The organism is Sulfurospirillum sp. MES (assembly GCF_000789415.1).
Lineage (GTDB): Bacteria > Campylobacterota > Campylobacteria > Campylobacterales > Sulfurospirillaceae > Sulfurospirillum > Sulfurospirillum cavolei.
Genome location: NZ_JSEC01000003.1, coordinates 56333 through 287018, shown reverse-complemented (window position 1 = coordinate 287018; position 230686 = coordinate 56333). Strand labels below are relative to the sequence as shown.

Genomic DNA, 230686 nt, shown 5'->3' with positions numbered 1-230686 from the left:
CACTTCACGCTTGGAGCCTATAGCCGATTCCTCGGACGGAGTGGATGAGTTTGGGCTCTTTAGAGCTCTCGCAAAGTTTGGTGCGAATACGGCTAATCAGCACGTCGAGGCTTCGGCTTTCGTTCTCTTCGTTGAGGCTTGGCGTACTGCCTAAGAGCTCGGCTCTTGAAACCACGCAGTTGTTTTTTTTGATTAGGTACGCAAGCACGTCGTACTCGGCGGGTGTGAGCGTTAAGGGTGCGTTGCGAAAGAAAATCGTGCGGCTCTCTTCTTTGAGATGTAGCTCGGACGTTTCGGACTCGTCGGTACTTTGAAGGCTCTTTTTGTACCGTCTTAAAACGCTCATGATGCGTGCGTAAAGCTCTTTTGGCTCATAGGGTTTGGGCAAATAGTCGTCGGCTCCGAGTTCCAAGCCGATAATTTTATCTTCCAAATCGCTGCGCGCGGAAGAGATGATAATAGGAATATTGCTTTTGGCGCGGACTTCTTTGCAAATCTCAAGTCCGTCGAGTCCGGGAAGCGAGAGGTCTAAAATCAGTAAATCGTATTTGCCGATGCTTAAAGCACTAATCCCTAAATACGGATCGTCGTAATTGGTAACGTTGATATTGTAACGTTTTAAAAACGTACACAAAATATCGGCCAGCTCGACGTCGTCTTCGATCATCAGTAAATTGGGTTGCATCGCCTTATCCTCGAAGAATTGTTTGATTCATCATACCTTTAGAGTTTGAACGATTTGTTAATGCAAAAACCGCCGATAACCTTATTGGCATCTTGAGTATCGATGATAAAAGTGTAAATCTCAAACGTGACGAGCATGCCCTCTTGCGTCGAAAGCTCAAGCGTATGGTGAAAGCGGTTTTCAAAAAAACTCAAACGATCGATATCGTCGATCGTATCGGCTGTTTTAGCGTCGAAAAGTTCGTGCGCGCTTTTGGACTGCCATGTTTTAAATCCGAGGAATTTTTGAAAAGCGCGGTTGAGGTAAAGATACGGACCTTGGCGATGTTTGATAAATGCCAAAACGGGGAGCTGTTCAAAAAAAGCGGCGTAACGTTCGTTCTCAAGCGTTGCGCTTTGAAGTGCCGCTTTTTCATGCGTGATTTCTCTAAGGGTTCCTACCATACGAATCGCTTGGTTACGTTTGTCGCGAATCGCTTTGGCTTTGACGCGAACCCATTGCAACGGCTCGCTTTGGCGAATGCGGTGTTCGATGCTAAAAATATCGCTTCTACCGTCAAGATGCGCTTTAAGACGCTCGTTAACGACGGCCATATCTTTAGTATGCACCAAATTGAGCCATGACGAAAGCGTTGAGGGCGTTTCATTGGGCGCGTAACCCATGATGTGTTTCCACTTAGGCGAAAAAAAGACGCTCTCCGTTTGAATATCCCAATCCCAAAAAGCCTCGTCGTTCCCCTCTAGCGCAAGTTCCAAGCGCTCTTTTTGGTGTAAAAGGCTTTCTTTGTTTTTTTGAAACGAGGAGATATCGACGATAATACCGCTGTACCCGATGGGCGTATTTTCTTGACCGAACAGGGTTGAAAACGAGATCTGAACGCTTTTGCGTACATCATTGTCGAACGTGAGTTCTGTGGTGACGCTTCCTTTTTTAGGAAAGGTTTCGATATGGGCTAACGCCTCTTTTGCATGTGCGCCAAAAGCTTGTGCGAACGCTTTGTTGCAAACGCTCTGAGACTCTTTCTTATAAAAAGAGGGAAGTGCCAATGTATAAAAAACAAGATCGTTTTCATAGGAAACGGAGGGCTTTTTAGTGCGTTTTGCACGTTGAAACGAGGTTATGAAAAAAAAGATTATACTTAAAAGAGCGGCTAAGGCAAGAAAAGTCGTTAAGCTCATCGTTTCTCTTTTGTGATCGCTAGCATGCTTAAAAAGCAAAGTTTTTTATGCCGCTTGAAGTTTCAAAGCGGCATGAAAATCGTGTTTATTTTAACAGTTCTTTTTCCCGTACGATAAACGGAACGCCTTTAATGCCCGCTCCGAAATATTTTGCTTTAAGCTCATCGATATGAGCAACTTCTTTATCGCTAACTTTTTGGTCGTATTTGACCGATTCGTCGTAATATTTTTTCAAGATTTTAATCTTTTCGGCATCGCTTTTGACTTTGGACGTTTCGTTGTAAATCAAGACGGATTTTTCCAATGAACTTCTTTCATGCACCGGCGTGAAGATTAAACGAAGGTTATGCGTCGTTAAGCGTTGCTCGATTTGAGCGAGTTCTTGACGGCAGTAAGGGCACTCCGGATCGGTAAAAACGACGAGAGTGTCTTTTTTAGGATCGTTACCGAGTGCAACGATATTTTTCTTATCCTCTTTTTGGTACAAAGGAGAGAGTTTCTTTTGAAGCTCTGCCATTTCCATCATATCTTTGATGCTTCCGCCTTGTTTGATGCTAATGACATCGGGGAAAATAAGATCTTCTTTGGTGAAAATGCTCAATTTTTGAGAACGTTTTCCGTCGCTTAGGTTAAGCGTCACAAAATCCATTCCGTCGATGCCGTCGACTTTTTGGCGGGAAACCACTTCGATGGTAATGTTGGGGACTTGAATCGTTGATTTGAAATGTTCAACGATTTCGGCATCGGTTGCGGCAAAAAGGGATGAGGTAAAGAGCGCAACGAGCCATAAAAGATGTTTTTTCATTCATTTTCCTTATGATTTGCAGTTTGTAAACTGCATGAAATGTTAGGTATTGTACAATAATTTTTATCATATTTTGTTAACAAAAGGTCAACGAATGGCTGAGAACGCCGATAAAACGCAACTAATTCGTGACATTGAGACGCTGATCGAGTCCGATCCGAATGCGCCGATTGCGTCTTTTGCGATGCTTGAATTTTTGGAGATCGACGATTTGGCGTCGATCAAAGAAAACCTTCTCCGCTCCAAGTCCAACCGTTCGCACGAAAACGAACAATGGTTTAACGAGCTATGCAAAAAGTAAGTTTCGAGGTACAACGATGAAACAAGTTTGGCCCTATCTCAATGAGCTGAAAGAGCGTCGCATTGCGGCAGTTTACATGTTAAACAATCTCGTCGAGTTGGCTTACGAGGTTGAAGGGCGTACGAAAAGCGTTACGTTTTCTTTTGAGACCGAAGGCGGTGCAATGGGCTATATAGAGTCGTTTTACTGCGACACTATCCCTTTGCCGCCGTCTAAGGTTTTGCATCCGCTTAGCGGAACGTTTCACGTCCTTAAAGAGTGCCGCCTGTACGTTAGTGAGAGCGGTTGGGAACATTTTGAAGAGTTGGAACTCGTTACCGATCAAGGAAACTATCTGCTCTTTTTCGACACTGCGGACAAAAAAGAGCATTATGCCGCGATGCAAAAAGGCAAATCGCCGACCTTGCCCTTAGCAACGCCGAAGGAAGTTTTTTTGCCGCAAGAGCTTTTTAACGTGGACGATTTTCGCGAAAATCTTGCGTTTGCCCTAAAAGCGCACGGTGAACAGAAAACACCCCACGGTTTGCCGTATGCGATGCATCTTTTAAGCGTGACGGCAGAGGTCATCAACGCCTTTTCGCGAGAGCCTTTGAGCTATGACGAGCATAACGTAGCGATCGCGTGTGCGCTTTTACACGACGTGAACGAAGATACGCCGACTTGCATTACGAAAGAGAGTCCGATCGCCGGACATAAAGAGGTTATTGCCAAAGGCGTACACGCACTGACGAAAGATAAAAGCTTGCCTTCCAAAGAGGCACAAATGCGCAAGAGCCTCGATCAATTGAAAAAACGTCAAAACTGCGTTGCTTTGGTGAAACTTGCCGATCGCATCGTCAATCTCGGTGAGCCTCCAAAACATTGGGATAGCCTCAAAAAACGTGCCTACCTTGAAGAAGCGCAACTCATTTTGGATGAATTGGGGTATGCGCATACCTACTTAGCTTCGAAACTTCAGGACAAAATTAAGGCATATTCGCTTTACATGTAAGAATGCTACGGAACTAAAAATGCTTAGCGTACGCAAAAACGAAAGGATACGCTATGCGTGTTTGGATCACTTACGTCAAATATGCCCCTGAGATTATCGCTTTGATCGCAACCTGTATCGTGCTTGCGCGCTAAACGTTTTAAAGCATCGCTACGTCAAAGAGAAGAATCTGCGAGGATTGAATCGCTTTGATTTCGTATGTTTTATCCTCGGTAATCTGCACTTCGTCGCGCGCTTCCAGTAAAACGCCTTCGATTTCAACGCTTCCCTCGACGATAAAAAGGAGCCTGCCGTGATTGGGTGCCGATGAAGCAAGAAGAAGGATCTTTCCCTCGTTAAGGTGCGCCGTTTTGATCAATGCGTCTTGGCGAATCGCAATGGAGTGATCTTCGCCGTTGGGCGAAACCAGCGTTAACCAGCGATCAGGACGTATGTCGTTGCGAAAATCGCGTTGCGCGTAAAGGGGTTGAGCTCCTTTTCGATCGGGTTGAATCCAGATTTGAAATAAGGCCGCTTTGCCTTTTTCGGAAGCAAATTCGGAGTGTAAGACACCGCTCCCCGCACTCATATACTGAATTTCGCCCGCATGAATTTCGCCGCGGTTTCCCTCCGAGTCTTGATGAATAAGAACGCCTTGCGTCACGATGGAGACGATCTCCATATCGCGATGCGGATGCATGCTAAAGCCCTTGCCTTTTTCGATAATGTCGTCGTTGATGGTGCGAAGCACGCCAAATCCCATGCGTGCGGAGTCGTAATATTCCGCAAAGGAAAAACTAAAACGGCTGTGAAGCCAACCATGCTCCGCTTTGCCTCGTTGGTTGGCTTTATGAATCGTAAATGCCATGGTTGACTCCTTTACATGTAAATTATTTTGACACGCTTGCAGAGTGTTGCTCTGCAAGCTACGGTAACACGAGGTTCTCTTTTTCGCAGAACCCCAACTTTCAGTGCTTTGATTTATTTTTGTAAAATTCCCTCTAACGCGACGTCGATTTTAACCTCTTCGCCTACGATGACGCCGCCCGTTTCAAGGGCTTTGTTCCATGTGATGCCAAAGTCTGATCGGTTGATTTTACCGCTAAGACCAAGTCCTACGCGTTTGTTGCCGTAAAGATCGGTTGCGGCTCCGCCGTTTTCGTAAGCTAACACAACGGGTTTGGTCACCCCTTTCATCGTGAGTTTGCCGTAGGCTTTGTCGCCTTTGATTTCATCAAGCGTAAAGCTAATCGTCGGATACTTTGCAACATCGAAAAGATCGGCGGAGCGGAGGTGATCGTCTCTGTCTTTGATACCGGTATCGATGGAGGCGGCTTGAATCGTTCCGTTGAGCGATTGAAGCGTTTTGCTGGCTTCATCGTAAACAAAGCTTCCGTTAAAAGTCGCAAAATTGCCTTTGACGGTTGAAATCATCGCGTGTTTGACGCTAAAATCCGTACTAGAATGGCTAGGATCGACGTTGTAATTTCCGGCAAAGAGGGCAGTGCCTGCCAAGAAAGAGCTTGCGAGTAAGGTTTTGATTTTCATAAGGTTCCTTTTTTTACTAATTAGTAATATTAGAGCAAAAAAATAGCTGACTTACACGAAGTCTATTGCGCTTTTTGCAGTTTTCGTAACAGGTCGTACAACGTGACCAACTCTTCATCGCTCAAAACGTCAAAATAACTCTTAAGATTGGCTGCGTGTTCGGTAAACATACCGCCGATGAGTCCGCGTCCGCTTTCGGTAATGCTTACGATACGCACACGGCTATCTTCAAGGGACGGAAGCGTTTGAACAAGACCGTCTCGCGTAAGATTTTTGACAACCACGGTGACGTTTCCCGGAGTGCTCATAATCAACTTGGTGATAGAACCTATCGGTAAATCGCCGCGATGGTAAAGGACTTCCAAAATTTCAAACTGGTTCATACTCAAACCGGATGCGTTGATGTATTTCAACTCTTTGGCACGGATTTTTTGAAATGCGCGCAGGATTTGAATCCATGTTTGCATGCTTTTATCGGTGCGCTCTCCGTAACTTTTGACGCCTGAACGTAGTTTCATTTTTACCTTCCTTTGCCGAAATTATATTACTAATTAGTAATAATGTCAAGACGATTCTAAAAATAAAACAAAAACGTCACTTTTTGGTTGACATGTAACGTCTTCTTCTTTAAATTGTACTATAATTGCGCCGAATTTTACGGATAGGGAAACGTATGGAAGAAAATCAAACGGAACACGAAGCGAAAAACCTTTCAAGCAAAGTGTTCGCGCTCAATCAGTTTTTGGAGATTAACGTTGAAAACTTGTTGCTCAATATTTTAAATATCGCTCGGTATATTTTTATCGTGATGATGATCGTCTATTTGGGGCAATGTTTCATTAGTCTGGGCTATAAAATGGTATCGTTTACGATTTCTCAAGGTGCGCTCGATTTTAATTCGATGAAAATTATTTTGACGGACGGCTTGTTTATTTTGATCGTCTTGGCGATCGTGAAGACGCTTTTTATTCAAGACGGGTTTGACTACGCGGTGACCTTTCTTGAAATTTCGTTCGTCGTATTGGTTCGAAAGCTCATTTTGTTGGAGACCGATCCTTCCGAGACCTATTTGTTGTTCGTGTTGGGCATTACCTCCGCACTCTTTTTTATTTTGATCGTTTATATCAAAGGAATGAAGCATAAGTGGGAGCGGGAAAAGTGCGAAAAGTGTCTTCAAAATAAGGAAAAATAATAGTGCATTTACGTGCGGAACGTTCTTTCGGGTTTGCCGAAATAATAGCCTTGAAAAAGATCGATTTGAAGCGCTAACGCCTCTTCGTACACTTCTTGGGAGCAGACAAATTCCGCGACCGTTTGAATGCCGATTTTTTGGGAAAATAAAACGATCGCCTGTACCAAAGCAAGGGCTTTTGGATCGTGCGCGATATGCTGAATTAACGAGCCGTCGATTTTGATAAAATCGGGAGACAACTCGAAAACGTAAGCGTAATTGGAATAGCCCGATCCAAAATCGTCGATGGCAAAACGAACGCCCAAAGTTCTAAATTTTTGTACGAAAGCTTGAACCGTCGCATAATTTTGAACGCCTTGGGATTCTAAAAACTCGACGACCAGCAACTCGCCCGTAGCGGTTGCTTCGATATGCTCGTAAAGTTCTTTGCAAAACGGGGTATTGATCAGATCCAAATAACTCATATTGAGCGAGATACATGTGCGCGTTTTTGCGGCAATATCGATGCTTTTAAAGAGCATCATACGCGAAATTTCGGAGTATTGATGGGTTTTGATCGCCGTTTCCAAAAAATCGTTCGGAGCGTAAAAACGTGTCGGATCTTCATCGTCTTGCAGGCGCATTAATGCTTCGTATTTGACGATTTTTCCGTTTGCGGCGACGATGGGTTGAAAAAAGGGCATAAAAAGGTCGCATTCAATCCCGCGTGCAATTTTATTTTTCCAATAAACGTTTTTTTCTATCTCTTGTTTGATGGCGTGAATATCGCGGTAAAAGACGACATGCGTGTGCGTCTTTTTCGCTTCATTAAGCGCAATGTCGGCAGTGCCGAGTACGTTCTCTTTCTCGAACGAAACGCCGATGCAAATATCAAGATAAAGAGGCTCTTTGAGCGATCGTACGCGGATCGTATGCTCTTTGACGCGGGTAAGAAGTTCTTCGATCATTTTAGAACATGCATCGCTATCGTAGGAGCTATCGGAGCGTAAAATGACGAATTCGTCTCCGGAAAGTCGGTAAAGATCCAAACGGCGGCGTTTCGTAAACTCTTGCAGCAGCGTGGAAAAAAGTACCAAGACTTCGTTACCGACTTCCACGCCGTAGAGTTCGTTGATGGTGCGAAAAGCGTTAATATCGATCAGCAAAACGGCGGGTGAACGCACAAGCGCGATGTCTCTTAAAAGAGCGGTTCGGTTGTAAAGTTTGGTCAGATGGTCGACGTAAAGTCTATTTTCCAACTCTTTGTAGAGTTGAATGATCTGTAAAACGATTTTATAAATTAAAAAAGAGACAAGGATGAGCGTGAGTGCGATCAGAATGATCTCTCCGGCATAGTAGTAGCGATCTTCGCGCGCTTTTTGTTCTTGAAACGATTCAAGATAGCGATTTTCGGTCTCTAGCGCGGTTTCGACTTCGATCTCGTAACGGCTAAGGAGTGAAGAGACGACTTGGTTTTCGCCTCGAATGTGAAACGCCAAGGTATTGAGGTCGGGATGATTTTGCGCAAAATAGCGATCGCGCGTCTCTAGGAGTTCTAAAATACGGCGTAATTTTTCTCGAATCTCTCCGTGATGAAACAAAAGTGCTTGCGGCGAACCTAAAGAGAGCGAAGGCGTATAGGTTTTGGTAACGCTTTGCGTGCTGTTGTGCGACAAGGGGATACTCAGCGTTCCACCTTGCACTAGGGTCGTGTTTTTTTCAAGAAGACGATCCAAGGTCGCTTCGATTGATGCCGCGATTTCGAGGCGTTGTTTTTCGGTTTTGGTTGCGGCGGAAAGTCCTAAGAAACTGATTTGAAGCCGATGGACGTCTTCGAGTAAGAAGCGGGTAATGTCGATTTTTTGACGCAAATTGTCCGATTTTCGATCGAGCGTGCGTGAGAGCGTATGAAAAAACTCATGCACGCAGATCACGAGAATCCCGCTTGCGATAAAGCACGAAAAAAGCCATACGAGATATTTAAACAGTACTTTGTTGACGATGTACCCCATCGGCTCCTCCTGTGTTTAGATTAAAATTCTTCGCGTGTCCTCTTTTTTAACGTCGTCAAAGTTATCGAGATAGTCAAGGTAAGCGATCAAATATTTACGGCTCATTTCAAAATGTTCTTTAAAGGATTTAATATCGATCCCTTTTTCGTTGCGCATAATGTCTCGCATATGTTTAACCATCGTACTCAAAGCCGTAGCACTAACGAAAAGATTGTGTTCCAAACGGACCACTTTTTTTGCGCGCGTGAGGCTTTTAAGTGCATCGTCGCCCATTTTTCGGTCGATATCGAGTGCATCGTAGATATTGTACGGTGCGTCGGGCGTGAATGCCGATTTTTCCAAAATTGCGTAAAGTTTTTCTTCGATCAAGGCTTCGATATTATCGATATCGATTTGCGCGTTTTTATAGACGCCGCCGACGAAATCCAGCACGCCCTCGTCGCAGAGTTCTTGTAAGACGTTCTCCACGAGTGCCGTGCTCGCCCATTTGAGTTTAAGCGAAATCGAGCTTGCCGAAAGAAGCGCATAGGCGTTTTTAGCGTAGATCGTTTTGATAATCCCCTCAAGTTCCGATCGAATCGAAGCGGGGTAAAGCACTAAGCCTTTTTGATCGACGAAAATGCCTTCCATCGCGTCGGCAATCTCGATAGCTTCGTCATGGTTGAGTCCGAAGCGTTGGTTGGAAGAGATGAGCCCGAAACCGTGTTTGTGCATCTCGACCAAAAGGGAAAAAGCACTTCGGTAATCTTTGACATGTAAGGCGTGAAGCAGTTCTAGTTTCACTTTTTTCTTCATCGGGTCGTTGATAGGATTGAGCACGCGTCCGCCGCCGACCGTTCGCCCGCCGATCGCCAAGATAAAAGGTTCGCCGTAGACCAAAAAAAGCGTTTTGTTAAAGTGCAATTTCGCGTAGCCTTGCGTAAAACTCTCTTCGTTTTCGTAGCTCAAAAGCCGCGCTTCGACTTGCTTGGTTCCGACGAAAAGGTTGAGTTTGGCGTTGTGTTTGAGCGTATGTCCGCCGATGCTCTCGACCCACACGTCGGCAACGTCGAATCCTCGGATAAACCCTTTTTTACAAAAGAGCAAGCCTTTTTCAAACGAGGCTTTTTGCGCGCTTTGAATGTTGATCGCGGTTCGTTGCGAACTAAACGCTTCGGCAACGTCTTGCTCGTGAACTTGAAGGTTCCTGACGGTAAATTCTTTATCGATTTCGGGAGCGTAGAGCTTTTCGCCGACTTTGATCGTTCCGTCTAGAACCGTTCCGGTCACGACGGTTCCGGCTCCCGCGATCGAAAACGAGCGATCGACGTAGTAGCGAAACAGACCGTTACTTTTTTTAGGCTCGCAAGGCAGAGCAAAGAGGGTGTTTTTAAGCGTCTCGATCGAAGAAGGCTCATAAATGCTTACCGGAACGATAGCCTTTAGTTGAAGGTGTTTGAGCGTTTCAAAATAGCTTTCGATCTCTTTGCGTCGAAGCGCAAGCGTTTCGCCGGAAGCTAGGTCTTTTTTGCTCAAAGCGACGACGATGTGTTTAAGCCCTAAGAGATTGAGAATCTCCAAATGCTCTTTAGTTTGGGGCATCATACCTTCATTGGCGTCGATGACGACCAGTCCCGCATCAAATCCGAAAGCTCCGGCGATCATATTTTTTAACAGTTTTTCATGCCCCGGTACGTCGATAAACGCAACGTTGGTTGTGTCGTTGTGCATGGAAGAAAAACTCAGGTTGATGGTAATTCCGCGGCGTTTTTCTTCTTCTAAACTATCGCCCTCAAATCCCGTCAGTGCGGTAATAAGAGCCGTTTTACCGTGGTCGACGTGACCGGCGGTTCCGACGATGATATACTCCATTTAACGTCCTAAAAGTGTGGTAATAATCGTGATAAGGCGTGCTTCGTTACTCGGCAATATCGTACGAAAATCGAGTAAAAACGCGTCGTTTTCGATGCGGCCGATCACGTGCTTTTCGCGAAAAGCACGCTCTAAATGCGTTGCTTTTCCTTTGATACGTAAGGCGACGGTAGGAAAACGTCGGTTGGGAAGCGTACCTCCGCCCATATAGGTTTCGCTTTCCACGACCTCGCAAAGCGTTTTACCGACTTTGTTTCGCACAAAAGCGGCACGTTTTTTAAGCTCTTCGACGCTACGGAAAAGAAGCCAAAGCGTCGGGATCTCTTCGTAGGCTTCTTGCAAATAGGCTTTGATGCTCTCTTCGAGCAAACTCAAGGTGATTTTATCGACGCGAAGCATGCGTAAGAGTTGGTTTTTTTTCAATGCGGCGATCAAATCCGTGCGTCCGGCGATAATGCCCGCTTGCACGCTTCCAAAGAGCTTGTCGCCGCTAAAGCTGATTAAAGAGGGCTGACATGTCAGAATTTGCGAGAGCGAATGTTCGCGGTTGCCTAGGTGATAAGGCAGTTTGGGAACATACCCGCTTCCAAGATCGTAGTAGTCCAAAAGACCGCGGTTGGCGGCAAGATGTCGCAGGCTTTCGTAATCGACGCTTTCGCTAAATCCTTCCATCGAAAAGTTAGACTGATGCACTTTCATCAACATCGCCGTACGGTCGTTGATGGCATCGGCATAGTCAAGGATTTTCGTTTTATTGGTCGCACCCACTTCACATAAAATCGCACCGCTTTGCTTCATGACTTCGGGAATGCGAAAACTTCCTCCGATTTCGACCAATTCGCCGCGGGAAACCACGACTTCTTTATTTTGAGCAAAGGTGTTGAGTACCAAGAAAACGGCGGCGGCGTTGTTATTGACGATGAGAACGTCCTCAACGTTCAAAAGGCGTTTGAGATGATTTCCGACATGCTCGTAACGTTCTCCGCGGCACCCAAGTTCCAAGTCGTATTCTAAATTGGAGTAGTTGCAAATAACTTCGCTCGCGCGATTTAAGAGCGTTTTAGAGATAAGGCTTCTGCCCATATTGGTGTGTAAAATGACGCCGGTTGCATTGATGAGCGGTTTTAACGAAGGCTCTAACGCTTCATCGTAAGCCGCTTTGATGGAGCGGATTAACGTCTCTTCGTCAAAACCGTGAATGCTTTGGTCGATCAGTTTTGTACGTAAATCGTTGATCTTCTGACGAATAATCTGCACCAAAAGATGTTCGTTGAGCCCTTGAAGCTCGGGGTGCGTTAGACATTTGTCGACTTTAGGAAGGGTACGAAGCGGATTCATGCTTCCTCCGGTAAGGGAAGTTTGGTTTCGTCGAAAAGGTATTTTTTATTTTGTATTTTAGTCAAAATACCCTGATCGCCGAGCTGTTTAAAGAGTTTGATGACGGTCGGTTTGCTGACGCCTACTTGCTCCATAATTTCGCTGTAGGAGTAATTGAGCATATTGTCGTTGTCGAGATTTTTGATAATAAAACGGATAATTTCGACTTGCTTGCTGTCGGTGACCGCGGAGATAGTTTTGATGATATTGTACGAACGCTCGATCTCTTTGGCCTGAATTTTCGGCAGTAAAACGTCGTGCAAAGCGTTAAGCAGTTCTTTGATGTTGACAGGCTTGATTAAATAGTTATCGACGTGAAGTTTGATAGCATCAAGGAGGTATTCGGTGTCGCTAAACGCAGTGGTGACAATGGAGGGCATTTCGATCTCCAAATCGTGCTTGAGCGTCCGCAAAAAGTCGAGTCCGTTACTGTAGCGAAGGTGAATATCGGCGATAATAACGTCGATTTTTTCGGTTTTGATGATTTCCAACGCTTCGTCGATCGTTTGCACCGGATAGATTTTTTTCACGAAATCTTCCAAGACCGAAGTCGTATGTTTGAGAAGATCCGCTTCGTCTTCGATATACAAAACGTTAAAAGTGCCTAAAAGCTCGAAATTACGCTTATTCATCCTCTGCCTCGCCTAAATCAATCTGTTTTTTGGGTATTTCGATCGTAAACATGGTGCAATCGAAAAAATCTTTCGTCCCGAGTTTGTGGCGAAGGTTTTTACATGTAATCTTTCCGTGCATATGTTTTTCGACCATTTGTTTTGACATGTAAAGCCCGATTCCCGTGCCTACGCTTTTGTGTTTTGTCGTAAAATAGGGGTCGAACACTTTGGGTATTATATCACTTTTTATTCCGCCGCCGTTGTCGATGACGTTGACGAAAATACTCTCTTCATTTTGCTTGGAAATAATGTGAATGATCTTTTCATGCAGTTCCGTTTTACCCGCTAAAATGTCTTTAGAATTTCCGATAAGGTTTAACAACACGTGAATCAGCTCGTTTTTAAAGCCAAATGCTTCGATGTCGTTGCGAATGAAAAACCGTAGCGTGATCTCTTCTTTTTCCAGTTGGTATTTGGAAAGATCGATCGCTTTTTGGATCACGTCTTGAATGTGAAACGTTTTTTTGCTTTTGTTGGGGTTGAAGAACGTACGAAAATCTTCCAGCGTTTCGGACATGTTCAATGAGAGCAGTTCGGCGTCTTTGACGCGTGAGCTTACAAACGCTTCATCGAGTTTTCCCGCGTAGAATTTACTCTCAAAACTTTGAATAATCATCATCAAAGAGCCTAAAGGTTGTCGCCATTGGTGCGCGATATTTTGAAGCATCTCTCCTAAAGAGGCAAGGCGGGCTTGCTGAAACATAATGTTATCTTTTTTACGGCTGTTCTCGACTTCGCGCTTGATGCGTTGCTCTAGCGAGTTGTTCAAGTCTCTAAGCTCATGCGTCTTTTCGGCGATGTTCTCTTCCAAATAGTTGTGAATGTTCTTAAAATGGTTGATGATGATTAAGAGCACCATCGTGATAAAAAAGAAGATCATACCGATGAGTAAGATGAGCATATAGGTACTGGTTTGAAACAGGCTGTCGTTAATCTGTTTTTCGGAGATCGATTGTTTGAGGTGGCTTGTAATCAAACTGGAAAGATAGATGTTTAAAGAGTTGGTCGAGAGCATAATCGAGTCGATCATCGCCGCGGCTTCTTGGGGTTTTTGCGCTTTGAGTCGATCAATCAAAAGCGTGATTTGCGCGTCCAATTCGTCCATTTTGAGGGAAATTTTTTCGACGATACCTTGCTGAAAAACGTTTTTCTCGGGTTTGTTCGGCGTCACCAAGAAGAGGCTGAGCCAACGACTCGCAAAGTAGGGAACGCCTCCGATATGCATATTGGCGGCTTTTTGATAGCTTTGCCACTGTTTTCGAATAATTTGTTGCGAAAGGTAAATGACCTCGATCGCATCTTGGCTACTGATTTGTTTGTCTTTGATGTCGCTCAGGGTTTCGGAGATATTAACGCGGTAGATGTCTTTGATCTCTTCCAAATCGACCTGCGGAAGTGTGTGCTTTTGAAACAATGTTTCGTAGTCGTACTTGAGCGCAAAAATAGAAACGAACATCAAAAAGCCGATGGTCATCGTGCCGCTGAGAATAATCGTAATGAGTATTTTCGTTTTATTGCTAAACTTGATCGTTTCGAGTTTTTGGTTGATAAACTGAACCAGCGTCATCTTAATACTCGTATTTTTGGATGATTTCAAATTTACCTTGACGGTAGTTGGACAAATAGACGTTGTTGAGCAATTGCGAATGCTTATAGCGCAACGGAATGTTATCCAAACTGTTTTTAGGCAATGTTTTTAAAGCGTGTAAAAATTTGGATCGGCTTAAAGGTCCTTGCACCGCCTTTAACGCTTTGACGAGCGCTTTGGCGGACAAATAGGCTTCAAAAGAGACTAAAGAAGGTTTTTCTTCGGGATAGTAAAAGCTAAGATGGTCCAAATACTCGGCCGCTTCTTTGGAGTAAAAATCGTCGTACGAAGGGACGGTTTGCGAGAAAAGAATGTTCTCTCCGTTACCGTGAAGCTCATACATCAAAGCATCGGCATTCACAAACGAAATCGGGCAAAAAATGATTTTTTCAGGGCAGCACTCTTTCACTTTCTCGATAAAACGCGCCGTCGGTTTGTATGCGCCCACCAAAATGATAGCTTCGGGTTTTGCCGCTTCGATTTCGTGAATTGCATGGCGAATGGAAAGCGTGTTGCGTTTGTACGTTCCCTCGGCAGAGAGCGTCAAGTTGCGTTTAGAGAGTGCATGCGAAAGGGCGATATAACCTTCTTCGCCATAGTCGTCATTTTGGTAAAAAATCGCAAACCGCTTGACGTTTAAAACGCTGGTTAAGTGTTCGACCAATGCATCGACTTCTTCTTCGTAAGAACTACGAAAATTCACGATATTGTCCGCTTCTTCGGTGCGTAAGAAAGAAGCCCCCGTGTAAGGAGCGATAAAAGGCGTCCCGCTCTCTTCGACCAACGGTAAAACACGTTTCACCGTCGGCGTACCGACAAAGCCGAAGAGGGCGAAGACATTGTCTTTATTAAGCAAAGTGAGCGTGTTGCTCCACGTATTTTCGGGTTCGTATTTATCGTCGTAGCTGATGAGCTCGATAGTCTTTCCTTGGATGCCGCCTTTAGCGTTGGTGTAGCTAAAATAGGTATTGGCGCCCACGACGATGTCTTTGCCCAAATGGCTATTGATACCGCTGAGCGGTAACGATGTACCTAAGACGATCGATTCTTTAGGCATGGCAGTGTGGTAGATCGTAAAGATTCCCGTAAGCGCGACAAAACTGACTAAAATAACGGTAGCGATTAGGAAAACTTTATTAACCAAATTGTAGCCTCTGTGCATTGGGATTAATGATTATAGCCATATGAAGTTTAATCTCTCCCTAAGTTCGTAAAACACCCCAGATGCGTTATATAAATTAATATATAAATATAAGTAAACGTGATAATTTTTGTCTTGTTAAGATCGCTTTAAAGGTTTTGTGCTTACAATACGGTCAATAAACATTTACCAATTGGACGTTGAAATGCATCAAGAATTTGCTTATTTTAGTAGAACACCGCTTGAGTTTCCTTTGGGCGATGAAATCGACGTCGTGAACGCTCCAAGCGAAGCGGAGTACATCGTCTCTAACGATCCGTGCGTCAACGCGGTGATCTATGCCCCCGAAATTAACTTCTATCTGGCACGCTCCAAAGACGTTTTGGCTCAAAAAATTCGAAATGTTTCCAAATTATATGCCATTCGAGCTGTCGGATTTGACTACGCACAAGACCAAGATTATGCCCAAGAAGTCGGTACAAAGTTACTTATCGTAACGGAAGATCTTGAAAAAGAAGCATTGAAAGAGACGTTATCGGCTGAAGGTTATAGCGTTGTTACGCTTTTACCCTCGATGATTTTAGACGTGAACGGACATATCGGCGACTTAGCCGTGGTTTTGAAAAAAGACGATGCCATTTTAGAATTAAACTGCGATCAAATACTTTGGTGGAACGCTCCGAATTTTGCGATGAAACAAAGCGGCGTTTACGATCCTTCGTTGCTCGGCGAAGAGACGGCGTTAAAAAAAATGCGCGCCAACACCGGTACGTATCGCTACAAAAACTTTATCAATTACGATAGTTCGATTTGCCAATACCATGAGCGTCGCGAAGAGGTGTGCGGTAAATGTGCCGAAGTGTGTCCGACGGTAGCCATCTTAAAAGAAGACGAAACGAAGCATTTAGTTTTTTCGCATATCGATTGCCACGGTTGCGGCGGCTGTATTAGCGTTTGTCCAAGCGGTGCTTTGGACTATACGCAGATGCCAAGACGCGCATTTTCTTATATGAGCGAATACTACGAAGGAACGATTCCTTTAATTATTCCTCAAAAAATGGATTTGGAGTCTATTACGATTCCTTTGGAAGAAAACGTTTTACCGATGATGATCGAAGGCGAAAAATACCTTCACGAAGCACATATGCTCAATTTGCTTCAAACATGCGGCAATCCGATAGTGTTTTACACCGATTTTATCTCCAAAGGTACGGGCGACGTTATTCGCATTATCAATGAAATTTTTGAACGCAAATACGCTAAAAAAGCAATTTTCGTTTGCCAAAACGCACAAGAATTAAGTCACGCTTTCGAGACGATGCAAGCTTTGCCGGAGTGCCGATACGGCATTAACGAAGAGGGTTTACGCAAACGCGAAATCTTTTCGGCGCGTTTGGCACATTTGGTCGGCGATGAGGATTTGGGTACGGTTCGAACCGGTGAACATGTCCATTACGGCGATATTCGCATTGATGCGGAAAAATGTACGTTGTGTTTAAGCTGTGTGGGTGCTTGTAACGTTAGAGCTTTGACGGCGCATCCGGAAGATAATTCGTTACGTTTCAACGCATCGATTTGTACGAATTGCGGTTATTGCGAAGCGACCTGTCCGGAAAAAGAGTGCTTGAGCGTGATTAAAGATGAACTTCGACTTAGCCCGACATGGTTTTCCCAACGCATCATGGCGCAAGACGAACTTTTTAAATGCGCCGAGTGCGGCAAAGAGTTTGCGACGGCAAAAGCGATCCGTAAAATAGCCGCCATTATGACGCCTCTATTTTTAGGCGATCCGGTGAAACTAAAGACACTTTATTGCTGTCCCGATTGTAAAGCAAAAGTTATTTTTAGAGCTTCCGTCGAAGCAAACGTTAACGAAACGGTAGGATAAATACGATGCAAATAAATGATCAATCGATCCATCAAGCAAGAGCGTTGTATTACACCTTTTTTGTCAAAATATTAAGTTTCAATGCTCAGGCAGACAAATATGCAAAAATAGCAGATTTGTTGAAAATTTTTATCGCTAATCCTCTCGATGAAGACTCTGATGCGGCGTTTCGTTCAATCGATTCGTCTTTACGAGCCAAAGGGGGTTGCGAAGCGCTCAAACAAGAATACGACGAGGTTTTCGTCTCTCCGGAAAGCTCATTTATTCCGATGAGCGCATCGTATTACGACGAAGGGCGCGACGACGGCCCAAAAAGGGTCAAAGCGGCAGGTTTGGTTTTTCGTTCCAAATTTCGCAAAAATGATTCGGTATGCAACGATTCGGAAGATCAAGTGCTTTTTTTATTTCAATTCATGAGCCGCTTGATCGAAGCGGGTGTTGCGGGCGATGAAGAGAGCTTAGCGTTGGCAAAAGAGGTTTTTGCCGAAATCCTCAACGATTTTATCGACGAGTTTACCGCCTTGTTATTGCAACACGAAAAAAGCTTTTTCTATCAAAATACGGCGATTGTTTTAAAAACTTTTATTGCTTTTGAACGCTTGTTCTTACATGTCGAAGCTTCGCATAAAATCGCGAGCGAAGAGAGGGCTAGTGCGGTCATTCAAAAAGACAGAAAACCTTTAACGCAAAGGGTAAGACGTAACTTGGATGAGATCGTCTTGTGATTTTTACGCCCTATGAATATGCCAAAATCGCATATTCATAGGAGTTTCCAAAGCACGCGCGTGCTTGTTTTGGAAACTCTTTTGAAGAGTTGATATAAAAACGTATTCCTAAACAGGAGGTCTGAGAAGATGCACGAGAACAGAAGGGACTTTCTAAAAAAAGCCCTCGGGACGACGGCAGTGGTAGCAACTGCCGGTGCAAGCGGCGTTTTGGCAAGCTCGAAAGAGGCTGCCAAAGGCGCAAACGGTGTCGTTTATGGGAAATCTCCGAAAAAAGAGATTTTGTATAAAGAGACGGATGCATGGAAGCTCTACTATAAGAGATCCTATTAATTACAGGAGATTAGATGAGTAAAACAGAAAACCCCATACTCTCCTCTAGCAAAATCGGAAGACGATCATTCTTAAAAATGGCGGCTCTGGGAAGTGCTAGTTTTGGAGCGGGGAATCTTCTCGCTAAAGAAGATGCTATCAGAGAGGCGAGTGCGGAAGAGGTTAAGAACCCATTCCCTGGTTCAAAAACGGTTAAAACGATCTGCTCGATCTGTTCGGCAGGTTGCGGCATCAAAGCCGAAGTGCAAAACGGTGTCTGGGTCAGACAAGAACCCGCCCACGATCATCCGATCAGCGAAGGAAGCCACTGTTGTAAAGGTACGGATCAAATCGATTTGACCAAGTCTAAACAACGTATCAAATTCCCGATGAAAAAAGAGAACGGTAAATGGCATCGTTTGACATGGGAACAAGCGTTAAACGAAATTTCTTCTAAAATGTTAAAAATTAGAGAAGAGAACGGTCCGGACACATTGATGATGTTGGGTTCGGCCAAATTTAATAACCAACAATCCTACTACTTTAGAAAATTTGCCGCGTTTTGGGGCACAAACAATATCGATCACGTAGCTAGAATCTGACATAGCGCTTCTGTTGCCGGTGCGGCAAATACATGGGGTTACGGTGCTATGACAAATCACTTCGGTGATATTGTTGCCAATTCTAAGTTAGTGATGATGGTTGGAGCCAACTCTGCCGTTGCAAATCCAATCGGATTTAAACATTTCCTCCAAGCCAAAGATAGAGGCGCGAAGTTGATCGTCGTCGATCCTATCTTTACAAGAAGTGCCGCTAAGGCCGATATTTACGTGCGCATTCGACCGGGTACGGATATTGCGTTTGCGTATGGACTTTTACATGTTATCTTTAAAAACGGTTGGGAAGATCAAGATTTTATCGATCATAGAACCTATGCGATGGATCAAATTAGGGCTGAAGCCGCGAAATGGACACCTGAAGAGGCTTCTAACGTTTCAGGTGCTTCCGTTGCACAAATTCTTGAAGTAGCAGAACTTTACGCTAAAACGAAACCGGCTGCTATCGCATGGTCTTTGGGTATTACCCAACACTCCGTGGGCAGTTCCAATACCAGAATTCTCCCTATTTTAGCGCTTGTAACGGGTAATGCGGGAAAATCCGGCGGCGGTTGTCAAATTATCCGCGGTCACGATAACGTTCAAGGTGCAACCGATATGGCGAACCTTGCGGACAGTTTACCGGGGTACTACGGTTTGGATAAAGCCGCATGGCAGTACTATTGTAAAACATGGGGTGTCAGTTTAGAATACATGCAAAATCGTTTCCATCCCGATCTTGACGAAAAAGGTGAGCGAAAATGGATGCACGCCAAAGGTTTCTCGCTTGCGAAGTGGTGGCAAGGTGTTTTACAAGAAGAAAAAACGACCTCTTCCGCTCCGATTCGCGTGCTTTGGGTACAGGGAACGGGAATTACCTCGATGTCTCAGCAGGTGAAAATCAAAGAAGCCATCGATAAGCTTGACATGTTAATCGTAGCCGAACCGTTTGTGAACGAAGCGGCAATTATTACCGATCGAAAAGACGGTATCTATATCTTGCCGGTTGCGACGCAATTTGAGTGCGAAGGAACGCTTTCTGCTACCAATCGTTCCGCGCAATGGCGCTCTCAAGTCGTGAAACCGCTTTACGAAAGCAAAGCCGATCATGAAGTGATGTTCGAGTTTGCAAAAAAATTCGGATTTTACGAGGAGTACGTCAAAGGCATGAAAATGCGTGCCGAAAACGGTAACGTCGTTCAGTATAAAAACGATTTTGTATGGCCGGACGATGCGGTACGTGAAATCGCGCGTACGGTTAAGAGTATCGGACTCTCAGGCTGGACGCCAGAGCGTCTGCGCAAACATCAGGAAAATTGGCATCTCTTCGATCCGTTGACGCTCAAAGGTCGCGGCGAGATGGAAGGCGAGTATTACGGACTTCCGTGGCCGTGCTGGGACGAAAAACACCCGGGTTCGCCGATCCTTTACGATGTTTCCAAACCGGTCAACGAAGGCGGATTGGGCTTTCGAAATCGTTTCGGAATGGAGCACAACGGCATAAGCCAGATTGCCGATGAGACCGTGACGCTTCCGGGGCAAAAAATCCAAGGCGGTTACCCGCAGCTTACCAAAGCCAATATCGAAAAAGTGCTCGGTATTACGCTCTCTGAAGAAGAAAAAGCACAAATGGGACCGAGCTGGGCGATGGACTTTAGCGGTATTATTCAAAAATACGCTCGAGAGTATGGCGTTTGCGTCTACGGAAATGCCAGAGCGCGTACGATTGTTTGGGAATTCCCCGATCCCGTACCGGTTCATAGAGAGCCTATTCACTCTCCAAGATGGGATTTGGTACAAAAATATCCGGCACTTCCGGATCAAGCGAATAACTTTAGGGTTGCAACACGTTACATCTCTGAGCAAACCAAACAAGACTGGTCCAAAGAGTTCCCGACGATTCTAACGTCTATGCGTTTGGTTAACCTCTCAGGGGCTGGTATGTTGGAGCGAACGAGCAAATACCTCTCAAGCATTACGCCGGAGATGTTTGCGAACATTCACCCCGACTTGGCGTCTAAGTACGGTATCGAAGATAAGGGAATGATGTGGATTCACGCGCCTCAGGGTACAAAGATTAAGGTACGGGTTCACTACAACCGTAGCGTAACGCCGGATCGTATTTGTATGCCGTACAACTTTGCGGGTATTATGCAAGGGGTCGATTTGAGCGCAAATTATCCCGAAGGCACACGTCCGTATACGATCGGAGAGAGTTCCAATACGATCACTAACTACGGCTTCGACCCAATCACCCAAATATCAGAGTTCAACGCGGGTCTATGCCGTGTGGAAAAAGCGTAAGGAGACACCATGGAAAATACCAATAGCCGATTAAAATTCTATTGCGATACGGATCGCTGTATCGAATGTTTTGCATGTGTGGTTTCATGCCAAAATGCCCACGAATTACCCGTGGGCATTGCCCGCCGTAAAGTCGTGACGCTGGGTGACGGCGTCGAAGGTAAAGAGACGTCGATCTCGATTGCGTGTATGCATTGTGCCGACGCACCGTGCTCGCAAGTTTGTCCGGTGGATTGTTTTTACATCCGAGCCGACGGTATCGTGCTTCACGATAAAGAAAAATGTATCGGATGCGGATACTGCTTGTACGCATGTCCGTTCGGGGCTCCGCAGTTCCCGCGTGATGGCGTTTTCGGTGCCAAAGGTGCGATGGACAAATGTACGATGTGTGCAGGAGGTCCTTTAGAGACCAACTCCGAACATGAGCGAGAACGTTACGGTCAAAACCGTATCTCGGAAGGTAAAGTACCCGTATGTGCGGCAATGTGTTCGACCAATGCGCTTCTCATCGGAACTTCCGAGAAAGTGTCCGAGCTTTACCGTACCCGTGTGCTCGCTCGCGGTCAAAGCAAAGAGGCGAACAACTCGTATATTTGGAATATGGCGTATAACAAACAAGGTAGAAAGGGGCTAACGCAATGAAGAAACGATGGATAGTACTTTTAAGCACACTGCTAAGTATGTCGTCTCTTTATGCCATTAGCGTGAGTCAATTCGATAGTCCGTTGTACGGAACGGCGATGATCAATGCCATCCCGAATTACCCTGCGTTTGGAGAAGTGTTTACGCTTCTTCAACGCGAATGGTTCTGGAAAGGCTTTTTAATCGCATTGTTTCTCGTTCCCGTTGCGGGAGGCATTCACTATTTACTGATCGGACCCAAAGTGTTTTCGCATCACGGAAAGAAGATTTTTGCGTTTAGCGTGTTGATGCGAATCATGCACAATCTTGCGGCCCTTTCGTTTTTAGTCATCGTGCCTACGGGCTTTGTTATGGCATTCGGAGATTTTTTCGGCGGCGGTATGTTTGTAAGGATTTGTAAGAACTTACACGGTTTGGCAACACCTGTGTTTGCGATCACGGTTCTTCCGATGATTATTGCTTGGATTAGGGATATGTTCCCCAATAGCGACGACGTCAAATGGATGATGATCGTGGGCGGATACCTCTCCAAAGAGAAGAAACCCGTCCCCGCAGGCAAGTTTAACGCCGGACAAAAAGCATGGTTTTGGATCGCGATGCCAGGCGGTATCGTCATGATCTTTACCGGTGCGCTGATGTTCTTTTTAAACAAGGACCTTTCACCTGTCGCTACGATGTTCGGTATGAGTCAAATCGACCTGCTTCGTCTTAGTGCGATCGTTCACAATATCTTAGGTATGGTCGTCGCTACGTTCTTTATGGTTCACGTCTATATGGCGGCGATTGCCATCAAAGGAGCGATTCATTCGATGATTAGCGGGTACAAAGAAGAAGAGGAAGTCGCCATCCTTCACAGCTCTTGGTACAAGAAGCTCAAAGAAGAAGGCAAGGTTTAATTAGCCTTACATGTAGGCTTACATGTCAAAGAACGAAGAGCTTTTTTTCTTCGTTCTTTTGTTTAAATCGTGCCAAATTCTATGGCGGTTTTGGTATAAAAAAGCCCCAATTTTTCTTCACTTAAAAGTGCAAAAAGTTTTTCACACTCTGCTTCGTCTACATTCATAATCACTTCCACGGGCTCATCGGCCAGTTCAAAAAAAGAAGACGAGTGTAGTTTTCCGTCGCGTCCGATACCTTGCGCGGCATTTAAAAGCGTCACGCCTTTAATCTCCAATGCTTCCGCGGTTTTCATCAACCAGCGGCTAATCGGTTCTCCGTTAGGGTGTTTGCGACTTTGTAGGGTTGAAAAAACGAGTTGAAATCCTTTCATAAACTTCCTTTGTGTATTAAAGTATAGCTGGCAATGCCTAGAAGCGTCATAGCGATCGAACCCATGACATGTAAGAAAATTGCAAAAAGGCTTATGCCTAAACGTCCCGATTGAATGAGCGTTACGATCTCGGCACTGAAGGTACTAAACGTCGTGAGTCCCCCTAAAAATCCCGTGATAATAAAAAGCCGCCATTCGGGAGCAAGTGCCGTATTGGACGCAAAAAAAGCGATAAAAAAACCTATGAGATAACCGCCGAGTAAATTAGCTCCAAGCGTTCCGAGGGGAATAGACGGCGTGAGACTATTGAGCTTTGTGCCTAAAAACCAACGTAAAAGCGCACCAAAACCCGCACCCGAGAAAATAGCGACGAGGGTAGATACCATCTCCAAAACCTTGCGTGAAATTTGCTGAGATTATAGCATAACGAAGATACGCTGGCATCTTCGTCACTTATACCATACGACGATACCTTTTTCCGCTTTGGTCGTAATATGCACTTTATCTTGATCACCGCTATTGGACAATAAACGATCGATCACGCTTTCTTGCGGCGTAATTTCGCGCCTTTGGAGTTGCTCGTACGCATACTTTTTCGCTTCTTCTAGCGTATAAATTTCCGTCCACGAGGTCTCAAAGAAGGTATGGTGGTAACGCATCGATTTTTGTTCCAAACGATCCATAAACTGGCGCGTTTTAAAACACCCGTTGGCACTACAGTCGTCTTCGATACCGTGCGCTTGCATGAGTGCATCGACGAAAAGGTTGGTTCGGTAAGAGCCCCAACCGACGTAAATACCCATCGTATCGGAAGATGCCAGCATTTTTTCCATTTTTTCTTCCGAGTTGATCGCGGGCGTCATCGAGGCTAAAACGATGTCGTAGGTATTTTCGTCCGCAAACGCTTCCCAATCGCTTTGATGCGTTTGAATCGCTTCGTGAACGCCGTGTGTGTGTGCGTCTTCGCGTAAAGCTTTTAGCATACCGCTAGAGACGTCCACGGCGGTCACGCGCGCTCCTTTAAGCGCTAAAGGAATGGCGATCGTTCCCGTGCCCGATCCGATGTCCAAAATGCTTTTATTTTCAAAGCAAACCCCTTTTCCCTCACACCAGTCTAAAATAAATTGGACGTCTTTACGCATAGAATCGTCGTAAAAACGCGGATAGCGTTTTGCCATCGCTTCCCAAACAGCATTTTTTTCTTCCATGAAACTCCGTTTTTTTTGATAGGTTTTCACGCCCTTTTCGTAATGCGTATTATAGTCGATTTAAACGATGATCGCGACTGGGTTTTGCAAACGAACGGTTGAGCATCGACGCTTCAAACGTTTGACCGTAAAATTGTTTGTAAAAAAGCGTCGCTTCGTGATGAATATCGAAATGAAAAATCTCGGGATGGAGCATATCGGCGATATACATTAACCCCAAAATCCACCGCGGGCTTCCAAAATCGAAACAGGGATAAGGATGCGTATACACGCGATGTTGCTTGAGTGCTTCGACGTCGATTTGCTCTTCGCGACAGGCGTCGTAAAACGCTTCTAAAGGAGAGTCTAAAAACGAAGAGATAAAAATGACGTCCGGATTGAGTTTAAGTAGCTCTTCGCGCGTAATTTTGCGTCCCGGACGACCGTCTAAAACCAACGTTTTATTGAGGCTCATACCTCCTGCCAATTCGACCAATTGGTTTTCAAGGCGCGTATCTTCGAGTGCGAACAGAGGTTTACCCATCACGTAGTAAACGCGAGGGCGTTGCGTGACTCCTTTGAGCGCATCGACGATCGTATCGATTTTGTTGCGCATGTAAGCGATCAACGCATCGGCATTTTCTTCCTTGCCGACGATACGCGCTAAAAAAAGAATCGTAGCGGCATAATCGTCAAAATTTTGAATATCGACATGGAGTTTTTTCAGTCCGTTATCCGCCAAAAGTTCTTCCCAACAGCGCGTTACGTCATGTTGATTGTCGACGCCGAGTGCGACCAGCGTTCCCTCGACGATCTCTAGTGCGCGCGTCATCGGATAACCGCCTTCAAATCCCTCTTCGTCGAAAACGTTTTGCGAAGGAGCTCCCGTAATCGCAAGCGTGTGAGCGCATTTCGTGCATCGACCGTCTTTAAAATGATGGATGCGTCGTAGCTTGGAGCCCATCGGTCCGTAAAAATCGCGTTCGAAAATGAGCGCGCCGCACGAAGGGCAGTAGGTATGAAGGCACGTGCTCCCGGGAGAATTAAACACGTAAACGTAGTTCAAACGGCTTTTGAGCGTTTGATAAAGCGTTTCCGATTCTTGAATGGAGGGTTCGTCCTCAATCGCGGCATCATCGATCGGAATAAAGCGCATTAATTGCAGCGGTATGTTTTTCGAAAGCGTCGCCAAGTGCTCGGCAATGGCGACGACTTCGCTTTCATTGCCTTTTTTGTGAATGCACGCAACTTCGACGTGAACGCCTTTTTGCACCAGATATTCGATATTGCGCAGTACCGGTTTGTAGCTATTTGCGTGACAGCTACGGTAGATTGCGTTGCTTAGACCCTTGAGTCCGATGTTGATAAAATCAAGGTAAGGGATTAACATGTCAAGCGTTTTCAGCGTAAAATAGCCGTTACTCGAACAGCCCGTCACGAGTCCTGCTTGTTTGGCGAGTTTGCAAACTTCCAAAAACGTGAAAAACGATGCCAACGGGTCGTTCATCAAAAACGCGATGCCCGTGCAGTTAAGGCTTTGCGCTTTTTGAACGATTTGTTTAGGGCTAAGTACATGTAAGGCTTTGGAGTCCGTATCCATCTCTTTGGCGACGACCGTGGAGATGCAACCGTCGCAATCGAAATTACAACCCGTGGTGCTGATTTGTAAAAATTTGGCACGCGGGTGAAAGTGTAAAACCGGCATCGTTTCCGCCGAAATAGGCGCCGTAACCAAATAGGTATTACTAAAGCGTTCGTGAATCGCACCTTCGCGGCATTCGTAACGATGGCATTCTCCGATACTTCCTTCTTCCATATGACAGCGTCTTTCGCAAATAAAGCAGACCATGAAGTAACCTTTTAAGTATGTTTGGGGCAAGTGGAGGGGTATTTGGAAAACAACACCATCCCTTTTTCGGCTTGCGTTTCGATTTTGACCGTTCCGTCGTGCATAAAATCGCGAATAATCGCATCGACTTTGCGCTCATCAGGTGAGAGATTTTTTCGGGCAAGTTGTTCAGCGGCATACGTTTTAGCTTCGTCGTACGTGTAGGTCTCTTCCCATGCGGTCGTAAAAAACTCGTAACTATACGCAAGCTCTTTGGTGTCGAGGTAATGCATAAAATCGGCAACTTTGATGCAGCCTCCCGACATTTTTTCGGGGGCGTCGTGCGCTTGCATCAATGCTTCGAGAAAAGCATTGGTTTTGTAGCGTCCCCAACCGACATAAAGTCCCATCGCATGGGTTGCGCTTAGCATTTTATCGATATGGATTTCTTGGGAAATAGCAGGCGTCATAGACGCAAGAACGATGTCGAAGGTTTGCGTCAGTGGAAAACTTTCCCAGTCGCTTTGATACGATGTGAGATAGTCACAGAGGTTGAGCGCTTCGGCATCGCTTTTGAGAGCATCTAGCATACCGCGCGAAAGGTCGATCGCGGTTACCCAAGCTTTTTCAAGGGCTAAAGGAATCGAAACCGTACCGGTTCCGCATCCGATGTCCAAAAGAGAGCGGCCGTTAAAATCGAGCCCTTGACTTTTTGCCCATGCAAGAACGCGTTGCACGTCTTTTTGCATCGCAGGATCGTCATAATGCGGATAACGCTCCGCCATCGTATCCCAAAACGTGTGATTGAATTCCATACCGTGTCCTTAAGTTTCGCTATATTGTTGAAACTATAACGAAATTTTCCTCTATCTTCAAGCTATTTTTTCATCATTGGACGATTTTTTTAGAGACTAAAATAGGTTTTTAGCTCTTCGTCTCGAAGTTCTACCTGAAAAAAGAGACGATAAAACGCTCTTACTTTTTCCTGAATCGAGTAAGGATAACGCGTCGGATAGAGTTTGCTCGCAATCCAGTGCGCTCCGATAATGCGCATAAAAGAGGGCGGTCTGTCCGTCCAGTTAAAAGGCGTTTTCGGTACTAAATAGACGCGCTTGTTTTGAACGGCTTTGAGCATTTGCCATTTGGTATCGGTAAACACCGTTTTAAAGAAAACGGGACTTTGCACGATGATGACTTCGGGATCGTAGATCAAGACTTGCTCAAAACTGACCTCTTGCATTCCGATGACGCTGTTTTGAACGCATTTATGCACTAAATTGCCGCCGGCTAAAGCTAAAGGTTCGGAGTGAAACGAAACGTCGCATTCGGTTTGAAGCCCCAAATCACCCTCGGCGTAATAGACTTTCGTACGTTCCGCCGGCGGAACGGAGCGGACGAAGTTTTGAAGTTCTTCAAGGTACGTTTGCGCCATATCGGCAAGCGCGTTAGCGCGTTCTTCTTTTTGAAGCACTTTTCCCAGTGTTCGAAAAACTTCCGGATAGCGCGTCGAATCGTCGATGTTAACTTTAAGGGAGGGAATGGAAATGCGCTCTATATCTTTGGCCGTTTTTTCGTTAAGCAAAGGCGTATCCCACGTAATAATCACTTGAGGATGCGCTGCGACGATGGCTTCGAGATTGGGGATATTATTTCCGTGCCAACCGCCTAAAATAGGAAGTTTCATAAAGCGTTCGCTTAAAAATCGATCGCCGTTTTGGTTGTCTTGGTTGGTTTGAGGAAAATTAACGCCGATGAGCGATCGATCGTCGATGACGTACAGCATAAACGTAATCGGAGGCGCAGAACCGTAAACGCGCGTCATATTTTCGGGTAAAACCACGGGTTTACCGCTAATATCGCTAAACGTACGATGGGTATCGGCAATGAGAAGGGTAATGAGACTGACAAAAAACAAAGCGTATCGCATCTGAACTCCTTTTTTAAAAAAGCGGTATGTATGAAAAATTGCTTGAAATCGTCCTTTAAATCGTTCGAATAGGGCTATCTGAGATGGTTTTTGCGGTTTCATCCAGACATTCGATACGATCTCGATATATTTTTAAAAATATAATGGTAACGGAAAAAAAGAGAGAAAGCAAGCTAAGGGATGATTAAAAAAGAATATTTGATCGATGTTACGGCATAAAACGATGTGCTAAAGCATCGATGAGAAGGCGTATCACGTAAAAACGTTAAACGCCGACGATAATTTGAGATGCTTTGAAAAACGCATAGGCTTCATCGCCTACTTTAATGCCTAAAGTGTCGAATGTTGCGTGAGGAATTGTCGCCGTGATCGTGCTTAGACTCGGCAATTCGAGCGTGACTTCCGTACCGGAAGCGTCACTTAAAACTTGCACGACTTTGCCGTGCAAAAGATTTTCACATGTAGAGGTCGGTTTCGTTTTGGATAGGCTAACCGAACTGGCTTTTAAGATCGCAATAATCGAATCGCCGACGCAAAGTCCCAAATCGGCGTAACTGTTATGCGTAATGGAAGCGTAGAGTTTTTCCGCGTCTTTGATCGTAATTTCGAGCAAAACGTTGACCGTGTCTTCTTTGATGTCGGTGACGATACCCGTGAGTTGGTTGCGTGCGCTGAGTTTTAAGGAGAGCCGACTGAGAGCCTTAACGATCGTACTTAAATCTTCGCTATCGGAGAAAAGGTCTAAAAACTGTCGGTGTTTTTGCTCTAAGGTATGAAACGCTTGAATAATTTCTTCTCCTTTTGCCGTCAGAAGCGTTCCGCCGCCGCCTTTACCGCCGCTGGTTTTTTGCACCAAGGGCTCGTCGGAGAGGTTATTCATCGCATCAACCGAATCCCAAGCGGCTTTATAGCTCATTTTCATCGCTTTTGCCGCGGCATGAATCGAGCCGTGATGTTTAATGCGTTCCAACAACTCGATACGTCCTCGACCGAGAAAATTTTTATCGCTTTTTTTGATCCAAAGACGGGCTTCTAGCATCGGTATTTCCTTCTACGGGTGTAAGTCAAAATGATCGGTACAGTATAGCACAAGGGAAGCAAAAAGGGAAATGTGGTTATTTATTGAGCAGGTAAGCAATACTTAGTGTATAAAAAATAGCATTATTAACGTTGTATTTCGATAAATATTACGTTATAATGCAAGGTTGTTTCTTGTTGTCGGCTCTTTTTCGCTCGCTCGTTATGTAATATAAGTACATATCGAAAGAGCGGAAGAGAGGCTTTTTTGAAAGGAAAATTGGGAATGTTAAGTGAAAAGTTTTTATCGTTTGCGTTACTCGGAACCGATCCGGTATTGTGGGTTTTAGTCGCCATGAGCGTCATCGCTTTGGGCGTGATGATCGAGCGGGCGTTGATTTTTTGGCAAATTGAAAAATATTATAAAGAGATGGATGCGTACACGCTCAAACTCAGCCTTGACGCAAGGCTCGGGATTTTGGCGACGTTCGGAAACAATGCCCCGTTTATCGGGCTTTTCGGTACGGTGTTAGGCATTATTCAAGCATTTCACGTCATCGGAAATAACCACGCTTTTGACGTTCAACCTATTATGCAAGGCATTTCCGAAGCCTTGATCGCAACGGCTACGGGGCTTTTTGTGGCGATTCCTTGCGTGGTGGCTTACAACTACTTTATCCGACGTGCGAAAACGATTATGATCAAACACGAGGCGTACTGCCATGGCAAGTAGCCTTGAGGTCGAAAACGAGATTGCCGACATCAATATGACGCCTTTTGTCGACATCGTGCTGGTGATCTTGGTTATTTTTATGGTCACCGCAACGTTTGTAACGCAAGGTAAAATTCCTCTGAATCTCCCGCAGGCAAGCAGCGCCGAAAAACAAAAAGAGGAACAAAAACCGATCGTCATCTCTTTGGATAAAGAAGGCGTTTTTTACTACGAAGACGTCGCGATAGAGCCCGATGCGCTCGAAGCGAAGATTGCCGCATTGGATGCTACTGATCGTACGATTATTCTTCGTTCCGATGCGCAAACGCCCTTTGAGTACGTCGTAAAAATTATCGATACATGTAAAAAATACCGTATTACGTCGTTTGCGATTCAAACCGCGGATCGCCGATAAAATTAGACATCTTGCAAAACTCATTTTGCAAGAAGAAAAAGCACCAAGGTGCGTGGGCTTTGCGCCGAAGAAAATGCAGAGTTAACGTAGTCTTTAGAGCTTTGCTTTAAAGACGTGTCAAAAGTTTTGAAAGAACTCTAATGAAAGGAAATAGCTATGTGTCAGTCCCTCGAAAACGCTTTGATTCAAGACGTTAAACGCTCCAATGCCTCTCAAAAATTACGTTGGAGCGCAAGCAAAGAACATATGCGTTTTCCGCCCATCGTGAAGCCCGAAGAAAATTTTTTAAAAGCCGTAGGCGAAGAGAACCTTCTTCGTATGGTTATTCATCATCATCGGCTACTTCAAAAAAGCGAAATTGCTTACATGTACCCTAGCGATGAAGAGGCTTTTATGGAAGGCGTGCATAAAGCGGCGCATTTTTTTATTCAAGCTTTAGGCGGCGGCAATGTTTACACAAAAGCCTACGGCGCGCCTTCGATGTGTAAAACCCACGCACCTTTTGCCATCGATGCCCATGCGCGCGAAGTGTGGCTGAGGTATTATGCGCAAACGCTTCAAGAGATAGCATTTCCTAAAGCGTATTTGGAGCAGTTTTGGACGTGGATCGAGACGTTTTCGCTGCGTATGATTAACCGCGCCGCTCCCAATACGTATGCAAAACGGCTTTTTTTTCATGACGTACAAAAAGAATACGGATGGTAACGGCGATGTCTTTTTATCGATTTTCGATTGGTTTTTTGATGATTTGTTTCGGCTTGGGCGAACTTCTTTTAGCGCGCAGTATCGTCGATATGAGCGGACAGACGCTCGAAGTTCCCGATACGATAAGCAAACTCTACGCCTCGTCGCCGCCTTCGACGTATATGCTCTACACGATCGATCCTTTGTTGATCGTGGGCTTAAATTTCGATCACGCTAAAGGTAATAATGAATCGTCGAGTATGCTTGATCCGCATTTTACGTCGCTTCCGGTGATCGGAGGTTTACAAGGCGGAGCCAATAGCATCAATCGCGAAACGCTTTTGGCATTGCACCCCGATGCGATCATTTCGTGGAACACCGACGCTTCCAGCGGTCTTGCGGCATATTTATTCCAAAGCAGTCACATTGCGACGATTAACGTCAATTTGGAAAGTATCGACGATCTCGCACGAGCGTATCGTTTTTTAGGTGAATTGCTGGATAAAAAAGAGCGTACGGAACCTTTGGCACTCTATGCCCAAGAGGTGACGCGCCAAACAAGAGCCTTGGTAGAACGTCGCGTTTCGAAACGCCCTGTCGTTTATTATGCCGAAGGTACGGACGGTTTGGCGAGTGAATGCGACAGCTCTTCGCATTACGAAGCGATCAAAGTTGCCGGCGGTATCAATCCCCATTTGTGTCAACCAAGCGGCGGTAAAGGGATGGAAAAAGTGACGCTCGAACAGGTCATTTTGTACAATCCTGACGTCATTATCGCACAGGAAAAGGAGTTTGTTCAAAATGTTCAAAACGACCCGAGATGGCGTTTTGTCGCGGCGGTGCAAAACAAAAGAGTCTATTTGGTTCCGAAAAAACCGTTTAACTGGATCGATAGACCGCCTTCGTTTATGCGCCTTTTAGGGATTCAATGGCTGACGCACGTTTTATACGACGAACCGAATGCCTCGGAATTTGAGATGCGTATGCAGGAATTTTACCGCCTGTTTTTAAGAATCGATCTTAATCAAACGCAACACCAAGCGATTTTGAATTAAAAATGTCGGCATATGAGCCTTACATGTCAAGAACGCACATGCGCATATACCGTAAATCATCACCGATCGAAGGTGTTGCGCTTCTTAACGTCATCTTATCGCCAAAGTCTTTGGCAAAGAAAAAGGAGTAATATGTCAGTTTTTAAGCCGTGTTTCGGTTCGCTCGTCGTAGCGTCTTGTTTGTTTCCTTTATCGCTCGTTGCCGCCGATACGATTTATCAGTTAGATCCGGTGAGCACGACGGAAAATGCCGAAGGTACGCCGCGCGTCGTGCGCGAAGACCTGAAACCAGACAGTATCGTCAATCCCCATAAAGTCGAAAGTAGTTCTCAAGCGGGCGTTGAGATTTTTACGCAAGAAGATATTCGGGATTTGGCGCCTAAAGATATGTTCGATCTTTTGAGCAAAGCAACGGGCGTGGACGTCACGTATCACGGACGTAAAAGTCCATATTTTGTTAATGTGCGAGGCGGCGGTTCGCTGACGTATATTATCGACGGAGCGATTTTACCTTCCACCGCCAATAAGATTCTTCAAAAAATACCGATGAACGCGATCGAAGAGATTCAAATCGTTCGCGGTTCTTCCTCTTTGACGTTAGGACCTTCGATTAACATCGGCTCTTCCAATTCCGGCTCGGGCGTTAACGTCGGTTATATTATTATCAAAACCAAACAACCGAAAAAAACGGAAGCGATTTTGCAAGGTTCCGTGGAAAAAACGGAGAGTTTCCCTACGGCAAACAAAGAGAGCCTTTATTTGGGAACGCGTATCGATAACGAAGAAGGAAGCGCATTTGTCGGCGGATTGGTTTCGGGAATGCATCGCGATAGTACCGATCGCTATTTTGACGGCCAAACGGCCGATGCGCGAATGGCAAATGCCGGATTTTCCTACGGTAAACTCAGCGGTAAAATTATGGCGTACAAAGACGAAGGGCGTTTTGAAATGCAACGCGGCGTTACCGTTACGGGGGCATTAGATAACTCAAAATGGTACTACGATCCGATCACCACGGAAATCGTCAGCGGCGATGCGACCGTTCAATGGAACGAGAACCACGCGACTTTGGCATCGCTTTTCTCCACGCGCTACGAGCACACCGAGTACAGCAACGAATCGTTTGCAACGACGGCAACGGGTGTTGCTAAACCGTATTGGGAAGAGACCGAGGGCGTTAGCTTGCGCCACAATATCCGTTACGGCGATACGACCGTGATGTTAGGCGTGCAATCGACCGACGACGAGGGATTCGGAGCCAATAACAGTGCGAGCTATAACCGCTTTAAAGTCAACGTCTTGGGTTGGTCGGGATCGGCAGAACAAAAGCTTTTTGACGGGGCGTTGATTTTAGACGGCGGTTACAGAGAAGATCAAAAACATATCGATTATTCAAGTACGAGTGCTTCGAAAAACAGCGCTAACAACGATGAAGATATGGCACCGGCTAAAATCTACGCCTTCGGCGCCAAATGGAATATCACGTCGATTTATGCCTTAAGCGCGCGCTATTTCAATGCCGATCAAGGAACGATGGGCGATTTTGACGTTAAAGCGCAAACGGGAACGTTACATGCCGAAAAACAAGAACGTTTCGAAACCAGTTTGGAAGCCAATTACGACAAGATGTTTATGCCGATGGTGACATGGTTTAAAGTAAAAATCGATAATGAAAAAACCGCCAGCAACACGACGTACGTCCAAAACGGTCAAACCTACTATTACTACACGGAATCCGATACGGATCGCGACGGCATCGAGCTTTTATTAAAAGGGTATTTTTCGACGGGTACGAGTTATAAAGCCAGCTATACGCGTCTTTTGAATTACGATTCGATTAGCAGTACCGGCGTTACGACGAATAATATCGGCGGCTCGAATCCAAGAGACCTTTACACGCTTCAAGTGACGCAAGAGTGGGATAAATACCGTGCCAACGTATCGCTTCAAAAAGAGAGCGGATGGCATACGTCCACTTCGGCGATGGGAACGGCGTACGATGTTAATTTAGGCGATTTTACGCGGGTTGACGCCAATATCATGCGGGATTTTAAAACCGCCGGAAATACGACGACGACGTTAATGCTTTATGCTAGAAACATTACCGACGAGAAGTATGCGACGCGTTATACGACGGGGTATTACTACGATCGCGGTCGTGTCGTCGGTCTTGACGTAACGCTTAAATATTAGCGTTTTTGGCACAATGAGACGAAACGCTCAGGCGGGTTTGACGCTTGCTTGGGCTTTACATGTAAGGAAAAAAAGATGGATGTAGAACACTACGATCAACAATCGCGAACGGTTAAAAAACCTTTGTACACGTACTATGCGCAAAAAATTAAAGATCAAACGCGGATGATCGAAGGCAAATGTTTAGACGTCGGCGCGTGCGGCGGTTATTTGGGATTGGAATTGGCAAAAATGACCAACTTACATGTCACGTTTTTCGACCTCAATGCGGAGGCTTTGGAAAAAGCGGCTTTGCATCTGGTCGAGGACGGTTTAGAAGAGCGCGGAGCGACGCTTGTGGGCGACGTTCACGCGATTCCTTTAGAAGACGAGACGATGGATTTGATTATTTCCAGAGGTTCGATGCCCTTTTGGGAGGATCCGGCTTTAGCATTGCAAGAGATTTACCGTATCTTGAAAAAAGGCGGTACGACGTTTGTCGGCGGAGGCAAAGGAACGCCCGAAATTAAAGCGCAAATTATCGAAAATATGCTTGCCGAAGGTCAAGAAGTCGATCTTGAAGCAATGGATAAAATGCACGGGGACGGGATGAAACGCGATTACGATGCGTTGCTGAAAAGTAAAGGCATTGAAAATTTCGTGATTCATCGCGCACAAGACGGTATTTGGATACAGATGTGGAAATAAGTGTCTCCAAAAAGCGTACATTTTCATCGATAGCCGTTTTCGGAACCGTTCTTGTGCATGCGTGTTTGGTGTATGCTTTGGCGGCGATGCCCAAAGTGTTTGAGTCTGCGGAAGAGAAAGCCGACATCGTGCATATTAGCCTGATCGACGACGAAAAACCTTCCGCACCGCCTAAACGCGAAGAGCCTCAACCTCCGATCGAACAGCCAAAAATTCCGAACGAAGTTCCCAAAGAACAACCCAAACCTCAAAAAAAACCCGTCGTTGCCCAAAAACCTATTGCCAAAACCGCTCCTTCTCCCGAGCCTTCTCCTATCGTAGAAGAGACGGTAACGCCGCCTCCGCCTTCTTCGCATCAGGCACTATCCGCTTTAGAGCAACCCTCTCAAGCCTCACGTGCGTCTCAAGCCAATGAAGATGCCTTGTCACGGTATTTGGCAAAGGTTCGAAAAGCGATCCAAGCCAATCTTCAATACCCGATGATGGCAAAAAAGATGGGTATCGAAGGCGAAACGACGGTGCAATTTAGCATTCAAGCCGACGGTACGGTCGATAAGCGAACGCTAAAAGTGTTGCACTCTAGCGGGAAAAAGGTTTTAGACGCTAATGCCCTCAATGCCGTCATTGACGCATCGCCGTTTGAAAAGCCTCCGCAAGAAGAGCTTTTTATTAGCGTTCCCGTCGTTTTTAAATTACGTACGTAAAAGGATTATGAAGTATGAAATGGGGAATTTTTTGTCTGTTTGAACGGTATGAAACCGATGCATGCGAGGCGATTCATGCACAGATGCGTTTAGTGGAGCAAGCCGAAAAAGAAGGCTTGGAAGAGGTCTGGTTCGGGGAGCATCATTTTAATGATTTTAGTATCTGTCCTTCGTCTACGGTTTTGCTTGCCAACGCGTGTGCGAGGACGCAAACGATTCGTTTGGGGTGTGCGGGCTTCTTAGCGCCTTTTTACGACGCGATACGTTTAGCCGAAGATGTTGCGATGCTCGATATATTGAGCCGCGGACGCTTTAATTTAGGACTGGCTAAAGGAGCGTTTGCGCCCGATTCCAAGCATTTCAATACGACGACCGAACAGCTACGCCCTAAACTTTTGGAGTGTGCGCAAGCGGTAGATTCGGTGTTAAATACCCGCGATCATGCCGTTAGTTTTCACGGGGATTTTTTTGATTTTACGGAAGTAGACGTCGAGCCGAAACCCTTGCAAAGCTCCATTCCGACCTATATCGCAACGTTTGCCTCGGAAGAGACGATCGCGTTTGCGGCGCGTAAAGGCTGGGGTTTAATGCTCTCTCAGGGCGTCGATTTGGACGAGTGCGAACGCGTGAGTCGCTATTACGCTTCGATCGCCGGATGTGAGCCCGAGATCGTTTTACTGCGCACGTTTTACGTAGCACAAAGCTATGAAGAAGCCTTTGCCAAAGCACGTCCGGCGATCGATCATTTCGTCAAATCTATGCGTGCGGCATCGTCTTTTAACAAATCTCCGCAATTTGATCAAACGCGCTATCAAGCGTTGATTCAAGAACGCAACGTCTTTTTTGACGGTCAAAAATTCTTTGAAAACGGCATTATCGGCGATGTGCAACGCTGCATCGATACGTGTTTGACGATTCAAAAACGTTTTCCGAAAGTACATGTCGCTTTAAAGCTTTTGGGAACGAATGAAAATGAAAATGCCCGTTTGCTTCACGATTTTACGCAGCTTGTACGTCCGTTCGTCGATAAGGCACATCATGGTTAAAACGTCTCTTTTGTTTGCGATCGCATTCGTGCTTCTTATCGCCTCGTTTTTTGCTTCTATGTGTATGGGACGCTACGAGATCGATTTTTCGACGCTGGCACATTTTGTGAGTTGGAAATGGTTCGATATCGGAGCAATGCCGCGCGATGCGACGTTGCTTTCCAATATTTTATTCGATATTCGCTTACCGCGGATCGTAGCGGTTATTTTGGTCGGAGCCGCGTTGGCGGTTTCGGGAGGTGCGTTTCAAGCCATGTTCGTCAACCCTCTGGTCTCTCCGGGAATTTTAGGCGTATTGGCCGGTTCGTCTTTTGGGGCGGCATTGGGCATTATGATCTCGGATAATTGGATCGGCGTTCAGCTTTTTTCGTTTGCTTTTGGATTTCTTGCGGTCATGTGCGCACTTTTGATCGCGCGCATTTACGGTAAAAATGCTCCGACGACGATTTTATTGGTTTTGGGCGGCGTGATCTCAAGCGCGCTTTTTTCGGCACTGCTCTCTTTGGTCAAGTATATGGCGGATCCGTACAATAAACTCCCTGCCATCGTTTATTGGTTGATGGGTTCGTTTAGTGCCGTCGATATGAAAACGCTTTTAAACGTTAGCGTTCCGCTGGTTTTGAGTATGATCGTTCTTGCGCTGATGGGCAAATACCTCAATATCTTAAGTCTCGGCGACGACGATGCCAAAGCGTTGGGCGTGCGCGTTAGTTTGGTACGCAATACGGCGATTTTACTGGCGACGCTTTTGAGTGCTCTTACGGTCGTCGTTGCGGGAATGATCGGTTGGGTAGGATTGATTATTCCGCATATCGCACGGTTTATGGTCGGTGCGGATAACCGCGTGATGTTGCCGATGTGCCTGCTTTTAGGCGGAATCTTTTTACTGTGGGTCGATACTTTGTGTCGGACGGTTTTAAGCGTTGAAATTCCCGTGGGAATCGTGACCGCATTGGTGGGAATTCCCATCTTCGTCTTCGCCCTTAAAAATGCTAAAAAAGGGTTTGCATGAGTTTTTACGAAGCGCGCAATCTTTATTTTTCGTATCAGCAAAAAAAGGTTTTAGACGGTGTCGATATTGCTATTCCCGAAGGCAGTATCGTCTCGTTGCTCGGAGCAAACGGTGCGGGAAAAAGCACTTTGATGAAGATTTTGCTAGGACTTCTGTCTCCCGACCGAGGAGAGGTGATTTTAGAAGGGAAAAACCTTAGCGAATATTCGATTAAAAAGCGTGCGGAGCATATCGCTTACGTGCCGCAAAGCACGAAAATCGTCTTTGCGTTTAGCGCATTGCAAATCGTTTTGATGGGTCGTATCGCGTTTGAAGCATGGTTTGCAAAAGCGAGTAGCGAACACGATAAGCAGTTGTGTTATGCGGCGATGGAGCGACTCGGTATCGTTCACTTAGCGGAACGCAATTACCAAACCCTTAGCGGCGGCGAAAAGCAGTTGGTATTGATCGCTAGGGCATTAGCGCAGGGTGCGAAGATTTTAGTGATGGACGAGCCGATTTCCGGACTCGATTACGGCAATCAACTCAGACTATTGGAAGCTATTTTGACCCTTTCAAAAGAAGGCTATACCTTTTTAAAATCGACGCACTTCCCTGAGCATGCACTGATGTTGGAAGGACAAACGTATGCTATCAAAGACGGAAAAATTCTAGCAAGCGGTGATACGAAGAGCGTGGTAACGCAAGAGCTGATCAATACGTTGTATCAAACGGATATTACCTTGTTTACAACGCATTTCGGTTACAAAACGTGCGTACCTAATTTTTTAAATCAACGCATATAATCAAAAAAATTTAGCGTATAAATGACGAAATATTTAGCATTATATAAAAAAATATATAATAAGATGGTGTGACAATTTAAAGGAGGATAGATGAGAAAACAACTATGTTTAGGGGTGATGCTCTCTTTGGTAGCATCTTCCGTGCTTTTAGCGGAAACGTTTGAGCTTGGAAAGATTGAAGTGACGTCGGAAAAAGATATCAGTGCCAATCCCAGCGTCGAAGTCGTCACGAGTGAGACGATAAAAGAGACGGATGCGAAAACCGTCGTCGACGCGTTGCAAAGTACGCCGGGCGTGTATGCGGACTATGCGGGGGCTAGGGGCGAGTCAAAAGTACGTGTACGCGGTTTTTCAAGCAATCGCGTGCCGATTTACGTCGACGGTATTCCCATTTACGTTCCGTACGACCACAATATCGATTTGGGTCGCTTTAAAACCTACGACATCGGCGAGATCGACGTTTCTAAAGGATACGTCTCTCCGATGTACGGTGCTAACACGATGGGCGGTGCGATCAATCTGATTACGAAACAACCGACCAAAGAACTTGAGGGCGAAGTGGGTGTGGGTGCGTTTAGCGGAGACGGATACGAAGAGTACGCAACGATGGGTACGAAGCAAGAGCTATACTACGGCTTGATCTCGGTTTCCAACGTCTCTAGAGATTATTATAAAATCTCAAGCGATTACGATCCTGCGGGTCATCAAGACGGTCATAAACGCTCCAACTCCGAATCAGGCGATAAAAAGCTCAATCTTAAAGTCGGCTATACGCCCAATTCAACCGATGAATACTCTTTCAACTACATCGTTCAACGCGGCGACAAAGAACAACCGTGGTATGCCTCGGCGCAAGGCTCCACCGGAGGCGGCGTGTATAATCGTAACTGGGATTGGAAAGATTGGGATAAGACGAGTTATTACATTATTACTAAAACGGCTATCGGCGAACATTTTTTAAAAACACGTTGGTATTACGATGAATTTTACAACAAAATTTTATTTAAAGGCACGCCTCAAACTTCGGCTCAAAATACCGTTACGGAAATCTCCGAGTACGACGATAACACGTTTGGCGGCATTATCGAAGGGGATATTAAAATTGCCGATAACCATCTTTTGAAACTCTCCGTCTCTCAAAAATACGATAACCACAAAGACATTAGCTCAAAATCTTCGGGTGCCGATCTTAAAGACGAAAGTAAAACCTTATCTTTGGGTGCGGAATATTCATGGCAAATGAGCGATAAATTAACATGGACACTCGGCGGTAGCTACGATAAGAACGAGGTCACGAAAGCCGAGTATCGCAATAACGCCGGAACGCGAATTGCCGGAGAGTTCCCGAAATACGATTCGGATGCATTCAATCCTCAAACAATTCTTTCGTATCAAGCGACAAAAGATTTAATGTTCTACGGTAGCGTTTCTCAAAAGAGCAATATGCCGACCTTGAAAGATCGTTATTCGTCACGCTTCGGCGATTATATCTTAAACCCAGATTTGGATGCCGAGCAATCGACGACGTATGAAATCGGTACCGATTGGGCATTTGTCGAAGATCAGCATGCTAAAGTCGCACTTTTTTATACGAAAACAAAAGACTATATTGCAAGCGTTAGCGGTTTAACCAATACGAATCCGGCATTGGGATGTACGGGAACCAATTGCTCTCAAATGCAAAACTTTGACCAAGAAGAGCATAAAGGTGCCGAAGTCAGTTTAAATTCACAATGGAATGAACAACTCCGAAGTACGCTCTCGTATACGTATATCGATGCGACGATTGAAGACAGTAAAACGGCGAACGCCAAATACACGACCGATACGCCCAAACACAGTTACTATGCGAGTTTAACCTATTCGCCGATCCATTCGGTCGATATAACGCCGATCGTTCGACATGAAGGGAAACGCTACTCTAACGTCAGCGGTAGCGAAGAGAGCAGTTCGTATACGGTGGCGGATATTCGCGTGGCGTACCGTCCGATCAAAGATCTTGAATTGGCGGTCGGTATTAAAAATCTCTTTGACGAATATTATTACTACAACAACGGTTATGCGCAAGAGGGACGAAACTATTACGCCAATGCGCGCTATAGCTTCTAAAAAAACCTACATGTAGATTCTAAAGAGAGCCGAAGGGCTCTCTTTAGTTCTGCTTTTTTTGAAACACGATAAAGAAAAAAAGACCGATAAAAACCAATCCTATTCCTAAAAATGCGCTCAAAGGCGGAACGGGTGCTCCTAAAAAAAGAACCTCTCCGATCAGCGCGAAAATGACTTCGGCGGCTTGCGTCGCATCCACCGCGGCGATTTCGGCACTGGTTTTGGCGCGGCTTCTCGCATATAAAAAGAGCGTCGTCGCAACGATGCCCGAAAAAAAAGCGACCGCGGCGGTATTCGCGACTTGCGAAATCGAGGGCGGCGGCGGAGTCGTGCAAACAATCAAAACCAACCAAAAAGGAACGGAGCCTAAAGAGAGCAAGAGCACTTTGTGAAATGCATTGTGCATTAAAGGATCGTCGATGTGCGGAATCCATGAATGGGTTTGATGTCTGGCTTCCCACACGAGCTGATTGCCGATCGGGTAGCAAAATGCCGCCGCCAAAACGGGTAGAAAACCTTTTAAGAGTTCATTCCAATTAAAATGCGTGATCGAAGCGAGGTTGACCAAGGTAACGCCCAAAAGAATCAGAGCGCAAAAAAACCAGATGCGTTTGGCGAAACGCTTTCCAAAAGCGATTAAAACGACTAACGAAGCGATCACGGTCACTTGCCACGTTGTTGCGACGACCCAGCCTTGCACGAAATCGGCACTGTAACATAACAGCGCGTAAAAGCCTCCAAAGCCGATGCTTCCGGAGAGTATCCAAAAACGCCAAAAGCGTTTAAAAAGGGCTAAAACGCCTTTGAGCGTCGGAACTCCTTCCCAAAAGACGATGACGAGTGCCACCATGGCGATCATAAAAAAATAGCGAAGCGATGCCGACCAAATCCAGTGTCCGTGCGCTAAACTCATCATACGGTTGAGCAGAAACGTCGTGCTGAAAAACAGCGCCGAAAGCATTCCTAAAAAAAGTAGAGCCGGCATAGTTCTCCTTTAGCCGTGGCGTCGTGAACGAACGATACAATAAAAAGCGATTCCGCAACCAAGCGCGGCAAGCAAGTAGGGCAGTTTCGCTCCGAAATGTTCACCGATGATTCCGGAAGCTATCGGGGCGATGGCCGCACCGCTCCAGCGAAGAAAGTTATACCCGCCCGAGACGATGTTACGCTCAAAACGGCTTTGCATCACGTAAGTCGTTAAAAGTGAATTAATGATGCCGGATAAGAGACCGCTGATGACGATGAAAATTGCCATACGGGTTAAAGAGTCGCTAGCCATGAGTGCCAGTAAAACAAGGCTGAACGCACCGAGTGTCGGCGGAATAATTTTTTCGACGCGCCAGCGTCTCTCTAAGAGATCACTCAGAACGATCGAACCGAGTGCCAAAGCGACGCCCCAGCCGAAGAACAAGAGTCCGATCTCAATCGGATTCATCGGTACAACCAAAGGCGAATACGCCAAAACGACAAAGAACGCATAGTAGTAAAACAGTGCGCCGATCGAGATTTTTAAGAATTTGACGTCGCAAAAAAGTGCTTTAAGGTCGCTCCAACCGGCAGATCGTGCCGTGTTTTTTTTCGGCGGCTCTTGAACGAAGACGAGCACGAGTAAAAAGGCGATCAGGCTCAAACATCCCGTGATAAGAAAAGGATAACGCCACGAATAGTGCCCGACAAATCCGCCCAGAAGCGGACCTGAAGCAATGCCAAAGCCGATCGCTCCTTCAAACAAGCCGACGGCTTTATGGTAGTCGGGCGATAAGGCGATCAATAAAATCAGTGCCGTTGCAAAAAAGTGGGCGTTACCGTATCCCCAGCCCGCGCGAAAGAGGGCAAGTGCGGTAATATTTCCGGCCGAGGCACATAAAAGCGCAAAAAGGGCAACGACGAAGAGTCCAAACGCCATGATCTTTTTATCGCCGAATTTTCCGGCAAGCATTCCGGCGGGAATCATCACAAACGCCATCATCAGGATATACGTGCTAAACAAAAGTTCGACCTGCCACGCGGTTGCACCGAGCTGTTTGGCAATATCGGGTAAAATCGGATCGACGACGCCCATTCCCATAAAGGCAAGGAAGGTCGAAAAAGCGGTAATTTTTTGTGCGAAAGCATAGGAGGAACGCATGTACATGTAAGGCCTTAGGAGAGTTTTTCTAAAAGATTAAAAAGCGTGTTTTTTTCTTCGAGCGTGAGCCGATCGGACAAACTTTTGCGAAACGCGAGAACGGTCGCTTCGGAGCGTTGGAGTACGTCGTATCCTTCGTGCGTCACTTCGATGAGGTTGGCGCGCTTATCGTGTTCGATCGATTTTTTCACGATCAGCCCTTTTTTCTCGAGCGAATCAAGGGTACGGCTGATCGTTGCGGGACTTTTGTTGAGCATGGCGCAAAGCGTTATTTGGTTGACATGTTCGCATGTCGTTAAGATTTCAAGCAAAATGCGCTGTTCGGGTGCGATCCCTTCCGCGCTTAAAAGCGTCGTGATCGTTTGGTTGATTCGATTGGCGGTACGCGCGATACGAAAAGCGATGCTGTCGTTGACGGGTAGATTCATGAGCCGCTCCAAAATAGTTGCATATGAAATTATTGCATATACAACCTTATGAATCGCTCCTCGTTTTTACCTCAAAAATTCTCTTAAGAATGTGCAGCATCGTCGCGAAAATAAATCCGGTTGCGTCCGCCTGCTTTGGCTTGGTACATCGCCGAATCGGCTTCTTTTAAAATAGCGGTTATGTCCGGATGCGTGTCGCTCGTAAATAAAACACATCCGATACTAGCCCCTATCGTATAGTTACCCTCTAAAAGAGCGTAAGGTTCACACAGATGCGTTAAAATTTTTTGGGCGACGCTTTGTGCAAGATAATGCGCCATACCGTAGTGGTTACCTAATTCGCACAGCACGACGATAAACTCGTCGCCTCCGAGCCGTACGGCAAGATCGCTTTTGCGAACGACGTCTTTGAGTCTTGCGGCGACTTGCACGAGCAACATATCGCCTGCATCGTGCCCGTAGCGATCGTTTAAGGTTTTAAAATGATCCAAATCGATAAATAAAAGCGCATGGTAATGGGGCTTGTTTTTTCCTTCGTTCCATAAATGCTGCATGGTTTCATCAAGGAGCCTACGGTTGGCAAGGTGCGTTAAAGGGTCGTAATACGCCATTTCGTGAATCTGCTCTTGCGCGACTTTATGTTGGGTGATGTCGCTGAGATTGGCGATATAGTGCGTGGTTTTCCCTTCGGTATTTTTAATCGCTGTGATGGTTAAAAATTCGGCGAAGACTTCTTCGTTTTTGCGTTTGTTCCACATCTCGCCTTGCCAAAACCCTTTGGTGAGCAACTCTTGCCACATCGCGGTGTAAAATGCTTTGTCATGCTTACCCGATCGGAAAAAGCGAGGCGTTTCGCCGATGATTTCGCTTTCGCTATAGCCCGTAATGCGTGTAAACGCTTCGTTGGCTTTAAGGATTTTTTCGTTTGCGTCGGTAATCAAAATAGCCTCTTGCGTATCGAAAGCTACGGCACTGAGGTGTAACTCTTCCGCCTTTTTTTGTGCGTCGATGTTGATATACACGCCTGTTAAGAGCTTCGGTTCGCCCTCATCCGTCATCTCGACCGCTTTACCCCTGACTTGAACGTAAACCCATTCGTTACGGGCGTTGAGCATACGACGTTCGATCACGAAAGCATGTTTTGCGATGATTTGTTCTTTAATGGCAAAATACATCGTCGCCGCTTCGTCGGGATGGGTCAATTGATAGATCTTTTCCAAACTGATCTCAAAAGCGTCGGGCTCATACCCCAACAGTTTAAAGCATTGCGGATCCCATGTAACGTGATCGCTGATGATGTCCCACGTCCAAAGTCCCGTTTGCGTCGCTTCCATCGCGATACGAAACTGTTTTTCGTACGTCAATTGTCTCTTTTGACGTTCATTTTCCTTCAAATAGCGAATCACAAGCGTCGCAAAAAGAACGCCCAAACATAAAATGAGTGCGGCACTCAGCCATAAGATTTTACGACGCTCTTTATCGCCGTACGTTAAGACGACCTGCTCGTCGGTTTTGATTTCGACGATAAAACCAAACGTGTGCGCACTGCGAAAGACGTTAAGCGTATGGTGTACGTAGTGTTTGACATGTTCGTAAAAATCTTCGTGATCTTTAGGATGTTGCGGCGTGTAGTGCGACAAAGCTAAAGGCTGTGTTCGATCGCTTGAAAAAAGCAAGGTTCCGTCGATGCGCCAAATCGAAAGCGTCGTACCTTGTTCCGGCGGCAAAATCGAGAGGTAGCGACGGTAAAGATAGTCCGTATTGATCGAAACGGCAACGTAATACGGGCGATTTTCCAAAGTTATTTTTTTGATAACAGGCAAGAAAAAGACGCCGTTGGCATCGATCGCTCGATAATCGCCGTTGGATTTTGAGGCGAAAAAATCCCGTCCTTCTTGCGGAATGCCGATGCGCAAAAGTGCGTCGTCTCCGAAAGGAATCGGCAAAAAGGTGTGAAGGTCGACTGAACGGTCGATATTGTTAGAAAGAGAACTTGCGATGATTTTTCCCGTCTCGTCGCTGATCGAAAACGAACGAATATACGGAACGTTTTCGCATAAGGAATGCAGAAGCGGCGATAACGAGGCGACTTCTTTTTGCGAGACGCTCAGTTGCATGAGACGATCGATCGAAAAATTGAGATGATGGAGCATTTGCGAAAAATGCTCTTCAAACGTATACGCATACAATTCGGCGATGCGGCGATGCGTATCCATCGCTTCTTGGCGAAGGTCTTTGAGTGTCGTCGCCATCAAAAAGATCGTCAGCGCGATGATAAAAAAGCCGATTGACGCGTAACGCAGTACGGTCTTGTTGAGGTAGGTCGGTTTCACGGCGGCGTTACAACCACGATAGGATCAAGCGCGTACCGCTTTGCGATCGTTTGCAAACGACCGTCGCGTTTAATCGTTTGCATAAACGCCTCGGCACGAGAGTATAAAGCTTCTTCGTTTTTATCCAATGCCCACGCGTAGGAAGTTGGATGGAAAGAAGAGGTGGGTGCGATGCGCTTTGCCCACTCTTTTTCGACCAACAGTTGCGTGCTAAAAGGGTAGTCGCTCATCATCACGTCCGCGCGTCCGGACTCGACTTCTTGTTCGCGCGCATGCAACGAATCGACGACATGTAAAGAGGCTTTACGCAAGGCGTTTTGCATCAGTTTCACATGGTACGTTCCTTTGGCGACGGTGACGACGACGCCTTCTTGGTCGATGTCGTCCCACGTTTGGATGCGGTTATTGCTTTTGGATATGATGGCGTATATATCGCTTTGCAGGTGCGGCGACGTGAACCGTAAATATTTTTGACGCTCCGGCGTAATGCCGATCGCAAACATCGCGATGTCGCATCGATGCGATAAGAGGTCTTGGATCAAAGTCGCAAACGAACTTTGTACGAAGCGTACGCTTACGCCGAGCGTTGAAGCAAACTCTTGGGCTAAATCAACGTCGATACCGGAAAGTTTTTGCGTGCGGGGATTGAGGTACGAGATGCCGTAATATTCGGGCCAAATACACACGCGAAGTTGTTGGGTATGCAAGACGGTATCTAAAAGGTCGGCAAAAAGAAAGGAAGGAAAAAGCATTAAGGCGATGTAAATTCGCGGAAACACTCCCATGGCGTGACCTTTTTATGACATCAAAACATACGGTTTTAAAGTATAGCACAAAAATGCGATTGCTATTTTGAATTTACAAAAATCGTGCTACAATGAGGGCAATTATCAGATCAAGGAGTTACGAATATGTTTGTCAGATTAAACGATCGCGTCTACCTCAATGCCGATCGCATTACGCGTATTAAAATCGATGAAGTGCAAGACGGTATCCGCGTGCGCTTTTACGAAGGTCAAAACCAAGTCGCCAAAAGTCAAAAATTTCCGTCCGTCGCCGAAGCGAGCGCATGGATTGAAAAAACGATGAATCAAAAATAAGAAGAGCGCCTCGGCTCTTCCCCCTTTTTTCCAAGGTCTACGGCGTAGACGCAACACTTTTTAAATACGGAGAACAATACCATGAAAATCGATTGCAGCGGTTTGGCGTGTCCCGAACCGGTTTTAAAAACAAAAAAAGCTTTGGAGACGCTTCCGAACGACTCGATTTTAGAGATCGTCGTCGATAACGTTGCTTCGCGAGAAAACGTTTTGCGTTTCGCGCAAAATAGCGGTTATGACGCAAGAGCCGAAGATTTACAAGACGGTAAAAGCCTGGTTACGGTCGTGAAAGGCTTTGCGTGCGCGGTTGTCGCTTCTTCTAAAGAGGAAGCGTTTTTGGACAAAACCCTCTTTTTGAAAAGCGATAAAGTAGGCGAGGGCGAACTCGGTGCTAAACTGATCGTCGGGTTTTTGAAATCCACGTTAGAACTTCCCAAGCTTCCCAAACGCATCGTTTGCGTCAACACGGCGGTGCATTTAACGACCGCCGATGAGACCTCTCCCGTGATCGAGATTTTAAAAGGCTTGGAAGCCAAAGGCGTTGAAATTTACTCGTGCGGCGTTTGCCTTGAATTTTACGGTGTGAGCGACCGGCTCAAAGTCGGTAAAATCGGCAATGCGTACGGCACGATCGAGATGCTTTTCGGCGGAGAAGGCACTATTAGCTTATAGGAACGCTATGAACAACGAAGCAAAATTGACCAAATACGTCAAGGCTGCGGGTTGTGCTGCCAAGCTAGGTCCGGGGGATCTCACAGAAGCGATCGGCAGCCTTTCTTGCACGCATGAAAACGTATTGGTCGGAATGGACACCAGTGACGATGCCAGCGTATATGCGCTTGATAGCATGCGTGCGTTGGTCCAGACGGTCGATATTATTACGCCCGTCGTGGACGATCCGTTTGTTTACGGACAAATCGCCGCCGCTAATTCGCTAAGCGACGTTTTTGCGATGGGCGGAGAAGTCGCGACGGCGATGAATATCGTCGGATTTGACGGTTGTCATCAACCCCGAAGCGTGCTCAAAGAGATCTTAGCGGGCGGGGAGAGTAAAGTACGAGAATGCGGCGGCGTCATTATCGGCGGTCATACCATCGAAGCACCCGAAATGACCTACGGTTTAAGCGTTGCGGGGTTTGTTCATCCTCAAAAGATTTACCGAAACAATACGCCCAGAGTCGGCGACGTGCTCGTTTTGACCAAACCGTTGGGCATGGGTATCTTAACGACGGCGATCAAAGCGGATATGCTTCCAAACGATGCGGTCGAAAAGGTCGCGTCGATTTTGGCAACGTTGAACCACAAGGCGTCGCGCATCATGCAACGCTACGACGTGAGCGCATGCACCGACGTAACGGGATTCGGACTTTTCGGGCATGCGTACGAAATGAGTGCCGATCGCGTGAGTATTCTTTTTGATATCGACGCGATTCCTATCGTCGAGGAAGCTAAAGCATTGGCGGATATGGGGATTATTCCCGCCGGAGCGTATACCAATAAAGCCTATTTGAGTGATAAAATCGCCGTTAACAAAGCGCATCGAAACGAGATCATGCTTTACGACGCGCAAACGTCGGGCGGCTTGTTGATCGCGGTTTCGCAAAACGACGCGCCAAAACTGCTCGAACACCTCCGAAACGAAGGGGTGGAGTATGCGGCAATCATCGCGGAAGTCAAGGCGTTTTACGACAAACCGTTGGCGTACATGTAAGATCGAGGGTGTGTAAAAACGGCGTGCTATAATGCGTTTCGCCTTGATTTTACCAAGCGGGTATGGATTTGCGTTTGACTTTGTTGTATGATAATTGCATCTTAATTTGCACGGGCACAAATGGATTGTATCGGAAGTTTCGTCACGATTAAAGGGCGTGATTGGTATTTTAACGGGTGTTCTACATGTCAAGGTTTTTGCTGTGACGGAGCGCACGGCTTTTCGCTAGCACCTTTGATTTTAGAAGATTTTGAAGCGGTTTATCGCTATTTCCCGATTGTTTTTAGCTTTCTTGAAGATAGCTTGGGCGTTTTTGTTTTACTGAACGACGGAGAAAACACGTGCCGCTATCTTGATCATAAACGTTGTTCGATCTACGATGCCCGCCCGCCCGCATGCCGACTCTATCCCGTGAGCCCTTACTTCGAACATCTTTTGGTGGATACGAAATGCCCTTCGCTAAGCCGTACGCAAGGACGGTTATTGTGCAAGAACGGTGTTTTGGAATCGGCCTTTTACACGAAACGTTTGGAAAATTTTGTCGCTAAAAAAGAAGAAACGCGTCTTTTTTTAGAGAGCATTAACGCTCGAAACGATTTTGAATACGTTGGCAAAATAGCCGATACGCCGCTGTACGTTTACAAACCGACCTCTCAAAACCGATACTTAAGTATGCATTTAGAATCGCTCACATTACTGACGTCGTATCTCAAAACGCCTTATAGCGCATAAGCGTTTGTTTTCAACCCCCTTCGGATAGGATGCTTAAATTTTAATCAGTTTAGTGTTTATTCGTTTTCAAAAAATCGGTTATACTTTCGGCAGAAAACATGTCATTGGGGCGAAAGCCTCACTGCTAATCACTGAAATGACGGCTAGGGTTCCGGCACATCGTGCGTCTGGTCCGAGAGCTGTCGCCTCTTGAGTAGAGGTTCACGGAGGGATAAAAGCCCGGGAGGTTTTCAACCTCTTGGCGTGTTTCCCAAATTCTACTCAGGAGTCTTCCATGACCTCTATCTTTAACTCTGTGCTGAAGCTTTGTGTTGCCTCTATGGTGGCTACTACGATGATGAGCGTCTCTTTAATGGCTCAAACCAAAGAGAAGTTCCAAGTCGCGTGGACGATTTACGTCGGATGGATGCCGTGGGACTATGCACAACAATCCGGTATTATCGATAAATGGGCGAAAAAATACGGCATTCAAATCGAAATGGTTCAAGTCAACGACTATGTCGAATCGATCAACCAATATACCGCCGGAAAATTTGACGGATGCGTGATGACCAATATGGATGCACTCACGATTCCTGCCGCGGGCGGTGTGGACTCCACTGCCGTAATTATCGGCGATTTTTCCAACGGGAACGACGGTATTATTCTTAAAAACAAAAAAAGCCTTGCCGAAATCAAAGGTCAAAACGTCAATCTCGTCGAACTCTCCGTCTCTCACTATCTTTTAGCACGCGGACTTGAGAGCGTCGGGCTTAAAGAAAAAGACATCAAAGTCGTCAATACCTCAGATGCGGACATCGTTGCGGCATTTGCCTCACCCGAGCTTACCTCTTTGGTCACTTGGAATCCGCAACTCAGCGAAATCAAAGGGATGAAAGGCGCTTCTTTGGTATTTGACTCCAGCAAAATTCCCGGCGAAATCATCGACATGTTAGTGCTCAATACCGAGACGATCAAAGACAATCCCAAGCTTGCCAAAGCGTTAACCGGCGCATGGTACGAGGTGATGGGCTTGATGAAAAATAAAGACGCAAAAGCGATTGCGGCAATGGCAAAAGCCTCCGGAACGGACGTTGCGGGTTTCAATAGCCAACTTAAAACGACCAATATGTTCTACGACGCCAAAGATGCTCTAAAATTTACTCTTAGTGCCGAATTGCCTAAAACGATGCAAAAAGTGAGCGAATTCTCCTTTGAGCACGGTATTTTAGGAGACGGTGCCAAAGATGCGACCTTTGTCGGTATGGCGTTTCCTAACGGCAAAACCTACGGCAGTACCGGAAATATGAAACTTCGCTTTACGGACGAATACATGAAATTGGCGGCTGAGGGAAAACTCTAAAATTCGTATACAAAAGAGGATAGGATGAAGCGACTGATCAACCGAAAACCCAATCGCGGGAACGCCTTGCTATTAGGACTGCTCCCGTTTGTCATTCTCGTGATCGTGTACGTGTTTGCTTCCCATGCGAGGTTAGCGGACAATGCCGAGGATAAGCTCTTACCCTCGATCGCGCAGATGGCGCAAACGATGGACAAGTCGGCACTGAGTCCGAGCAAACGAAGCGGCGAGATCATTTTTTGGAACGATACGCTCGCTTCCTTGCAGCGTTTAGGATTGGGGATTGGCATTAGCGCGGCGTTGGGATTGATGCTCGGCGTGCCTTTGGGGTTGATTCCGCTCGTTCGAGCGGGTTTTTCCCCGTTTATCGCCGCCTTTTCGATGGTGCCGCCGATTGCGATCTTGCCGATCCTTTTTATCGTCTTTGGAATGGGAGAGGTCGCTAAAGTCGCATTGATCGTTATCGGCGTAACGCCCATCATCGTGCGCGATTTACAGCATCGCGTCGAGGAATTTCCTAAAGAACAGCTCATTAAAGCGCAAACTTTGGGAGCCAGTTCGTGGACGCTTGCCGTTCGCATTATCGTCCCGCAGATGTTACCGCGCCTTTTAGATGCGGTGCGATTGACCTTGGGAACGGCGTGGATTTTTTTGATCTCCTCCGAAGCGATTGCGGCGACCGAGGGACTTGGGTATCGCATCTTTTTGGTCAGACGTTATTTGGCAATGGATATGATTTTGCCCTATGTTTTATGGATTACGGTGTTGGCGTTTTTAGCGGATTTTATCCTCAAAAAAGTGACATGTAAGGTTTTCCCGTGGTACGCGAAAAAGGATGCCCTATGAGTTTGATTACGATCAAAAATCTATGGAAACGCTACGGGGATAACGTCGTGTTGGAAAACCTCTCTTTGGAGATCAAAGAGGGCGAATTTTGCACGTTGGTAGGACCTTCAGGGTGCGGTAAGAGCACGTTTTTAAAGATGTTGCTCGGCGAAGAGAGCCCGAGTAAAGGGCTTTTTCTCTTTGAGGGTAAACCGTTTCCGAGCGAACCGAGCGTGGAGCGGGGCATCGTGTTTCAGCGTTATTCGCTCTTTTCGCATTTAAGCGTTTTGGAAAACGTGATGCTCGGCATAGAGCTGGGAAAAGCGCCTTTTTTAGGCAAGCTCTTCGGTCGCGCTAAAAAAGAAGCACGCGCCGAAGCCGTCGCGATGCTAGAAGCCGTGGGGCTTGGAAACGTGCTTCATCACTATCCGAGCCAATTATCCGGCGGGATGCAACAACGCCTTTCCATCGCGCAGTCTTTGGTTAAAAAGCCTAAACTGCTTTTATTGGACGAGCCTTTCGGGGCGTTGGATCCGGGCATTCGAGCCGACATGCACGCGCTTATTTTGGATTTGTGGAAGAAAAACAACTTAACCGTCGTGATGGTCACGCACGATCTTCACGAGGGCTTTTATTTGGGAACCAGAGTGTTGGTGTTCGATAAGGTTCGAAACGATCCTCAAGCACCCAACGCGTTTGGCGCAAAAATCACGTACGATATTCCGTTATTGCGTGAGAAAAAGGAAGAAAAAAATGATAGATAAAAACAAGATTGTTTTGGAAGAGCGTATCGTTGGGGGTGCGAAGTGGTCAAAAATCATCAAACGCGGCGATAAAATCCGCATTTATGCCAAAGATGCCAATGCGAGTGCAAGCATCATGTTCTACAACGCCGATAATTTCAGCGAGCGTTACAACTCTGCCGATACGGTCAAGATTCAGTGGAACGCCTTTTTAGGCAAAGGTAAAGTGCTTTTCTCTGAACTCGGGCACGTGCTTTTGTCGATTACGGATGATACCACCCAAGGGCTTTTGGATACGATGGCGGGCATGAGCAATGCACGCATCATCGAAAAAAACTTTGGAATCGGCACGTACGAGAAGATGCGCAACGCTTATTATAAAAGCGACCGCGAAAACTTTTTGATCGAACTGGGCAAATACGGTATGGGCAAGCGCGATATGATCCCGTGCCTCAATCTTTTTCGCAAAGTCGACGTCAAAGAGGGAAGTCGTTTGGAGCTTTCTCCTAAACGCCCCAAAGCGGGGGAGTACATCGAGTTTCGTGCCGATATGAACGTGCTTTTGGTGCTTTCCAATACGCCGCACGTTATGGAAAAAGGAACGTACGCGCCCAGCGAACTTTCCGTTGTGATGTATCACGCAGAGGAGTTGAGCGAAGATGATTTTTGTTTGAATTTTAGCGAAGAAGCCAGACGCGGTTTTGAGAACAACGCGCGTTATTTTGCCTAAGGAGACAACGATGGAAGCAAAAGAGATATTTAATGAACGCGTCAGTTCGGGTGTGCCGTTTTACCGTGTCGTTAAAAAGGGTCAAACGATTCGCATCGTCGATTTGGAGGGGTGTCAAGCGGTCGATACGCTTTTTTACAACGCGAACGATCACGAAGAGCGTTACAGTGCAAGCGATACTATTCGCGAGCAGGGCAGTATTTTTATCACGACGGGAACAAAACTGCTTTCCAACGACGATAACGTGATGCTCGAAGTCATCGCCGATACCTGCGGAAACCACGACACTTTAGGCGGGCATTGCAGTGCCGAGAGCAATACGGTGCGTTTCGGACACGACAAAAAGTACATGCACAGTTGCCGCGACAACTATCTTCTAGCGATCGGAGAGCTTGAGATGCACCCGCGCGATCTGACCAATAACATCAACTTTTTTATGAACGTTCCGGTTGAAGAAGACGGTCATTTGGCGATCGTGGACGGTATCTCTAAAGGCGGCGATTACGTCGAAATGAAGGCTTATATGGACGTTTTGGTGCTTATTTCCAACTGCCCGCAACTCAATAACCCGTGCAACGGTTTCAATCCGACGCCGATTCAGATCATCATCAAAGAAGCCTAAGCGCGTTTGCGCCTTTTAAAGGACGACCTTTAAGAGAAAAATAGTTTTGCGGGACGACCCGCGAATTTTTTGCAAGGATGAGAGATGTTTAAAAAAATTCTGATTGCCAACCGCGGCGAAATCGCCTGCCGCGTCATTAAAACCCTCAAAAAAATGGGCATCGTTTCGGTGGCTGTGTACACTGAAGCCGACAAAGATTCTTTACATGTAAGCTTTGCGGACGAAGCATACTGCATCGGCAAAGGAATGGCGAGTTCAAGCTATCTGGACGGTGAAAAGATCTTAGCGTTAGCCCAAAAAGTAGGCGCGGAAGCGATTCATCCGGGGTACGGGTTTTTAAGCGAAAATGCCGCTTTTGCGAAAGCGTGTGAAACCAAAGGCATTGTCTTCATCGGTCCAAGGGCTGAGCATATCGAAGCTTTTGGTCTCAAACACACCGCAAGGTCTCTCGCAGAGTCTCATAACGTCCCGTTACTTCCGGGCTCATCCCTGCTTAGTAGCGTCGAAGAAGCGTTAAAAAGTGCCCAAGCGATCGGTTATCCGGTGATGCTCAAAAGTACCGCGGGGGGCGGGGGCATCGGTATGCAGCTCTGCTATGACGCAAAAGCACTTCAAGAAGCGTATGCATCGGTCAAACGTCTGAGCGAAAACAACTTCTCCAACGGCGGTCTTTTTTTGGAAAAATACGTCGCCGCCGCGCGTCACATCGAAGTACAGATATTTGGCGACGGCAAAGGCGTGATCGCGACCCTTGGCGAGCGAGACTGCTCGATTCAACGCCGCAACCAAAAAGTCATCGAAGAAACGCCAGCCCCCAATCTTAGCGATGAAACACGACAAGCACTCTATGAAGCCGCGACGCGTTTGGGGCAGTCGGTCAATTACCTGAGTGCCGGAACGGTCGAGTTCGTGTACGATACGACCACAAACGATTTTTATTTTTTAGAAGTGAACACGAGGCTTCAAGTCGAACACGGCGTAACCGAAGAGGTCTGCGGCGTGGATTTGGTCGAGTGGATGATTCGCCAAGCTTACGGTCACAACGATGCGCTTTATGCTTATGTTCACCGTCCTATAGGGCATGCGATTCAAGTACGCGTCTATGCGGAAGACCCGCTCAAAAATTTTCAACCCAGCTCCGGAATGCTCCATAACGTTTCGTTTGCTCCGAATATTCGCGTCGATTCGTTTATTGAAACGGGTGTGAGCATCGCCTCGTTTTACGATCCGATGATTGCTAAGTTGATCGTCAAAGCCCCTTCGCGAGAAGAAGCCCTTACGAAGATGCAAGAAGCGATCGCACAAACGCGCATCGACGGCATTACGACCAATCTTTCGTATTTGGGTGCGATCGTGGGAAGCGACTTTTTTCAACACGCAACGCATACGACCAAATCGTTAGCCGGTTTTGCCTATTCGAGCAACCGCATCGACGTTTTAAGACCCGGAACGCAAACGAGCGTGCAAGATTTTCCCGGACGCGTCGGCTATTGGGATGTGGGCGTACCGCCTTCGGGTCCTTTTGATGCGCTTCATTTTCGCTACGCCAATACGCTTGTGGGCAATGCCAAAGAGGCTTCCGGACTGGAGATCGCGATCACGGGACCGACATTGCGTTTCAATCAAGCAAGCGTTATCGCCCTATGCGGCGCGCGTATCGATGCGAGCATCGACGGGGAAACCGTGGCGATGAATCGCGCGATACATGTCAAAGCCGGAAGCGTGCTCAAACTCAAAAAAGTGCACATGCAAGGCTTTCGTACGTACCTTGCAATTCGAGGCGGTTTGGACGTGCCGTTGTATTTGGGTTCGCGCTCGACCTTTACGCTCGGTCATTTCGGCGGACATGCCGGACGTGAATTGATCGCGGGAGATGTTTTACATGTAAGCTCGATGATCGCCCAAGAGCCGCTTAGCGAACCGCTGAATGTAGCCCACGCAATCACGAATACGTGGGAGATCGGCGTGTTGTACGGGCCGCACGGCGCACCGGAATTTTTCACCGAAGAAGACATCGAGGCGTTTTTCGCCGCGACGTGGGAAGTGCATTATAACTCCAACCGTACGGGGGTCAGGCTTATCGGTCCTAAACCTTCGTGGGCGCGCAAAGACGGCGGAGAAGCGGGACTTCATCCGTCCAATATTCACGATAACGCTTATGCGATCGGTGCGGTAGACTTTACCGGCGATATGCCGGTCATTTTAGGGCCTGACGGTCCGAGCTTAGGCGGGTTCGTCTGCCCCGTAAGCGTCGCGAGTGCCGAGCTGTGGAAAATCGGTCAGCTTCGCGCCGGCGATAAAATCCGCTTCGTACCGATCAGCCATGACAATGCGATCAAAATGCTTCAAGCGCAAGAGGCGGCATTGGAAAAAGGCGTCGCGTTTGATGCGCGGTCTTTCTTACATATAGCACCGCTTGGCTCGACGATTTTGTATCGCGATGAGGGCAAAAACGATTTGCCGAGCATCACGTTTCGACAGTCCGGAGATGCATATTTGCTGATCGAATACGGTTTGATGCAGCTCGATATCGCCCTTCGTTTTCGCGTTCACGTCTTGATGGAAACGCTCAAAAAAGCTTGCATTGCGGGAATAATCGACATAACGCCGGGCATACGGTCGTTGCAGGTACATTTTGATCCGTTAGTGTGCGATCGGGCAAAGCTAATCGAGCAAATTGCGGCAATGGAATGCTCGCTTCCGAGCATCGACGACATCGAAGTTCCGACGCGCATCGTGCATTTGCCGCTTTCGTGGGACGACGTGCAAACGCGCATCGCGATCGAAAAATACATGAAAATCGTTCGTCCCGATGCGCCGTGGTGTCCAAGCAATATCGAATTTATCCGTCGTATCAACGGGCTTAACGCGATAGAGGACGTGAAAAAGATCGTCTTTGATGCCAATTATTTGGTCATGGGACTAGGAGACGTCTATTTGGGAGCACCCGTCGCCACGCCGCTGGATCCGCGCCACCGACTCGTCACCACCAAATACAACCCCGCGCGTACGTGGACGCCGGAAAATGCCGTGGGTATCGGCGGGGCGTACATGTGCGTGTACGGTATGGAAGGTCCCGGAGGTTATCAGTTTGTCGGTCGTACCGTGCAGATGTGGAACAAATACCGCCAAACAAACGACTTTAAAGAGGGCAAACCGTGGTTGCTTCGCTTTTTCGACCAAATCCGATTTTATGAAGTGAGCCATGAAGAATTGATGCAGATGCGCGAAGATTTTCCGCGCGGCAAAATCAACCTCAAAATCGAAGAGAGTACGTTTAGTTTGAAAGCGTATAAAGCCTTTTTAGCGCAAAACGGCGAAAGCATCGACGCTTTTGTGACCATACAACGTCGGGCGTTCGAAGAGGAGCGTTTGATGTGGGAAAAAACGGGACTTGCCAACTTTTCGGCGGAACACGAAGCCGAAGTCGCGCACGAAAACGAGGTCGTGGAACTCGGCGATAACGAAGGCGTGGAAGCACCCGTTCAAGGCAATTTATGGAAAATTAACGCTAAGGTCGGCGATACCGTGAAGGAGGGCGATGTTTTGGCGATCGCCGAGTCGATGAAGATGGAGATCGCGATCGAAGCTTCCGAAAACGGAAAGATCGTCGCGGTTTTGTGCGAAGAGGGCGAGAACATTCATGCGGGTAAATTGCTTTTTATCATCGAGCCGATCAAGGCTTAAAATGAGATCGCACCTTCCCGTAATCGTCCTTTTTTCAGCTTCCATTCTCTGGGGGCTTTCATGGTGGCCGTTGAAACAGATTCATGCGTTGGGCATTGAGGGAATTGCTCTTATTTTCGGTGCGTACGGCGTATTGGCGTTGGTCTATTTGCCTCTAACGCTAAGAGGATTTTCGCGCCGATACGCAACGGGACTCGGTGCGATAGCCCTTTTGGGCGGCGGAGCAAACCTTTGCTTTACCTATGCGCTGATTAACGGCGACGTGGTGCGCGTGATGGTGCTCTTTTACCTTTTGCCCGTGTGGGGCGTGCTGGGCGGTTACTTCTTTTTGCACGAAAAGCTCAGCCTCGCCAGAGTCGGGGGAGCATGGCTTGCCGTTGCGGGGGCTTTTTTGATTTTGGGCGGAGTCGAAACCTTACATGTAAGCTTTTCGACGATCGATCTGATCGCTTTAGCGGCGGGGATTTTTTTCGCGCTCAACAACATTTTGTTTCGCTCGTTGAAAGAGGTACATGTCAACGTCAAAGTCGGAGCGATGTTTTGGGGATGCTTCGTGCTTGCTAGCACGCTAATACTACTGGGCGTCGAGCGTTTTCCGAGTGAGGTCGGTGCTAGGGCATGGGCGGCCTTGCTGGCGTACGCTCTTTTATGGTTACTGCTTGCCAATATCGGCTCGCAATGGGGCGTCACGCAGATGGAGGCGGGACGCTCATCGATCATTATCATCATGGAGCTGGTGACGGCCGTGGTATCTGCCGCTTACATCGGTGAGCGGGCATTGAGTTTTAGCGAATATACCGGCGGTGCGTTGGTCGTTTCGGCGGCTTTAATCGAAGCCCTGTCATCTCAAGAAAAATAGGAACATACGATGGATAGAATGACTCTTAAAAAAGCGTACGAAGAGGGGCTAAGCCCTCGAACGCTGGTCGCGACGATTAAAGAGACGATAGCACGGCACGCTTCCAATCCGATTTGGATTTACGTGTTAAGCGATGAAGAACTCGAACCGTACCTTGCGCGTTTGGAGACGCAAGAGGCGCATAGCCTTCCGTTGTACGGCATCCCGTTTGCGATTAAGGACAATATCGACTTGGCGGGGATTCCCACGACGGCGGCATGTCCCGATTTTCGTTACGTTCCCCAAACGTCGGCATACGTCGTCGAGCGTTTGATCGAAGCGGGAGCGATTCCGATCGGTAAAACCAATCTCGATCAATTTGCGACGGGGCTTGTCGGTACGCGCTCGCCTTACGGGGCGTGTCACAATAGCATCGACGCACATTATATTTCCGGCGGCTCTAGCTCGGGCAGTGCGGTCAGCGTGGCTTTGAATATGGTCGTTTTTTCATTGGGTACCGATACGGCGGGTTCGGGCAGAGTGCCGGCGGCGTTTAACGAGCTGGTCGGTTTTAAGCCTTCCAAAGGCGTGGTGAGCACGAGCGGCGTCGTACCGGCGTGCCGCAGTTTGGATTGCGTCTCGTTGTTTTGCCAAAACGCGCAAGACGCGAGCTTTATTTTTGACGTGATGGCGGATTTTGACGCGGGCGACGTGTATGCGAGAGCGTTACCCTCTCGGGTGCGCGACGTGCCCGAACATTTTTATTTCGGAGTGCCTAAAAAAGCAGATTTGGCGTTTTTCGGCGACGAGGAAGCCAAAGCCTTATTTGACGCAAGCGTGGAGCGTTTGATCGCTCTGGGCGGAACTCCCAAAGAGATTGATTTTGCACCGTTTTTAGAAGCGGCCGACTTGCTTTATTTTGGACCTTGGGTCGCGGAGCGTTACGTGGCGACCAAAACGCTTTTGGAAAGTTCGCCTCAGAGCTTTTTAGACGTGACCAAAGGCATTATCGAACAAGGAAAAAACAAGAGTGCGGAAGCGTATTTTGAAGCGGAGTACCGATTGAAGGCTTATCGAAGAAAAGCCGAGGAGGTTCTTGAAACGGTCGATTTTATCGTGACGCCGACGACGGGGACGATCTACACGATCGAAGAGGTCAATGCCGACCCGATCAAGCTCAATACGAATTTGGGGTACTACACCAACTTTATGAATTTGCTCGATTGCGTCGCGTACGCGTTGCCCGCAGGTCGAAGAAATAACGGTTTGCCGTTTGGCATCACGATCTTTGCGGATCATTTTAACGATAAAGCGCTCCTTGCGATGGGTGCGCGTTACATGAAGGAGAACGTATGAGTCAGTGGATCGAAGTGGGCGTTTGCGGCGCACACATGCAGGGTTTGCCTTTAAACCATCAGTTGGTCGCTTTGCAGGCGACCTATGTTAAAACATGTAAAACGGCCGTAGGATACCGCTTGTTCGATGTTCCCGAAAAAGTACCGCCGCGTCCGGGACTGCTCAAAGATCGCACAAGTCCTTATGCGATCGAGCTGGAAGTATGGCAAATGCCTTTGGAAAACTTCGGAGCGTTCATGGTGCAAATCGCCTCGCCTTTAGGCATCGGAACGCTTGAACTAGACGACGGAAGCAGCGTCAAAGGCTTTATCTGTGAATGCGACGCGGTAAAAAATGCAAAAGAGATCAGTGAATACGGAGGTTGGAAAGCATATATCGCAAAGGCTCAACACGTTTGATCGTAAAACGACGGAAGCGTTCAAGGAAAATCGATTGTGAAGTATGGCGAGAGGGTGTAGGAATCGAACCTACCGGCAAACGGTCAACCGCCCACCCGATCGGCTTTGAAGGCCGTGGTGCACACCAGAGTCACATACCCCCCGCAAGAGGAAAAATATTTTAACCAAGATATGCTTTAGTGAGAATAAAGTTTGCTTTATTTATAATGAAGCAAACGTGAAAAAAGGAGGAAAAGGATATGGTACGTCACATCATGTTCGTGCTTTTTTTTCCTCTTTTTTTATGGGCGGCGCAAGCCAATCAAAGTGAAAATATTTGGGTGAAAGTCGGGCAAATTTACGGTATCGAGCCGCGCTTGCTTTATTCTATCGCTAAGGTAGAAAGCGACTTGGATCGTTACGTGGTTGCTTTTAGTGCTTCCAAGATGACACCGAAACAAGCCCAAGAGTTACAAGCGTTTTTGAAGCAAAAAGGGATTGAAAGCAAGCAGTATTCGCAAGTGATTGCGATTAAAAGCAAAAACAAGTACGAAGCAAGCCACGTCGTGCATTTTCTCTACACGCGCAACTACCCGCGTTTCGATATGGGCATTATGCAGATCAACTCGATTCACAAACCCTTATTAGACAAGGCAAATATCTCTTTGTACGATCTGTTTGATCCGAAAATCAACATTCAAGTCGGAGCGTATATTTTAGCAACCTGTTTTGAGCGCCATAAAAATACCAAAGACGCCATCAATGCCTACAACGGCAAGATCGACGACAATCCGTACTCCGCCAAAGTGTTTAAAGAGTTTAAAAAGCTCTACAGTTCGTACCAATCCGGTAAAACGCAACTTTACTACCGAAATCCCTCCTAAGCGGCTTATATCTCGCCCAGACGATAGCCCATCTCTTTAATCATCTCGATCGCACCTTCGGGGAGTTTTTTACGCAAGCGTTTGATAAGAGCACGCATATTTAAGATGTTGGTCTCTTCGCCTTCCCAAACGTACTCTTCCAACTCGTTAAACGTTACGACGCGATGGCGATCTTTGATAAAAAGGTCCAAAAACATACACTCTTTTTTAGCGAGCTTAATCTCTTCGTTTTGAGGATCGAACAAGCGGTGATTGAGATAATCGTAGGTATATCCGCTCCAAAACGAGAGGGTTTGCGAGGGTTTGTGGCATAACTTTTTGACTTTTTGGACCAACTCGTAGATAAAAAACGGTTTTTTGAGGTAGTCGTCGCAACCGATTTCGTACGAGGTTTGGATTTTTTCGAGATCGTGGTTGGAACTGATGATGATGGCGGGAACGTCTTTATGGTAGATGCGGATCGTCTCCAAAATGGAAATACCGTCGATAGAGGGAACGTTAATATCCAAAATGAAGCAGTGATATCCGCGGTTGAGTGCATCGAGGGCGACCTCTCCGTCCATAAAAAGATCGACGGTGTATCCTTCTTTGACCAAGACGCTTTTGATCACGTTGGCAAGGCGTTCGTTATCTTCCAAGACTAAAATTTTCATACGGCACTCCCTAAAATAATCGTAAAGCACGCACCTTGATTTTGATTTGAGACAAAGATGCGTCCGTTCATTTTATCTTCGATAATTAATTTTGACATGTAAAGCCCTATTCCGTGTCCGTGTTCTTTGGTGGTAAAGTATGCCTGAAAGACGTAAGGAAGCTTCTCCTCCGCAATACCGCCGGCGTTGTCCGCGATCGTGATGACGAGATTTCCCGCTTGATTGTAAATGGCGATGTCGATGATGCCCCGTTTGATTTTTTTGGCTTCTCGTGCCTCTTTGATTTGATCTTTGGCGTTGTTGACGATGTTGAGCAGGGTTTGCATAAATTCGTTTTTATACCCGCGCACCCTAAGATCGGTCGCGTTTTTGAGATGTCCACGCTAACGTCGATATAATTGTACTTGATCGTATGGTTGATGATCTTTAGCATCGTTTCAACCGCTTCATTAACGTCAAAAACGGTCTTTTCGGAAGAGGGCATAATAAACGTTTGAAAATCATTGATCGTGTCGGTCATATAGCGTACCTGTACCATAATGTCCTGAACGTATCGATTGTGTTCTTCGTCGCTTTGAACCTCTTGCGCATAGAAGCGTTCTTGGGCTATGGTGGCGATTTCGACGAGCGGATTTTTCCATTGGTGTGCGATCGAAGAGAAAATTTCGCCGATTTCGGCAAGCTTGGATTGTTGAATGATGAATTGTTGGTGCTTGTTTTTTTGCATTTCGATCGCGCGCAGTTCTTGTTCGGAACGGACACGTCGGTAAATATTATGGGCAAGTCCCAAAATCAAGAAAATTAAAAACGGAGAGATTAAAAAGACCGCATCGATAAATTTACGGTACGTGTCGAAAAAAGTCGGCGTCGCGTTAATCAGTTCGTACGTGTCGATCGCCGGCTTTGGGGAAAGGGAAAACGCTTCGAGTTTTTGGGCATCGAACTGATATGCATACGTTTGAAACGTGTCCACGTCGAGTGCGGGGAGCTTTTTATCTAAAATTTTGATCGCTTTTTCGCCGGTATGTTCGCCCAATTTTTTAATTAAAACGAGTTTACCGCCTAATGCGCCTTTGCCGATAAAAAGCGTATCGGTAATAAAAACGGGCAATGCGCTTTTGTCAAGCATCGAGGCGATTTGGTTGTTGTAGTAAAGATTGCCTTCTTTGTCGTTGTAAAAGCGTACGAAAAAGATCGCTTCTTCGGGGTTGGGTTTTGAAAAGCGCTCTTCAAGCTCCGAAAGCGTCGATCGGCGGATATATTCGATCTCGATCGGAGAACGGTTATTGCGAATCGCCTCTTGAATAAAAGGTTCACTGTCGTCGCCGTTCGCACTCGTATCGTTGATAATATAGAGTTTTTTTAAATGCGGTATCATCGAGCGTATCATAGCAATCGTCTCGGGAATGGCGCGCCGTTCCAAGATGCCGTAAACGCGATCTTCCAACTGCCTAGAACTTACTTCTTCAGGTTCGAATTGCTCCAAGCCCGTAAATAAGATAGGTTCATTCGTGAAGAGTTCATGGTAGTATTTGATCACAAAATCATAGGCAAAATTATCGACGGCAATGATCAAATCGTAACGGTTTTTTTGCAATTGAAGCTTATACAATTCACGCAATTTGGCGTAATACTCTTCGGAATTAATACGCTTCGAATCCATATACCAAATATTGATTTTAATGTCGGGATGTGTGTAAAAAACTCTTTCCATGCCTAAAATGACGTCATCGCTCCATTGAAAGCCGCGATGGTAGGAGTTAATAATTAAGATATTTTTATCGTGAGCCAAAAGAGGAATGACGTTTAAAAGAAGCATAAAACAGAGTAAAATGGCCTTTTTCACGGTCGTCTCCTCTTTAATTTTGGGCAGATATTATAACACCAAACCTTTTGACATGTAAAGAATATCTCACCCCAAAAAATGGGGCGAGAAAAAGGCTTAATATTCCAAGAACAGTTTTTGAAGGGCTTTTTTATCGTTGGTTTTGGTTAGTCCCAACATTAAAAGAACGCGCGCTTTTTGCGGATTTAACGTCGTCGTTGCGATAAAACCGTATTTAGCGTCGTCCACTTCACCCTCTAAGGTCGTACTACCGCTACCCACGCGAGAGCTTCGCGCTACGATAACCCCTTTTTTCACCGCTTCGGCAAGTGCCTCTTGCGTTAAAGGGAAAGGATTGCCGTTACCCATACCGGCATGGATAATGCCTTTCGCACCGGCGGCAACGGCCGCTTTAACCATAACGTCCGTATCGCTTGGATGGGCGTAAACGATGTCGACGCGCGGTAAATCTTCCAATTTGCTAATGTCAAATTCGGAAGCAACGGTGTGTTTACGGGTCGGTTGCATGTAGTATTCGACGTTACCGTAGTAAACGGTACCGATTTTACCGCTGTTAGGCGATGCAAAGGCGTTTACGGAGCTGGTATTTACTTTAGTGACTTCGCGAGCACTGTGAATTTCATCGTTCATCACGACGACGACGCCTTTACCGGTCGTCTCTTTGTTAATCGCCACGTTGACCGCATTGAAAAGGTTCATCGGACCATCGGCGCTCATAGACGTTGAAGAACGCATTGCCGCAACAAAAACGACGGGCTTTTTGCTTTTAACCGTAAGATCGAGAAAGTACGAAGTCTCTTCGACCGTATCGGTTCCGTGCGTAATGACGACGCCGTCAATGTCCGGTTGCGCTAAAAGCTCGTTGACGCGTTTAGCAAGTTTTAACCAGACTTGGTTTGTCATTTCCTGTGAACCGATGCTAGAGATTTGCTCGCCTTTGATCGTAGCCATGTCGTTGATGGCGGGAACGGCGGCTAGCAATTTATCGACCGTCACGGCACCGGCGGAATACGAACTTTTAAGCTCCGACGTTCCGGCTCCGGCGATAGTTCCTCCGGTCGCCAAAATGGCAATGGTCGGTTTGGCGATCAAAGAAGAGGCGCTAATAAGCGCCGACATACACAAGACATGTAAAAACTTCATCGTAACTCCTTTTGAAAAATGTGGTCTACCTTCAAACGTTATAAAATGATCTCACCGATGACGAATGCAAATGCGACGGAAAGCGCGATTGCAACGACACCGGGAATAATAAACGGATGGTTAAAAACAAACTTACCGATGCGGGTTGAGCCCGTATCGTCCATTTCGACTGCGGCAATCAGCGTCGGATAGGTCGGAAGAACGAAAAGCGCACTGACCGCGGCAAACGATGCAACGACGGTCAAAGGGGAAACGCCGAGTAGCAAAGCACTCGGAATCAAGGCTTTTGCGGTTGCCGCTTGCGAATAAAGAAGCGTACTGGCAAAGAAAAGTACTACCGCCAACATCCACGGATAGACGTTGAGCAAATCGCCCGCCATCGCTTTAATTTGTGCGATGTGATTAGCCACGAACGTATCGCCGAGCCATGCGACGCCAAGAACGCAGATACATGCACTCATTCCCGATTTAAACGTTGCGGAATTAAGCACTTGGGCGCATTCGATTTTGGTAAATGCCGCGATCAAGGTTGCCGCCGCAAACATAAAAAGCATAATCGCTTCGTTTCTCGGAACGACTGGATTTTTAATGATACCGACCTTATCGCTAATGAGCGTTGCGTACGTGACGACCGCAATAATCGTCAGCAAAAAGATACCGACGGAAAGTTTTGCACCCGGTTTAACGTCCAGTTGCGTCGTACCGCGCATTTTAACCAAGCCTTTTGCCACTCTTTCTTGGTAAATAGGGTCGTCTTTAAGCTCTTTTCCGAGGAAGTTGGAAACGAATGCCGCAACCATACATGCTAAAAACGAGGAAGGAATGCAGACCGCCAAAAGTTCCAAATAGCCGATACCGTGTTTTTCCAATGCCCCGCTTAAAAAGACGACGGCGGCGGAAATCGGAGAAGCCGTGATGGCGATTTGCGATGAAACGACGGCGATGCTCAAAGGTCGAGAGGGGCGTATGCCTTGTTCTTTGGCAACTTCCGCAATTACCGGAAGCGTGGAAAACGCGGTATGTCCCGTACCGGCAAAAAACGTCATAACGTACGTTACGATCGGTGCTAGAAACGTAATATACTTAGGGTTTTTACGCAAGATTTTTTCGGCAATGCTGACCATATAGTCTAGCCCGCCCGCCACTTGCATCGCGCCGATAGCCGCAATAACGGACATAATAATTAAGATAACGTCGATGGGAATCGACCCGAGCTTGAGTCCGAGTCCAAGCGTTAAGACTAAAACGCCTAAACCTCCGGCATAGCCGATACCGATACTACCGAGTCTTGCTCCGAAAAAAATCGCGGCAAGGACGACAATCACTTCTAACCATAACATGGAAACTCCTTTAAGTAAACTTCTCTCAAGGTTTGATAAACCCTCAAAGCAGCTTAATGCTCGGGGCTTACGCCCCGAAGCAAAAGGCTATTTTTCGAATTTATCTTTTTCGGAGAGACCGAAATTGCGGGGTTTGATCATATTTTCAGGCTTGATGATGTCTTCAAGCTCGTCTTTGGCTAAAAGAGCGCGTTCGAGCACGATGTCGTAAACCGAACGATGGGTTTCCAAAGCTTCCTTGGCGACTTTAGTGGAGTTTTCATAGCCGATAAAAGGGTTCAGCGCAGTCACAAGACCGATGCTGTTAAGCACCAAGGCTTTGCATCGTTCCGGATTGGCGGTAATGCCGTCCACGCACGTATACGCCAGCGTTTCAAACGCATTGCGCATCATGTTGATCGAATTGAAAAGGTTAAACGCGATGACGGGCTCGAAAACGTTAAGCTGAAGTTGACCGCCCTCGCATGCCATCGTAACCGTGATGTCGCTACCGATGACTTGAAAGCAGACTTGGTTGACCACTTCGGGAATGACGGGATTGACTTTGCCGGGCATAATAGAACTGCCCGGTTGCATCGCGGGAAGATTGATTTCGCCAAAGCCCGTGCGAGGGCCTGAACTTAAAAGCCTAAGATCGTTGCAGATTTTAGACATCTTGGTCGCAACGCGTTTGAGTACGCCCGAAATCTGTACGTACGCCCCCGTATCCTGCGTCGCCTCGACCAGATCACCCGCCGTCACAAACGGTCGTCCCGTCACCTCTTGAAGCTTGGCTTCGACGGTCTTGGCATAATCGGGATGCGCATTGATACCCGTACCGATCGCCGTAGCTCCCATATTGATCTCGCGTACGAGTTGTCTCGCTTCGTTAACCCTTTGAATGTCTTCTCCGATCATAACCGCATACGTTCGAAACTCTTGCTCTAAACTCATCGGTACGGCGTCTTGAAGTTGGGTTCTTCCCATTTTAATGACGTCTTTGAATTCACTTGCTTTCTTGGCAAACGAATCTTTGATAATCCGCATCGAATCGCTAAGTTCCCCAAGCTTCTCGTAAAGAGCGACCCTTAACGCCGTAGGGTATGCGTCATTGGTGGATTGAGAAAGATTGACGTCGTTATTGGGATGTAAAAATTGATACGCACCCTTAGGATGCCCCATCGACTCTAAACCGATGTTGGCGATGACTTCGTTGGCATTCATATTGGTCGAAGTACCCGCACCTCCTTGAATCATATCGACGACAAATTGATCGTGAAACTTTCCGGAGATAATTTGCTCGCACGCTTCGACGATAGCGTTTTTCTTTGCCTCCGAGAGTAAATGCAGTTCGTAATTGGCTAAAGCGGCTGCTTTTTTAACCTTGGCGATGGATTCGATAAAGGTCGGAAAACTACCGAGCGTAACGCCCGTAATGTGAAAGTTCTCTGCCGCTCGCGCGGTTTGAACGCCGTAATAACATTCGTCGGATATCTCTTTATCGCCGATTAAGTCGTGTTCGATTCGCGTAAGCACGGTAACTCCTTTGAGACGGTTTGCGCCATTATAGAGAGTCTTGCTTTGCGAAATCTTTACATGTAAAGATTATATCGTAGATGAATCTTGAAAGATAAGTGTTTGTAATACATCAAGTAATATGCATTTAATACATATTTAAGAAAATTTACAGTTAAATGTGACGTTATATTTTTTTATAACCAACGAAATATAACCAAGCGTACCTGTTGTGTGAATTTCATTTTTCGTTCTTGTTTTTAACTTCAAAGATGCTTTTTAGGCTATGCGGATACGATAACTCATCCCAACGAAATGTGATTTTTTATTCTAAATACCTCACAGGTGAACGTTTTATCGCTCTATCGGTGAAGCCTAAAGCAACGCCACTCATTGTATATAAATAAATATAGTTTAATTATTACTTAAAAGGAGTCGGCGTGAACAAAAACGGTTTGAAGGGGTTGAGTGCGATACTGATCCCTCTTTTGTGTGCTACAAGCGTATGGAGTGAAGAAAGTAAAGACAAAACCAATGTCGTGCTTGAGGGTGTCGTTGTTTCGACGGAACGCTTTCAGGAGTTAGAGGGTGGTATTGCAGATGGTTTTTTAACCAAAGAGGTTTCTGTCGGTGCATTGGGCGATAAACGAGCGTTTGATGTTCCCTATCAAATCAATACCATTCCCAAAGAGATCATTAAAAACCAACGTTCCCAAGGCTTGGAAGACGTTATCAAATACATTCCCTCTGCTCAAATAGAGTGGCGAGGTGGTGCGGATGTCGGGCGTCCACAAACCAGAGGGATGCGAGGCGATGTTGTGGCGAACAGTTACTGGGACGGATTACATGTCGTTTCTACGACCGCAACCCCAATGGCAATGTTCGATAGCCTCCAAATTTTAAACGGGCTCTCAGGCTCGCTATACGGTGCAGCCAATCCATCCGGTGTGTACAATTTTGAGTTAAAACGACCGACGAAAGAGTATGAAAATTCTTTACTTTTTACGTATGGAGAAAGCGGACATGCCGAAGCAGAAGCCGATGTAGGCGGTAGACTCAACGATAAAGTAGGCTACAGAGGTGTTTTCGTAGGCGGTGACGGCGAGGGATACGTCGAAGGAAGTAACCTAAGACGACAGCTTATCTCTACGGGGCTTGATTTTTATCTCACCGATCGGCTGACATTGGAGACAAACTTTAGTTACTACAAGTACATCAAAGAGGGCTATACCGGGCAGTTTAATATGCCTTATACCGCACTAGGCGTTGCACGCTATACCCTTCCTGACGCATACGATGCTTCCGATGAAAAATACGCGCAAAAAAATGCGGGAAGGGAACTCACAACCACCACGTACAGTGGAAAACTCAAATACGACATAGCCGATAATTGGTATGCGGAGGGTGGATACTTAACACAACGTGCCGATAGGGCACTTTATGGCTTAACCAATACCTTTAATTCCAACAGTGGAACCTATACCGCCTCAACGGTCAATCCCTCAACAGCCGCCGGGCGATTTGAGCTGGATAGTTACATGGGGTATGTCACAACAAAGCAAGAGATTTTAGGTTTTGAAAATGATATTGCGATGGGCGGAAACGGTTATATTTGGGATATTTACAGTACCAACAGTTCTACCGGTAAACGTTATGTCTCTTCTACCACTGATGTCAAAAACCTGACACTTGGCGATACCATCAAATTAAATGACCAATGGCAGGTGCTTCTCTCTACTAATAAAAGCTGGATCGGAACCGAATCGTACAACACATCAGGCGCAACGACATCGGATGTGTCTAAAAGTGGGTATAGCTATGCCGCAAGCGTGATTTACCAGCCGATAGAAAATTTAAGTTTGTACGTGACGTATGCGGACAGCATCCAACCGGGGGATTCTGGAACAGACTCTTCAGGCGTCACGCGTACGCTTGATCCGTATCGAAGCAAACAGTACGAAGTCGGTGCAAAACTTGCTTTAGAGCGGGTTGATCTCTCAACGGCTCTTTTTCAAATCAAACGACCGACAGCGTATACGGGTTATGACGGAGTGTTTGAAGAGCAAGGTGAACAGACCAATAAAGGTGTCGAATTTATGGCGTCGGGTAAATTGACCCAATCAACGGCGGTATTCGGCGGCGTTACATTTATGGATACCGAAATTAGCGGTGCCAAAATAGCCAATATCAATAATAAGCAAGCGATCGGTATGCCCGAATGGCAAGCCAATCTTTTGGTCGAATACACCGTTCCTAGCTTTGAAGAACTCGTACTCAGCAGTAATTTTCACTACACGGGCGAGCGGGCGATTGATCCGGCTAATACCCAATGGGCAGATGAGTATTTTACGATTGATCTAAGCGCACGCTATGCGACCAAAAAACTTTGGGGCGATCGAACCATCTTTAGGCTTTCCGTCAATAACATCACCGATGAAAAATATTGGGGCGGAATCTTTGCCAGTAACGGCTTAGACGGTAATAACGTTGCCGGTTCAACCAGCCTTTTCTTGGGAGAGCCGCGCAATATTACGGCATCGATTGAAGTACGGTTTTAAGGAATACGATGAACGGACTTGTAAATTGGGAAGCATTGCGTCGTCAACGTTTTGCAATGCTTAGAGACCCTAAAACGCCAAACGTTGATTGGAATGCAATGGCGGAAATGTACGACGGCATGGCTAAGCTTGAAAAAGCTTTTACGCAAAAACAAGTTGATTGTATGCACTTGAGTGCCGAAGATACGGTCGTCGATATCGGTTGCGGACCGGGAAGATTAACCGTGCCGATGGCACAAAAAGCAAAATCGGTGACATGCGTGGACGCTTTTGAAAAAATGTTGGAGCGTTGCGTGCAAAACGTACGCGATGCGGGGCTTCATAACGTTAAGCCTTTGTTGCAAAGTTGGTTAGACGAGGACGCGGTGGCAAAGATCGGTCAACATGACATTGCCGTGGCGTCACGCTCGGTCGGTATGTTTGATATTCTCAAACTCAATCAGTTGGCGACCAAGTATGTTTTTGTAATGAGTTTTGCGAATGCTCCGAGTTTACGGGAAATTCAGTTGGATTTTTTGGAGGGCATTACGGATATTCCTCCAATGAAGAAATTACCGGATGAGCGTATGTTTGACTATAACCTAACGTTCAATACGATTTACGATCTTGGAGCCAACCCCAGCGTCGTTGTGTTGGACGACGGGTTTGAGCGTATTTACGATTCGAAAGAAGAGGCGTATGAACATTTACGTTTTGTGGGGAAAATCTTGCCCGAACACGAGGAACGCTATCGCTATAACGTCGATCGATGTTTGATGCCGCTTGAAGACGGACGATGGCGAATGCTTCGAAAAACGCAGACGTATGTCATGTGGTGGAAGCCTTCGGAATTACATTTACCCTAAAGAAAAAAACATGAAAAACTTTTTGGTGCTATGGATCGCATTTTGGACGATCAACCTACATTCGTATGCCGACGAAGCGGTACGAACCCTTAAAGATAGCGACGGTAAAGAGGTCGTCATCCCTTTACATGTCAAGCGGGTCGTACCGCTGATCGGGGCATTTGCCCAAGTGACGGGTATGCTTGGCAAAGAGCACACGATGGTCGCAACCGTACCGCGGCTTTCAAATATGTTCTATACGGTTTTTCCTTCCGTAGAGCAAAAAAGTAGCGTCGGTAATCCTTCGGTCAATATCGAAGCGATTATTGCCGCTCAAGCGCAAGTCGTGTACGGACCGACCGCTTATTTTTTAAAGGATACCCAGATCGCTCAATTAAAGAGTGCCGGTGTTGCCGTTGTGAATGTGGCAAACTTTTCGACGATCGAAGAGATGAAAGAGAGCATTACCTTGATCGGAGAGATTTTAGGGGAAGATGCTCCGCAAACCGCAAAGCTTTTTAACGACTATTACGACGCCGTTATAGCGCGCGTACAGGCTAAAACGCAAACGCTTTCTCCAAAGCTGAAAGTTTTAACGCTTAATTTTTCGGCGGGAAGCTATACGACGCTCAACGATAGCGATATAGGGTCTATATACGTTAAAATCGCCGGAGGCGTCAATGTCGCCGCAGATTATGCCTTGGATTCGAAAGGGATTGCAAAAACGCTCAACGGCGAACAGGTTCTTGTATGGAACCCCGACGTCATCGTAACGTATAGCCGAATGAGCCAAGAAACGATTCTTAGCAACCCCGCATTTCAAACACTCAATGCCGTTAAAAACCGTCGTGTTTACGTCGTTCCGACGGGCGTTTATTTGTGGGCGGTGCGCAGTGCCGAGGGTGCGTTGGAGCCTTTATGGTTGGCAAAAATGCTTTATCCCGATCTGTTTCAAGACCTCTCTTTAGAAAACGAAGTCCGTCGTTTTTATCGGCTTTTTTACCGTTACGACGTGAGCGATGAAGAGATCAAAACGATTTTGAAAGGCGCGTAACGTTACTTTTTCGCAATCCCTACTTTTTGCGGGCGGATCGTCATATCGGTGATCGCACCTTTTACATGTAAAACATCTAACACGCTTTGAGCGATCGTTTGCGGTAGCAAATAGGTCTGCTCATCGTTACTGGGTTCAAAATGAAGGGAGTCAAAAAAAGAGGTGAGCGTCATGTCGGGGTTGATAGAGGTGACCTTGACACCGCTTTTGCGCACCTCTTCAAACAGACTTAGCCCAAAATTGCGAAGCCCGCTTTTGGTGGCAGTGTAAAGGGCTGAGTATTTGGCGTGGCGCGTGGCTTCGACGGACGTGATGTTGATGATGTGTCCACCCGTTTTTTGCAAAGCGCGCAAACAAAGGCTTGAGAGAATGATGGGAGCGGTGAGATTGACGTCGATCAGATTTTTGATCTTAGCAGGGCTGATCGTCTCGTGCGGGTCAAAGAGTCCGACGCCGGCGCAGTTGATGAGCACATGTACGTCATGCTCTTTGAGCCACGCTTTCACGCCCCTTTCGAGTGTTTCGCCATCACGCAAGTCACACACGATGTCCGCCTCGCGTCTGCCGATGTTAAAAACGGTGTAGCCTTCACATGTAAGCCTCTCTTTGATCGCTTTCCCGATGCCGCTACTACCGCCGCTCATCAAAACCGTTTTCATCGTTCACGTCCTTAGAATGTATGAAAATCCCAGTTATTGCACCCACCCCAATTGTGTTTATAAAAAGGGGATATATCGAAGAAGAGCTTTTTATGCACACCATGAACACTCAGCGTGAACTCTAAAATATGCTGATGTTTCTTTTGAGAAATACTTTTCCACTCATTCTTTCCAAATCGTTCATCAAGATAGTAGTGAATAGCGACGTTTTTATCAAAATCATTACAAGCGGGAATGGCGGTTTCATGCGTTAAACCCAAAGTTTTTATGCCTGCCAAAACTTTTAAAAACCCTTTAGAGTAACTATCAAGCCCTCTCTCTTGCAAAAGCTTCACGCTGGCTTGATAGTCAATCGTCATGGCGTCTTTCCAATGCTCAAATGCCTCTTCATAATTTTTAGAATTATAAGCCAATTCTCCGAGATTAAATAATGCCGACACATCGCCTTTTTTTGCTTTTTCGTGTTGCGTGTTGATCTTTTCTTGAATCAGTGCTAGCAGTTCTTGATAGTTTTCGTTCTCAAGCAAAAGAGGGTTGTCCGCTTCAAGCGGCGTCCACTGAGAAAAATCTTGCTCAAGCGTCGCCTCAAGATTGGCTATCGTTTCGCGATCAAAGCGTATATCGCCCAAAATCGTTTTAATGCTTGCCGGATCATATTCGACTTCGATAAGGTATGTTACCGTCCCATTAGTGTACACTTCCTCATCACCCCAACAATCCGTCTCTTGAATGCTCACGTCAAATTTCGGTTCAACACCCTCTTTGGTTATGGCGTTTTGATTTTTTTCCGCAGGGACGAATAACGACGTATCGACCGTGATGCTTTTGATGATGCCTTTTTGTTCTATCTTCTCACGGCAAAAACTATCCCAAAGTTCGAGATGATAGTCGTTCCATATATCGTAATCCAAAGAGACGACGCCTGTGTAGTACGTTCCTTCTTCTAAGCTCTTTTGAGGATCTTCGATAAAAACCTTCAATATCCCCAAATCCATAAAAGCGTATCTGTCATAACATTTTTTGCAAACACGTCCCACTACATCATAGGTTGCATCTTTGATGTGCGTCAAGCGCATGGTTTCTTCCGTGCTCTCTACAAAGCCGTTTTGTGCGTACGCTTCAAGCGCAAACGAGGTTTGATTGCCTACTTTGTATTCGGGTAAAACACCGTCTTGGATGTAAAGATTAGAGGTCGTAAAAAAAAGTGTCGATGGCATACGCTTCTCCTTGTTCGATGGCACATTCTACGGCAGCTTTGGCTTTGGCTAAAAGCTGTTTGCTTTCATTTCGCAACGCGAAGCTTTTTTGGATATTTGAAGCAATATTTTTCTGAATAACTTCATCGATAAACGGAATTGGTAAATTTAGAATATCTTCATCTTTAATAACTGGATAAGATGTTCCAACATTATATTTTAACAATAAGTCTTTGTAATAAGACAGTCGAAATAAAATAACCAAAGTTTCTTTTAAAATCTTTCCTTTTTCTTTTAGAACAGTGAATGCACCACTACAAATTAAATCTTTATCATTTTCATCAACGATACCTACAGCACCTCTGTATGGTCTAACTTTAGATACTAAAATATCACCTTTTGAAACTTTAATTTTTGCATTATCTGGCAATTCTTCTACTAAAATTTCATTAGGTATAATTTCTCCATTGGAAACATTTATATCACTAATCTCTATATAATAATATGACTTTTTATTTCTAACATAAGATGTTTTATTTTGAGTAAATAGATTTTTGACTAAATCAAATCCACCTCGATAGCTTTGTATTTTTTCTAAAATCGCATCGTATTTAGGTTGATAATACTCCGCATCCAAACGCCCGCTTACACTAAAACTTTCACTCAACGATTTGATCGCGACATTGTTACATGTAAGGCTAAAATCATCAAAACCAAGCTCTTTTAAAAGCATCGCTTCGGCACTTTGATAGAGTTGTTTACTTTGTTCGAGTTTTTGATGTGCGGATAAGACAAAAGTTTCGATACGTGTTTGAAATGTTTCGCGAAATATAGGTATAGAAATATTTTTTATATAGCTTGTTGTTAATGTACTTTGACCTGTTCCACCTGTTTCACCTTTTTCAATAATTTTAGAGCCAAATTTAGTAATTAAAAAAGTATTTATAAATGCTTGTTTAATTTTTGATGAATTAATTCTAATTAAACCAATATCTCGGCTAAAAATAGCTTGTTGAACTTCGGTAACAAAACCTATTTTACCAATAGAACCTTTACCTTTAAGTGTAATTAAAATATCGTTTTGTTGGATTTGAAATCTTTTTAATTTCTTATATTCTTGTAAATCAACAAAATCTGAATCATTATAATCTACTGTCCCAGTTTTAACGTTTCTACCAGTTAAACAATGGATACCATTTTGAGTAAAGATTGGATTAGACCCTTGTGTAACCCATACTGATATTTTTCCAAGCTTTTCAGTCATATGTTGATGTATTTTTAAATCTATATCCAAATATTCTTTTTTAAAAAACTCACTATCGAATCTAAAGCTATCATTATCATCCAAAACTTCACTGAGTTTCATTTCCACTGCTTCCAACCCATCCAATAAGGCGCTGTAACGCTCTTGATCGAATGGGTTTAAGGCTTTGGGTAGAAGCTTAGCTCCTCTTTGGCGGCAAACTGCGCAAATGCTTCTGCGATGTCTGCTAAGTCTGTTTTTTCGATGGTCTTTTTGGTGGTTGGGGCGATGTAATTACCCGAGTTGTCTTTGACGGGTTTTGTATTAGTCGCAAAAAAGATCGGGTAGTCTTCTTTATATGGGCACTTTTTCTTATCCCATTTTTGTAACAGCAAGATGCTTGTTTTTGTTCCCGTGTGTGGTTTAAAAGAGTTTACATGTAAGCCTACTACCCCCAAAATACGACAATGCTTTGCGATGTATTCGCGGATTTCTTTGTCGCTTGAGTTGTTAAGCCTGCCTTGCGGAAGTACGATAGCCATTCTGCCGCCGTTTTTCAAAAAGCGTAGGTTACGTTCTATAAAAAGAAGGTCTCTGCTTTGAGTGTTTTTGGTCTTTTGTTTTTTGTCGCGTGCAAATTCATAGTAACCCAAATACCCACTTGAACTGCCTATATCTCCCGCAAACGGCGGGTTGGTCATGATGATGTCAAAACTGTTTTGGGCATATCGTGAAGCGATGGCGTTGTCAAATTTGGCTTTATTGCTCTCATCCCATGTGCGAAGGTCAAGCGAGTTGGTATGCACGGCATTGGACGAGCCATCTCCTGCAATGACCATCAACGCTTTTGCGATTTTGACCGTTCGCGGGTCAAAGTCGATGGCAAAAAGATTGTTCACAGCGTAGCGGTAACGCTCTTTGTCTTCGATTTTCTCATTGTTTAAGATGTATTGAAACGTGTGAAGCAAAAAGCCTGCACTTCCCGCACTAGGGTCAAGCACTTTTTCGTCATCATCAGGGTTCATCATCTTGACGATAATGTCTATCACAGGACGTGGGGTAAAATACTGCCCTTTCTCACCCTTACTGTCCCCTGAAATCATATGCTCAAACGCCACATCGAGTATCTCAAAGTCTGTTTCAAAAAGCTTGTACTCTTGAAGCTCCGAGACAACGGCGATGAGGGTTTCTTCGCTCAGTTCGATTTCGTCTTTTTCTTTAAAAACGTCTTTCCATTTCTCTTTTGCTTTTGAGAAAAGCTTTTCGATAGTGGACGATAATTTTTTACCCAGCTTTATCTGGAAGTCTAACTCTTCAATAGGCTTTTTGCTTTTTTCATCGTAAAGCTTGGCGAAGATAAGTTTGAAGATTTCATCAAACGCATTGACGCCGTCATTGGCAAGAACGCGTTGTTCTAACATGTAAACGGTTCGGCGTAAATCGACGATGTCTTGCAAGTCCGCTTTTTTGAGATAGGTCGATAACACGGACTCTATGGATTCTGTGTGTCTAGGAACGCGTTTAAAACGCTCAAATTTGTATTTATTCTCAGGATTGCGGTAACGAATGTTTTCCTCTTGCCCGTCCGTCCACACACCTAAAAGTGTCGGCAACGCTGAAATGTAGCTTTCAAGCTGACCGATACCTTTATTCATATCTTCTTTAGGTTTTTTGATTTCAACGATAAGAACAATGTTTTCTTTGTCTTTTTTCTCGGCGTTATCATAGATGACGATGTCGGCACTCTTGCTTGATGAACCCATCGTCACGCTGACTTCAAGTTCCATGTGCTCAAGCGGATAACCGTACTCCGTATGAAGTTTTAAGATGTAAAGTTGGCGAATCAGCTCTTCAGGGTTGCTTTTAGAGGGCGAAAAGATTTGTATTTTTTTCTTTCTCACTAAACAATCGATATAAATTTTTTCGGTTTTTTCATCGTGAATCAGAAGGGATTCGATTTTTTCTAGCATTTTGGAAGAGAAAATTTTAAGTTGATTAGTATCGATTTTGAGAATTTCAAAAAGTGTCATAAAAAGCTCCATTGGATTAGACTTATAATTTGATTTTATCGCTATATGCCTTTAACATCGCTTCTTCAAATGCTTCATTGTTCGCGTATTCGTGTCCGAAAACCTTTTGCCACAAGCTCTCATCTTCCATGCATAGGTAAAAAAAGACTTCGTTGTGCCACGGTTGAAACGCTTGGTAGAGCGTGCTAAACATCTGCTCTTTTAAAGCAAGCGGATAGGAGTATTTCCCGTTTGCATCGTGTAGGGGCATTTGAAGGATTTTACTCTTTTGCGCGCGCAGGCGGATCTTTTTGAGGACGGGTTTGATGAACGTGAGTGTGCCCATCGAAACGAGGGCAACCTCTTTACATGTAAACGTTTTGAGGAGCTCCTGCGCGATGGCGGTGTAGGCGTCTTGCCAGTCCTCAAACAAGACAATGGGGTGGAAATGAAAGCCGACTAATACACCTTTATCCGCCAGCGCTCTTGCACTTTGGATGCGCGCTTTCAAACTTGCCGCGCGTTTTTCTTCGTTGTCGATGATGACTTGAGGATTGAGTGACCATGTGCAGATGATGTTTTTGGGCACGTCATTTTCCAACAAATACGCGATGGTGTCGGACTTGCTTTTGAACTCCAAAATGACGTTGGGGTGCTTGCGAGCAAAGCTAAACAGTGCTTCTAAAACACCTGCGCGGTTGCCCCACATCAAAGAGTCCGACGACTGTCCCGTGCCGATATGGTAGGTTTTTGCGGGGTCGAGTTCCAGCTTTTCAAGCTTTTTGGCAAACGTTTTATCGAACGTAATGGTGTTGTTTTTGTAAAAGCTTTGAATCGAACAGTACGAGCAGTCAAACCCGCAACTCTCCACCGCGTCTAAGGTCATCAGGTTGCAACAGCGCGTTTTAGGCGAAGCGACAGGGCAAGAGCCAAGCCCTAAGCTCTCTTTTTCGATCTCTTCAATCTTGAAGCTCTCTTTTTCAAAGGTTTCTGCTTTTTTGGGGTAGACTTTGAGCGTGTTTTTAAATGTCTCATAACGGTTTTGAAGATGGGCTAACGCCTCTTTTTTGCTCTCTTTATCTTCCCAAAACGCTTCGATCTCTTCATCCCACATCTGTAAATCAATGGCGATAACGATGAGTTGCTGAATCTGCGAAAAGCTGAAACGATAGGCATCGGCTTTGGTTTTTAAAAAATCTTGCGTTCTTACATGTAAGCTTTGAAAGGCGGTGTTTTCGCACGCTTTTTCAAAATGCGCTTTTTGATCTTCTAACATATTTCTCCCACTGTTTGATGCTTTTATTTATCCAATTTCCCACATCGGCTTTGCTTGGAACGCTCGTTTCCAAATGGTCGGAGACGATCTTGAAGACATATGTTTCGACGGTTTTTGGAACGGTTTGCAAAAATGTATCGGCTTCCATATCGACCAGCGTTGTGGTGACATGTAAAGTATCATCGACCGCCTTTGGGCGTGAGGAACAGGTCGCAAAAGGAATGTCCAAACCCTCGTGCGTCGTGCAAAAGAGCGTGCCTTTGGCAACCGTCGTGTCGCTACAACCCGCGATACCGATGTTGATAGCAACGCGCGGTTCATAAAGCGAAAGCGCATACGCAAGAGCCTCTTTGGCGTTTTGGTTTCCCATACCTGAGACGATAAGCGCGACGTTTTCGTTTTCGTAAAGGTTAAACGGTTGTTTTGCTTTACATGTAAGCTTAAAATGCCCGATGATAGGCTTAGCTTCGGCAACGAGCGCGGTGTGAATAAGGGTATGAATCGGCACTAATAGACCTCGTCATGTGCGCCGATGTCGAGTAAAATAATGACTTCATCGACGATGATAAAATCTAAAATAATGTGGTACTGCAAATCTAGCGAAACCGAGTAAAACGCTTTGAGATTGCCTTGAAGTTTGTGCAAACGCAAAGAGGGATGGTGCGGATTGGCACTTAAAAGTATCAGCGTTTTTTCGTATTTGCTCTGCATTTCAGGGTGTTTTTTGAAAAACTTGACCGATTTTTTAAAGTATTCGTCCGTTCGCGTGATGTTATAAGGCATTGCGTAGCTCGCTTAGATGCTCTTCCACGCTTTGTGTTTTAAATCGCCCCTCTTTGATCTCTTGCATCGTCTCGTCGTAAAGACGGTCAAGCTCTAATGTGCGCAAATTTTTGTAACGCTCAATGTCAATCACAACGTATTTGTTTTTGCCCCGCACATTGATGATGACTTCGCTTACGCTCTCAAAGAGTTTATCAAGGAGGCTCACCCCTTTGGTTTTGATGTCATTGGCTGATACGATCATGAGAGTATCCTTAATAGTACGATTTAGCGTATTATAAAGAATGCTTTTGGAAAGTTGGCTTAGGAGTTTGGGTTACATGTAAAAAATATTATAGCCTTGTTCTTAATCCATTCTCAATAATCTCTTCCATTTTTGTGTTATCGGCGTATTGCACGCATAATATAGATGCTTCGATGTAAGCGTTATTTTCGATAGCCTCGGAATAATCAATAAAATCGTAGCCGTTATAGAGGCAAAGCATATCGATAAAAAGACGTAACGTCCGCCCATTGAGTTCGTAAAAAGGGTGCAAGGCGATGAGTTCGCTTTTGTAGTAGGTTAGTTGTTTGACGAAAGCTTTTTTATTGTTACATGTAAGAAGGTAAGCATCGTTTTCAAGTTCGGTAAAAATTCTTTTTGATTCACTTGAGAGGTGCTTAGCAAGGCAAAATTGCGAATCACCTTTGCTCATATTAACCGTGCGGTAAAGTCCTGCAAAGTCATACAATGACTCAAACGTCTTTTTATGCAAACTGATAAAATAAGTTTCGTTTAGGACGGTCTTTTCTGTGATTTGAGAGGCGAAATGTTCATAGGCTTGAAGAAGGAGATTGTTTTCTATTTCGTGGATAAGCTCTGCTTCCTTAATGCCCAATTTATTTTTAGGAACTTCACTTCCTTCAAGATAAATCGGGCTTTCGTCAAGCCGATATTTTGACATGGTATTTTGCCATAAGCACTTTGGCTTTTTCTTGTAGAGGCTTTGGTGCTGGCTGGTAGCCTTCTATTTTTTGAGAGATTGCAACGACTTTTTTGATGGTCTCTTTTGAAATTTCACGCTTTTTCATTTGCTCACACTTGTGTTAAATTGCCTAATTGTAGCACATTTTTACCCCAAATAGAATCCTAATTCACCACCTCAAACCCCGCCAGTGCCGCACCTACAGCACCCATAAGTTGAGGGTGTTTGGGAATGACAATGGTTCGCTCTAACTTGCGCTCTAGCATATGATGCAAAAACGGGTTGAGCGCGCCACCACCGGTAAAAACGATGGTTTCATTCTCTTTGATGACAAATTTGCGAGCCATCGAAGCAAGTCGTGCGGCGATGGATTCATGCACGCCGTAGCAGATGTTGGCAAGGCTCTCTTTTTTGGCGATAAGGGAGATGACTTCCGACTCGGCAAAAACGGCGCACATGCTAGAAATTGTCAGCTCCTTGTCGTGCTCAAAGCCTGCTTTGGCGAAGGTTTCCATATCAAGTCCTAAACGATTGGCGGCAATCTCTAAGAATTTTCCCGTACCTGCCGCACATTTGTCGTTCATGCGAAAGTCGGTGAAACTCCCAAACTCTCCCATTTTGATGACCTTGCTGTCTTGTCCGCCGAGGTCAATGACCGTGGCAACACTGGGCTCAAAAAAGTACGCCCCTTTGGCGTGCGCTTTGATTTCACTGATGACGGGTGCACCGTGCGAATCTTCCAGCATATAACGCCCATAGCCCGTGGCGACGAGCATTTTGACCTCTTTGTCTGCCAAATACTCGCCCACGATTTTGTCTTGATTGAAGATGGTCGGGATGACCGCGCTATCGACGATCTCCCGCTCTTTACCGATACCGATGATTTTTGTATAGGTCGAGCCTATATCTACGCCCCAAAACATTATTTGGACTGAAACGCTTGCGCTTTTTTCTTGAAGTTGATGCTCTCTAAAAAGGCTTCAACACGGGTTTTGATCTGTCCTGCATCTTCGGGTGAATAGTCCGACTCGATAACTAAGCAAGGAATGCCCTCTTTTTGCATCGCTTCAAGTACGAGGTGCGACTCGACGTTGTAGGTGTGACAAAAGGAAAGCGTGTAGTAGATGACGCCATCGGCTTGTCTTTCTTTGTACATTTGCACGATTTTGTCGATGCGTCCGGTGTTGGGCGTAAAACAGGCGCAGTCGATTTTGGAGTAGCGTGTCATCAAGCGTGCGTAGAGTTCGTCGTCGCTTTGCGCGCCTTCGATGTCCACGTTGTCTTTAAAGTAACGATGCCCGATGCAACTCTCTTCGTTGATGACGCAACCGCCCGTCGTTTCGACTGCCGTGTGAAGTTTCCAGTTGGGTGGGGCAAAGGGCGTTCCAAGCACCATCAAACGAGGCGTATCTTTCGGAAAAACGCTTTGCTTATTTTTCACGCGCTCTTCAAGCTCGTCGCAGAGTTCATTGACTTTCTCGGTATAACGCTCGATGTCGTCCATAAAACCTACTTGCGTGATAAAAAGCGCGTCTTTGCCGCTGATGGGCATAACATCGGGATTCATACCGCGTAAACGATCGAGCCTTTGAAGCGCGCTTCGTTTGGCATTGACTTTGCGCACGCCCTCTTTCATCGCATCGAGGCTGAGTTTTTTCTCGGTAACGGCTTCGATGTGCTCTTTAAACTCTTTGATCTCCTCTTGCCACATTTTGAGGTCACGCTCACGCTTCATATGCGGAATGTTCATGACATGTACGGGATGGTGTTTGGCTAAGATCTCCCATGCTTTTTTCTTCGCTTCACAGGTGGTTTCGCCGTAGATAAAATCACTGGATTGCGTATACGCACAGGTGCGTTGAAGTTTGAAACCGTGCGCGGATTTAATCAACGGACAAATGTTGCGAGGAAGCTCGGTTTCGGCGTCCGCTACCGTAGCGTTAGAACCGCCGCATAAGCCATAACAGGCTCCGCCCGCACCCACGACGATCTCTTCGGGAACAAAGATACAAAACGTACCTACCGCCGGTTTTTTCTCGGCACGAAGCGCATTGATCTCAGCAATCCTTTGCCCTTGAATCTCGCTCATAAACCAGTCGAAATACGCCATTCCTTTAGGACGATCGGGTTGTCCTAAAAACTGTGCTTTGTAGGCTTCTAACCCGGCACCCATCATCTTTGCGTGACGCTCAACGTCGACACCGATACTTCCTAATAAATCCTTGTGGAGTTCAACACCCATCGTACTTTCCTTTGTGAAAAATGTAGTGCTGTTTAGGTTTACATGTAAAGCGATGCGCAGTAAAAAAGAGGTGCTACTTCATGTATGTCTAAGCCTTAGACCAACAGCAATTGATGTATTGTAAACTACTAAAGATTAAAATTCGGTAAATTTTACTTTACCGAATTAAGAGCAAATTTCTCCGTTTACAACGTTGCGTATGCGATGTTTGGCAAAGACTAACGCGGCTTATGCTAAAATCGCGTTTTATCTTTACATGTAGGAATTTTTGTGGATATTTTTCAGTCTATTATTATGGGTGTGGTTGAGGGTTTTACCGAGTTTTTACCCGTTTCATCGACGGGACATATGATCGTGACGGCGGATTTTTTAGGTATTCGGCAAGATAGCGTGACCAAAGCGTATGAGATTATTATACAGTTCGCCGCGATTATGGCAGTCGTATTTGCTTATAAGGACAAATTTACGTTCAAAAAAGTGGAATTGTGGAAAAAAATTATTATCGCATTTTTACCGATCGGTATCATCGCTTTTTTATTTGCGAAGCAGATTAAAGCACTTTTTAGCGTCGAAGTCGTGGCGACAATGTTTATTATCGGCGGCGTCGTTTTCTTGATCGCGGAGAAGTATTACAAGCCTAAAGCGCATTTTGTCGACGACGTCGAAAACGTCAGCTATAAACAAGCGTTGTTGATCGGTTGTGCGCAATTAGCGGGATTGATTCCGGGAACGTCGCGTTCGGGTTCGACGATTTTAGGAGCGATGTTTGTGGGTTTAACGCGAAAAGCAAGTGCGGAATTTTCGTTTTTGTTGGCATTCCCCGTTATGAGTGCTGCTACGGGGTACAGCATCGTCAAAAATTTTCATGAATTTAACGGCGAAAATTTGACGGTTTTGGGTGTCGGTTTCATCGTCGCTTTTATAACTGCGTATCTGTCGATCAAATGGTTTCTTAAATTTTTACAACGTTACACGTTTGTTGCGTTCGGCATTTACCGCATTCTTTTCGGTGCAGTGTTGCTTGCGATCTATTAACGCTTTAGCCGATCAATCAAAGAGGTGCGCTAGTACCTCTTTATCCACGACCGTTTTTTGAATAATATGAATCCCCCGCGCGGAGAGTGCACTTCGAAGTCCTTCCCCTAATTTTTCGCTGATAAAAAAGTTGACCTGATGGTTTTGGAAGAGTTCGGGAAGCACCAAGGGCGGTTTGAGGTTTTGCGCGAAAACGGGATTTTCAAGCTCAACCCACGATACGATCGTATGATCGTGAATCGTCGCGATGATGACGTATTTTCCTTTGGGTTGAAGCGGTAAAAGCGTCTTTGGCGAGTCGCAACACAAAGCAACGACATAGCGATCGCGCTTGGTTTCTAAGTCCAAATGGTGTCCGCCCAAAAGCGCTAACGCGACTTTGTAATGCGCCGATTTGATAATACGCGCAAACGTCGGACGCGAAATACCCATTTTTTGTGCCGCATCTTCTTGATAAAGCCCCATCAAATCCATCCAGTACAAGGCTTCGGTCTCTTCGCTTAAAAGCATAATCGACTCATTGTGCGTAACGTTTTTAGGCGTAAAACGCGTACAAAGCGGTTGGTAAAACGTTTGACGAAGGCATTTTTGACGCGGCATGAAGCACTCCTTAAATCGTAAAAGTTATGGTAGCATAAAAGATTTAAAAATACTTGACATATGTTCATTTAAAGTGATACAATTACGAACATATGACCAAAATAAAGGAGATACAATGATCGCAATGCCGATTAAAACCGATAGTGAAAACAGTGCTTTAGCACCGCTTTTCGGTAAAGCAAAATTTTTCGCGTTGATCGATGAAAACGCTAAAATCACGATTCAATCCAATGAAGTCGAAGGCGGTATGAAAGTCGCGCAATGGTTTCAAAAAGCGGGCGTTACGACGCTCATTACGAACCATTTAGGCGAAAAACCGTTTGCGGCACTTCAAAAAGCGGGTATTCGCGTCTACTTCGCCGGAAGCGAACGCATCGAGATTGCCCAAGCCCTTCAAAAGTTTAACGATCATCTTTTGGAAGAGGTGAGCGCAAATAACTACGACACGCTCTTGAGAGAAGAAGACGGCAAAAAATCCCACGGTTGCCATGATTCGCACGAAGGTGCGTTTCGCTCCAAAGTCAAATGTTGCGAGAAAAACCGCAATCCTCTTGCCTCGGCGCATCGTCACGGTCACAAAGAGGGCGAATGCGGCGAACACGGGCATCATCACGAGCACGGTTGCTGCCACCACGAACACGCATAAGTATTCGTAAAAAGCCAAACGCGCTTCTTCGTTGCGTTTGGCATCTTTAGCCGGTTCTTTCGTCAAAAATTTCGTAAAAACGTCATTAAAATGTTATAGTTTCGTTCTATAATATAAGTGACCCAGCAAGGAAGAGTGATGTTTTTTCAGAAAAAAGAACCCGAGGCCTTAGGAATTTTACGTCAAGAAATCGAAACGCTTAAAGCCCAAAACGCTTTACTTAAGGAACTCTCTTTGTTTTCGCAAGAAGAGATGATCGTGGTACTCGACGCTTCCAAATCGATCGTCATGCAAAACGATTTGGCACGCGCTACGATACAAGAGCCGCAAAAACTGGCCGCACTTTTAAACGAATCGATGCAAAATATCAGCATGGACGGATGTCAAGGAACGTTGCGAAGCAAACGCCTTGGTGAAGGATGGGTCGCTTACAGCATCATCAAAACCGACGTACGCAACGCCAAAGACAGTCACATTCTTTCGATGCATCAAGATTCCATCTCCGGTGCGCTGAAAAATTCGCAACAAACGTTTTCCGAAATCTTGAACGACTTAAAAACGATGAAAGAAGAGTCGTCGCAAATCTCAAACGAAGCACGCGACGGACTGAGTTTAGCACATAACGCTTCTTCGGCGATGGATACGTTAAGTATGTTGATGAGCGACGTCGTCGGTAATGCCAAATCGCTTTCGCAACGTAGCGGTGAAATCTCAAGCGTGGTACAATTGATTGAAGATATTGCCGATCAAACCAACCTTTTAGCCCTCAATGCCGCTATCGAAGCCGCGCGTGCGGGGGAACACGGACGGGGATTTGCCGTCGTTGCCGATGAGGTGCGAAATTTGGCGGAACGAACGCAAAAGGCCACTAAAGAGATTGCGATGGTCGTTAAAACGATGCAACAAGAGTCCGCCCAAACCGAACAAAGTACCGCAGAAGTCAATCAAATCGCTCAGACAACGAAAAAACAAACGGACGAGCTCACGACCAAAATCGTCTCTTTCGAGAAAAACGCAACGCGTTCGGTTTTTGAGGTCGATCATTTGAGCGATAAAATCTTTGCTTCTTTGGCAAAAATCGACCACGTCATCTATAAAAATAACGTCTATTCGCTACTTTTCGGCGAAAAAAACGAGTTTAAGGCCGTTACGCACCATGAGTGCCGTTTGGGACATTGGTATGAAAGAGGTATCGGGAAAGAGGAATTTCATGCGATGCCTTCGTATGCTAAACTTGAAAATCCGCATGCCAAAGTGCATGAGATCGCCAACCGTTTAGCCCAAGAGTGCGGCGAAGGAAAGGCAATCTGCTCGAAGGCGCACATCGAAGAGATGGTATCGCAAATCGAAGCGGCAAGCGGCAGTGTTTTTGAAAGCTTAGACAGTATGGTTGAAGAAAAAGCTAAAAAATTAATGTTGGAAGCAAAAGATCGCTTATTCGATCGAACGATAAAGGGTGCATAATGGCGAAAACGATCAAAGTTGCTATCATCGACGATGAGCAGGATATTTTGGATATGATCGAAAAGTATTTAAGACGACTCGGCGGTTTTGAAGTGGAAGTTTTTAGCAACCCGACCCATGCGTTAACGCGCGTGGACGGGAAATACGATATCGTTTTCTTGGATATTATGATGCCTCAAATGGGCGGCTTGGAGGTCTTAAAAGCGTTGCGGGAAAAAGCACCCGATTTGAAGATCGTCATGATGACGGCATACTCGACGTTGGATAAAGTGCTTCAATCGCACCGCGAAGGCGCAACGCACTACATTATGAAACCGTTTTCTTCGATGAAAGTGCTTGAAGAAAAAATCCGTGAGCTTGTCAAATAGTTTCGATGGAAGAGGAACTTTTAGAAAAAATCCGTGATCTTGAGCTCGAGCTTGAGTTACTCAAACAGCAAAACAGACGCATTCTAGAGTGTGCCGTCGAAGAGAAACGTTCGCTTGAAGCGTTGGCGAAAAAGGCACAGCTCTACTTTAACAATGCCGATTTGGGCTACGTCGTTTTAGACGCAAACCAATGCATCGTAGACGTGAACGAAACGTTTACGACGCTTCTGGGCTATACCAAGGAAGAGGTGCTCTCTTTGGAAGTGCGGATACTTTTTTCCAGAGTCAAACAGTATCAAGAGTGGTTTAGCAAAGTCACGGCGTCCGAGTCTTGCGCCGGATTGTGCCATCTTGAATACCGTTTTCGCAAAAAAAGCCGACATTCGTTTTGGGCGGAGCTTTTTGGACGCAGCTTCGTCGACGACGATCAAACGTTTATGATTTGGAGTATTCGCGACATAAGCCAGCGCGTCAAATCGCGCAATATGATCGATAAGTTAAGCCGCAAATATCAAAAACAACTGCGCGATTTGGAGACTTTGCTCGACATCATTCCCGTGCCCGTTTTTATTAAAGACCGTTATTTTCGCTACATCGGATGCTCTCGCTCGTTTTGCGAGTATTTCGGTTTGAGCAAAGAAGCGGTGATCGGCAAAACGGCGTTTGATTTGTATCCGATAGAGATCGCCAAAAGGCTTTTGCTTAAAGATCAAGAGATGCTCGAATGCGTGCATCAAGTCTATAAAATTACGACGGTTTCACCGGCGACGGATAAAGAAGTCACGCTTGAGATCCAAAAAAAGCAGATGATACGAAACGGGCATTTCGACGGCTTTGTCGGCGTTTTTATCGATATGACCGAATCGGAAAGACAAGAACTTTATTTGCAAAACCGCATTAACGAAGAGGTGAAAAAAAATCTTCAGATACAAGCCGCTTTCCAAGAAGAGATGATTCAAAACGCTAAATTTAGCGCGATCGGACAGATGGCGGCGGGTATTACACATGAGATCAATACGCCTTTGACGTACGTGAAAGGCAATTTTGAGATGCTTTTGGAAGATATGGAGGCGTTTATGCCCGATTCCGCGCGCAAGCGTACGATGCTAAAAGACGCCAAAACCATTCAAGAAGGACTCGAGCGCATCGAAAGCATCATCGAAACCATGCGCGAAGCGTCGCAAAAAAGTCGGGAGCAAAAAGAGCCGACCAATCTTTTTGAAAGCGTCGTTTCCGCACTGATTTTGTCGTTCAATCGCACGAAACAAGTGGTTGCCGTGCGTTTAAACGAACGGCTTTTTACTTTGCAGATGCCCAAAAACGCCTATACCTTCACATGTACGGTTCAAAAGCAACGTATCGAGCAAGTGTGGATTATCATCGTGAACAACGCGCTCGACGAGCTGATTAAAATCGACGCGTTTGAAAATCGAAAATTTGAAATTACGCTTCGCGAAGAAAACGGCTTTGCGATCGTGCGTTTTCACGATAATGCGGGCGGCATCGACGCCAAAATTTTGCCGCGTATTTTTGAGCCCTTTGAAAGCAGCAAAGAGAGCTCGGGTATCGGCATCGGTTTAAATATCGCTCGACAGATCGTGCTTCAAAACGACGGCGAAATCGTCGCTTACAATGAAGGCAAAGGCGCGGTATTCGAGGTTCGTTTTGCCCTTACCAAGCGTTCAAAACGGTTTTATTCGGACGATTGAACTTTAAGGTCCAAACACAGAATTTTTTCGCGATCGCCCAAGGTAAATTTTTGTGCAAACGTACGGCATAAGCGTCCCGAAGCGCGCGAGATGTATTTTTGGCTCAAATAATTGCCGCGTTTGGACTCTTTGGTAATGTAGAAATACTCTTTTAATGCGTGGTTTTCGCCCTCTTTGGCAGGACGAAAAAATTCGTTCGTATCGGAGCAGATAAACGTATCGCCCTCTTGAATGCCGGTATAGGCGTTAATGCAGTAAATTGCCTCGATCGCTTCAAATTGCTGTAAAAAAACGCTTAAGTCGCGAAGCCCCGTTCGCGTAAACGATTTGATAATGGCTTGCGTATACGACTTTGCGTTTTCGATCAGGAGTTCTTTATGGAGCATCGATTGTTTGACGTTTTTCGTATGCAACTCTCCGATGGCGGTAATCTTCTCGTTAAGAAGCTTTTCGTCGTAGAGGGCAGCGGAGGGTCTTGCAAACCAAAACCCTTGAAAGAGGTCGATATTGAGCTTTAACGAGCGTAAAATTTCGCCTTCTTCTTCAACGCCTTCGGCCAAAACCAACGCGCCGATGTTAAAGCACATGTTGGCGATGGATTTTAAAATCTCTTTGTGGATGAAGTTGTGATGCACGTTAAAGACTAACGATCGATCCACTTTAACGATATGCGGGCGCACCGAGGAGATACGATCGAAATTAGCATTTCCGGCGCCGAAATCGTCCAGTGCGATTAAGAAGCCGCGTTGTTTATAAAACGTACAAAACTCTTCTAAGCGTTCGGTATTTTGGATTTGGTACTCTTTGATTTCGATGACGACATGTGAGGGCGGAATGCCGATATCGTTGGCAAGCGCACAAAAAGCAAAGTCTTGGAAACGAATCGTCGTGTCCAAAAGATGCGATTCGAAATTGAGAAACAAAAGAAGTTCGAGATTGGCTTTCAAAAGCGGTTTAAACGACTCTAGGGCTTTAATACGAGCGTGTTTATCGAGCTCGAACGAGAGGTTTTCTTTCTTGGCTTGATCGAAAATAAAAATCGGCGAAAGCGGCTCTTGGTTGGCGTCATAGGCGCGCATTAACGCTTCGACGCCGATGACTTTCGCACTTCGAATCGAAATAATCGGCTGAAAATAGATCATAATGCGGTTGTCTTGAATTAAGTGTGAAACCACGAAGCACCCTTTTGTCAAACATTAGACGGGCATTATAACGAGGCAGAGCAAACGCGAATGATTAAAATTTAATCAGTAGGTTTTTCCGACACCGCTAGCAAATGCTTACGCAAGAAGCGACGACCACGCGACGATCAGTTTTTCTAAAGTCCATGCAGCGTTGGCGGGGCTGGTTGAGGGAAGCGTTTGCGCGGGTAGTTTCGTGAGCGGTTCGCAATGTATGCGGTAGAGTTTTGCCGCGGTTTGACCGTTGCAAAAAATACGTTCGATACGCGTGGCGTGAAGCACGCTTCGCAAGTCGTTACCGCAAGCATTTTGAATCGTCGCATCGCTTGAACCGACGATGTCGCAACATCGAATAACGTCCCAAATCGCAATGCCGCTTGTGTGTAAAAGCGCTTTTTTGGTTTCGAGATCGCAAGGCGGTTCTACACCGTACAGCGCGGCGATTACCTTCCAAAAACGGTTTTGCGGATGTGCGTAGTAAAAGGCTTCTTCTCGCGATTTCACCGAAGGAAACGAACCCAAAACGAGCACGCGCGACGTTGCGTCGTAAACGGGTTCGAAGGGATGATAGAGCATGTTCTTCCTTTGTCGATAATCGACATTTTAACGTAACATGTCAAGCTTCGCGTCGTATTCCTTGGTTTGAACCTCAAAGAGCCCTAAAATCGTATGAAATAAATTGTCGTGCGAAAAGGCGTCGTTTTGTTTGGCTTTGAGTTCAAGCGTTTTTTGCGGTCGGTAAAAAATTGCCGGAATGTGTTTTTGCGCATCGGGAGCGATCATGTAGGGAAGTCCGTGCAAGTAAATGCCGTTTTCGCCTAAAGATTCTCCGTGATCGGAAGCGTAAATGAGCGTCGTGTCATACTTGTCTTCGTTGGCTTTTAAAAGCGAAATCGTTTGATCGAGAATAAAGTCGGTATACAAAAGGGTATTGTTATACGTATTGACGATCTGTTCTTGCGTGCATTTTTGCAAATCTTGCGTATCGCATGTCGGCGTAAAGCGTTTAAACGCATCTGGATAGCGTTTAAAATAGGTCGGACCGTGACTGCCTTCTTGGTGCAAAACGATAAAGGTATCTTGATAGCTTTGATCGACGCTTGCTTGAAAATCTTGCAATAAAACATCGTCAAATCCGACGCCGTTAAATTTTTTGACGTCTTGCATACGTTTGGCGACGTCTTTATCGCCTCCGGAGTTGTTGTCTCTCCAAAGGATGCGTACTCCCGTTTTATTTAAAACGTCGACCAAGTTTTCGTAGGCTTCTTTGTCGCTACTCCACTCTTCTCGCGTAAATTTGGAAAATAGACACGGAACGGATACGGCGGTCGCCGTGCCGCAAGAGTAAAAATTGGAAAACGAAACGACGTCGTCTCGTTTGGATAAAAGCGGATTGGTCGGTATTTCATATCCGTTAAGCGAGAAATTTTGTGCACGCGCCGTTTCGCCGACGACCAAAACCACCAATTTCTTTTTGGCGTGTTCGGGTTTGAGGGCATCGGCGGCGATGACGCTTAGATGCGGTTTGGTTTTAAGGTTTTTCGCGATAAATTTTCCAAGAGAAGCAAGCGGATAATAGGGATTAAGGTACATTTTCAATTCGTGATGATTGCGAAAAAAAGAGCTATACGTTTTGCTGGTGCTTACATAAATTCCCGTAATGCTGACCGATAATAAAACAATAACGACGGCTCTTTGAAATAACTCTTTCGTATAACTTTGAAAGCGTATAGGTGCTTTTCGAATGACCCAAAAAGCGAGCGTGAGTGCCGTAAAAACGTAAAAAAGAAGTTTAGGTGTGATCAAATCGAAAACTTCTTCCGTATCGGTTTGCGTCATATTGGCGTACATGTTGCTATCGAAAACGATGCCGTACGTGTCGATAAAATAAGCGCAAAGCGTTCCTACGACGATAAAAAACGCAAGCATGACGCGAAAACCCAAGCGATGTGTCGGAAATAATACCAAATTTAAAAGAAGCATCAAAAGTAAAAATAGAACAAGCGGCGCGGAAAAAAGTATGAGATAATTGTCTTCGCTTGCCGCATACGTAAAAAGTTTTGAAAAAAAAGTTATATTAAAAAAAAGTGTTATACCCAAAGCCAGTAAAGCGATACTACGCTGAGAGTAAGATCGAACAACAAGTTTCAGCATCGAAAAATCCCCTAATCGTTTTATGATAGGAAATTTTAAAAAATGAAAATGAATCGAGAATGAATTTAAAACGAGATGCGAATATGCGTGAAACGATCTTTTTGCGAATCGATACGAATCGTAAGAGCGTGTACGTCGACGATAGCTTTAACCAACGCTAATCCCAAACCGCTTCCCTTCACGTCGTCTTTCGTACGAGAGCTTCGGTAAAAGGGCTCAAGGATATGTTCCAAATCTTCCGCGGCGATCCCTTTGCCCTCATCGCGTATCTCAAAGAAAGCTTGAGAGAGCAACAGCTGAACGCAGGTTTGGGGCGGCGAGTATTTGATAGCGTTATCAATGAGGTTCAAAAACATAATTTTTAAAAGCGTCGCGTTGGCGTTACGGGTAGTAGGCTCGATATGTTCCAGTTCTAAAGATACGTTTTTTTGGTGTGCGAACGCGGTTTTTTCCTGAAGGGCTTCCAAAAGAATTTCATCGACGTAAACCTCTTCAAAATGGCTTTGAATATCGCGCGAAGTGTTGCTCGATAAAAAGAGGATTTTCTCGATGACTTCTTGAAGCGAGACGATCTCTTTGGCGACGTTGCGTAAAATCATACGGTACTCTTCCGAGCTTCGCTCTTTACGCAAGCCGACTTCGACTTCGCCTTTCATGATCGTCAGCGGCGTTTTAAGTTCATGCGAGGCGTTTTGTCCGAACTGCTTAACTTGGTCGTACGCATGGCGAAGTTCTTGCAAAAGCGTGTTGAACGTATCGATGAGGTCATCGATTTCGTAAGCGATGTTTGTTTTGGGAATGATGCTTTTCGTATCTTGCGCACTGAGGCGTTTGGCCGTTTGAGAGACCGCTAAGACGGTTTTGAACGATTTGGAAATGAGTGCATACGTGAAGACCAAAATCATGGTTAAAAGGACGGAAAAACCGACCCATAAGGTGAAAGTGAGTTCTTGAATCTGAGGCGTGTGTTTTTCGTACGGAAGCGCACATACGATTAAAAGCGCATGATCGTTTTGTTGGTCTAAAAGCATCGTTGCGGTGCGGATTTTGCGGTGCGGCGCGTCGCTAAAAGACGAGAGCGCAAACGCGATAGGTTGATGCTTACGTACTACGGTTTCGCGTTGTTGAAACGCGACGTCGATCGTGCTTTCTTTGAGGTCTAATGAACGGGTTGCGTAGTTGATGATCCGAAGGTCGTTATCGACGCGAAAGAGTTGTGCGTAAAGTATCGGAACGTCGAATTCCTCTTTGACTTCGTCCGGTGTTTTGTCGATGGTTTCGGGGTGTTCCGAATAATCGTGCTTAATATCTTTTAAAACCGTCGTCAGCGTGGCGTCGAGCGATTGGAGATACGAGCTTTCAAATGTATGGATGATAGCGTATCCGAAGCCGTAAAAGAGCAAAAAGAGAATCAAAAAAAAGGTGAAAAGAAGCCTTGTTTTAAAATTCGAGATAAATTTAATCATGGATCGAGTACCCTAAATTGCGATACGTCGTAATGAGCTTTTCGTCAAACGGTTTATCGATTTTCGTACGTAAACGGTACATGTAAACCGAAACAATGTTACTGTTAACCGTTTGATCGTTGTTAAAGAGATGTTCTTGAAGCGTTTTTTCTTCGACGATCGTTCCTTTGCGGCGCAAAAGATACTCCAAAATCGCAAACTCCTTGGCGGTCAGAATAATCGATTTTCCGGCGCGTTCGACGGTTTTATTCAAGGGATTGAGTTCCAAATCTCCCGCGCGAAGCGATAAGTCTTTGTGTTCGTGTTTGCGCAGTTGGGCGTAAATGCGCGCTAAAAGCTCCTCAAAGCTAAACGGTTTGGTCAGATAATCGTCCGCGCCGCTGTTTAAAAGCGTCACTTTATCGTTAATGGTACTTTTGGCACTGAGCATAATGATCGGCACGGCGTTTTTTTGAGCGCGAAGCGTTTGGCAGACGCTATCGCCGCCTAAGCCTTTGAGCATAATATCCAAAACGATCAGATCGTAGTTCGTGCTTTGGGCTAAGTAGATCGCGTCTTCGCCGTTATCACAGGTATCGACGCAAAAATACTCCTCTTCCAAACCCTTTTTTAAAAACGAGACGATTTTGGGATCGTCTTCGACGATTAATAATTTCATCGGCGATCTATCTCCTTTTTTTAAAGTAGGCATCGAGGCTGAAGATCGCCAGCGCGATCCAAATCAAAACAAAAGTCGTTAATTTTTCGGGAAGCAAAACTTCGTCGTAGACGAAAATCGCCAACAAAAAAGAGATCGAAGGACCGATGTATTGAAAAAAACCGATATGAATGAGCGAAATACGCGTCGTCGCGGCATTGAACCATAAAAGCGGTACGACCGTCACGACACCGGCTAGAAGCAAAATCCACGACGTACGATCGAGCGGTAGGACAAACGCGTTTTGATCGGTTAGTACCAAATAGGAAAAATACAAAAGTGCGATCGGAAATAAAATGAGCGTTTCGACGTAAAGCCCCGTCATCGCCGGAAGGTTAATTTTTTTGCGAATCAATCCGTAAAACGCAAAACTAAAAGCCAACACCAACGAGACGATCGGTAACGTTCCTAGCGTGACGAGCTGGTAGACGATCGCGGCGATTGCCAAAGCGATAGCGATTTTTTGCCAAAAAGAGGGGTGGTCTTTAAAGACGATGATGCCCAGCGCAAAATTGACCAAAGGATTGATGTAGTAGCCAAGGCTCGACTCGGCGATCATATTGTGCGAAACCGCCCAAATGAAAACCAGCCAATTTAACGAAACTAAGAGTGCGGAGAGCACGAGGTATTTGAGTTTTGAAAGATCGCGTATGAGAAGTTTGAACTGTCCCATCTGCTTGCTAAAAAGAATCATCGCGTAAAGTAAAACGACCGACCCGATAATACGATGCGCCAAGACTTCTCCTGCACCGACATGGCTGAGAAGTTTAAAATAAATCGGTATCAGACCCCAGAAACCAAATGCCAATACCGCATATAAGTAACCGCGTATCTCTTCGGAATGCGTTTGCATAAAAACCAACTTGTAACGTAAAAGATGGACGTATTATAGACGAAATCAACTTATAAGTAAAAGTTAATTCGCTTTATTCATAATATTTTTCACTTAGGAATTGTTATAATGCGAAAAAGGGCGGAGGTGTGACAATGACGCTTAAATCAAAGTTATTTATTTTCATGTCGGCACTTTTTTTCCTCTTCTCCACGTTCGTGTGGATGTACTCCTCGTTTTTGTTCGATAGTATCAACGAAACGTGGGCGAAACATTTTATCGCTAAAGAGCGCTTAAACGACGAGAGTAAAAGCCTTGCTTCGTTTATGTCTCAAGAGGGCGTACACACGTTTTTTAGCGACGCCTCGGGTGTCATACAAAACCTACATGTCAAAGCAAACGACACAAATGCTTCCGTAGAGACTTTGGAGGCGATTTTTACGAAATCCGGCGACAAAGAAGCCGTTTTCAAAGCGATGCAAGCCATGCTTGATCCGACAAAAGACGTACAGACTTTATGGGTCGATTATCACGACGCGAGGCATCTTTTATGTGTCGATCTTGTGCCCGATAGGACATGGTTTCGTTTAACGCTTATCGATGCCAAAGAGTTGGTTCTACTACGCGATTTTACGATTTTTCCGATGCTAAGCGCGCTTTTTTTTGCGGCACTGTTTGCGGTCGGTTTGGAGTTACATGTACTCATCCTCTCTCCGCTTGCGCAACTCAAAGAGGCGATGCATCATGTTCAAAACGGCAATTACGCCACCAAGCTCCATTTGGTCGGAACGGCGGAAATCGCGGATCTTTCGCGTCAATTTAGCGATATGGTCGCTTACGTCAATGCAAACAATCGCTCTTTGGAAGCGAAAATTCACGAGCGTACGCAAGCGATTCGTGAAAACGAAAATAAACTTGCGACGATTTTAGATACGGTGGAAGCCTACATTTATATTAAAGACGAGACGTACCGCTATCGCTATGCCAATCGCAAGACATGCGAGTATTTCGGTCGGTCGTTAGAAGAGATTATCGGGCGGGACGATAGTGCGTTTTTTGAAGAAAAGACGTTTCAAGCGATACGCCGTGCCGATGTGGAAGTCATCGAGATGGGGCACAAAATAACGCTGGAAGAATACAATACGACGACGCAAGGCGATACGGATCGCATTTTCTTATCGACCAAAATTCCTTTGTGTAAAGAAGACGGCTCAATTTATGCCCTATGCGGCATCTCGACCGACATTACCGCGCAAAAACAAAACGAAGCGATGATCAAAAAATTGGCGTTTCACGACATGTTAACAAAACTCCCCAATCGAAGGCTTTTTGACGAGCGTTTAAATTTGGTTCTTTCGCTGAGCAAACGAAGCCTTCGATACAATGCTTTGGCGGTAATCGATTTGGATAATTTCAAAACCTTAAACGATCAAAAAGGGCATCAAGCCGGAGACGTGTTATTGATTCAAGCGGCAAACAGGCTTCAAGCGTGCGTTCGCGAAATCGACACGGTCGCACGTTTCGGAGGCGATGAATTTTTAGTGTTGCTGTCACAATTGGAGGGCAATCGTGAAGCCGCTTGTCGTGAAGCGCAAAAAATCGCATCGCATATTTTAGAGACGTTAGCCAAACCCTACGTGATTGAATATGATAACGAGGGAGTCGCGCAGACCGTGACGCATCATTGTACGGCGAGTATCGGAGTGTATGTTTTCGGTTATGAAAAAGAGGATAAAATGACGATCTTTAGCAGAGCGGACACCGCGATGTACGAAGCAAAACAAACAGGGCGCAATCGCGTCGTCTGTTACAAGGAGACGGTATGATTAAAGTTTACGGTATTTCAACATGCGGAAGCGTGAAAAAAGCGACGGCATTTTTAAAAGCACACGGGAAAACGTACGTGTTTATCGATTTGAAAAGCGTTCCGATTGAGGCGGCAAAACGCAAAGAGTGGCTTTCAAAACAGAGCATGGCAACTCTTTTCAATACGAAAGGAACGAAGTTTAGAACGCTAGGTCTTGACAAGACCATGAGCGACGCGCAAAAAGAGACATGGTTGGAAAAAGAACCTTTATTGTACAAACGTCCCGTTATCGAGTGCGAAGACGCAACGGTAGTTGTCGGTTTTGACGAAGAACTCTATTTGAAAAAATTTGCCTAAGCCCGTTTGGCACCGGAGAGAAAAAGTGCCGCAAGGAGCAAGAAAGCACCCGTAATGCGGTTTTGAATCCGAATCGCACGAACCGATTTGATGACGCCTTTAAGCTTGGATGCCAAAGAACTGTAGCCGGTCATGACGATAATATCCACGCTAATCAGCGTCGCACAAATAATCGCAAATTGGATCAAGAGCGGCTTTTCGGGACTTAAAAACTGCGGAATAAAAGCGACCAAAAAAACGGTTGCTTTTATGTTCGTAAGATTGATCAACGTGGCTTGCATATAGGCTTTTTTAGCGGAAAAGGCTTTGATGCGTTGCGTATCGTTCGGTAAACTCGGTTTTTCGATAAATTTGATGATACCTAAAAAAACGAGGTAGATAACGCCGATCCATTTGATGATCGAGAAAAGAAGTACCGATTGCATGATGATGGAGCCGAGTCCGATGACGACGACGAACGTTTGAAGAAACAAACCCGTTTGAAGTCCGAAAATTGCGGCATACGAACGTTTTAATCCGTACTTAAGACCGTAATTCATTGAAACGACCGCACCCGCGCCCGGAGAGACGCTAATCAGAATGGAAGCCAATAGCATGGTCAACCAAATATCAAAAGACATAACCCATCCTTTAAAACAAATGAGCGCGCATTGTAACATAGCTTCGATCAAGAGAGCCTTTGGCGCGTATTGATAAATAGGCGTTCGTGTGGTACAATCCGCTCATATTTTTAAAGGAGCGTGATGGTGCGAAGGGTTTGGATAGCGTATATCGCGACCATAAGCGTCTTTATCGTTGCGCAAGTCGTCTATCTTTCGCAAACGCGCTCTTTGGATGCGCAGGCTTTGATCAAAAAAGAACACATCAGCGCATGGGTCGGCTTGCCGGATTTGGCGTTGGTCAGCGAAGCGCATTACGTAAGGCATCGAAGTATGAGCGATCTTTTTTCGTATTTTAACGAATCGCCCGAATTGTTAGAGTATTTTCCTTCGACTTTCGTTTATCGCCCTAATGCGCTTGAGCCTTCTTCAAGGATCGAATATGCTCGCTAATATCAATGTTTTATTGCTCGATTACGCTTTAGGGTCCCTAAAGCGGCAAGGCGGGAAAAGCCTTTTTATTTTTCTCGTGCTTTGTCTTTTAATCTTTCTTTTGGCGTCGGTTTTGATGATTGCCGATGCGATTAAAGTCGAACTCAATACGACCTTAAAAACCCTGCCTCAGATTACGCTTCAGCGTTTTGTCGCGGGGAAACAAACCAACGTTTCCGTTGAGCGCGTCGATACGATTTTGGCGTTCAACGGCGTCGAACGAGCGATACCGCGCGTTTGGGGATACTACTATTTCAAACCCGCGGGTGTGAATTTTTCGATCGTCGGCATCGATGCGTATGAAGAACCTTATAAAAAACGCTTAAGCGAGTTGACCCAAACGTTTGATCTCTCAACGCTCGAAAAAGAGGGCGGTATGATCGTCGGCGAGGGCGTTCAAAACGTCTTACGAGAAAATTACTATAGCGATTTTTTCAATTTTATTACGCCTAAAGGCGAGCGGTATCCTCTTAAAATCGCGGGTGTTTTTCACTCCGATATTGCGTTAGAGTCGAACGATTTGATGTTGGTTCCCAAACAAGCGGCGTATACGATTTTTGGCATACCTCCCGAAGAAGCGACCGACATCGTCGTCCATGTCAGCAATCCCGTCGAGATTCCGACGATTGTTCAGAAAATTACCGAACGCTATCCCGATTTGCGCGCGATCACGCAAGACGACCTTCGCATCAGTTATCAAAATATTTTCGACTATAAAAGCGGTTTTTTTCTTTCGCTTTTTATCGTGTGCGTTTTTGCCTTTTTTATCGTAATTTACGATAAAGCCAGTGCTTTAAGTTCTGAAGAAAGGCGTGAAATCGGCATTTTGAAGGCGTTAGGATGGCGTATGAGCGACATCGTACATGCGAAGTTTTACGAAAGCTTCGTGATGGCGTTTAGTGCTTTTATTACGGGATTTTGCGCGGCGCTTTTTTTCGTTTACGTGTTACAAGCACCGCTATTACGTTCCGTTTTTATCGGTTATTCCGAGCTCAAACCCCCGTTTCGTTTACCCTTTAGCGTGGACGTTAAAATGATCATGCTGCTTTTTTTCCTCAGTGTGCCCGTTTATATCGCGGCGACCTTGATTCCCTCGTGGAAAGCCGCATGCTTGGATGCGGATGAGGTGATGCGATGATTTGCTTGCGTAACGTGTGCAAACGCTTTGCTCAAGGCGACGAAGCGATCGAAGCATTAAAGGACGTTTCTTTGGAAATCGCACAAGGCGAATGCGTAGTGCTAAGAGGTGCGAGCGGAAGCGGCAAAAGTACGTTGCTCTCTTTAATCGCGGGTTTGGCACAACCGAGCTCGGGCGAAATACGCGTTTTAGATCGTGAAATTTCCAAGTTACCCGAACACCTTAGCGCGCTTTTTAGACGTGCGCATATCGGGTTTATTTTTCAAAAGTTTCACTTAATTCCCGGACTAAACGTTGAAGAGAACGTGATCGCACCGCTGATCCCCGCCAATCTTCCTTTATCTCTCTTGCAGGAAAAAGCACGTGCCAAGATGGAAACTCTATGCATCGCGTCTAAAGCCAAACGAAACGTGAGACGTCTTTCGGGTGGCGAACAACAACGCGTCGCCATCGCTCGGGCATTGATTAACGATCCTGTTTTGATTTTGGCGGATGAACCGACCGCCAATTTGGACGCGAAACTCTCCGGCGAACTGATCGAGCATCTTTACATGTTAAAACAAAACGGCGTAACGCTGCTGATTGCGACGCACGATCCGCTGTTTTTCGATTTGGCTTTCGTCGATCGCATCATTGAGCTTAAAAACGGACATATGGTATGAGCCTAACGCCGGAAATTATCGCACTTTTACTCCTCGATACCGTTTTTTTACTCTTTGGAGGGATCGCATTCGTGTTAAGTGCGGGTATCGCGTGGCGTTGGAGAAGCAACGAAACGACTGAATTGCAGTATGCTTTACATCGCCGGAGTTATTTGGTTTCGGTCATTATTAACTATATTTTTATGCTCAAAATTCCTTTGTTTGCTTTTTTTATCTATACGTGCGACAAACTCTCCGCGATCATTACGGGAGCGATGTGTGCGAGCGGGGTGGTCAACTCGGTTGATTTCGGGCTTTACTTGACGCTTTTTAAGATCGTCAATCTCTACGTTTTCGGCTTTTGGCTTTTGCTCAACGATGCGGATATGAATGACGAAAAGCTTCCGTTTACGCGGTTGAAATTTATTCTTTTTATGTTCTTTTTCATACCGCTTTGTGTGGAAATCGGTTTAGAAATCGGCTTTTTTACCTCTTTGAACGTCAGTAAAATCGTCAGTTGTTGCGGTACGCTCTTTTCGGCATCGAGTACCTCTTCGATTTCGTTACTCTTTAGCGTCGACGAAAAAATTTGGATGATGATTTTTTACGGATGTTTTGCATTGAGCGTTGCGGCTTATGTAAGTCGATCCTCTTTAGCGTCGGTAGTTTCAAATCTCTTGTTGGCACTTTTCGCGTTGATCGCGCTTATTTTGTTTTTTAGCCCTTACGTATACGAACTGCCCACGCACCACTGCCCGTTTTGTCTTTTGCAAAAAGAGTATTTTTACGTCGGTTATCTTTTGTACGCACTTTTGTTTTCGGGAACGTTTTACGCAGCGGCGGGCGGCGTACTCGATTTGGTGCAAAAACGCTATACGAAACGCTTCTACCGCTTGAGTTTGTTTTTCAATACGTTATACGTGATCGGCATTAGTTTGTATCCCTTAAGCTATTATCTACGCAACGGAGTGTGGTTATGAGACGGTATCTTGCAACGGTACTTTTGGTGGTATTTCCTCTTTTTTCCCTTGGCGGACTGTTTTGGTTTTTGTCCGTTTCGCATCGTCTTCCAAGCGAGATCGTCAATAAAGAAGCCAAAGCATTGGATTTTGAGGACAATACCTTGCAATGCCCCGTGTGTCATATGTACCTTGTCGGAAAGAACGATACGGCACAAATCATTACAGCAGATCGTAAAACGCATTTTTTCGATGATGTCGGATGTGCGATTTTATGGCTTAGGGAGCAAAAATTAGAACCTCGAAACGTCGTATTTTGGGTTTTCAGCGGCGATACGAAGCGCTATATCGATGCCTACGGGGCTTTTTATTCCATCGACGATAAAACGCCGATGCTTTACGGTTTTCGCGCGTACGAGCAGTTTAGCCAAGGGCGTATCGGTTTTGAGTCGATGCGGCTTCGAATGCTTCGCGGCGAGACGATGCAAGATCCCAAAGTCAGACAAAATCTTCTACAAGGACGTTAACATGAAAGTAGCCATTAGCGGAGCGAGCGGTTTTGTGGCAAATGCACTTAAAAAAGCATTTCCCGATTTTGTAGCGATTGAACGCGGTGACGATGAATCAAAAATCGTCCAAAAGCTTCACGGCGTCGATGCGGTTTTTAATCTTGCGGGTGCTCCTATCGCGGCGCGTTTGGACGAAGCGTATAAAAAGGTGCTCTATAGCAGTCGTATCGAGACGACGAAAAAACTGGTCGCCGCCGTCAATCAAAGCGACGTCGGTCGTTTGATTTCGACTTCCGCCGTCGGCATTTACCGCAATAACGTTGCATGCGACGAGACAAACGCTCGGTACGGAGACGATTTTTTGGCGCATCTCGCGCTTGACTGGGAGGCGGAGGCGCAAAAATGTACCAAACCGACCGCGATTTTACGCTTTGGCGTCGTACTGGGAAACGGAGGTGCGTTGGAAAAGATGTTGCCGGCGTTTCGTATGGGACTTGGCGGCATTATCGGCGACGGACGTGCGGTGATGAGTTGGATCGATATCGACGATTTGGTGTCGATTTACGATTTTGTGTTAATGCATCGGCTTGAAGGCATTTACAACGCCACCTCTCCTCAACCGCTCAGTAATTTTCATTTTACGAAAATTTTGGGAGAGGTGTTGCACCGACCGACCTTGATTCCCGTTCCTTCATTTATTATTAAAATGCTTTTCGGCGAGGGTTCGTGCGTGCTCTTGGATAGCAAAGAAGCGTATCCCAAAGCGTTGCTGGCAGAAGGATTTACGTTTGCGTATGCGGACGCGAAGAGCTCGTTAACGAAGATACTCGCTTAGCGTTTTTCCATCAAAAGACGAATGCCAAGCCCTACCATCACGACGCCGGAGACGGCGTCCAAACTTTGACGCACGCTTTTTTTGGTAATAAAGCCGTTGGCGGAGACGATCGTATAGACCAAAATCGCTTGCCAAATCGTTCCGACGATAAAGTGTAACAAGGCTAAAAAAAGCGATTGGGCGAGGGCGGAGTGCTCGTGGTTGATGAATTGCGGTAAAAACGCCATATAAAAAATAACGGCTTTGGGATTAAGAACGTTGGATAAAAACCCTTCCCTTATCGAGATCCAAAACGAAAACGGTTTTTTTTCGACCGCCTTTTGATGCACTTTGGTGCTGTTCCACAAGGATTTGAAAGAGCCGATTCCAAGCCAAATCAAATACAAAGCCCCCGCGATTTTCAAGACCGTAAACGCCGTTGCCGAGTATAAAAGCACCGCCGAGATTCCCACTGCCGAGAGCGTAGCGTGCACAAAGAGTCCCGAACAAATCCCCAAACTGGAAACCAATCCGTCTTTGGCCCCGCCTCGAAGCGTGTTGCGAATAACGATCATCGTATCGGCACCGGGCGTCATCGTGAGAAGCGTGATAGCAATCAAAAACGTCAGAAGATCAATCGGCATACTTTTTCCTTAGCAACTCTTTTCGTTCATAAAGACGGTAAGAGCTTTGACAAAATAAGGAAAATTTTACTCCGATACGACTGAAAAGCTCTTGACATATTATTTGAAAACGGTTATCATTTCAATAAATTTTAACAAAGAGGATGACATGTCGGAATCGTATTCAACGCTTCATGAGATCAGTCGACGTTTTGATTCGGAAGATATCGCTTTGCTTTCGAGTCATCCCTATTTTTACCGCACGATCAATACGTACGAGCTCTTTACGAACTATATTTTTGAGCGCGTTAAACGCCAAAATCCTCATAGCGCGATTAGCTTAGAAAAAGAGAGTATCGTGATTTGTCAAGACGGATGTCCTGAAGCGTTGCATTTGTATCCGACATGGAAGGTGATTGAAAGGCGCGTGGATATCGATGCATGCGACGAAATCAATCAAGCCGTTGCGCGACTCGAATCGCAAGAGTGCAAACATATCTATTTGCTCTTCCCGCGCAACGAAAATTTTCGCAAGCATATTCCGATCAAAGTTCCTAAACTGGACGCTTTAGGGTTGGAATATACTTTAAAACTCGTGCCTTACACGATTTATTAATTCAAAGGAGTTATGGATGAGCATCGGCATTTTTTACGGAAGCACCAACGGCAATACCGCGGAAGCGGCAAGCATGATTCAAAAGCAACTCGGTGCGGACAGTTACGACGTAGGCAAACTCAAGAGCGGCGCAGAATTGGCGCAATACGATTTACTGATTTTCGGAACATCGACATGGTACGACGGTGAATTGCAAGACGACTGGGAAAGCTTTACGGTTCATCTCTCAAAAGCGGATTTAAGCGGTAAAAAAGTAGCCCTGTTCGGTATGGGTGACCAAGAAGGTTACGGAAGCGACTACGTCAGCGCGATGCGCGTCCTGTACGATAAAGCGATCGAACAAGGCGCATGCGTGATCGGTGCATGGGATAACGAAGGCTATTCGTTTGACCACTCTGCTTCGATCGTCGATGGCAAATTCGTAGGACTTGCGTTAGACGAAGATAACCAAAGCGAATTGACTGCCGGTCGTATCGATGCATGGTGCAAACAAATCGAAGCGGAAATGAAGGCGTGCGCATGAAAACGCTTCTATGCGCCAACGCACAATCCGTCGAAACGCGTAGCAAAAAAGAGAAACTTCTTTTTAAAGGGTGCGCGTGCTAACCAAGAGGGTCTCCTCTTGGCTTATTGGCGAATAATCACTTGATAGCCGTAATAAAAGTCGGCGTCGTAACCTCTTGTTTGACATGTAAAAGGTTTTTGACATGTTAAAAATTCCGGCTTCACGATCATTGCGACATACATCTCTCCGTCGTAAAAACGTAACTCGTATTTGGGGATCTTTGGGCGGGGAATGCTAAAGAGATAGCGTAACTTTGAATCCTCAAACGATGCCATAAAATCATCGACCTGCGTGATGGTTTTTTCCTCTTTGCCGTCAAAAGGATGCATAAAAAAACTGTAGTTGGCTATCGTGTCGAAATGGTCTTTTTTTAGGAATGCGATCTCTTTTTCGTCTAAAATTTTATCGCGGTTTTTGTCGTAATCTTGCATCAAAATCGACGACGTCATCTCATCAAATGTCCATAAAATCCAAATTTTTTCCTGCTCGACGGAAATGCGCGTATCGATAAAGACATGCGGATGAGCCGATAAGAGACTGACGGTGCCGATGAAAAGTATAAGGCTTCGTGTAAAACTCCTTTTGCACGAAGCAAAAGCAACCGAGGTGCGTGGTTTTTGAGCCGACAAAAACTCCGTGTTAACGTAGCTTTGCTTTAAGCGCATGCGAGAGAGTTTCGCAAGAACTCTCTTTAAAAAACGTTTCATGAAAACAACAATACCAGCCCGAGCGTAAACATAATCGCCAAAGCGATACTCTCGGAATAAATCAAAAAGCGAGGCGTTTTAGACCGGAAACGTTTTTTAGCATACAAGGTTGAAAATGCCGCCGCGGCGATGATAAGGCTCATGCCCAAACTCATACAAAAAGCACTTAAAAATCCCAAGCTATAAGCGCGGTGGGCAAGCGCGAACGTAAAGATCGCTACGGTTCCGGGGCACGGCACGATACCGGCACTCAAAACGACGCCCCAGTCGCTACTTTGCGATTTAGGCGAGCATGCCGCACAGCTACATGTAAAAGGGTGGGCGGAAAAAGCGACGATTTTCGGACGTGCTCGGTGTACTTTGATTTTCCGATACGCCATGTACGCGACGACGGCAAGAATGATGAGTGCCGAAATTTTGGTCGTGTAGAAGCTCACGTCGGTAAAAAAGGCATTGAAGAAAAGATCGAAAAGAAGGTAAATCGTCAACGTCAGTAAAAATGCCGAAAACGTGTGAACAAGGCCGATCAGTCCCGCCATACTTAATGCCTTGGCATAGCCGTGGTTTGCGGCAAAAAGGTAAGAACTGACCAAGGTCTTTCCATGTCCCGGACCTGCTGCATGAAGCACTCCATAGAGAAACGAAAGGCCTAAAAAGAGCAAATATCCCGCAAAAGAAGCTTTCTCTTTGAGTCCGGACATCGTATCTTGAATCGTGTTTTGCGTCGAGCTTAAAGCATTTTTGAGCCAAAGAAGCCTTGAAGATTCGGAAGAGGGAGCAACTTCAAGGCGCGTGTTTTCCTGTTTCTCGGGCGTTATCGGTGCAAGATTCGGTTCGCTTGGGGCGGGTGCTTGCGTACGTGTTGCGGCATTGCCGCTAATTTTCATAAAAGCGATGTGATTAAAAAGATTGAATTCAAAAGGAAAAACGTTTGCGTCGGCAGGTTGAATACCGTGGATTAAAAAGACGAAAAAGCCTTCGTTATCCTCGATCGTAAACGAAAGCTCGTCTTCGGGCAAAAGAGCTTGCGTCGTATCGGAGCGAAAGCGAAAAACCAAGTCGTCGTTGTTTTGGAAAAAGAGCTCTTTGCGACTGACATGTAAGCTAAGCGGTACGACGTGCGCTTGTTCACCGCCGCGTGCGGTGTATTCGACCGAAGTGAGGTAATGTTTTTTTGCGACGTAATTGTCTAAAATAATTTCGATACGCTTGAGCTCGTCCGGATCGAGCTTTTTATTGCGATTATCGTCGTAACGATCGATTAGGGTTTTGATAAAATCTTGACTAAAATGCCATTCAAACGTCATTGCCTTGAGCGTAGAAGCATCGCCCTCTAGCGTAATGTTAACGGTAGCCGAGGGCGTATAGAGCGCACAAAGCGCACACGCAAACAGGTGATAAGGAAGAAGCATGAGCCACAAAAATCGTTTACACATTAAAAGGCCCTTTGAGGAATAGGATGCGATAAAAACCAAAGCCCAAGCAGGACGACGCACACCGCCCCGAAAAACCGAATCGCCCAAAACCATTTCGGTTGCGTTGCGATTGCCTTGGATGCTTGAACGCTTTGCGCAAGAAGTCCCGCCAAAGAAATGGTAAGCCCCATACCCAAACTCATAAAAAATGCCGCGATCATACCGATACCCATATGCCCGAGCGTAATTGCAAAAAAAGAAAGCGTAATGACGCCCGGACAGGGAACGACGCCCGCAAGCATCACGACGCCGAAGCGACTTGTCTGCGTACCGACGACGGGCTCATTTACGATGCGCCGCTCTTTAAAGACGTTGTAAACGAGCCAACAGCCTAAAAGTACGATGAGACCTCCGGATATTTGAAACAAAGGAGGGTTGACGTCTCGAAAAAGCCTATTGGCACTGATGTTCATAAGGTAAGCGGCGCACAACGTGACGACGAGGGCGGAAAGCGTGTGAACGAGAGCGATCAGAAAGCCGATTTGAAAGACATGGCTTCGTTTGGAAGGATTGGCTAAAAGGTATCCCGCTACCAAGGCTTTTCCGTGTCCTGGACCTAAGGCATGGACGACGCCGTATCCAAACGCCAAAGCGATAATGAACAACGCGGGTTGAACATGTCCGCTATCGATCGCATGAAAATGCTCGGCAATAGCCGTATTGAAATAGTGATTGGCTTGGGCAAAGGTATTTGCGAGGGTTGAAGGCATCATAAAAACTCCAATAAATATCCGTAGTAATACGCGTTATCGACCTCTTTAAGCGTGTAGGGTAAAGAGGTATGAATCTGCTCTTTTTCGAGCGACAAAGCACATAAAAACGATTCGTCCCAAAAGCCGATCGACTTTTTTTGATGAACGTAGGGTTTTAAATCCACGTGAAATTCTACACCAAAAGCGTTGTTTTCGCGCCAAAGAAAAAGTTGCGTCGGTTTGAGGGGGACACTTTTGTTAGCAACTTTAAGGTGCGTGAAAAAGGAAAATTGTTTTAAGTCGTTAAAAACCTCTTTTTTAAAGGCTTCGGTTTCTTTGGGTGAAAAAATGCCGTTACGATCGGTGTCGAAATCTTCGAGTAAGCTTTGCGAGGTCATTTCGTCAAAAAGCCACCGAACTTTGAGTTCCGTTTCGTTCAGGTCTAGCGAAACCGTAATAAACGTATGCGGATGCGCCAAGGCACTACAGGCGTAAAAGAGTAAACACGCGCAAATTTTTAACATGTAAGGCTCAGTTTTGAAAAGATAGCGTTAGTGTACTCCCAAAAAGATTTAGAGCGACTGAGTTGCGCTCTTTAACGCGGTGCGTACATCATAATCCCGACGCCTACAAGCGCGATCAAACCGCCCAAAAGATCGTACATGTCGGGGACGATTCCGTAGTGAAAAGTATAGCGCAAATAATATGATAACAGTTCTCAAAGTTATAAAACTTTAAGTCAAGATTTCGTATTATTTCAATAACAATTATCAAAAAGGAGAAACAATGTCAGCAGTATTGGTCATCGGCGGAGATAAAATAGATTCGATTACGTCCGTGTTGCAAGATTTCTCTTTTCAAAAAATTACGCATTGGGATGCGCGAAATCCTTCGGTCGTCAAAAAAGAGATTCCTCAAGACGTGACGCTGGTCATTATGCTAACCAACTTTTTGAACCACAACGCGATGAATAAGTTCAAAAACGAAGCCAAACGCAAAGCGATTGAATTTATCTGTGCGAAGCGAAGCGAGAGTTCCGTTTTTTGCGAGTTGTGTAAAAAGTACAATCCGGGCGGTTGTATCCTCGAAAAATAGACTAAAAAAGGGAGGACTCCTATGTCTTCTTCACACCTAAGACAAGAGCATGCATTGAACTACGACGACGTTCGCATGATGTTGGATCAAAAAAGTTTTTGGGCAGAATACGAACCCATTATCGATATGAAAGAGGGCGGAATTTTCGGTTACGAAGCATTGGCTCGTTTTAGTCTCAACGGTGTGTGCGTTCCGCCTTCGCCGGTTTTGGAAGTTGCTCACCACGCAAAAGAGCTTTTTTTTCGTTTGGAACGCGAATTAAAAGAGACGCAATTGCAGCATCGCCCGAACGAGGGTATTTTATTTGTGAACATCGATCCGCACAATTTTAGCGACACGGAGAAGATAAACTATTGGCGCGATCTGTTTGAAGAGATCGAAAATATCTGCGTCGAAGTCACCGAAAATACCGACGACATGCAAACGGCACTGCTTTCACATTGCTTGGATGAACTTCAAAAAAGCGGCATCGTGATCGCTCAAGACGACATCGGTAACGATAAAAAACCTTTTTGTTTCGACCTAACGCATCGGGCACATTTTTTGAAATTCGATCGTACGTGGCTTTTGAAAATGCGATTGTGCGAGGATTATAAAGAGATTTTAAAAGGCTTTTTGAGCTTTGCGAAAGCGCAACATAAACGCACGATTTTAGAAGGCGTCGAAAGCGAAGAAGACTTTGCTTTGGCACGTTCTTTAGGCGTCGATTTCGTACAAGGCTACATTTTTAAACACCTCAATCTTCATTCGCCTCGATCCATGCACGGTGATGGGAAAAGGTAGTATTTGCGCTCTTTTTTGAGCTCCAATGGGAATTTTCCGTAACGCTCTTTAAACGCTTTACTAAAATGGCTAAGACTTTGATAGCCTACATGTAAAGCCGCTTCTTGTACCGAAATCTCCTGTTTTTCTAAAAGCTCTTTGGCTTTTTCCAAGCGTTTGGTGTGCACGAAGCCATAAACCGTGGTTCCAAAAAGCTTTTTAAACCCCTGTTTGAGTTTAAATTCGTTGAGCGCGCATTGACGCGCTAAAGCTTTAAGCGAGGGTGGATTGGCAAGGTCTCCTAGAAGGATATTTTTGGCTTTATGCATGGCTTTACAGTCGTCTTGGCAGAATTCCGTGCAGACATGGAAAGAACTGTTATGAAATGTTTGGTAGACCAACTCAAGCAATTTAGACTCCAAGTAGAGTTCTTGCAAAGAACCTTGAAAAGGTGTTTGTGTACTAATGTGATTTAAAAGGGCATATTGGGATTGGAGCATTTTGTGATAATGGTCGATTTGAAAAAACACATCGTTGCACGGCGGCGGATTGTCAAGTAGTTTTTCTTGAGAAAGCGAATGAAATAACGCGGGATCGATAACGACGGTATGGCTTGAGTAGCGTTTACTTTTTTCGTAAATGCCAAGAGATTTTAAGCCTTCATGGATTGTCCCTTGGATAATACTTTTGGATTGCATATTAAAATCAAGGCCGTCGGTTAAAGATTTAAAATGCACGGCGTCTCCCGCATTAAAATAGAGAAAAGATTGTTCTTGCATCTCCCATGAATGCAAATGCAACTCTTCGTTAAATACGCCATCAAACGCAGCGTATGCAATGCCGTGTCCGGTATTGAAGTATTTCAGATGGACGTTTCCAAACTCTTTGAGGATATATGCATCGCCGATAGTACGAGGCGAAGTCGGGGAAAAAAGTGCGGGAACCAATTCTTTAAAATCATGACTTGAAAGTGAAATTGCCATCGTTTACTCCTTAGGGTGAGAGCGAAAAACGGAACGTGCTTGAATCGGTAAAAAACCGTAGCGTTCTTTAAAGATTTTGCTAAAGTGGCTAAAACTTTTGTAACCGACCAGTTTTGCGGCTTCTTGCACGCTCATATCGTTGTGTTGTAGTAGTGTTTTTGCCTGCTCTAAACGATGGGTATGCAGCATACCGTAAATCGTCGTTCCGAACAGCGTCTTAAACCCTTTTTTGAGTTTAAATTCGTTGATGGCGGATTTGTAGGCAAGCTCTTTGATGGAAGGCGGAGTTTGCAGTGAATGCAAAAGCAGTTTTTTCGCTTTTTCAAGGGATTTGACGTCATCGGGCGATAAGCGAATCTCTTGATCACGCGCCTCTGTTTTGAGAGGAGATTGCAGGGTTAATGTGCTATGGATTAACTCCAGTATTTGAGATTCCAAATAAAGAGCTTGAAGCGAATCGTCAAGAGCGTGAGCCGCGTGAGAGATATGATGTAAAAGTGTATTTTGTCGTTCAGTTATCTCATTAGCGCGATGAATCGCGCAATAATCGCTCTCAAACATTGAGAAGGAGGTATGTGTTTCAAACAGGCTCTCTAGGCAAAAATTTTGAAGAAAAACCGGATCGATTAAGAGAAAATGGTTCACATGTAAAGCCTCTTTTGCGTATAAATTATACGAACGATGTCCTTGGCACATATGCCCGCTAAAGCAAAGATTTCGGTGAAGATGAAGGTGTTTATCGTTGGATAAGGCTCGAACAAAAGGAGAAGAGCCTTGATTAAAAGCTAAAAAGAGATAATCATCGTCCACTTTTTCTTCAATGCGAATTTCCTCGTTAAAACGACCGCTTAAAGAGCAGTAGATGAGTCCGTGCCCCGTATTAAAACATCTCCACTGTACACATCCGTGTTGTTTAAAAATGGCTTGATGATGGAAGCTTCGAGTATGACTTAGCATATTTAGACCTATGAGATTGTCGGAAAATTCATTGGCCGAAATCGTGTACGACATAAAATCCCTCCGGCATTAAAATAAATCCCGTAAACGGCATTCACAATATTGAGAATAGATCTCAATTATAGTATGATTTTCCTTTATGTGAATTAAAGCAAATGAGGATTGAGGGGAATTTAAAATGATAACAGGTTCTAAAATAATTGTTGCGGTGTTAGTGATGGCTAGTCATGTATGTGCCCATTCGTTGTGGGTTAACTCGTTTGAGTCGTTTAGCCACCAACCGGGGCATACGACACTGAGCTTAGGATGGGGACACACACTTCCGATTGACGACGGTATAAACTCTCCCAATGGACAAGTGATGATCGAAACGTTTTCGATACGTTCCCCAAACGGTCAGTTAACGGCATTAGCGATACCTTCAAGTGAGCCAAAAGAGCCGACGCAAAAAAGCGTAAATTTTGATCTTTACGATGCGGATATCGGGCTTCAAAAAGTAGCTTTGAAAAAAGAGAGCGAAAAGGGTGTTTATCAAATAGAAGCTAAATCTAAGCCGACGTATTATACGGAATACATCGATACGGCTGGAAAAAAACGTTTGAAATTAACCGCGAAAGATGTGATTAAAGATATTCAAAGCGTGTTGATGTCCATCCAATATGAAGCTTTTGCTAAAACATACTTGACGCTTGGAAAATGGGAATCGCCAAGGGCAACGGGAAAAGGAATTGAAATCATTCCTAAAACAGATCTCTCTAACGTTAAAGTCGGCGATTTGGTTGAATTTGAAGTGCTCTTTTACGGTAAACCTCTCAACGTCGGTATCGCAAGTATGGATTATATCAGTGCGTCAAGCAGTACCTTCGGGCAAAGCGAAGGATTTGCGTTGATGTCATACGTGCAAGAAGGAAAAGCACGCATCAGAGTTCAAAGTGCAGGGCAATGGATCGTTTCATGCTTGCATAAAGATTCTGTGACACAAGAAGGCGATTTGAAAGCGTTGTACGGGAAGGTCGATTATGTAGTCAATGCCGCTTCAATAACTTTTAACGTTAAAAATTAGCCTCAATGTTTGAAGAGGTACATGTACCTCTTCTTCTCGATTTTGAAAAGCTCCCTTAGACACTAAAAAAGCTCCTTTAAGCACTATTTACTTATTGATAATCGTTCTCTATTATCTTATGATTCCTCTTCATAAAATAAAGTGAGTAAAGAGGAGATCTGGATGAAAAAAAGGAGCCTATTGACAGGTGTTTTTCTCTCTGTAATAGCAAGTACGTTTTTGTTAGCCGAGGGAGACGTAATCAAACTTGAAGACGTTACGGTCAGTGCCAATAAAATTGAGGAAAAAGCCAAAGACGTACCTCAAAGTATTACGGTTTTAGACGAAGAGACATTGGAGGAAAAGCGCATTAGCCAAATTGAGGATATGGCAAAAGAAGTTCCCAATATGAGTTTCCAACATTCTGCTAACGGCTCCGAATCGATGTCGTTTCGAGGCCTTAATACATCGACGTTTGCGTTTAACAACCCTGTCGTAATTTACGTCGACGGCGTACCGTATTACGATCGTTACGATTACAATCCTTCGTTATTGAACGTTCAGCAAATTGAAGTCTTACGCGGACCGCAAGGTACTTTGTACGGTAAGGACGCTATCGGTGGGGTTATCAATATTATCACGAAAGAGCCGACGAACGAATGGCACGGAAGTATCGGCACCGAATACGGCAATTATAACTTTTCGCAAAGCACGTTTAACGCAAACGGTGCTTTGATCGACGATAAACTCTTTGCCGGTGTCAACGGTACGTTAAAATTTGACGACGGATGGATTACCAACGATTATCCCGGTATGAACGATGATGCAAACAGGCAAAAAGATCAACGCTTGGCAGGATTTCTTCTTTTTAAACCGACGGACCGTTTTTCGGGAAAATTAACGCTTTCACACGATCATCTCAAAGATTATTTTATGGATGCAATGGCGATTGATTCGACAGTTGCTTTGAATGATTTACGGCGTGAAGATAACGAACATGTCAGCTTTGACGTTCCTCAGTTTCGTGAACGTACCACCGATGCACAAAGTTTACGTTTAAATTACGATTTTGATTTTGCGACGTTAGAATCCATTACTACCCATAAAGACTTCTCGTTAGACGTTCAAGACGATGCGGATTATAAATCGGGTACGAGTATGGACGGACTTAAAAGCCTTATTGTTTCGGATGTCAAAACATGGACGGAAGAGTTGAGACTCTCCAGCAAGGATCAAGCTGTTCGTTGGGTCAGCGGTATTTACCTTGACGATGAAAAACGAAATCAAGGACCTTACGGCAATGCAAGATCTCTTACGAGCGTAGCCAACGTCGAATCGGAAATTAATACGCAAACGGCGGCGGTGTTCGCTCAAGCGGTCATTCCTCTTTACGATAAACTGGACTTAACGTTAGGCGGAAGGTATCAACATGTTAGTCGCGATATCGACTCGGATTATTACAACAGTTTTAGCGGCGGAACGAGCCTGCACCACTATGCGGATAAAAAAACGTGGAATACGTTTTTACCTAAAGCGGCACTCTCCTATAAATTCAACGATGCGCTTATGACCTATGCTTCGGTTTCCAAAGGGTATATTCCCGGCGGATTTAATTTCTATTCCAGCAGCGACGGGAGCGATTCCTCGTTTGACCCCGAAAGCTCTGTCAATTACGAAGCGGGTATCAAATACTTGGGCGATGATTATAGTTTAAACGCTTCCGTATTTAGAATGAATATCGAGGATTTACAAGTATACAAAATGGTCGGCTATATTACCGTCGTCGACAACGCGAAAAAAGCGCACTCTCAAGGCGTCGAGCTTGATGGAAAATATTTGCTAACGGATCATATCGAACTCTCCGCCGCACTGGGTCTGATCGAAGCGGAGTATGACGACTATACCAATGCCAACGTACGCTATGACGGACAACGTATCGAAAGTACGCCGCACTTTACTTCAAACCTTGGGATCGCCTACATTGCGACACGAGGTTGGTACGGTAGAGCCGATCTTCAAGGGCGCGGAACAACCGGCTTTATTCGAAACAGCAGAGTCGAGACAACCGACGGCGGTTTTACGGCTAACGCAAGGCTCGGTTATAAGCTTAAAGATTGGGACATTTACGGTTTTGTGAACAATATTACAGATGAAGAATATATCGTTACATACGGTAGAGGTGTCGGCTTTAACGATCCAAGGCGTTTCGGCGTAGGCGTAAAATATACGTTCTAAGGCATTGCAAAGCGATCAAGGCATCAAAACCCTTGATCGCTTTTTATCCAATTCTTACTAACTTAACTCTTCACATGTCAAAAAGTGTTAAGGTTCCAATAATTTTAAACTTCAAATCTCCATAGCGGTTGTTTTTTTACCTATGGCTATGAACAGCAAAGCAAGAAAAAGCGATAGTTCAGTAAACGCTAAAATTTATTTTGATACTATTTATCAAAATTTAAAAAGCGGACAATGCTAAAGTATTATAAAGAGTTGGTTTTTTTTGTACAAAAATTGGTGGGAGACAAGGATCTTGCTATGGACATTACGCAAGAAACGTATATTAAAACCATTGAAAAATCAAAAGAGTCGCCCATCGCCAATGAAAGAGCTTTTTTGTACAAGGTTGCTCGTAATATTGCGATCGACATCTCCCGTAAAGAAAAAAATCGAACGTTTATCGCTTACGAAGAAGAGGAGCATTGTTGCGACAAGCAAGAACTTCCTTATGAAATAATACTTAAAAACGCTAAACACGAAATGCTCTTAAATGCACTTGATACGTTACCAAAGCATTTAAAGCACGTTTTTGTTTTACATGTCATGGAAGGTTACAGTAAAAAAGAGATTGCCGTTATGATGCATCTCAATCTCAACAGCGTTCAAAAATACATCATCAATGCCACCGCAAAATTGAGCGACTATATCCAAAATACACAATGGAACAAAGCATGAAGCCGACCTTAAATGAAGAAGCAAGTTATTTTTTCGCCTGTATGAAAGACGGTTTTACGTCACGTCAACAAGAGGCTTTTGAATTATGGATTAACCAAAGCGATGCACATCGACAAGCCTTTGATCGTATCAAAAACGTGGAATACCTCTATCGAGCATTGCCGCAAACCATGAAAGAGACAATGATTAAAAACGTGCATGACGAACTCAAGCGTCAAACCGTTTCAAAACAATTTCGCTCTTTTGCGATAGCCGCTTCTATTCTTTTAGTGCTCTGTTTGGGTGTTTACGAACGTTACCTTGCTTTTTACTTACCGCATGCGTATGAAACGGGTAAAATGACTCAAAAGGTTCTTTTACCCGATGAGTCAAGCGTACTTTTAGATGCAAAAACAAAAGCGACGATGTGTTATAGAGGCGATAAACGAGAAGTGGTATTGCAAGAGGGAAAAGCTCTTTTTAGCGTTACAAAAAATCAGGATATGCCCTTTTTCGTTCGTGCCGGAGATCTGAGCGTTAGAGTTGTCGGGACGCGATTTGAGATTAAAAACTACGGTGGATCCGTTGATGTAAGCGTTATAGAAGGTACGGTAAGCGTTCAAAAAGACGATGATGCTTTAGCCGTTTTAACACAGGGCAAGAAACTGGTGTATACGGTTCAAACAGGTCGCGTTAGTCTTCAAAGCGTTATGCCTGAAAATATCGCTTCATGGAAAGAAGGAATGCTGATTTTTCATGATGAAACCTTAACCAATGCACTTAACGAATTTGGACATTATCAAGATCTTACGATTGTTATTCCGAACGAGTTGAAAAATTACACGGTTTCGGGCTCGTTTGAAATCGGATCGGTCGATAAATTTTTGTACGCGTTAACCAAAATTTATCCACTCAAAGTCTCTCACGTAGGCGATGTTCTTTACATTCAAAAAAAATATAAAAAAAACAATTAAACGTTTTGGCGAGTTTTTAAAGAGTTATATCCATTTTTGGTTTCTTTTTACGTCTTACTATTTAGAGAACAATTCTCAATATTGACTATAGAGAAAAGGAGGAAACGGAATGGGCATTCCATATTCAAAAATAGCGTTATGCTTGGCTGTGTGTTCGAGTTTATATGCGCAAAGCTTTAGCGTGGAAAATCAAAGTTTGGAAGAGGCGATTAAAAGTCTTGCCGTACAGGCGCATATGGCGTATATTGCAGACGGGAAACTTCTTAAAGGGAAAATGGCTCCTGCTTTTCAGAATGTTGAGGGGCTTAAAGAAGCGTTGGGAAAAGTGCTCCAAGGAAGCGATCTTGAAGCCGTCATCGAAAACGATACGATTATGATTAGGCAAAAAGTCGAAAATAATGCAACAACGACAAAAAGTAATATTTTGTTGCAACCGATCAGCATCTCAACCGCGGCACAAAGTACGATAGGAACGACGGTCATTAGCAATGAGTATGTTCAAAATGCCCCCGCGGCAAATCATTCCATTACGGATTTACTTAGGGGAAAATCTTACGTTCAGTTTGACCAAACTTCTCTTAGCTCTGCCACGGGCGGAGAGATAACGCCGCCGAAAGTTTCGATTTTCGGTAGTAAACATTATGAAAATAATTTTATGCTTAACGGCGTGAGCAATAACAATGAGATTAATCCCGGAAGTTCCGAGCTAAGCAATAGTGATATGTCGGGTCAACCGAGCGGTGAAGCGCAATCGTTGTTCATTGATACTTCTTTGGTCGATACGGTAACCGTTTATACGGAAAACGTTTCATCCGAATACGGCGATTTTTTAGGCGGCGTAGTCGATGCAAAACTTAAAGATGCACCAAAAGACGCATGGCACGGTTCCATTAGTGCACGCTATACCGAGGATTCATGGGCAAAATTCCATTTGACCGAAGATGAAAGAGCAGATGCGGAGACTACGACAACGGCTGAATTACAGCCTGAATTTACCAAAAAAGAGTATACGATTTCTTTCAACGGTCCTTTGAGCGAACATTTAGGTTTAATGCTAAGTTATGCCAAAAAGGAATCCACGATTCCCTTATGGTCGAGTTATGTGGTTTCGGACGGTAACGGAGGCTATACGCGAGATAAAATCAATCAGTATCGCGAGAGCGAAAATTTTCTCGTGAAACTCAATACGATTGATTATGATGATTTTAAAGCAAGTTTGACGGCCATTTACGCGCCTTATACGCAATCAAAATACATTCCGAATTTTAAAAATTCAGATTATGATATTAAAGGCGGCGGGTACACGTTGATCTACGATATGGAAAATGACTTTAGTTTCGGCAAGTGGAAAAATACGCTGAGTTATCAAATGTATGAAGTTTCGAGGGATTCGAGCAGTAATATTAACTACGGTTGGCGAAATAATTATGCAGGGGCTAATTTTGACTGGCGTTTGAGCACCAGTTCGACAACTTCTTCCGAAGGGGGTTTTGACGATTACGAGCAAAAAAAACAAACCTATGGATGGAAGAGTGTTTTAGAGGTAGAGCCGTTTAAAACGGCGGAGCTTGAACATGCAATCAAAGTAGGGTATGAGACAAAATACGCGTTGGTTGAAGCCGAGCGCGAAGGGTACATCTCGTATGCGAGTACCAATGCGGTGGCTAATACCGGCGTTGTAGGCGATAAGGAAGACGGCATCTTAACGGGAAGCCAATATTTTAGTCGAAAAGTAACGGGAATGGCGCAAGAAAGAGAGGTAGATTACGCTTCGTATGCCGTCTTTTTGGAAGATAGCGTTAAGATAGAGCGTTTCACGATTCGCCCAGGACTTAGGGTTTCGACCGAAACGGTTACCGAAAATATCGACCCCGCGTGGAGACTCTTTGTCAATGCAGATGTTTTAAACAACCATGTTTTAAATATCTACGGCGGAAGCAATCGCTATTACGGTGGGCAAATTCTCTCTTACGCAACGCATATGCCGATAAAAACGTATACTTCCACCAGAACGAGTGCTACCGCGGCATGGGTCGACGGTACAGTGAGTAGCAATGTACCTTACGGCTTGGGGGATTTAAAAACGCCTTATTCGGACGAATACAACGTCGGAACGTCGCTTAACGTCTACGATACGCTCTTTAGTATCGATTACGTTAATCGTGCGTACAGAGATCAAATTCGCTCAAAAACCATCAGCACGGGACCGACTTATCGAGAATACACGAATGCGGGAGAAACCGATTACTGGGGATTGACGTTTGCGATTTCAAAAGATTACGACTTGGGTTCTTGGGGCAAACACGCTTCTAAACTTTCAGCGACTCGCTCTTTTACCAAGACAAACAGTTTTGATCCTCTCAGTGCTTTTACGGATAATGAAGAGACGACTCGATCGACAACGCACGTAACGTACAACGGAAGATTAATGCGAGTAGAAGATGCGCCCGCAACGGATTTTAACCGCCCATGGGTTGTTGCGTATACGCACAGTGCCGATCCGTACGATTGGCTCAATCTTACCGGCGTTTTCCGCTATCAAGCCGCTTCCAAAGGGATGTTATCCGACGGTACCGGACTGATGGATCCATACGGTATCGCAACCAGTGCGTATATTGATATGGATTACGGTGCGACTTACAATATGGATTTGTCCGCAGCAATGACGACGAAATTTAACGGTCAAAAGCTGATCTTCGGCGTGGATATCTTCAACCTATTCAATCGTAAAAACGATGTCTCAACGGGTTATGCAAGCAGTAGCATATCGCATGTTACGTATTCGATGGGACGTCAATTTTACGCGAACGTTAGATACGAATTTTAAGAAAAACAATCCTTACATGTAAAGTCTTCGGCTTTACATGTAAGCTCCCTCCATTTGATTTAAAGGCTTTGGTTATGAATATACGAAAAATAGGGTTTACGTTTGCGTTTGTTTTGTGCTGTACGACCGTCGTTTCGGCGCAAGAACTTGCATGGTACGACGGAAAGTGGGCACACGAAGGAAGCGATCTAGTCCCTGATAAAAGAGTGCATTTTGGAAAACTCCCAAACGGCGTTCGCTATGCGATTATTCCCAACACACTTCCTAAAGGAAGGGTTTCACTTTATTTGAACATGCAAGTGGGCTCTTTGATGGAAGAAGAGAGTGAAAAAGGGTTCGCGCACTATGTCGAGCATATGGCGTTTAACGGCACCAAAAATTTCCCCGCAGGCTCGTTGATTCCGTTTTTTCAAGACAACGGTATGAGTTTCGGCGGCGATACGAACGCCCATACCTCGCTTGCGGAGACCGTTTATAAACTCGACCTTGCCAAAGTCGATGACGCGTCTGTGTCAAAAGCATTTTTGATTTTAAGAGATTTTACCGACGGTATGTTGATGGCTGAAAGCGAGATTCAAGACGAAAGAGGCGTTATTCTCTCGGAAAAAAATGCCAGAGACAGTGAAGAATCTTTGGCAAACGATGAAAGAAGAGCGTATTTATACGGCGGTACGAAGTTTGCGGATAACGTGATCGGTACGCAAGAGAGTATTCAAAGTGTTCATTCGAGCAATTTGACGTATTTTTATCGCAAATGGTACAGACCCGAGCGCACCATGGTCGTTGCCGTGGGCGATATTGAACCTGTTAAACTTGTACCGATGATCGAACAAGCGTTTTCGAGTTTTAAAAATGAAACGCCACAGCCTGTCGTACAAGATTTCGGTGAGGTTCAACAACCGAAATTTAAGCTTTTCATGCAACCGATGGAAAAAGACGGAGTGAGTTTTTCACTTCTGATCTCTCATCCGCGCAAATTTTACAAAGATACGCAAGCCAATTTAAGAGAAACGTTTATTCAGATGATGGCATCGTCTATTTTCAACCAACGTTTGCGTGAAATAGGACTGAAAAATCCACATTTATGGGGTAAGGCGCAATTTTATAATAATGCTAAAAAAGGACTTCTTCCCTCTGCCGGCTTAAGTTTTATCAGCAATAACGAGCATTGGAATGAAGCGCTTAACATGCTGATCAAAGAGAGCAACGGGGCACAAAAATTTGGCTTTAGCGATGAAGAGTTCATCCAAGCAAAAACTCTTATCGGTCGAAATTTGGACAAAGCCGTTTTAGATGAAGCAAACCAAAAAAGCAGTGATCTTGGCAAGAGTTTTGTCACCATTGCCAACAGCGGTGCGGTTTTTACCTCGGCAATAGAAGATAAAAAACGCTATGAGCAGTTTTTGCCGACCATCACGCTTGCAGAGGTCAATGCGGCTTTCCAAGAGGCGTTTGCACCTGAAAACAGAACGCTCGTCGTAAGCGGTAATAGTAACGCAAGTCACGAAGAGATAACGTTAGCGTGGGAGCGTGCGCAACACCAAGCGCTGAGTCTGTATCACGCGACGCAAAAGAAGACGTTTCCGTATTTGACCTTGCCAAGCGAAGTCTCTCAACTGCCTACATTAGAGAAAAAATCTTTAGGACAAAACGCTCCGATGCTTTATGTCGCACACTATAACGATGCGCTTGATATTTACATGATGCCGACTAAATTTGAGCGTAATCAAGTGATGGCTCGGTTTATCTTCGGGTATAACGAACCGTTTGGCGAAAACGTTTTGGCGTTAAGTAAAATTGCCTCGGCGGTTTTGTCCGGAAGCGGTATCGGCTCTTTATCGCCTACAGAAGTTTCACAGCTTTTTGGAGGGCTCGGTATGAGCGTTAAAGAGGGCTTTGAAGATGCAAATTCCGTCATTAACGGCAGTGCCGCCACCAAAGATTTTTCACTTTTAATGCAAGCGATGTGGACACAGTACAAGGATCCTATGCCACAAGAGTCTGCTCTGATTCGTTTCAAGCAATCGCTTGAGCTGGGTAAACACCAAAAAGAAAACAGTGTGGAGGGTGTGGATCAAGCGTACAGCGCTTCGTATTTGAGCGGAAACTCGAAGCGTTACGAGTCTATCGATCTTAAAACCTTAGAGCGGTATCGTTTGGAAGACATTAGCACCTTCGTCAAAAATCAACGTCGTGCTAACGTCAAAGCCAAAATGATTATCACGGGAGATTTTGAACCGCAAAATGCGCTTAAAGAGGTCGTGCGTTTTTTTGGCACACCTGAAAAAGCAACGACTTCAAATCCCTACGATACCCATCTCATCGCCGCAAGTTTTCCGACAGAAAACTACATGCAGCGCGTGGTCGCCGACAAAGTCGATAAGAGCGTGGTGTATCGGGTGTATCAGGGTAATGTGGAAGACGTAAGCGATCGTATGCGCGTTGCAACGCTCAATGTGGCAGCAGCGGTTGTCAAAGATCGGCTGAGAAAAGAGCTCCGTGAAAAATCAGGGGTTGCGTACAGTCCTTCGGCGTCGTATAAAAACTCGCTAAACCCCGTCGATAAGGGCTTTGGTCTTTTAAGCATCAAAGTGGCAACCCAAACGAAACATAACGATGAAGCCTTGCAAAAAATAGACGCCGTCGTGGATGAATTAGTGCATAAGGGCGTGAATGAGGATGAGGTAGAACGCTTAAAAGCTCCGATGCTGACCTCATGGAAAAGTGCTCAAAAAAAGAGTGAAGTGTGGCATAACTTGATGGAAAAAGAGATTCGCCACGGTTTACCGTTTGTTCAATGGTATGTCGATTATCCTAAACGTTTGGAAGAGATTCATGCTAAGGATGTCAATAGGGTGCTCAAAGAGCTTTTAGAGACGCATCATACTGCAACCTATGTCATAGCATCGAAAGGAGCAAGCAATGAATGAATTGATCGTGTGTAAAGATTTACGTTTCGGGTACGGTAAAAAAGAGGTCTTACACGGACTAAACTTTACGGTAGAAGAGGGTGGTATCGTCGGTCTTTTGGGACGAAACGGTGCGGGGAAAAGTACGACCATCAATATTTTGATGGGTTTTTTGGAACAAACTTCGGGTGAATGTTCTATTTTAGGGCATCCGAGTTATTCGATTCCGCCTTATGCAAGGCAAGAGATCGGCTTGTTGCATGAGGGATTTATTCAGTACGATTTTATGACGATAGAGGGGATTGAGAAGTATTACGCTTCGTTTTATCCCAAATGGAATCGGGATTTGTATTATGATTTGGTGAGCCGCATTAAAGTGCCTTATTCGAGAAAGATTAGCCGTCTTTCGTGCGGACAACGCTCTCAGGTGACCTTAGGGCTTATTTTGGCGCAATCGCCCCAACTGATGATTTTGGATGATTTTTCCATGGGGCTGGATGTGGGGTATCGAAGGCTCTTTTTAGAGTTTTTGCGTGATTACGTCGATACGTATAAAACCACGGTATTACTCACCTCTCATGTGATTCAAGAGTTGGACTCCTTTTTGGACAAAATTCTTTTTATCAAAGAGGGAAATATTGTTTATGACGGTACGAAAGAGGCATTTCTCTCTTCGTTTTACTCTTACACGATTCCTATTGAAGCGTCCAAAAATATTCTTACATGTAAAGAGATCGCCAACATCGAATACGGCAATAAATATGCCCATATTTTCGGCTATACCGAAAAAGAAGCGATGCAGCGACGCCTTCACGCATTTGGCGTGAATGAAAAGGTAATCGCGTCGTTGCAATCCGATTCGTTAAATTTAGAAGACGCCTTTGTCGGGCTTATGGGGAGGTACTAGATGAACCGTGTCAGTCGCAAAACAATTCTTAGAGCCGTTTTATGCAAAGAGTGGGTGAAGTTACGAATGCTCGTTTGGGTTCCTTTTTTTGTGATGATCGCCTTTCTTATCGATACGTATATGCGTTATAAAGGCATCGTCGCATTGCATGGAGCTTCTGCGCTTTGGCTCGATTTGATCTATAAGCAAAGTATCGCTTTTTATAAATTGGAGTGGGTGCTTATCGGTGGGGGCATTTGGTTCGCGTGCTTGCAATTTTTGCCCGAATGTTCCCATAAACGGTTGCGTTTGCTGTTTCATATTCCCGTTTCGCATCAACTTCCGATCTACGCGATGCTATGCGTAGGACTTTTGGTGATAGGAGTGTTGTTCCTTGGGACTTTTGGAGGATTTTACGCGATATTGTGTCGTTTTCATTTTCCGGCAGAACTTTATGTTCCGATGCTTAAAACCCTTCTACCGTGGGGACTGGCAGGATCGGTCGCCTATTGCGCGACGGCCGCCGTTATCGCACAAACTGACATCGTCCGTAAATTAGCGTTGGTGTTTTTGGGCTATGTGTACATCTCGTTTTTGAGTGAAACCAACGGCTTTGACGCATTTAACGACTTAGGATGGTATGCACTGAGTTGCGTGCCGTGGATTTTTGCTTTTGAAGCGGCGGCATTGGGCGTCAAGGAGGGGCGAGCATGAGAGTGAGTATTCCTAAAATAGCGGTCTTTTTAGTATGCGTGATGGCATTGTATTGGTTTATCCCTCACTTTTACAATCGTGCGACGCGGATGGATAAATTTAGTTTAAGCGGTGTCTTTAGCCCTATCTCTCAATCGTTTATCGTATGGGAAAGCACACCCGACGAGATGGTCTATAAAGATGAAAAAGGCACGCTTTTGGATAAAGTAGAAGCTCAAAAAATGATGCCGTTTATTTTTTCGGGAAACGTCAATAAATGGGGCGGATTTCCTTTACATGTAGACGGTCAAACGTTTAGTTACGAAGAGGCGAAAAAAAATACTCAAAGTATGCGTATCGCTCCGCGTTACGTCTTTTCCGAACTTTTACCGATACATATTTTATTTGAAACCGCTCCGGTAGGAACCCAGTTTCCCGTCCCTAAAGACGTTACTCTTTTTCAAGAGGATCGACTCGAGTTTGTGACGATGAACGACGGCGTCGTAGATACGCTTAAGTCGGAAGCCTTTACGGCTTCGTTGAAAAATGCCGGTTTTGTTTTTCCGGTTAAACGCGTCGCCACCAATCCGTCGCCTTTAAAATCGTTTGATGAGGGAATGATGTTGATTGATGCGCAGAACAAGCTCTTTCATCTCAAAATGCTCAAAGACAAGCCTTTTGTTCACAATATGCACCAAACGATTCCAGAAAATCCTTTGTACATGACGTTGGAAGAAAATCCTCGAAAACAGTATTACGGGTTGATTGCTACGGACAAGAGCGTTTATCTTTACACCTACGCAAACGAACTTGTCTTGTTGCCGCTTGAAACTTACGATCCGGCGAAACATTCGTTGATGATTCGAATGTCGCCGTTGTATCAAACGATTATTCAAGCCGACATAACCGATAAAACGCAACCGCTTTCCTATATCGCAACCGATACGGATTTTAAAACCTTACATGTTAAAAAACAGACGTTTCCTCAAACGATTATAGAGCAATTTGAAACGATTGAAAATGGGCTATCGTTTTTAACGCCTTTTACGCTGACGCAGTTTTCGAGCTCCAAAGGCGGCATCGTGTTTGATTTTAGCATCGCGGACAATAAACTTTTTGCGGCACTCGGAAGTTTGTTTGCATTGATCGTTTACGTCGGATACGTACGCTTGAGGCATTTAAAATTCAACGTACTCTCTTTGCTTTTGATCGCCTTGTCGGGGATTCCGGCACTTCTCGCACTTATAACGTTTGGAGATGTGACAACCTATCAAGGCAAACGTGAACGTGTAGTGTAAAACAAGCGAGTCTGCTTAATTATCTTCGTATAAAACTTAAACGCCATGGTGTTACACGATGGCGTTTAATCTTCCATCTTTCTCTTTTTTTTAGGCGTTACATGTAAACCATTTTGTGTTTCAAAACGCTTTTGGGTGGGTAGCCAAAATGTTTGGTAAATGCGGTTGAAAAGTTGCTTTGGTGCGCATATCCAACAGCTTTGGCAACTTCGTTGATGCTCATCTCTCCTTGTTCAAGCAACTCTCTGGCATGCGCTAGGCGATGAGCGCAGATGTAGTTAAAAAGACTTTGACGAAAGAGGGATTTGAAATTGCGTTGGAGTTTGGTTGCGTTGGTTTTAGCGATACGGCACAACCCTTCAAGACTCAAGGGTTCTAGCAGGTGTTCGTGAATATACTCGGCAACCTTGCGTGTGTAAAAGCGCTCGATTTCGGGAAGCGTTTGTGCTGTGTCGTGACGCTTGCACAGCGGACTGAGCCATTCGTGAAGCAGTTCGTACACATTGGATTTGAGTCGAAAAAGGCTCACAGGATCAAGTGGATCAAGATGGCTGAGTGTTTCAATGCGCATCAGGGATTTTTGGCCAAGAGGCGATTCGCTTAAAATCTCAAAGAGCGGTTTTTGCTCCAATTTTTCGAGTAAGTGAGATAAAGGATGCGCCTCATCTCCGAGCGATTGACGCAAAAACGAAGGCGAGAGAATTAGGTTGAACGAACGAGTTGTACGCTCTTTTTCGTAGTAACTTCGCCCGTTTTCACGGTTGAGCAAAACCGAGTAGAGTCGGTGTGTGTGAAAGGTATGGTGGAGGTGAAAATCGCGGTGTTCGTATGCGATGCCGCCTTGGGAAAAGGTCGCAAACATCAACAGCGGTTGTTCAAATTCATTGCAAAAGCAGAGTCTCTCTTTGGGTTGAAGATCAAAATGGCAGAGCATCAGTCCCTCTTCTAGGACGATGGGACGAATCGAGCCTTTAGCATAAGGCTCTAACAATGCGGATGAATCGTGAGGCGATGCTGGATTGAACAGATGAAACGATTGTAAGTCCAAAGCGTTGCACATAATGGCTTCCTCATAAATAAGCGTTGTTTGAGCATAAAAAGCATATTGATATTTGCTATCAAATAAAAATAGAATAACGCAAACTTTATTTAGGAAAGCTTAGGAGAGAAGATGCGTAGAAAAAGAGTGTTGAGTCTGGCGGTTATCGCACTGATAAACGTCGGGGCATGGGCAGAGGAGACGAAGTTGGATGAAATTGTTTTAAGTGCCGACAAAATGGGTTCAAGCACACTTTTGGAATTGCCCTCCAGTGTGAGCGTGGTGAGCTCCGATCAGGTCAATGATTTTTTGATTACGGATTCGATTGGTTTGCAAAGCATGACTTCCAATTTTTTGATCGTGGAGACAGGTCCTGCTACGGCAACAACCTTTGCTTCGATGCGTGGGATTACGGCTGGGATGATCGGCACGCCTGCCGTGGGATTTTACGTGGATGATGTCTATTACAGTGCTTTGGATATGAACTTTTTAGACATCGACCACATCGAAGTACTTAAAGGGCCTCAAGGCACACTTTACGGGCGCAATTCCGAAGCGGGCATCGTCAATGTTGTGACCAAAGCGCCTTCGTTTGTTCCTAGCGCGGAAGTAGGGATGGAGTACGGCAGTTTCAATACCATCAGCTCCCACGCGATCATCAATCAGCCGCTTAGCGATACGACAACCCTTCGTGCGGCACTTCGTTATGAACACAGTGACGGCTATTTTGAAGACACGCTCAAAGGCGATGATGTGGGAGAGGAAAAAAACATCGACGCGCGCTTGAAGCTTTACACCAAAGTCAATGATGATCTTAGCGTGAGCATCGGGTATAACTACCAAAAAAGCGATTCGCCTTCGTATGCGCAGTACGCTTCTTGGTCAGGTGAGACGATACGCAAAAACGTTGATGTGGATTATTTAGGCGATGCCTCTAAAGAGATTCATGATTTACATGTAAAAACAGATTACACTTACAGCGACGCACTGAAAATCGTCTCTATCACTTCAGCCAAAAAAGAGCATTACGTCGCAAACAATGATATAGACTTTACATCATACGATTTGACGAGACTCTACACCGATAAAGAAGTGAAATCACTTTCCGAAGAACTTCGATTTATCGCCAAACCTAGTGAGCGCTTACAATGGATCAACGGTGTTTTTCTTCTTAAAGAAGAAGAAAAGCATGACTACCGCATGCCGATGAACTTTATGAATATGGGCATGGGTATGCCCACCGAGACGCTAGTGCAAAAAAGCAAGATCGACACGCTTGGAACAGCGCTTTTTAGCGAAGCGACTTACCGTTTTGAAAACAGTGTGCAAGCTACAATGGGACTTCGTTACGACAGGGAGAAAAAAGAGGATGACTATGAACAAAGAGGTGGAACGGTGCTCTCGATGTTTGGTTATGAAGATAAAAGTGGCTCCGCGAGTGAGACGTTTGATGCGTGGCTCCCCAAATTCTCTTTAGCCTATAAACAGTACGAAGCCTTTAGTCCGTATGTAACGATTTCAAAAGGATTTCGAAGTGGGGGATTTAACACAACCGATACTGTGGGACAAAGTTATGAGCCTGAATTTACATGGAATTACGAACTCGGTGTCAAGTCCAAACTCAGTGATACATTTTCTCTTAGTACGGCACTCTTTTACATTGACTGGAAAGATATGCAAGTAGAATTGGCACAAAGTAACGGTGTGGCGTACATCGACAACGCTTCTAGCGCCAAAAGTAAAGGAGCTGAGATAGAGCTTCACATGAATCCGATGGAAGGTTTGAGTCTCTTTAGCGGTCTTGGATACACCAAAGCAACCTATGAGGAGTATACCAAAGGATCTATCGACTACAGCGGTAATTATGTCATTAACTCTCCGAGGTACACCTTCAACGTGGGGGCAAATTACCGTTTTGAGGGAGGCTATTATGTGGGCGGAAATTACGCTTATTTTGGCAAAGTCTATTACGACAATGACAATACCCACTCTCAAAGCTATGGCGTTACCAACGTTAAAATCGGCTATGAGCACGAGAAATTTGATGTGTATCTCTACGCGAAAAACCTTTTTGATGAGGGATACATCACACGTGCGTTTGTCGTCAATTCCAATTGGTATGCCAGAGCCGGCGAGCCTCGAAGTGTTGGCGTAGCATTTGCCTATCGGTTTTAAAAAGAGTGATCAATAATCCGTTTGGGGCGCAAAAAAATCCCTCCAGCGTTAAAAAATATTGATAATGGTTTTTAATATAGAGTACTATTACCTTTTTAAATTGCGTATTACTTAAAGGAGGATTGTGTGAATAAAAAGGTTTTGGTATATGCCATGATTTCAATCGTTACAAGCGGATTTCTTTACGGGGCAAGTGAAGAGTATAGTCTTGATAGCGTAACCGTCAGTGCCAATAAAATCGAGGAAAAAATTCAAGACGTTCCGCAAAGTATTACGGTTATTGATGAAGCGGCATTAGAGGACAAAGAGATTAAAAGTGTCGCAGACGTGATTAAAGAGGTACCTAACCTTTCTTCTTCCTATAATACTTATGCCGAAGATGTCAATTTTAGAGGAATTAATTCTTCGACCTTTACAAATAATAATCCCGTCGTCCTTTACATTGACGGTATTCCGCAAAGTGATCGTCTCGGTTATGATGCATCCTTAGTGAATGTCGATCACATTGAAGTGCTTCGTGGACCGCAAAGCACGCTCTACGGTAAAGATGCCATCGGCGGCGTTATTAACATCGTAACGAAAAAGCCTACCAATGAATGGAAAGGTAGCGTTGGAGCCGAATACGGTACGGATAATTACATGTTAGGAACGTTTAATATCAACGGTCCGCTAGTGAATGATGTGCTTTTTCTTGGATTCAATATTAAAGCATCGCATGACGACGGTTGGATAACGAATCATGAAGAAGGTATGGATGAAAATGCAAACGAAAAAAACGAACGTCGTTTGGGAGCAAGTTTGCTTTATAAGCCAAGCGATCGTTTGAGCGTACGTTTAAATCTCAGTAGCGATTATTTTAAAAACGGGTGGTTAGACGGTGCTTTTACCGATAGCGGAAATTGGAGTAGTGTAACGCGCGATGACGCTAAAAACGTTCGTTACGAAGTTGATACGTACACTAAAACCGAGTCGGATGCTCAAGCCCTCAATCTTACGTATGCGTTTGATACGATGGATTTCACATCGGTTACGACGCATAAAAAAGTTACGTTGGACGGACAATACGACTTTGGTTGGAGTGCTAATGCGTTATACGACAATCTTTACCAATTTCAAAACAGTTCCGTTGAAACGACCTCACAAGAGTTGAGACTCTCTAGCAACACCAAAGAGGGTATTCGTTGGATAGGAGGCTTGTATGCCGAGCGAAGCGAATACGAAAATCCACGTTACGGTATGCAATATCCGGGATACTATTACGGTACTTCGTATAATTGGGATTTGGATGACGTCTCCAAGACGACGACGGATACGCAAGCCATTTTCGGGCAAGCGATTATCCCGTTTGCCGATAAATATGAGTTAACTTTAGGGGCAAGATACCAACATATTAACAAAGATATCCTTTCGAATATGTATATGAATCCAGTAGGCATGTTACATGGAACACAGGTTTATACGATTGATGCGGAGCATGATTGGAATGCTCTCCTTCCTAAAGCGGCGTTAAACTATAAAATAAACGACACATGGAGCACCTTTGCTTCTATCTCTAAAGGGTATATGCCCGGTGGCTATAACTATTGGAGTAGTAGCAGTGTCGAAGCAGAAAATCGCTTTGATCCTCAAACGTCAATGGATTACGAGATCGGTACAAAAGCCTCTTTTGATAAGTTGTATTTTGCTGCGACGCTTTTTTATATGGATATCAAAGATATTCAAGTTTACAACTATGACTCAAGTACGGGAATGATCACGACTTCCAATGCCGGTAAAGCACACTCTTACGGAGCAGAATTTGAGTTTAATTACCTTATGAGCGAACAATGGGTGTTAGACGGATCGTTGGGCTTAATGAAAGCAGTTTACGATGAGTACACCGAAAGTGCGTATGAAGGTCATAAAATTGAAAAGACACCTTCGCGAACGGCAAAAATCGGGCTTCAATACAATCATCCGCAAGGTTATTACGCTCGTTTAGATATTCGCAATCAAGGAACGACTTATTTTAACGCCGCCAATACCTTTAAAGAGGGAAGCTATACCGTCGGCGATATAAAACTTGGACGTCGTTTTTCCAATTGGGACATTTATACCTATATGAAAAATATGACCGATGAGGAGTATTTTACAACGGTTCAAGATCAAGGCGTAGGTCAAATCGTAACGTTTGGGGCTTCTCGTACCGTGGGAGTCGGATTTAAATACACATTTTAAAGGATAAAAAATGAACAAATTAAGAAAAATAATTTTAATGATAGGTGCTATGGCAACATTGGGAAGCAGTCATCTTTTGGCGCACAGTCTTTGGATCAATTCGTTTGAGTCGTTTGCTCATCAACCGGGGTATACGACAGTCGGTTTAGGATGGGGGCATTCGCTTCCCATTGATGATATTATGAATTCGCCTAACGGACAAGTGATTGTCGAAACCTTTACCCTGACATCTCCGAGTGGGCATATCACAAAACTGGCAATTCCAACAAGCGAACCCAAAGAGCCTACGCAAAAAGGCGACAATTTCGATATTTACAGTGCAGATATAGGATTTCAAAAGATTGCCCTTAAAAAAGAGAGTGAAAAAGGCGTTTATACGATTGAAGCCAAATCCAAACCGACTTTTTATACCCAATATCTTGACACAAAAGATAGGGAAAGATTGGCACTTACAACGAAAGACACAATCAAAGATATCAAAAAAGTATTGATGTCCGTCAAATACGAAGCTTTTGCCAAATCGTACCTAACGTTAGGAAAATGGCAAGACCAAAAAGCAACAGGAAACGGGCTTGAAATTATTCCAAAAACGGATTTGTCAAATGTTCGGGTGGGTGATCTTGTGGAATTTGAAGTTTTATTTTACGGAAAACCTTTACATGTAAGTGCTTCAAGTATGGACTATATCACCGCTTCAAGCAATACCTTTGGGCAAAATGACGGTTTTGCTTTGATGTCTTATATCCAAGAAGGCAAAGCACAAATCAGGGTTCAAAGTGCAGGAACGTGGATGGTATCTTGCAGTCATAGAGATACCGTGACAAAGGAAGGTGAATTAAAAGAGCTTTTTGGAAAAGTTGATTTTGTATTCAATGGGGCATCGGTTACGTTTAACGTGAAAGAATAGGCAATAGCGTTTGGAAGATTTTGATATTGCATACAAAACACTTAAAAATGAAGGATGCTATTTGCCTATCGGTTTTAAAAGCAGAATAAATAATCCGTTTGGGGCGCAAAAAAATCCCTCCAGCGTTAAAAAGTTATTGATAATAGTTCTTAATAAAGAGTACCATTCTTCCCAAAAAGTCTGAAGGAGAGAGGGATGCGTCAAAAAAGAGTGGTATGTGCGATGGTTTCAATGGCGGTTGCAAGTTTGCTTTACGGTGCGGAGGGTGACTACACGCTTGAAGAGGTGACGGTTAGTGCCAATAAAATCGAAGAGAAAATCCAAGATGTTCCGCAAAGCGTTTCGGTTTTGAGTGAGAGTACTTTGGAGGAGCGGGAAATTAAAGACGTTGAGGGAATTATTGATGAAATTCCCAATATGTCTTTTTCACCGCTCTATTTTCAAAGTATTAATTTTAGGGGTATCAATCAATCGACGTTTACCTCCAATAACCCCGTAACGATCTACATCGACGGTGTTCCGCAAAGCAACTCGTATGCGTACGAGGCTTCATTAGCCAACGTGGATCATGTCGAGGTGTTACGAGGTCCTCAAGGAAGCCTTTACGGCAAAGATTCGATCGGCGGTATTATCAACATTATCACAAAATCGCCTCAAAACGAGTGGGGCGGTACGATCGGGGTGGAGTACGGCACGGATCATTACACGTATACGACAATGAGCGTGGGTGGAGCCGTGGTCGATGACGTGCTCTTTGTGAATGTCAACGGCGATTATGCGAGTGATGATGGGTACATCACCAATCTGTACGACGGTGAAAAATGGATTGATGAAACAAGCAAACACAACATCGGCGTGAACGTGACATGGAAGCCGATTGAACGTTTGAGCGTGCAATTAAGCGTATCGGATTATTACAACCGTGCAGGTGCGATGGACATTGTCGGCGTTCCGGCAGGAGAGAATATCAATTCCTACAGCCGTAGCGATACGAAATTTCAAGATTGGGATGGTGAAAATAAGATCACAACCAAGTCCAATTCGCAAGCGTTGAATTTAAAGTATGCGTTTGATGCGATGGACTTGACATCGACGACGACACATAAAAAAGTGGAAGCAAACGGAACGTTTGATTTGGATGCCACCTATAATGGGCTGAGCGCGTTTGTGGATCGCAAAAGCGATACCTATACGCAAGAGTTAAAACTCTCTAGCCCCAATAAAGAAGGGTTTAGATGGGTTGCGGGACTTTACTATGAAAAAGAGGATATTGACTATCCCGGATACGGACGTCAATACGATTACGGCTCTTACGGCTCTATCCATATCAATGATGATTCTACGCAAAAGGCCGAGACCTATGCGGCGTTCGGACAAGTCGTCGTCCCGTTTGCGAGCCAGTTTGAATGGACGTTGGGCGGACGTGTTCAACGCATCGAAAAAGAGATCGATTCGGATTATGCGATGACGTCGATCGATTTGTATCCGGGGATGGTCTTTGACTCTCACCACTATGATGCTAAAAATGCATGGACGGCATTTTTACCCAAAACAGCGTTACTGTATAAAATCAATGACAACCTCTCCACGTATGCGTCTATTTCAACGGGGTATTTACCCGGAGGTTTCAACAATTACGCCACTACGGGCGGTAAAGAGACCAATATGTTCGAGCCCCAAAAATCGACCAACTACGAAGTGGGCGTTAAAGGCAATATGCTAGACGGTACTCTCTTTTTAGGGGCAAACGTCTTTTATATGGATATTACGGATATTCATATCTATACGTATGTGGGCACGATTATGACCGCTTCCAATGCGGATAAGGCGCATTCCCAAGGCATTGAGTTTGAAGCGTTGTATAAGCCGATTCCAAGCATCGAAATAAACGGTGCGGTGGGCTTGATTCAAACCGAATACGACGACTATAAAGTCTATGACTATTCAGGAAGCTTAATTCCAGCAGAAGGCAATAAAATCGAGCGAACACCTGCTTATACGGCAAAAGTCGGTATCGGCTATACGCACCCAAGCGGCTTTTACGGCAGAGTAGATGTCAGAGCACATGGTGAGACGTATTACAATCCTGAAAATACGATTAAAGCGGACGCATATGTGGTGGGCGACGTTAAAGCAGGGTATCGCATGAAGTCGGGTCTGGATGTTTACGCCTACGTTCAAAACGTCACCGACGAGGATTACATTATCAACGCACAAGCGCAAACTTTGATGCCGAGCTACGATACGCTTGTGATGTTCGGCGAGGGCAGACGTGTGGGAGTCGGCTTTAAATACACTTTTTAAAGGATAGATGAATGCAAGAGCAAAAAAGGGGGCTATGGGCGATCATGGCTCCCGTGAAAAAAGAGATACAAACGGCCATTCTCCTCTCCGTTGCGGGAGGGGCGTTGTTGGTTGTGGATATGGCGCTTTTGGCGTATGTGATGAGCATACCGTTTCATGAAAGCGTGGCGTTTTTGGGTTTACATGTAAGCTTTTGGGGTGCGTTTTGCGTGCTTGGTCTTATTGCGGTAGGATCGTTTTTACTCTCCAAATATGCCTTTATTCTCTCGCATCATGGGGCGTTTAAATTGGAAGAGATTTTGCGCAAAAGGCTCATCGAGCATTTGGCACAAATTCCTCTGGGGCATATCATCACTACAGGTTCGGGTGCGCTGAAAAAGGTGCTTTTGGATGATGTGAAAAACCTGCATGCGTTTGTGGCGGATAGCACACCGATGATCGGTAAAAGTATCGCCACGCCGATAGCTTCTTTGATCGCACTTGTGTGGATTGACTGGCGTTTGGCGTTGGCAAGCATCGCCGTTTTGGTTTTGGGCGGCGTGATTATGAGCGTTGTGATGCAAGACTCGGTAGAATACCGCAAGCGTTACGATGCTTCGCAAGAGCAGATCAATCGTGCCGTCATCGAGTTTGTCCAAGCCATGGGCGTGGTACGGACGTTTGATGATGGAAGCAGTTCGTTTAAACGTTACGCCGAGGCGCTTTTGAGTTACAAAGAGTGCCTTAAAGCGTGGATCAATGAGACGGCGGTGAGCGCAAAAATCGGTATGATGATCTTAAGCCCGATGCCAACACTTTTAGTGGTCGGCGGTGTGGGAAGCTATTTTATTGCCTATGAATCGCTCTCTTTTGCCCCCTTTATTGCAGCACTTCTCATCAGTACGGGGATGGCGGATGCGATGATGCCGCTGATGTGGATGAGCAATTTCATCAAAAAATCGCAAGCCTCCGCCAACCGCATTCAAGAGATTATGGCGATTACGCCTCTGTCTTATCCTGCGCAAACGCTTATCCCCAAGGATGCAAGTGTTGTCTTTGACAATGTCAGTTTCGGTTATGAGGGGCATGAGTACGTTTTACACAATGTCAGTTTTGAAGCCTCCGCAGGCAGTGTGACTGCGCTCATTGGACCCTCGGGTGCAGGAAAAAGTACGGTGGCAAAGCTGATTCCGCGTTTTTGGGATGTCAATGAGGGGCGCATCTTAGTCGGCGGTGTTGATGTGCGAAGCATGGATGCGGAGGTGTTAATGGAGCATGTTTCATTTGTCTTTCAAGATACCTTCTTATTTTACGACACGCTCAAAGCCAACATTAAAATGGCAAATCCCCAAGCCAGTGACGATGCCATTATCGAAGCGGCCCGTGCGGCGCAAATCCATGATTTTATCATGAGTTTGCCACAGGGGTACGACACCTTAGCAGGCGATAGAGGAACGAGGTTATCAGGTGGCCAAAAACAACGCCTGACCATTGCACGTGCCATTTTACGCAACGCACCTATTGTTATTTTGGATGAAGCAACCGCCTTTGCTGATCCTGAAAATGAAGAGGAGATCGTCAAAGCACTTGCCAATCTGACCAAGGATAAGACGGTGATTATCATCGCACATCGTCTCAGTACAATTAAAGACGTCGATCACATCATCGTGTTTGATGAGGGGTGCATTAAAGAGTGCGGGAAACACGAAGTGCTTTTGGCTCAAAAGGGACTTTACGCCTCGCTTTGGGGCAATTACGAAAAAGCGCAACACTGGGATTTACGCACTGCAAAGGAGATCGCATGAGTTCTAAGCATCATTACGCACCGCTTCGAAAGGTGTTTGCACTCTCCATGGAGTTAGCAGGCGATTATGCCGGCGGTTATAAGCGTAGTTTAGGGCTTTTTACGTTGGCGTTTATCGCACAAGGCATCGCCTTTTGTCTCTTTTACCCTCTGTTAAAAGCGGTGTTTGCGCCGACATTTGTGCTTGGCGATGTGCTTTTTTGGTTTGGTTGGATGACTTTTTTTAGCCTGCTTTTTTGCGTGTTGAAATGGATGGGGCATGATTTTGACTATTCGGGGTACATTGCGGAAGTGACGCACGATTTGCGTACGAAGTTAGGAAGTGCGCTTCGCCAAATGCCCCAAGAAGAGCTAAGTCGCTATAAAACGGGCGAACTAAACGCCATTTTTTCGAGCAACGTCGATGAGTCGGTCATTCATATGGGCGTGGTTGCCTCTTTGTTTTTGCAAATTACCGTTGTGCCACTGGTGGTGTTAGTGGTGAGTTTTTTCATTGAATGGCGGCTTGCTCTGGTAATGCTCTGTTTTATACCGATGGTGATACCGCTTTACCTGTGGAAACGTCGTGCAGGTATTGTCGAAAAAAGCGAGTTTAACGAAGCCAATGCAAGACTAGAAGCGGGATTTGTCGAGTATGTTCAAGGACTTCCTGTGCTTCGTGCGCTTAATCAAACAGGCAAAAATGCCCAAAATCTCAACGAAGAGATCTTACATGTAAAGCGTGTTCAAGCCCAAGGTATCGACGCTTCAACCCTGCCGTTGTTGATTATGGGGGTTTTGATCGAGGTGACGTTGTTGGTGCTTTTGGGTGTCGGGAGTTACTTAGTCGATGAGACGCTTTTAGCTCTTCCGACCTTAGCGGCGATGCTGGTCATCGTGTCACGTTTGAGTGAGCCGTTGTCGCTCTTTTTGGGTGTCATTCCGATGTTTGATTTGATGGATAGCGCATTTTTGCACATCAAATCCATTTTAAATACCAAACCTTTAGAATGTCAAACGCCATATGAAGTGCCTAAAACATTTGATGTGGACGTTGAAAATGTTGATTTTAGCTACCGTGGTGAGCGTGATAAAGCCCTTGATAACGTGAGTGTTAACTTTAAAGAGCGCACGCTGAATGCCATTGTGGGTACTTCAGGCTCAGGTAAAACGACGCTGACGAAGCTGCTCATGCGTTACGCCGATCCGCAAAAAGGGATAATTCGCATTGGCGGAGCCGATATTCGTTCGATGGAAAATGATGCTTTAATGAGGCACTTTTCCGTTGTTTTTCAAGACGTGTATCTGTTTGATGACACGATTTTAAACAACATTCGCATGGGAAGAGCCGACGCAAGCGATGAAGAAGTGGAAGAGGCTGCCAAATCGGCGTTTTGCCATGAGTTTATCGCTCGGCTACCTGAGGGTTATCAGACCCGTATCGGCGACATCGGCGGAAGCCTGAGCGGTGGCGAGCGACAACGCATCAGTATCGCACGAGCGATTTTGAAAAATGCGCCGATTGTCATTTTAGATGAGCCGACCGCCGCGCTCGATACCGAGAGTGAAGTGGCGGTACAAAAAGCGATTGATGCGCTGGTGCGTGATAAAACGATCATCGTCATTGCCCATCGTCTCTCAACCATCAGCGGTGCGGATACCATTTGTGTGTTTCATGAGGGACGTTTGGTCGAAGAGGGAACGCATGAAAGCTTGGTCGCCAAAGAGGGCAAATACCATGCAATGTGGCGTGCCCAACAACGCATTAAAGCGTGGAATCTTAACACCCATGTCTGCTAAAACCTCCGTACAACACAAAGCCCTGTTGCTGAATCTTTACGTCTCTCAGTATCTAGGGCTGGGCTTTTTTATGGAGTCGTTGGTTGCCATTTTGCGTAAAAACGGGGTTCCTTTAGAGCAGTTGGGACTGATCTATTCACTGGGACTTTTTATGATGTTTCGCTTTTTGTGGGCACCTTTCATTGATAAAGTCTGTTTTAGACGATGGGGACATTACCGCACATGGCTCTTTATTTGGCAGAGTTTGATGGTGCTTAGCCTTTTACATGTAAGCCGTTTTGATGTACTCACAGAACTTCAACCATTGTTGATTGGGTGCGCATTTTTTGCCTTTTTTGCGGCGTCGCAAGACATTGCAGTGGATGCACTGGCGTATAAAATCGTCTCAGCCAAAGAGCGTGGCATGGTCAATGCCCTTAAAATCGGCGGTGGGTTAATCGGTATGTTTATCGGCGGTGGATTGGTGTTGATCGTGTATGAGCATTTTGGGTGGTTTTATGCGATGCTGATTTTATGCGCAGGTACTGCCACATCGCTATTCCAACTGCTTTTTTTCAAAGAACCCAACGACATTCACACCATCAAAGCGCATGAGCCTTCGTGGAGGGATTTTTACCGTTTTTGGAGCGGTAAATCAAAACGTCGCTGGTTTCTGCTGTTGTTGGCGTATCCCGTGTGCATCAGCGGTGCGTATGGGCTAATGACGCCTATTTTAGTCGATGCAGGGTGGCGGTTGGATCATATTGGGTTGAATATCAGTATTTTTGGCTCTATTCTTGGCATCATTGGAGCGTTTGGTGCGGGGTGGCTGATCGAGCGGTTTGGGCGAAAGCGCATCTTAATTTGGACGCCTTTTGCGCAAAGTATCGGTATGTTGTTTCTGCTCTTGCCCGCTTTGGGACATGCGCATTTTGGCTTTAGTATGCTGGCGATTGGCTCCGTGATGTTTCTTTACAGCCCCTCAGCTACGGTGCTTTCGACGCTGATGATGGATCATGTGGAACACTCACCCGCACTGGAATATGCGATGCAACACTGCGTTTTTAGTTTTGCCGGTATTGTCTCAGCAGGCATTACGATGAGTTTGGCATGCACTTTTGGGTATGTCAATGTCATTATCGCCCTTTCGTTAATAGCGGTGTTAACGAGCCTTTTTGCATGGTATCTGAGCGGTGAGGTGGTCGTGAAAGGCGAACATGAAGCACGTGTCGAAGTGATAGGATAAAAAATGCATTTGGATCATATTTTAATTCGGGTCGATTCGTTGGATGAAGCGATTAACGATTTTGAAAAAGCGGGATTTCGGGTATGCCCCGGCAGGGCGGGGAAAAAGCAGTACAACGCATTGATTTATTTTAAAGAAGGGCCGTATCTTGAGCTTTTGGCGCCTTCAACGTTTCCGTGGTTTTTATCTTTCTTACATGTAACGCATTTGAGCTTTATTTTGGGCTATTTCGGTGCGCGCGTGGCACATTTTATCGGTGCCAAAAAGTGCATCTTGGACTGGGCGATCGGCGTGGGAGACGCACGAGCCTATCGTGCGAAACTTGCTTCAAAAGGTGATTTTAGTCGGCTCATAGCCATGTCTAAGGTCAATTGCGAAAACGATCTCGTTTCGTGGGAATTGTTTGCGCCCAAGTGCTTTGAGCTTCCGTTCTTGATCTCCGATTATACCCCTCACGTCGTACCGCATCCGCTTTTTTGCGAGCATCCAAACGGCATTAATTCGATTCAAAAAGTGTGTTACCGCTGGGAAAAACCGCATATCAAAGAGATGACGCTGATCGCAGACAAGACGTTATCGTACGAAAACGATCGATTTCGCGTCGCAATCGGTGCATACGACGTCGTACTGAGTTCTTCTCATGAGGGTGTTTTTTTTGATCACACGTATGCTAAAGCGTTGAAACCGCTTGCAGGCTACGGCATTTTGACGGAGTAGGGTATGAAAGAGATGAAGACTTTAATGGTCGTAAATATATTGTGCGTTGCCGCGATGATGGCGTTTTTAGCCGTCGTAGGGCCTTTGATTCGTGCGCTTCGTATGCAAGAGTGGCATGCGGGACTCAGTGTGGCGTTAGCGGGGATTTTATGGGTCGTGATGGCGCGCTATTGGGGGAAGAAAAGCGATCGTATCGGTCGAAAACCGATTTTACTGATCGGCGTTTTAGGGGTTGGGATTTCGTACCTGTTCTTGGCGGTATTTGTCGATTATGCCCTCTTTAACGTGCCCGCATTGGCAATTTCATTGAGTACGATCGTTTTGGTTAGAGGATCGATCGGCGTTTTTTATGCGGCGATTCCCGCCGTCTCTAGTGCACTGATCGCCGATAAGATCGACCCGCAAAATCGAACGGGTTATATGGCGAAACTGGGAGCATCCAACGGTATCGGTATGATTTTAGGACCGGCTCTTGGGGGATTTTTAGCCGTTTACGGCTTGCAGGTTCCGCTCTACACGTTTGCGATTTTACCGATGATCGCCGCATTTTTGGTCTACAAAACGATTCCTAAAACGCCTAAACATCACGTCGAAGAAATACCGCACCCCAGATGGAGCGACGCACGGTTACGTTTAGCGATGATTGCGGCATTTTTGACGATGTACAGCGTGGTGACCTCACAGGTTTGCTTAGGCTTTTTCGTGCTGGATACCTTGGCGTTAGATGCGAGCGAAACGGCAAAAGTGACGGGCATTATCTTATCGTTAGTCGGTATCTGCTTTATCGTCGCTCAAATTTTTGTCTCCAAGCAAACGCGCGTTACGCCTTACATGTGGTTGCGTATGGGCGGAATCATCGCGGCGCTGGGGTACGGCATTATTTCCGTGACGCATACGCTGATACCTCTTGGCATCGGATTTTGCGTCGCAACGTTCGGTATGGGCTTTATTTTTCCCGCATTTCAGGCGTTAGCCGCCAATAACGTAAGCGAATTAGAACAAGGTGCCGCGGCGGGAACCGTCTCTTCGGCACAAGGCATGGGCATGATCGTAGGACCTATGGCTAGCACGCTTTTGTATAAGATCGATCCGATCGTTCCGTTCGTATTTGCCGCAGTCGCGTTTGCGCTTTTGGTCGTCTTTGCGTTTAGAAAATCGCATGTTTAAGAGATTTTAGTCAACTTCGCATTGTTCAAGACACTTTTTAAAAGGATTTTTTATGGTAGCTCACTTGGAACATCATCATATGCCTCTTGTGAGGCAACACGTATCTTTGCATGGACATGCTCACCATCATACTCACGATGCGAAGACCGATCAAAAAGCCTTGAAACTCTCTTTGGGTATCACCTTTAGCGTGATGATAGCGGAAATTGCATGCGGACTTTATGCTAATTCTTTGGCACTCGTATCGGACGGTATTCACATGTTCACGCACGCGTTTGCTTTGGCTTTATCGTTGTTTGCGATGATTATTGCGACGAAAAAAGCGACGAAAGAGAAGTCGTTCGGTTATTTTAGAGCCGAGATTTTAGCGGCATTGATTAATGGGCTTAGCATCGCTTTTTCCGTTGTTTGGATCGTCTATGAAGCGATTGAACGTTTGGCAACTCCTCAACGTATCCTCAGTGAAGTGACTTTAGGCGTTGCGGTTTTAGGACTTTTGGTTAATATCGTAACCGGTTGGATTTTATACAAAGCCGATCATGACAATCTTAATATCAAATCGGCTTTTTTACATATGTTAACCGATGCACTCTCTTCGGTAGCGATTATCCTCGGGACAATCGTCATTTATTATACGCAATGGTATAGTTTAGATGCTTTGATCGCCCTTTTAGTCAGCCTTGCCATCGTGCGATGGTCATGGAGTTTAATTAAAGATGCTTCTCATACGCTTTTAGAGGGTTCGCCTTTGGATACGGCGTTAATTGAAAAAGCGCTTTTGGAACATTTTACGTTTATTGCGGGTATCGAAGATATACACTGTTGGGAAATTAGCCATCGGTATTATTGTTTTACCGCGCATATTCGTATTAAATCGTGGACGAAAGCATCTTCCAACGACATGATTCACGCGATCAATCTCTTTTTGGTAAAAAGCTTTGAAATAGCACATAGTACGATTCAGCTTGAGGTCGAAACACCGGTTTCTTTTAGAATAAATGATAAATGTTATTGATTTCATACAAAATTAAGTTCTAAAAGCCTATCATTATGATAATGGTTATTACAACATATGGGGCACAATGGAAAACATTAAATTAGCCGTGGATTACGGTGCGCTTGGAATTTTGCTTTTTATGAGCATTTTAGTGGTGGGTTACGCATTGGAACGTTGGTTTTTTTTCAGGGCTATAAACGTTAAACAGTATGCAAGTAAGAATAAGCTTGAGCGCGATCTCTCTAAAAATTTGACGCTGATTTCTTTAATCGGCTCGAACGCTCCTTATGTGGGACTTTTAGGAACGGTCGGCGGTATTATGGTGGTGTTTTACGATATCGGAATGAGTGGGGGAGCATTAGATACCTCAAAAGTTATCGTAGGACTTGCTCTTGCGCTGAAAGTTACGGCAGCAGGACTCATTGTAGCGATTCCTTCAACAATGATTTACGGAGCTTTTTTACGTAAGCTGGATGTTGCGATGAGTGAGTGGGAAGATGAAGTCGCTTAAGAGGGTAGAGGGTATTAACGTCGTTCCTTTGATCGACATTATGTTGGTGCTCTTAACCATCGTTTTAACCGTTTCGTCGTTTATTGCTCTGGGTAAAATAGAAATTATGTTACCGCAAGCCAGCAATGTTTCGAAAGTAGAACCGAAGTTTTTTGAAATCGGTATTACTGAGGATCATCAGTTTTTCGTTAACGGAGAACAGACCGATAAAGACGCTCTTGAGGAAAAGCTTTCCGACCTTACCAAAGAAGATACAGTGGCACTGAGTGCAGATAAAATGGCGGCTTACGAAGATTTTATCTACGTGGTTGATCTTCTCAAAGCGAAAGAGATTGAGAAAATGGGAATGGTCGTCAATAAACCGAATCAGCGAGGAAACGACTTTCATCACGGTGATAGTCGAGGCAGAGCCGAGCATGAAAGAAAAAGACACTCTTTGGAAAATCATTAGACTGTGATACATGAGGAAGCGTTTGTGAGTAACGAAAGTAAAAAAATCGAGTCTAAAATACTTTTTGGAGAAGAAAAAACCGTCACGATTATTCATAACGGGAATGTTTATATTTTACGTATCACAAAAGACGATAAGTTGATATTAACAAAATAAAAGGAGGAAAAAGAGATGGCTTACGGAACGTATACGATTCAAAAAACATATGAAGGTCGGGCGTTGCTGCTCTCTTTTTTTCTTCATGCCAGCGTTATAGTGTTTTACTTTTACGTTTTGTATCCTAAAAGTATTGAACTGACGTCGTCAAAAACTGTCGTATTAGAAATATCCAATATCGAGCGTGTCGCTCCGACACCGGTAGAACCGACTCCACCGCCGCCTGAGCCCATCGTCCAACAAGAAGTCAAAAAAATAGAGCCTATTAAACCTATAGAACCCGTCAAACCAAAACCGATTCCCAAGCCAAAATCGGTTCAACACGAAGTCGTCCCAACTCCGGTTCCCGAGCCTGTGCAAGAAGCGGTAACTCAAAGTACGCCTACTCCGGTTGTCGCAACGCCTTCTCCTGTTGCAACGCCGACAAGTACGCAAAGTGAACCTTACGTCAAAACCGATTTTGAAATTATTCGCGATAAAGTTTTGGCGCGCCTTGTCTATCCTAATATCGCAAGACGTATGAATTGGACGGGCGTCGTTCACGTGGCACTTGTTATCGATACGGACGGTAAGCTCGTCGGTGTGACGATTCATCAAAGCTCCGGAAAATCCGTTTTAGACGACGCGGCATTGGAAGCAGCGTTAAAGCTTAAAGGCGATTTGCTCCCTAAGCCCAAAAGCTTAAGTACGGTTATTTTACCGATCGCGTTTAAATTTAAATAAAAAGCACATTGCGTTAAACTTGTAAGCAATCCTTTGAAATATGACGAAAAAATAGGTATTAAAACAATCAAAATTACTGAGAAAAAAGGCTATACTTTGTCCTAGTTTTTTCAGGAGACGGATGATGAATTTTCTCGTTACGGCAAAGCTTTTGCATATTGCTTCGGCAATCTTATTTATAGGATGCGTCTATTTTCGGAATTTTATCTTACCGCAAGCGCGTTTGGCATTCGATAGTATGCAATTTGAGGCAATGGAAAATGCTCTTTCGACTCGTACGCGGTTGATGGGAAAAATCAACAATACGATTTTACTTTTGAGCGGACTTTTTTTAGCTTACACGTATTTTGAACCGATAAACATACTCTTACATGTCAAAATGACGTTTGGATTGATTGTGATCGCGATGTTTTTCGGTGCTCCACTCATTATGCACCGTTTTACGGGTGACAAAAAGCGTCAAATCAAGACGGTTTACCATCATATGATGTTTGCATTGATGGTGGGCATCGTTATTCTCTCTCAAACGATGTTTTCTTTCTGAATCGTGTCTCTTTAGATACTTTTTAACGATGAAAACAATAAGCTTTTTTAAAAAATAATTAACGCATTAAAAAATATCACGTTTAAAAAAATCCCACGGTTAACGCATTTTCGAAAGATTTTAGAGTTCATAGAATGATAAAGATTATCAAACTTATAGAACATTAAGTTTGGAATCTTTATAATGTGACATCCGTTAAAGAAAAAGCCAGCCACGTTTTAACTCAGCCAGCCATACTCTTAATAACAACCGGTTATCACCCTTATTTTTACTTCATGATTCAAAACAACGTGAACAAAATAGGTTATAGAGATGGAGGAGACAGTATGTGTAAAAACGATGTTTTAAAGATGAGTTTGGCGGCGGTATTGTACGTCATTCCACAGATTCTCTCGGCAGACGCCTTTGTAACCTTAGAGAGCATTACGCTGATGGAAGAGGAGCTAAGCGGTATCGGCGAAGCGAAGATCATTTCGCAGGAGAGCTTGGAGAAGAATCAAGCTAAAGAGATGAAAGAGGTGTTTAAAGATGAACCCTCTATCAGTATCGGCGGTGGAGCTAGAAACGCTCAACGTGTTTACCTTCGCGGTATTGAAGGTACAAACCTGAACATCACGATTGATGGCGCCAAGCAGGGCGGAAGTTTGTACCAACATATGGGTGATATTGGAAGCATTGATCCCTCACTTCTTAAAAGTGTGGAGGTCTCAACCATTGCGGGTGCGGATAAAGGAAATGGAGCCTTGGGCGGCAGCATTGCTTTTGAAACGGTGGATGCCCAAGATCTGCTTCGCAAAGACCAAGACGTAGGTGCGGCGATTCGCGGTGGATATTACAGTGCGTCTGAAGGGTACAGTGGGGGCACTTCGGTGTACGGTCGCCTAAGTGACAACAGCGGTTTGTTGGTCGATGTTTCAGGGGTGCATCAAGAAGATTATCGCACGGGTGATGGCGGTGATGCGCTTAATACGGCTGTGAAAGATCAAAACTATTTTATCAAATATAGCTTACTGGATTACTACGAGCACAGCTTAAAACTTGGCGCAACGCATACGAAAAATGATGGGTATTATATTGCAGGTAGTGCAGGTAGCGATATGGGTGCACCTAAGGCAAGCCAAGCAACCAATCGCATGGTTACGACGCGCGATACGTATACGGTAGATCATCGCTACAATCCAGCAAGCGATTGGATCGATCTTAAAACCAATCTCTACTACAACGACCGCAACTTGGAAAATAAAACCAGCGGTATGGATGTGACGAGTAAAAATTACGGAGGCAATGTTAAAAACAGTGTTTCGCTCACTACGGGCGAACTCAACCATCTGTTTACACTTGGCGCGGATTATGACGTGGAAGATGGCATTACCAAAGCCAATAGCGTTGATGGCAGTAAAGTGACCAATACCTCTCAAACCGTGGGTGTGTTTGCTCAGGGAAACTCAACGTATCACATTCTCACACTCAAATACGGCGTACGTTTGGATGATTATTCGATTGAATACGGCTCAAATCGTGAGATTACGGGGCATGAATTTTCTCCAAATGTCGGTGCAGAAGTCGAGATTTATGATGGGTTAAGCGCATTTACGAATTACAGTGAATCGATCAAAATCGGAAGTATCGTTCCCGTGCAGTGGCTCTCAAATGTGACCACGGCTACAACGTTTAACGGTTCTTTAAACGGCACATTAGAGCCAGAGACTTCCAAGCAAATTGAGGGAGGCTTACGCTATAAAACGACAAGCCTTTTGCGTGAAAACGACCGTGTAAGCACAGGTGTTAGCCTTTTTAAAACCACCCTTTCCAACTTAATCCAAAAATCAGGCAGTCAATGGCGCATTAATGATCTCTACAACCTTGATAGTGATGTTATCTCAAAAGGGTATGAGCTCAAAGCGACCTATGCCCTTTCCCCGATAAAAACCTCGCTGAGTTTTATCCATGCGGATGTTGAAGACGAAGAGGGAAATGCCATTTTGAACACCAGACGTTTAGCCGCTTCTATTGGTGATACGATGGTTTGGGACACCGCATGGGAGATAACGCCTCAGGTGCAACTAGGCTATACCTTAACGGCGGTTAATGCGTTTGATAATGTCCCCTCTGGAACGCTTGAGAGACCAGGCTACGCCGTTCATGACATTTCCATGCAGTATCAACCCGCATCGCTTAAAAACCTAACGCTCCATTTTGCGGTTAATAATATCTTCGATAAAGAGTACTATGCCCAAACGTCGCTTGAAAACGGCGATACCTTGGTCGAAGAGATCGGTCGCGAATTTCGCGCTTCCTTTAAATACGTCTTTTAAACATCTTAAGGAGAAAACATGAAAAAAAGTTTATTAACACTCATAGCAATCGTTGGGCTATCTGTCCCGTTATCGGCGCATCAACTCTGGTTGGAGCGTGAGGGAAGCGTCATGAACGCCTATTTTGGTCACTGGCCCAATTTTAAAGAAAAAGCGGATGGAAAAAGACTAGAGGCGATTAAAGGATTTGACATTAGCCCTAAAGAGGCGTACCTTAAAACCGTTCGCCAAAACGATCATGTCGAAGTTTTTGTCAACAAAGTAGGCGACATCGGTCTTACCGAAGCGATGGAACCGCGCAAGGGTAAAATGGTTGATTTTACCGTGCGCACGATCTTTTTAGCCCGTGAAGGTCGAAGCGAGAGCAAAACGCTTTTAGAACTCGATATGGTGCCCGAAGCTTCTCATAGCAATACCTTTACCCTAATGCTCAACAACAAACCGCTTCCTAAAACAAAAGTCGTTCTAACCGCACCCAATACATGGAGCAAAAACTTTATGAGCGATGAAGCGGGAAAAGTGACGTTGCAGACTCCTTGGCTTGGAGATTACGTCGCACAACTTGATTACACCGACAAAACCAAAGGTGAAGTCAACGGAAAAACGTACGAGCAGACCAACTACGTTATGACCTTGCACTTTAGCGTTAAATAAGCAGTTATGCGAAAATTTTGGTTTTGGATTCACTGGTTTTTAGGGATATTTCTCTTCCTGTTTTTAAGCATTACGGCGCTCAGCGGTGCCGTTTTGTCCTTTCAAGAGGAGATTCTTTCGTGGCTAAACCCACAAAGCTTACATGTAAACGATGCGCGTGTAAAAAACTATCTGCCGAGTCAGATTTTAGAAGTTGCTCAAGCGGCGTATCCTAAAGCGAAAATCTCTCATATTCGCTATGACGAAGCACGCACTTTGCCTTGGGTGTGGATCATTCAGCCCGGTCAAAAAGGGCATGAAGGAATGTACTACGCGATCGATCCTCTAAAAGGCGACGTCACGTTGATGAAAGGGATGCGTTTTTTTGCCGCTATGAACCGTTTGCATCGCAGTTTGATGCTTGATCAGCTCGGTAAAAACGTCGTTGCACTCACGACGATCGCGTTTTTGCTTTTGGTCGTCTCGGGCATTTATCTTTATTGGGGGAGTCTAAAACGGCATTTTTTTGCCGCTTTGAAAATCGATTTTACGAAGAAAGGGAGAGCTTTTATCTACCGGCTTCATTGCGCTTTGGGAATGTGGATCGTCCCGTGGTATCTTTTGATATGCCTTAGCGGACTTTATTGGTCGTACGGGTGGTATGCGCAAGCATTGCATACGCTCAGCGGTACGGAAGCTCCGATGAAACGCGGAGGCACCAAGCCGCCAAACGGCGATACGAACAAAGTTGCCGAGCCTTTACATGTCAATCGTTTGGACGACGCATGGCAACTATTTTGCACGCAGGTTCCTTCGTTTAAAAGTGCGGATGTGATGCTTACTTTAGCGGGTAAAAATGCGGTGATACGCTATGTAAACGAAGAAGCACGGCATCCCGACGCTTTCAATACGCTTCTCATCGATACGCAACGAATGCGCATCGTTTCGACGCAAGCATACGACGATTTGCCGATAGAGGCAAAGTGGATGAAAAGTATGTCTTCCGTGCACAGCGGAGCATTTTTCGGTGTGTTCGGTCGTATCGGCGTGTTTATCGCCTCTTTAAGTACGGTACTTTTCGTCGTTACGGGGTGGATGCTTTATCTTGGAAAAAAACGTCAAAAACGAAAAAACAAGGAGTTCTTACCATGAAAAAAAGAGTGATCGCGAGTGCGATTTTAGTGGGCTTAACGGCTACTTCGTTTGCGCATACGGCATTGATGAATTGTATGGAAAATGCCGACGGAACGATCGGTTGCGAAGCGGGTTACAGCGATGGATCGAGTGCTACGGGCATTGCGCTTAAAGTAGTGCAAGACGGAAAAGTCATTTTGGAGCGTAAGTTTGATCAAAACAGTGAAGCGAGCTTTCAAAAACCGCAAGGGGAGTACACGGTTATTTTCGACGGCGGGGACGGTCATGCACTGAGCATTCCAAGCCGTTCGATCTTGAAGTAGTGCTTTTATAACGTTACATGTCAACACAAAGGAGTTGTAAGATGAAGAGACGTTTATGCCTTTTATCGAGCTTTGTTGCAAGCTCATGCCTCTATGCGAACGAGATACAACTTCTCGATGAGATCGTGACCGTTGGAACGAAAAGTGAAAAGAGCGTGGAAGATCAGACCACGCATGTCGAGGTCATTACGTCTGAAACCATCGAAAATTCAGGGGCGAGTAATCTCTCCGAGGTTTTAAACGCCGCACCATGGCTTTACGTCGCACCTTCGGGTAAGACGATCAGTATTCGCGGTATGGGACACTCCGACACGCTTTTATTAATTGACGGCAAACGGGTGAATGGCGAATTTTCCAAAACTTATGAGTTGGAACGCATTGCTTCAGGGATGATCGAGCGCATCGAAATTCTCAAAGGAAGCTCCGCTTTGCTTTACGGAAGTGACGCGATGGGCGGTGTCATTAACATCATCACGAAAAAACCCTCCACGGAAACAGTAAGCGGTAATATCTCAATGGTCGGCGGCAGCGATAAAGCAGGTGCCGATCTGTTTGTCTCCGGCAAAGAGGAGAAACTCTCCTACAGCCTGTACGCCAACTATCTTAACCGCGACGCGTATACAAAATCGAAAACGACCGATGTGAAAGTGATGCAAAGCAGTGTCGAAAAATCGCCCTCGGCATTGAGCGGTGCTTCTACGAGCTCTTTTGGCAAACTGCGAAGTGCGCTCAAAGATAGCTACGGCATCAGCAACGACTACACCGACAATTTGGAAACGAAAAACGTCGGAATGTCCTTATCGTATGAATTTAGCGACTTTTTTACCGCATACGTGGAAGGAAGTTTTCTCGATGAGCAAAAAGACGGGCTTTACGTCAGCGAGAGTTATGCGACGAATTATAAAAACGGTAGCAATACGATTATGGCAAAGTACATTCCTGCCCACCAATACGACGACAATCAGCGTTTTAACCTTGCGACGGGATTTGATTATACGCCAAGCGACTCTTTACATGTAACGTACAATCTTGCCTACTCGAAGTACGAAAAAGATCGAAAAGTCTATACGCCGTTGTGGAGTGAGCTAGGATACAGCTCGCTGGAAGCGTCGCTTTCGAGCTTAAATATCTCCACGTTGGAGTATCTCACCAACGATGCGCAACTCACATGGACGATCAATGAGCAAAACCGCATTGTTACGGGGGCGGAGCATCGCATCCATAACGTCACGTCAACTGCCTACGACGTAGATGATCGCACTTACACGGGTGCTTTTATTCAGCATGAGACGACGCCGTTTGAAAAGTTACATGTAGTTTACGGCGTGCGTTACGATAGCACCTCCACCGATGAAGAGGAGACTTCGCTAAGCATCGGCGCAACCTACGATCTGTTAGAGAGCGTAAAACTTAGAGCCAGTTACGCGCAAGGCTTTCGAAGCCCCGATGATCGAGAACTTTACGTCGATCAGACCAATCCCAACGGTAAAAAGATGTTAGGCGCAACGGTCATTGACACGAGTGCGGGAAAAACAAGCACGTACGATCTCAAATCGGAAACGAGCGATACGACGGAAGTCGGCTTTGTGGCACACGGCGAGGGTTGGATATTGGATGTGGCGGCGTTTGATACGAAGATTGATGATCGCATCTCCCAAGTCTCTTACACCAATTACAACACCTTCGAAAACATCAGCGACAGCGAAATCAAAGGCGTTGAGACGACGTTTGACGTGGGGCTGAGTGAGACGGTATGGATGCAACTGGGTTACACCTATCAAGACGCAAAAAACAAAACCGACGCTACAAAACTCTCCGACGTGCCCGAGAGAATCGCTAGCATTTCGTTGAGTTACAAGCCGATCAAAAACCTTGAATTTCGCACCACGACCAAATACGTCGGCGAACAAAGAGGAACGGACGATGAACAGGTGGGCGGTTTTAGTGTTACAAACGTCAAAGTGATCGCCAAAGAGGTTTTTTACCATACCGACCTCTTTGCGGGCATCGACAATATCTTCCAAAAAGAGACGCCCGAATATTTGGGATTGTTGCCTGAAGCGGCGTATTATGTCGGGTTTAACTACAAATTTTAGGAGATCGAATGAAAAAATATCTCTTAGCGATCCTTTTTTTATGGGTCGGACTTAACGCACAAGAGAAAAACGACAACCTCATTATCAACGATTTAATAGTCTTAACGATGCCGGGGCAAATGATCAAAAGCGGTCAAATAGAGGTCAGTAGCGAACAGATGGTGCGTATTATGGAAGAGGTTCAACCGTTGATGCATGTCAATTACCAAGCTAAAACGAACGAAGCGTTCGGGCTTGAGAAACACGTGCAAAAACTCCTACGCCAAGGCAAATCCAAAGAGGACGTAAAAGCCTACTTAGACCAAATTGCCGTGATCAAACGTGAAGCCATCGACATTAAAATCGATGCGTACAAAGCGTTTCAAGCCATTTTAACGCCCGAACAGTGGCAAAAATATCTGGAACTCAGCGGGGCTAAATCATCACAATGAAACGTTATTTGGACAGTTTGAAGCAAGGACAAACATGTAAAATTATCCAGATTGATTCTACGGGTAAACTCAAACAAAAATTACTGGATATGGGATTTATTGTCGGGGCGGACATTGAAGTGGTGCGTGAAGCACCGCTTTACGATCCGATGGAGCTTCGTATCCATGCGTATTTCATTAGTCTCAGACGTAGCGAAGCGGCTTTAGTGGAGGTGGAAGTATTATGATCAGAGTCGCTTTAGCGGGGCAACCCAATTGCGGAAAATCTACGATTTTTAACCTTATCAGCGGTATTCATCAATATGTTGCCAATTATCCGGGCGTTACGGTCGATAAAAAGGTCGGACGCTTCAGCCGGCAAAACGAAACAATAGAGATAGTGGATTTGCCCGGTACCTATTCGTTTAGTTCGTATTCTTTGGAAGAGTGCGTTGCCAAAAATTTTCTTTACGACGAAACGCCCGACGTGATTTTAAACATCGTAGACGCGTCCAATCTCAAACGCAATCTTTACCTAAGCTTTCAATTGCTGGAAATCGGTCTGCCCGTCGTGATCGTTTTAAATATGACGGATGTCGCCGTGCGCAGAGGAATGCATATCGATACGATAAAAATGGAAGCGTTATTGGGCTGTAAAGTCGTTGTTTGTGCCAGCGGTGCAAAGGGAGAAGGAGCCGAAGCGATCATGCAAGCGGTCTTTTCGACGTATCGCCAAAAAGAACAAGACCGAAGGTTTACCTTACATTACGAAGCGTTGGAGTCGTTTATTCAAGAGATGAAAACCGCAATAGCCAATGTGGATACGGTGTTAAATAAGCGTTGGGCGGCGATTAAAATTTTAGAAGAAGATCGTGCGCTTATCGAAAAACTAGATTCCGATCCAAGACGTTTGGCGGAAAAGGCGCAAGCATGCCAAGAGCGTTTTCGCGCCGCGCACCGTCAAGAGATAAGCGCATATTTAGCGGCAGTGCGTTACGACTCTGCCGCTATTGTCGCGCATCAGTGCGTTTATCTGAATCCTAAAGCCCTCAAAGAGACTTTAACCGACAAAGTCGATAAAATCGTTTTAAACCGTTGGCTTTCTTTTCCGATTTTACTGCTGATCATGGTCACGGTTTATGAACTTTCCATCGTCGGCGGCTACAAATTGACCGATTATACGTGGCCGATGTTAGCGGGATTTAAAAGCTTTGTCGTCGATCACTTGCCTGCGGCGGATTTGATCAACGTTCCGATGATTACGGATTTATCCGTTTGGATGCTCAACAGTGCCAATGCCTTGCTCAATTATATCCCCGTCTTTTTCATCTTGTTTGCGATGATCGCCGTGATGGAAGATGTGGGCTATATGCCGCGTTTGGCGTTTATCTTAGACCGCGTCTTTAAAAAATTCGGTCTGCACGGCCAATCCACGCTTCCTTTAGTTCTTGGCGGTGCGATGGTCGGCGGGTGCGCCGTTCCGGGAGTGATGTCGACCAAAGGCATTGCCGATGAGAGAGCGCGTATGGCGACTATTTTGGCGGTGCCCTACATGAACTGCTTAGCCAAAGTACCGTTTTACACGTTGATATTAGGCGCGTTTTTCAAAGAAGAGATGGAAATGATGATGTTTTACATCTCGACCGTAACGCTTTTTATCGCTTTGATCGTCTCTAAAGTGCTTACGAGTACCCTTTTACGAACCCGCGAAACCGCGCCTTTCGTGATGGAGCTTCCACCCTATCACCTCCCGACGTTTAAGGGCGTGTTGTTGCGTGCCGCTCAGAGGGTTTGGGTGTACGTTAAAAAAGTCGTGAGTATCGTACTCGTCGTAGCGATGGCTTTGTTTGCCTTGTTGCAATTTCCGGGTCTTGAAGCAAGCTCAAAACGTGCGTTTGACGAAAAAGTCGAAAAAGCGTTGAGCGATTTTGATAGCAACGTGAACGCCAATACGTACTATGCTCGAATCGATACGAGAGAAAAAGTTTCAACCCTTTTAAATGCCTATGACATGTATAAATCAAAACGCATGATCGTATCGGGAAACGAAGAGGCTAAAAAAGTCGATGAAACATTTTTAAAAACCTATCCGGATTTTTTTATTTTGATTAAGCCTCAAGCGGATCAAGCGGCAAAAACCGTCAATAACGCCTTACGCGAACTCTCAAACATCCGCAAAGATCTTTTGCGTCAAATCAAAAACGAAAAGATCGAAAAGAGCTTTTTAGGAATCGTCGGACACGCCGTAGAACCGTTGACGCGTTATGCCGGATTTGATTGGAAAATCAACGTTGCCTTTTTAAGTTCGTTTGCCGCGCGTGAAAGTGCTGTGGCAACGCTGGGTTCTTTATATGAAAATCCAAAAGCGAGCTCCGTGCGTGCTGAAGACGCCATGGTCGATAACGGCGGCTATTCGTCGCTCAATGCCGTAGCGATTTTAATTTTTATGATTTTAACGCCGCCGTGCATTGCGACGATGATCGTAGTCAAAATGCAATCCGATAGTTACCGATGGATGTTCTTTGCCACTTTTTTCCCGATAACGCTCGGTATCGTATCGGCGTCTGTGATTTTTTCTCTCGGTAATACTTTGGCTTGGAGCGGTTTGGAAGCTATGGGGTACTTTTATGCGAGCGTCGTCGGTATCGCACTGGTTTTAGGACTTATTCCAAGTCGCATCAAGGCTTGGTCTTACACAAAAAATTAAAAATTAAATTATCAATTAATAATTATTATTGTTTAATAGATAATAGCTATAATTTCACTATCATAAATCTATATAAGGAGTATCCGATGTCAAAAGTCATTCAACACTTACAAGAGATTCAAGCAGACAGCCACGTGCTTTATGTCACGATTCACAATTACCATTGGAACGTTAAAGGCTTACAGTTTTTTGCGGTTCACGAAGCAACCGAAAAATTATACGACGCCATGTCTGAAATCTTCGATGAGACGGCAGAACGCATTTTGCAATTAGGCGGTGCGCCTTTAGTCAGTATTTCCGAAATTATGGCGAAAACGACGCTCAAAGAAGAGACGAAAAAATCCTTCGAGGTCAAAGAGGTGATCGAAAACATTGCTAAAATACTTGAAGGAATGCTCGCCCAATGGAAAAAGCTTTCTACGCTAGCCGAAGAAGTACGTGATACGACGACGATGACTATGGCGGACGATAAGATTGCCGAACTTGAAAAACAGTTGTGGATGTACCGCGCAACCTTAGCCTAAGCCTCTTGAAACGGCACACGCTTTTATGCGTGTGCTTTCTACATGTAAGAATAAGAATCGCACTGCATCTTTTTTTGTCTTTAAGCGTTAGAAATAAAGTTCAAAATTCTTTAGGACTAAATGAGTTTTTTGATAGTAAGAATCATATTATAAGAAATTAAGTTCCTTTTGTCTATTATACGATAACAATTATCAAGATAAAGGAACAGAGATGAAGTATACCTATTCACGTATCGTCGGTGCGTTGGTTTTAGGCGGTACGCTAGGTTTTGCGGCGGATGCGGGCAATTTGGAAGAGGCGTTAAGTCAAGGCGAAATATCGGCAAGTGTCGGAGTTTACGGGCAATATTCTAACCATCAAGGTGGAACGAAAGATAGCGGGTTTTCCAACGGTTTTACGGAAATCGGATTTGAAACGGCTCCGTTGTACGGCGTTAGTTTAGGCGTACGCGGATTCGGCAGTGCCAAAATCGGCGAAAAAGAGGACGGTGACTATAAAGCCGAGGGCGCGATTGAAGACAATGCCGTGCTTTCCGAAGCGTTTATCAAAATCGAACACGAAGGGATGGGGAAAGTCGTCCTCGGACGTCAAGCGGTCGATTTTAATTGGTTGACCGATTATATCGAAGGTGCGAGCGTTGAACTAAGTGCTCTCCAAAATCTCGTCGTTACGATGGCTTGGGCGCGTAAATATGCGGTCGTAGGCTTTGACGAAGTTTCCGAAAAATTCGGAAAGATCAATGAAGATGACGGTCTTTACATGTTAGAAGTCAAATACACGCCGATCGAAGCATTGGAGTTGAATCCTTACGTCTATTACGGCGAAAATCTCTTCGGTGCTTACGGTATGAAAGCCGTGTTAAGCCTTGAGCCAAGCGATGCGCTTAAGACGACGACGATGCTTCATTATGCGAAAATTAACAGCGACGCGACCACCGAAGAAGACGACGGATCGGGTGCTATGGTGGAAGTGAACGTTAAAAACGGTTCGTTTATGCAAGCCGAACAGGGATTTGAGTTTGCCGGAGCGTTGCTTGCACTTGGTTACGTGAAAGTCGATAAAGACGGTCTAGGCGGGTTAGGCGAAGCCGGCGATCAAATGCCTTTGGAAGACGGTAACCATATTTTTGATGACAATGCTAGAACCCCTTATATTCGTGCGGAATACGAGATCGAAGGCGTCAAACTCTCCGCTCTTTACGCGCAAACCAAATACGACGATGCGGGTTTGAGCTTGAAAGAAAAAGAGTTGGACCTTAGCGTCGGTTATGAGATTATCAAAAATCTCGAAGCCTCTTTGATTTACGTCAATGTCGACAACGACGCAAAATCCGACAGCTATAACGCGTTTAAAGCACTCGTTCAATACACCTTCTAACATGCAAGAGCACCTTATAAACGTTAACGAAGATGAAAACGCCTCGTTAACGTTTGAGGCTTTTTACAAGCGTTTTCAAAAGATGACATGTAGCGTTAAATTACGCCATTCCGATCAACGAGAGACGCTTTTGAAAGTGCTTTTTAAGACCCAAAAGCATCTGAGTGCCGAAGAAATTCAAACGCTTTTAAAAAACGAACATCGCGTCGGCGTTTCGCTTGCGACGGTGTACAAACAGCTTTTACTTTTAGAAATGTTAGACCTAGCAAGCGTCGTCGTTACGTTTCCGAAAAAAACCAAACGGTATCGTTTAAAACACACCTTTCATCACGATCATTTGGTGTGCGTGAAGTGCGGACGGATTATTCCTTTTTACGATCCGGTAATCGAAACCGAGCAAGAAGCGATTCTTGCACACCACCATTTTACAGGCATTCACCATACGATGGTTTTGTACGGTATATGCGAAAGGTGTCACCATGAATGAAATGATACTTAAAAGTTCCGTTGCGGGACGTGCGCGTTTTAAATACGGCGCGTTTAAGCACTTAGATGAAAAGGCGTTTGAAGCTTTGTTAGGTTTACATGTCGATTCGTTTCGCGTCAATCGCGCCTGTGCTTCGTTAGTCGTTTACTTCGATCCGCTGAAAACGACGCTTCAAACGATTATCGATCTTTTGCAAAAACGCTTTGAAACCGCTACGCTAATGCCTCACGTTTCCTCCCCCGCCGCACTCTATTGTCCTTCGTGCGCTTCGTGTAGCGCCTGCGAATCTAAAATCAATTCTCCTCAATCATGGCGATCCAAAATCTGGAGTTTTGTTGCGCTTTGCGGCTATGCGCTTTATCTGTTTGTTTCCGAAACGTTTTTCGGCGCAAGCGCTTTCGCGTTGCCTCTGCCCTTAACCGCATTGGTGGCATTGGCGGCGGCAATTCCTTTATTACAAGAAGCGTATGCGGATTTTAAAGCCGGACGTTTTAGTTTGCATTCGTTTATGGCAATCGCGCTTTTAGGGGCGATCGCAGGAGGCGAAGCGACGGCGGCATTTGAAATTGTCTTTATTTTGCGCGGCGGAATGTTGTTGGAAGAGTATACGGCGGAGCGTTCTAAAAAACAGATTCACGAACTGATGGCGCTTGGGATTAAAAAAGCGTACGTGCTCGTCGATGAGATTGAAGTGGAAACCGATGTTTCCGATATCCGTGAGGGTGATACCGTCGTAGCAAGAAGCGGCGAGAGAATTGCGGTTGACGGCATGATCGTAGAAGGAAGTGCCGAAATCGACGAATCGGCGATTAACGGACGGAGTGAGCCGGCATTTAAGACGTTAAACGAGACGGTTTACGCCAATACCTTAATGCAAAGCGGACGCATTTATATTCGCGTGAGCGCGACGGGCGAGCAGACCTATTTGGCGCGTATGATCGCCAAAGTCGAAGCGTCGTTGGCGCAAAAGTCGCCGAGCGAAGTCGCCGCCGATCGGCTTGCGGCACGGTTACTTACGTTAGGCACGTTTTTAACCGGAGCCACTTTTTTACTCACCGGTTCATGGCTACGCGCATTTTCGGTTATGATCGTGATGTCCTGCCCGTGCGCGACGATACTCGCCGCGAGTACCGCGATCAGTGCGGGTATCGCAAAAGGGGCGAAAAAAGGTGTTTTGATTAAAGGCGGTGCCTATTTGGAAGCCGTCTCTCAAAGCGAAGTCTTTTGTTTCGACAAAACGGGCACGTTGACCACGGGCGAGCCGAAACTCGTTCAGAGTATCTGCGCGGAAGGCATTTTAGCGCATGACCTTTTATGTACCGCCGCCCTTGCCGAACACCACAATAGCCATCCTATCGGCATCGCGATCACGAAAGCCGCAGCATTGGCAGGCTTTACATGTCACGAAGACAATCCGAGCGACATTTTTGCGGGTCTTGGCGTACGACTCAAAGATCACGCCGGCGATATTGCAGTCGGAAACGCGAAATGGATGGCGCAAAACGGCGTGGATATTTCATCCTTACATGTACAAAGTTCGCAAGCGTTTTTAGAGGGGTATAGCGTCGTGTATGTTGCACGCGGGAGTCGATTGTTGGGCTTTCTGAGCTTAGAACACACGGTAAGGGCGGGAACGCTTGCGATGCTTCAAGGGCTTCGTAAACGGGGCGTTCAACATCTGGTGCTTTTAAGCGGCGACGAAGAGACGGTCGCGCGCGCGTTTGGGCGTACGTACGGGTTTGACGAAGTGCATGCTAACGTGATGCCCGAAGAAAAAGCCGACGTCGTTGAAGCTTTAAAAACGCGATATACCAACGTCGTCATGGTAGGTGATGGCATTAACGATACGTTGGCGATGAGTAAAGCCGACGTTGCGATTTCGTTTGCGAGCGGAGGAAGCGAAGCGGCGATCGAAGTTTCCAATATTGCGGTTACCGATAGCAGTCCCGATGCGATTTTACATCTTTTTGATCTTTCCAAAGAGAGCCTGCGTGTCATCAATCAAAATTATTGGATCGGTACGGGAACCAATTTAGTAAGTGTGGCGTTTGCCGCGGTCGGAGCGTTACCGCCGGTGCTTGCCGGCGCGATGCATATCGCCCATACGGTCGGCATCATGGCAAATTCGTCGCGGATTGCATGGAACAATGATAATAATTCTTAAAAAATGTTAAGTTTGACTTCAGTTATAAATTTTTAGAATGCAATCAAAAGGATCAACGAATGGAAATTACCGCTGAAAAACTTGTCGAATTAGGTCGTTATTTTTCGATCGTTCATCAGATTAAAGGACGTCTTCGCGTACGTGTCGATCCAAAAATTAGGTCGCACGGCGAAACGGTTCGCATCGAAGACATCGAGGCGTTACCTCAAAAAATCGAGGGTATCAAAAGCCTCAAAATCAATAAAATCGTAGGTTCCATCACGATCGAGTACGATCCTACTCTTTTCCCCGATCATCTCTGGAGCAATCTGGTCAAAGGCGAGAATTTAGATGAGATTATCGCCGTATTAACAAAGCTATCAAAGGAGTTTGTCTAAGATGAAATCAATCGAAGAAACCGCAACTCTAGAACCTTTAGGCATCGATCCGCGCTCATCCGAACCCATTCTCGATCAAGCCTTAAAAACGGCATTGGACGATGAATACCGCGCGTATGAAACGTACATGTACGTGATCGAAACGTTCGGTGCAAAACCGCCGTTTGCGTCTATCGTTGAAGCGGAAAAACGGCATCAAAATGCCTTGCTTGAACTTTTTGCCGCCCATCAAATTACGCCGATCGAAAATCGCTGGCAAGGGATGACTCAGGCACCTCAAACGCTTCAAGAAGCTTATGCTTTAGGCGTTGAAGCGGAAATCGCCAACATTGCCGTGTATGACACTTTGCTTTCGTATACGCAACATTATCCCGACGTACAAGAAGTTTTTTACCGTTTGCAAGCCGCATCGTACAATCATCATTTACCCGCATTTTCGAGTCACCTTCAACACCAAGAGAACGCAACGCAAACTGCCAAAACGACGTTCAACGACGAGGCGACGCTTGCTTCGATGGAAAAATTAAGCGAACATGTGAACGAGTGGAGCACTTTGGCAACCAAGATGGCAAACGGACAGATGAGCCAAGAAGAGATGTTAAAACTTTTAAGCAACACCAATCTCTCGTTTATCGCAGGTGCGCTAATCGGAGCGGTCGGTGCGGGTGTATTGGGTGCAATGACGCAAAAAAACGAAGATAAAACCATAAAGGAGTAAGCCATGTTACCGTTTATCGTAGGAGTCGCCGCCGGTGCGGCAGTCGTGTATACGTTGGGAAATCGCAAAGCAATTAAACATACGCTCAAAAGCGGCGTCGATAAAGCCAAAGAGCTTGCCGAAGACGTGAAAAAGAGCGTGGACGGAACGATCGAGTGTATCAAGTCGAAAAAGAGTGAAAAATTAGAGGTAAAAGAGGAAGCACAATGACGATTGATACGGGAGAAGAACGAAGCGTGGTCGGACATGCGCTCAGCGGTGCGCTTTCAGCGGGCATGGTCTCGGGAACGCTTAATTACAACCGCTATCGCCAAGAAAAAATGAGCAAAGAACAAGCTTTAAAAAATACGCTTAAGCTGACGCTTCAAGGCGGTATCGTAACCGCTAGCGCGATTGCGGCGTCTAATTACGTCGGTCGCAATAGCTATTTAGGCGTCTTGACGGCCGTCTCTTTAGGTGTTGCCGGTATTTACGGCGTCGAAAAACTGTATGAAAAAAGCTTGAACGCAAACGAAGCGTTACCTACACCACTCAAAGGAGAATAATTTTATGGATAAGCCATCCCTTTCCAATAACCCTTATATCGCAAAAGAGAGCAAAACCAATACGCTTTTACCCGATTCTTTGCTCGGGACGTTTGATACCAAACATTTTATCGTCGGTGCGCTTGTGGGTGCATTGGGTGCTTATCTCTTAACCAACGAAAGTGCGCAAAAAGCACTTTTTAAAACCGTTGCCAAAGGTACGCAAGCGTTTCAAGCGGGTATCGAGGAGATGAAAGAGCGTTATGAAGACGCGAAAGCGGAGTTAGCCGCAAACGAGTCGTAACGACGATGCAATCTTTGAGTTTAGCGCATCAAAGTACCCGCCGCTTACGGTTTGTATCGCCTGATTTTCGAGGGCTTGATTCGTACGAGTTGACGCATGCCCTTAAAACGGAGCTAGAGGCAAAAACCGTTCGTATGAACGCAAAACTCGGTTCGTTAATTCTGATGTTTGAAGAACCTGTCGATGCGGCGCAGATCAAAGAGCGGCTTTTGCGTTTCAACCTTGACGCGTATAGGGTTTGCGATACCGAATTGAACGCATGTTTTCACGATACGCAAGAGCCGCCGAGTATGCGGGGCATTGCGCGTGCTAGCAGTGCGTTATTGTTTCAGCCGTTCATTCCCCAGCCCAATCTGAAGTTGGCTATCAGTGCCTTGGCAAGCCTGCCGCTTTTGCAAAAAGGAGTTCAAGAGCTTTTTAGCGAAGGCTTAACCTCGAAAGTTCTTGAAGCCATGGCGGTGAGTGTCTCTTTGGCGCGCGGCGATTACAGTGCGGCAAACGGTACCAACGTCATGCTCGAAATCGGCGAATACATTGAAGAGAGCATGGTTCAAAAAAGCGACGATTTGATCAAAGAGCTGGCTAAGCCCAATGTCGACGAGGCGTGGGTAGAGGTCGAGGTTGACGGAACCGTGACGCAAAAACGTTTACCGACCGAACAGATTAAAATAGGCGATATCGTCATCGTCGGAGCAGGCGATACGGTTCCCGTGGACGGACATATCGTGGACGGAACCGCCTCGATCAATCAAGTTTCGATGACGGGAGAAGCCGAACCCGTTCGCAAAGAGCGCGGACATCGCGTTATTTCCGGAACGGTTGTCGAAGCGGGACGCATTCGCATATGGGCCGAACATGTCGGAAGCGATACGGCGACGGAGCGTATTAAACATTATATTAAAAGTTCGTTGGACGAAAAATCGGCCATCGGTCTTAAAGCGACGCGCTTAGCGGATAAACTCGTACCGATTACCTTGGGGCTTGCGGGACTTTCGTATGCGATTCGTCGCGATATGGCAAGCGTCGCCGCCGTTTTACAGGCGGATTATTCGTGTGCTTTAAAATTAGCGACCCCCGTCGCGTTTAAAAATTCGCTCTCAATTGCCGGACGTGAAGGCGTTTTGATTAAAGGTGCCAAAGCGTTGGAACAGCTTTCCCACGTCGATACGTTTGTTTTTGACAAAACGGGAACGCTGACGCGCGGCGAGTTGGAAGTCGTAGGCATTCACTCTTTTAGTTCGCAATGGAGCGAAGAGGCGATTTTAAACCTGACCGCCAGCGCAGAAGAACACTATTTTCATCCCGTAGCCGAAGCGGTCGTCAAAGCGGCAAAAGAGCGCGGTTTTGTGCATATGCATCACGAAGAGGTCGAGTTTATCGTCGCGCACGGCGTTAAAACGCAGATTAACGGCAAAGAGGTCATTATCGGTAGTCGACACTTTTTAGAAGACGACGAACAGGTCTCTTTTGAGGGGCATCAAGCGATGATCGATCGATGCATGCAAGACGGTAAGATTTTACTGTATATCGCCTACGATAAAAAATTATTGGGGACGATCGGTATGATGGATCGCGTACGCGAAAATGCCAAAAATGCTTTAGCCATGTTGCGTCGTTTAGGCGCAAAAGAGCTGGTTATGCTGACCGGAGACGTGCAGGAAAAAGCCGATGTCTTGGCGCAGGAACTCGGTATCGATACGGTTTACGCCAAACTGATGCCGACCGATAAATCGCGCATCGTAGAGTCTTTGAAGCAAAGCGGAAAAACGGTTGCGTTTGTCGGAGACGGCATCAACGATGCACCGGCGTTGATGAACGCACATGTAGGCATCAGTATGTACAAAGGTGCGGATATTGCTAAAGCGACGGCGGATATTAGTTTGTTAAAAGACGATATCGAAGCGGTCGTAGACGCAAAGATTTTAGCCAACAAGACGATGGAGCGTATTCACGCCAATTTTAACGCAACCGTAGGGATTAACAGCGTAATCTTGGCCGGAGCCGCAACGGGGCTTTTAAGCCCGATTGCAACGGCTATTTTACATAACGGTACGACGATTGGATTGTTGTTAAATTCGATGCAAAAAATCAAACGTCGCGTTTCAGCCGATTCTTAGAAGCGAAGGTTTATAATTGTGATAACTTTTATCATTAAAGGAGTTGTCCATGCCTCTGATTCTTGGAGTTGCCGCTGTTTTAACGTTGGCGTTAACGTATGAAACGGGAAAAAATGCAAAACGAAAATTCGATAAAAAAAGAGCCAAGTCCATTTCGCGTTCAATGGGATCTTGAAACCAAAAAAGAGGTCGCAAAAATCGGTATGACCGCCTCAATGGTTGCGATTGTCGCCACATCGTTTGCGATGAACTCGAAAACGATGAAAAACTTACATGTCGGTGCGGGTGCCGCGTTAGTGGGTTTTTCGCTTTGGCATCATTTCTTGTATCAACCTTCCAAAACGAAAAAAGAGCCTTTGGCTTCTAAAGAACCTTGCGTCAACGCGCTTAACTTTCAGGAAGTTTACGCATCGATGAGCCTTTCGGGCGTTTTAACGCATGAAGAGGTCGAAAGGTTCGAATCGCGCTTGGATGCGCTTCTTGCCTCTTACGATAAACCTTCTACCTTGCTTTTAATGGACGTACGAGCATTAGAAACCATTGAAACGGGCGTGATTTGGCATGATCTTTTACGCGGTTTCGGAAAACACCCCGAAATGCAAAAAGTAGCAATCGTCGGACAAAGTAAACTTGAAAAACTCTCTATCTCCCTCACGAAAGTGTTGATTAGCAAACCTCAAATGGCCTATTTCGAAACCGTTGAGTTGGCAAGGGAATGGCTGTTGGATACAAAAATCGTTTAACGATTTTCATTAAGGCGTTATCGTTATAAAAGAGTGTACATAAGGGAATGGTGGAGTGTAGGGGGATCGAACCCCTGACCTCAACGCTGCCAGCGTTGCGCTCTCCCAGCTGAGCTAACACCCCGTTTCGGATCGGGAAGAAAATTAAGAAGAGTATTGTACCAATCAAACCTTAAAAAAGATTTTTATGCGGCGGTTTGTCTCTTTTTTTCTGCTTTAATGACTTCGTAGGCTTCTTGTATTTGACGAAACTTGAGTGTCGTTGTTTGGCGCAAGGCGTCGTCATTCGTTTGAAGCGTATCGGGATGATAGGCTTTTGCCAAGCGGAGGTATTTACGGCGAATCGAGTGAAAACTCTCGTATTTATTGGCTCGAAGCAAGCGATAAGGATCCGTCCGAGTTTCGATGTTTTCTAAAGAGGTGCTTGTTGTTTCGTGTGTAATAATCAGTTTGATCGGTTTGGCGCAAAAAGCGATCAGTTTTTGTAAAAAAAGTGCGTTGTGCGTCTTTGAAGCTAAAGCGCAATGGCGATATAAAGAGATTAAAAATGCTTTTCGTCGCTCTAATTCATGATGCAAGGCAATATTAATGAGTGTCTCTTTGATCCAAAAAGGTTGTCCGAAAGTTTGATTGAGCGTATGCATCACGGTTTCATAATACGACGAAGTTTTTGAGAGGTAAATACAAATACAATGCGGCGTCAAACGAAGTTGCATAATCTCTCCTTTTTACCTTAAAAAGCAAAAGAAGTTCCATAATGGATTAGCGTACGTATTTTCCCGATATTTTTAACACTTCTTTAATATTCTTTAAGCTATATTAACGAAGATTGCTATTACCATAGAGCACAAAACTCGTGGTAATTAAAGGAGATAGTGTGGGTAAAAAAGTCATTTTAGTAGATGATTCTAAAACGATTCTTGCAACGGCACAGATGGCTCTTGAAGAGATGATCGGGCGGGGAACGATTCAGTTTTCGACGTACCTTAACCCTGCGGAACTGCTTGAAGCCCTTTTAAGCGGCAAAGAAGATTACGATCTTTTAATTAGTGATATTAATATGGCGCAAATGAGCGGACTTGATCTTGCGGCCGAACTTAAATCCCATGATAAATTTAAAAACAGACCTATTCTCATCTTGACGACGGAAAGTTCTCCGGATATGAAGGCACGCGGTAAGGCTATCGGAGTGACGGGGTGGATGGTAAAGCCTTTTAGCGACGATAAGCTCATCAAAGCGATTACGATGGTATTAGGACTGTAACATGGAAGAGAAGCATGCTAAAGGAGTTGGACTAACCGCCAATCGGTTTTTGACGTTTTATTTGCAAGATGAAATATACGGTGTCAATATTTTTGACGTAAAAGAGATCATCGCGATGATGAAAACGACTCCTGTACCGAAAACGCCGCATTTTATTAAAGGCGTTATGAATCTTCGCGGAAATATTATCCCCGTCGTGGATATGCGTATCAAATTTGATATGCCCGAAATCGAACCTCACATGTACACTTCTATCGTGATCATTACGATCGACGGAAAGAACATAGGTTTTATCGTCGACAAGGTTGAAGAAGTCGTGAACGTAGACGATGAAAATATCTCGTTGCCTCCGGAGTTCGGAGCCAACGTAGATACGAAATTTATTAAAAATATGGCAAAACAGAAAAATAAAGTCATTATGATTTTGGATTTAGTAGCTCTTTTCGGCGAAGACGAATTGGGTGTCGTACAAGCATTAAGTAAAACTGCGTAGCACTATAAAAGGATAGGGGATGAATAAGACTATGACATTGGGCAAAAGAATTTCTATCGGATTCGGTATTTTATTGTTCATTACGTTGGCGTTAGGTATTTTGGCTATTGTCAATATGCGTAATGCTTCTCAAGATTCCGCAAAACTTGCAGAAGTTTATGCTCCGGAAGTTGAAATAGCGAGTAAGATTTTTGCATCAGCCAATCAAATTCGTTACGATGTTCGCGCTTTTACCATGCAGGACAATGAACAGTCTCTTGCAAATGCCAAAAAAGAGTTTATTAACCTTCAAAAATATTTGAACGAAGCGCAAGTTCACGGGAAAAAATACCATTTAACCAATTTGATTGAAGGCGAACAAAAAGCTTCAAAAAGCACTTTAGAATATATCGCATCGAATGATCGTTCCGAAAAACTTTTAGAGCGCAAAAAGCAGTACGATGCTGCAATGGTTGAAAATGCAACGATTTTTATGAAAAATGCTTCTAAATACCTCGATAATCAAGAGAGTAATCTTAAAGAAGAGATTCACACGAAGCAAGACGGAACAAAACTTTTATCACGTCTTGCTAAAATAAGCCACATTAACGAAGTCATCGATCTTGCGCACAATACACGCGTCTTAGGTCAGCGTGCGCAACTCAAACGGGATTTGAAAATGCTTGAAAATGCCGTCGCCTCTTTCGATGCTATCTATAAATTATTAACCGAAATCAAAGCCAATACTGTTCAAGCTAATAATCTTGAAGATTTAAAGAACATTGAAAATGCCGCTAAAGTTTACGAATCTTCCTTAAAAGGAATGATAAGCGTTATGCAAGAAACCGCAACGGAAAATGCGATTCGCGTGAAAGCCGCCGCCGATGTTTTAGATGCGGCGTCTTCTGTGATGCAACTGGGCGTCGGCAATACGAAAGAAGTTTCCGATAATGCTTCCGATTCTTTAAGCGTTGCCTCTGTCGTGATGCTCGTAGGTTTGATTATCGCCGTTATCATCAGTCTTTTAACCGCAGTGTTCATTATTCGTAGTATCGTCAAAGTCGTCGTCGAATCCGTGAAGTCGCTCTCTGAAGGTACGACGCAAGTCGTGAGTGCCAGTGAGCAAATTAGCTCGGCGTCGGTTTCTTTAGCAGAGGGTGCAAGTTCGCAAGCGAGTAGCGTTGAAGAAGTTAGCGCGACGATCGAGCAAGCCACTGCGAGCAACAACCAAAACGCGGAAAATTCACGCGAAGCGAACATCTTGGCGCAACACTCCAACGATGCGGCAAAAGAGGGCAATCAACGTGTTCAAGATCTTATGGTCGCGATGGAAAAAATTACCGATTCTTCACAAAAAATTGCCAAAATTATTAAAACAATCGACGAAATTGCGTTTCAAACCAATCTTTTAGCACTTAATGCCGCCGTAGAAGCCGCGCGTGCGGGTGAACACGGTCTTGGTTTTGCCGTCGTCGCCGAAGAGGTTAAAAATCTGGCGGAGCGTAGCGCGGGTGCCGCTAAAGAGATTACGGGCATTATTGAAGCAAGTATCGATCAAGTCAAAGCGGGAACCGAAGTCGCCAATAAAACGAAAGAGTCGTTTACCGAAATCCTCAACGGCATCAAAAAGACGTCGGATCTGATCGGAGAGATTGCGATTTCCGCTAAAGAACAAGCCGAAGGAATGAACCAAATCGCAACGGCGATGGGATCGGTCGATCAGATTACCCAACAAAACGCTTCCGCGTCCGAAGAGACGGCGGCGGCGGCCGAAGAACTCAACGCACAAGCGTTGGCAATGCTTCAAAGCGTTGCGGAAATGGCGGCTTTAGCCGGGTTTGATATGGGTAAAGATTCGCCTCGTCCAAGTTTAGCAAGCACAACAAAACGTCTTTCACCGGTTGTTCCCGCGCCGAAACGTTTGTCGGTCACTTCCGGTGCAAAAAAAGTTAAAACGCCTTCCTTTTCGCAAACCGCCTCCAAGCGTAGCAATGAAGATGTCTTTCCTTTAGGCGAAGACGATCTAAAAGAGTTTTAAACAAAAAACTCTTTTCCGTACGAAAAAGCGCTGCATCAAAAGTGACATGTAGCGCGTTGTGTACCAAGCTTGTAAGAAGGGTAGTATATGTGTATAGACGGTGATGTACTGGAGCTTGATTTCGATATGGATTTGGAAGAGATCAAAGCTCTGACGCTTTTTGTCAAAGACCGATTAGCCTATATTGAAGAGATTGTGATTTTCCCTTCCAAAGAAGGCTTACCGACGAGCTCTTCTTTATGGGCGCTTTTATGGTGCTTGAAACAGGAAAAACCGAGCCTTAAAATCGATGCAATCGATAAAATACCTTTAGACTTGGGTGTTTTCGGTACGCTTTATTGGAACAGCCATGAGTAAAGAAAAACTAAAACAGATTTTTATCGAAGAAGCAAACGATATTATCGAAAAGATGGATATCGATATTTTAAATTACGAAGAGTCGCCGAGTAATAAAGCCCTTTTAAACGAAATTTTTCGAGGCGTTCACACCTTAAAAGGGAGTGCTAACGCGTTTAATTTTTCGCGTCTTGGGGAGTTTGTGCATCATTTCGAAGATGTTTTAGACTTTTTTAGAAGTTCCGATATAACGCCGAGCGCAAGCCACGTCGATCTTTTTTTGGAAAGCGTCAACCTGATCAAAGAGACGCTTGAGTTTGAAATTTCGGAGCGTAGCGGTCATCCCGAGGGTTACGAAGCATGCCTCAATCAAATCCAAAAGATTATTTCGACGTTGAAAACGACTCCCGAACCCGCACAAGCGACAATAACATGTAACGATCTTGCGCAAGAGTTCGGTAATGAGATTTTTGACGAACTGATGCTTATTCAACGCCCCGACGTAGCTTCTTTTTTTGAGCAACTTGAGGGTGAAGAAACGCTTTATACGATCGTTCTAACGTTGGATAGCGATATCTATTTGCGCGGGTTCGACCACTTTTTATTTTTCAAAAATCTTTCACATGTCGGGCGCATTTTGGCCTCTTTTTGGAGTCCGATCGACACATGTACGCTAGAGACGTTTGATAGCGAATACAATTACTTTAGGCAAGTCGAGATTATGTACGCGACCCAAAGTTCGCAAGCGCAAATCGAAGAGATTTTTGATTTTTTAGAGCCGCAGGAGTACCGTATCGTTGCCGTGCCAAGACCTATCGTCGAGCAATCGATACCAAGCATTGTTCCTGAAGCGTCTTTGGAAGTCGCAAGTGTGCCTCTTGCCAAAGAGGAAAACAAAGAGATCAAAGCCGCATTGGTTCAAAAAACGTTTTTAAAAATCGATGCGCAAAAGCTCGACGAGTTGTTCGATTCGATCGGAGAGTTGGTTATCGCTCAAAATTATCTGGGCGAAAACGGTAAAATTAAAGCGGTACGCGATGCCGAAGTCACGAAGACCATCGAAAACCTTTCAAAAATTACCAAATTGATTCAAAATCGGGTCATGTCGTTACGTATGATCCCGATTCGCGATACGTTTGAAAAGATGAAACGCGTCGTGCGCGATTCCTCGAAAAAAGTCGGAAAACCGATACACCTCGTTCTTCAGGGCGAAGATACCGAGATCGATAAAACGATGGTGGAAGCACTGTCCGATCCTCTGATTCATATTATTCGCAACTCGATTGACCATGGGATCGAAACGAACGTCGAAGAACGCCGCAAAGCAGGCAAAAGCGATGAGGGTATCGTAACGCTTAGTGCATACCATCGCGGCGGCAATATTATCATCGAAGTTAAAGACGACGGTCGAGGCATCAATAAAGAAAAAGTGTACCAAAAAGCCTTGGAGAGAGGTTTGGTAAAACCCGAAGACGAACTCAACGAGGTACAAATTTATAACCTGATTATGCAACCTGGATTTTCGACGGCGGATGTAATCAGCGATCTTTCGGGGCGCGGCGTTGGGCTTGACGTCGTTCGTACGGCGATTGAAAGCGTTCGCGGAAAGGTGGAAATCTCTTCCGTTCCGAATCAAGGCAGCACGTTTTTGATTATCTTGCCTTTGACTTTGGCGATTATCGACGGCATGATCGTACGTTCGAGCGAAAAGATTTTTATTATCCCGACGTTGTGTATTATCGAGTCGTTTCGACCTGCCGAGGATGAAGTCCATGTTGCCGGCAGTAAAGAAGAGTTCGTGCAACTTCGATCGGAGCTTTTACCGATCATTCGCTTAAACAGAGTGCTTGAACTCGACGCTCAAAAGCCGAATGCTTGGGAATCTACCTTAGTGTGTATCGAAAACCAAAAAGGTAAATTCGCTTTATTGGTCGATGAATTGGTCGGCCGTCAGCAAGTCGTCATTAAGACTTTGGGAGAATTTTTCGCTAAAACGGAAGGCGTCAGCGGAGGTGCCGTTATGGGTAACGGCGAGGTGGCATTGATTTTAAATGTTGAAGAGTTGTATTAATGAGCAATTTGGTGCTCAGCCAAAAAGAGTTTACGCTTTTTAAACACTATATTTATGACCATTTAGGGATTAATTTAGGCGCACAAAAAATCTACTTGGTGCAAGCGCGCCTTGCCAAACGCGTAAAACAGCTTGGTTTAGTCAGTTTTAAAGAGTATTACGATCGTTTGAGTAACGATACGAGCGGGGAAGAGTTTGCGTACCTCTCCTCGTTGATTTCGACCAACGTGACCTCTTTTTTTCGCGAAGCCAAACAGTGGGATTTCTTAAAAACTTACAGTGCCGCACTTGCCGAACATCCGGCAAAAAAGCTACGCATTTGGTCGGCGGCGTGTTCCAGCGGCGAAGAGCCCTATACCCTTGCGATGTTCTTAGATACGCATTTAGCCAAAAGCGGTGCGTGGGATATTAAAATTTTAGCGACGGATGTGTCGCCGCGCGTTTTAAAGGCGGCGCAAACGGGGACGTATACGCAAAAAGCATGTGCAGGGATCGATCCTGTTTTGCTTCAACGTTATTTTACGTACGAATCGCAAACGCAATCGTTTAGGATAGACGAACGTTTAAAGTCCATGATAACGTTTCGCGAGTACAACTTGGTGACGGGAAATTACGCTCTTTTTAAAGAAGGGATGTTCGATATTATCTTTTGCCGCAACGTTATGATCTATTTTGATAAGCCTACGCAAGAACAATTGGTTAAAAAATTTCATACGCTTCTTACGAAAGAGGGGTATTTGTTTATCGGAAGTTCCGAAGCCCTTACCGATATGAAACAAGGCTTTAAATCCAAAGGGGCTTCAATTTATCAGAAGGTGTGAGACGATGATGGACGATATAAGCGATGCGCGGTTATTGGCGGAAGTTAAAAAACGTTTCGAGCAAAAAAACGAGACGCTCAAAGAGTTGGAATTTTTAACCAAAAAACTCTACGACCTCAATGAAAAGCTACGTGAAACCGATAAAGTTAAAGGCGAATTTCTTTCATTGATTAAAAATGTTTTCAACAATCCGATCGGCTCGCTTCTCAATCTTTCGTCCATGATGTTGAAAAACGATGATTCGCCGCGTACGCAAAGCATGAAACTTTTGCTGGACGTAGAGCTTCAAAAACTCAATTTTCAGCTCGGGAATATTTTTACCGCCGCCGAGATTGAAGCGGGCGAGATCGGAAGCCATTTGAGCAGCGTAGACATTGATATGCTTTTTGAAGAAGTGTGTAAACTTTTGGGCTACTTGATCGAAGATAAATCCTTACATGTCGTTAAAAAAATCGAAATGCCGAGCAAAATCGTTAGCGACGCCAAAAAGTTGCACACGATTTTAATGAACTTGGTTTCCAATGCCTGCGAATATTCGTTTCGCGGAAATACCGTTTCGTTTCGAGCCTACATTCAAGACGATACCGTCGTCATGGAGATCAGCAATACCGGAGACGTCATTGCCAAAGAGCATAAAAAAGAGGTCTTTAATCGCTTTAAAAAAGTCGATAAACAAAGCCGAGCGCGCGAATCGGTCGACGGATTGGGGCTGGGCTTAAGCGTCGTTAATGCCTTGGTCGAATCGCTGGAAGGTTCGATCGATTACGACTCTTCCGAAGCGTTGACGGTTTTTAAAGTGGCATTGAAGCTTCAAGAAGCAAGTGCTTCGGAGTCGGTTGCGAGCGAGAGTGCCAATGAGTTTATGTTTGACGATTTCGAGATGAAAGAGTTTTAATGCTACCGCGTAAGTTTATCCATGTCGGTGAGATTTTCATAGGAGTCGAAGCTACGGAAATCGTCACGGTACTTGGATCGTGCGTTGCGGTATGCCTTTACGATAGGGTTACGATGATCGGCGGAATGAACCATTATTTACTGCCTTTGTGGAACGGAAACGGTTTGGAAAGCCCGAAATTCGGAAATATCGCAATACCGAGGCTTCTAGAAACGATGGAAAATATCGGGTGTTTGCGCCGCAATATCGAAGCGAAGATTTTCGGCGGAGCTAATATTCACGTTGCCAATAGCGAAGCGCAAATGATCGGGCACAAAAACGTTATGATCGCCAAAGAGACGTTACGATCGCTCGGCATTCCCATTAAAGCCGAAGATACGGGCGGAAATAACGGAAGGCGCATTATGATGATCAGCGATGCCAATCGTATTATGCTCAAATACGTTCAAAACGAGATCATGCATGATTAAAGTTCTTATCGTGGACGACAGTGCCACGGCACGCCATATTTTACAAGAGATTTTACAAAGCGATCCGCGTATCGAAGTCGTAGGTCTTGCCGCAGATGCTTATATCGCACGCGATATGGTCGTCGAAAAACGACCGGACGTGATTTGTTTAGACGTCGAGATGCCGCGAATGGACGGCATTACGTTTCTTCAAAAGCTGATGAACCATATGCCGACACCGGTCGTGATGGTCTCTTCGTTGACGCGCAAAAGCGCGCAAGTCACGCTCGATGCTTTGGCGGCTGGTGCCATCGATTATGTGGCTAAACCGCATTCAAATATTTACGACGGTAAAGAAGAGATTCGAGAAGAATTGATTCAAAAAGTCGTCGATGCATCGTACGCAAAATTGCGTCAAATCGTACCGCTTAAACGGGTGATCGCGAATCAACTCAGCATTGCGGAGACGACGAAAAAAGTCATTGCTATCGGCTCAAGTACGGGAGGTACGGAGGCTTTGAAAGTCGTCTTAAGAGGGCTGCCTAAAAATTCTCCGGCAGTCATTATCGTGCAACATATGCCCGATACGTTCATTGCTACGTTTGCGGCACGCCTGAGCGAATTGTGCGCTATCGACGTTAAAGTAGCGCAAAACGGAGCTTTTTTGGAAATCGGTACGGCTTACGTTGCACGCGGAGGATTGCACATGGTGTTGCGTCGTTCGGGAGCACGTTATTACGTCGAAATCGGAGAAGGTCGCAAAATCAACGGGCATTGTCCGAGCGTCGACGTGATGTTCAATTCCGTTGCGAAAGTGGCCGGAGCCAATGCGATCGGAGTGATTTTAACCGGTATGGGAAACGACGGGGCAAAAGGGATGCTTCATATGCATCAAAACGGTGCTAAAACAATTGCCCAGTCTGAAGAGAGTTGCGTCGTGTTCGGTATGCCAAGGGAGGCTATCAAACTAGGAGGCGTCGATGCCGTCGTACCGCTTGAAGAAATTTCGCAATCGGTCTTAAGCTTTTTGGAGACATAGCACCATGGAAGCTTCCGTCTTACACACGCATAACGTATCGTTGAATATTTTAGTGATCGGTGAGATGGTAGCGCATCAAGAACTTTTACATGTCGCTTCGTTGACGCACCATCGTTTCTATTGGGAAACCGATGCCGCGTCGATTTTTGAGTTGGCTTCGCACACGCGCTTCGATCTTATCTTCGGTACGATTTCGTATCAAGGAACGTCCTATTTCTCGACGCTTCAGAGCATCAAACAACACAATCTCGATCTTGCGATCATCATCTTTATAAGTCCCGAGGATGCATTTAATTTGAATGAAGTCTTGATGTTACAATGCGAACGTTATTTGTGTTTGGAAACGGAAAAAGACAAAGCGGCGGTACATCTTAAATCTGCCATCCAAGAGTTGTCGCAAAGCGACATTTTTTTAAGCGATATGCAGTATTTTGAAGCACTTTTGGACGCCTCGATCGTATCGCAATCGGATACGGAAGGCAATATTACCTACATTAACGATAATTTTACCAAAGTCACCGGATATACTCCCGCCGAGGTCATCGGAAAAAACCATCGTATTTTACGCCATCCCGCTAACGGTACGGAAATTTATGAGCACATGTGGAAGACGATTACGCAAGGAAAAGTGTGGCGAGAGCGGGTTTTAAATAAAAATAAAGACGGTAGTGATTTTTGGGGCGATACGATTATTATCCCTTTTAAAGACACGCATACCGGAAAAATCGTACAATACTTAGCGGTCAGGCAGGACATTACGCAGATGCTGCTTGAAAAGCGCGCCGTGCAGGCGCAGGAAAAACAAGCGCAAGAACAGATGAAACTTTCCGAAGCCAAAGACGCTTTTTTGATTTTATTTACGCATGAATTAAAGACGCCGCTCAATGCCATTATGAACTTTTCGCAATACCTGTACAAGCATATGCCGAATATTGAAGAGATTCCCAAAGAAAAGCGGATGCATCTTTTGGAGCAAATTTACAAAAGCGCGCATTCAATGTTGGAAAACGTGAGCAATATTTTAGATTTGGGCAAGCTTCGCCATCAAAAGTTGCACTACAATCTGACGTTTTTTAACGCTAAAGAGAGCATTTTAGACGTGATCGAAAAACACGGTGCCTTGGCGTTAGAATATCATCGCACGATGGTATTTCATAGCGACGATAGCGAGCCGTTTTTGAGCAGCGACGAGTATCGCTTTAAGCAAATACTCTCCAACGTTCTCTCCAACGCGATTAAATACGGTACGTCGACCGTCGAGATCACGCTCTCTTCGAGCAAGGAGACTCTCGTAATTACGATCGAAGACGACGGTAAAGGTATCCGAGATCAAGATAAAGAAGAAGTTTTTGAGCTGTACAATCAAAGTGCTTCTAAACCGAGTAGCATGGAAAAAAAGGGGACGGGTATCGGACTTCATTTTGTGAAATTGTTATGCGAAGGCTTAGGCTTTGAGTATCGCTTAGAGGATTCCGCGCACTTAGGCGGCGTCAAATTTAGTTTAACGAAACGATTAAAGGAGCCAAAATATGTATAAAATATTGATCGTCGACGATAACGATAACAACCGTTTAACGCTCAATCTCTTACTCGAAGAGGTTGAAGAAATAGAAATACAAGAAGCCGAAGACGGGCAAGTTGCCGTTGAAATGTGCGTCAAAAATCATTTTGATTTGATTTTTATGGATATTATGATGCCCAATTTAGACGGTTTTGAGGCAACGCGTTACATCAAACAAGTCGACAAAAAAACGATGATTATCGCCTTAAGTGCTTTAGACGACGAGACCTCCAAGCACAAAATGCTCGCTTTGGGAGCGGAAGATTATCTCACAAAGCCTTTGTATTCGGAACATTTTTTACAACGCGTCAAACAGTATTTACGCATTATCGAATTTCGTAAGCAAGAACTTCGCAAAAATCAGCGCGCGATCAATCCTTTCAACAGTCGCGTTTTTCACCGTACGATCACGTTTCGCATCGATAGCGAAGAAGCATTAAGCGAATTTTGGGACTATTGGCTCAATGCTCCTAAAAATATTATCGATTTAAGCGATTGCGTACGTCTCTTTTTCGGTTTTTGTTTATGGCTCACGCACCGTGATTTTGAAAGTACGATCATCGTCGAAGAAAACGAAGATAAACTCTTTATGATGCTCTTACATGTAAGGCCGTTAAAGAGTGCGGTGATTAAAAATATTTTCTTAAAACACTTTTCCAACGCCAAATATATTTTAAGTCAAGATATGCTTTCGATCCAACTCGATAAGGGGCGCATCGAAGAGAAACTGAGCGTTTCGAGCTTGAGCGAAGAGGCTCAAAAAATTCTCTCCAAAACGCACGACGATGTTTTAAGTGCGCAAGATTATGTCCAATCGACCGCTATTTCGCTTATGCCGAAAATTGATGCGCTTGAAGCACTCAACGAGGAAACGGACAGTGCCATTTTGGCGTTTGAAAAAGAGCCGAGCAAACAACGTTTGGCAATTATTTACGAGAATCTTCAAGAGTACGCCGACGTTCTTGCCGAATTAATGGCGTTTGAACACTTGGGATTTGCGGTTCAGACCTTGATTAATTTTTTGAGCACTTTAACCGAAGATCAATTTGAGAGTGAAAAAATCAAGCGACTCTCAACGATGCTTTTTAGCCTTTTAAGCGATTTGGCTTCATGGCGCGAAAATGTTTTTATTACGCAAGTCGCACGCGATATCCACTATTTAGACTCTTCGCTTTTAAGCTCGTGTTTGCAAATAGAGGCTATTTTTGAAGAGAAAGGCTCCGTAACGGATGATGATGAAATCGAGTTTTTTTAAAGTTTAGAAGGCGCAAAGACTTTGTAGGTATTGCGTCCGGCCGATTTGGCTTCGTAAAGAGCCACGTCGGCACTTTTAATAAGCTGATTGAAATCTTTACCGTGATCGGGGAAGAGGCTGATGCCGATACTCGTCGTAACGCCGATGTCCATATGATGCACGCGAATGGGTTGTTGTAAGTTTGTGACCAGTTTGGAAGCGATATGGCGTAGCACGTCCCCGCTTTCGATGTCGTCAACCAAAATAATAAATTCATCGCCCCCGAAACGTGCTACCGTATCGGTTTTTCGCGTGGCAAGCAACAAGGTTTTTGCAACGTTAATTAAAATCATATCGCCGATGTCGTGCCCTAAGGAGTCGTTGATCTCTTTAAAATTATCAAGGTCTAAAAAGAGAACGCCGAATTTTTTGCCGCTGGATAGATTGCTTTCGATAAGAAGTTGCAGACGTTGATGCAGAAGCATTCGATTGGCAAGAGAGGTTAAATGGTCGTAGTGGGCTTGCTTGTAGATCATGTCTTGTTGTTTAACCAGTTTGTTACGTGCCGTTTCCAACTTTCGAATCGTTGCATTAGCAATTTTGATCGCTTTGGCAAGCTCGGCACTTTCTTTATTGCATTTGCTTTTTTCTTCCATCAACGTCGTTTGATCGTAAATCAGCATCGTAACAATTTTTTGTTCTAAATCGTAAGGGACGATCGTAACGTCTTGCTGCATAAATTCAAAGACCGACTTAATCGTCATCGAGTTTTGCATCGCTAAGAGATAACCGTTAGCGTCGGCGGTAAAAAAAGAGGGACTATGAAGCGTAAGAGCGGCTTTGATGTGGCGTTTGAGCGATTTAAGCTTTTCTTCGGGAATATCAAAAACACTTAAGAGGTTTTGTCCTTGAGCCTCATCGGGCTGGATATTGTTATGCACCGCTACCCATTTGTTAATATAGTGAATCGTTAAATTCGCATCGACGGTAATGATCCCGACGTTGATCGAGTCGATGAGGGTTTCGTAATGAATAGACATAGCTTACAGTTGGTCGATAGTTTGTTTGAGCTGCTCGAGCATCTCATTATTAAGAAGAATGAACATGTGACCTAAGATATTCTCTTTTTCAATGTCCAAAGCCGTTTTAATGACGATCACGTTGTCGTAGCCTTCGATTTTATCGTATTTATCCATTTCTAAGACGTCGCGTTTTTCAATCGAAGGAACTTTGAAAATCGTTTCTCCGTGAATAATTTCGCAAAATTTACCGATACATGCGGACGTAATAATATTGGTCAGCTCTAAAATCGACGACTTAATATCGTTATCGTCGCATGTTGCTTGTTGGAGCAATAGATGTGTAAAAACATGCGCGGAATAAGGATTGAACACAAATAAAACTTCTCCGTTAAACGAGCCTAAAAAGCGTTGTTTCGTAAGGTAAAATTCATTTTCTCTTCCTAAGACTTCGATGATTTTACCGTTAAGGTTTAAAATATCGATGCTTGAAATTTCGGGGAGGTGTAACTTGGCATAATTGTCCAGCATATCTCCGATTAACGATGCCGCAAGCCCGAAAGAGACGTTAATCAACTCTTTTAAAATATCTTCTTGTTGAGAACTAAAATGTTGTACCATGTTAAAAAACCAATTTTAAAAGCGTTGAGCGAAACTCTTCCGCGTCGATCGGTTTGGAGAGAATCGCAGAAGCACCTAAAGCTAAGGTCTTTTCTTTGGTGCTTTTTTGTCGGTCGGCCGAAATCATAACGACCAAAGCCTCATTGTTAGCGGCACGAATCTGTCGAAGAGCCTCAAATCCGTCTAAGATCGGCATCGTAATATCGAGAAAAACGATATCGGGAGCGTATTGTTTAAAAAGTGCTACGGCTTCTTCGCCGTTTTCGGCTTCGATAATTTGCGTGTACTCGGCAATTTTTTTAGGGATCATTTCAATAAGCCATTTACGTGAAATTTTTGAATCGTCCACGACTAAAAAAATCATTTTTTCCGATAAACTCATCTCATAATCCTAACATTTTAAATTGCATTGTTTTAATAATACAAAAAGTATCTTTAAAAAACTATATAAGATATTTTTTAGCGTCTTCCCGTTCAGGATACGCAGCCGCTAAAAGGCTACGACCTTGTGTTTCTAACGTGTAAAAAGCGGCGGGATCCGCTTTGGTAAAGCTCAAAATAATACGACACGCCGTTTGTAAATCGTCTTCGCTCGCTTGTGCGGAGATGAGTGAAAAAGGAGCACCGATCGATGTTTCGACGATGATGGGCGCAAACTTAGGGTTGAGAAAGCTTTCGAGTACGGCGTTTTCTTCTTCGTTGCGCCCGACGATTAGTTTTGCGCCGCTTGGAAGCCTAAAATGTCTTCCGTATTTGAGCAAAGGAATATCTTCTTTGCAAAGCGTGTCGTGGGCAATAAAATCACGTAGTTTGAGGCTAAACTGCTGATCGGTCAACAAGCATCCGCCTGCAGGCGTGGGATAATCCTCCCAACCGAACTGTGCCGCCAATGCAAGTTGGGCATGGCGACCCCGACCGCTGAGCCCCAGAAGCAGGCTTCGATCGACCCAGCCTTCGCGTTCGGCTTTGCTCTCTTCTAAAAGTTGTGCGCTCATCGGTCGTAAAATTAGCCCGTCTTCAAGATCGTTTGCCAATTTGCGTACCAGTTTTAACGCGTCTCGCGTTTGGCTCATCGGCCGTTGTCCTATCACTTCGCCGGTTGCGATAAACGATGCGTTGAAAGGCACCAACAGCTCTTTGGCGACTTTAAACATAAACCCGTGACAATCGATGCATGGATTAAATTGTTTGCCGTAACCGTAACGCGGCGAGAAAAGCACTTCTTGAAGGTAGCGATTTTGTACGTCGACGACTTCGAGCGAAGCTCCCGCCATCGCGGCTCTTTTACGTAATAACACTTCATGATCTTCTTTGCCGCTAAATCCGATACGGATATGAACGGCGATAACGTCGATTGATTGGGCAGTGAGCAGTTTGATAGCCAACATGCTATCCAAACCGCCGCTAAAGAGGACTAATGCTTTCATACGGAACCAATTCACCTTTTTTTAATTTCATTAATTTTTCTTGAATTTTACGAATCATAAACTGTTTTTGCTCGTAACTTAGCGTTTTCGAGGTTTTGATGGCTTGAAACTTTTCGTTATAAAAATGGTATAAAAACGCCGCCATTGAGGCGATCAACTCGTTTTCGTCATACACTTTGACGTCGTCCCAAAGCAAAATACGTCGGAGTTTGGGATGGTCCAAACGGTTTTCAAGTAAAAGCAAAAACTCTTCTTGATGCGTTTTGAACATCGCATGGTCGATCGTATCTAAAACGGTGTCGATAAGCCCCGGTTGGCTCAAAATCGTTTTAATAATCGTCAATTCCAACATGTCTTCAAAACTTCGCTCGTTAGGGGCTTGTTTGGTCGGTTTATGGGTTTGGATTTTGACGAGATTTTGGGAAATATTGAGCGTACCGGAGAGCAATCCCGTATAGCTTTCCTGAACGGCTTTGGGAAGCGTTTTGAGGTAAGCGGTCGCTTCGTTAAGGGCTTGTTGTTTTACGAGAGGATCTTTGAGATCGTACTTTTTAACGATGCGCTCCAGCGCAAATTCGATAAACGGTTGTGGGGATAAAAAGAGGCGATTGAGCGTATCGATAAGGCCGTTTTGAACCATATCCGCAGGGTCCATACCGTTGCTAAAGAGCACGACGCCTCCTCTCAGACCGTGCGTGCTTAAAAGTACGGAAGCTTTCAGCGCGGCGTTGATACCGGCACTATCGCCGTCATACGCGACGATGATTTCGGGGTCGCCTCGCATCAGTAAAGGAATGTGCTCGGAAGTTAAAGCCGTTCCGAGGGTTGCGACCGCTTGGGTAAATCCGGCTTGGTGGAGCATAATGACGTCCAAATAGCCCTCGGTTACGATGATTTTTTTCTCTTTAAAAACGGACTCTTTGGCAAGGTGATAGCCGTAGAGGAGTTGCGATTTATTAAAATGCTTGGTTTGCGGCGAATTGACGTATTTGGCGGGATGGTTGGAGAGGGTACGTCCGCCAAATCCCACGAGTCGATGCGTCGGACTGTAAATAGGAAAGCTGACGCGCTCGATGAAACGCGCGTAGGGTTGATTGTTTTCGCCAAGACCCGCAACGCCGTACTCCATCGCTTCGCTCATCGCATAGCCGCGCATTTTTAAAAAATCCAACGTCGCAAACGATGCGGGCGCATAGCCGAGTTCGAATTTTTCGATCGAAACGTCCGATATGCCGCGTTTAAAAAGGTATTCTTTGGCAAAAGGCGTTTTGTCAAGTTGTTTGACGTAAAAAAGGTTGAGGTTTTCCATCAATTTTCGATCTTCGCGTTTGACGCCGCCTTCGTCGGTCGTATATGCAAGCGAAAAATTGACCATACGTGCCAGTTTCTCAATGGCTTCGGGGTAGGAGAGTTTTTCGTACTCCATCACGAATTTGATACTGTCTCCTCCCGCGCCGCAGGCAAAACAGTGGTAAATCTGTTTGGATGGGCTGACCACGAGGCTCGGCGTAGTGTCGTTGTGAAACGGGCAGACGCATTTGTAGTTGGCGCCGTTTTTTTTCAGTTCCAAGTACGAACCGACCACATCGACAATATCAAGACGTTGTTTGAGGTTTTCTATGGATGTTTTATCTATCATAAGTAAATTATAGCAAGTTTGGTATAATAGAGTTCTTTTCTAAAAAGTAGGGATCTCTCATCGCGTATTTTTGTCGGTGTCGGCACCGTACATGTAAAGGGTTGAATTTGGATAATTTTTTTATAGCGTATCGCGATCCGTTATTCGGCGTGATTATTTTGTGTGCGATTGTGTTCGTGATTTCGTTCGCAAACTATTGGTGGGGTGTTTTTAAAAACAAAGAAGAGAAACAAAGCATCGAAAAATTCGTCAAAAAATTTGAGATCGTAACCGACGAAAACGAATACAAAAAGCTCCTTGAAGACGCTTCGATTCCGCTAGAGTCTTTGGCGTTGCTTGCGCATGCGTATTCCAAAGGCGGCGATTACGAAAAAGCGATCAATATTTATTTGGTTACGCTCAAACGCGTTAAAGGCAAAGACGAGAAGCAGTATTTGCTCTCGACGCTCGGGAAAACCTACTTTAAAGCAGGTTTTTTGCGTCGAAGCTCCGAAGTGTTTTTAGAGTCTTTACGCCTGCATCCTCGAAACGAAGAGTCTTTGAAATACCTAAGCGTCGCTTACGAACAATTGCAAGAGTACGTTAAAGCCGAAGACGTTTTGGACTCTTTGGAAGAACTCGGCGCAAACGTCGCGCTTCAACGGACCTATTTGAAAGCACTCGGGCTTTTAAAGGATAAAAATCTCAAAGAAAACGACAAAATCGAACGTGTTTTAGCATTGTGTGAAAAAGCGCCGTTTTTACGCCGTAAACTTTTTGAGCACATGCAAGAAAACGGTATCGCTATCGAAAAGCGTTTTTTTGAGACGCTTCCTTTTGAAGAGATGATCGATCTTTTGTGGTACGTCGATCCTATGGTGTACGATATTACGACCTCGAGCGAGCCTTTGGTACGCTACGTCGCGATGGCGCGAGGCTTAGTGCCTTATGCTCCCCAAGATGCGGACGTTCCTTTTGCCTTGGACGTCATGATGCGGTTGCGGACGCTTGAATTTACGAAAGCGACCGTCGGGTTTGAGTACGTGTGTCGCGAGTGCAAACAAATTTTCCCGATCCATTTTTACCGATGTCCTCAATGCCATAGCGTTCATACCGCATCGATTCAATCCAAATTGATTCAAACAGAGAATGAAGAAAATATCTCTTTTCTGTGACGGCTCTTCTTTGGGAAATCCGGGAGCGGGCGGTTATTGTGCAATTTTGCGGTACGGCGATAAAGAGAAGATCATCAGCGGAGGACAAGCCTGCGCCACGAACAACCAAATGGAACTTCTTGCCGTCATTGAAGGGCTTGCGGCACTCAAAGAGCCGTGCGACGTGACGTTAATCAGCGATTCGAGTTACGTGATTCGCGGTATTAACGAGTGGTTGGACGGTTGGCGGCGTAAAGCGTTTGTTAAAGTCAAAAATCCCGAGTTATGGCAACGGTATCTCAGCGTCGCTAAGCCTCATCGCGTGCAGGGTATTTGGGTCAAAGGTCACGCGGGGCATCTTGAAAACGAAACGTGCGATAAAATCGCTAAAGAAGAAGCTCTTAAAATTCAGTCTACGGAGTCGATACTATGCAAAAAAGATTAGAAGCGTTACAAAAGCGTTTGGGTTATCAGTTTAAGGATCAAAACCTGATAATCGAGGCACTGACGCATAAAAGTTCCAAACAACCCTACAATAATGAACGTTTGGAATTTTTAGGCGATGCGGTGTTGGATTTGATCGTCGGGGAGTATCTTTTCTTCGAATTTAAAGAGGTTGCCGAGGGTGAGCTCTCCAAACTTCGCGCTTCGTTGGTCAACGAAAAAAGTTTTGAAGTTTTGGCGCGCTTGCTTCGTTTGGGCGAATGCATCTTTATCTCCTTAGCCGAGGAAAATAACAACGGAAGGGAAAAACCCTCTTTGCTTTCCAATGCGTTTGAAGCGATTATGGGGGCGTTGTATCTGGAAGCGGGATTGGAATTTACACGACGTTTGGCTGTCGAGCTGTTAGAAGAAGCGTATCCGAAAATCGATATGGACGCTATTTTTCACGACCATAAGACGACTTTGCAAGAGTTGACGCAGGCGCATTTCGGGATGACGCCCGAATACCGGCTCGTTCGTTCGTTCGGTCCGGATCACAAAAAAGAGTTTGAAATCGCCGTTAGCGTGCGCGGGCGCGATTTGGCGCTTGCGAGCGGAAAAAGCAAAAAAGAAGCACAACAAAAAGCGGCGATGTTAGCACTTGAAATTTTGAAAAAAGAGACACGATGAGCAGCAATACGTTCGGTAAAAAGTTTTGTTTTACGACATTCGGCGAGTCTCACGGACGCGCGATAGGATGCGTGGTTGATGGCGTACCCTCGGGACTTGAGATCGACGAGGCGTTTCTTCAACGCGAGTTAGATCGACGCCGTCCCGGTCAAAATGCTTTTGCCACCGCACGGAAAGAGGGCGATAAGGTCGAAATTTTAAGCGGCGTCTTTGAAGGGAAAAGTACCGGAACGCCTATTGCGATGGTTATTTTTAACGAAAATCAAAAAAGCGGCGACTACGAAAACGTCAAAAACCTCTTCCGTCCCGGACATGCCGATTTTACCTACTTTTACAAGTACGGTTTGCGCGATTATCGCGGCGGCGGGCGTAGCAGTGCGCGGGAAACGGCGGCGCGTGTTGCGGCGGGTGCAATTGCGAAGTTGATGCTAAATGCCTTACATGTCAAAGTTCAAAGCGGTATTTGCGCGATCGGCGGGATCGAAGCGCATTCATACGATTTTGATCGCGTCAACGCAAGCGAGATTTACGCACTTGACGCGAACGTCGAAGCGGCACAAAAAGAGGCGATTTTAGAAGCCAAAAATGCACACGATTCGATCGGCGGCGTTGCGTTGGTACACGTCTTAGGTATGCCCAAAGGTTTGGGAGAGCCGTTGTATTATAAATTAGACGCTATTTTGTGCGAAGCGATGATGGGTATCAACGGCGTCAAAGGCGTTGAGATCGGAGAAGGCTTTCAGGCTTCAAGGCTCAAAGGCTCCGAAAATAACGACGCTATCGATAGCAACGGGTTTAAAACCAATAAAAGCGGCGGTATTTTAGGCGGCATTAGCAACGGCGATACGTTGACATGTAAGGTCTATTTTAAACCCACGCCTTCCATCTTTGTCGCGCAAGAGACGATCGATACCGAAGGAAAAGAGCTGACATGTAAGCTAAAAGGGCGACACGATCCGTGTATCGCGGTGCGCGGAAGCGTGGTTGCCGAAGCGATGGCGGCTTTGGTCGTCGCCGATATGGTGTTGTTAAATCTCGGTTCGCAAATGGAGCATGTGAAAAAAATTTACATGTAAGTATGAGGTAAGGGCGTACAAGCGATTGTACGCCCTTAGTATCTATGCGACGAGCAGTAAAACGCGATAGGTAATAAACGCTAAAACCCATGCGGTCGCAAACGTAAAGAGCACTAATAAAACGGTGTGTTTGAGACTCTCCGCTTCTTTGTAGAAAACAGCGGTTGCCGCAAGGCACGGTAAATAGACCATAACAAAAACGATAAACGCCATAGCGGAGGCGAAGCTGATATTTTCTTTGATAATATCGCGTAACGATGCGTCGTCTTCGCTCACTTCATCGCCTAGTGCGTATAAAACACCCAACGTTGAAACGATAACCTCTTTTGCGGCAAGACCGCTGAGGGTTGCAACACCCATCTTCCAGTCAAATCCGAGCGGTGCAAAAAACGGTTCTACCGCTTTTCCCGCCATACCGAGATAGGTTTGCTCCATGATTTTTTCATGTTTTTCGTTTTCCAACGCGGCGATTTGATCCTCAACGTTTGTGCCTTCTTCCGCGCTCTCTTTTTCTTTTGGATCTGCTACGGGGGCTTCTTTGTCGGCTTCGGCAGAAGTGACTTTATCGTCGCTCGGTGCGGTTTCTTTTACTTGAGCGGTGTCGTCTTTTTGAGCCGTTAAGGTTTCTTTATCCGTTGCTTGCGTTTCTTGCGTCGCTTGAAGGGCTTCTATTTTTGCGCCGTATTCTTCTTCAATGACGTCGTTTTTCGGATAAGAGCTGATAAACCAAATTAACATCGAAGCGAGTAAAATAAACGTTCCCGCTTTTTTAAGGTAAAGAACCGATTTGGAGTAAACCATAAACCAAAGCAGTTTAAGGCTCGGAAGACGGTATTTGGGCATTTCCATAACAAACGGTTCGTCTTCGCCTTTAAAGGCGGTAACGCGTAAAATTTTAGCGGCAATGAGCCCTAAAATCGCTCCGAAAATATAAATGGCAAATAAAACGTTTCCGGCGACGCTTTCGTCGAAAAACGCTCCGGCAAAGAGAACGTAAACGGGAAGTCGCGCGCCGCAACTCATAAATCCGATAATAAACATCGTCAGCAAACGATCTTTTTTATTTTTAAGCGTTCGTGCCGCCATGTAAGCCGGAACGGAACAACCAAAGCCCGTGACGAGCGGAACGAAACTTTTACCGTGTAGACCGAACTTGTGGAAAAAGCCGTCTAATAAAAAAGCGGCTCTTGACATGTAGCCGGTCGTTTCTAAAAGAGCGATGCCTAAAAAGAGAATGATAATGTTCGGTAAGAACATCAAAACGCTGCCCACACCCGCGATAATACCGTCGACGATCAACGATTTGAGTGCTTCGTTGTCGATGGTTTCGCCTAGCGTTTCACCGAGCCAACCGAAACCGCTTTCGATCCAATCCATCGGAAATTGACCTAACGTAAACGTGAGTTGGAACAGTGCCCACATTAAAAAAACAAAGATAGGGAGACCTAAAAATTTATGGATCAAAACGGCATCGATTTTTTGCGTTACGCTTTGCGCTTTGATTTTGGAAACGCTCAAGACTTCGGTGCATAAACCCTTGGCAAACGCCGCGTGCTGGCGGTGAATGACTTCGTCGATCTCGTCGCATTGGCAGTACATGTAAACATGTCCCAAGGCGTTGTTAAGAATGGGTTGAAGTTCGACGTAAAGCGGGTGTTCGTGTACGATGGCGTAGATTTCTCTTTTTTGCCATAACAGTCCGACGGCGATTTGTCGGTAGCTTAGACCTTCGATGGTAAAGTGTTTCTCTTCTAAAAAGCGCGCAATCGTTTGCAGTTGATCTTCGACTTCGCTACCGTAAATCAGTTTGGAAGGTATCAAGGCTTTTTCGTGAACGTCGATAATCGTATCGACCAATGTTTCGATATTGTATTTGGTTTTGGAAGAGACGCGAATACACGAAACGGAAAGAATTTTACTCATGTTCTGGGCATTGATATTGATGCCTTCTTTGACGGCCTCGTCATCCATATTGAGAGCTAAAACGATTTTTTTATTTAACTCCAACAGTTCCGTCGTGAGCATCAAGTTACGCTCAAGATTGGTCGAGTCTAACACGTTGACGATGAGATCGTAGTCGCCTTTTTTTAAAAACTCTTTGGTTACTTTTTCGTCGGCGGAAAAATCTTCAAGCGAATAAAGACCGGGTAAATCGATAAATTCGATCGCATAATCGTCCGTGCGAAGTTTGGCGGTCGCTTTTTCGACCGTAACGCCCGCAAAGTTACCGATTTTAAGGTTGGAACCGCTGATGGCGTTGGCTAAATGGCTTTTTCCGACGTTAGGCTGACCGACGAGGGCAATGGTGATTTTTTTCATGAAGCAAGCTCCACTTCGACTGTTTTGGCTTCGTCTAAGCGTAAAGCGACCGAACTAAAACCCAGTGCGATTTTAATCGTATTTTTTTGTAAACTCGTCTCGACGACTTGAACTTCCTGTCCGGCACTAAGACCGAGCGACTGTAAGCGTTTTTTTAAACTATGTTGTGCGTGGATAGTTTTAATGAATGCTTTTTGATTTTTATCGATCTGCGATAGATCAACCATCACGTTCTCCTTCATTTCTAAAGTATTGATCAATGCCCTTGAAGCGAGGCATTGATAATAGTTATTGAAATAATAGAGTAATAAAGCTTTCGTATACTTTAATTTTAATAGTTGCTATCAAATTGTTTTAAAAAAGCGTCGGTTGGGAAAGCTGTTTGAGTTTGAAGCTTTTGCGATGAATGTCGCAATAACCGTATTGACGAATACGATTGACATGTAAAGCCGTACCGTAGCCTTTGTGCTTTTCAAAAGCGTATTCGGGATAAAGCGGTGCTAGTTCGTACATGTAACGATCACGCGAGACTTTGGCAAGGATACTGGCGGCACTGACTTCGGGAACGAGCGCGTCGGCTTTGACCATCGTTGAGATGCCCTCCACGCCGAACGTACAATTGCCGTCCATAAGAATGTCGTGCGTGCTAAAGTGTGCTTTGATGGTTTCGATCGCATGGCGTAAACAAAAACTGAGTCCTCGGGTATCGATCATAGCGTGATCGCAAAAGACGATTTTGGATTCGCTTTTTTCCAAAAGGGTTTCAAAAAGAGCTTCACGGTGCTTTTCGCTTAACAGTTTGGAGTCGTTGAGTCCTGCAACGGGTTCTTTGAGTACCGCGCCCGCCACGACAAGAGGTCCCGCCAAACATCCGCGACCCGCTTCGTCAATTCCGCATAACATGCCCTCTCCTTATCCAAGCTAAGGAAGTTTAATATAGATTTGCTAAAATTCACGAGATACCTTGCAAAGGTATACCGACAAGGAGAGCGTATGCTACATGTCAAAGAAGATTTGGACAAAGCGTTTAATAAAGAACTTTTCGTGATTAAAAACGATCTGTATTACCAACAAATCGACCTTCACAAAAACGGAAAAAAAGAGCTTTTGCGCGTCGATATTTCGTATAAACCGCACAGCACGCTTAGCGGTGATACCTACTCTTTGCGAAAAACGAAAGACGGGCGCTTGGTCGGGTTTATCGCCGATGCGATGGGCAAGGGCATCACGGCGGCTTTGACGGCGATGGCTACGACGCGTTTTTTGAACTACTTTTTTGACGAGATGGAAGAAGACTCTGCGTTTCATCTGGAAATCTGGACGAAAAAATTATTAAAGTTTATGCAAACCAATCTTTTTGACGAAGAGATTCTTTCGGTGTTGCTTATGGAGTACGACGTCCACACTTCGACGCTCAAGTATGCTTCATGCGGCATGCCTCCTTTTTTTATGATGGAAGAGAATCAAGCGTGTCAATCGATTCGAAGCAATAACCCGCCCTTAAGCATTTTTACCGAATCGATTCGTATCGGAACGCTTTCAACGCATGCTATCGTTAAAATGCTCTGTTACAGCGACGGATTGAGCGAAAGTCTTTTAAATGACGAAAAAGCGTACGCTTCGTGCGTCAAGCAAGATTTTATCGAAGCCTTTTGCGTAAAAGAGTTTCACGACAAGGTCAATACGCGCATCGGTAAAGGTGACGACGATTTAACCTATATCTTTATTCAACGACTCGAAGTCCCCAAAGCGTTTAAGACCTTACGCATCGAGAGCACGTACGAAGCGATCGACCAAGCGTTAATGGTTGTGGCGGATGATCTCAAAAGGGCCGCTATCGATCCTAAAACGTCCAGTCAAATTTTACTCACATGTTCGGAGCTTTTACTCAATGCACTGGAACACGGAAGTTTCGGTGTCGATAAAATGCGAAAAAATTATTTGATAGAGCACAATTTATTTGACGACGAGATGCAACGTCTTGAAGCTTTGCACCGCCGCAAAAAAATTAAAATCGTTTACGGACTCTTCCTCAACGGCAATCGCGAACTTTTTGAAGCAACGATTAGCGATCAAGGTGAGGGATTTGACACGATGGTGCTCAAAAACATCGTCATCAATCCTCATAAACTCAACGGACGCGGTTTTGTGATTATTCGAAAGCTTTTAGACCATTTTTATTTTAACAAAAAAGGAAACGCGATTACGATTCAAAAATTTATCACGCCCTCACGAGAGTTGTAGCGCCCATTCCCAAAACGGGATGATCGAAAAGCTCAGCCCTTCGATGTCTTGAGCACTTTCGCTGCTGAGCGTTACCACTTCGACGCGTTTAACATGTAAAGCCCAAAAGGAGGGTAAAAGTTTTTGAAGCCTTGCTTCAATGGCTTGCGTGGTGGAAAATCCCGCACACAAAATCGCCAAAGATTCTTCGGGCAGATAAAATTCGATACCTTCTTCGTAATAAATGATTTTATCGCGTTTGATCAGTTCTAAAAAGACCATATTTTCAAAGCGTTTCAAAAAATCTTTTTTAAAACTTAGTGCGTCTTTGAAGGTAAAATCGATCAAATAAACCTTTTTGTTAGCATTAGGTTGACGATACTTTTCCACTAAAAAAAGCAGCTTTTGATCTATGAGGTGCGTCGCGAGCGCATAGAGTTTATCTTTGGAAATCTTCGTCATACTTTTGAGATAGTTGTAGATTTGAAACAGCGAAACTTTTGAACCTTGCAATTCGCAAAAGCGTTTGTAGATTACATACTCTAAAGGATCTCTCAAAACGATATGCAACATCTCTTGCGTCAGTTTGGCATGTTCGCTTTCACTTTGTTGAATCAAATACGGAAACGTGCCCTGATCGGTAAAAAGGTTGAAAAGATGCTCGACATTAGAGTGTTTCTTGTCAAATGCCAAAAATTCTTCAAAATCCAGCGGATAAAGCGTGAGTGTTTCAAAACCTTGAAGAGGCTTACATGTAGAAGTGGAAGTCGAAATAATCGTCTCTTCGACGCGCGGCAATTCAAATGAAAAATCAAAATTTTCCACAATCAGCAGCCGGATGGAATGACGGCGGATAAAATCGTTTAAATGTTCGATAATTTCGCTTTTGTCGATGCGTTCGTCTGCCCAATCGAGATACAAATACTCTTTGAGTTCGTAATGGCTTAAATGATCAAGTATTAAAGAGGTTTTCCCGCTTTTACGAGGACCGTCTAAGACGACTTTTTTAGACTGAATTGAAATTTTACGATCAATAAACAAAGGATTTTTATGAGGTATTTCGTATAAAAATTGTAAAGATTCCATGGTTGACTCCTTGACGAATATCTTATAGTTTTCCTTTTTAAAAGGAAATAAAATAGACTTACTTCTATCAAAAAGCCCTATATTTCTTGACTTTTGCTATCTAATATAGTAAAATCATAGTCCTTTAATTAGGTCATCATCACGATGACAAGTTCTTTACAGGGGTCCTGAATGGAAAAAATTAGACTTAAACTCAAGGCGTACGACCATAGAGTTTTAGACAGATCTGTTGCAGCTATCGTCGAAGCTGTTAAACGAACTGGAGCCGAGATCGTCGGACCAATTCCTATGCCTACAAAAATCAAGCGCTATACGGTGCTTCGATCACCGCACGTAAACAAAACTTCAAGAGAGCAATTTGAGATGAGAATTCATGCACGTATGATTGACATCGTGTCTGCGACCACAGATACCGTTGATTCACTCATGAAACTTGATCTTGCGCCTGAAGTCAATGTTGAAGTAAGAGCAATGGGTAAATAAGGGGTAATGATGGAATATATTATTGAAAAAATCGGCATGAGCCGAACAATTGCAGTACCAAGCGTTCCTGTCACGTTACTCAGAGTATTGGATGCCAAAGTATGTTCGGTCGATGAGAACAAACGTGCTTTAGTTTCATATGTTAGTGGCAAAAAAATGAACAAAGCCATTGCGGGTCAGCAAAAAAAATACAATCTTTCTGCTGAATATAACCGCTTTGTAACGCTTGACGTTGCAAACCAAGAAGCCGGTGATTTAGATACGGCACCTTTGGGCGAAGCAAAAACGCTTAAAGTGTCTTTGAAAACAAAAGGTAGAGGTTTTGCGGGTGTCATCAAACGTCACAATTTTCAAGGTGGTCCAGGTGCACACGGTAGCCGTTTTCACAGAGCTCCCGGTTCAATCGGTAACCGCGAATGGCCCGGTCGCGTTCAACGCGGTAAAAAAATGCCCGGACACTACGGTAACACCCAAGTAACGGTCAAAAACGAAATTGTTTCTTTTGACGCTCAAAACGGTATTTTAGCCGTTAAAGGTTCCGTTCCCGGTGCCAATGGATCATTAGGTAAAGCAAGGATTGTTAAATGAGTAGCGCAATCGTATTAAACGAAAAATTTGAAAATGCCGGCACGATGGCTCTTCCGGAGACATACGGCGACATTCACTCACATAACTTATATTTGTATGTCAAATCATACCAAGCAGCGCTTCGCTCAAATACGGCAAACACGAAAACCAAAGGCGAAGTAAGCGGCGGCGGTAAAAAACCTTGGGCACAAAAAGGTCGAGGCGGCGCGCGTGCGGGTAGTAGAAGAAGCCCCGTATGGGTAGGCGGCGGTGCGGCATTCGGTCCCAAAGCCAATAAAAATTACGATCAAAAAGTAAACAAAAAACAAAAAAAACTAGCACTTGAATACGCTTTAAACGAAAAAGCGGCGAACAATGCGTTATTTGTTGTCGATTCGATTCGCGTAGAATCCGGTAAAACCAAAGAAGCGGCGCAAATCATTAAAACGCTTGGAACCAGAGATGCGTTGATCGTAAAAGAGTTGGTTGACGAAAAAACATTGTTAGCGTTTCGAAACATTCAAAACTGCTACCTTGTAGAAGCAAACGAACTCAATGCATATTTAGCAACGGCATTTTATGCGGTTGTTATCGAAAAATCAGTGCTTGAAACAATCACGAAAGAGGGCTAAGAATGGCTGATATTACTGATATTAAAGCAATCCTTTATACTGAAAAGAGCTTGAGCCTTCAAGAGAATGGCACGGTCGTCATCCAAACATCCGTAAGAATGACGAAAAACGGACTTAAAGAGGTTTTGAAAAATTACTTCGGTTTTACGCCGCTTAAAATCAATTCTCTTCGCGTTATGGGTAAAGTGAAAAAGTTTAAAGGCATTGAAGGCAAACGTAATGATTTTAAAAAGTTTTATGTTCAGTTGCCAGAGGGCGCTAAACTAGAGAATGTGGAGGCGTAATCATGGCAATAAAATCATTTAAACCATACACTCCGAGTCGTAGATTTTTAACAAGTCTTGATTCCGGCGATATTACCGCAAAAGCAAGCGTACCTTCACTTCTTGTGAAAATTGCTGCTACTGCGGGTAGAAATAACAATGGTAGAATCACCTCTCGCCATAAAGAAGCGGGAGCAAAAAAACTCTACAGAATTATCGATTTTAAACGTACAAAATTTAACATCGAAGGTACTGTTGCCGCAATCGAGTACGATCCGAACAGAAACTGTAGAATTGCGCTTATCAATTACGCTGACGGTGAGAAACGTTATATCCTTCAACCATCGGGCTTAAAAGTAGGCGATAAAGTTCAAGCAGCAGAGGCGGGCTTGGATATTAAACCGGGTAACGCAATGAAGCTCAAAAGTATCCCGGTCGGTACGATTTTACATAACATTGAACTTAAACCCGGCAAAGGCGGACAAATGGCACGAAGTGCCGGCGGTTACGCTCAACTTATGGGTAAAGAGACGCAATACGTTATGGTTAGACTTCCAAGCGGTGAAATGAGACAAATTTTGGCTGAGTGTATGGCTACAATCGGCGTCGTCGGAAATGAAGATTGGGCAAACGTCGTTATCGGTAAAGCGGGTCGTAACCGACATCGCGGTATTCGTCCTCAAACACGTGGTTCTGCAATGAACCCAGTGGATCACCCGCACGGTGGTGGTGAGGGTAAAACTAACTCGGGACGTCATCCTGTAACGCCATGGGGACAACCGACTAAAGGTAGAAAAACTCGTAAGAAAAAAGCGAGCGACAAACTGATTATTTCTAGAAGAAAAGGAAAATAGATGGCTAGATCGCTAAAAAAAGGTCCTTTTGTTGACGCTCATTTGTTGAAAAAAACACTCGAAGCAAAAGAGACAAAATCCAGTAAGCCGATTAAGACATGGTCTCGTAGAAGTACTATTATTCCTGATATGATCGGTTTAACGTTTAATGTTCATAACGGTAGAAACTTTGTTCCCGTATACGTCACGGAAAACCATATCGGTTATAAAATGGGCGAATTTGCTCCAACACGTACGTTTAAGGGTCACAAAGGCTCTGTTCAGAAAAAAATCGGTAAGTAGGTAAGAAGATGAGTAAAGCAGTATTAAAATTTATCCGTTTATCACCTACGAAAGCAAGACTCATTGCCCGTGAAGTTCAAGGAATGAATGCCGAATTTGCTATGGCAAGCTTAGAGTTCATGCCAAATAAAGGTGCGAAAGTTATCTCTAAAGTGATCGCTTCTGCCGTTGCTAACGGTGGATTTGAACCGAATGAAGTCGTTGTCGCTTCTTGCCGTGTTGATGCAGGTCCGGTACTTAAACGTTTTATGCCAAGAGCTAGAGGCAGCGCAGGCGGTATTCGTAAACCAACTTCTCATATTATGGTTGAAGTAGCAAAAGCAGCAAAGAAGGAAGACTAAGATGGGTCAAAAAGTAAATCCGATTGGTTTAAGACTTGGTATCAACAGAAACTGGGATTCACGCTGGTTTCCGGGTAAACAAACCTTAGCAACAAGTATTGGTGAAGATTATAAAATCCGAACATTTTTGAAAAAAGAGCTTTATTATGCGGGCGTGAGTCAAATTTTGATCGAGAGAACCGCTAAAAAGCTTAGAGTAACGGTCGTTGCCGCACGTCCCGGTATTATTATCGGTAAAAAAGGCTCTGACATCGAAAAATTAAGAGTTAAACTCAGCAAATTAATCGATAAAGACGTCAACGTCAACATTAAAGAAGAGAGACGTCCTCAATCTTCCGCACAACTTTGTGCCGAAAACGTTGCAATGCAGCTTGAGCGTCGTGTAGCGTTCCGCCGTGCGATGAAAAAAGTGATCCAAGGTGCCCAAAAATCAGGTGCAAAAGGTATTAAAATTTCAGTTGCAGGACGTCTTGGCGGTGCTGAGATGGCGAGAACGGAATGGTACCTTGAAGGACGCGTTCCTCTTCATACGCTTCGTGCAAAAATTGATTACGGTTTTGCTGAAGCGCACACGACATACGGTGTTATCGGTGTAAAAGTATGGATTTTTAAAGGTGAGGTTCTTGTAAAAGGGCTTGCTCCGGAAAAAGACGATGCACCTGAAAAAGAAAATACGCGTAAGCCAAGAGCACGTAGAGAGAGAGGTAAAAACTAATGTTAATGCCCAAACGTACGAAATATAAAAAGCAGATGAAAGGCCGCAATCGCGGTGAAGCCGGTAGCGGCGCATCTATCTCTTTCGGTGAAATCGGTTTAAAAGCCGTCGAAGCCGGACGTATCGATTCACGCCAAATTGAGGCGGCGAGGATTGCTTACACACGACATGTAAAGCGTCAAGCTAAAACATGGATTCGCGTATTCCCTGACAAACCTTTAACGGCAAAGCCGCTTGAGACCAGGATGGGTAAAGGTAAGGGTTCGGTAGATAAATGGGTTATGAATATCAAACCCGGCAGAATTATTTTCGAAATGGCAGGCGTTCCCGAAGAGTTGGCGCGCGAAGCGTTAACCCTTGCAATGCATAAATTGCCTTTCAAAACCAAGATCGTAACTCGAGAGAGCGAAAATGAAGTATATTGATTTAAACGGCAAAAGCACGTCAGAGCTTTTAGAGTTGTTGAAAGAGAAAAAGGTTCTTTTGTTTACGTTAAGACAAAAGCTAAAAACAATGCAACTGACTAATCCGAATGAGATTAAAGAAGTTAGAAGAGATATCGCACGTATTCATACGGCAATTTCTGCTCAAAACAAGTAGGAGTAACTAATGGCTTTAAAACGAGAGATTCAAGGCGTAGTTGTTCAGAAAACGGGTGATAAAACCATCACTGTTTTGGTAGAGAGACGCGTTATGCACCCACGATATCGTAAGTTCGTTAAGCGTTTCAAAAAATACTTAGTCCATGACGAGAGCAACCAAGTAAAAATCGGCGACACGGTAAGCGCAATCGAGTGCAGACCACTTTCAAAAAGAAAGTCTTTTAGACTGAGCGCAATCGTTAAAGTGGGAGTTGAATAATGATACAAAGTTTTACAAGATTAGCCGTAGCTGATAATAGCGGTGCTAAAGAGATTATGTGTATTAAAGTTCTCGGCGGTAGCAAACGTCGTTATGCGACAGTCGGCGACGTCATTATCGCTTCCGTTAAAAAAGCACTCCCTAGCGGTAAAGTGAAAAAAGGACAAGTGGTTAAAGCGGTTATCGTTAGAACCAAAAAAGAGATCCAAAGAGAAAACGGTTCATTGATTCGTTTCGATGAAAATGCTGCCGTCATTCTCGATAATAAAAGAGAGCCAATCGGTACACGTATTTTTGGACCCGTCGGTCGTGAAGTTCGTTATGCAAACTTTATGAAAATCGTATCTTTGGCACCGGAGGTATTATAATGGCGACAAAGATGAAAATTAAAAAAGGCGATACCGTAAAAGTTATCGCGGGCGACGATAAAGGCAAAGAGGCAAAAGTACTTCAAGTAATGCCTAAAACGTCTCAAGTCGTTGTTGAAGGTTGCAAAGTAGTAAAAAAAGCCATCAAGCCGAGCGAGAGCAACCCAAAAGGCGGTTTCGCGAATGTCGAAAAGCCGATTCATGTCTCTAACGTGGCTAAAGTAGAGGGTAAATAATGAATAGATTGCAAGAAAAATTTAATGCCGAAGTGCAACCGGCATTGGTTAAAGAGTTTAATATTACAAACCCTATGTTAGCTCCTAAAATTGAAAAAATCGTCATCAGCGTCGGTGCGGGTGAAGAAGGCAAAGATAGCAAACTTATGCAAAATATTGCCGATACGATCTCCTTGATTGCAGGACAAAAAGCGGTTATTACCAACGCTAAAAAATCCGTTGCGGGTTTTAAAGTGCGTGCAGGTTATCCCGTCGGTGTTAAAGTAACATTGCGTAAAGATAAAATGTATGCATTTCTCGATAAACTCATTTGTGTTGCCCTCCCCAAAGTAAAAGACTTTAGAGGACTTCCTAGAACGGGTTTTGACGGACGATCAAACTACAATTTCGGTTTAAACGAACAATTGATGTTTCCGGAAGTCGTGTATGATAATATTATGAAAACTCACGGTATGAATATTACAATCGTAACCACCGCTAATAATGACAAAGAAGCATTCAGACTTCTTGAGCTTATTGGCTTACCGTTCGTAAAAGGTAGTAAATAAGATGGCTAAAAAATCAATGATTGCAAAGGCTGCACGAAAGCCTAAGTTTCAAGTAAGAGCATACACGCGTTGCCAAATTTGCGGACGTCCACACTCGGTTTACAGAGATTTCGGTATTTGCAGAATTTGTTTACGTAAAATGGCGAATGAAGGTCTAATTCCCGGCCTCAAAAAAGCAAGCTGGTAAGGAAAAAGAGCATGATTAATGATCTCGTAGCAGATTCTTTAACAAGAATCAGAAATGCGTCAATGAGAAGACTTGACGTAACAAAATTAATGCATTCTAAGCTTGTGGAAGCAATTTTAGTGATTTTCCAAAACAAGGGTTATATCGAAAGTTTTAACGTTGTTGAAGAAGGTCCTAAAAAATTCATTAATGTCGTATTAAAGTATGACGCAAGAGGCAATCAAGTTATCAATGAAGTGAAAAAAATCTCTAAACCGGGTCGCCGCGTTTATAAGGGCTCCGATGAGATCAAACGCTTTAAAAACGGTTACGGTACGATTGTCGTTAGTACGTCAAAAGGTGTTCTCAGCAATGACGACGCGCACAAAGCAGGGCTTGGTGGCGAAGTTATTTGCAGTATTTGGTAATTAGCGCTTCTTTTATGGTATTCGATATCCATTCTAAGATGTAAGCTTATCGTAGACAAGTAAAAGGAAGAAAATGTCACGTATCGGTAAAAAACCTGTTAAGATACCAGCCGGTCTCGAAGTATCGGTGAGCGGTGATTTGGTAGAGTTTAAAAAAGGAAGTGTCCAAAAAGTATTGGATACAAAAGGTAATGTTGAGGCTAAGGTCGAAGACGGTGAACTCGTATTCGCTCCAAAAGGTAGCGATAGACAAAGCAGTGCTTTTTGGGGAACTTATCGCGCACTCGGTCAAAATATCGTTACCGGCTTAACCGAAGGCTTTAAAAAACAACTAGAGATTAACGGCGTTGGTTACAGAGCTGCCGTTAGCGGTAACGTCCTTGAGCTTCAACTCGGTTTTTCGCATCCGATTAACTATGAGTTTCCAAAAGACGTTCAAATCGTCGTTGAAAAAAACGTTATTACGGTTCAAGGTAACGACAAGCAAGTCGTGGGTCAGATTGCTGCCGAGATTAGAAGTTTTAGAGCTCCAGAGCCTTACAAAGGTAAAGGTGTTAAATATTCTGATGAAACTATTATCCGTAAAGCCGGAAAAACTTCTAAGAAGTAAAGGGTAGGGAATGAAAGCAAATATTTTAAAACGTAAACTTGCATTACGCGTTAAACGCAAAAGAAGAATTAGAGCCGATATTTCCGGTACGGAATTAAGACCTAGAATTTCCGTATTTAAATCGAATCGATATATCTACGCACAAGCCATTGACGATCTTAGCGGCGTAACGCTTGCAAGCGTTGACGGTAAAAAATTAGGATTTAATTCAAGTAAAGCCGGTGCGGCAGAAGTAGCAAAAGCGTTTGCCGAAACACTTAAGGCTAAGAACTTGACGCAAGTGGTTTATGACAGAAACGGTTATTTGTATCACGGCGTCATTGCTGCTTTTGCAGATAGTCTTCGTGAAAACGGCATAGTGCTGTAAAGATCAAAAAGAGGAAAACGATTCAATGGAAAAATATAACAGAGAAGAGTTTGAAGAAGTCATCGTTAACATCGGCCGCGTAACAAAAGTTGTTAAAGGCGGTAGACGTTTTAGATTTACAGCACTGGTCGTTGTTGGAAATAAGAAAGGTCTTGTTGGCTTTGGTTTCGGAAAAGCAAAAGAGGTTCCCGATGCAATTCGTAAAGCGGTTGACGATGCGTTTAAAAACATCGTTAAAGTGAACATTAAAGGTTCTACGATCGCTCATGACGTTGAAGTAAAATTTAATGCAAGTCGTATTATTCTTAAACCGGCAAGCGACGGTACCGGCGTAATCGCCGGCGGTGCAACGCGTCCGGTTGTTGAACTTGCAGGTATTAAAGATATCTTGACTAAGTCACTCGGTTCAAATAATGCTTCTAACGTGGTAAGAGCAACGATTAAAGCTCTTAGCATGATTAAAAGCTAAACGGCACAAAAGGACGAAACATGGCATTAGATAATCTTACACCCGCAGAAAATTCTACCAAAGAGATCAAACGCGTAGGTCGCGGTCAAGGTAGCGGTATGGGTAAAACGGCTAGCCGCGGTGCTAACGGTCAAAAATCTCGTACGGGTTATAAGCAAAAAAGAGGTTTCGAGGGCGGACAACAACCGCTTCAAAGAAGATTGCCGAAAGTCGGTTTTACTTCTAAAATCGAAAAACCTTACGTTATCAATATCGACAAAATTAAAGCCGTTGCCGATTTAAACGAAATTACGGTTGATGCGATTCGTACCGTTCATAAGATGGCAAGTACCGTCGTCAAAGTTAAATTAATCGGTGCGGGTGCAAAAGAGCTTGCCGCTAAGATTAAAGACGAAAACGTCGTTTTTACCGGAATGAGTAAATGAGCCAAGAACTTACTAAGAAGATTTTAGTAACGCTTGGTTTTATTTTTGCATACAGGATACTGGCATACGTGCCGGTTCCTGGCGTAAATCTTGATGTTATTAAAGAGTTCTTCGATTCTAACAGCTCTAACGCTCTTGGAATGTTTAATATGTTTAGCGGCAATGCTGCTCAACGCCTTAGCATTATTTCTCTTGGAATTATGCCTTATATTACTGCTTCGATTATTATGGAACTTCTCGCAGCCACCTTCCCCGCACTTGGAAAAATGAAAAAAGAACGCGACGGTATGGTTAAATACATGCAAATTATTCGTTATGCAACGATCGGTATTACGATTATTCAAGCAATCGGCGTATCGGTTGGTTTGGGTGGCTTAACGGGACGCGCAGGCGAAAGTGCTATTATGATCGATATGACGGTTTTTACGGCGATTGCAGCGGCTAGTATGTTAACCGGCACAATGCTTTTAATGTGGATCGGCGAACAAATCACGCAACGCGGTATCGGTAACGGTATTAGCTTGATTATTTTTGCGGGTATCGTATCGGGTATTCCTCATGCTATCGGCGGCACGATTAACCTTGTGAATACGGGTGAGCTCAACTTCCTCGTCGTTATAGGCATTTTAGCGGTTATTCTTGCAACGGTAGGCTCCATTATTTACGTTGAAATGGGCGAACGTCGTATACCGATTTCATATTCACGTAAAGTGGTACTTCAAAATCAGCATAAACGTATTATGAATTATGTACCGATTAAAATGAATTTGAGCGGTGTTATTCCTCCAATTTTTGCCAGTGCGATTTTGATGTTTCCTTCAACGATCATGCAAGCAAGTACTAATCCAATCGTTCAAGCCATTCACGATTTTTTAAATCCGAATAGCTATGTTTTTAATATCCTTACGTTCTTATTCGTGATTTTCTTTGCTTATTTTTATGCATCGATTGTTTTTAATGCAAAAGATATCTCCGAAAATTTGAAAAAACAAGGCGGATTTATTCCCGGTGTTAGACCCGGTGAAAGCACGGCTCTTTTCTTAAACGAAGTAGCCGGACGATTGACGCTTTGGGGTTCTATTTATTTAGGACTGATTTCGACTCTTCCGTGGGTTCTTGTAAAATTCATGGGCGTTCCTTTCTATTTTGGTGGAACGGCTGTCTTAATTGTCGTGCAAGTGGCACTGGATACGATGCGAAAAATTGAGGCACAAATGTACATGAATAAATATGAAACATTGAGTGCCGTCGGACTTTAATGCAATGGCTATTACGATAAAAAAACCGCAAGAGATCGCAAAACTTTCGCTGGCAAATCAAATCGTTGCAAAAACGTTAGAGTATCTTTCTACACAGATTCACCCAGGACTTAGTTTGAAAGAATTAAACGCTATGGGTGAATCTTTTATTCACTCTCACGGAGCACGACCTGCGTTTAAAGGTCTTTACGGTTTCCCCGCCGGGGTGTGTACTTCCGTCAACGAAGTGATTATTCACGGTATTCCCACGGATTATAAATTGCAAGAAGGCGATATTATCGGTTTGGATATCGGAACGGAAATTGACGGATGGTACGGTGACTCTGCCGTAACGTTAGGTGTCGGTACCATTTCAAAAACAGACGAAGCTTTGATTGCATGTGCCAAAGACGCGCTTTATTTCGCGATCGATATTATTGAACCGGAAATGCGCTTTAAAGAACTGAGTTATGCAATAGAGCAATTTATTCTCCAAAAAGGGTTTGTACCTTTGCGAGGGTTTTGCGGTCATGGAATAGGTCGAAAGCCGCATGAAGAACCTGAACTTCCGAATTATTTGGAAGGAATCAACCCTAAAAGCGGACCGAAGATCAAAAACGGGATGGTGTTTTGCATAGAACCGATGATTTGCCATAAAGACGGTACACCGAAAATCTTAGCGGATAAATGGTCGGTTGTTTCAAAAGACGGGTTGAGAGGTAGTCATTACGAGCATACCGTAGCAATAATAGACGGTAGAGCCGAAATTTTATCAAAAGCGTAAATTCACTAGGGAGGTAAAATGGCAAAAGACGACGTGATAGAGATTGACGGTAAGGTAATAGAAGCTTTACCCAATGCTACGTTTAAAGTTGAAGTACAAAATAGCCATGTGATTTTATGTCACATTGCCGGTAAAATGAGAATGCATTATATTAAGATAATGCCGGGAGATACCGTTAAAGTAGAGTTGACCCCGTATAGTTTGGATAAAGGGCGCATAACCTACAGATATAAGTAAATTATTAGTTTAAATTCTGTATAATTTACCCCTTTTGTAAAGCTGTGTGAAGAATAATCGAAAAAAGACCACTGTTTTTTCGATTGTTGGTTTGATATTACTCGTCAAACCTGTGACAGTTTAACTCAAAATTCCAGTGGAAAAAAAGTTCAGGAGTCACAATGAAAGTACGACCTTCTGTAAAGAAGATGTGTGATAAATGCAAAGTGATTAAACGAAAAGGTATCGTTCGAATCATTTGCGATAATCCAAAACATAAACAAAGACAAGGATAAGCATGGCAAGGATTGCAGGTGTAGACCTTCCAATGAAAAAGAGAGTAGAGTACGGGTTAACGTATATCTACGGTATCGGTTTAACAAGTTCTAGAGCGATTTTAACCGCAACCGGAATTTCATTCGATAAGAGAGTTCATGAGTTAAGCGAAGACGACGTTGCCGCTATTCGTAAAGAGATCCAAGCCGGATTCCAAGTAGAAGGTGATCTTCGTAAAAAAGTAGCGATGGATATTAAAGCTTTGATGGATATGGGAAGCTACAGAGGTCTTAGACATAGAAAAGGCTTACCGGTTCGCGGTCAAAAAACGAAGACGAATGCACGTACCCGTAAAGGTAAAAAACGCACCGTCGGCGCTAAAGCTAAATAACGAAGTCTCAAAGGGAAACAGATGGCAAAAAGAAAAGTAGTACGTAAAAAAGTTGTTAAAAAGAATATTGCGAAAGGGATTATTTTTATCTCAGCAACCTTTAATAACACTGTCGTAACTGTCACCGATGAGATGGGAAATGTCATTGCTTGGAGTAGTGCCGGTAGTTTAGGCTTTAAAGGAAGTAAAAAATCGACTCCTTATGCCGCACAACAAGCCGTAGAAGATGCACTCACTAAAGCAAAAGAACATGGTCTCAAAGAAATCGGTATTAAAGTTCAAGGCCCGGGCAGCGGTCGTGAAACAGCCGTCAAAAGTGCCGGTACAACAGAGGGCATCAAGGTATCTTTCTTGAAAGATATTACGCCTCTCCCGCACAACGGTTGTAGACCTCCAAAAAGAAGAAGAGTCTAATTTCTTTTCGGAGATATTGGCTAGAGATAAAACAAAATAATTTTTTCGTTTACGCAATAATTAGGAGAAAAAATGGCAAGATATAGAGGACCGGTCGAAAAGCTTGAGAGAAGACTTGGTGTTAGCTTGGCCCTTAAAGGTGAGCGCAGACTTGCTGGTAAGAGCGCACTAGACAAGCGACCGTATGCCCCGGGTCAACACGGACAAAGAAGAGCAAAAATTAGTGAATACGGGCTTCAATTACGAGAGAAGCAAAAAGCTAAATTTATGTATGGAGTTTCTGAAAAACAATTCAGACGTATATTTGACGAAGCAGCTCGCAAAGAAGGAAACACGGGTATTAACCTTGTTCTTTTAATCGAGAGAAGACTTGACAACGTTGTTTACCGTATGGGATTTGCGACGACGCGAAGATTTGCACGTCAGTTAGTTACGCACGGACATATTTTAGTCAACGGAGCTCGCGTAGATATTCCGTCTTACGTAGTTCGCGCCGGCGATAAAGTAGAAGTATGTGAAAAATCAAAAAATAACCCACAAGTTAAACGCTCTCTTGAATTGACGCAACAAACTGGTATCGTACCGTGGGTTGACGTTGAGAGAGAAAAAGCAATGGGTATTTTTACACGTATCCCAGAGAGAGACGAAGTAGTAATTCCGGTTGAAGAAAGATTAATCGTTGAGCTTTACTCTAAATAATAAAGTAGGTAGTAAATGAAAAAAATCAATACATCAGCTTACATGCCAACTGAAATTGAGGTAGAGAATATTGCAGCCAATAAAGTTCAGGTAAGTGCATATCCGTTTGAATCAGGATTTGCGATTACATTGGCACATCCGTTACGTCGATTGCTTTTAAGCAGTACCGTCGGATCTGCTCCAACGGCTGTAAAGATTGAAGGCGTAACCCATGAATTTGATAGCATGCGCGGTATGCTTGAAGATGTTGCACTTTTTATCATTAATCTTAAAAATATTCGTTTTAGAATTAAAGGCGATGAAAAACGCGTGGAAGTCAATTACTCGTTTAGCGGTCCAAAAGAGATTAAGGGAAGCGACTTAGCCAACGCACAAATCGAAATCGTTACGCCTGATACGTATTTGGCGACGATTAATGAAGATGCGGAGCTAAATTTTTCTTTGATTATCGAAAAAGGAATCGGTTACGTACCGAGCGAGAATATTCGAGGGTTAGTCGGAGACGATTATATAGCACTCGATGCATTCTTTACACCGGTTAAAAGAGCCGTTTACGATATTGAAAACGTTTTAGTCGAAGACAATCCCAACTATGAAAAAATCGTTTTTACGATTGAAACGGACGGTTTGGTCTCTCCGATTGAAGCATTTAAAAACGCTTTGGAAGCGATGTATGCGCAAATGTCCGTATTTAACGGTATTTTAGATATTGCAGTAGCTCCAAAAAGCGATAACTCGAACGACGGCGTCGAGTTTGGGAAATTGCTCCAAAGTATTGAAGAGTTAAACCTAAGCGCACGCAGCTTTAACTGCCTAGACCGTGCCGAAGTGAAGTACATCGGCGAACTTGCTTTAATGAGCGAGTTAGAGCTTAAAAACCTTAAAAATCTCGGCAAAAAATCGTTAGAAGAGATTCGAGACGTCATGGAAGAGAGCGGATATCCGGTCGGGTTTAACTTCCCGGACGATGCAGCAAGCTTGCTCAAGAAAAAAATTGAAGATTTAAAATCTGAAGCCAACGAGGGTTAATTTATGAGACATAAGCATGGATATAGAAAGCTTGGTCGTAGTTCTTCACACAGAGCGGCATTGCTCAAGAACTTGGCTATAGCGGTTATTAAATATGAGAAAATCGAGACGACGCTTCCTAAAGCTAAAGAGCTAAGAGGCTATGTTGAGAAATTGATCACAAAAGCTGGAGTTGGTGGCGATCATGCACACAAATTCGTTTTTGCGGCACTTCAAGATAAAGAGTGTACGAAAAAACTCGTGAATGAAATTGCTCCTAAATATTTAGAGCGAAACGGCGGATATACCCGTATCGTTAAAACAAGAATCCGAAAAGGCGATGCGGCCGCAATGGCATTTTTAGAACTCGTCTAAATCTGTATTCGGGAAAGAAAGATCCTCTTTCTTTCCTTCTCTACGTTAAAAAAATTTGTCCTTTCCTACTTTTATTCCTTCTTCATTAAGTCATTTTTAACGCAAACTATTGTTAAATTAGAAACATTTGCTATAGGAGAATTTATGATACCATTTAGTGACGAAGAGTTGCTTCCCGTTGTCGAAAAATCATTGGAAAAAATTAAGCCGATGCTTGCACTTGACGGAGGCGGTTTAACGCTTTTAGGCATTAAAGGCGGTCGTGTTTTTGTGCAATTACAAGGTGCATGTCAAGGGTGTGCTTCTAGTGGACAGACACTCAAATACGGCATTGAGAGACAACTTCGCATTGATATTCATCCCGAACTCGAAGTGGTAAATATTTTACCCGGATCGGAAGATCAATTCGATCAATAGGAGCAGAATGAATCCGCATTTTCAACAAGGCATTGAGTATTTCTACGAACGTCGTTTTACTGAGGCTATGCGTCATTTTGCGCTAGCACTTAGTGAAAATCCTCAAGATAAAGAGGCTCGTATAGGAGCTATTTTATGCGATATGGCATCGAGTAACGAAGAACAGGCAATGGCACTTTTTGAGTACTATTTATTGACGAAACAAAACGGCGCGCAAGACTGTGAAGATGTCATGGAAGAGATTATTAATTCCGTCGAAGAAAATAGCGATAAAATCGCACATCTTTTTAATCACAAAGATTTAGAGGCGCGTATTAATGCGGAAAACGGTATTAAATACGAAGATTTTATGGCGTTGATAGAATCACGCGGGAGTTTTAAAGAAGCTTTTGAAGACATTATGTTCTCTACGAAAGTAATTATTTCGAAAAAAGAGGATTTTGTCGACTTTCTTGCAAAATTGATCGACAACGGATTTATCGAAATGTCGCTTAACTACCTTGAGAGTGCCGTAACGCTCTTCCCGAACGACGAGCAACTTCTCTCTTTAATCAAAAAAGTTCAAAAATAAAGAGCCTATCGTGAAAATCGAGTTAAAAAATTCAGCACCGTTTTTACATGTAACGGATAATTCTAACGAGTGCGATGCTTCTAGCATCTTTGTCGTCACCGATTTGAACGCTTCGTATCGCCAAAGCGCGTTGGATCACGGTTGTGCGAAAGTTATTTCGCCTCAGGCTTGCTTGGAGCTTTTAGGAATCAATGACCGTATTAAAATTATCGGTATTACCGGTACGAACGGCAAAACGACGACGGCAGCCGCGATTTATTCGATTTTGCTTGATTTGGGAAAGAAAGCGGGTTTGCAAGGTACGCGCGGTTGTTTTATCAACGAAACCCGTATCGAAGACAAAAGTTTAACGACGCCGCCTATTTTACAAACGATTAAAAATTTGAAAACGGCACTAGACGCAGGATGCGAGTATTTTGTGATGGAAGTTAGTTCGCATGCGATTGTTCAAAATCGTATCGACGGACTCCCGTTTGCTTTGAAAATTCTAACGAACGTGACTCAAGACCATCTGGATTTTCATAAAACGATCGACGAATATATTGCCGTGAAAAGCCGTTTTTTTGAAGACGAGGGTTTAAAACTCATCAACAAAGACGAGAGCAATATTCGCTACAACCGTACGCAAGCGTTTAGTTACGGTATCGAGCATCCCGCCACGTATAAAATTCTTGCATATGCTCTTAAAGACGGCATTAGCGCGGCGGTTGCCAAAAACAATTCGGTGTACGAATTCGAATCGCCTCTGCACGGTTTTTTTAATCTCTATAACCTTCTTGCCGCCGTAAGCGCGATCGATTGTCTGGGTGTAGCCTCTATGGAAGCCATTTGCGAAGCCGTGGAAAACTTCGGCGGTGTGGAAGGACGTATGGAAGTCGTGAGTCGAGAGCCTTTGGTCATCGTCGATTTTGCGCATACGCCCGATGGTATGGAAAAAGTGATGGAAAGCATGAAAGACCAAAATATGATCGTCGTCTTCGGCGCAGGCGGCGATCGAGACCGCACGAAGCGACCGAAGATGGGAGCAGTCGCAGAGCGCTACGCTCAGAAAATTATCGTTACGAGCGACAACCCTCGCTCGGAGGAACCTCAAAGCATTATCGACGAAATCTTAGCGGGTATGCACGGTTCCCGACCGATTTACGTTGAAGCCGACCGCGCTTGCGCCATTGAAAAAGCGTTACGCCTTCAAGCACCGAACGAGGTGCTTTTAATCCTCGGAAAAGGGGATGAAACCTACCAAGAGATCGCCGGAAAAAAATATCCGTTCGACGATCGTGAAATCGTCAAAACATTAATCGCCGAATTGCCTAAGCAAAAATAGGGTAAAATTAAATAATTTTATTCATGAGGATTACAAAGCGATGACCCTAGAGATGCTGTACGCCAAAATTCATCGAGCGACGGTCACGGACGCCAACTTAAATTACGTCGGTTCCATTACGATCGATAAAGAACTGATCGAAGCCAGCCGCTTAAGAGTCGGACAAAAAGTCGAAGTCGTCAATATTAATAACGGAGAGCGTTTTACGACGTACGTGATCGAAGGAAAAGCCGGCGCAAAAGATATCTGTTTGAACGGAGCGGCGGCACGCAAAGCCCATGTCGGCGATAAAATCATTATTATTGCCTATGCTCATTTGAGCGAAGAAGAGCTCAAAACGTTTAAACCGACGGTTGCCTTAGTCGATGAAACCAATGCTTTGGTTGAAGTGCGAGATTATATCTGATGTTTGATAATTTTGATTTATCGAAAATGACCGCAATGCTTGAAGAGGCGCAAAAACAAGCGCAAAAAATGCAAGAAGAGGCTCAAAATAAAGAGTTTACGGCTAAAAGCGGCGGCGGATTGGTTCGCGTGAGTATGAACGGTTCGGGCGAAGTAATCGATATCGGTATCGACGATTCGCTTTTAAGCGATAAAGAATCACTGCAAATTTTGGTGATGAGCGCGATCAACGACGTGTTAAAAATGGTCGAAGAGAATAAAAAATTAGCCACGACTCAAATGCTCTCAAGCATTGGAGGATTCGGTACGAAAAGCTAAGGAGTAGCACGTGAAATATATAGGCTTTGTTTTAGGATGCTTGGCATATTCTCTCATCGCGGCCGACGCTCCCGTCGCTCCCGTCGCAGCCTCAAAAGCGGAATTTGTTTACCCCGACTTTACGCAATGTTACGAAAAAAACAGACAATCCATCGTCTATTTCGGTAAAACGCGCGCCGTTGCCGTCAATGAAAAACAAGCCGTTGCGTACCTTAAAGAAAAACCGAACGAAGCTTTCGTGCGTCACGATTACCTTTCCAATCTCTACCTTTTTGAATCGCCTAAACCGCTGATTCCCGTTAAGCTTAAACCGACCGTCGATTTGAAACTCGGCGAATGGTTGGAATCCCTAACCGATAATTCGTTGCTGGTCGTTAATGCCTCAAAAGTCGGTAAAACGCCCGACGAGCTTTTTGAATTTGCCGGTAAAGGTGAAATCAACAGCATCGTAGGCGGTCTTTGTTGCGACATGTACGGATTGGGTATCGGCGAAGGTGCTTTTATCGCTTCGGAAGTATTGGAAAAATTCATTGCCGGTAAATCGGCCTCATTTAAAGAACTCGGTGCGCGATTTAGCGAAGATAACGAAGGTATTACGGTCGACTTTATCGATCCTACTTTTAAAGATTCAAAGCTCAACGTCGGCGATAAAATACAATCGCTCAACGGTATCCGCGTGAAGACGTTGGCGGATTTAAACGATGTGATTAAAAGCTTAAAAGAAGCTCCCAAATGGAACGCGCAAATTCAAAGAGGGACGTTATCGCTCGAAGTCAGCCTCTTAGCTTCCAAACCGATCGCGAAAAAGAGCGTACCGAAAAAAGTACCGTTACCGCAAGCCAAACAAGAGAGTTTTTTCCAAGCGAAAGGTTTTGCGTTTGATAAAAATTTGAATATTATCAATGTCTCCAAAGGATCGTTTGCCGACCAAAGCGGGCTTAAGGCGGGCGATCGCTTGATGCAGATCGATACGACGCCGATCGAAACCGTTTTGCAGGCCGATGCGTACATGGCTAAAGCGTTTTCGGGAGAACATCATCTCTTGTTCGATCGAAGCGACTTTCAATTTTTCGTAACGATCAAACGCTAGAAAGGTTATTTTGAACTCCGTAGATTTATTACGCCGATTTGAACGGTTTTTGCAAGAAGCTATGCCTTCGATAGAGAGTTTTCATCCGCACTTCAACCACGCGTTTCGCGAAATGCTCGACGTGGGAGGCAAGCGATTTCGTCCTTTATTACTCTTAAGCGTAGTCCAAACATGTAAGCCGCTTTTGGTGGAAAATGCCTTACATGTAGCTCTCGGTTTAGAGATGATGCACACGTATTCGTTGATTCACGATGATCTTCCGTGTATGGATAATGCCGCGCTTCGAAGAGGCCATCCGACCTTACATGTCACGTATGACGAAACGACGGCGGTACTCATCGGCGACGCGTTAAACACGCATGCGTTTTATGTACTTTCAAACGCGCCTTTGAGTGATGCGATCAAAGTAAAACTGGTGTCGATTCTCTCAAGCGATGCCGGCATTTACGGTATGGTTTTAGGGCAGGCCATCGATTGTTTTTTCGAGGACAAACCTCTTTCGATCGATGAATTAACGTTTTTACACCTTCATAAAACAGCTAAATTGATTGCCGCATCGCTTCAAATGGGGGCAGTCATTTGTGAATTAGATGAAGCGACGCAAAACGCCCTATACCGCTTCGGGTTAAAATTGGGGCTTTTGTTCCAAGTGCAAGACGATATTATCGATGCGACGCTCTCCAGCGAAGAAGCGGGAAAACCGACGCAAAACGACGGGCATAAAAATTCGTTTGTCAACCTTTTGGGGCTAGAGGGCGCACGTGCACAAAAAAGAGCACTCTTAGAAGAGTTAAATCGCGAGGCGAATACTTTAGACGAAGCCTTGTCTCAAAAACTCAAAAGCATCGTGAACGATTATTTCAAAGGATAAAATAAACTATGGAAAATGAATCTTTATTAAAAAAACAAGCCGATACGATTCGATTTTTGGCGGCCGATATGGTACAACAAGCCAACAGCGGACACCCCGGTGCGCCGATGGGACTCGCGGATATCGTGACGATTTTGGCGCGCCATATCACGCACAATCCTCAAAATCCCAAATGGCTCAACCGCGATCGCCTTGTTTTTAGCGGTGGACATGCTTCGGCGTTAGTGTATTCGTTTTTGCATTTAAGCGGTTACGACATTAGCTTGGACGATCTTAAACAATTTCGACAATTGGGCAGTAAAACGCCCGGACATCCCGAATACGGCGACGTTCCCGGCGTAGAAGTCACGACGGGGCCTTTGGGACAAGGCATCTCCAATGCGGTCGGTTTTGCGATGGCGAGCAAATATGCGGCGACGCTTCTTAATACGCCTGCAACGCCTTTAATTACGCATAAAGTGTATTGTTTATGCGGTGACGGAGATTTGCAAGAGGGGATTAGTTATGAAGCATGTTCTTTAGCGGGACATTTGGGGTTGGATAACCTTGTCGTCATTTACGACAGCAATGCAATTACGATCGAAGGCGACACGTCGATTGCATGGAGCGAAGACGTGAAACACCGTTTTGAAGCACAAGGTTGGGAAGTTTCACGTATCGACGGACATGATTACGATGAAATTAATGCCGTTTTGGAGCAAGCCAAAGAGCAAAGCAAACCCTATTTAATTATTGCCGATACGACGATTGCCAAAGGTGCATGTGCTTTAGAGGGTAGTCATCACGCTCACGGTGCGCCATTGGGTGTTGAAGAGATTAAAAACGCTAAAATCAAAGCGGGTTTCGATCCCGAAAAAACGTTTTTTGTCGCCGAAGAGGTTAAAGCACGTTTTGAATGTGCTCGCGAGAAAGGCGACCTTGCCGAAGCGACATGGAACAAACGTCTTCAAACCGAAGCGAGTGCAGAACAAAAAGCGTTGCTTGAGGCGTTGCAACATCCCGATTTTTCACGTATTCAATGGCCCGTTTTCGATAAAGATATTGCCACGCGCGACAGCAACGGGCAGATTTTAAATGCGATTGCACAAGCGATTCCCGGCTTTTTAGGCGGAAGTGCCGATCTTGGACCTTCCAATAAAAGCGAATTAAAAGAGATGGGCGATTTTCCTTTAGGACGCAATATTCACTTTGGAATTCGTGAACATGCCATGGGCGCGATTTGCAATGCTTTTGCGTTGTACGGTCTGTTTATCCCTTATGGGGCGACCTTTTTTATTTTTAGCGACTATATGAAACCCGCCGTCCGTTTAGCGGCGTTGATGAAACTCAAAAATTTTTACATTTGGACGCATGACAGTATCGGCGTAGGCGAAGACGGCCCTACGCATCAGCCCATTGAGCAATTAACGCAATTTAGAGCATTACCGAATTTCTATGTTTTCCGTCCGTGTGACGGAAGGGAAAACGTTAAAGCATGGCAAAAAGCACTCCGTATGCACGCTCCGTGCGCATTTGTCTGTTCACGCCAAAAATTAAGAGCCCTGAAAGATACGCGCGATTTCGGCGACGTGGAAAACGGCGGATATTTGCTTAAAAAGCGCGAAAACGCCAAAGTAACCGTCATGGCAAGCGGTAGTGAAGTCTATTTGGCATTGGAAGTCGCGTGTTATCTTTCGATGTTCGGTATCCCAAGCAACGTTGTGAGCGTTCCGTGTTTCGATCTTTTGGTTGAGCAAGACGAGACCTATCTGCAAACCATTATTGAGCCGCAAACGAAAGTAATCGCGATCGAAGCGGGAGCGGGCTTGGAGTGGTACCGTTTTGCCGACAAAGTGATCGCAATGGAGCGTTTCGGAGCGAGCGGACCTGCGGAGTTATTGTTTGAAAAATTCGGTTTTAGAGCGCACGAAGCAACCAAAGCGGCATGCGAATTTTTGAACCTCAATTACGATGCGTTAAAAGCCGAGTTAGAGCGAGATAATGAAAAAAAACATTGTGTTTGATTTGGACGGTACGCTACTTGATACCCTAGAAGATATTGCGATTAGCGCGAATGAAGCTTTGAAAACTTTGGGTTTTGAAGCGCGTCCTATCGAGTGTTACCGTTATTACGTCGGTGAAGGTGTTTTTAAACTGTTTGAAAATATCTTTGCCCAAGACGTACAGTCGCACGAAACGATCCTTCGTGCGGTCGAACTTTTTGAAGCGCACTATGCAACGCAATTTGATCGCCATACCCAACCTTACGAGGGTATCGGTAAACTTTTGAGTTTTTTACAGGCTCGAGGGTTTAAAATGGCGATTCTTTCCAACAAGCCCGATGCGTTTACGAAAAAATGCGCCTTAAAATATTTTAGAACGTGGAAATTTGAAGCGGTTTTCGGCGTCCGCGAGGGCGTGCCTCGCAAACCTGATCCTACGGCTGTTTTAGAGATTTGCGAGCGTTTTTCTGCGCTGCCTGAGGAGTGTTTTTATTTAGGCGATACGATGATCGACATGCAAACCGCCAATCGTGCGGGAATGAAGGCCATCGGAGCGTTATGGGGATTTCGTGACGAAGCAGAATTACGCGAAAATCATGCGGCGCATCTTGCCAAAACGCCCGGTGATGTTATCAAACTGCTCGCCGCGGTTTAACAAAAAAGTCACCTCACGTTTCAGGCGAAGCCCTTGAAGCGTCTAAGACAATTTCTCTCTAATCTTCCATTTGATCGTAAAAAAGCGACCTTGGCGTGTTTGTCACGGCACAAGGTCGATTTGCGATTAGGATTTAAATTTCCCCAGTTCGTTGTTGAGGTTTTCGGTCATGACATGTAAGTGTTCGGACGCTTGAGAAACGTTGTCGATGCTGAGCGTATTCTCTTTGGATAGGGCGTTGATTTTCTCGATTTCTACGACCATCGCTTTAATTTGCGCAGCGGTATCGACAAAACTTTCAAGCGTGACGCGCGTCTCTTGAAGCGTCTCTTGAATCGTCGTATCGATAGCGTTCATACCGTCTTGCAAAGCGGCGGAGATATGCGCTAATTCGCCTACTTCATGCGCATTGTGCGCAATGTCGGTATTGGCGTCCATGATGGATTGAACGACGACGTTGATGGTCGCGTCGATTTCCACAAGGCTTTTTTGCGTACGCTCTGCCAGTTTCCTCACTTCGTCGGCAACCACGGCAAAACCTCTTCCGTGTTCGCCCGCACGCGCGGCTTCGATAGCGGCATTGAGGGCTAAAAGATTGGTTTGATCGGCAATATCGCGGATAATATTTAAAACGGCTTTCACTTCGTTGGCGTTATGGCTAACGGTATTGAGGCGTTCGGCTAAACTCTGCTCTTTAGAAGCGGTCGTTTGCATCGTTGTTTCGAGCTGTTCGGCTTGTTGTTTAACGCGAAAAATATCGCCTTGCGTTTGCGATAACGCCTCTTGCGATCGGTTGGCTTTTTGCACCGAACTTTCAATCACGTTCGTCAATTTTAGTCCGTTATCTTTGGCTTTCGCGACGATGTTGGCTTCGTTGTCCACGTTGCGGACGACCTCGGATGCGGTGCGCGAGAGTTCTTCGGATATGGACGCGTTTTCATGGCTAATCTCTTTGGTTTTTTTAACGATGAGATGCAGTTTTTCGATAAATTGGTTGATGTTGCGGGAAACGTCGCCGAATTCGTCGCTAGATCCGATAGGGAGCCTTTGGCTTAAATCTCCCTCGGCACTGGAAAGGTCCTTGACCATCGCGTTCAGGTTTCCTAGCGGTCGCAAGAGCGTCTTGATAAGCACGATCATGACGACGATGGAAAATGCCAACATGGCAAAGCCTATTAAAAGAAGTTTTTGCGATTGCGCCGTCAAAAAGGCGTAAGCGACTTCTTTATCGTAAGTGAGGCTCGGTTTCCAGTTTGTTTGCGTGGATTGTTTGTAGGCAAAGATTTTGGTTTTGCCTTGGTATTCGTATTGCAAAATGCCTTCTTGTTTTTGATCGACCTTTTCGGCTAAAGCAGGTACGAGCGACTTCAGTTCTTTACCGATTAGCTCTTTATTGGGATGGGCTAACATGACGTTGCTTGAGTCCAATAAAGCGGCGTAACCGCCGTTAAATTGCATCGACTCGATTGCATGAACGATTGAATCAAGTGCCACGGAAGCCGCCACGACGCCGACAAGGCGATTATCTTTTACGATCGGTGCGTAAATTGCGACGACGTATTTTTTGAGCGTAGCACTAATATAAGCGTTGGTCGCTCCGGCTTTGGCTTTTTCTTTTGCGTCTTTATACCACGGACGAACGCGTGCGTCAAAATCGGGCGGAGCTTTTTTACCGCCGCCGTAGATCATTTTGCCGTCTTTTTCCAAGCCGACAAATGCGTCTAAACCGTCGATACTCTTGGCGAGATGAACCAAGTGTTCGTCAAGCGTTTCGGGGTCCATGCTTTCGATGGAGCTTAATTTCAACGCCGTTGCCATGAGCACCTCTTTTTTCGAGGAAACCCATAAATCGACGTAATCGGTTAACGCATCGGCGGTAGCCTTTAAGCTGGATTCGACTTGCAAAATACTGTGCTTTTGCGTCTCTAAATAATTCAAAACGCCGAAAGAAGACAACGCCGATCCCATCAAAAGGGCGAGGGTTAAGGTGACTTTGGTTTGAAAATGCATGAGAAAGCTCCTTACATGTCAAGGTGGGAAGCAAATGCATCGGGACGTAAGATAATCGAATTTTATACAATCAATCATAGCGTAAAATAGAAAAATTTCTATAACATAATGCCGATACTTTAGAAATCGACCGTTCTGTCGCGAAATTAAGCCCGCTTGCATGAAACCTGACGCTACCGCTAAAGAAACAACAAGCAAGATTGCGTTACAATTGCCTATAAAACTACATTTTTTGAGGATTTTTTATGTTATTGTTAACGCCCGGTCCTACTCCCGTTCCCGAAGCGGTTCGCGTTGCGATGAGCACGCCGACGATTCATCACCGAACACCCGAATTTGAGGCTATTTTTGGAAAAGCAAGAGCGTATTTAAAAGAGCTTTTTGCCATGGAAGACGTTTTGATGTTGGCATCAAGCGGCACGGGTGCGATGGAAGCATGCGTGCTTCATTTGTGTCAAAGCAAAGCCATTGTCGTCAATTCGGGAAAATTCGGCGAGCGTTTTGGCAAAATTTGTGCTGCATACAATAAACCGTTTGTCGAAATTAAAAATGAGTGGGATACGCCGGTTAGCGTCGAAGCAATCGTCGATCTTGTCAAAAACGATGCGACTATCGATGCGGTATGCCTTCAAGTGTGCGAGAGTGCCGGCGGACTACGCCATCCGCTTGAAGCGATTGCCAAAGCGGTCAAAGCGATTCGTTCCGACGTGATGATTATTGCCGACGGTATCACGGCGGTCGGCGTCGAAAAGATCGATACGACGGGAATCGACGCATTGATTTCCGGTAGCCAAAAAGCCCTGATGCTTCCTCCCGGACTCGCGTTTATCGGCCTGAGCGCACGCGCTTTGGAAATGATTGAAAGCGGTGAGGGGGTTGGATACTATTTTAATCTCAAAACCGAATTGAAAAACCAACGCAAAAATACAACCGCATGGACGGCGGCGACGACGCTGGTCATCGGTCTTGTCGCGATGTGCGAATTGATCGAAAAAGAGGGCGGTTTGGAAGCACTGTACGCCGATACGCACAAAAGAGCGCGTGCGTCAAACGCGGCACTTCAAGCTTTAGGTTTGCGTATTTATCCGAAAGTTCCGGCACCTTCGATGAGTGCCGTTTTGGACGACGATGCGTTAAAAATCCGTAAGCTTTTGAAAAGCAAATACGGCGTCAATATGGCGGGAGGACAAGATCATATTAAAGAGACTTTGTTCCGTATTAACCACATGGGTCTCGTGAACGTTTACGAAACGGCATGGACGCTGAATGCCGTCGAAATGGCATTGTCCGAACTGGGACGTCGTCCTTACGACGGTAGCGCCAATCGCGTTTTTACGCAAGAATTTTATCAAGGCTAAGGTATGATTTACGAGCACGAAATACCCACGGGGAGCAAGCTCTACTTTGGAGAGAGTGCCAAATTAAAACGCGAACTCGAAAAAGTCGCCAGTGAACTTTTTTACGATGCCGGTTTTGAAGAGATCGTAACACCGTTTTTCTCGTACCATCAGCATAAAAGTATCGACGAAAAAGAGTTGTTGCGTTTCTCGGACGAGGCAAACCACATCGTCTCGTTGCGCGCGGACAGTACGATGGACGTCGTACGTCTCATCACCAAACGCGTCGAGCGCAGTACAAACCATGCAAAATGGTTTTACGTTCAACCCGTTTTTCGTTATCCTAGCCATGAAGTGCATCAAATCGGCGCGGAAATGATCGGTGAAGCGGATTTAAACTTAAGCATTCAGACTTGCTTGGCGCTTTTTGACAAGTTTCGTATCGATTCGTTGTTGCATATCAGCAATATCAATATCCCTAAAATTCTCTCATCCATGTTACATGTCGATTTAAGCGTCTTTGAAAAAGGCGAGCTACAAAAGCTTTTAGCGCTCAATATTCCGTGGTTGACGAAGCTAACGTGCCTTGAAACCTTAGAGGAACTAGAAGCGATCTTAGACGAAGTTCCTTTTGAGCTTCAAGGCGAATTGCAAAAGCTTAAAGCACTCTCATGCGCCTTGCCGACGAAAAACGTCGTGTTCGCGCCTTTGTATTATGTGAAAATGCGCTATTATAATGCGTTATTTTTTAGATTTATCCATCATAATTTTACGCTAGGATCGGGCGGAAGCTACGATTGCGAAGGAATCGCTTCCAGCGGATTTGGATTGTATACGGATAATTTAATCGAAATATTAATTAAAAGAGACGGTAAGTAAATGAAAGCAGATATGATCGTAGGCATTCAATGGGGTGACGAGGGTAAAGGAAAAATCGTCGATTTGATGGCGCAACACTATGACGTTGTTTGCCGCTATCAAGGCGGACATAACGCGGGACACACGATTTGGGTGGACGGCGTTCGTTATGCGTTGCATCTGATTCCCTCAGGTATTTTAAATCCAAAAGCCTTGAATGTGATCGGCAACGGCGTGGTCGTTTGTCCCGAAGCACTGATCAAAGAGATGGCGCAGTTTGATAAACTAGAAGGTCGTTTGTTCGTCAGCGACAAAGCGCATATGATTTTAAACCACCATATTTTAATCGATCAGGCCAAAGAGAAATTGCGTGGCGATAAAGCGATCGGTACGACAGGACGCGGTATAGGACCAAGTTACGGCAGTAAGATCGAGCGTAGCGGACATCGTTTGGGCGAGTTACGCGATACGCAAAAATTGGCCGATGCGTTGATCGAATTTTACACCGAAAATCATGCGCTTTTTGAAGCACTCGGTATCCAAACGCCTTGCAAAGCGGCGCTCAAAGAAGAATTGGACGTGTACGCCAAAGCTCTGCTTCCGTTCTTGACGGATACGACGCAAATGGTCTGGAAATGTTTAGACGAAAAGAAAAAAGTTTTGTTGGAAGGTGCGCAAGGTACGATGCTTGACATCGACCACGGAACCTATCCGTTCGTAACCAGCTCCAATACGATCAGCGCGGGTGCTTGCATCGGTTTAGGGCTCAATCCTAAAGATATCGGAAAAGTGACGGGAATTGTCAAGGCGTACTGCACGCGCGTGGGTAACGGTCCTTTCCCGACCGAAGATTTCGGTGTGGACGGTGATGCGCTTCGCGAAAAAGGGCATGAATACGGAACGTCGACCGGACGCGCGCGCCGTTGCGGTTGGTTTGACGCGGTTGCCTGCCGTTACGCAAGTCGTATCAACGGATGTGACGAGCTTGCCATTATGAAACTTGACGTTTTAGACGGTTTTGAGACAATCAAAGTATGTGTGGCATACGAAGCGGGCGGTAAGCGTCTTGAAACTTTGCCGGAGGATTTAGAAAATATTCAACCGATTTACGAAGAGCTTCCGGGCTGGAAAAGTGTCGTAGGATGTCGAAAATTTGAGGATTTACCCGAAGCGGCAAAAGCATATCTCAAACGCCTTGAAGCGCTAACCGGTACGAAAATCGGTCTTATTTCCACGAGTCCCGATCGAAACGATACGATTATTTTATAAACTTACATGTAAGGGCGGCCATGAAAAGTCAGTTCTCGAAAATTGCCAAAATTCGCAAACAAAAACGCGATGCGATTGAGCGAGAACTGATTAAAAGTCAAAACAAAGAACGGCTGATCACGCATAAGATTGCGTCGATTTACGAAGATATTGCCGCCATGACGCTTCCCAAAGAGGGAACGGTGTCACTTTTGGTGATGATCGGCGAACAAAAAACGGTAATGGGGCGTGAAAAAAAACGCTACGAGCAAGAGTTGATCGTTACGCAACGCCAAACCAAACAGCTTCAAGTCGATTATCAAAAAGCACATATCGAATATGAAAAAATCAAATACCTCGAAGAACAAGAACTTCAAACGATGATCGAGAAGATAAAAAAACAAGAACAACTCTATTTGGACGAGGTGTCGACCCTTCTGTTCGCCGGAGAACTTCATAAAAGAGGAGAATCATGAAACGGTTGTGGATCGTAGCTTTGAGCACCTTATTGTATGCAGAGACGATTGATTGTACGAAAGTCTTTGAAGAGCGTAAAAGCGAACTTCTCAAAGAGGTCGAGAAAATCGACGAAGCACGCCAATCGTTTGAAGCGCTCCAAGCGGCGACCAACGCACTTTTTGAAAAGCAAAAAGCATCGTTAAAAGCGAAAGAGGCGGAATTAGCGAAAACCAAAGAAGCGATCGAAGAAAAAGAGCGACGTATCGCCTCGATGCTCGACGAAAATAAAAAACTCTTAGAGCTTGTTGAAGCGAAAAAGAGCGAAAAAGTCGATGAAACATACATCAAGATGAAAGACGGTGCCGCCGCCGCCATTATCGAAAAATTACCTCCGCACGAAGGTGCTTCCATTCTTTTTGGATTGCCGGCAAAGAAAATATCCCAGATTTTTGCCAAAATGAACCCTCAAACGGCGTCCGAAATTACGCAACGGCTCAAAAAAGGGCCTCCTTTTGTCGAGGACAATCAAACAAAAGAGTGACAAAAAGAGTCTAAGCTTACTCTAAACAGATATTTACCTTACTTTGGTTACAATGTGAAAAATTCAGAAGTAAGGTACATGGATGAAAATCAGATTGCCGCATGCCCCCTATATTGCCAACAAGATAGCAATCGATCTTTTTAATTGTGGATTTGTAACCATGCTTAAAGGGCTAGAACCCGTCATGAAGGTTGCAGAGGATTTGATTTTAGAAGATATTAAAAAAGAGATCGCTCTTGAAGAGCGTGTTACGGAAATTTTAGAGCAAAATGAAGACGAAATGGAATTTCAAAGAGTCGATCGACGCAATATGTTTTGGTTGATCAAGAAAAAGCTCTCTTCCGAGTACGGCGTGATTTTGTCGTACGAAGACAGGTATAATGCCATCGCTCACAAACTACTTGAGACTTCATGGAAAATGGGACTGATCGAATACAACGTCTCCGAAAACCGCGTTAAAAATATTGCTTACAATGCGATCGAGACGTATATTTCGCATTTTCAAGCCATTGAAGACGATGTCGCGGAAAGAATTTCGAATTATAAGCGAAAATTGGTTCCCGGTTCGGAAGAGTACGATTTGATTTTTGAAAAGCTTTACGAGGAAGAGTTACGTAAAAGAGGAATGGTATCATGACGCTAAAACCGGTATGGATTTATCTTGAAAACGGCGTATTTTTAGAGGCAAAAAGTTTTGGATTTGAAGGAACGAAAACGGGCGAAATCGTTTTCAATACGTCGATGAGCGGCTATCAAGAAATCTTAAGCGATCCTAGTTACGCCGGTCAGTTTATCGTTTTTACGATGCCCGAAATCGGTATCGTCGGAACCAACGATAACGATATGGAAAGTCGTACGATCCACGCAAGCGGAATGTTTGTTCGAAGTTTGAATCTTACGCCTTCCAATTTCCGATCGCAAGCCAGTTTACCCGATTTTTTGAAACAGCACCAAAGCATGGGAATTTGCGATATCGACACGCGCTATTTGACAAAGATGATTCGAGACAGCGGTCCTCAGATGATGATCGCGTCTACCGAAGTGAGCGATGTCGAATCACTCAAAGAGATGCTTCATAAAAGCCCTCGCATCGAAGAGGTAAATTATATCGAAAAAGTGAGTACGTCTGAGAGTTATCGACACACGCACGGAGCGTGGAATGCAGAGACGCAAAGCTATAACGCTTCCCCGAAACGTTTAGGGAAAAAGATTTTAGCGGTCGATCTTGGCATCAAACGCAATATCCTCAACGAACTGTGCGAAGTGGGCTTGGACGTTGAAGTCGTTCCGCATGATTTTAACGGTGATGAGGTTATCGCTCGTTATAAAAAAGGTGAGATTCACGGGCTCTTTTTGTCCAACGGTCCGGGAGATCCTTTGATCTTAAAGAGCGAAGCGCAAGAGGTTAAAAAGCTTATTGAGGCAAAAGTGCCTATTTTTGCGATTTGTTTAGGCCATCAACTGCTTTCGATCGCCCACGGATACCCGACGTATAAGCTAAAATTCGGACAACACGGCGGCAATCATCCGGTCAAAAATATGACGAACCATGTCGTGGAAATTACGACGCAAAACCATAATTACAACGTTCCCGATTCGATTTGTAAAATTGCAAAAATCACACATGTCAATCTCTTCGATAACACGATTGAGGGGTTGGAATACAACGATTCACCGATTTTTTCGGTACAGCATCATCCCGAAGCAAGCTCCGGCCCACAAGAGAGTCGCTATATTTTCCAAGAGTTTGCCAACAGACTTTAACGTAACGGAGTAGATCATCAACGCTATCGATATTACGACGATTATCAGCGTAGCTTTTTTAGGAAGCCTTGGGCATTGTATCGGTATGTGTGGCGGGTTTGTTATGGCATACAGCAGTGCCAAAATAGACCCTACCGCTTCGTCGTCGTCGCAATTTTTAGCACATTTAACCTACAACGTCGGTCGCATCAGCGCATATACTTTGTTAGGAATGCTTTTCGGTGCACTTGGTTCTATTTTTACATTTTCGGCGCATCTTAACGGTTATTTTTATTTTGTGATCGGTATCGTGATGGTATTAATGGGGTTATCGATGATGGGAAAAATTAAATTTTTGACCTCGCTTGAATCGACGATAGCATTTAATCCGACAATCAAAAAGCTTTTTTCGCAGCTCATTCATTCCAAAACCTTGGGTAGTTTTTACGGTTTGGGTGTATTAAACGGTTTGTTGCCGTGCGGTTTGGTCTATTTCTTTTTAGCGGCCGCCGCGACGTCGGGTTCTTTTTGGCTAGGCGGCGTTAAGATGGCACTTTTCGGTATTGCTACGATGCCCTCGATGTTGGGTCTCGGTTTTGTGGTAGGTTTTCTTAAAGGAAGCAACTTTCGGGAAGTCATGATCAAGGTTGCTTCTCTTATCATTATCGTTTACGGCATTTATATGGCGTATTTAGGGTATAGCGCGGTTATTGCATGAAACTCGAACAGTATCAAACCGCCATTGAGAGTAGCAATATTATCTCTAAAACCGATATTAACGGCATTATTACGTTTGTTAACGATGAATTTTGTAAAATTTCAGGCTATACCAAAGAAGAACTCATCGGGCAAAATCACAATATCGTACGCCACCCCGAAGTTCCGCCGTCCACGTTCAAGCAGCTTTGGCAAACGATTTTACAAAAACAAACCTACAAATCGACGGTTAAAAATTTGGCAAAAGACGGTAGCACCTTTTACGTCAATACGACCGTATGTCCTATCTTAGATGAAAACGGAGAAATTGAAGAGTTTATCGCTATTCGTTACGATGTGACCGAAAGCGTTCGCTTAAGCGAAGCGTTGATCACCAAAGACGAAGAGCTAGAAGAGCTCAACGCAACGCTGGAAGAACGTGTTAAAGAGCAGACGAAGGCGTTAACGCAGCTGAATCAAACCCTTGAAGAGCGCGTTAAAGAAGAAGTTGAAAAAAATCGGGAAAAAGATCGTTTCTTATTTCAACAAGCACGTTTGGCTTCGATGGGTGAGATGATTGCCAATATCGCCCATCAATGGCGTCAGCCTCTTTCGGAACTGAACATTACGCTCTATAAAATGAATAAACTGTACCAAGCCTGTACAAATGTTAAAGAAGGCGGATTTGAAGAAAGTTACGAACATGCGAAAAAAATTATCGTCAAAATGTCGGAGACGATCGAAGATTTTCGTAATTTTTTCAGCCCGAATCGTGAAACGGAACTTTTTTCACTCAGCAGCGTTGCCAAAGAAGCAATCGATATTATGCGAGGTACTTTGGAGCGCAACGAAGTACAAATTCGGCTTAACATCGTTCGTGACGCCGACATTCAAGGATATTTTAACGAATTTTCGCAAGTGTTGATTAACCTTCTCAACAACACGATAGACGCTTTTTCTCATAATAAAATAAAAAGTAGATTAATTTATATTGAAATTGACACATTAAGCGCGGGAGATGCTATAATAAAAGTCTGCGATAATGCAGGGGGTATCGACGCGACTATTCTCGATAAGATTTTCGAGCCTTATTTTACGACAAAGCATGCGAGTGCCGGAACGGGACTCGGTCTTTATATGAGTAAAATGATTATTAAAAATAGTATGATGGGCACCATTGAGGCATATAACCACGAAGACGGTGTTTGTTTTTCGATCAAGATACCCGTAAAAACGGTTCTAAAGGAAGAGGAATGAGCGGATTATCGAAATTGACGGTTTTGTTTGTCGAAGACGAAGAAGATCTTAGAAACGCGCTGGAAAGCGCAATCGGGGACGAATTTGCCAAATTTATCACGGCACGCGACGGTGACGACGGGTTAAAAAAATTTAAAAAGTTTAAACCGGACATCGTTATAACGGATATTATGATGCCGGTCGTCGACGGTTTGATGATGTCTAAAGAGATTAAACACATTTCCAAACAAACTCCGATCATTATTTTAAGTGCGTTTAGCGAGAAAGAGCGCTTATTGGAAGCGATCGATGTCGGAATCGATAAGTATTTAATTAAGCCGATCGATCCCGATCAGTTGATGAAAACGTTACAATTGGTATCGAAAGAGATGTTGGATCAAACAGATGTCGTTGATTTAGGCGGCGTTTATCAGTTCGATAAAAGCAAACGTGTTTTGATTAAAGAGGGTAAAACAATCTTTTTGACGAAAAAAGAGTTACTTTTTATCTCTATCTTAGTGAAAAATCTAGGCGTTTTTGTGCTTCATGAAGAGATCAAAAAGTATGTCTGGACAAATAAAAAAGTAACAGATTCAGCGATTCGTACGTTTATTAAGCGGGTTCGCGAAAAAACCGATAAAGAGTTTATCAAAAATATTCCTGGGCTCGGGTATAAGATCAATACGTAAGAACGATCGTTGCATCGTTCTTACATTTTTGTTATTTTTAAAATCTTCTTAAACTTTTTTATTTAACACAAATTTAATCTTCTTAAGCTTCGTTGTAGATTTGGTGCACTATAATTTCCCATTATGTGATATTTTTGTGACATAAAAACACATGTTAGGAGGAATTGATGCAGGCTAAAGATGCATTGAACTATGACTATTCGGTAGCCAAATGTTTTACCTACGCAGCGATCCTATTTGGAATCGTTGGTATGTTAATAGGCGTGGTTATCGCCTATCAAATGGCTTTTCCTGAGTTGAATTACTTGGCGGGTGAATACGGTACATACAGTCGTTTACGACCGTTGCATACTTCCGGAGTAATTTTTGGATTCTTATTGAGCGGAATCTTTGCAACATGGTACTATGTCGGGCAGAGGGTACTCAAAGTTTCAATGGCAGAATCACCGTTTTTAATGATCGTCGGAAAGCTGCACTTCTGGCTTTACATGATCTTAATGACGATTGCCGTCGTTAACTTATTTATGGGTATCGGTACGTCAAAAGAGTATGCCGAACTTGAATGGCCTCTTGATATTCTCGTCGTTGTCGTATGGGTATTATGGGGTTTTAGTATTTTCGGTTTAGTCGGTATTCGCCGCGAAAAAACGCTTTATATCTCCATGTGGTATTATATTGCAACTTTCTTGGGTGTTGCGATGTTGTACCTCTTCAACAATATGGAAGTTCCGACGTATTTTGTTGCCGGTATGGGTAAATGGTATCACTCCGTTTCCATGTACGCGGGTTCAAACGACGCAATGGTTCAATGGTGGTACGGTCACAATGCGGTTGCATTTGTTTTCACGGTGCCTATCATCGCGATGATCTATTACTTCTTGCCCAAAGAGTCCGGTCAACCGGTTTTCTCTTATAAATTATCACTTCTTTCTTTCTGGGGTTTGATGTTTGTTTACCTTTGGGCCGGCGGACACCACCTTATCTATTCAACGGTCCCCGATTGGGTTCAAACGATGGGTTCTATCTTCTCTATCGTCTTAATTCTTCCGTCTTGGGGTAGTGCGATTAACATGCTTCTTACGATGAAAGGACAATGGGGTCAACTCAAAGAAAATCCATTGGTTAAATTCATGGTATTTGCTTCAACGTTCTACATGTTAAGTACGCTTGAAGGACCGATCCAATCTATCAAATCCGTTAACGCCTTGGCACACTTTACCGACTGGATTCCCGGACACGTTCACGACGGTACGCTCGGTTGGGTTGGCTTTATGACGATGGCGGCATTGTATCATATGGCTCCACGTATGTATAAACGCGAGCTTTACAGTAAAAAATTGATGGAATCACAATTTTGGATTCAAACGACGGGTATCGTTATGTACTTCTCAAGCATGTGGATTGCCGGTATTACGCAAGGTATGATGTGGAGAGCGACGGATCAATTCGGTAACCTCGCCTATTCATTTATCGATACCGTAACCGTTTTAATTCCTTACTACGCGCTTCGTGCGACGGGCGGTTTGTTGTATCTAATCGGTTTCTTTATGTTCACGTATAATATGTACAAAACCATGACTGCAAGTAAAGCAATTGAGTCTGAGCCTCAAAATGCTTCACCTATGGCAGCGTAAGGGGAGGGTAAAATTATGTTTCATTGGTTAGAAAAAAACCCATTCTTTTTTGCGGTAGGCGTCTTTTTGGTCATTGCCTATGCCGGTATCGTTACCATCCTTCCTGACTTTATGGAAAGCGCACGTCCCGTTACGGGAACAAAACCGTATACGGTATTGGAACTTGCAGGTCGACATGTGTATATTAAAGACAGCTGTAATGCCTGCCATTCACAATTGATCCGTCCTTTCAAATCTGAGACAGACCGTTACGGTATGTACTCTTTAAGCGGCGAGTATGCGTATGATAGACCGTTCCTTTGGGGTTCTAAACGAACGGGACCTGACTTGATGAGGGTCGGTAATTATAGAACGACGGACTGGCACGAATATCACATGTTAGATCCGATCAGCGTTGTTCCGGGCTCTATCATGCCGGCGTACAAACATATGTTTAGCAACAATGCAGACATTGAAACGGCGTATGCGGAAGCCTTAACCGTGAAAAAAGTATTCAATGTTCCTTACGATCAAGCGGATATGCCACAACTCGGAACGTACGACGAATCGAAAAAAGCGGTCATGGAACAAGCGGCTGCTATCGTTGCCGATATGAAAAGTACGGAAGTGAAAGAGGCATTTAAACGCGGTGAGATCAAAGAGATTGTTGCATTAATCGCCTATCTCAATAGCTTAAAATAAGGTGTCAACGGTGGAAATGGAAACAATCAGAGAATTACAGGCTTATGGTTATATTTTTGCTACGATTTTTTTATCGGTCATTATGTACAGTTATTTGTACCATCTTTATAAAGCCGAAAAAAAAGGCACAAGGAACTATGAGCAGTATGCCAATATTGCTTTAAACGACAATATTGACGATGCTCCGATTGAATCTCGAACACCGTCCAACAAAGAGAAAGAATAAAGAGGAGCAATATATGAATTGGCTGAATGATAATGTAAATGCATTAGCATTGCTTGGTGCAGCAGCAATTTTAATTCTCAGCATCGGTGTTTCTTTAAAATATATCAAACAGATGAAAACCGATAAGAGTACCGGAGAATTAACGAAAGAGAATTGGGACGGCATCGGCGAATATAAAAACGCACTTCCTATCGGGTGGGCACTTTCATTCGTCGGAACGATCGTATGGGCTTTGTGGTATTTCTTAGCGGGATATCCTTTGGCAAGCTATAACAAAATCGGCGAGTACAACGAAGAAGTGAAAAGCTATAACGCTCAATTCGAGAAAAAATTTGCCAATCCCGATCAAGCAACGCTTATGAGTATGGGAGAGGGTGTTTTCTTGGTACAATGTGCACCGTGTCACGGCGTGACGGGTGACGGTATGAACGGCAAAGCGGCAAACTTTGCGAAATGGGGTAACGAAGAAGCAATCGTCGCATCGATTTTAAACGGTGCGAAAGGCTCAAGCTATCCTCTTGGCGAAATGCCCTCCGGTTTACTTGACGCTGAGAGCGCAAAAGCGGTTGCCGCTTACGTTATGCAAGAAGTTTCTTCGGTTAAAAAGAGCAAAAACCCTGCCTTGGTTGAAAGCGGTCGTGCTCTTTGGGCAACATGTGCGGCATGCCACGGCGAAGACGGTAAAGGTATGGACGGCAGTGCTCCGGATCTTAGTACGTACGGCACGGCGAAATTTGTTGCTAACGTCCTTAATATGGGCAAAAAAGGCACAATCGGAAATATGCCTCAATTTAACGACGGACGTTTAACCAATATTCAAAAAACAGCGGTTGGCACGTATGTCAGCTCTTTAGCGAAATAAGGATCAGTCGATGGAAAATACAAATCGTAACGTATTTGGACTCAACGGCATTACGGGAATGTTGATTGCGACGGTGTTGTTGCTCTCGATTTTAGGCGTATTGACGTTTTTTGGCTTGAAGGCACAACAAGCAGTTGCTGATAAACCTTATAAGCTAACGGATCCGCAAGCGCTTCAAATGCGAGACGCCGCGAATGCGAATCAAAAAGTTATCGCAAAGTAAGGGAGAAGTAAAATGGCTGAAAATATGGATAAAATCATAACGTTCGGATTGGTCGTGCTTGCTCTTGTAACGGCTTGGGCAGTGTTAACGCCTCATCATCTTTTTGTTGGCTAATGAAAAGCTTAGTAATGATTCAAAAAGTAAAGGGGCTCATGCTCCTTTGCTTTTTGACCTTAGTCTGTCCGCAGATCGTTTTTGCCAAAGATTTTGTCGTACACGATTCGATTTTAGAAGAGAGAACCGCTCAGAAAATTGAAGAGATGGGCAGTGAGCTTTTTGCCAAAAGCGGGGTTCAAGTCTTTTTGATCGCAAAACAAAACAGCGATGAAGAGATCGTGGCGTTTGAAAAAAACTTTGCCAAAGACCTTAACGGTTCTTATGTTTTATTGACGCTTTTTTTAGAGCAAAAGAAAGTCGATATTTACGCTTCAAGCGATATGGAAAAAGCCTTTGACAAAGAGGCGGTTTTATCGCCGCTTCCGTGGAAAGGGACGATTATTCCGCTTTTGACGACGAAGAAAAACGACGTCAGCGCGGGAGCCGCGTTACTCAACGGCTATGCAGACGTTGTGGAGCAAATTGCGGCATTTAAAAAGGTTGATTTACAAAGCGCGATCGGAAGTTCTAACAAAACGACGATCAATCTTGTGCGCCTCGGAGTTTACGGATTTGTAGGCTTTTTGGTTGTTTTAATGCTTTATAGAAGGATGAAAAACCGTGGCTAAAACGAAAAGTGAAAGAAATTATTATCCGCATGCCGTTATCGGTATGATTTTAGGAATGGTCGTTGCATGCGGTTGGGTGATTAAAATCGCCGTGAGCAATCCGGTCGAAATGGATACGTTTTATATGGAAAAGTATCAAAAAGTCGATCATAACATCAATAAAATTTTAGATCTTCAGGCAAAATTTGATGCAAAGTTTGCTCTTGCGTATTCGACGGAAAAATTCGAGATAGGAAAAAACAGTTTTACCTTGCGTTTAACCGATAAAAGCGGTCAACCTATCGATAATGCCGATGTGACGCTCATGCTCTCACGACCGGACAGCAACAAAGAAAACCAAGAGATGAAACCCTCTCACGTTCAAAACGGCAATTACACTTTTGGACCTTTTGAGATTACCAAGCCCGGACGCTGGCAGATCTTAAGTAAAATAGAAGTAGGCGAATTTAAAGGTTATCATAAAAACGAAGCCTACGCAGCGCAATAGTTCCCCCTTTTCTCCTAATAACAGGCGGTAAGATAAGTTGTGTGGTCTTACCGCCATTTCATTCTGACATAAAAAACCCTCTTAAATCTTTGCTTTGTTATAATGTGTATTATCAGATGAAGTGAGGGAAAATGTTAGAAGTTTTTGCAACGAGTCGTGCCGTACGCTCTTTTTACGATACTTTTTTAGACGCCAATACCCTTCTTCCCAAAGCCATTACCATTGCAGAACTTGAGCAAAAAGCCGTTCTTGTTCCGAACCATTCTTTGGTTGATGACGATATGCGGGTACTTCTGATGCAAGAAGCCTCTCGCTTTACCAAATTTGAACTCTTGTACATAGAGCGTGAATTTTTTACCTTTTTGAAAAACTCCACCTATCTGTTTCGTTTTTTTGAAGAGCTTAGCCATGAAAAAGTGGCACTGGATGCGTTGTTGAGTGCTGATACGTACGAGCATTATGCCGAGCACTTAGAAGTGTTGCAAACGCTTCTTAAACACTACAAAGCACTTCTATCCAAACACGCTTTGTACGATCGCATCACGCTTCCCGAATGCTATGAACTCAATGTTTCGTATATTCGCTCCCTAGGATCTATTCGCATTCATTTAGAAGGCTTTTTGAGTCGTTTTGAAGTGGAACTACTCAGCCAAATCGCAGCGCTGATTCCTTTACATGTAAACGTTACCATCAGTGCTTACAATCAAAAAATGGCGTTACTGTTTGCGGATCTTGGCATTGCATTGGAGCAAAACAACAGCTATGAGATCAATCTCTCCACGAAAGAGATTTTACATGTAAAGCCCCAAAACAGTTCCAAACAAGATATTCAAGTTTACGGTTTCTCCTCACGCCTTGCGCAAATGGGGTATGTACAAAGTGCCATTGCCCAATTTGTGGAAGAGGGTTTGCGTCCCGAAGAGATCGTGGTGATTTTACCCGATGAGCGTTTTGCGGAAGTGTTGCGTCCCTTTGATACGTGGCACAATCTTAACTTTGCGATGGGAATTAGCCTCAAGCAGAGCCAGTTTTACCAAAAGCTAAGTGCGCTTGAAAAAGCGATGCGTAATGATGAGATCGAAGATCACCTCCGCGTTACGCGCTTAAAAATAGAACCCGAAATCATAGTGACATGTAAAGAGATTTGGCATCAAAAAGTCTCTCCTGAAACGGCGATGAGTTTCTTTGAAAAGCTCCTTGCTTTCGATGCTAAAGAGCAGCAAAATCCTCTGTTTCAAGAGGCCTTTTTTGCCTTTACACACTTTTTAAAACATGCTCCAGCACTTCGCTTTGAGCAAGTCACCAAACTCTTTTTAAACCGCCTTGCCGTACTGAGCCAAGATGATGTTAGGGGCGGTAAAGTGACGGTTTTAGGGGTGCTTGAAACCAGAGGTGTCTCTTACAAAGGGGTGATTGTTCTTGATTTTAACGATGAGTTTGTGCCCAAACGAAGCCAAAAAGACCTTTTTCTCTCCTCGGCCGTTCGTGCTCATGCAGGGCTTCCGACCAAGAGAGATCGCGAAAATTTGCAACGCTATTATTACCATCAGCTTTTCTCTCGTGCGCAGAAAATCGCCATTGCCTATGTGAAAAATGAGACCAGTATGCCTTCTCGCTTTTTAGATGAGCTTGGTTTTACTACCACCGTTATGGCGGATGAAAAAGCACTGCAACCGCTTCTGTTTGATGTCAATGCCTCTAAAACGCTTTACAATCAGCCTTTCATCGATGCACCTTATGATCTTAAAGCGTTTCCTCTTTCGGCAACAAAGCTTAAAACACTGCTTACATGTAAACGTCAGTTTTACTTTCGCTACATTGCAAGGCTCAAAGAGGCGAAGATGCCAAGCACTCAAATTGATGAGCAAACAATAGGTATTGCGCTCCATAAAGTGCTCGAAGATGCGATATGCGATGACGCGTTAAAGGATGAAAAGAGCCTTTATGCCAAACTTGAAACGCTTTTAAAAGAGAACAATCACCATGAAGTCTGGGGCTACTTTGTCGATGTGTGGCTTCAAAAACTTCGTCCGTTTATGAAAAATGAAATCAGTCGTTTTGATGAGGGCTTTCGCGTTTTCAAAAAAGAGTTTTCGCACAATGTGCCCTACGGTGATTTTATATTGGAAGGGCAGATTGACCGCATTGACCAAAAAGGGGATGAGCTGTTTGTCATCGACTATAAAAGTGGCAAAGTGCCAATGACGAGTGAGCGCTCTCTTGAAAGTACCACCGATTTTCAGTTGGTCTTTTATGCGTACATTGCAAGCACTTTAGGCAAGGTTGGCGGCGTTTATTATTACGATCTCAAAGAAGGCGTTTTAGTACCTGAAAACTTCCTTGAAGAGAAGAAAACCCTTTTACATGTAAAGCTCTCAGAACTTTCCAAACCGATCAATGGCTACGAGTTGTGCGAGGAGATAAAGCATTGCAGGCTTTGTCCTTACGTGCAGTTGTGTGGACGGGAGGAGCAGATATGAATCTAAGTCCTTATTTAGCACTCGAAGCCAGTGCAGGAAGTGGAAAAACCTTTGCGCTGAGTGTTCGTTACCTCTCACTTCTCTTTATGGGCGCAAACCCGCAAAAGATCGTCGCACTCACGTTTACGAACAAATCTGCGGCAGAGATGAAAACGCGCATTTTTGAGACGCTCAAACACCTTGAAAGTAAAGATGAATTAGAAGCGATTTGCGCTCAGACGGGCAAGTCAAAAGAGACTCTGCTAAGAGAAAAAGAGCGTGTGATGCAAACTTTGCTTCAAGCGGACATCAAGATTTCAACACTGGACTCTTTTTTCTCCTTGATTTTGCGCCATTTTGCATTACATGTAGGCTTACAACCCGACTTTAAAGTGGGGCAAAATGGACTGGATGAGGAGTTGGTGGAGCGTTTCATTAAAGGATGCAAAAGCAAAAATCTTTACCATGCCCTGATCGCTTTTAGCATTAACGAAGATAAAAAACTAAACGATCTTTTTAGTCTGCTCGATATGCTCTATCAGAAAAAATCAGAGCTTGACATCAGCACGTTGGATGAGGGACATTATCCATCCTTAAAACCGTGCTTGGATATTTTAGAGCGCATCAGGGACTATTTTGAACAAAGTGGACTCTCCGCGCGTGGGCTGGTGACACTCAAAGCGCAGACATTGAGCGATCTGCTTTCTAAGAAGTATTTGGAGCGTGAAGATTTTGGTTATTGGGATTATAAAAAGTATGCTAACGAGACAACCGATGCGCTTTTACGTGAGCTCAAAAAGGCTCTAAACGAACATGTCAATGCCAAAGAGGCATACTTTTTAGGACAACTAGGAAAACTCTTTGCGATCTACGATGAGAGCCTCAGAGCTTTGATGGGTGAATATGGCGAACTTCGTTTTGATGACGTGACCAATCTGCTTTATACCCTTTTACGCCAAGAGATCAGCAAAGATTTTCTCTATTTTCGCCTTGATGGGGTGATAGAACATCTGTTGATCGATGAGTTTCAAGACACGAGCATCGTGCAGTATCAGATTCTTCTGCCACTCATTGAAGAGATACGCGCAGGAAAAGGCGTGAAAGACTTTAAAACGCTCTTTTTTGTGGGGGATGTGAAGCAGTCGATCTACCGATTTCGCGGTGGGGCTAAAGAGCTGTTTGGGTACGCTAAAAAGAGTTTGCATTTAGACGTGAATGCGCTCGATACCAACTATCGAAGCACCGAGCAGGTCGTGAATTTTGTCAATGAAATCTTTACATGTAAAATCAAAGGGTATGAGCCGCAAAAGGTTGCTAAGGCGACAGGTGAGGGGTATATCAATGTGCGCATTGAAGAAATGATTGAGCCTTCGGTTCTAGAGGCGATTGCTTTGCTTCTTAAAGAAGGGGCTAAGCCTAAAGACATCGCACTTTTGGTGCATACCAACAAAGACGCGAAAGCCTTTAAAGAGCTGGTGCAAGCGCAGTTTCCTTCTTTACATGTAAGGCTTGAGGCGACCTTGAAACTCATCGATGTGCGCTCCATCAAAGCCATCATTGCCCTGCTCAAATACCTTTACTTTGGCGATGAACTCTACAAAGCGAGCTTTCTCGCACTCATCGGCGAGGCCTGGGATGCGCCACTTTTTAAGACGGCGTTTGATGTCAATGTCGCACCGCTTCTTTTGGTAGAGAAGATCATTGAAACCTACAAACTGTTTGATGGCAGTGCCGATCTGCTCAGTTTCCTAGAAGTTGCGAGCCGTTACGAGGAGATCGAGAGCTTTTTGTTTGCGTTGGATGAGCTGAGTGATGAAGCCAAAAGCGAAGATGTGGACGGGCTGCGCGTTTTAACCGTTCACAAATCCAAAGGCTTGGAGTTTGAGCACGTCATCGTGTGTGATCGCCTCAGTCGCGACAATAACCGAAGTGACACGCTGTTGTGGCATTATGACGAAGTGGAGATCAAAGGGTTGTATCTGAGCATGGCAGGGCGCGAAACGGTGGATGATTCGTATGCCAAAGCCAAAGAGCATGAGAGTGCTTTAATGGTCGAAGACAGACTCAACGCGCTTTATGTCGCTTTTACCAGAGCCAAGCGTTCGCTTTTTGTCTGTGCGAAAGCGCAAAATAGTGCGTTTGAGATGCTGGAGCTGAGCACGACTGAGCGAGGTGCCATCAGCGTTTCGACAAAAGAAACGACAGTTGCGGCAAGTACGATGCGCGTGTATGAACCGAAACGTTACGGTGCGCAAGAGGTGGCAAGTGCGCCAGAGGAGGAAGAGAGCGCTGAGATCGCCTCCATTACATTTGGAATCGCACAGCACTATCTGCTTGAGATGATGGAGCGTTTTGATGAGGCGTCGCTCAAGCGGGCATACACCGCGCTTCAAAACCGTTTTGCACCGCTTTTGGATGAGACGGCGATGAGGGCGATTTATCAGCGGGGTGAAAAGCTTATTTCTTGTAAAGCCTTTTTGGATTTGATTGAGGGTGCAAAAATCTTTAAAGAGCAACCGCTCATGTACCAAAAAGAGCGCAAGCAGATCGACCTTTTGCTTGAATTTCCCGATCGTATCGTTGTTGTGGACTACAAAAGTTCGAAAAAGCAGAGTAGTAAGCATCAAACGCAAATCAAGCTCTACCAAGACGCTCTTACGCAGATCTACAACTTACCCGTGGAGGCATATATTTGCTACTTGCAAAACGAGGGTGTGGAGCTTCTTAAAAGCTTATAGTACACTTAATTTCAGCGTTATTTAAGTATTATTTGATTACACTTGCACTTCGTTAAATAAATACGTCAAAGGTTATGACACATGAAAGCAACACTTGCGATTAAGCCAAGCGAAGTCAAACGCGACTGGATCGTAGTGGACGCTGCTGGTAAGCGATTTGGTAAAGTCCTTACAGAAGTAGCAACACTGCTCAGAGGCAAACATAAACCTTATTTTACTCCAAATGTTGATTGTGGCGATTTCGTTATCATCATCAATGCGGAAAAAGTAGAGTTTAGTGGAACAAAATTAGACACAAAATTGTATCACAGACACACAGGATATTTCGGTGGCGTTAAAACTGAAAAATTGGGTGATCTTTTGAACAGCAACCCAGCAAAATTGTACAGACTTGCGGTAAGAGGCATGTTACCTAAAACAAATCTTGCTAAAGAGATGATCAAAAAGCTAAAAGTTTATGCCGGTAGTGAGCATCCTCACACAGCGCAAGTTAAAGCAGAGGTAAAGTAATATGGCAAAAGTATACGCAACCGGTAAAAGAAAAACAGCAATCGCTAAAGTATGGGTTACTCCGGGTAAAGGTAGCATTGTTGTCAATGGTATTGATTTTGAAGCGTGGCTTGGTGGTCATGAGACCATTAAAAAACGTGTTCGTCAACCTCTTGCTCTTACAAAACAAGAGACAAGTTTTGACATCGTAGCTGACACACTTGGTGGCGGTTATTCAGCACAAGCTGACGCACTTCGCCACGGTATCTCTAAAGCACTTGCTTCTATGGATGCAGACTTTAGAGCAATCTTGAAACCACACGGCTTACTCACACGTGACTCACGTGTTGTTGAGCGTAAAAAATACGGTAAGAAAAAAGCGCGCCGTAGCCCACAATTCTCAAAACGTTAATGATTTCTTTCGAGGAATCATTAAACGTTTCCTTGAAAACGTTAATCGTTTTTTTCAAGCGATTCTTCGTTTGGTTTGTGTTCATTCGCGAGGGAGTTTTCCCTCGCATCTTTTATTATTTTAAGTGTTGTGTTATTTTGCGCATGACGTCTTTTATTTTCTCTTCATAATGTTCTTCATCAATTTTAAAATCTAATTTCACTACATAAGCAAAAAAATCATCAGCATTACTATCACCCTTCAATTTATACGTAACAAATTCTAAAGTATCAATTTTAGGTTTTTCAAATTCTTGTGAAGAGTCTTTTGCTTGAGAAATATAAATATTAATCGGCTGTTTAAATTCTTTCCACAGATCATAGTCCATACCCATAAATAGTTGATAAGATTTTATTTTTTTTGTCCAATTGTAACCAAATGTATAACCACCTTTATCAGCTCTATACTGTTCCCATTGCATAGTTCGTCCAATGTTTACAACAGCCAATTCAAGTTTTGATAGGAGGGTCGGTAATGTTTCATCGCCAATGAGTTTCATTGAATTTCCTTTAAAGTTTAATAATGCTATTTCTTTTTTTGTCAAATGAATTGGATTTAACTCAAACCAATAGAGGCAAAATTCATAAAATGCTTTGACAAAAACGTTTTCTTCATCTTTTAGCGTTAAAACGAAGTCTTCCCAATAAAAAAGCTGCTGATCTATCTCTTCTTTTGAATAGTTTCCCCATTCTTGATAAATTACTTCTTTATGGGCATAATCTCTAGGAATAAGAAAC

242 protein-coding genes, 2 tRNA genes, 3 pseudogenes and 1 riboswitch (2 of these 248 cut by a window edge) are annotated in these 230686 nt (G+C 44.7%); of the genes and pseudogenes, 174 read left to right on the top strand and 73 right to left on the bottom strand.

All coding sequences use genetic code 11. The features are described 5' to 3' along the window. From OA34_RS07155 to OA34_RS07140, 4 genes are all read right to left on the bottom strand, one after another. Positions 1–8: the 5' portion of an ArsS family sensor histidine kinase gene (locus tag OA34_RS07155; RefSeq protein WP_039673826.1), read on the bottom strand. It extends 1246 nt beyond the left edge of the window; the window shows 8 of its 1254 coding nt (coding positions 1–8); the start codon lies at positions 6–8; its stop codon lies beyond the left edge, outside the window. Continuing rightward, complete coding sequence (locus OA34_RS07150) at positions 5–685, bottom strand: response regulator transcription factor (protein WP_039673824.1); 681 nt, start codon at positions 683–685, stop codon at positions 5–7. Before OA34_RS07150 ends, OA34_RS07155 begins: the two co-directional genes overlap by 4 nt. A 38-nt stretch (positions 686–723) precedes the next feature. Then, positions 724–1863 carry a PAS domain-containing protein gene (locus tag OA34_RS07145; RefSeq protein WP_039673822.1) on the bottom strand — a complete coding sequence of 380 codons (1140 nt, stop codon included), beginning with the start codon at positions 1861–1863 and terminating at the stop codon, positions 724–726. Between the two features lie 85 nt (positions 1864–1948). Next, the gene (locus OA34_RS07140; RefSeq protein ID WP_039673821.1) at positions 1949–2668 is read right to left on the bottom strand and encodes a thioredoxin domain-containing protein; all 720 of its coding nucleotides are present in this window, start codon (positions 2666–2668) and stop codon (positions 1949–1951) included. A gap of 94 nt (positions 2669–2762) precedes the next feature. Between OA34_RS07140 and OA34_RS07135 the strand changes: the two genes are divergently transcribed. Then, positions 2763–2969: a hypothetical protein gene (locus OA34_RS07135; protein WP_039673819.1), complete on the top strand. Its 207-nt coding sequence runs from the start codon at positions 2763–2765 to the stop codon at positions 2967–2969. 16 nt (positions 2970–2985) lie between these two features. Then, positions 2986–3960 (top strand): HD domain-containing protein, encoded by a 975-nt coding sequence (locus tag OA34_RS13655; protein ID WP_286682907.1) that lies wholly within the window; start codon positions 2986–2988, stop codon positions 3958–3960. A gap of 139 nt (positions 3961–4099) precedes the next feature. Here the strand turns inward: OA34_RS13655 and OA34_RS07125 are convergent, their stop codons facing one another. The 3 genes from OA34_RS07125 to OA34_RS07115 all read right to left on the bottom strand — a co-directional run bounded on the left by OA34_RS07125 (position 4100) and on the right by OA34_RS07115 (position 6005). After that, positions 4100–4807, bottom strand: a complete 708-nt coding sequence (locus tag OA34_RS07125) for a pirin family protein (RefSeq protein ID WP_039673817.1) — start codon at positions 4805–4807, stop codon at positions 4100–4102. A 113-nt stretch (positions 4808–4920) separates the two neighbouring features. Continuing rightward, positions 4921–5487 (bottom strand): YceI family protein, encoded by a 567-nt coding sequence (locus tag OA34_RS07120; RefSeq protein WP_039673816.1) that lies wholly within the window; start codon positions 5485–5487, stop codon positions 4921–4923. Between the two features lie 62 nt (positions 5488–5549). Continuing rightward, on the bottom strand, positions 5550–6005 hold the full coding sequence (locus OA34_RS07115) for a MarR family winged helix-turn-helix transcriptional regulator (RefSeq protein WP_039673814.1): 456 nt from the start codon (positions 6003–6005) through the stop codon (positions 5550–5552). 155 nt (positions 6006–6160) lie between these two features. Here OA34_RS07115 and OA34_RS07110 point away from each other — a divergent pair, with 155 nt between their 5' ends. Next, the gene (locus OA34_RS07110; RefSeq protein WP_039673812.1) at positions 6161–6679 is read left to right on the top strand and encodes a hypothetical protein; all 519 of its coding nucleotides are present in this window, start codon (positions 6161–6163) and stop codon (positions 6677–6679) included. An 8-nt stretch (positions 6680–6687) separates the two neighbouring features. Here OA34_RS07110 and OA34_RS07105 read toward each other — a convergent pair whose 3' ends face one another. Genes OA34_RS07105 through OA34_RS07080 form a run of 6 tightly spaced genes read right to left on the bottom strand, consistent with a single transcriptional unit; the run spans position 6688 to position 15304 of the window. Continuing rightward, entirely contained in the window at positions 6688–8670 is a 1983-nt protein-coding gene (locus OA34_RS07105; protein ID WP_039673810.1) for a bifunctional diguanylate cyclase/phosphodiesterase, read from the bottom strand. Between the two features lie 15 nt (positions 8671–8685). Further along, a complete protein-coding gene (gene selB / locus OA34_RS07100; protein ID WP_039673808.1) occupies positions 8686–10521 on the bottom strand; it encodes a selenocysteine-specific translation elongation factor in 1836 nt (611 codons plus the stop codon). After that, positions 10522–11859, bottom strand: a complete 1338-nt coding sequence (selA, locus tag OA34_RS07095; protein WP_039673806.1) for an L-seryl-tRNA(Sec) selenium transferase — start codon at positions 11857–11859, stop codon at positions 10522–10524. After that, positions 11856–12530: a response regulator gene (locus OA34_RS07090; RefSeq protein WP_039673804.1), complete on the bottom strand. Its 675-nt coding sequence runs from the start codon at positions 12528–12530 to the stop codon at positions 11856–11858. The genes selA and OA34_RS07090 overlap by 4 nt, the downstream gene beginning before the upstream one ends. Next, entirely contained in the window at positions 12523–14169 is a 1647-nt protein-coding gene (locus OA34_RS07085) for a sensor histidine kinase (protein WP_286682906.1), read from the bottom strand. Before OA34_RS07085 ends, OA34_RS07090 begins: the two co-directional genes overlap by 8 nt. Further along, positions 14141–15304, bottom strand: a complete 1164-nt coding sequence (locus OA34_RS07080; protein ID WP_039673800.1) for an ABC transporter substrate-binding protein — start codon at positions 15302–15304, stop codon at positions 14141–14143. Before OA34_RS07080 ends, OA34_RS07085 begins: the two co-directional genes overlap by 29 nt. Positions 15305–15506: 202 nt before the next feature. Here OA34_RS07080 and OA34_RS07075 point away from each other — a divergent pair, with 202 nt between their 5' ends. The 6 genes from OA34_RS07075 (at position 15507) to OA34_RS07045 (ending at position 22664) form a co-directional block, all read left to right on the top strand. Then, complete coding sequence (locus OA34_RS07075) at positions 15507–17189, top strand: 4Fe-4S dicluster domain-containing protein (protein WP_039673798.1); 1683 nt, start codon at positions 15507–15509, stop codon at positions 17187–17189. Between the two features lie 5 nt (positions 17190–17194). Next, complete coding sequence (locus OA34_RS07070) at positions 17195–17914, top strand: TorD/DmsD family molecular chaperone (protein WP_039673796.1); 720 nt, start codon at positions 17195–17197, stop codon at positions 17912–17914. 129 nt (positions 17915–18043) lie between these two features. Then, positions 18044–18247 (top strand): twin-arginine translocation signal domain-containing protein, encoded by a 204-nt coding sequence (locus tag OA34_RS07065; protein ID WP_039673793.1) that lies wholly within the window; start codon positions 18044–18046, stop codon positions 18245–18247. Between the two features lie 14 nt (positions 18248–18261). Further along, positions 18262–21126: a formate dehydrogenase subunit alpha gene (locus OA34_RS07055; protein ID WP_286682905.1), complete on the top strand. Its 2865-nt coding sequence runs from the start codon at positions 18262–18264 to the stop codon at positions 21124–21126. Positions 21127–21135: 9 nt separating this feature from the next. Then, positions 21136–21768, top strand: a complete 633-nt coding sequence (gene fdh3B / locus OA34_RS07050) for a formate dehydrogenase FDH3 subunit beta (protein WP_039673788.1) — start codon at positions 21136–21138, stop codon at positions 21766–21768. Further along, a complete protein-coding gene (locus tag OA34_RS07045; protein ID WP_039673787.1) occupies positions 21765–22664 on the top strand; it encodes a formate dehydrogenase subunit gamma in 900 nt (299 codons plus the stop codon). The genes fdh3B and OA34_RS07045 overlap by 4 nt, the downstream gene beginning before the upstream one ends. 62 nt (positions 22665–22726) lie before the next feature. Here the strand turns inward: OA34_RS07045 and OA34_RS07040 are convergent, their stop codons facing one another. The 7 genes from OA34_RS07040 to OA34_RS07010 all read right to left on the bottom strand — a co-directional run bounded on the left by OA34_RS07040 (position 22727) and on the right by OA34_RS07010 (position 29019). After that, positions 22727–23038, bottom strand: a complete 312-nt coding sequence (locus tag OA34_RS07040; RefSeq protein ID WP_039673784.1) for a DUF190 domain-containing protein — start codon at positions 23036–23038, stop codon at positions 22727–22729. After that, positions 23035–23424 (bottom strand): fluoride efflux transporter CrcB, encoded by a 390-nt coding sequence (gene crcB / locus OA34_RS07035; RefSeq protein ID WP_039673782.1) that lies wholly within the window; start codon positions 23422–23424, stop codon positions 23035–23037. Before crcB ends, OA34_RS07040 begins: the two co-directional genes overlap by 4 nt. Positions 23425–23487: 63 nt before the next feature. After that, positions 23488–24246 carry a methyltransferase domain-containing protein gene (locus OA34_RS07030; protein WP_039673781.1) on the bottom strand — a complete coding sequence of 253 codons (759 nt, stop codon included), beginning with the start codon at positions 24244–24246 and terminating at the stop codon, positions 23488–23490. A gap of 49 nt (positions 24247–24295) precedes the next feature. After that, positions 24296–26074: a radical SAM protein gene (locus OA34_RS07025; RefSeq protein WP_039673779.1), complete on the bottom strand. Its 1779-nt coding sequence runs from the start codon at positions 26072–26074 to the stop codon at positions 24296–24298. Between the two features lie 11 nt (positions 26075–26085). Continuing rightward, positions 26086–26868: a class I SAM-dependent methyltransferase gene (locus tag OA34_RS07020; RefSeq protein ID WP_039673777.1), complete on the bottom strand. Its 783-nt coding sequence runs from the start codon at positions 26866–26868 to the stop codon at positions 26086–26088. Between the two features lie 89 nt (positions 26869–26957). Next, entirely contained in the window at positions 26958–27980 is a 1023-nt protein-coding gene (locus OA34_RS07015; RefSeq protein ID WP_039673775.1) for an ABC transporter substrate-binding protein, read from the bottom strand. A gap of 265 nt (positions 27981–28245) precedes the next feature. Beyond that, a complete protein-coding gene (locus tag OA34_RS07010; RefSeq protein WP_039673773.1) occupies positions 28246–29019 on the bottom strand; it encodes a TOBE domain-containing protein in 774 nt (257 codons plus the stop codon). Positions 29020–29283: 264 nt separating this feature from the next. Between OA34_RS07010 and OA34_RS07005 the strand changes: the two genes are divergently transcribed. The 11 genes from OA34_RS07005 (at position 29284) to OA34_RS06955 (ending at position 40399) form a co-directional block, all read left to right on the top strand. Continuing rightward, complete coding sequence (locus OA34_RS07005; RefSeq protein ID WP_039673771.1) at positions 29284–29730, top strand: MotA/TolQ/ExbB proton channel family protein; 447 nt, start codon at positions 29284–29286, stop codon at positions 29728–29730. Then, positions 29720–30124, top strand: a complete 405-nt coding sequence (locus OA34_RS07000) for an ExbD/TolR family protein (RefSeq protein ID WP_039673769.1) — start codon at positions 29720–29722, stop codon at positions 30122–30124. Before OA34_RS07005 ends, OA34_RS07000 begins: the two co-directional genes overlap by 11 nt. A gap of 156 nt (positions 30125–30280) precedes the next feature. Then, a complete protein-coding gene (locus tag OA34_RS06995) occupies positions 30281–30829 on the top strand; it encodes a globin domain-containing protein (RefSeq protein ID WP_286682904.1) in 549 nt (182 codons plus the stop codon). Continuing rightward, a complete protein-coding gene (locus OA34_RS06990; RefSeq protein WP_286682903.1) occupies positions 30823–31863 on the top strand; it encodes an ABC transporter substrate-binding protein in 1041 nt (346 codons plus the stop codon). Before OA34_RS06995 ends, OA34_RS06990 begins: the two co-directional genes overlap by 7 nt. Before the next feature lie 132 nt (positions 31864–31995). Then, positions 31996–34056, top strand: coding sequence for a TonB-dependent receptor plug domain-containing protein (locus tag OA34_RS06985; RefSeq protein ID WP_039673767.1), 2061 nt, complete (start codon positions 31996–31998; stop codon positions 34054–34056). A 75-nt stretch (positions 34057–34131) separates the two neighbouring features. After that, positions 34132–34743, top strand: a complete 612-nt coding sequence (locus OA34_RS06980) for a class I SAM-dependent methyltransferase (protein ID WP_039673765.1) — start codon at positions 34132–34134, stop codon at positions 34741–34743. Continuing rightward, the gene (locus OA34_RS06975) at positions 34734–35447 is read left to right on the top strand and encodes an energy transducer TonB (protein WP_039673763.1); all 714 of its coding nucleotides are present in this window, start codon (positions 34734–34736) and stop codon (positions 35445–35447) included. The genes OA34_RS06980 and OA34_RS06975 overlap by 10 nt, the downstream gene beginning before the upstream one ends. Positions 35448–35461: 14 nt before the next feature. Further along, positions 35462–36493 (top strand): LLM class flavin-dependent oxidoreductase, encoded by a 1032-nt coding sequence (locus tag OA34_RS06970; protein WP_039673762.1) that lies wholly within the window; start codon positions 35462–35464, stop codon positions 36491–36493. Then, on the top strand, positions 36486–37505 hold the full coding sequence (locus OA34_RS06965) for a FecCD family ABC transporter permease (RefSeq protein ID WP_039673761.1): 1020 nt from the start codon (positions 36486–36488) through the stop codon (positions 37503–37505). The genes OA34_RS06970 and OA34_RS06965 overlap by 8 nt, the downstream gene beginning before the upstream one ends. Further along, complete coding sequence (locus OA34_RS06960; RefSeq protein ID WP_039673759.1) at positions 37502–38290, top strand: ABC transporter ATP-binding protein; 789 nt, start codon at positions 37502–37504, stop codon at positions 38288–38290. The genes OA34_RS06965 and OA34_RS06960 overlap by 4 nt, the downstream gene beginning before the upstream one ends. 90 nt (positions 38291–38380) lie before the next feature. Beyond that, positions 38381–40399, top strand: coding sequence for a TonB-dependent receptor plug domain-containing protein (locus OA34_RS06955; protein ID WP_039673757.1), 2019 nt, complete (start codon positions 38381–38383; stop codon positions 40397–40399). A 43-nt stretch (positions 40400–40442) separates the two neighbouring features. Here the strand turns inward: OA34_RS06955 and OA34_RS06950 are convergent, their stop codons facing one another. From OA34_RS06950 to OA34_RS06930, 5 genes are all read right to left on the bottom strand, one after another. Further along, positions 40443–41384 (bottom strand): DMT family transporter, encoded by a 942-nt coding sequence (locus OA34_RS06950; protein ID WP_039673755.1) that lies wholly within the window; start codon positions 41382–41384, stop codon positions 40443–40445. A 9-nt stretch (positions 41385–41393) separates the two neighbouring features. Further along, on the bottom strand, positions 41394–42527 hold the full coding sequence (locus tag OA34_RS06945) for an MFS transporter (protein WP_039674033.1): 1134 nt from the start codon (positions 42525–42527) through the stop codon (positions 41394–41396). A gap of 14 nt (positions 42528–42541) precedes the next feature. Further along, positions 42542–42955 carry a MarR family winged helix-turn-helix transcriptional regulator gene (locus OA34_RS06940; protein WP_039673753.1) on the bottom strand — a complete coding sequence of 138 codons (414 nt, stop codon included), beginning with the start codon at positions 42953–42955 and terminating at the stop codon, positions 42542–42544. Between the two features lie 83 nt (positions 42956–43038). Then, the gene (locus tag OA34_RS13650; RefSeq protein WP_286682902.1) at positions 43039–45288 is read right to left on the bottom strand and encodes a diguanylate cyclase domain-containing protein; all 2250 of its coding nucleotides are present in this window, start codon (positions 45286–45288) and stop codon (positions 43039–43041) included. Then, positions 45285–46073 carry an ABC transporter substrate-binding protein gene (locus tag OA34_RS06930; RefSeq protein WP_039673751.1) on the bottom strand — a complete coding sequence of 263 codons (789 nt, stop codon included), beginning with the start codon at positions 46071–46073 and terminating at the stop codon, positions 45285–45287. Before OA34_RS06930 ends, OA34_RS13650 begins: the two co-directional genes overlap by 4 nt. A gap of 126 nt (positions 46074–46199) precedes the next feature. Here OA34_RS06930 and OA34_RS06925 point away from each other — a divergent pair, with 126 nt between their 5' ends. From OA34_RS06925 to OA34_RS06865, 13 genes are all read left to right on the top strand, one after another. Continuing rightward, on the top strand, positions 46200–46388 hold the full coding sequence (locus OA34_RS06925; protein ID WP_039673749.1) for a hypothetical protein: 189 nt from the start codon (positions 46200–46202) through the stop codon (positions 46386–46388). An 81-nt stretch (positions 46389–46469) separates the two neighbouring features. Next, positions 46470–47060 carry a sulfurtransferase-like selenium metabolism protein YedF gene (gene yedF, locus OA34_RS06920; RefSeq protein ID WP_039673746.1) on the top strand — a complete coding sequence of 197 codons (591 nt, stop codon included), beginning with the start codon at positions 46470–46472 and terminating at the stop codon, positions 47058–47060. 7 nt (positions 47061–47067) lie between these two features. Beyond that, positions 47068–48099, top strand: a complete 1032-nt coding sequence (selD, locus tag OA34_RS06915) for a selenide, water dikinase SelD (RefSeq protein ID WP_039673744.1) — start codon at positions 47068–47070, stop codon at positions 48097–48099. Positions 48100–48219: 120 nt separating this feature from the next. Further along, positions 48220–48831 (top strand): YkgJ family cysteine cluster protein, encoded by a 612-nt coding sequence (locus tag OA34_RS06910; protein WP_286682901.1) that lies wholly within the window; start codon positions 48220–48222, stop codon positions 48829–48831. 132 nt (positions 48832–48963) lie between these two features. After that, positions 48964–49059: riboswitch (guanidine-I (ykkC/yxkD leader) on the top strand. A 46-nt stretch (positions 49060–49105) separates the two neighbouring features. Continuing rightward, positions 49106–50173, top strand: coding sequence for a putative urea ABC transporter substrate-binding protein (locus OA34_RS06905; RefSeq protein WP_039673742.1), 1068 nt, complete (start codon positions 49106–49108; stop codon positions 50171–50173). 24 nt (positions 50174–50197) lie between these two features. Further along, positions 50198–51019, top strand: a complete 822-nt coding sequence (locus tag OA34_RS06900; RefSeq protein ID WP_039673740.1) for an ABC transporter permease — start codon at positions 50198–50200, stop codon at positions 51017–51019. Then, positions 51016–51762 (top strand): ABC transporter ATP-binding protein, encoded by a 747-nt coding sequence (locus OA34_RS06895; protein ID WP_039673738.1) that lies wholly within the window; start codon positions 51016–51018, stop codon positions 51760–51762. The genes OA34_RS06900 and OA34_RS06895 overlap by 4 nt, the downstream gene beginning before the upstream one ends. Beyond that, positions 51752–52471, top strand: a complete 720-nt coding sequence (locus tag OA34_RS06890; RefSeq protein WP_039673737.1) for an urea amidolyase associated protein UAAP1 — start codon at positions 51752–51754, stop codon at positions 52469–52471. Before OA34_RS06895 ends, OA34_RS06890 begins: the two co-directional genes overlap by 11 nt. Before the next feature lie 10 nt (positions 52472–52481). Then, entirely contained in the window at positions 52482–53093 is a 612-nt protein-coding gene (locus tag OA34_RS06885) for an urea amidolyase associated protein UAAP2 (protein ID WP_254377159.1), read from the top strand. 84 nt (positions 53094–53177) lie between these two features. Continuing rightward, positions 53178–56780 (top strand): urea carboxylase, encoded by a 3603-nt coding sequence (gene uca / locus OA34_RS06880; protein ID WP_039673733.1) that lies wholly within the window; start codon positions 53178–53180, stop codon positions 56778–56780. A gap of 1 nt (position 56781) precedes the next feature. Beyond that, on the top strand, positions 56782–57639 hold the full coding sequence (locus tag OA34_RS06875; RefSeq protein ID WP_039673731.1) for a DMT family transporter: 858 nt from the start codon (positions 56782–56784) through the stop codon (positions 57637–57639). Positions 57640–57648: 9 nt separating this feature from the next. Further along, positions 57649–58974: an allophanate hydrolase gene (gene atzF, locus OA34_RS06870; RefSeq protein ID WP_286682900.1), complete on the top strand. Its 1326-nt coding sequence runs from the start codon at positions 57649–57651 to the stop codon at positions 58972–58974. Further along, positions 58971–59372: an allophanate hydrolase-related protein gene (locus OA34_RS06865; protein WP_039673729.1), complete on the top strand. Its 402-nt coding sequence runs from the start codon at positions 58971–58973 to the stop codon at positions 59370–59372. Before atzF ends, OA34_RS06865 begins: the two co-directional genes overlap by 4 nt. A 44-nt stretch (positions 59373–59416) precedes the next feature. On the opposite strand, the gene OA34_RS13645 is transcribed toward OA34_RS06865, so the two are convergent. Then, positions 59417–59515 (bottom strand) — tRNA-Sec (locus OA34_RS13645). Between the two features lie 96 nt (positions 59516–59611). On the opposite strand from OA34_RS13645, the gene OA34_RS06860 reads away from it, so the two are divergent. Beyond that, positions 59612–60235, top strand: a complete 624-nt coding sequence (locus OA34_RS06860; protein ID WP_039673727.1) for a lytic transglycosylase domain-containing protein — start codon at positions 59612–59614, stop codon at positions 60233–60235. A gap of 5 nt (positions 60236–60240) precedes the next feature. Here the strand turns inward: OA34_RS06860 and OA34_RS06855 are convergent, their stop codons facing one another. The 5 genes from OA34_RS06855 to aspA form a co-directional block, all read right to left on the bottom strand. Further along, positions 60241–60888, bottom strand: a complete 648-nt coding sequence (locus tag OA34_RS06855) for a response regulator transcription factor (protein WP_039673726.1) — start codon at positions 60886–60888, stop codon at positions 60241–60243. Next, the gene (locus tag OA34_RS13640; RefSeq protein WP_286682899.1) at positions 60885–61214 is read right to left on the bottom strand and encodes an ATP-binding protein; all 330 of its coding nucleotides are present in this window, start codon (positions 61212–61214) and stop codon (positions 60885–60887) included. Before OA34_RS13640 ends, OA34_RS06855 begins: the two co-directional genes overlap by 4 nt. 1616 nt (positions 61215–62830) lie before the next feature. After that, positions 62831–63877 (bottom strand): type II asparaginase, encoded by a 1047-nt coding sequence (locus tag OA34_RS06845; RefSeq protein ID WP_039673724.1) that lies wholly within the window; start codon positions 63875–63877, stop codon positions 62831–62833. A gap of 38 nt (positions 63878–63915) precedes the next feature. Further along, positions 63916–65217 (bottom strand): anaerobic C4-dicarboxylate transporter, encoded by a 1302-nt coding sequence (locus OA34_RS06840; protein ID WP_039673722.1) that lies wholly within the window; start codon positions 65215–65217, stop codon positions 63916–63918. Between the two features lie 87 nt (positions 65218–65304). Next, a complete protein-coding gene (gene aspA / locus OA34_RS06835; protein ID WP_039673720.1) occupies positions 65305–66732 on the bottom strand; it encodes an aspartate ammonia-lyase in 1428 nt (475 codons plus the stop codon). A gap of 419 nt (positions 66733–67151) precedes the next feature. Here aspA and OA34_RS06830 point away from each other — a divergent pair, with 419 nt between their 5' ends. From OA34_RS06830 to OA34_RS06820, 3 genes are read left to right on the top strand one after another with little or no spacing between them, the layout of a single operon-like run. Beyond that, positions 67152–69269, top strand: a complete 2118-nt coding sequence (locus tag OA34_RS06830) for a TonB-dependent siderophore receptor (RefSeq protein ID WP_286682898.1) — start codon at positions 67152–67154, stop codon at positions 69267–69269. Positions 69270–69277: 8 nt separating this feature from the next. Further along, positions 69278–70114, top strand: a complete 837-nt coding sequence (locus OA34_RS06825; RefSeq protein ID WP_039673718.1) for a class I SAM-dependent methyltransferase — start codon at positions 69278–69280, stop codon at positions 70112–70114. A gap of 10 nt (positions 70115–70124) precedes the next feature. Beyond that, complete coding sequence (locus tag OA34_RS06820; RefSeq protein WP_039673716.1) at positions 70125–71147, top strand: ABC transporter substrate-binding protein; 1023 nt, start codon at positions 70125–70127, stop codon at positions 71145–71147. Positions 71148–71149: 2 nt separating this feature from the next. Here OA34_RS06820 and OA34_RS06815 read toward each other — a convergent pair whose 3' ends face one another. The 12 genes from OA34_RS06815 to OA34_RS06765 form a co-directional block, all read right to left on the bottom strand. Next, positions 71150–71806 (bottom strand): SDR family oxidoreductase, encoded by a 657-nt coding sequence (locus OA34_RS06815; protein WP_039673715.1) that lies wholly within the window; start codon positions 71804–71806, stop codon positions 71150–71152. Between the two features lie 11 nt (positions 71807–71817). Next, the gene (locus tag OA34_RS06810) at positions 71818–73023 is read right to left on the bottom strand and encodes a tetratricopeptide repeat protein (RefSeq protein ID WP_039673714.1); all 1206 of its coding nucleotides are present in this window, start codon (positions 73021–73023) and stop codon (positions 71818–71820) included. Continuing rightward, a complete protein-coding gene (locus OA34_RS06805; protein WP_039673712.1) occupies positions 72992–74368 on the bottom strand; it encodes a restriction endonuclease subunit S in 1377 nt (458 codons plus the stop codon). Before OA34_RS06805 ends, OA34_RS06810 begins: the two co-directional genes overlap by 32 nt. Before the next feature lie 56 nt (positions 74369–74424). Further along, positions 74425–76275, bottom strand: coding sequence for a type I restriction-modification system subunit M (locus OA34_RS06800; RefSeq protein WP_286682897.1), 1851 nt, complete (start codon positions 76273–76275; stop codon positions 74425–74427). Positions 76276–76297: 22 nt separating this feature from the next. Beyond that, positions 76298–77530, bottom strand: a complete 1233-nt coding sequence (locus OA34_RS06795; RefSeq protein ID WP_039673708.1) for an SPL family radical SAM protein — start codon at positions 77528–77530, stop codon at positions 76298–76300. After that, complete coding sequence (locus OA34_RS06790) at positions 77502–78038, bottom strand: phosphorylase family protein (RefSeq protein WP_039673707.1); 537 nt, start codon at positions 78036–78038, stop codon at positions 77502–77504. Before OA34_RS06790 ends, OA34_RS06795 begins: the two co-directional genes overlap by 29 nt. Continuing rightward, on the bottom strand, positions 78038–78313 hold the full coding sequence (locus OA34_RS06785; RefSeq protein WP_039673705.1) for a type II toxin-antitoxin system RelE/ParE family toxin: 276 nt from the start codon (positions 78311–78313) through the stop codon (positions 78038–78040). The genes OA34_RS06790 and OA34_RS06785 overlap by 1 nt, the downstream gene beginning before the upstream one ends. After that, positions 78303–78557 (bottom strand): type II toxin-antitoxin system prevent-host-death family antitoxin, encoded by a 255-nt coding sequence (locus OA34_RS06780; RefSeq protein WP_039673703.1) that lies wholly within the window; start codon positions 78555–78557, stop codon positions 78303–78305. Before OA34_RS06780 ends, OA34_RS06785 begins: the two co-directional genes overlap by 11 nt. An 88-nt stretch (positions 78558–78645) precedes the next feature. Then, positions 78646–79257: a Fic/DOC family protein gene (locus OA34_RS06775; protein ID WP_039673700.1), complete on the bottom strand. Its 612-nt coding sequence runs from the start codon at positions 79255–79257 to the stop codon at positions 78646–78648. Further along, the gene (locus tag OA34_RS13635) at positions 79238–79384 is read right to left on the bottom strand and encodes a hypothetical protein (RefSeq protein WP_286682896.1); all 147 of its coding nucleotides are present in this window, start codon (positions 79382–79384) and stop codon (positions 79238–79240) included. The genes OA34_RS06775 and OA34_RS13635 overlap by 20 nt, the downstream gene beginning before the upstream one ends. Positions 79385–79442: 58 nt before the next feature. Next, complete coding sequence (locus tag OA34_RS06770; RefSeq protein ID WP_039673699.1) at positions 79443–80201, bottom strand: acyl-CoA dehydratase activase; 759 nt, start codon at positions 80199–80201, stop codon at positions 79443–79445. Then, positions 80201–81520 (bottom strand): double-cubane-cluster-containing anaerobic reductase, encoded by a 1320-nt coding sequence (locus OA34_RS06765; RefSeq protein WP_039673698.1) that lies wholly within the window; start codon positions 81518–81520, stop codon positions 80201–80203. The genes OA34_RS06770 and OA34_RS06765 overlap by 1 nt, the downstream gene beginning before the upstream one ends. Positions 81521–81790: 270 nt before the next feature. On the opposite strand from OA34_RS06765, the gene OA34_RS06760 reads away from it, so the two are divergent. After that, a complete protein-coding gene (locus tag OA34_RS06760) occupies positions 81791–82555 on the top strand; it encodes an undecaprenyl-diphosphate phosphatase (protein WP_039673697.1) in 765 nt (254 codons plus the stop codon). Positions 82556–82567: 12 nt separating this feature from the next. Here the strand turns inward: OA34_RS06760 and OA34_RS06755 are convergent, their stop codons facing one another. After that, on the bottom strand, positions 82568–83155 hold the full coding sequence (locus tag OA34_RS06755; RefSeq protein ID WP_039673695.1) for a DUF134 domain-containing protein: 588 nt from the start codon (positions 83153–83155) through the stop codon (positions 82568–82570). 115 nt (positions 83156–83270) lie between these two features. Between OA34_RS06755 and OA34_RS06750 the strand changes: the two genes are divergently transcribed. The 5 genes and pseudogenes from OA34_RS06750 to OA34_RS06735 all read left to right on the top strand — a co-directional run bounded on the left by OA34_RS06750 (position 83271) and on the right by OA34_RS06735 (position 87342). Continuing rightward, positions 83271–83801 (top strand): NifB/NifX family molybdenum-iron cluster-binding protein, encoded by a 531-nt coding sequence (locus OA34_RS06750; RefSeq protein WP_039673693.1) that lies wholly within the window; start codon positions 83271–83273, stop codon positions 83799–83801. 138 nt (positions 83802–83939) lie between these two features. Continuing rightward, a pseudogene (locus OA34_RS06745) lies at positions 83940–84836 on the top strand (methyl-accepting chemotaxis protein); the annotation flags it as partial. Positions 84837–84845: 9 nt separating this feature from the next. Next, entirely contained in the window at positions 84846–85265 is a 420-nt protein-coding gene (locus OA34_RS13915; protein ID WP_502685201.1) for a CZB domain-containing protein, read from the top strand. Continuing rightward, a complete protein-coding gene (locus OA34_RS06740; RefSeq protein ID WP_039673689.1) occupies positions 85265–85633 on the top strand; it encodes a response regulator in 369 nt (122 codons plus the stop codon). Before OA34_RS13915 ends, OA34_RS06740 begins: the two co-directional genes overlap by 1 nt. Positions 85634–85638: 5 nt before the next feature. Further along, positions 85639–87342, top strand: a complete 1704-nt coding sequence (locus tag OA34_RS06735) for a PAS domain-containing sensor histidine kinase (RefSeq protein ID WP_039673688.1) — start codon at positions 85639–85641, stop codon at positions 87340–87342. On the opposite strand, the gene OA34_RS06730 is transcribed toward OA34_RS06735, so the two are convergent. From OA34_RS06730 to rarD, 6 genes are all read right to left on the bottom strand, one after another. Next, positions 87327–88517: an EAL domain-containing protein gene (locus OA34_RS06730; RefSeq protein ID WP_039673686.1), complete on the bottom strand. Its 1191-nt coding sequence runs from the start codon at positions 88515–88517 to the stop codon at positions 87327–87329. The genes OA34_RS06735 and OA34_RS06730 overlap by 16 nt on opposite strands. Before the next feature lie 105 nt (positions 88518–88622). Beyond that, positions 88623–89099, bottom strand: coding sequence for a DNA-deoxyinosine glycosylase (locus OA34_RS06725; RefSeq protein WP_039673684.1), 477 nt, complete (start codon positions 89097–89099; stop codon positions 88623–88625). A 27-nt stretch (positions 89100–89126) separates the two neighbouring features. Further along, positions 89127–90677 carry a phosphoethanolamine transferase gene (locus OA34_RS06720; protein ID WP_039673682.1) on the bottom strand — a complete coding sequence of 517 codons (1551 nt, stop codon included), beginning with the start codon at positions 90675–90677 and terminating at the stop codon, positions 89127–89129. 65 nt (positions 90678–90742) lie between these two features. After that, a complete protein-coding gene (locus OA34_RS06715; protein WP_039673680.1) occupies positions 90743–92143 on the bottom strand; it encodes a sensor histidine kinase in 1401 nt (466 codons plus the stop codon). Further along, a complete protein-coding gene (locus OA34_RS06710) occupies positions 92136–92801 on the bottom strand; it encodes a response regulator transcription factor (protein WP_039673678.1) in 666 nt (221 codons plus the stop codon). The genes OA34_RS06715 and OA34_RS06710 overlap by 8 nt, the downstream gene beginning before the upstream one ends. Positions 92802–92808: 7 nt before the next feature. After that, the gene (gene rarD / locus OA34_RS06705) at positions 92809–93693 is read right to left on the bottom strand and encodes an EamA family transporter RarD (RefSeq protein ID WP_039673676.1); all 885 of its coding nucleotides are present in this window, start codon (positions 93691–93693) and stop codon (positions 92809–92811) included. Positions 93694–93827: 134 nt separating this feature from the next. Between rarD and OA34_RS13630 the strand changes: the two genes are divergently transcribed. Beyond that, entirely contained in the window at positions 93828–95498 is a 1671-nt protein-coding gene (locus tag OA34_RS13630; protein ID WP_286682895.1) for a diguanylate cyclase domain-containing protein, read from the top strand. Then, positions 95495–95836 (top strand): arsenate reductase family protein, encoded by a 342-nt coding sequence (locus OA34_RS06695; RefSeq protein ID WP_039673674.1) that lies wholly within the window; start codon positions 95495–95497, stop codon positions 95834–95836. Before OA34_RS13630 ends, OA34_RS06695 begins: the two co-directional genes overlap by 4 nt. Here OA34_RS06695 and OA34_RS06690 read toward each other — a convergent pair. Then, positions 95833–96456 (bottom strand): LysE family transporter, encoded by a 624-nt coding sequence (locus tag OA34_RS06690; RefSeq protein ID WP_039673672.1) that lies wholly within the window; start codon positions 96454–96456, stop codon positions 95833–95835. The two genes, OA34_RS06695 and OA34_RS06690, sit on opposite strands and share 4 nt — an antisense overlap. A gap of 123 nt (positions 96457–96579) precedes the next feature. Between OA34_RS06690 and OA34_RS06685 the strand changes: the two genes are divergently transcribed. The 6 genes and pseudogenes from OA34_RS06685 (at position 96580) to OA34_RS06660 (ending at position 101009) form a co-directional block, all read left to right on the top strand. Beyond that, complete coding sequence (locus OA34_RS06685) at positions 96580–96888, top strand: hypothetical protein (RefSeq protein ID WP_039673670.1); 309 nt, start codon at positions 96580–96582, stop codon at positions 96886–96888. After that, on the top strand, positions 96878–98065 hold the full coding sequence (locus OA34_RS06680; protein ID WP_039673668.1) for an ABC transporter permease: 1188 nt from the start codon (positions 96878–96880) through the stop codon (positions 98063–98065). Before OA34_RS06685 ends, OA34_RS06680 begins: the two co-directional genes overlap by 11 nt. 101 nt (positions 98066–98166) lie before the next feature. Then, positions 98167–98727, top strand: a pseudogene (locus tag OA34_RS06675) (ABC transporter ATP-binding protein); the annotation flags it as partial. Next, positions 98724–99686: a hypothetical protein gene (locus OA34_RS06670; protein ID WP_039673664.1), complete on the top strand. Its 963-nt coding sequence runs from the start codon at positions 98724–98726 to the stop codon at positions 99684–99686. The pseudogene OA34_RS06675 and the gene OA34_RS06670, both read left to right, overlap by 4 nt. Next, positions 99683–100192 carry a hypothetical protein gene (locus tag OA34_RS06665; RefSeq protein WP_039673663.1) on the top strand — a complete coding sequence of 170 codons (510 nt, stop codon included), beginning with the start codon at positions 99683–99685 and terminating at the stop codon, positions 100190–100192. Before OA34_RS06670 ends, OA34_RS06665 begins: the two co-directional genes overlap by 4 nt. Position 100193: 1 nt before the next feature. Then, complete coding sequence (locus tag OA34_RS06660; protein WP_039673662.1) at positions 100194–101009, top strand: TIGR01777 family oxidoreductase; 816 nt, start codon at positions 100194–100196, stop codon at positions 101007–101009. On the opposite strand, the gene OA34_RS06655 is transcribed toward OA34_RS06660, so the two are convergent. Further along, the gene (locus OA34_RS06655) at positions 101006–101632 is read right to left on the bottom strand and encodes a LysE family translocator (RefSeq protein ID WP_039673661.1); all 627 of its coding nucleotides are present in this window, start codon (positions 101630–101632) and stop codon (positions 101006–101008) included. The two genes, OA34_RS06660 and OA34_RS06655, sit on opposite strands and share 4 nt — an antisense overlap. Positions 101633–101780: 148 nt before the next feature. Between OA34_RS06655 and OA34_RS06650 the strand changes: the two genes are divergently transcribed. Together OA34_RS06650 and OA34_RS06645 are read left to right on the top strand one after the other, a co-directional pair. Then, positions 101781–102227 (top strand): hypothetical protein, encoded by a 447-nt coding sequence (locus OA34_RS06650; protein WP_039673660.1) that lies wholly within the window; start codon positions 101781–101783, stop codon positions 102225–102227. A gap of 16 nt (positions 102228–102243) precedes the next feature. Next, entirely contained in the window at positions 102244–102750 is a 507-nt protein-coding gene (locus tag OA34_RS06645) for a flavodoxin (RefSeq protein ID WP_039673659.1), read from the top strand. Between the two features lie 104 nt (positions 102751–102854). On the opposite strand, the gene OA34_RS06640 is transcribed toward OA34_RS06645, so the two are convergent. The 5 genes from OA34_RS06640 to OA34_RS13625 all read right to left on the bottom strand — a co-directional run bounded on the left by OA34_RS06640 (position 102855) and on the right by OA34_RS13625 (position 106366). Continuing rightward, a complete protein-coding gene (locus OA34_RS06640; RefSeq protein WP_286682894.1) occupies positions 102855–103499 on the bottom strand; it encodes a DUF1007 family protein in 645 nt (214 codons plus the stop codon). After that, positions 103496–104935, bottom strand: coding sequence for a nickel/cobalt transporter (locus tag OA34_RS06635; RefSeq protein ID WP_039673658.1), 1440 nt, complete (start codon positions 104933–104935; stop codon positions 103496–103498). The genes OA34_RS06640 and OA34_RS06635 overlap by 4 nt, the downstream gene beginning before the upstream one ends. Continuing rightward, the gene (locus OA34_RS06630; protein WP_039673657.1) at positions 104935–105687 is read right to left on the bottom strand and encodes a nickel/cobalt transporter; all 753 of its coding nucleotides are present in this window, start codon (positions 105685–105687) and stop codon (positions 104935–104937) included. Before OA34_RS06630 ends, OA34_RS06635 begins: the two co-directional genes overlap by 1 nt. After that, positions 105684–106190: a DUF1007 family protein gene (locus OA34_RS06625; protein WP_039673656.1), complete on the bottom strand. Its 507-nt coding sequence runs from the start codon at positions 106188–106190 to the stop codon at positions 105684–105686. The genes OA34_RS06630 and OA34_RS06625 overlap by 4 nt, the downstream gene beginning before the upstream one ends. A 71-nt stretch (positions 106191–106261) precedes the next feature. After that, entirely contained in the window at positions 106262–106366 is a 105-nt protein-coding gene (locus OA34_RS13625; protein WP_286682893.1) for a YnfA family protein, read from the bottom strand. An 86-nt stretch (positions 106367–106452) separates the two neighbouring features. Here OA34_RS13625 and OA34_RS06620 point away from each other — a divergent pair, with 86 nt between their 5' ends. After that, positions 106453–106761, top strand: a complete 309-nt coding sequence (locus OA34_RS06620) for a DUF2325 domain-containing protein (RefSeq protein ID WP_039673655.1) — start codon at positions 106453–106455, stop codon at positions 106759–106761. Between the two features lie 21 nt (positions 106762–106782). Continuing rightward, positions 106783–107544 carry an EAL domain-containing protein gene (locus tag OA34_RS06615; protein WP_039673654.1) on the top strand — a complete coding sequence of 254 codons (762 nt, stop codon included), beginning with the start codon at positions 106783–106785 and terminating at the stop codon, positions 107542–107544. Here the strand turns inward: OA34_RS06615 and OA34_RS06610 are convergent. Together OA34_RS06610 and OA34_RS13620 are read right to left on the bottom strand one after the other, a co-directional pair. Next, positions 107505–108506, bottom strand: a complete 1002-nt coding sequence (locus OA34_RS06610) for a helix-turn-helix transcriptional regulator (RefSeq protein ID WP_286682892.1) — start codon at positions 108504–108506, stop codon at positions 107505–107507. The two genes, OA34_RS06615 and OA34_RS06610, sit on opposite strands and share 40 nt — an antisense overlap. A 3-nt stretch (positions 108507–108509) precedes the next feature. Then, positions 108510–109517 carry a helix-turn-helix transcriptional regulator gene (locus tag OA34_RS13620; protein ID WP_286682891.1) on the bottom strand — a complete coding sequence of 336 codons (1008 nt, stop codon included), beginning with the start codon at positions 109515–109517 and terminating at the stop codon, positions 108510–108512. Positions 109518–109680: 163 nt separating this feature from the next. Here OA34_RS13620 and OA34_RS06600 point away from each other — a divergent pair, with 163 nt between their 5' ends. The 9 genes from OA34_RS06600 (at position 109681) to OA34_RS06560 (ending at position 123023) form a co-directional block, all read left to right on the top strand. Next, entirely contained in the window at positions 109681–110526 is an 846-nt protein-coding gene (locus tag OA34_RS06600) for a DUF4198 domain-containing protein (protein WP_286682890.1), read from the top strand. 162 nt (positions 110527–110688) lie between these two features. Further along, positions 110689–112740 (top strand): TonB-dependent receptor, encoded by a 2052-nt coding sequence (locus OA34_RS06595; protein WP_039673652.1) that lies wholly within the window; start codon positions 110689–110691, stop codon positions 112738–112740. A gap of 234 nt (positions 112741–112974) precedes the next feature. Beyond that, positions 112975–113457, top strand: coding sequence for an RNA polymerase sigma factor (locus OA34_RS06590; protein WP_039673650.1), 483 nt, complete (start codon positions 112975–112977; stop codon positions 113455–113457). After that, entirely contained in the window at positions 113454–114410 is a 957-nt protein-coding gene (locus tag OA34_RS06585; RefSeq protein ID WP_039673648.1) for a FecR family protein, read from the top strand. Before OA34_RS06590 ends, OA34_RS06585 begins: the two co-directional genes overlap by 4 nt. 109 nt (positions 114411–114519) lie before the next feature. After that, positions 114520–117237: a secretin and TonB N-terminal domain-containing protein gene (locus OA34_RS06580; RefSeq protein WP_039673646.1), complete on the top strand. Its 2718-nt coding sequence runs from the start codon at positions 114520–114522 to the stop codon at positions 117235–117237. A 74-nt stretch (positions 117238–117311) separates the two neighbouring features. Further along, positions 117312–120167 carry a M16 family metallopeptidase gene (locus OA34_RS06575; RefSeq protein WP_039673644.1) on the top strand — a complete coding sequence of 952 codons (2856 nt, stop codon included), beginning with the start codon at positions 117312–117314 and terminating at the stop codon, positions 120165–120167. Continuing rightward, a complete protein-coding gene (locus OA34_RS06570) occupies positions 120160–121053 on the top strand; it encodes an ABC transporter ATP-binding protein (protein WP_039673642.1) in 894 nt (297 codons plus the stop codon). The genes OA34_RS06575 and OA34_RS06570 overlap by 8 nt, the downstream gene beginning before the upstream one ends. Beyond that, positions 121054–121746 carry a hypothetical protein gene (locus tag OA34_RS06565; RefSeq protein ID WP_286682889.1) on the top strand — a complete coding sequence of 231 codons (693 nt, stop codon included), beginning with the start codon at positions 121054–121056 and terminating at the stop codon, positions 121744–121746. Next, positions 121743–123023, top strand: coding sequence for a DUF4857 domain-containing protein (locus tag OA34_RS06560; RefSeq protein WP_039673640.1), 1281 nt, complete (start codon positions 121743–121745; stop codon positions 123021–123023). The genes OA34_RS06565 and OA34_RS06560 overlap by 4 nt, the downstream gene beginning before the upstream one ends. Before the next feature lie 97 nt (positions 123024–123120). Here OA34_RS06560 and OA34_RS06555 read toward each other — a convergent pair whose 3' ends face one another. After that, a complete protein-coding gene (locus OA34_RS06555) occupies positions 123121–124083 on the bottom strand; it encodes a helix-turn-helix transcriptional regulator (protein WP_039673638.1) in 963 nt (320 codons plus the stop codon). Positions 124084–124194: 111 nt separating this feature from the next. Between OA34_RS06555 and OA34_RS06550 the strand changes: the two genes are divergently transcribed. The 35 genes from OA34_RS06550 to OA34_RS13890 all read left to right on the top strand — a co-directional run bounded on the left by OA34_RS06550 (position 124195) and on the right by OA34_RS13890 (position 160672). Beyond that, positions 124195–126237 (top strand): TonB-dependent receptor, encoded by a 2043-nt coding sequence (locus tag OA34_RS06550; RefSeq protein WP_039673636.1) that lies wholly within the window; start codon positions 124195–124197, stop codon positions 126235–126237. A 126-nt stretch (positions 126238–126363) separates the two neighbouring features. Continuing rightward, positions 126364–128454 carry a TonB-dependent receptor gene (locus tag OA34_RS06545; protein ID WP_039673634.1) on the top strand — a complete coding sequence of 697 codons (2091 nt, stop codon included), beginning with the start codon at positions 126364–126366 and terminating at the stop codon, positions 128452–128454. A 10-nt stretch (positions 128455–128464) separates the two neighbouring features. Beyond that, positions 128465–129361 (top strand): DUF4198 domain-containing protein, encoded by an 897-nt coding sequence (locus tag OA34_RS06540; RefSeq protein ID WP_039673632.1) that lies wholly within the window; start codon positions 128465–128467, stop codon positions 129359–129361. Positions 129362–129556: 195 nt separating this feature from the next. After that, on the top strand, positions 129557–131665 hold the full coding sequence (locus OA34_RS06535; protein WP_039673631.1) for a TonB-dependent receptor: 2109 nt from the start codon (positions 129557–129559) through the stop codon (positions 131663–131665). Positions 131666–131676: 11 nt separating this feature from the next. Then, positions 131677–133449, top strand: a complete 1773-nt coding sequence (locus OA34_RS06530; protein ID WP_039673628.1) for an ABC transporter ATP-binding protein — start codon at positions 131677–131679, stop codon at positions 133447–133449. Beyond that, positions 133446–135227, top strand: a complete 1782-nt coding sequence (locus OA34_RS06525; RefSeq protein ID WP_039673626.1) for an ABC transporter ATP-binding protein — start codon at positions 133446–133448, stop codon at positions 135225–135227. The genes OA34_RS06530 and OA34_RS06525 overlap by 4 nt, the downstream gene beginning before the upstream one ends. Further along, positions 135217–136452: an MFS transporter gene (locus OA34_RS06520; protein WP_039673624.1), complete on the top strand. Its 1236-nt coding sequence runs from the start codon at positions 135217–135219 to the stop codon at positions 136450–136452. The genes OA34_RS06525 and OA34_RS06520 overlap by 11 nt, the downstream gene beginning before the upstream one ends. 3 nt (positions 136453–136455) lie before the next feature. Further along, on the top strand, positions 136456–137169 hold the full coding sequence (locus tag OA34_RS06515) for a VOC family protein (protein WP_039673623.1): 714 nt from the start codon (positions 136456–136458) through the stop codon (positions 137167–137169). A gap of 3 nt (positions 137170–137172) precedes the next feature. Then, positions 137173–138336, top strand: coding sequence for an MFS transporter (locus OA34_RS06510; RefSeq protein WP_039673620.1), 1164 nt, complete (start codon positions 137173–137175; stop codon positions 138334–138336). A 52-nt stretch (positions 138337–138388) separates the two neighbouring features. Then, on the top strand, positions 138389–139351 hold the full coding sequence (locus OA34_RS06505) for a cation diffusion facilitator family transporter (RefSeq protein WP_286682888.1): 963 nt from the start codon (positions 138389–138391) through the stop codon (positions 139349–139351). Between the two features lie 67 nt (positions 139352–139418). Next, positions 139419–139844 carry a TonB-system energizer ExbB gene (gene exbB / locus OA34_RS06500; RefSeq protein WP_039673618.1) on the top strand — a complete coding sequence of 142 codons (426 nt, stop codon included), beginning with the start codon at positions 139419–139421 and terminating at the stop codon, positions 139842–139844. Next, on the top strand, positions 139831–140295 hold the full coding sequence (locus OA34_RS06495; RefSeq protein WP_286682887.1) for a biopolymer transporter ExbD: 465 nt from the start codon (positions 139831–139833) through the stop codon (positions 140293–140295). Before exbB ends, OA34_RS06495 begins: the two co-directional genes overlap by 14 nt. A 24-nt stretch (positions 140296–140319) precedes the next feature. Further along, entirely contained in the window at positions 140320–140451 is a 132-nt protein-coding gene (hemP, locus tag OA34_RS06490; protein WP_039673616.1) for a hemin uptake protein HemP, read from the top strand. Positions 140452–140466: 15 nt separating this feature from the next. Next, positions 140467–141174 carry an energy transducer TonB gene (locus OA34_RS06485; RefSeq protein WP_039673614.1) on the top strand — a complete coding sequence of 236 codons (708 nt, stop codon included), beginning with the start codon at positions 140467–140469 and terminating at the stop codon, positions 141172–141174. Positions 141175–141298: 124 nt separating this feature from the next. Then, on the top strand, positions 141299–141718 hold the full coding sequence (locus OA34_RS06480; protein ID WP_286682886.1) for a hypothetical protein: 420 nt from the start codon (positions 141299–141301) through the stop codon (positions 141716–141718). 326 nt (positions 141719–142044) lie between these two features. Then, the gene (locus OA34_RS06475) at positions 142045–144033 is read left to right on the top strand and encodes a TonB-dependent receptor domain-containing protein (protein ID WP_039673610.1); all 1989 of its coding nucleotides are present in this window, start codon (positions 142045–142047) and stop codon (positions 144031–144033) included. An 18-nt stretch (positions 144034–144051) separates the two neighbouring features. Next, positions 144052–144687 (top strand): hypothetical protein, encoded by a 636-nt coding sequence (locus OA34_RS06470; protein WP_039673608.1) that lies wholly within the window; start codon positions 144052–144054, stop codon positions 144685–144687. Between the two features lie 6 nt (positions 144688–144693). Continuing rightward, the gene (locus OA34_RS06465) at positions 144694–145818 is read left to right on the top strand and encodes a PepSY-associated TM helix domain-containing protein (protein ID WP_039673605.1); all 1125 of its coding nucleotides are present in this window, start codon (positions 144694–144696) and stop codon (positions 145816–145818) included. Beyond that, positions 145815–146123, top strand: a complete 309-nt coding sequence (locus tag OA34_RS06460; protein ID WP_039673603.1) for a hypothetical protein — start codon at positions 145815–145817, stop codon at positions 146121–146123. Before OA34_RS06465 ends, OA34_RS06460 begins: the two co-directional genes overlap by 4 nt. A 41-nt stretch (positions 146124–146164) precedes the next feature. After that, positions 146165–148219 carry a TonB-dependent receptor plug domain-containing protein gene (locus OA34_RS06455; protein WP_039673601.1) on the top strand — a complete coding sequence of 685 codons (2055 nt, stop codon included), beginning with the start codon at positions 146165–146167 and terminating at the stop codon, positions 148217–148219. 8 nt (positions 148220–148227) lie between these two features. Then, on the top strand, positions 148228–148650 hold the full coding sequence (locus tag OA34_RS06450; protein ID WP_039673600.1) for a hypothetical protein: 423 nt from the start codon (positions 148228–148230) through the stop codon (positions 148648–148650). Next, on the top strand, positions 148647–148877 hold the full coding sequence (locus OA34_RS06445; RefSeq protein WP_039673598.1) for a FeoA family protein: 231 nt from the start codon (positions 148647–148649) through the stop codon (positions 148875–148877). The genes OA34_RS06450 and OA34_RS06445 overlap by 4 nt, the downstream gene beginning before the upstream one ends. Next, on the top strand, positions 148874–151336 hold the full coding sequence (feoB, locus tag OA34_RS06440; RefSeq protein ID WP_039673596.1) for a ferrous iron transport protein B: 2463 nt from the start codon (positions 148874–148876) through the stop codon (positions 151334–151336). Before OA34_RS06445 ends, feoB (OA34_RS06440) begins: the two co-directional genes overlap by 4 nt. An 86-nt stretch (positions 151337–151422) precedes the next feature. After that, positions 151423–151860, top strand: coding sequence for a Dps family protein (locus OA34_RS06435; RefSeq protein ID WP_039673594.1), 438 nt, complete (start codon positions 151423–151425; stop codon positions 151858–151860). A gap of 211 nt (positions 151861–152071) precedes the next feature. Further along, positions 152072–153238, top strand: coding sequence for an Opr family porin (locus OA34_RS06430; protein WP_039673592.1), 1167 nt, complete (start codon positions 152072–152074; stop codon positions 153236–153238). 1 nt (position 153239) lies between these two features. Further along, the gene (locus OA34_RS06425) at positions 153240–153725 is read left to right on the top strand and encodes a Fur family transcriptional regulator (protein WP_254377087.1); all 486 of its coding nucleotides are present in this window, start codon (positions 153240–153242) and stop codon (positions 153723–153725) included. Further along, positions 153718–155889 (top strand): heavy metal translocating P-type ATPase, encoded by a 2172-nt coding sequence (locus tag OA34_RS06420; protein ID WP_286682885.1) that lies wholly within the window; start codon positions 153718–153720, stop codon positions 155887–155889. The genes OA34_RS06425 and OA34_RS06420 overlap by 8 nt, the downstream gene beginning before the upstream one ends. A 59-nt stretch (positions 155890–155948) precedes the next feature. Further along, positions 155949–156266, top strand: a complete 318-nt coding sequence (locus OA34_RS06415) for an HMA2 domain-containing protein (protein ID WP_039673590.1) — start codon at positions 155949–155951, stop codon at positions 156264–156266. A gap of 1 nt (position 156267) precedes the next feature. Next, a complete protein-coding gene (locus OA34_RS13615) occupies positions 156268–156984 on the top strand; it encodes a ferritin-like domain-containing protein (RefSeq protein ID WP_286682884.1) in 717 nt (238 codons plus the stop codon). 3 nt (positions 156985–156987) lie between these two features. Then, positions 156988–157194 (top strand): hypothetical protein, encoded by a 207-nt coding sequence (locus tag OA34_RS06405; protein WP_039673588.1) that lies wholly within the window; start codon positions 156988–156990, stop codon positions 157192–157194. Then, on the top strand, positions 157191–157529 hold the full coding sequence (locus OA34_RS06400; RefSeq protein WP_039673586.1) for a magnetosome protein MamC family protein: 339 nt from the start codon (positions 157191–157193) through the stop codon (positions 157527–157529). Before OA34_RS06405 ends, OA34_RS06400 begins: the two co-directional genes overlap by 4 nt. Positions 157530–157533: 4 nt before the next feature. Continuing rightward, a complete protein-coding gene (locus OA34_RS06395; protein ID WP_039673584.1) occupies positions 157534–157812 on the top strand; it encodes a hypothetical protein in 279 nt (92 codons plus the stop codon). 5 nt (positions 157813–157817) lie between these two features. Next, complete coding sequence (locus OA34_RS06390) at positions 157818–159929, top strand: heavy metal translocating P-type ATPase (protein WP_039673582.1); 2112 nt, start codon at positions 157818–157820, stop codon at positions 159927–159929. Positions 159930–159978: 49 nt separating this feature from the next. Further along, positions 159979–160104, top strand: a complete 126-nt coding sequence (locus OA34_RS13610; RefSeq protein WP_256497300.1) for a hypothetical protein — start codon at positions 159979–159981, stop codon at positions 160102–160104. A 28-nt stretch (positions 160105–160132) separates the two neighbouring features. Beyond that, positions 160133–160672 (top strand): SpoIIAA family protein, encoded by a 540-nt coding sequence (locus OA34_RS13890; RefSeq protein WP_353681546.1) that lies wholly within the window; start codon positions 160133–160135, stop codon positions 160670–160672. Between the two features lie 48 nt (positions 160673–160720). On the opposite strand, the gene OA34_RS06380 is transcribed toward OA34_RS13890, so the two are convergent. Together OA34_RS06380 and OA34_RS06375 are read right to left on the bottom strand one after the other, a co-directional pair. Continuing rightward, positions 160721–160796, bottom strand: a tRNA-Ala gene (locus OA34_RS06380). A 61-nt stretch (positions 160797–160857) separates the two neighbouring features. Then, positions 160858–161388 (bottom strand): J domain-containing protein, encoded by a 531-nt coding sequence (locus tag OA34_RS06375; protein WP_039673580.1) that lies wholly within the window; start codon positions 161386–161388, stop codon positions 160858–160860. A 161-nt stretch (positions 161389–161549) separates the two neighbouring features. Between OA34_RS06375 and OA34_RS06370 the strand changes: the two genes are divergently transcribed. From OA34_RS06370 to OA34_RS06320, 11 genes are all read left to right on the top strand, one after another. Then, entirely contained in the window at positions 161550–161936 is a 387-nt protein-coding gene (locus OA34_RS06370) for a response regulator (RefSeq protein ID WP_039673578.1), read from the top strand. A gap of 1 nt (position 161937) precedes the next feature. Next, on the top strand, positions 161938–162429 hold the full coding sequence (locus tag OA34_RS06365) for a chemotaxis protein CheW (RefSeq protein WP_039673576.1): 492 nt from the start codon (positions 161938–161940) through the stop codon (positions 162427–162429). Between the two features lie 19 nt (positions 162430–162448). Next, positions 162449–164446: a methyl-accepting chemotaxis protein gene (locus OA34_RS06360; RefSeq protein ID WP_039673574.1), complete on the top strand. Its 1998-nt coding sequence runs from the start codon at positions 162449–162451 to the stop codon at positions 164444–164446. An 87-nt stretch (positions 164447–164533) separates the two neighbouring features. Next, entirely contained in the window at positions 164534–164803 is a 270-nt protein-coding gene (locus tag OA34_RS06355) for a hypothetical protein (protein ID WP_039673572.1), read from the top strand. After that, positions 164796–166853, top strand: a complete 2058-nt coding sequence (locus OA34_RS06350) for a chemotaxis protein CheA (RefSeq protein ID WP_039673570.1) — start codon at positions 164796–164798, stop codon at positions 166851–166853. Before OA34_RS06355 ends, OA34_RS06350 begins: the two co-directional genes overlap by 8 nt. Further along, the gene (locus OA34_RS06345) at positions 166853–167674 is read left to right on the top strand and encodes a CheR family methyltransferase (RefSeq protein WP_039673568.1); all 822 of its coding nucleotides are present in this window, start codon (positions 166853–166855) and stop codon (positions 167672–167674) included. Before OA34_RS06350 ends, OA34_RS06345 begins: the two co-directional genes overlap by 1 nt. A gap of 4 nt (positions 167675–167678) precedes the next feature. Then, on the top strand, positions 167679–168569 hold the full coding sequence (locus OA34_RS06340) for a sensor histidine kinase (protein WP_060825251.1): 891 nt from the start codon (positions 167679–167681) through the stop codon (positions 168567–168569). Continuing rightward, positions 168569–169039 (top strand): chemotaxis protein CheD, encoded by a 471-nt coding sequence (locus OA34_RS06335; protein WP_039673567.1) that lies wholly within the window; start codon positions 168569–168571, stop codon positions 169037–169039. The genes OA34_RS06340 and OA34_RS06335 overlap by 1 nt, the downstream gene beginning before the upstream one ends. Next, the gene (locus OA34_RS06330; RefSeq protein ID WP_039673565.1) at positions 169032–170057 is read left to right on the top strand and encodes a protein-glutamate methylesterase/protein-glutamine glutaminase; all 1026 of its coding nucleotides are present in this window, start codon (positions 169032–169034) and stop codon (positions 170055–170057) included. The genes OA34_RS06335 and OA34_RS06330 overlap by 8 nt, the downstream gene beginning before the upstream one ends. A 4-nt stretch (positions 170058–170061) precedes the next feature. Beyond that, complete coding sequence (locus tag OA34_RS06325; RefSeq protein ID WP_039673563.1) at positions 170062–171594, top strand: PAS domain-containing sensor histidine kinase; 1533 nt, start codon at positions 170062–170064, stop codon at positions 171592–171594. After that, positions 171587–172873, top strand: coding sequence for a response regulator (locus OA34_RS06320; protein ID WP_039673562.1), 1287 nt, complete (start codon positions 171587–171589; stop codon positions 172871–172873). The genes OA34_RS06325 and OA34_RS06320 overlap by 8 nt, the downstream gene beginning before the upstream one ends. Here the strand turns inward: OA34_RS06320 and OA34_RS06315 are convergent. The 5 genes from OA34_RS06315 to dnaG all read right to left on the bottom strand — a co-directional run bounded on the left by OA34_RS06315 (position 172870) and on the right by dnaG (position 177558). Beyond that, entirely contained in the window at positions 172870–173892 is a 1023-nt protein-coding gene (locus OA34_RS06315; RefSeq protein WP_039673560.1) for a sensor domain-containing diguanylate cyclase, read from the bottom strand. The two genes, OA34_RS06320 and OA34_RS06315, sit on opposite strands and share 4 nt — an antisense overlap. A gap of 3 nt (positions 173893–173895) precedes the next feature. Further along, complete coding sequence (locus tag OA34_RS06310; protein WP_039673558.1) at positions 173896–174492, bottom strand: chemotaxis protein CheC; 597 nt, start codon at positions 174490–174492, stop codon at positions 173896–173898. Position 174493: 1 nt separating this feature from the next. Next, positions 174494–174874 carry a response regulator gene (locus OA34_RS06305; protein ID WP_039673556.1) on the bottom strand — a complete coding sequence of 127 codons (381 nt, stop codon included), beginning with the start codon at positions 174872–174874 and terminating at the stop codon, positions 174494–174496. A gap of 61 nt (positions 174875–174935) precedes the next feature. After that, on the bottom strand, positions 174936–175919 hold the full coding sequence (locus OA34_RS06300) for an argininosuccinate synthase domain-containing protein (RefSeq protein ID WP_039673554.1): 984 nt from the start codon (positions 175917–175919) through the stop codon (positions 174936–174938). Next, positions 175897–177558 carry a DNA primase gene (gene dnaG / locus OA34_RS06295; RefSeq protein WP_039673552.1) on the bottom strand — a complete coding sequence of 554 codons (1662 nt, stop codon included), beginning with the start codon at positions 177556–177558 and terminating at the stop codon, positions 175897–175899. The genes OA34_RS06300 and dnaG overlap by 23 nt, the downstream gene beginning before the upstream one ends. A 107-nt stretch (positions 177559–177665) precedes the next feature. On the opposite strand from dnaG, the gene OA34_RS06290 reads away from it, so the two are divergent. Genes OA34_RS06290 through aroC form a run of 4 tightly spaced genes read left to right on the top strand, consistent with a single transcriptional unit; the run spans position 177666 to position 180880 of the window. Beyond that, positions 177666–178712 carry a tetratricopeptide repeat protein gene (locus OA34_RS06290; protein WP_039673550.1) on the top strand — a complete coding sequence of 349 codons (1047 nt, stop codon included), beginning with the start codon at positions 177666–177668 and terminating at the stop codon, positions 178710–178712. Continuing rightward, entirely contained in the window at positions 178687–179136 is a 450-nt protein-coding gene (gene rnhA / locus OA34_RS06285; protein ID WP_039673548.1) for a ribonuclease HI, read from the top strand. The genes OA34_RS06290 and rnhA overlap by 26 nt, the downstream gene beginning before the upstream one ends. After that, positions 179121–179804 carry a ribonuclease III gene (gene rnc / locus OA34_RS06280; RefSeq protein ID WP_039673546.1) on the top strand — a complete coding sequence of 228 codons (684 nt, stop codon included), beginning with the start codon at positions 179121–179123 and terminating at the stop codon, positions 179802–179804. The genes rnhA and rnc overlap by 16 nt, the downstream gene beginning before the upstream one ends. Then, positions 179801–180880: a chorismate synthase gene (gene aroC, locus OA34_RS06275; protein WP_039673544.1), complete on the top strand. Its 1080-nt coding sequence runs from the start codon at positions 179801–179803 to the stop codon at positions 180878–180880. The genes rnc and aroC overlap by 4 nt, the downstream gene beginning before the upstream one ends. A 42-nt stretch (positions 180881–180922) precedes the next feature. Here aroC and feoB (OA34_RS06270) read toward each other — a convergent pair whose 3' ends face one another. The 3 genes from feoB (OA34_RS06270) to rnhB all read right to left on the bottom strand — a co-directional run bounded on the left by feoB (OA34_RS06270) (position 180923) and on the right by rnhB (position 184102). Beyond that, complete coding sequence (feoB, locus tag OA34_RS06270; protein ID WP_039673543.1) at positions 180923–183199, bottom strand: ferrous iron transport protein B; 2277 nt, start codon at positions 183197–183199, stop codon at positions 180923–180925. After that, positions 183196–183426 (bottom strand): FeoA family protein, encoded by a 231-nt coding sequence (locus OA34_RS06265; RefSeq protein ID WP_039673540.1) that lies wholly within the window; start codon positions 183424–183426, stop codon positions 183196–183198. Before OA34_RS06265 ends, feoB (OA34_RS06270) begins: the two co-directional genes overlap by 4 nt. 127 nt (positions 183427–183553) lie before the next feature. After that, positions 183554–184102, bottom strand: coding sequence for a ribonuclease HII (gene rnhB / locus OA34_RS06260; protein ID WP_039673539.1), 549 nt, complete (start codon positions 184100–184102; stop codon positions 183554–183556). A gap of 90 nt (positions 184103–184192) precedes the next feature. Here rnhB and OA34_RS06255 point away from each other — a divergent pair, with 90 nt between their 5' ends. Continuing rightward, the gene (locus OA34_RS06255; protein WP_039673537.1) at positions 184193–185443 is read left to right on the top strand and encodes an ATP-binding SpoIIE family protein phosphatase; all 1251 of its coding nucleotides are present in this window, start codon (positions 184193–184195) and stop codon (positions 185441–185443) included. On the opposite strand, the gene OA34_RS06250 is transcribed toward OA34_RS06255, so the two are convergent. Beyond that, positions 185429–186508, bottom strand: coding sequence for an ATP-binding protein (locus tag OA34_RS06250; RefSeq protein ID WP_039673534.1), 1080 nt, complete (start codon positions 186506–186508; stop codon positions 185429–185431). The genes OA34_RS06255 and OA34_RS06250 overlap by 15 nt on opposite strands. A gap of 171 nt (positions 186509–186679) precedes the next feature. On the opposite strand from OA34_RS06250, the gene rpsJ reads away from it, so the two are divergent. From rpsJ to OA34_RS06070, 38 genes and pseudogenes are all read left to right on the top strand, one after another. Then, entirely contained in the window at positions 186680–186991 is a 312-nt protein-coding gene (gene rpsJ / locus OA34_RS06245) for a 30S ribosomal protein S10 (RefSeq protein WP_012857732.1), read from the top strand. A 9-nt stretch (positions 186992–187000) separates the two neighbouring features. Continuing rightward, entirely contained in the window at positions 187001–187579 is a 579-nt protein-coding gene (rplC, locus tag OA34_RS06240; protein WP_039673532.1) for a 50S ribosomal protein L3, read from the top strand. Next, positions 187576–188190: a 50S ribosomal protein L4 gene (gene rplD / locus OA34_RS06235; RefSeq protein ID WP_039673530.1), complete on the top strand. Its 615-nt coding sequence runs from the start codon at positions 187576–187578 to the stop codon at positions 188188–188190. Before rplC ends, rplD begins: the two co-directional genes overlap by 4 nt. Positions 188191–188192: 2 nt before the next feature. Next, on the top strand, positions 188193–188474 hold the full coding sequence (locus tag OA34_RS06230) for a 50S ribosomal protein L23 (RefSeq protein WP_039673528.1): 282 nt from the start codon (positions 188193–188195) through the stop codon (positions 188472–188474). 2 nt (positions 188475–188476) lie between these two features. Further along, positions 188477–189307 carry a 50S ribosomal protein L2 gene (gene rplB, locus OA34_RS06225; RefSeq protein ID WP_039673526.1) on the top strand — a complete coding sequence of 277 codons (831 nt, stop codon included), beginning with the start codon at positions 188477–188479 and terminating at the stop codon, positions 189305–189307. Beyond that, positions 189308–189589: a 30S ribosomal protein S19 gene (gene rpsS / locus OA34_RS06220; RefSeq protein WP_039673524.1), complete on the top strand. Its 282-nt coding sequence runs from the start codon at positions 189308–189310 to the stop codon at positions 189587–189589. It abuts the gene before it with no gap. An 8-nt stretch (positions 189590–189597) separates the two neighbouring features. Then, positions 189598–189927: pseudogene (rplV, locus tag OA34_RS06215) on the top strand (50S ribosomal protein L22); the annotation flags it as partial. A gap of 4 nt (positions 189928–189931) precedes the next feature. Beyond that, positions 189932–190645, top strand: a complete 714-nt coding sequence (gene rpsC / locus OA34_RS06210; RefSeq protein ID WP_039673520.1) for a 30S ribosomal protein S3 — start codon at positions 189932–189934, stop codon at positions 190643–190645. Continuing rightward, positions 190645–191070: a 50S ribosomal protein L16 gene (gene rplP / locus OA34_RS06205; protein ID WP_039673518.1), complete on the top strand. Its 426-nt coding sequence runs from the start codon at positions 190645–190647 to the stop codon at positions 191068–191070. The genes rpsC and rplP overlap by 1 nt, the downstream gene beginning before the upstream one ends. Then, on the top strand, positions 191057–191245 hold the full coding sequence (gene rpmC / locus OA34_RS06200) for a 50S ribosomal protein L29 (protein WP_039673516.1): 189 nt from the start codon (positions 191057–191059) through the stop codon (positions 191243–191245). Before rplP ends, rpmC begins: the two co-directional genes overlap by 14 nt. Positions 191246–191254: 9 nt before the next feature. Beyond that, entirely contained in the window at positions 191255–191506 is a 252-nt protein-coding gene (rpsQ, locus tag OA34_RS06195; protein WP_012857722.1) for a 30S ribosomal protein S17, read from the top strand. Continuing rightward, positions 191506–191874, top strand: coding sequence for a 50S ribosomal protein L14 (rplN, locus tag OA34_RS06190; RefSeq protein ID WP_012857721.1), 369 nt, complete (start codon positions 191506–191508; stop codon positions 191872–191874). The genes rpsQ and rplN overlap by 1 nt, the downstream gene beginning before the upstream one ends. Continuing rightward, positions 191874–192110, top strand: a complete 237-nt coding sequence (gene rplX, locus OA34_RS06185) for a 50S ribosomal protein L24 (protein ID WP_039673513.1) — start codon at positions 191874–191876, stop codon at positions 192108–192110. Before rplN ends, rplX begins: the two co-directional genes overlap by 1 nt. Next, positions 192110–192658 (top strand): 50S ribosomal protein L5, encoded by a 549-nt coding sequence (rplE, locus tag OA34_RS06180; protein WP_039673511.1) that lies wholly within the window; start codon positions 192110–192112, stop codon positions 192656–192658. The genes rplX and rplE overlap by 1 nt, the downstream gene beginning before the upstream one ends. A gap of 1 nt (position 192659) precedes the next feature. Continuing rightward, the gene (locus OA34_RS13600; protein WP_012857718.1) at positions 192660–192845 is read left to right on the top strand and encodes a type Z 30S ribosomal protein S14; all 186 of its coding nucleotides are present in this window, start codon (positions 192660–192662) and stop codon (positions 192843–192845) included. Between the two features lie 11 nt (positions 192846–192856). After that, positions 192857–193252, top strand: coding sequence for a 30S ribosomal protein S8 (gene rpsH / locus OA34_RS06175; RefSeq protein WP_039673509.1), 396 nt, complete (start codon positions 192857–192859; stop codon positions 193250–193252). A 73-nt stretch (positions 193253–193325) separates the two neighbouring features. Beyond that, the gene (gene rplF / locus OA34_RS06170; protein ID WP_039673507.1) at positions 193326–193862 is read left to right on the top strand and encodes a 50S ribosomal protein L6; all 537 of its coding nucleotides are present in this window, start codon (positions 193326–193328) and stop codon (positions 193860–193862) included. 10 nt (positions 193863–193872) lie between these two features. Further along, the gene (rplR, locus tag OA34_RS06165) at positions 193873–194229 is read left to right on the top strand and encodes a 50S ribosomal protein L18 (RefSeq protein WP_039673505.1); all 357 of its coding nucleotides are present in this window, start codon (positions 193873–193875) and stop codon (positions 194227–194229) included. 25 nt (positions 194230–194254) lie between these two features. After that, the gene (gene rpsE / locus OA34_RS06160; protein WP_012857714.1) at positions 194255–194698 is read left to right on the top strand and encodes a 30S ribosomal protein S5; all 444 of its coding nucleotides are present in this window, start codon (positions 194255–194257) and stop codon (positions 194696–194698) included. 20 nt (positions 194699–194718) lie between these two features. Then, positions 194719–195123, top strand: coding sequence for a 50S ribosomal protein L15 (gene rplO / locus OA34_RS06155; RefSeq protein WP_039673503.1), 405 nt, complete (start codon positions 194719–194721; stop codon positions 195121–195123). Beyond that, positions 195120–196382, top strand: coding sequence for a preprotein translocase subunit SecY (gene secY, locus OA34_RS06150; RefSeq protein WP_039673501.1), 1263 nt, complete (start codon positions 195120–195122; stop codon positions 196380–196382). The genes rplO and secY overlap by 4 nt, the downstream gene beginning before the upstream one ends. A gap of 4 nt (positions 196383–196386) precedes the next feature. Continuing rightward, positions 196387–197145 carry a type I methionyl aminopeptidase gene (gene map / locus OA34_RS06145; RefSeq protein WP_039673499.1) on the top strand — a complete coding sequence of 253 codons (759 nt, stop codon included), beginning with the start codon at positions 196387–196389 and terminating at the stop codon, positions 197143–197145. 18 nt (positions 197146–197163) lie between these two features. Next, the gene (gene infA / locus OA34_RS06140; RefSeq protein ID WP_012857710.1) at positions 197164–197382 is read left to right on the top strand and encodes a translation initiation factor IF-1; all 219 of its coding nucleotides are present in this window, start codon (positions 197164–197166) and stop codon (positions 197380–197382) included. Positions 197383–197543: 161 nt separating this feature from the next. Continuing rightward, positions 197544–197657 (top strand): 50S ribosomal protein L36, encoded by a 114-nt coding sequence (rpmJ, locus tag OA34_RS13595; protein WP_060825270.1) that lies wholly within the window; start codon positions 197544–197546, stop codon positions 197655–197657. Positions 197658–197659: 2 nt separating this feature from the next. After that, positions 197660–198028, top strand: a complete 369-nt coding sequence (gene rpsM / locus OA34_RS06135; RefSeq protein WP_012857708.1) for a 30S ribosomal protein S13 — start codon at positions 197660–197662, stop codon at positions 198026–198028. Between the two features lie 21 nt (positions 198029–198049). After that, positions 198050–198442: a 30S ribosomal protein S11 gene (gene rpsK, locus OA34_RS06130; RefSeq protein WP_039673494.1), complete on the top strand. Its 393-nt coding sequence runs from the start codon at positions 198050–198052 to the stop codon at positions 198440–198442. Between the two features lie 72 nt (positions 198443–198514). Next, entirely contained in the window at positions 198515–199141 is a 627-nt protein-coding gene (gene rpsD / locus OA34_RS06125; protein WP_039673492.1) for a 30S ribosomal protein S4, read from the top strand. A gap of 15 nt (positions 199142–199156) precedes the next feature. After that, positions 199157–200170: a DNA-directed RNA polymerase subunit alpha gene (locus OA34_RS06120; protein WP_039673490.1), complete on the top strand. Its 1014-nt coding sequence runs from the start codon at positions 199157–199159 to the stop codon at positions 200168–200170. Between the two features lie 3 nt (positions 200171–200173). Then, positions 200174–200524, top strand: coding sequence for a 50S ribosomal protein L17 (rplQ, locus tag OA34_RS06115; RefSeq protein WP_039673488.1), 351 nt, complete (start codon positions 200174–200176; stop codon positions 200522–200524). Positions 200525–200668: 144 nt separating this feature from the next. Next, entirely contained in the window at positions 200669–200941 is a 273-nt protein-coding gene (locus OA34_RS06110; RefSeq protein WP_039673487.1) for a NifU family protein, read from the top strand. A gap of 7 nt (positions 200942–200948) precedes the next feature. Beyond that, the gene (locus tag OA34_RS06105; RefSeq protein ID WP_039673486.1) at positions 200949–201512 is read left to right on the top strand and encodes a tetratricopeptide repeat protein; all 564 of its coding nucleotides are present in this window, start codon (positions 200949–200951) and stop codon (positions 201510–201512) included. Positions 201513–201522: 10 nt separating this feature from the next. Continuing rightward, positions 201523–202836, top strand: a complete 1314-nt coding sequence (locus OA34_RS06100; RefSeq protein WP_039673484.1) for a UDP-N-acetylmuramoyl-L-alanyl-D-glutamate--2,6-diaminopimelate ligase — start codon at positions 201523–201525, stop codon at positions 202834–202836. Between the two features lie 40 nt (positions 202837–202876). Beyond that, positions 202877–203242, top strand: a complete 366-nt coding sequence (gene panD, locus OA34_RS06095; protein ID WP_039673482.1) for an aspartate 1-decarboxylase — start codon at positions 202877–202879, stop codon at positions 203240–203242. Then, complete coding sequence (locus OA34_RS06090) at positions 203242–203559, top strand: YbaB/EbfC family nucleoid-associated protein (RefSeq protein ID WP_039673480.1); 318 nt, start codon at positions 203242–203244, stop codon at positions 203557–203559. Before panD ends, OA34_RS06090 begins: the two co-directional genes overlap by 1 nt. A gap of 10 nt (positions 203560–203569) precedes the next feature. Further along, positions 203570–204649 (top strand): DUF7488 domain-containing protein, encoded by a 1080-nt coding sequence (locus tag OA34_RS06085; RefSeq protein ID WP_039673478.1) that lies wholly within the window; start codon positions 203570–203572, stop codon positions 204647–204649. Between the two features lie 61 nt (positions 204650–204710). Then, entirely contained in the window at positions 204711–205520 is an 810-nt protein-coding gene (locus OA34_RS06080; RefSeq protein ID WP_173636949.1) for a polyprenyl synthetase family protein, read from the top strand. A gap of 8 nt (positions 205521–205528) precedes the next feature. Further along, positions 205529–207523: a transketolase gene (tkt, locus tag OA34_RS06075; protein WP_286682883.1), complete on the top strand. Its 1995-nt coding sequence runs from the start codon at positions 205529–205531 to the stop codon at positions 207521–207523. Next, a complete protein-coding gene (locus OA34_RS06070; RefSeq protein ID WP_039673474.1) occupies positions 207501–208157 on the top strand; it encodes an HAD family hydrolase in 657 nt (218 codons plus the stop codon). Before tkt ends, OA34_RS06070 begins: the two co-directional genes overlap by 23 nt. 126 nt (positions 208158–208283) lie before the next feature. Here the strand turns inward: OA34_RS06070 and OA34_RS06065 are convergent, their stop codons facing one another. Next, entirely contained in the window at positions 208284–210167 is a 1884-nt protein-coding gene (locus tag OA34_RS06065; RefSeq protein ID WP_039673472.1) for a methyl-accepting chemotaxis protein, read from the bottom strand. 245 nt (positions 210168–210412) lie between these two features. On the opposite strand from OA34_RS06065, the gene OA34_RS06060 reads away from it, so the two are divergent. From OA34_RS06060 to rpsI, 21 genes are all read left to right on the top strand, one after another. Further along, positions 210413–211525: a pyridoxal-phosphate-dependent aminotransferase family protein gene (locus tag OA34_RS06060; RefSeq protein ID WP_039673470.1), complete on the top strand. Its 1113-nt coding sequence runs from the start codon at positions 210413–210415 to the stop codon at positions 211523–211525. A 3-nt stretch (positions 211526–211528) separates the two neighbouring features. Continuing rightward, on the top strand, positions 211529–212383 hold the full coding sequence (locus OA34_RS06055) for an ATP phosphoribosyltransferase regulatory subunit (protein ID WP_039673468.1): 855 nt from the start codon (positions 211529–211531) through the stop codon (positions 212381–212383). Continuing rightward, on the top strand, positions 212384–213631 hold the full coding sequence (locus tag OA34_RS06050; protein WP_039673466.1) for an adenylosuccinate synthase: 1248 nt from the start codon (positions 212384–212386) through the stop codon (positions 213629–213631). It begins immediately after the preceding gene. Positions 213632–213651: 20 nt separating this feature from the next. Beyond that, positions 213652–214086, top strand: a complete 435-nt coding sequence (locus tag OA34_RS06045; RefSeq protein ID WP_039673465.1) for a flagellar export protein FliJ — start codon at positions 213652–213654, stop codon at positions 214084–214086. Beyond that, positions 214083–214610, top strand: a complete 528-nt coding sequence (locus tag OA34_RS06040) for a MotE family protein (protein ID WP_039673463.1) — start codon at positions 214083–214085, stop codon at positions 214608–214610. Before OA34_RS06045 ends, OA34_RS06040 begins: the two co-directional genes overlap by 4 nt. A gap of 82 nt (positions 214611–214692) precedes the next feature. Beyond that, on the top strand, positions 214693–215247 hold the full coding sequence (locus OA34_RS06035; RefSeq protein ID WP_039673461.1) for a DUF507 family protein: 555 nt from the start codon (positions 214693–214695) through the stop codon (positions 215245–215247). Continuing rightward, positions 215244–216374 (top strand): glutamine-hydrolyzing carbamoyl-phosphate synthase small subunit, encoded by a 1131-nt coding sequence (gene carA / locus OA34_RS06030; protein ID WP_039673459.1) that lies wholly within the window; start codon positions 215244–215246, stop codon positions 216372–216374. The genes OA34_RS06035 and carA overlap by 4 nt, the downstream gene beginning before the upstream one ends. 13 nt (positions 216375–216387) lie before the next feature. Next, entirely contained in the window at positions 216388–217071 is a 684-nt protein-coding gene (locus tag OA34_RS06025; protein WP_353681545.1) for a sulfite exporter TauE/SafE family protein, read from the top strand. Next, complete coding sequence (locus tag OA34_RS06020; RefSeq protein ID WP_039673456.1) at positions 217068–218306, top strand: PAS domain-containing sensor histidine kinase; 1239 nt, start codon at positions 217068–217070, stop codon at positions 218304–218306. The genes OA34_RS06025 and OA34_RS06020 overlap by 4 nt, the downstream gene beginning before the upstream one ends. Next, on the top strand, positions 218303–218974 hold the full coding sequence (locus tag OA34_RS06015; RefSeq protein ID WP_039673454.1) for a response regulator transcription factor: 672 nt from the start codon (positions 218303–218305) through the stop codon (positions 218972–218974). Before OA34_RS06020 ends, OA34_RS06015 begins: the two co-directional genes overlap by 4 nt. A gap of 167 nt (positions 218975–219141) precedes the next feature. After that, positions 219142–220608, top strand: a complete 1467-nt coding sequence (gene ccoN / locus OA34_RS06010) for a cytochrome-c oxidase, cbb3-type subunit I (RefSeq protein ID WP_039673452.1) — start codon at positions 219142–219144, stop codon at positions 220606–220608. Between the two features lie 15 nt (positions 220609–220623). Continuing rightward, entirely contained in the window at positions 220624–221289 is a 666-nt protein-coding gene (gene ccoO / locus OA34_RS06005; protein WP_039673450.1) for a cytochrome-c oxidase, cbb3-type subunit II, read from the top strand. 1 nt (position 221290) lies between these two features. Next, on the top strand, positions 221291–221515 hold the full coding sequence (locus OA34_RS06000; RefSeq protein ID WP_373027981.1) for a cytochrome c oxidase, cbb3-type, CcoQ subunit: 225 nt from the start codon (positions 221291–221293) through the stop codon (positions 221513–221515). 13 nt (positions 221516–221528) lie between these two features. After that, positions 221529–222377: a c-type cytochrome gene (locus OA34_RS05995; protein ID WP_039673446.1), complete on the top strand. Its 849-nt coding sequence runs from the start codon at positions 221529–221531 to the stop codon at positions 222375–222377. A gap of 10 nt (positions 222378–222387) precedes the next feature. Continuing rightward, a complete protein-coding gene (locus OA34_RS05990) occupies positions 222388–222600 on the top strand; it encodes a DUF4006 family protein (RefSeq protein WP_039673444.1) in 213 nt (70 codons plus the stop codon). A 152-nt stretch (positions 222601–222752) separates the two neighbouring features. Further along, entirely contained in the window at positions 222753–223325 is a 573-nt protein-coding gene (locus OA34_RS05985; RefSeq protein ID WP_231964798.1) for a TPM domain-containing protein, read from the top strand. After that, the gene (locus OA34_RS05980; protein WP_039673441.1) at positions 223318–223812 is read left to right on the top strand and encodes a FixH family protein; all 495 of its coding nucleotides are present in this window, start codon (positions 223318–223320) and stop codon (positions 223810–223812) included. The genes OA34_RS05985 and OA34_RS05980 overlap by 8 nt, the downstream gene beginning before the upstream one ends. Positions 223813–223943: 131 nt before the next feature. Continuing rightward, positions 223944–226292, top strand: coding sequence for a PD-(D/E)XK nuclease family protein (locus tag OA34_RS05975; protein WP_039673439.1), 2349 nt, complete (start codon positions 223944–223946; stop codon positions 226290–226292). Next, entirely contained in the window at positions 226289–229009 is a 2721-nt protein-coding gene (locus tag OA34_RS05970; protein WP_039673437.1) for a RecB-like helicase, read from the top strand. Before OA34_RS05975 ends, OA34_RS05970 begins: the two co-directional genes overlap by 4 nt. A gap of 81 nt (positions 229010–229090) precedes the next feature. Further along, on the top strand, positions 229091–229519 hold the full coding sequence (gene rplM / locus OA34_RS05965; protein ID WP_039673435.1) for a 50S ribosomal protein L13: 429 nt from the start codon (positions 229091–229093) through the stop codon (positions 229517–229519). 1 nt (position 229520) lies between these two features. After that, positions 229521–229910 (top strand): 30S ribosomal protein S9, encoded by a 390-nt coding sequence (rpsI, locus tag OA34_RS05960; RefSeq protein WP_039673434.1) that lies wholly within the window; start codon positions 229521–229523, stop codon positions 229908–229910. A gap of 115 nt (positions 229911–230025) precedes the next feature. Here the strand turns inward: rpsI and OA34_RS05955 are convergent, their stop codons facing one another. Further along, on the bottom strand, positions 230026–230686 hold the 3' portion of the coding sequence (locus OA34_RS05955; RefSeq protein WP_039673431.1) for a PD-(D/E)XK nuclease family protein. Its footprint extends 362 nt past the window's final position; 661 of the gene's 1023 nt are visible here — the last part of the coding sequence; its start codon lies beyond the right edge, outside the window; it ends in the stop codon at positions 230026–230028.

Excerpts from the sequence above, each read along its gene's own strand:
- map (WP_039673499.1), top strand. The coding sequence starts at position 196,387 with ATGGCTATTACGATAAAAAAACCGCAAGAGATCGCAAAACTTTCGCTG.
- OA34_RS06325 (WP_039673563.1), top strand. The coding sequence starts at position 170,062 with ATGGAAGCTTCCGTCTTACACACGCATAACGTATCGTTGAATATTTTA.
- OA34_RS06925 (WP_039673749.1), top strand. The coding sequence starts at position 46,200 with ATGTTTGTCAGATTAAACGATCGCGTCTACCTCAATGCCGATCGCATT.
- OA34_RS13630 (WP_286682895.1), top strand. The coding sequence starts at position 93,828 with ATGACGCTTAAATCAAAGTTATTTATTTTCATGTCGGCACTTTTTTTC.
- OA34_RS13610 (WP_256497300.1), top strand. The coding sequence starts at position 159,979 with ATGCCTCTGATTCTTGGAGTTGCCGCTGTTTTAACGTTGGCGTTAACG.
- selD (WP_039673744.1), top strand. The coding sequence starts at position 47,068 with ATGAACAACGAAGCAAAATTGACCAAATACGTCAAGGCTGCGGGTTGT.
- OA34_RS06555 (WP_039673638.1), bottom strand. The coding sequence starts at position 124,083 with ATGTGCAACGCTTTGGACTTACAATCGTTTCATCTGTTCAATCCAGCA.
- secY (WP_039673501.1), top strand. The coding sequence starts at position 195,120 with ATGAGCCAAGAACTTACTAAGAAGATTTTAGTAACGCTTGGTTTTATT.
- OA34_RS06300 (WP_039673554.1), bottom strand. The coding sequence starts at position 175,919 with ATGAAAGCATTAGTCCTCTTTAGCGGCGGTTTGGATAGCATGTTGGCT.
- rplO (WP_039673503.1), top strand. The coding sequence starts at position 194,719 with ATGGCATTAGATAATCTTACACCCGCAGAAAATTCTACCAAAGAGATC.
- OA34_RS06405 (WP_039673588.1), top strand. The coding sequence starts at position 156,988 with ATGTTACCGTTTATCGTAGGAGTCGCCGCCGGTGCGGCAGTCGTGTAT.
- OA34_RS06465 (WP_039673605.1), top strand. The coding sequence starts at position 144,694 with ATGCGAAAATTTTGGTTTTGGATTCACTGGTTTTTAGGGATATTTCTC.
- OA34_RS06495 (WP_286682887.1), top strand. The coding sequence starts at position 139,831 with ATGAAGTCGCTTAAGAGGGTAGAGGGTATTAACGTCGTTCCTTTGATC.
- OA34_RS06395 (WP_039673584.1), top strand. The coding sequence starts at position 157,534 with ATGGATAAGCCATCCCTTTCCAATAACCCTTATATCGCAAAAGAGAGC.
- OA34_RS06690 (WP_039673672.1), bottom strand. The coding sequence starts at position 96,456 with ATGTCTTTTGATATTTGGTTGACCATGCTATTGGCTTCCATTCTGATT.
- OA34_RS06960 (WP_039673759.1), top strand. The coding sequence starts at position 37,502 with ATGAGTTTTTACGAAGCGCGCAATCTTTATTTTTCGTATCAGCAAAAA.
- OA34_RS06645 (WP_039673659.1), top strand. The coding sequence starts at position 102,244 with ATGAGCATCGGCATTTTTTACGGAAGCACCAACGGCAATACCGCGGAA.
- OA34_RS06785 (WP_039673705.1), bottom strand. The coding sequence starts at position 78,313 with ATGCCTTATAACATCACGCGAACGGACGAATACTTTAAAAAATCGGTC.
- OA34_RS06845 (WP_039673724.1), bottom strand. The coding sequence starts at position 63,877 with ATGAAGTTTTTACATGTCTTGTGTATGTCGGCGCTTATTAGCGCCTCT.
- OA34_RS06430 (WP_039673592.1), top strand. The coding sequence starts at position 152,072 with ATGAAGTATACCTATTCACGTATCGTCGGTGCGTTGGTTTTAGGCGGT.
- OA34_RS13600 (WP_012857718.1), top strand. The coding sequence starts at position 192,660 with ATGGCTAAAAAATCAATGATTGCAAAGGCTGCACGAAAGCCTAAGTTT.
- OA34_RS07140 (WP_039673821.1), bottom strand. The coding sequence starts at position 2,668 with ATGAAAAAACATCTTTTATGGCTCGTTGCGCTCTTTACCTCATCCCTT.
- OA34_RS07015 (WP_039673775.1), bottom strand. The coding sequence starts at position 27,980 with ATGCGATACGCTTTGTTTTTTGTCAGTCTCATTACCCTTCTCATTGCC.
- OA34_RS05975 (WP_039673439.1), top strand. The coding sequence starts at position 223,944 with ATGTTAGAAGTTTTTGCAACGAGTCGTGCCGTACGCTCTTTTTACGAT.
- OA34_RS06615 (WP_039673654.1), top strand. The coding sequence starts at position 106,783 with ATGTCTTCTTCACACCTAAGACAAGAGCATGCATTGAACTACGACGAC.
- OA34_RS06650 (WP_039673660.1), top strand. The coding sequence starts at position 101,781 with ATGTCGGAATCGTATTCAACGCTTCATGAGATCAGTCGACGTTTTGAT.
- OA34_RS06355 (WP_039673572.1), top strand. The coding sequence starts at position 164,534 with ATGTGTATAGACGGTGATGTACTGGAGCTTGATTTCGATATGGATTTG.
- OA34_RS06680 (WP_039673668.1), top strand. The coding sequence starts at position 96,878 with ATGCTCGCTAATATCAATGTTTTATTGCTCGATTACGCTTTAGGGTCC.
- OA34_RS06340 (WP_060825251.1), top strand. The coding sequence starts at position 167,679 with ATGATGGACGATATAAGCGATGCGCGGTTATTGGCGGAAGTTAAAAAA.
- OA34_RS06255 (WP_039673537.1), top strand. The coding sequence starts at position 184,193 with ATGCTACATGTCAAAGAAGATTTGGACAAAGCGTTTAATAAAGAACTT.
- OA34_RS06415 (WP_039673590.1), top strand. The coding sequence starts at position 155,949 with ATGGAAATTACCGCTGAAAAACTTGTCGAATTAGGTCGTTATTTTTCG.
- OA34_RS06310 (WP_039673558.1), bottom strand. The coding sequence starts at position 174,492 with ATGGTACAACATTTTAGTTCTCAACAAGAAGATATTTTAAAAGAGTTG.
- OA34_RS06265 (WP_039673540.1), bottom strand. The coding sequence starts at position 183,426 with ATGGTTGATCTATCGCAGATCGATAAAAATCAAAAAGCATTCATTAAA.
- selA (WP_039673806.1), bottom strand. The coding sequence starts at position 11,859 with ATGAATCCGCTTCGTACCCTTCCTAAAGTCGACAAATGTCTAACGCAC.
- rplE (WP_039673511.1), top strand. The coding sequence starts at position 192,110 with ATGAATAGATTGCAAGAAAAATTTAATGCCGAAGTGCAACCGGCATTG.
- OA34_RS06695 (WP_039673674.1), top strand. The coding sequence starts at position 95,495 with ATGATTAAAGTTTACGGTATTTCAACATGCGGAAGCGTGAAAAAAGCG.
- OA34_RS06970 (WP_039673762.1), top strand. The coding sequence starts at position 35,462 with ATGAAATGGGGAATTTTTTGTCTGTTTGAACGGTATGAAACCGATGCA.
- OA34_RS07150 (WP_039673824.1), bottom strand. The coding sequence starts at position 685 with ATGCAACCCAATTTACTGATGATCGAAGACGACGTCGAGCTGGCCGAT.
- OA34_RS06860 (WP_039673727.1), top strand. The coding sequence starts at position 59,612 with ATGGTACGTCACATCATGTTCGTGCTTTTTTTTCCTCTTTTTTTATGG.
- OA34_RS06815 (WP_039673715.1), bottom strand. The coding sequence starts at position 71,806 with ATGAAAACGGTTTTGATGAGCGGCGGTAGTAGCGGCATCGGGAAAGCG.
- OA34_RS06035 (WP_039673461.1), top strand. The coding sequence starts at position 214,693 with ATGAAAATCAGATTGCCGCATGCCCCCTATATTGCCAACAAGATAGCA.
- OA34_RS07125 (WP_039673817.1), bottom strand. The coding sequence starts at position 4,807 with ATGGCATTTACGATTCATAAAGCCAACCAACGAGGCAAAGCGGAGCAT.
- OA34_RS06820 (WP_039673716.1), top strand. The coding sequence starts at position 70,125 with ATGAAAAACTTTTTGGTGCTATGGATCGCATTTTGGACGATCAACCTA.
- OA34_RS07070 (WP_039673796.1), top strand. The coding sequence starts at position 17,195 with ATGCAAATAAATGATCAATCGATCCATCAAGCAAGAGCGTTGTATTAC.
- OA34_RS13640 (WP_286682899.1), bottom strand. The coding sequence starts at position 61,214 with ATGCAAACCCTGCTCAACATCGTCAACAACGCCAAAGATCAAATCAAA.
- OA34_RS06610 (WP_286682892.1), bottom strand. The coding sequence starts at position 108,506 with ATGGCAATTTCACTTTCAAGTCATGATTTTAAAGAATTGGTTCCCGCA.
- rplC (WP_039673532.1), top strand. The coding sequence starts at position 187,001 with ATGGAATATATTATTGAAAAAATCGGCATGAGCCGAACAATTGCAGTA.
- OA34_RS06105 (WP_039673486.1), top strand. The coding sequence starts at position 200,949 with ATGAATCCGCATTTTCAACAAGGCATTGAGTATTTCTACGAACGTCGT.
- rpsE (WP_012857714.1), top strand. The coding sequence starts at position 194,255 with ATGGAAAAATATAACAGAGAAGAGTTTGAAGAAGTCATCGTTAACATC.
- OA34_RS06530 (WP_039673628.1), top strand. The coding sequence starts at position 131,677 with ATGCAAGAGCAAAAAAGGGGGCTATGGGCGATCATGGCTCCCGTGAAA.
- OA34_RS07120 (WP_039673816.1), bottom strand. The coding sequence starts at position 5,487 with ATGAAAATCAAAACCTTACTCGCAAGCTCTTTCTTGGCAGGCACTGCC.
- rpsC (WP_039673520.1), top strand. The coding sequence starts at position 189,932 with ATGGGTCAAAAAGTAAATCCGATTGGTTTAAGACTTGGTATCAACAGA.
- OA34_RS06015 (WP_039673454.1), top strand. The coding sequence starts at position 218,303 with ATGAGCGGATTATCGAAATTGACGGTTTTGTTTGTCGAAGACGAAGAA.
- OA34_RS06525 (WP_039673626.1), top strand. The coding sequence starts at position 133,446 with ATGAGTTCTAAGCATCATTACGCACCGCTTCGAAAGGTGTTTGCACTC.
- OA34_RS06670 (WP_039673664.1), top strand. The coding sequence starts at position 98,724 with ATGAGCCTAACGCCGGAAATTATCGCACTTTTACTCCTCGATACCGTT.
- OA34_RS06580 (WP_039673646.1), top strand. The coding sequence starts at position 114,520 with ATGGGCATTCCATATTCAAAAATAGCGTTATGCTTGGCTGTGTGTTCG.
- OA34_RS07000 (WP_039673769.1), top strand. The coding sequence starts at position 29,720 with ATGGCAAGTAGCCTTGAGGTCGAAAACGAGATTGCCGACATCAATATG.
- OA34_RS13615 (WP_286682884.1), top strand. The coding sequence starts at position 156,268 with ATGAAATCAATCGAAGAAACCGCAACTCTAGAACCTTTAGGCATCGAT.
- OA34_RS06765 (WP_039673698.1), bottom strand. The coding sequence starts at position 81,520 with ATGGGTGTTGAACTCCACAAGGATTTATTAGGAAGTATCGGTGTCGAC.
- rplN (WP_012857721.1), top strand. The coding sequence starts at position 191,506 with ATGATACAAAGTTTTACAAGATTAGCCGTAGCTGATAATAGCGGTGCT.
- OA34_RS06810 (WP_039673714.1), bottom strand. The coding sequence starts at position 73,023 with ATGCCATCGACACTTTTTTTTACGACCTCTAATCTTTACATCCAAGAC.
- OA34_RS13620 (WP_286682891.1), bottom strand. The coding sequence starts at position 109,517 with ATGTCGTACACGATTTCGGCCAATGAATTTTCCGACAATCTCATAGGT.
- rpsI (WP_039673434.1), top strand. The coding sequence starts at position 229,521 with ATGGCAAAAGTATACGCAACCGGTAAAAGAAAAACAGCAATCGCTAAA.
- OA34_RS07145 (WP_039673822.1), bottom strand. The coding sequence starts at position 1,863 with ATGAGCTTAACGACTTTTCTTGCCTTAGCCGCTCTTTTAAGTATAATC.
- rpsD (WP_039673492.1), top strand. The coding sequence starts at position 198,515 with ATGGCAAGATATAGAGGACCGGTCGAAAAGCTTGAGAGAAGACTTGGT.
- OA34_RS06950 (WP_039673755.1), bottom strand. The coding sequence starts at position 41,384 with ATGCCGGCTCTACTTTTTTTAGGAATGCTTTCGGCGCTGTTTTTCAGC.
- OA34_RS06510 (WP_039673620.1), top strand. The coding sequence starts at position 137,173 with ATGAAAGAGATGAAGACTTTAATGGTCGTAAATATATTGTGCGTTGCC.
- OA34_RS06375 (WP_039673580.1), bottom strand. The coding sequence starts at position 161,388 with ATGCAACTTCGTTTGACGCCGCATTGTATTTGTATTTACCTCTCAAAA.
- OA34_RS06590 (WP_039673650.1), top strand. The coding sequence starts at position 112,975 with ATGCTAAAGTATTATAAAGAGTTGGTTTTTTTTGTACAAAAATTGGTG.
- OA34_RS06475 (WP_039673610.1), top strand. The coding sequence starts at position 142,045 with ATGTGTAAAAACGATGTTTTAAAGATGAGTTTGGCGGCGGTATTGTAC.
- exbB (WP_039673618.1), top strand. The coding sequence starts at position 139,419 with ATGGAAAACATTAAATTAGCCGTGGATTACGGTGCGCTTGGAATTTTG.
- OA34_RS06930 (WP_039673751.1), bottom strand. The coding sequence starts at position 46,073 with ATGGGAGTGTTTCCGCGAATTTACATCGCCTTAATGCTTTTTCCTTCC.
- feoB (WP_039673543.1), bottom strand. The coding sequence starts at position 183,199 with ATGAAAAAAATCACCATTGCCCTCGTCGGTCAGCCTAACGTCGGAAAA.
- carA (WP_039673459.1), top strand. The coding sequence starts at position 215,244 with ATGACGCTAAAACCGGTATGGATTTATCTTGAAAACGGCGTATTTTTA.
- uca (WP_039673733.1), top strand. The coding sequence starts at position 53,178 with ATGTTTAAAAAAATTCTGATTGCCAACCGCGGCGAAATCGCCTGCCGC.
- OA34_RS05970 (WP_039673437.1), top strand. The coding sequence starts at position 226,289 with ATGAATCTAAGTCCTTATTTAGCACTCGAAGCCAGTGCAGGAAGTGGA.
- OA34_RS06965 (WP_039673761.1), top strand. The coding sequence starts at position 36,486 with ATGGTTAAAACGTCTCTTTTGTTTGCGATCGCATTCGTGCTTCTTATC.
- feoB (WP_039673596.1), top strand. The coding sequence starts at position 148,874 with ATGATCAGAGTCGCTTTAGCGGGGCAACCCAATTGCGGAAAATCTACG.
- OA34_RS06565 (WP_286682889.1), top strand. The coding sequence starts at position 121,054 with ATGAACCGTGTCAGTCGCAAAACAATTCTTAGAGCCGTTTTATGCAAA.
- rpsQ (WP_012857722.1), top strand. The coding sequence starts at position 191,255 with ATGGCTTTAAAACGAGAGATTCAAGGCGTAGTTGTTCAGAAAACGGGT.
- OA34_RS06520 (WP_039673624.1), top strand. The coding sequence starts at position 135,217 with ATGTCTGCTAAAACCTCCGTACAACACAAAGCCCTGTTGCTGAATCTT.
- OA34_RS06550 (WP_039673636.1), top strand. The coding sequence starts at position 124,195 with ATGCGTAGAAAAAGAGTGTTGAGTCTGGCGGTTATCGCACTGATAAAC.
- OA34_RS06710 (WP_039673678.1), bottom strand. The coding sequence starts at position 92,801 with ATGAAATTATTAATCGTCGAAGACGATCCCAAAATCGTCTCGTTTTTA.
- rplF (WP_039673507.1), top strand. The coding sequence starts at position 193,326 with ATGTCACGTATCGGTAAAAAACCTGTTAAGATACCAGCCGGTCTCGAA.
- OA34_RS06640 (WP_286682894.1), bottom strand. The coding sequence starts at position 103,499 with ATGAAACGTTTTTTAAAGAGAGTTCTTGCGAAACTCTCTCGCATGCGC.
- rplD (WP_039673530.1), top strand. The coding sequence starts at position 187,576 with ATGAGTAGCGCAATCGTATTAAACGAAAAATTTGAAAATGCCGGCACG.
- OA34_RS07025 (WP_039673779.1), bottom strand. The coding sequence starts at position 26,074 with ATGGTCTGCTTTATTTGCGAAAGACGCTGTCATATGGAAGAAGGAAGT.
- OA34_RS06685 (WP_039673670.1), top strand. The coding sequence starts at position 96,580 with ATGGTGCGAAGGGTTTGGATAGCGTATATCGCGACCATAAGCGTCTTT.
- rplR (WP_039673505.1), top strand. The coding sequence starts at position 193,873 with ATGAAAGCAAATATTTTAAAACGTAAACTTGCATTACGCGTTAAACGC.
- OA34_RS05995 (WP_039673446.1), top strand. The coding sequence starts at position 221,529 with ATGAATTGGCTGAATGATAATGTAAATGCATTAGCATTGCTTGGTGCA.
- OA34_RS06620 (WP_039673655.1), top strand. The coding sequence starts at position 106,453 with ATGTCAGCAGTATTGGTCATCGGCGGAGATAAAATAGATTCGATTACG.
- rpsK (WP_039673494.1), top strand. The coding sequence starts at position 198,050 with ATGGCAAAAAGAAAAGTAGTACGTAAAAAAGTTGTTAAAAAGAATATT.
- OA34_RS06940 (WP_039673753.1), bottom strand. The coding sequence starts at position 42,955 with ATGAATCTACCCGTCAACGACAGCATCGCTTTTCGTATCGCGCGTACC.
- OA34_RS06435 (WP_039673594.1), top strand. The coding sequence starts at position 151,423 with ATGTCAAAAGTCATTCAACACTTACAAGAGATTCAAGCAGACAGCCAC.
- OA34_RS07135 (WP_039673819.1), top strand. The coding sequence starts at position 2,763 with ATGGCTGAGAACGCCGATAAAACGCAACTAATTCGTGACATTGAGACG.
- OA34_RS07030 (WP_039673781.1), bottom strand. The coding sequence starts at position 24,246 with ATGGAAGAAAAAAATGCTGTTTGGGAAGCGATGGCAAAACGCTATCCG.
- OA34_RS06470 (WP_039673608.1), top strand. The coding sequence starts at position 144,052 with ATGAAAAAAAGTTTATTAACACTCATAGCAATCGTTGGGCTATCTGTC.
- OA34_RS06120 (WP_039673490.1), top strand. The coding sequence starts at position 199,157 with ATGAAAAAAATCAATACATCAGCTTACATGCCAACTGAAATTGAGGTA.
- OA34_RS06230 (WP_039673528.1), top strand. The coding sequence starts at position 188,193 with ATGGCTGATATTACTGATATTAAAGCAATCCTTTATACTGAAAAGAGC.
- OA34_RS13655 (WP_286682907.1), top strand. The coding sequence starts at position 2,986 with ATGAAACAAGTTTGGCCCTATCTCAATGAGCTGAAAGAGCGTCGCATT.
- rplX (WP_039673513.1), top strand. The coding sequence starts at position 191,874 with ATGGCGACAAAGATGAAAATTAAAAAAGGCGATACCGTAAAAGTTATC.
- OA34_RS07090 (WP_039673804.1), bottom strand. The coding sequence starts at position 12,530 with ATGAATAAGCGTAATTTCGAGCTTTTAGGCACTTTTAACGTTTTGTAT.
- OA34_RS06040 (WP_039673463.1), top strand. The coding sequence starts at position 214,083 with ATGAAACGGTTGTGGATCGTAGCTTTGAGCACCTTATTGTATGCAGAG.
- OA34_RS06570 (WP_039673642.1), top strand. The coding sequence starts at position 120,160 with ATGAATGAATTGATCGTGTGTAAAGATTTACGTTTCGGGTACGGTAAA.
- yedF (WP_039673746.1), top strand. The coding sequence starts at position 46,470 with ATGAAAATCGATTGCAGCGGTTTGGCGTGTCCCGAACCGGTTTTAAAA.
- OA34_RS06330 (WP_039673565.1), top strand. The coding sequence starts at position 169,032 with ATGATTAAAGTTCTTATCGTGGACGACAGTGCCACGGCACGCCATATT.
- OA34_RS05990 (WP_039673444.1), top strand. The coding sequence starts at position 222,388 with ATGGAAAATACAAATCGTAACGTATTTGGACTCAACGGCATTACGGGA.
- OA34_RS06575 (WP_039673644.1), top strand. The coding sequence starts at position 117,312 with ATGAATATACGAAAAATAGGGTTTACGTTTGCGTTTGTTTTGTGCTGT.
- OA34_RS06635 (WP_039673658.1), bottom strand. The coding sequence starts at position 104,935 with ATGTGTAAACGATTTTTGTGGCTCATGCTTCTTCCTTATCACCTGTTT.
- OA34_RS06070 (WP_039673474.1), top strand. The coding sequence starts at position 207,501 with ATGAAAAAAAACATTGTGTTTGATTTGGACGGTACGCTACTTGATACC.
- ccoO (WP_039673450.1), top strand. The coding sequence starts at position 220,624 with ATGTTTCATTGGTTAGAAAAAAACCCATTCTTTTTTGCGGTAGGCGTC.
- OA34_RS07020 (WP_039673777.1), bottom strand. The coding sequence starts at position 26,868 with ATGGAATTCAATCACACGTTTTGGGATACGATGGCGGAGCGTTATCCG.
- panD (WP_039673482.1), top strand. The coding sequence starts at position 202,877 with ATGACCCTAGAGATGCTGTACGCCAAAATTCATCGAGCGACGGTCACG.
- OA34_RS07115 (WP_039673814.1), bottom strand. The coding sequence starts at position 6,005 with ATGAAACTACGTTCAGGCGTCAAAAGTTACGGAGAGCGCACCGATAAA.
- rnhA (WP_039673548.1), top strand. The coding sequence starts at position 178,687 with ATGAAGAAAATATCTCTTTTCTGTGACGGCTCTTCTTTGGGAAATCCG.
- OA34_RS06665 (WP_039673663.1), top strand. The coding sequence starts at position 99,683 with ATGAGACGGTATCTTGCAACGGTACTTTTGGTGGTATTTCCTCTTTTT.
- OA34_RS06315 (WP_039673560.1), bottom strand. The coding sequence starts at position 173,892 with ATGTCTATTCATTACGAAACCCTCATCGACTCGATCAACGTCGGGATC.
- OA34_RS07065 (WP_039673793.1), top strand. The coding sequence starts at position 18,044 with ATGCACGAGAACAGAAGGGACTTTCTAAAAAAAGCCCTCGGGACGACG.
- OA34_RS06875 (WP_039673731.1), top strand. The coding sequence starts at position 56,782 with ATGAGATCGCACCTTCCCGTAATCGTCCTTTTTTCAGCTTCCATTCTC.
- OA34_RS06595 (WP_039673652.1), top strand. The coding sequence starts at position 110,689 with ATGAAAAAAAGGAGCCTATTGACAGGTGTTTTTCTCTCTGTAATAGCA.
- OA34_RS06655 (WP_039673661.1), bottom strand. The coding sequence starts at position 101,632 with ATGCCGATTGATCTTCTGACGTTTTTGATTGCTATCACGCTTCTCACG.
- OA34_RS06800 (WP_286682897.1), bottom strand. The coding sequence starts at position 76,275 with ATGACACTTTTTGAAATTCTCAAAATCGATACTAATCAACTTAAAATT.
- OA34_RS06865 (WP_039673729.1), top strand. The coding sequence starts at position 58,971 with ATGAGTCAGTGGATCGAAGTGGGCGTTTGCGGCGCACACATGCAGGGT.
- rplP (WP_039673518.1), top strand. The coding sequence starts at position 190,645 with ATGTTAATGCCCAAACGTACGAAATATAAAAAGCAGATGAAAGGCCGC.
- OA34_RS06080 (WP_173636949.1), top strand. The coding sequence starts at position 204,711 with ATGCCTTCGATAGAGAGTTTTCATCCGCACTTCAACCACGCGTTTCGC.
- rplQ (WP_039673488.1), top strand. The coding sequence starts at position 200,174 with ATGAGACATAAGCATGGATATAGAAAGCTTGGTCGTAGTTCTTCACAC.
- OA34_RS06910 (WP_286682901.1), top strand. The coding sequence starts at position 48,220 with ATGGATTGTATCGGAAGTTTCGTCACGATTAAAGGGCGTGATTGGTAT.
- fdh3B (WP_039673788.1), top strand. The coding sequence starts at position 21,136 with ATGGAAAATACCAATAGCCGATTAAAATTCTATTGCGATACGGATCGC.
- OA34_RS07040 (WP_039673784.1), bottom strand. The coding sequence starts at position 23,038 with ATGAAAGGATTTCAACTCGTTTTTTCAACCCTACAAAGTCGCAAACAC.
- OA34_RS06335 (WP_039673567.1), top strand. The coding sequence starts at position 168,569 with ATGCTACCGCGTAAGTTTATCCATGTCGGTGAGATTTTCATAGGAGTC.
- OA34_RS06390 (WP_039673582.1), top strand. The coding sequence starts at position 157,818 with ATGCAATCTTTGAGTTTAGCGCATCAAAGTACCCGCCGCTTACGGTTT.
- OA34_RS06805 (WP_039673712.1), bottom strand. The coding sequence starts at position 74,368 with ATGAAACTCAGTGAAGTTTTGGATGATAATGATAGCTTTAGATTCGAT.
- OA34_RS06905 (WP_039673742.1), top strand. The coding sequence starts at position 49,106 with ATGACCTCTATCTTTAACTCTGTGCTGAAGCTTTGTGTTGCCTCTATG.
- OA34_RS06780 (WP_039673703.1), bottom strand. The coding sequence starts at position 78,557 with ATGATCGTATCAGCCAATGACATCAAAACCAAAGGGGTGAGCCTCCTT.
- OA34_RS06055 (WP_039673468.1), top strand. The coding sequence starts at position 211,529 with ATGATTTACGAGCACGAAATACCCACGGGGAGCAAGCTCTACTTTGGA.
- OA34_RS06955 (WP_039673757.1), top strand. The coding sequence starts at position 38,381 with ATGAGAAAACAACTATGTTTAGGGGTGATGCTCTCTTTGGTAGCATCT.
- OA34_RS06630 (WP_039673657.1), bottom strand. The coding sequence starts at position 105,687 with ATGATGCCTTCAACCCTCGCAAATACCTTTGCCCAAGCCAATCACTAT.
- OA34_RS06505 (WP_286682888.1), top strand. The coding sequence starts at position 138,389 with ATGGTAGCTCACTTGGAACATCATCATATGCCTCTTGTGAGGCAACAC.
- OA34_RS06855 (WP_039673726.1), bottom strand. The coding sequence starts at position 60,888 with ATGAAAATTTTAGTCTTGGAAGATAACGAACGCCTTGCCAACGTGATC.
- OA34_RS06725 (WP_039673684.1), bottom strand. The coding sequence starts at position 89,099 with ATGCTCTATCATCCCTTCGAACCCGTTTACGACGCAACGTCGCGCGTG.
- OA34_RS06090 (WP_039673480.1), top strand. The coding sequence starts at position 203,242 with ATGTTTGATAATTTTGATTTATCGAAAATGACCGCAATGCTTGAAGAG.
- crcB (WP_039673782.1), bottom strand. The coding sequence starts at position 23,424 with ATGGTATCTACCCTCGTCGCTATTTTCTCGGGTGCGGGTTTTGGTGCG.
- OA34_RS06585 (WP_039673648.1), top strand. The coding sequence starts at position 113,454 with ATGAAGCCGACCTTAAATGAAGAAGCAAGTTATTTTTTCGCCTGTATG.
- OA34_RS06320 (WP_039673562.1), top strand. The coding sequence starts at position 171,587 with ATGTATAAAATATTGATCGTCGACGATAACGATAACAACCGTTTAACG.
- atzF (WP_286682900.1), top strand. The coding sequence starts at position 57,649 with ATGGATAGAATGACTCTTAAAAAAGCGTACGAAGAGGGGCTAAGCCCT.
- OA34_RS06770 (WP_039673699.1), bottom strand. The coding sequence starts at position 80,201 with ATGTTTTGGGGCGTAGATATAGGCTCGACCTATACAAAAATCATCGGT.
- OA34_RS06890 (WP_039673737.1), top strand. The coding sequence starts at position 51,752 with ATGATAGATAAAAACAAGATTGTTTTGGAAGAGCGTATCGTTGGGGGT.
- OA34_RS06460 (WP_039673603.1), top strand. The coding sequence starts at position 145,815 with ATGAAAAAAAGAGTGATCGCGAGTGCGATTTTAGTGGGCTTAACGGCT.
- rplB (WP_039673526.1), top strand. The coding sequence starts at position 188,477 with ATGGCAATAAAATCATTTAAACCATACACTCCGAGTCGTAGATTTTTA.
- OA34_RS06995 (WP_286682904.1), top strand. The coding sequence starts at position 30,281 with ATGTGTCAGTCCCTCGAAAACGCTTTGATTCAAGACGTTAAACGCTCC.
- OA34_RS06455 (WP_039673601.1), top strand. The coding sequence starts at position 146,165 with ATGAAGAGACGTTTATGCCTTTTATCGAGCTTTGTTGCAAGCTCATGC.
- rplM (WP_039673435.1), top strand. The coding sequence starts at position 229,091 with ATGAAAGCAACACTTGCGATTAAGCCAAGCGAAGTCAAACGCGACTGG.
- OA34_RS06450 (WP_039673600.1), top strand. The coding sequence starts at position 148,228 with ATGAAAAAATATCTCTTAGCGATCCTTTTTTTATGGGTCGGACTTAAC.
- OA34_RS07110 (WP_039673812.1), top strand. The coding sequence starts at position 6,161 with ATGGAAGAAAATCAAACGGAACACGAAGCGAAAAACCTTTCAAGCAAA.
- OA34_RS06840 (WP_039673722.1), bottom strand. The coding sequence starts at position 65,217 with ATGTTATGGTTAGAAGTGATTGTCGTCCTTGCCGCGATTTTTTTCGGA.
- OA34_RS06945 (WP_039674033.1), bottom strand. The coding sequence starts at position 42,527 with ATGCGTTCCTCCTATGCTTTCGCACAAAAAATTACCGCTTTTTCGACC.
- OA34_RS07005 (WP_039673771.1), top strand. The coding sequence starts at position 29,284 with ATGTTAAGTGAAAAGTTTTTATCGTTTGCGTTACTCGGAACCGATCCG.
- OA34_RS06305 (WP_039673556.1), bottom strand. The coding sequence starts at position 174,874 with ATGAGTTTATCGGAAAAAATGATTTTTTTAGTCGTGGACGATTCAAAA.
- aroC (WP_039673544.1), top strand. The coding sequence starts at position 179,801 with ATGAGCAGCAATACGTTCGGTAAAAAGTTTTGTTTTACGACATTCGGC.
- OA34_RS06540 (WP_039673632.1), top strand. The coding sequence starts at position 128,465 with ATGAACAAATTAAGAAAAATAATTTTAATGATAGGTGCTATGGCAACA.
- dnaG (WP_039673552.1), bottom strand. The coding sequence starts at position 177,558 with ATGATAGATAAAACATCCATAGAAAACCTCAAACAACGTCTTGATATT.
- OA34_RS06900 (WP_039673740.1), top strand. The coding sequence starts at position 50,198 with ATGAAGCGACTGATCAACCGAAAACCCAATCGCGGGAACGCCTTGCTA.
- selB (WP_039673808.1), bottom strand. The coding sequence starts at position 10,521 with ATGGAGTATATCATCGTCGGAACCGCCGGTCACGTCGACCACGGTAAA.
- OA34_RS07010 (WP_039673773.1), bottom strand. The coding sequence starts at position 29,019 with ATGCTAGAAGCCCGTCTTTGGATCAAAAAAAGCGATAAAAATTTTCTC.
- OA34_RS06350 (WP_039673570.1), top strand. The coding sequence starts at position 164,796 with ATGAGTAAAGAAAAACTAAAACAGATTTTTATCGAAGAAGCAAACGAT.
- OA34_RS06990 (WP_286682903.1), top strand. The coding sequence starts at position 30,823 with ATGGTAACGGCGATGTCTTTTTATCGATTTTCGATTGGTTTTTTGATG.
- OA34_RS07075 (WP_039673798.1), top strand. The coding sequence starts at position 15,507 with ATGCATCAAGAATTTGCTTATTTTAGTAGAACACCGCTTGAGTTTCCT.
- OA34_RS06420 (WP_286682885.1), top strand. The coding sequence starts at position 153,718 with ATGAATGAAATGATACTTAAAAGTTCCGTTGCGGGACGTGCGCGTTTT.
- OA34_RS06825 (WP_039673718.1), top strand. The coding sequence starts at position 69,278 with ATGAACGGACTTGTAAATTGGGAAGCATTGCGTCGTCAACGTTTTGCA.
- OA34_RS06600 (WP_286682890.1), top strand. The coding sequence starts at position 109,681 with ATGGCTAGTCATGTATGTGCCCATTCGTTGTGGGTTAACTCGTTTGAG.
- rnc (WP_039673546.1), top strand. The coding sequence starts at position 179,121 with ATGCAAAAAAGATTAGAAGCGTTACAAAAGCGTTTGGGTTATCAGTTT.
- ccoN (WP_039673452.1), top strand. The coding sequence starts at position 219,142 with ATGCAGGCTAAAGATGCATTGAACTATGACTATTCGGTAGCCAAATGT.
- OA34_RS13635 (WP_286682896.1), bottom strand. The coding sequence starts at position 79,384 with ATGAAAAAGCGTGAAATTTCAAAAGAGACCATCAAAAAAGTCGTTGCA.
- OA34_RS06660 (WP_039673662.1), top strand. The coding sequence starts at position 100,194 with ATGAAAGTAGCCATTAGCGGAGCGAGCGGTTTTGTGGCAAATGCACTT.
- rpmC (WP_039673516.1), top strand. The coding sequence starts at position 191,057 with ATGAAGTATATTGATTTAAACGGCAAAAGCACGTCAGAGCTTTTAGAG.
- OA34_RS07045 (WP_039673787.1), top strand. The coding sequence starts at position 21,765 with ATGAAGAAACGATGGATAGTACTTTTAAGCACACTGCTAAGTATGTCG.
- infA (WP_012857710.1), top strand. The coding sequence starts at position 197,164 with ATGGCAAAAGACGACGTGATAGAGATTGACGGTAAGGTAATAGAAGCT.
- OA34_RS06065 (WP_039673472.1), bottom strand. The coding sequence starts at position 210,167 with ATGCATTTTCAAACCAAAGTCACCTTAACCCTCGCCCTTTTGATGGGA.
- tkt (WP_286682883.1), top strand. The coding sequence starts at position 205,529 with ATGGAAAATGAATCTTTATTAAAAAAACAAGCCGATACGATTCGATTT.
- OA34_RS06425 (WP_254377087.1), top strand. The coding sequence starts at position 153,240 with ATGCAAGAGCACCTTATAAACGTTAACGAAGATGAAAACGCCTCGTTA.
- OA34_RS06110 (WP_039673487.1), top strand. The coding sequence starts at position 200,669 with ATGATACCATTTAGTGACGAAGAGTTGCTTCCCGTTGTCGAAAAATCA.
- OA34_RS06750 (WP_039673693.1), top strand. The coding sequence starts at position 83,271 with ATGATCGCAATGCCGATTAAAACCGATAGTGAAAACAGTGCTTTAGCA.
- rpsM (WP_012857708.1), top strand. The coding sequence starts at position 197,660 with ATGGCAAGGATTGCAGGTGTAGACCTTCCAATGAAAAAGAGAGTAGAG.
- rarD (WP_039673676.1), bottom strand. The coding sequence starts at position 93,693 with ATGCAAACGCATTCCGAAGAGATACGCGGTTACTTATATGCGGTATTG.
- OA34_RS06365 (WP_039673576.1), top strand. The coding sequence starts at position 161,938 with ATGGAAGAGAAGCATGCTAAAGGAGTTGGACTAACCGCCAATCGGTTT.
- OA34_RS06360 (WP_039673574.1), top strand. The coding sequence starts at position 162,449 with ATGAATAAGACTATGACATTGGGCAAAAGAATTTCTATCGGATTCGGT.
- OA34_RS06755 (WP_039673695.1), bottom strand. The coding sequence starts at position 83,155 with ATGCCGCGTCAAAAATGCCTTCGTCAAACGTTTTACCAACCGCTTTGT.
- OA34_RS06985 (WP_039673767.1), top strand. The coding sequence starts at position 31,996 with ATGTCAGTTTTTAAGCCGTGTTTCGGTTCGCTCGTCGTAGCGTCTTGT.
- OA34_RS06625 (WP_039673656.1), bottom strand. The coding sequence starts at position 106,190 with ATGTTAAAAATTTGCGCGTGTTTACTCTTTTACGCCTGTAGTGCCTTG.
- OA34_RS06735 (WP_039673688.1), top strand. The coding sequence starts at position 85,639 with ATGGAAGAGGAACTTTTAGAAAAAATCCGTGATCTTGAGCTCGAGCTT.
- OA34_RS06250 (WP_039673534.1), bottom strand. The coding sequence starts at position 186,508 with ATGGAATCTTTACAATTTTTATACGAAATACCTCATAAAAATCCTTTG.
- OA34_RS06795 (WP_039673708.1), bottom strand. The coding sequence starts at position 77,530 with ATGTTAGAAGATCAAAAAGCGCATTTTGAAAAAGCGTGCGAAAACACC.
- OA34_RS06720 (WP_039673682.1), bottom strand. The coding sequence starts at position 90,677 with ATGCTGAAACTTGTTGTTCGATCTTACTCTCAGCGTAGTATCGCTTTA.
- OA34_RS06885 (WP_254377159.1), top strand. The coding sequence starts at position 52,482 with ATGGAAGCAAAAGAGATATTTAATGAACGCGTCAGTTCGGGTGTGCCG.
- OA34_RS06515 (WP_039673623.1), top strand. The coding sequence starts at position 136,456 with ATGCATTTGGATCATATTTTAATTCGGGTCGATTCGTTGGATGAAGCG.
- OA34_RS06535 (WP_039673631.1), top strand. The coding sequence starts at position 129,557 with ATGCGTCAAAAAAGAGTGGTATGTGCGATGGTTTCAATGGCGGTTGCA.
- OA34_RS06020 (WP_039673456.1), top strand. The coding sequence starts at position 217,068 with ATGAAACTCGAACAGTATCAAACCGCCATTGAGAGTAGCAATATTATC.
- OA34_RS06740 (WP_039673689.1), top strand. The coding sequence starts at position 85,265 with ATGGCGAAAACGATCAAAGTTGCTATCATCGACGATGAGCAGGATATT.
- rpsJ (WP_012857732.1), top strand. The coding sequence starts at position 186,680 with ATGGAAAAAATTAGACTTAAACTCAAGGCGTACGACCATAGAGTTTTA.
- OA34_RS06560 (WP_039673640.1), top strand. The coding sequence starts at position 121,743 with ATGAGAGTGAGTATTCCTAAAATAGCGGTCTTTTTAGTATGCGTGATG.
- OA34_RS06060 (WP_039673470.1), top strand. The coding sequence starts at position 210,413 with ATGTTATTGTTAACGCCCGGTCCTACTCCCGTTCCCGAAGCGGTTCGC.
- rnhB (WP_039673539.1), bottom strand. The coding sequence starts at position 184,102 with ATGTTATGCGGAATTGACGAAGCGGGTCGCGGATGTTTGGCGGGACCT.
- OA34_RS06345 (WP_039673568.1), top strand. The coding sequence starts at position 166,853 with ATGAGCAATTTGGTGCTCAGCCAAAAAGAGTTTACGCTTTTTAAACAC.
- OA34_RS06050 (WP_039673466.1), top strand. The coding sequence starts at position 212,384 with ATGAAAGCAGATATGATCGTAGGCATTCAATGGGGTGACGAGGGTAAA.
- OA34_RS06775 (WP_039673700.1), bottom strand. The coding sequence starts at position 79,257 with ATGTCAAAATATCGGCTTGACGAAAGCCCGATTTATCTTGAAGGAAGT.
- OA34_RS06715 (WP_039673680.1), bottom strand. The coding sequence starts at position 92,143 with ATGATTAAATTTATCTCGAATTTTAAAACAAGGCTTCTTTTCACCTTT.
- OA34_RS06480 (WP_286682886.1), top strand. The coding sequence starts at position 141,299 with ATGAATTTTCTCGTTACGGCAAAGCTTTTGCATATTGCTTCGGCAATC.
- rpmJ (WP_060825270.1), top strand. The coding sequence starts at position 197,544 with ATGAAAGTACGACCTTCTGTAAAGAAGATGTGTGATAAATGCAAAGTG.
- OA34_RS06045 (WP_039673465.1), top strand. The coding sequence starts at position 213,652 with ATGAAAAGTCAGTTCTCGAAAATTGCCAAAATTCGCAAACAAAAACGC.
- rpsS (WP_039673524.1), top strand. The coding sequence starts at position 189,308 with ATGGCTAGATCGCTAAAAAAAGGTCCTTTTGTTGACGCTCATTTGTTG.
- OA34_RS13890 (WP_353681546.1), top strand. The coding sequence starts at position 160,133 with ATGACCGCCTCAATGGTTGCGATTGTCGCCACATCGTTTGCGATGAAC.
- rpsH (WP_039673509.1), top strand. The coding sequence starts at position 192,857 with ATGATTAATGATCTCGTAGCAGATTCTTTAACAAGAATCAGAAATGCG.
- OA34_RS07105 (WP_039673810.1), bottom strand. The coding sequence starts at position 8,670 with ATGGGGTACATCGTCAACAAAGTACTGTTTAAATATCTCGTATGGCTT.
- OA34_RS06895 (WP_039673738.1), top strand. The coding sequence starts at position 51,016 with ATGAGTTTGATTACGATCAAAAATCTATGGAAACGCTACGGGGATAAC.
- OA34_RS06400 (WP_039673586.1), top strand. The coding sequence starts at position 157,191 with ATGACGATTGATACGGGAGAAGAACGAAGCGTGGTCGGACATGCGCTC.
- OA34_RS06485 (WP_039673614.1), top strand. The coding sequence starts at position 140,467 with ATGGCTTACGGAACGTATACGATTCAAAAAACATATGAAGGTCGGGCG.
- OA34_RS05985 (WP_231964798.1), top strand. The coding sequence starts at position 222,753 with ATGCTCCTTTGCTTTTTGACCTTAGTCTGTCCGCAGATCGTTTTTGCC.
- OA34_RS06445 (WP_039673598.1), top strand. The coding sequence starts at position 148,647 with ATGAAACGTTATTTGGACAGTTTGAAGCAAGGACAAACATGTAAAATT.
- OA34_RS06980 (WP_039673765.1), top strand. The coding sequence starts at position 34,132 with ATGGATGTAGAACACTACGATCAACAATCGCGAACGGTTAAAAAACCT.